The organism is Bdellovibrio bacteriovorus, from assembly GCF_025558485.1.
Classification (GTDB): Bacteria; Bdellovibrionota; Bdellovibrionia; order Bdellovibrionales; family Bdellovibrionaceae; genus Bdellovibrio; species Bdellovibrio bacteriovorus_G.
This window is the reverse complement of sequence record NZ_CP102930.1, coordinates 973918-1204603: the sequence shown is the minus strand read 5'-3', so window position 1 is coordinate 1204603 and position 230686 is coordinate 973918. Positions and strand designations below refer to the sequence as shown.

The window sequence follows — 230686 nt, the reverse complement described above, 5'->3', positions numbered from 1 at the left end:
ACAAAGTGGAATAACCAGAGGCATATTCGCTCTTGTTACTGGTGGTCAGTAACATACTGTTTTCTTTGTTGGCCCAAGCCATCAAAGACATCCCACGCAGGCGTGCCTGTATATTTTCGTTGACCAGACTGAAACCCCTCAGATCCAGCCCCTCGGTCAGACTGGCCACTGCGGATTCGTACATTCCGGTGATATCGACAGTTTTAAAATCCACGCCCAGATTTTTTGCCAGATCTTTTGCCAATGTCAGGCTTTCAGGTGCATTAAAAGGTCCCGGCAAGCCCACACCTGTGACATTCGCCGGCCCCAGAGCATCAACCGCCAAAGCGGCCACCACCGCCGAATCAATTCCGCCACTAAGACCCAAGTGAACTTTTTTAAGGCCCGTCTTGTCACAGAAGTCGCGGATCCCCAGAACCAATGCCTGACGAAGTTCCTCTACAGGCTGAAGCTTGGCGGTTTTGTTCCAAACTTCCAAAGTATCAAGGTCAATCACATTGATGTCTTCAGTGAACGGCTGGCAAGTCAGAAGTTTTTTACCTTTTTTATCCAGCACAAAGCTTGCGCCATCAAAGATGATTTCATCCTGCGCACCCACCAGATTCACATACATAATTGGTGCATTGAAGTACGCCGCAGTTTTTTGCGTGACGTATTCCCGCTGCTTCATCTTACCGACAAAGTAAGGTGAGGCACTGAGATTAACGACCATATCAACCTTTTGCTTTTTGACTTTTGCCAGTGGATTTTCACGATAAGGGGAATGCCCCTTGGCATCCGGCCAAGCCCAGATATCTTCACAAATTGTCAGGAAGAACTTCTTCCCTTTCCATTTGAAATAGTTTTTTGAAAAATCACCGGGCTCGATAAAGCGGGCTTCGTCAAAAACATCCCCGGTCGGCAGCAACTGCTTGTGGAAAAACTGCGGCTTTTTTCCTTTGGAAATCAAAGCAGCACTATTGAAATAAGGGCGACCTTTTTTCTGCGGATTCTTTGTGATCAAACCCATGATCACACCAATATCCTTGGGAAGATTTTTGATAAGATCTTTAAATTCCGCTTCCTGCTTGGCCACCAGCTTAGAACGCTCTAAAAGATCAAACGGATGATAGCCAAACAAAGTGCACTCGGGGAACACCACAAGATCACACTTGCGCTGAACCGCCTGGTTTACGAAATCGAGGATTTTTTCTTTGTTAAGCTGAAAGTCAGCTAGGACCGGATTAATTTGGGCGACTGCAATTCTCATTCAATCGTTATACGCCCAGAAAAGCCGTCTTGGTAGCCATGCCAGTGATTAATTTCAACTTCTGGATATTTCCAGCAGTAGTAACCCTCGCCATTGTCAAAGTCCGCCATCCAAAGGCCCTTGGGTTCACCACCCAGCTTTTCAATTTTAATCTGCCAGCGGTCAATAATGATATTGATGTCGTTTTCAATGATTGCCACCGAAGGGTGAGCCTTGTCCGAAAAAGCCTCAATACGATTCAAATGAAGCTTTACCTCTCGTGCGGATTCTTCCGTCATACGATAGATGATAGGGAGCAATCGGCGCGCCTCTTCCAAGCTGAATGTTTTACTGCGATTGATCTCAATCACATTTTCCAATGAATCCCCCATCAATGAACTGATGAAGGGTGTATCCTTTAAACACACAAGGGTTTCAAGAAATTAACGCCATGACAGATAACTTAAGAATTTCTATGAAGAATTTCTAAACGCGACGCAGACTATTTTTCAAAACTTTTCGACATTTGCAGTGCCTGCCCACCCACCAGCAGAACAAGGGCGATAATAATGGCGGCAATAAAGATGATCCTTATAAAATTTCCAATAGTGAACGGCTCTTCCTCGCGTTCAAAGTTCTGAACCGGAGGCGGTTTCACAGCCAGTTTTTTCACCGGAGGTTTGATACTTTCACTCGTAACCATGGTGGCGCGACCTTCCCCGTTGGCGGCTTTCTCCAGACGCTTTCGTTCCATCTCGGTCATTCCCGTGATTGCCACGGAACGCCTTTTCACACCGGCTCCGCCATAGTTCGCACCGTTACTGCCTTTAAAGAAGCTGCCACTGCCACCGCCATCCAAGGCGATCTCCACCACTTTGCCCTGGGCGCCACCGCCGGATTCAACGCCGCTGGAAGGACGACGATTGCGATTCATAAAACGACTGCCACCCCGTGAAGCCGATCCGGCATATGTGGACCCTGAGGAAGATCCTCCGCTACTGCCTGAACCACCATCACTGCTACTGGAGCTTTTAGAACCCTCACCATTTTTACCTGAAGAAGATCCACTGCCACCGGCGCTGTCCCGCGGAGGACGTCCGCCCGCCAATGTTCCCGGTTGGAAGCGGGCATTACATCCCTCATCCGCAACCGTGGTGTCTTCACTGCCGATCGCAGGCAGCTCTCCCATTTCCAATAAACATTGCACGTATTTCCCCATGTAGTTATCCAAAAAGGCCTGCATGGGTTTGATAATCTGAGACGTCAGACCAATAACAATAGCCACAGTGATCACGAGTATAAGGGTGTACTCGATCACGGCCTGACCCCGATTGTTGGGTAGTCCAGATGTAAATTGAGATTTCTTCACTCGTAAGAGCATTTAGGTCATAATACAGCATATGCCTAATGGACTGAATTTCAATCGACTTACATTTACTGCGTTCTTGGCTTTTGTCTCATTCTGGATCACTCCCACTTCACGGGCGATGGCCGTAGAACAGACCAAGGACGAGTTCTCACTCTTTGAAGAAGAGCTGAAAGAAAAGCCCTCAGCCACTCCCGCAAAACCACCGGCTGTTCCCAAAGTCACAGCTCCGACAGTGACGGCCCCTAAAGTGGATACCCCCGCCACACCAAGTGCCCCCACGGCTCCGTCAGTGCCTGTGGCAGCGCCCATTCCAGCCCCTGCCACAGAAACTGCTGAACAAAAAATTGAACGCCTGAAAACTGAAATTCGCAAAAGTCCGAAAAACTCCGGCCTGATCGTGGATCTGGCCGAAGAGCTTTACAATAAAGAGGAATACGAAAAGGTCACTCTGCTATTATGGAAGCACGTCGATAAAATCGACCGTCGCGGACTTCTGCTGCTGGCGCGATCCCATGAAAAACGCAAAGAACCCACCGAGATGATTCGTGCCCTGAACGTCGCCATTGGCAAAGACCAAAAAGACTATGAAGCCTACAGTCTGATGGGAAATGCTTATCTTTTGCAGAAGAAAAATCACGACGCCATGGAAAGCTATAAACGCGCCACCGAGCTGAATCCCAAGTACGAACCTGCCTATGATGGTCTGGTCAACTTATATGAAAACCGGGATGTGCCGAACCTGTATGAACTTCGCATTCTGTTCCAGGACATGGTTCAAAGCATTGGCCCCCGCCCGCAATACCTGCGCAAATTATGCGAGATCAACACCCGCGACGGCACTTATGAACCCGCAGTGCAATCCTGCAAAGAAGCCATTCAGAAAGATCCCAAAACGGCAGATGCTTATGTCTATCTGGGAATCGCCTATAAAGAGCTGGGACAGGATGCGACGGCCCTTAAAACCCTGAAGAAGGCTGCTGCTGACTTCCCCACTTCAGAGCTGGCCCAGTTCAATTATGGACGTTTGCTTGAAGACCAGAAAAGCTACATTGAAGCCATGAAGGTCTATAAAGCCGGAACCGAAGCCAACGCCAAGGCGGCCCGTTCCTGGCTGGGACTGGCAACGACATCCTTTGAACTTCGTAAATATGATATTTCATTGCTGGCCTATAAGAACGCCTGCAAATTCGATAAAAAAAATGCCGTAGCCTTTAGAAGAGCCACGACAGTTTTAAGAAATGCCAAGAACAGCAAATGGACCGACCAGTTTGAGGTCGCATCCGATAACTGCACTTTCTAGTTTTCAGTTACGATCTCACCAATGAGGTCGTATTCCATATTGTCGGTGATGTGCACTTTCACCATGTCACCGACCTGCGCCTGACCGTCATTGATCAGAACCACACCGTCGATATCCGGTGCCTGTCCCCAGAAGCGGCCCTGCAACAACAGATCTGTTTCTTCAGAGAAACCTTCCACGATCACTTCCAAAGTTTTACCCACAAAGTCGCTGTGTTTTTCACGGGAAATGTTCTGCTGAACTTCCATCAGGGCATCGTGACGGTATTGCTTTGTTTCCTCGTCAACCTGGTTGTCCATGCGTCCACCCGGAGTGTTTTCTTCCGGAGAATATTTGAAGCAACCCACGCGGTCGAACTGCTGTTCTGCCACAAAGTTCAATAACTCTTCAAACTGCTCTTGTGTTTCACCCGGGAAACCCACGATGAACTGAGTGCGAATCACCGCTTCAGGGATGTATTCGCGGATATTCATCAATGCCGTTTCAATTTCATCACGGGTCATCTTACGGTTCATGCTTTTTAGAACTGCATCGTTGATGTGCTGAAGTGGCATATCGAAGTACTTAACAATTTTTTTGCTGTTCTTGATGACCTGAACCATCTCCTGAGTAATTCCATCCGGATACAGGTACATCAAACGAATCCATTGCAGGCCTTCAACCTGATCCAAAGCTTTCAAAAGCTCCACTGGGCTTTCCTTGCGCGTTGGATCTTTACGACGGATGTCCCAGCCGTAGTCTGTGAAGTCATGGCTGATGATGATCAGCTCTTTCACGCCGCCAGCAACCAGAAGTCTGGCTTCCGCAACAATCGCGTCGATGGAACGGGACTGAAGATTTCCGCGGATCAAAGGGATCGCACAGAACGCACAACGCTTCATGCAGCCTTCAGAGATTTTCAAATAAGCACGGTGACCCGGCTGGGAATTCACGCGTGGAGTTTCTTCCTGCTGCAGATAAGTCGGCAGATTGAAGAAGGTCTTTTGCTTGTCACCACCATCAGAATTTTTCAGAATCTTGGCGATGTTCTGGAACTCACCGGAACCCACGAACAAGTCTGCTTCCGGCAAACCTTCAACCAGCTCTTCTTTATAACGCTGGGTCAGGCAGCCTGCGACAACAACCTTTTTGATTTTGCCTTCCTGTTTCAGATCGCTCATATCCAGAATGCGCTGAATGGATTCTTTTTTTGAATCCTCGATAAAACCGCAGGTGTTCACGATAACGGTGTCTGCGTTTTCCGCGTCACCCACAACTTCGTAACCGTCCTTCATCAAAGTACCGGCCATGATTTCACTGTCCACAAGATTCTTCGGGCAGCCCAAAGAGATGAAATGAACTTTATTGTTTTGAGAGGTTTCTTGTTTCATAGGTCCGTTACCTGTGCGTCTTTTGGCGGTTGATATTTGAATAATTTTTTATTTTCTTTTTTTAAAAATTCGATCTTGCTGAAATTCATCGTTGTCTGATTTCCGATGTCATCCAGATAGGAAACCGATCTCAGCGTGTTGTCTTTGGTTTTTACCACCAGCTTCATCGACTTCACCGTCAGATCGCCGCCCTGAACCGGCTCCACGTCCAGATGAATCAGATCGCCATCCTTCTTTTCGCTGACAATCTTGAAGGTCTTTGCCAGATCCTCACCCAGCAGTGAGGAAATCAGAATGTGGGAACGGGTCTTCTTGTCCACTTTTCCTTTGGCCACCTGAACCGGGCCGCCAAATTCCTTTGGCGGTGTCTGCACGCTCCAGATTGTAGAGCCATCAAAAACCAGAAGAGTTTGTTCTGGCGTGGTGTTTTCCCAGCGGAACTTTCCGTTTGCCAGATAGATCTTGCCTTCGTATTTAGTTTCTTTCCCCAGCAGTTCGGACTTCACGATCTTTTCCACACTCATTTCCACAAGTTTGGAAGCGCGATATTTTTTGCCGACTTTTTGCAGGGTTCCGTTACCCGCAGTCGCGGCAACAGATATCCAGGAGAAAAGGACAGTGAATAGCAGAGCTAAAGAGTTTCTAACCATTCGGGTTTTATAGCAGATCCGTGGACGCTCCGCAAGAGACCCCCCTCTCGGCCAGCACCCAAACTTCAAAGTGAGGAGGCCTTCCAAGAGCCAGCTCTGCCGCACGCGCTGTAGAGCCCGTAGTGACGATATCATCGACAAATATCCAGAGGACCTCTGACCAGTCCTCAGCCACGACTGTATTTTTTTCAACCAGTTCCATCTCTATTAAAGCCCTCTCCCCTCGGGATGATCCTCTTTGCGAAGTCCGGGACACCTTTCTTAGGCAGGGGAGAAACTCCGCCCCGCAGTGGCGAGCCAGGGCCTGAGCAAAGATATATGCATGATCCGGCCCGCCCTTTTTGGAGGGCGCCGGAACCAGCCGTAAACGGCGTCCGGCAGACAACTGCGACACATGCTTCTGCGTAAAACAACGGGCATAGAAATCCCAGGCAAAGGCTGATCGTGCCCCCTTCAGGTTCAAAATCAAAACGGATAACAAATCACTTTCCCCCGGCCTCCACCGAAACAAAGAGCGCCGGCGTTTCGTGGCATTCAGACCGCCGGAGGTTTGATAAGATTGCAGGGCCCGGTGGCAAGGTACACAAAGCAGGCCTTCTTTAGCCTGCAAAGATCCGCAATGCAGACAGGCGGCAAGCTGGAATCGCATTAGTTTCAACAAGCTTCTCATGCCCGTGCGTCACTGCAAAATCTTTGACAGCCTATTTTCTCAAGCCTAGAAACATAGCAAGTGAGGGGAATATGAAATCGCTTTTCATCTTGTTGTTGGCTTTGACTGCATCCACGACGGCTTTGGCAGGTCTTTCACCTGTTCGTCATTCCAATGAAACTTACGAAGCGGCCAGCAAACGCAGTCGCATGAATCATTCTTACGAGGCCTCTCAGAATTTTTTGGGGCGCGCAACTCCGGAAAAATCCAAAAAGCCGATGGCTGAATTAAATCTTAACGAAATTCCCGACGTCGGATCTTATGCCGATCTTGAGCGTGAGTTTAAGTATGTGCGCGACACCCGTTTCATCACAGATGTGACTCCTTTCGCGCGCCGCCTGACGTGGATGTATCCGGATGACGGCTGCTATGCCCGTGCGGAAATGGCTTCCATCGCCTTGAGTTCTCACAATTTCCCGGCTCCCAAAAAAATCTTTGTTTTCGGCAGCCTAAAAGCTCTGACAAAGAACTCCCCTTACGGCTCTGTTCAATGGTGGTACCATGTGGCCGTGACCTACCGTGTGGGTGATGAGGCCTATATTTTTGATCCCTCCATCGAACCGGCAAAGCCTCTGACTTTGAAAGAATGGAATAAAGCTGTGGGCGGCGAAAACTCTTATGTGAAATACGCCATCTGCTCTAACAAAACGTATGATCCGGGCTCCGACTGCGCAGCTCCCCGTGGCCTGCCAACCGAAGAAGCCATCAGCGAGCAGAAAAGTTTCCTAAGTCCGGAATGGTCCCGCCTGCTGGATTTGCACAGAAGTCCGGAAAAAGAGCTGGGTGACAATCCACCCTGGCTGAATTAGTTCCTAGATATTGTGATACGGAATTTTCTTGATAATCGTAAAGGCCCGGTAGATTTGCTCCAAGCTCATCGCCTGGGCCATCAGGTGATTCATCACCATCGGCGATAACGCCACCTTCAGATCCGCTCTTTTCCGAACGTCTTCATTCACCCCAAAAGCCCCGCCGATAATAAAAATAGCGCGCTTCTTGGAGCTTCCCAGAATGTTTTCGACTTTTTTTGAAAATTGAATCGAATCCAGAATCGATCCGCGCTCATCGAACAGAACCACATAGTCGTCAGGATTGATATTTTTAAGGATTAATTCAGATTCTTCATTGCGCTTGAAGTCCGCGTCTTCGCGCGCGGACTTCCTGGCTTTTAAGGACTGGATATCAAAGGGAATAAAGAAGGAGATCTTCTTTTTGTACAACTCGCTGACCTCGTCTGCCCAGGCTTCTTTGGCCGTGGCGAGGTTGTACAAGATGAACCTCATGGTTACTTTTCGCCCTTACCAACGTAAGGATCTTTCAAACCCATGTCTTTGCCTTCTCTCCACAGGTTTTCCAGACTGTATTCCTGACGAACGAAATCGTAGAATACGTGGATGATCAAAGAACCGTAATCGACCAGAACCCAACGGCCCTCGTCCACACCCTCAATGCTCTGTGGGTGAACGTTGTATTCCTCTTTCACCGCCGTCACGATATTTTCCGCCATCGCAGCTGCGTGACGAGTGGATGTACCGGACGCAATCAAAGTGTATTCACTTGGAGCTGACATTTGCGTCAGGTCAAAGCCACGAACGTTGATACCTTTTTTTGCAAAAAGAACATCTGCGCAGAACGCTGTGAATTTCTGGTAGTCACCGATACGGTCACCCAGATTTCTGTAAAGCTTGTGTTCTTTAATGTAGGATTCAACTGCCAGCGGAAGATATTTTTCCACTGGTTTTCCGGAACGAAGCCATTTGCGAACTTCACTGGAAGACACTTCCACATCGCGCAAAGTGATAAACTGGATGTTGCGACCTGTGTTCAACTCGATAAAGTTGAAATCAAATTCCGCCACCAACGGCTTCAGGAAACCTGGCATTTCCTCCAAAGATTCCGGAATGTCGTAACCCGGACGTGTCGTCACGATCAGATTCGCCTCAGTCAGGATCTTTTGATAGTCCTTCCACTGCGCAAGTTCTTCAAATTTATCCGCACCAACAACCAAATAAAGATCATTGGCATCGTATTGTTTGCGAAGATTCAAAATCGTGTCCACTGTGTAGCTCATGCCACCACGGGTGATTTCCTGATCATCAACAAAGTAAGTGTCACCGTATTGAGAGAACGCCAGACGCGTCAGCTCCACACGCTGCTCAGGAGTAGGCCCTTCAACCGGAGTTTTCAGAGGATTCTGAGCTGCAGGGACGATGTGAACTTTACCCAAACCGGCTTTTTTCGCCACCGTCTGAATGGCATTGATATGACCCATATGCGGAGGGTTGAAACTGCCTCCGAAAATACCTATTTTCATTACTGTTCCTCTTTATCTTCTTCCAAAATCTGACGAGCCAGTTCTTGCACGAACTCTTTGATGTTCTTGCCGGTAACAGCAGAAATCGCGTAGGGTTCAGAGCCTGAAGCTTCTTTAAACTTCTTTTTCAGCTTCATCAGTTCGGTTTCACTTAAAGTATCGATCTTATTCAGAACCACAAACTGAGGACGCGTGGAAAGAGGGAAGAAACCCTCTTTGTCCTTGCTGTTTTCATCGTACATTTTAAGTTCGTTATTAATATCTGCAAAATCCTCTAAAGGATCACGTCCTGACATCCCTGAAGCATCAATCAAATGGATGAACAAACGCGTGCGTTCAATGTGTTTTAAGAACTGGATGCCAAGACCCACACCTGCGTGTGCGCCCTTCACAAGGCCCGGAATATCCGCAACGACAAATGTGGAATAATCACCCGCTTTAACGACGCCCAGATTTGGTGTCAGTGTGGTGAATGGATAATCCGCGATCTTTGGTTTTGCCGCAGAAATACGGGAAATCAAAGTGGACTTGCCTGCATTCGGGAAACCCACGATGCCGACATCTGCAATCAGTTTCAGCTCAAGTTTAACTTCGACTTCTTCACCGTCTTCACCCGGTTGTGCATAATCAGGTGCCTGATTCACACTGGTTTTGAAGAACTCATTGCCCTTGCCGCCACGACCGCCTTTCAGCAGAACATGCTCATCGATATCTGTCATATCAATGATGATCTCACCTTCCATATTGCGGAAGATGGTGCCTTTGGGAACGATCAATACCAGATCTTCCCCATCATGACCGGCCTTCTGACGACCCATGCCCATGTGACCGTTCGGAGCTGCATATCTTTTGTTGGAGCGAATATCGACCAAAGAATTTATGTGACGAGATGTGCGAATAATAACATCGCCACCTTTACCACCATCACCACCGTCCGGGCCGCCACGAGGCAAACCGGATTCACGGCGGAAACTGACACAACCCGGGCCGCCACGACCCGAAGCTAAGGTAATTCTGACTTCATCGATGAATTTCATAAGTGACCGTTTATACAACAAAAAAGGAGCCATGGAATGGCTCCTCTTTGCATTTTGAAAAAATGTATCGGTACTATCTTACTACTGATTAAACAGCTTTAGGATATACGCTAATTTTGAAACGCTCTTTAGAGAAACGTTCAAACTTAACAAGACCTTCGATTACAGAATAAATCGTGTAGTCGCGACCCATTTTTACGTTGTTACCAAGATGGAATTTAGTTCCACGTTGACGAACGATGATAGTTCCTGGAAGAACTTTTTCGCCGCCGAATCTTTTTACGCCCAGTCGTTTACTCTGTGAATCACGACCGTTCTTTGTACTACCACCGGCCTTCTTACTTGCCATGACGAACCTCTCTTACGAAATAAAATTAATTAAGCTTTCTTAGAAGTTTTTTTAGCTGCTTTTTTCTTCGCGCCAGTTTTAGTCGCTTTTTTCACAGTCTTTTTAACTGCTTTTTTTGCAACTTTCTTTTTCGCTACTTTTTTAGCCGCTTTTTTTACAACTTCTGCAGTCCCTTTGTTCGCTGCGCGCTCTTTACGAGCTGCTACGCGAGCTTGTGCTTTTTCAGCACGTACTGCTTTCACGTCAACCACTTTAGCTGCTTCATCAGTCTTAGCTGTTTTTCCATCGAAGGAAATAGCTTTAACAAATAGTTCTGTGAACTCTTGTTTGTGAGTTGCGAACTTTCTGTAACCTTGACGACGCTTCTTTTTGAAGACGATCTCTTTTCTTGTCTTAGCTTGTTTAGTAACAACAACAGTTACTTTCGCACCTTTAACAAGAGGTTGACCAACAGCAGTGGACTCACCACCAACCATCAAAACTTCGTTGATTTCAAACTCTGCACCAAGTGCTTGTTCAAGTTTATCAACCTGAACTACGTCACCAGCTTGAACTTTATATTGTTTCCCGCCAGTACGAATAATCGCGTACATGTAATACCTCCAGCTACCCGAATTAAGCCAATGGTAAATGCCACTTCGCACTAGGCTTTGTCAACCTAATACATGCTATTTTTTTCAGCTTTTTACGAGAGAAAGAGAGGTTAGCTTTAACCCCCCTTAAATGCAAATATTTTTGGAAAAACTTAGTGAGGTCTAGGCGTCAAATAAAAGCCTATATTTTCAGCATGTTAGGCAAAATCATGGCTTTAAAAGTTCACGCTTCCAGGCGTCACCAAGCTGGAAGCCTTTATTATTAGTGACCGCCTCGATCAGCTTACGGTGATCCTGATAATTCTTTTGAGCTGACTTGCTGCCTGGATTTTTAGCAGCAATAACCCGCAATTCGTTCTTTTCGCGGTTCAAAGCCTCAAAAATATTCTGCGCCTTCACATCACTTCGAGCCGTGGCCTGTTCTGTTTTGATGAAGTATTCCGCAGCCTTATCATATCTTTCCGCCGATGCATTTAGCTTCGCCCCGACCCAATAATCCCGGGACGACTTTGCCGCCTTGGCGTCTGCAATAAACACCTCATAGGAATCAGACGCTTTGCGGTAACTAGCTGTAGCTTCTGGGATATTTCCGGACACACGCAGCTTATCGGCCTCTAAGCGGGCTTTGTTTGCAAAATCACGGGCCGCCTTGGTGTCTGACAGACTCCCCGCCAAACCTTGGCGAAGCAGAGCCTCCCTTTCAGTCGAATTAAACCCCGCCTGTTGCAGGATGCGGGTTTTTTCCGCGATGTCGGTCTTTGAATAGGTGCCATATCCACGCCCTGTTCCAGCAGCCACTTCATGGGCTTGAATCAAGGCCTTTTCCTGTTGATCAGTGAGCTTGCGCCCCAAAGATTTCTCTGCCGCCAGCAAGCGCTCACTATTAGAAAGCTTCGCGGCTTTTGCCAGATCAGCCGCCGATGCCACGGTTCGGGTGGCAACCGCTGCTTTTTCCGCATCTGCAGCAACACCGGCGATTTTCATGATATTGCGGGCCTTGGCAGCTTTCAGCGCAGCCCCAGCAGGCCCCCCGGCAAACGAGGCCACTTCAGCAATGGCTTCGCAGACCATGGCAGCAGCTTCTTTGGAGTTATAGCAGTCTAATTGAATGCCCATCTCTTTCAGACGGGCTTTCGCCATGCCGACCAGATCAATCTTTTGAGCTTTCGGCGCATTCCCCTGCACCCAGTCCATGTATTCTTTTTCGTCGGCCGTGAAGTTAGGATTTTTCAAAGACCGTTTACGCATAACCACGGTCAAAGCTTCATTCTTTTTGCCGACAGATTGCAGATGCAAGATTCCCTTCACCGTTGCACAACTGGCTTTCTTCATAACATCCGGCTTGGGCATGGGAACCTGAAGGATCTTAGGAACAGAACTATTATATTGTTTAAACAGATTTTCTTTCCCACGAGGATCGGCTTCACAAGCGGCATTGGCGGCCTTTTCAGCCTCCATATCCATGACTATTTTAGCGGCCCCTTCACCAATGGCGGTCCCGATGGAAACAAAGCTGTCTTTCACAAATGTCCAACCACCTGTCGCACAGCCGGACGTATAATCCCAGGACGCTTCAAAGGCGCGCGATATGGAGCTCTGATTTGTGCACTTCAGGGCTTTTTCCTCGGGCTTTTCCCCATTGGCGCGCATCTTTTTAAAAAGATCCTGACACTCTTTGGATTGCAAAGTCTGCATGCAAGTATTGCGCGAAATATCTGCCAGAGCCTTCACCTTATGAGGATTAGGATCGCAGACCTGCGCCAAAGCAGAGTATGAAAACAGAATAGAAACGAGAAAAATCAAAAGCTGATTCATACCGAATCTATCGGAACACCGGAACCCCGGCTAAACAGCCCAAGGTCCAGCAATCCCAAAATGTTTCCACAATTCAAACTTTAAACGAAGAAGATTTCGTATTGTTCCAGATGGTAGTTCGGCTCAATTTTGAAGGCGACGGAACGGCCCAGTTTTTTCTCGATGCCTTCCAGCGTTTCACCCTCGACTTCATAGATCCAATCCACCACTTCGCTGTGACAGTGAATGACCACGTTGGTCTTTTTATTGATCAGCATGTCGGCGTCGCGCTCCAGCTCACGGAAGATTTCGTTTGCCACGGTGGACTTGCGTTTGATGTAGCCTTTTCCATCACAGTAAGAACAAGGTTCACACAAAGTTTTGATCAAACTTGGACGGATGCGCTTACGGGTCATTTCCACCAGCCCCAACTGAGACATGGAAACGATGTTCGTGCGGGCACGGTCTTTTTGCAGTTCTTCTGCCAGGGCTTCCAGAACTTTTTCGCGATGGGATTCTTTTTCCATATCGATAAAGTCGATGATGATAATTCCACCGCAGTTACGAATGCGCAACTGGTGTGCTGTCTCGCGAACCGCTTCCAGATTGGTTTTCAGGATGGTGTCTTCCAGATCTTTTTTGCCGACAAATTTTCCGGTGTTCACATCAATGACCACCAAAGCTTCGGCTTCGTCGATGACGATATAACCACCGGACTTCAGCCAGATCTTTCTTTCCATCGAACGGGAAATTTCAATATCAATATCGTACAGATCAAACAGTGGCTTTTTTTCTTCATAAAGCACGATGTTCTGTTTGTACTTGGGCATGAACTGGGACACGAACTTCACAACTTTTTTGTGAATCTCAACGTCATCCACCCACACGCTGGTGACGTCCTCGCTCATCAGATCACGAAGAGCGCGCAGCTCAACATCCAGTTCTGTATGCAGGGCGCCGGGCTGTTTTTTCTTTTCGTAGTTTTTGAAAATTTCTTTACTTAAACGATCCAGATATTCAATGTCGGCTTTCAACATTTCTTCCGAAGCGCCATCACCGGCCGTGCGCACAATCACGCCGCCGGACGGATTGATCTTTTGCACCAGCTTGCGCAGGCGCTCGCGCTCATCTTCATCCTCAATACGACGGGAAATGCCCAAATGGCGCACCGTTGGCAGGAACACCACGAAACGACCTGGCAAAGACAAATGCGTTGTCAAACGTGCCCCTTTGGTGCCAAGCGGGTCCTTGGAAACCTGAACCAGAATGCTTTGGCCTTCTTTGACCAGATCCTGAATCGGGGTTTTACTGGCGTGACTCAAGGGCTTATCGTCATCACCTTCATCCAGTGGTTCTTCGCGATCCACCGCAGACAGGAAGTTGTCATCGACGTCTTCGCGAATATCACCCACATAAAGGAATGCCGCCTTTTCCAGACCAATGTCCACAAAGGCAGCCTGCATCCCTGGAAGCACACGAATCACCGTTCCACGATGAATGGACCCGACCAATGTGGGGGATGTTTTGCGTTCAATCTTCAAATCGGAAAGGATACCGGCATCGACATAGGCGACTCGGGTTTCTTGGGGACGAACATTGATCAGAATTTCAGCGGACACAGTGGCTCCTTTGCCCCAAGAACAGGGCCCGATCTTAGTTCAATAGTCCAGAAACAAGACCGATAGCAAATAATATTTAATATTGAAACATATCTGACCGAAAAGATCACTGAATTAGAGCCCTTAGGGAGAGCACGATGGCAACAATTGATGAACTGTTTAAACTCATGGTCGAACAAGGAGCTTCCGACTTGCACATCACAAGCGGAGCCGCCCCTTATTTGCGCCTGCATGGAAACATGGTTCCATTGAACTATCGCGAACTCACGAACCAAGACGTTCAGGGTTTGCTTTTTGAGATCCTTTCAGAAAAGCAAAAGAAGGCCTTCGTTGAAAAATGGGAGCTGGATTTCGCCTACACACTTCCCGGCACAGGTCGTTTCCGTTGCAATATCTTTATGCAGCGTAAAGGTCTTGGCGCTGTTATGCGTATCATTCCTGAAAAAATCAAAACCGCACAAGAACTGGGTGTTCCACCTTCTGTGATGGACATCATCGATTGCGATCGTGGTCTGATTCTGGTGACGGGTCCTACCGGCTCTGGTAAGTCCACCACTTTGGCAGCGATGATTCACCAGATTAACATGACCCGTGAAGCACACATCATCACGGTGGAAGATCCTATCGAGTTCGTTCACCCGAACTTGAAATCTTTGGTGAATCAGCGTGAGGTCGGAAGTCACACCAAAAGTTTCGCCAATGCCCTTAAAGCGGCCTTGCGTGAAGACCCGGATATCCTGCTGGTGGGTGAGTTGCGTGACTTGGAAACAATCTCTTTAGCCCTGACGGCAGCGGAAACAGGACACATTGTGTTCGGAACCCTGCATACTAACAGTGCTGCCAAAACCATTGACCGTATCATCGACGTTTTCCCTGCGGGACAACAACAGCAGATCCGCACGATGCTGGCCGAATCCCTGCGTGGAGTTGTCGCTCAGACGCTGTTCTCCCGCGCGGACGGACAAGGTCGCGTGGCTGCTTACGAGATCATGAGAAATACCAAGGCGATTTCCAATTTGATTCGTGAAGGTAAGGTCCACCAAATCCCATCTGCGATGCAGACTGGCTCCAGCCAGGGGATGGTGTTGTTCGAAAAATACATTGAAGATCTGGTCCGCAAAGGAAAGGTTTCCGCAGCCGATGCAAAAACCTTCCTGGGTCAGGCTGGTGGCGATACCAGTGTGCAGACAGCCGTTGGTGGCGGAGCTGCCGGCGGTCCGCGCACTAAAGTGGGCTAATCAGACTAAAATTCAAATCCAAAGTTTACTAAAGGAAGAGCCTTGGCGACCGTCGCCGAGGCTCTTCGGTTTTTTTGATCCCATCCCAAATTTTGCGAATACTCATAGCTTGGCGTTGCTGGGCGCGAAGAGTCATAGACCACATACCCTACCCCTGCCACAAAACCCACTAAGGCCCCCAGGCTGATATTGTCGGTGTGTTCTTCAGGACTGCCATAGAAAGACAATGTACTTAAGCCCAAGATCGCTCCGCCCAGGCTGGCAAACAGGACCGCTGCTGTATTTCGTTTAAAAGTTCTGTCGGCTTGCGCAAAGGACGCCGAGGAAGTGAAAATCAATAAAGCTGCCAGTAAAAACGAGGTCCACTTCTGTGGTGTCATGATTGCCTCCTGCAATGAACTGAGATACTTTTGCTATTTAAACATTTTTGAGGTGCCCCGTGCAACTAAGTCGTTATATTGACCACACTCTTTTAAAGCCCGAAGCTCAGCTGGCGCAGATCGAAAAACTTTGTGCCGAAGCCACTGAGCACTCTTTTTTCAGTGTCTGCGTGAACACTTCTTACGTAAAGGCCTGCGCTGATCTTCTAAAAGATTCTTCCGTGAAAGTCTGCTGTGTTGTCGGCTTCCCTTTGGGGGCGATGGACACCGAAAGCAAAGCGGCGGAAACAACCACAGCTATTCGCAATGGCGCGCAGGAAATCGACATGGTTATTCAAATCGGCGCCCTGAAAGACCGTCGCCTGGATTATGTTCGCGACGACATCAAGGCCGTGGTGCGGGCAGCACAAGGTCACACTGTCAAAGTCATCATCGAAACTTCTTTGCTGAATAATGACGACAAAGTTCTGGCGTGCAAAGCCGCGCTGGAGGCCGGGGCTCATTTTGTTAAAACCTCCACCGGATTTGGTGGCGGTGGTGCAACGGTGGATGATGTGAAACTGATGAAGTCCGTCGTGGGCAATCAGATGGAAGTGAAAGCTTCCGGCGGCATCAAGGATGCCCAACAGGCAAATGCAATGATCGAAGCTGGAGCCACCCGCCTTGGCACAAGCTCGGGAATCACAATTATTCAAGGCGGCTCTGCACAAGGTGGTTACTAATGTCCTTTCTTCCTGCTGAAATCATCAAAGCCAAACGCAACGGCCAAGAACTAAAGTACGACGAAATCAATGAATTTATCCTGGGCTATGCTCGTGGTCATATTCCTGATTACCAGATGTCGGCTCTTTTGATGGCGATTTTTTTCCGTGGCATGACGACGGAAGAAACTCTTTCTCTGACCAAAGCCATGCTTCATTCCGGCGAGGTTGTGGATTTTTCTTCCGTGAAAGAATTCAAAGTGGATAAACACTCCACCGGCGGGGTGGGTGACAAAACCAGTTTGATTCTAGGTCCTATCGTGGCGGCGGCCGGTATTCCGGTTCCCATGATTTCCGGTCGTGGTTTGGGTCATACCGGCGGAACTTTGGATAAGCTGGAAGCTATTCCCGGCTTCAACACACAGAAATCTTTGCCGGAATTTATCGAATTGGTTCACAAGCACAAGATCTGCTTCATCGGTCAGACGAAAGAGATCTGCCCTGCGGATAAAAAAATCTATGCTCTTCGTGATGTGACAGCCACAGTGGAAAGCCTGCCGCTGATCTGCGCTTCCATCATGTCAAAAAAAATGGCTGAAGGGATTGATGGCCTGGTACTGGATGTGAAATACGGTTCCGGTGCCTTCATGAAAACACCTGCTTTGGCGGAAGAGCTGGCTTTGAATCTGATGGCCATTGCCAAAGGTTACGGCAAAAAGGTCACCGCTTTACTGACAAATATGGATCAGCCACTGGGACGCTTCGCCGGAAATTCACTGGAAGTGGACGAGTGCGTTGCCATCATGAAGAATGAAAAATTCATCGGCCCTGCGGGCTATGATCTTTACGAAGACACTCGTGAGTTGAGCTTGCGACTTTCCGCGCACATGCTGTTACTGGCAGGCGTGGGCAAGAACGAGGAAGAGTCTTACAAAATTGCCACAGACATGTTGGTATCTGGTAAAGCCATGGCGAAGTTTGAAGAACTTTGCTCCATTCACGGTGGAAATTTGAATGCGTTGCCAAAACCAAAACATTCCATTGCAGTGACTTCTGAAAAAGCAGGCTGGGTCAGTGGCTTCCACACTGAAAGCATTGGTGTTGCGGGCATTCTTATCAAGGCCGGTCGTGCACAGACGACAGACATCATTGCACCAACTGCGGGTATCGAGTTCCACGTGAAAGTTGGTGATGAAGTGAAGGTCGGCGACACGGTCTTTACATTGCATGGCGACGACAAAGATTTGCTTCAATCCGCTCTGCCTATGCTTCGTTCAGCAATGACAATTTCCTTGCAAAAGGTGACAAAGCCTAGTTTGATACTCAAAACTTTGAGCTAATGCTCTAAGAGTTGAAAAGGGGATGCAGTTTGGTACTCAATAAGCTTCAAGAATCCATGGCCTTTATCCGGACAAAGACTTCGGCAAAACCGAAAGTTGGTGTCGTATTGGGTTCCGGTCTTGGCGCTTTTGTGAAGGAAGTGGAAGTTGAAACAACCATTCCGTACAAAGACATCCCTCACTTCTCCCCGCCCACAGTTGAAGGTCATTCTGGAAATTTGATTTTCGGTAAAGTCGGTGGTCAGCAGATTGCTATTCTTCAGGGGCGCAATCACTACTACGAAGGGCACAGCATGGAAAGTGTTGTGTTCCCGACCAGAACCCTGGCGGTGCTGGGTGTGGAAACTTTGATCCTGACAAACTCTGCCGGTGGTTTCGGTGAAAACATGCAGGCCGGTGATTTCATGATCATCGAAGATCACATCAACTTGATGGGCACAAACCCGTTGATGGGTCCTAACATCAAAGAGCTGGGACCTCGCTTCCCGGATATGACTGAAGCTTACGACAAACGCTTAATCCAAACGATGGAAGAAGTGTTGATGAAGCAAGGCACTCGCTTCCACAAAGGTGTTTACTGTGGCGTGAGTGGTCCTACCTATGAAACTCCTGCGGAAGTTCGTTATCTGAAACTTATTGGTGGCAAAGCTGTTGGCATGAGCACGGTTCCAGAAACCATCGCAGCCAATCACTTGGGTCTGCGTGTGGCGGCTCTTTCCTGCATCACGAATTTGGCTGCCGGAATTTCTGCTCAGAAGCTTTCCCACGACGAAGTGACAGAAACAGCCAAGCAAGTAGAGTTGCAATTCTCCTCGTTTTTGCGTGAGTTCATCGCTCACATCTAATGGATTGGACCTGATTAAAAGGTCCAGTCTAGTTTCGAATTTTTAGCCTCAAAATAAGACATATAATGACCGAAGAGCTAACCGGTCGGGCCTTTGATATGCGTCCCATTGATGGGACCTATACGGCCCGCACAGGGAGTGAACATGGATGTTCAGAAAATTCTCTCGGCGGTCGCTTGCGTCTTTGTATTAGCAGCTTGTAGCAAAAAATCCGCTGAATCCGTCTTTCCAGAAAATGGCGCCCTTGATTCAAGTGCCTGTCGGGGCCAAGCCATTGAAAATAAATTCATCGTCCAATGGGAGGACGGAAGTTTCACAACAGAAACCGCCGCCAACGCGGATGAATTCAAAGAGACTTTTATTAAGCCTCAACTCGATAACATCAGACACGTGGACTACGACCGCGTGATTCAACTGCAAACCTCCAACGAGGTGCGCACAACAGCCTTTACCGACAGTTGGGGACAGGAACGCATTGGCGCGCCTTCGGTGTGGAGTCAGGGCATCTATGGTCAGGGCGTGAAAGTCGCCGTGGTGGACGCTTACGTGGATGTCAGCCATCCGCAACTGCTACCTCGTATCGCCGTGAATGCCGGGGAAATTCCAAATAACGGCAAAGATGATGATGGTAATGGTCTTATTGATGACTACTATGGTGCTTCGTTTGTTTCCCAACCAGGCAGCAACCAAACACCAAGTTCGCATGGATCTCACGTTGCCGGAATTATCGCCGCAGACTCGCGTTACGGCAGTGTTGAGGGTGTGGCTCCGCAGGCACAGATTATTCCCGCGCAGTTTATTTCCAATGATGGTGGCGGCTCTTTGGGCGACGCTGTACTGGCTTTGCAATATTCCGCCAAGCGTGGTGCGAAGGTCATCAACGCCAGCTGGGGTGGGGCTCCATGTGTTGCCTCCCTTCGCAATGCCTTTAGCGAATTACAGCGTCAGGGTATTCTGGTTGTGGTTGCCGCAGGCAATGACGGGCGCGATGTCGATGTTTATCCCGAATTCCCGGCTTCCTTTAACATGTCCAATCAGATCACCGTGGCCGCGGCTTCGGTCAGTGATTTCATGACCTCTTGGTCCAATCGCGGGTTTAATCTGGTTCACGTGGCAGCACCGGGCGAAAGAATTTTAAGCACGGTCCCTGGAAATTCGATCGCATATATGGAAGGAACAAGTATGGCCGCTCCGTTTGTCAGCGGGACTGCCGCCCTGCTTTGGAGTGCCAAACCCGAAGCCACCGCAAGCCAAATTAAAGAGGCCATTTTGCGGTCGGTGGACGTCGAAGCCGGACACGAATTTAAAGTAAATACTCGAGGCCGCATCAACGTCGAAAAGGCCCTGACCACCCTTCGCCAGTTAGTTCCATAAATTCAATAAGATAGATCAAATCATGCGGAGCGTAAACAGTGCGCTCCGCGTCCTAGTTTTAAGATGATTCTTTAGACTCTCATGCTAGATTGATTCCCTGTTTTTTGAGGATGGTTCCTCATAAAGAAAAGGAATTGTATGAGCACAGAAGTTTCATCTGGCATTCAAGCTCGCTTGGCTGATCTTGAAAAAAGAAACGAAGCCGCAATGGCTGGTGGTGGCGCTGCTCGCGTTGCCAAACACAAACAAGGCGGACGTCTGACAGCGCGTGAGCGCGTAGATGTTTTGTTAGACCCGGGCAGCTTTGTTGAAATGGATCGTTTTGTTTCTCACCGTTGCACAAACTTCGGCATGGATAAAACTGTTGTTCCTGGTGATGGTGTCATCACGGGTTACGGTCGCATCAATGGTAAGCTGGTTTATTTGTCCTCTCAGGATTTCACTGTCATCGGTGGATCCATGTCCCGCACTCAGGCCAACAAGATCTGCAAAGTGATGGATCTGGCGATGAAAAACGGGGCGCCTTTTATTTCTATCAATGACTCTGGTGGCGCGCGTATTCAGGAGGGTATCGAATCCCTGGGTGGATATGCCGACATCTTCACTCGCAACACCATGGCATCCGGCCTGATCCCGCAGATCACAGCTATCATGGGCCCATGCGCGGGTGGTGCGGTCTATTCCCCGTCCATCACAGACTTCGTGTTCATGGTGAAAAACACCTCTTACATGTTCGTGACCGGTCCTGATGTTATCAAGACAGTGACTCACGAAGATGTGACCAAAGAAGATCTGGGTGGTGCAACAACCCATTCTGCAAAATCCGGCGTGGCACACTTCGCAGCTGAAGACGACAAGCATTGCTTGCTGCTAATTCGCGAAATGATGAACTTCCTGCCTTCCAACAATCTGGATGATGCTCCAATTCTTCCAACCAACGATCGTCCTGACCGTTTGACAGAAGCCTTGAACACATTAATCCCGGAAAATCCAAAGAAGCCTTACGACATGATCTCTGTCGTTACAGAGTGCGTGGATGAAGGTTACTTCCTGGAAGTGCACAAACACTTTGCTCAGAATCTGATCGTGGGCTTTGCTCGCTTCAATGGTCGTCCGGTGGGTATCGTGGCAAACCAGCCCAACATCCTTGCGGGCTGCCTGAACATCGAGGCTTCCCGCAAAGGTGCTCGTTTCATCCGTTTCTGTGACGCCTTCAACATCCCGGTTGTTTCCTTCGTGGACGTTCCGGGCTTCCTGCCAGGAAAAGATCAGGAATGGAATGGCATTATCACTCACGGCGCGAAACTACTTTACGCCTATGCTGAGGCAACGGTGCCTAAGATCACTGTTATCACTCGTAAAGCTTACGGCGGCGCTTACATCGTTATGGGCTCCAAGCTTCTGCGTTCTGACGTGAATCTGGCTTACCCTTCTGCAGAAATCGCAGTGATGGGTGCTGATGGTGCGGTTAGCATCATCTTCCGTGAGGAAATCAATAAAGCCAAAGATCCGGCCGCTGAACGTGCCCGCCTGACGGCAGAGTACGAGGCAAAATTCGGCAATCCATATGTGTCTGCCGAACTGGGCTACACAGATGAGGTTATCGAGCCTGCATTGACTCGTAAGCGCATCATCGACTCTTTGGAAATGTTGAAGCATAAACGTGATATTACTCCGGCTAAAAAGCACGGAAACATCCCTCTGTAGGAGCGAACATGGCATTGTTTAAAAAAATCCTGATCGCCAACCGTGGGGAAATCGCCATTCGTATCACTCGAGCTTGTCGTGAGCTGGGTATTGCGTCTGTGGCTGTGTTTTCCGATGCGGACCGCGACAGCTTGCACGTATTCCTGGCTGATGAGGCCTATCACATTGGTCCATCCCCATCCCGTGAAAGTTATCTGAACTACAACAAGATCATCGAAGTCTGTAAAAAAGCCGGTGTGGACGCCGTTCACCCGGGTTACGGCTTCCTGTCTGAAAACACTGTGTTTGCCAAAGCATTGAAAGATGCAGGCATCACCTTCATCGGCCCGACAGTGGCCAATATCGAGTCCATGGGGGATAAACTTTCCGCCAAGGCCCTGATGAAAAAAGCGGGTGTGCCGACAGTTCCAGGTTCTGATGGCGGAGTTGAATCCGTTGAAGAAGCGCAGAGGATCGCAGAAAAAATCGGTCTGCCAATCATCATCAAAGCCTCTGCAGGCGGCGGTGGTAAAGGAATGCGCGTGGTTCGCCAGATGGACGAACTGGAAAGTGCTTTCCGGGCGTGCCGTTCTGAGGGTCAGAACTATTTTGCTGATCCAACAGTATATATCGAAAAATTCATCAACGATCCAAAACACATCGAGATTCAGGTCTTCGGCGACACCCACAATAACCACGTTCACTTGTTTGAACGTGAGTGCTCTGTTCAGCGTCGTCACCAAAAAATCATCGAGGAATGTCCGTCCCCATCTGTACCTCACGAAGTACGCTTGCGCATGGGCGAAGCCGCTGTTCGCGCAGCCAAACAGATCAATTACGTGGGCGCAGGAACGATTGAGTTTATCTTCGATAACGCCACCAAGGAATTCTACTTCATGGAGATGAACACACGTCTTCAGGTGGAACACCCGATCACAGAAATCGTGACCGGCTTTGACCTGGTGAAAGAGCAGATCCATGTGGCTGCTGGCAAACCGTTGAGCTTCAAACAGGAAGACATCAAGCAAAAAGGTCATGCCATCGAAGCCCGTATTTGTGCGGAAGATCCTATCACCTACAAACCACACCCGGGTGTGATTCGCGCCTGCCGCCACCCGCAAGGGCCGTTCATGCGTGTGGATTCTTACGCATACCCTGGTTACGAAGTGCCTATCTTCTACGACCCAATGATTGCCAAAGTGATCACCTGGGGTGAAACACGCGAAGAGGCCATCGACAGAATGCAACGTGCGCTAAGTGAGTTCGTGCTGACCGGTATTAAAACCAATATCGTTCTTCACAAGACCATTTTGGATCATGCGAAATTCCGCGATGGTTCTTACACGACTCAGTTCATTGAAAAGAACTTTGAAGTTATTGAGCCAAATCTTTTCAAGGAAGTTGAAGACCCTGTATTCCTGATCGCCGCGGCTATTACAGCTTACAACGATCGCAAATCCAAAGACGTTCGCCAGCTGAACCTGACTTCCAACTGGAAGCGTGTCAGCCGCAAACTTCAATTGAGGACGTAACATGTACTTTGAGGCAGAACTTAAAGATAAAAAATTTAAAGTCGATGTGACCGAGCACCGCACCACCTGGAAGGTTTCCGTTCAGGAAGAGGGCAAAGACTGGATTCACTACGATATTTCCAAAAACGACTACAAACAGGCTGAGCAATACATCAGCTTCCTGTTTGGCGGTAAATCCTATCTGATCGACGTGATCGGACAGGATACAGAGTACACGGTATTTACCCGTAACTCATTCCGCACCATCAAGGTCTTCAATGATGAAATGCTTTTGCATGAATCCCTGAAAAAAGGTGGCGGTTTCGGTGGTGATAACGAACTGAAGTCCGGTATGCCAGGCAAGATCATCGAAATCTTCGCCAAAGAAGGCGAGATCGTAAAAGCCAACAAGCCGCTTTTGATTATGGAAGCGATGAAAATGGAAAACGAAATGCGCGCGACTCGTGATGTGAAAATCAAAGAGATCCGCATAAAACAGGGTGACTCTGTCGAATCTGGCGCCGTTCTAATTAAGTTTGAAGAACCTTAATAGGTCTTGAATCTCCAAAAAGAAAAAACCCGCATCCTTCACTGGTGCGGGTTTTTTTGTGTCCTTTTAAAATCGACTATCTTGTGCCTGGGGTGGAAGTTTCCTTGCCCTTTGGGGCTTTGTTAGCTGGCGCTCCACCCACTATTCCACCCGTCGGCATTCCGCCCATCATTGCGCCGTACATACCAATACCACCACCATACATGCCCATGCCCCAAGGGCCCATACCTTGGGCAGCATCGTCCATGCTCGCGCACAGAGAAACTGCGGCTCCGATATTAAAGGCGCTGATCGTTGCAGCCTGTTTGGTCTTAGCATCCGGAGCTTCCCCCGCTGCACCGAAGGCACCGTAGATACCCGATGCCGACAAAGTTTTACCTTCTTTTTTCAGTTCGCTATTTCTTTGCTCATGAAGACCTTGGGCCATTACAATCATATTTCCGCATTGAGCAGCATTCTGGCTTCCCATTTTGGAAATCATGGGCTTCAACTTGTCACAGAAGGCTTTATCATAAGTGACTTTGCCTTCAGCTTTGGCATTTTCGTCTTTCATTTCATAATAAAGATTCTGGTTCACTTCACAGGAGTCTCCGTTATATGTGAACGTCGATTCTGTTCCTTTAACCAGCGGATACGACCCTTTGAACTCTTTGCCAAATTCTGACTTTCTGAACTTGTCACGATTCATGATCTGCATTTTCAGATTCATGTCTTTGTTCACGGACACCACTCGTCCGGCAGAGTCACGCTTGATATAGATGGTTCTTCTTTCCGTTTCATAAACAGGCTTGCCGTCTTTGAAGGCGGTCATCACCTTGGCTTTATAAGTGATCGCCTCAACACCATCTTTTGTGCTGCGGGAAACGATTTTATTCTGATCCACCACCTGAGTTTTTCCATCGTTGTCGATAGAGAATGCCACTCCATCCGGGTCCATTCCATAACCCATATCCATCGTCGCATGGTTGATCTGATTGGCGCAGGCATATTGTTTTATCGCCTTATCCATGTCCGTCGCTGCCTGCGCAGATAAAGCCAGTCCCATCCCACAAAGAAGCACAAGATACTTCATAGTTCCTCCCAAATAAGTTCCGATTTTTTATGTATCGATGTTTGCAGAATATAGTGGAACATCCGCAAAAGATATGAGAGGACTTCAAATACTAGCCTAAAGATCTAAAGGTTGTGTTTGGGAACGAATAGAAACTATTCGCGTTCGTTGATGGCGTAAGCTTCTTCGCGCTTCTTTTCAAAGACTCCAACAATCAGAACTGCGGCTTCAAACAAAAGCCACATCGGCGTCAGCATCATCACCATGCTCAGCAGATCCGGAGGAGTGATCACAGCTGCAATCACTGCGATTGTCATAATGGCATAACGGCGATTCTTGCGCAGGAAGGCCTGACTGACAACTCCCATCATACCAAGAACGATGATCACCAATGGCAGCTCAAAGGCCACCCCGAACATCAGACACATCTGAGTAAAGAAGCCCATGTACTGATCAATGGAAATCATGGGCTTGTCGATGTCACCACCGAAAGTCATCAGGAACTGAAAGGCCATCGGCAAAGCGATCCAATAAGAAAACGCCGCACCCAGAACAAACAAGCCGGTTCCGGAGATGATAAAGCCCATCGTATATTTACGCTCTTTCGCATAAAGACCGGGAGCTATAAATTTCCAAATCTGATAAAGCCAGAACGGACAGGACAGCAAAATACCGCAGACAAAAGCCAGCTTTAAGTGCGCAATGAATTTATCCAGAGGACCGGTGTAGATCAAACCACCACCCGGCAGATAAGGGCGAATCGGCTCTCGGACAAAATCAAAGATCTTTTCACTGAAGCCATAGCAAATGCCCGTGGCGATCAACAGAATCCAGACACAATTGATCAGCATCTTTCTTAGATCAGCAAGATGCTCGTACAAGGACTGGGCTTTGGAGTCGAGTTCTTCGCGCTTCATTGGTCTTTTTGCTCTTCGGACTTGGCATCAGCCTGCGGAAATTCCAATTGCTCCGGATTTTCAGCTGTTGTGGCAGCATCAGAAGCAGGAGTCGCCGTGTCTTGTGGTGCAGAATTGTTGTTGTGATTAGGATTGCGGATGGTCTGATTAAGGTCGAATTTATCCATACGCACCTGTTGTTTCAGTTCATCACCCAAAACATTGGTGCTGCGCTTGAGTTCGTTCAGAAAACGACCCAATGTTCTTGCAAGCTCGGGAAGTTCCTTGGGCCCGATCACAATCAGGGCAAGAACCGCAAGAAAGATAATTTCAGACATACCTAGGCCAAACATGGCGCCAGAATAGTGGAATCAGCTCTGCTTGCCAAGCTTTACTTGATCCTGAGGAAGAGTCAAAACACCCATTTCCACCAGCTTCTCGCGAGCCAGCTCCGAGCCTGTGCGCATATAACGCTCATAGAGCCTCAGAATGCTCTCATCGCTTTTCACAAAGGAATGATGGCTGATGTAGGTCAGGACATCCACGAACTCCAAAAACCGCTCGGAGAACACTCCATACACCCGGGCCAGAGTGTCCTCGCGGGTGCAATGGGCCAATGATGCATAGGCAGCTCCGCCGATTTCCGCATAGTAATCCACATCCACAATCTTGCGCGACAGGGAGTCCCCGAAAAAGCCACTGATATACAGGGTTCGGTCTCCGAGTTTTCTCAGCATTTCCGCACGCACCACACTGTCAGCATTTTGTGCCGTCAGATACATTTCCGCCAAAGTCGTTGGATTTTTCTGACCACCCTCGGTCGCATAGCCGGGATCAAAAAGATTGCGCGCATCCAGATAGTGCTGCAACAAATTTACAAGATAGGTTTCAACCAAAGGATACGTCTGAACCTTGCGTTGGGATAGTCCCTTCTGAACAAGTTCCTGAAAGTAGCCCTCGGGGCTTACAAAAAGCTCAACTGTCGAGGTCGTCGAACGCTTTTCCCGCATACTTATAGTCTAACAAATTTCAGTTGGCTTCCGGTTAGTTGTTTTTATGAAAGCTGGTCAAAAGTCTCATACTGAGACGCAAAGAAAGGCGTCCGCTTTGCATTTACCTAACGGCAGAAGAATTTTCATGGAGAGTTCGCGTGTATTGGAGCTGGCTGAAAAAAGTATTGGCACTGGCAGGCATTTTTGCGCCCATTCAGGCGGTCGCCATTCTGTGCGGACCTGTGTTTTCCATGGAATATGGCGCTCATGGGCGCGTGGAAATCAAACCCTCCGCCCAGCACGGGCCGAAGGCCACTGAATATGCCAAAATCCTCGAGCACGTCGATGGACTTCTGGGGCCCCTGTCCCCCGCCACCAGCAGCGTTGTCAGCGTGGACAATATTTTTATCTTCTCTGTTTTTGATCCGACCACCTTCCGCATTTCTGTCGGCCTGCGCCCAGCGCGCATGGGCGCCAAACACCCCGCGCACAATTTCACAACCCTGATCCATGAATATGGCCATGCTGTTTTTGAAACCAATATGCTTCTGCGAAACAAAAGCTTCCAAAAACTTTTTGCTGATTTTTCAGCCCTGGAAAAAAGTTCCGAACTCATGGACCTTTCCTCTCACAAACTCACACCGTACTGGAATCTGAGGGGCGCATTTCACGAACTGTTTGCCGATGTCGTGACCTTGGCAGCCACTAAAGACCCCAAGGCCCTGCACAATGTTCTTCGTGATTCCCGCGAAAGCTATGACAAGATTTCAGAATTGCTGTTAAGAGATTTTTCCGACGGCCGCCACGGCGAAGCCCGCCGTCTTTGGAAAAATGCATACCAGCAGCGCGTGATCGAAGAGGGGGACATTTACTTCGCCCTTCTGCCTGCCCGTTGGGAAATCTGGAAGCTTGCGCGCAATCATATCAAAAGTGAAAACTATCAAAGAAATCTGATTCCCGCTGTTTATGAAGTACTGGAAAAGCACTATATGCAGATACTTGAATCCGGCAACCCGCAGGAACTTGGCCGCAGCGGATTTGATAATATTGAAGTGATAAATCAAAGACTGATCGAGGACCTGCAAAAGGCCCTCGATTAGAAAACTTATTTTTCAACGTCTCTTGGACCAACCAAACTTGTCACCGTTGGTTGAGAGAAGATTTTCTGCGCCAGCTTCTGCACATCTTCGGCAGTCACCGCAAAATACTTACCCGCGACATCCAGACTTTCACGATAATCCAGACCGTAAATATCATCGAACAGGATGGCGTTGCCAATAGTACCTTTGCGCTGAAGTTCAATGTCGTGGCGACCAATCAGATATCTCTGCGCACGCACCAGCTCATCCGCAGGAACCAGCGTCGTGGCCAGCTTGCTAAATTCCTCTTTCAGCATCTGGATGGCTTTTTCAGCTTTTTCCGGGGAACATCCAATATATCCACCGAAATATCCACACTCAATGCCTTCCATGTGCATAGGCGACACCGAATAAGCCAAAGAATTTTTATCGCGAAGTTCCAGGAACAGTCTTCCACCCTGACCACTTAAGACCGACTGAATGATTTCCATTGTATAACGTTCGGGACTTGAAAGTGTCAGCCCTTGGTAACCCACAATGATATGGCTCTGTTCTTTTTTGAGCTCGCGATAAAGATGTTTGGAATCCTTGATCACCGGTGCGGCAAAATGATTTTTTACACGCTCCCCTTTGGGAAGTTCTTTGGTGATCTGATTGAGCGTCTTCACCCATTTTTTTGTATCCACATCGCCGACAACCGCAAAAGTCAGGTTCTTGGCATTGGCAATTTTGTTATAATATCCACGCAAGGATTCTGCCGTCACGGCGTTGACGCTGGCCTCACTTCCCACCAGATCGCGGGCGTAGGGATGACCCTTAAAGATTTCCTGCATAAAGGCAAGAATACACAGCTGCGCCGGGTTGTCGTTGCGGGCTTTGATCTGATTTTTCAGAACCACTTTTTCGCGTTCCAGAATAATTTCCGGGAACTGCGGTGCCAACAATGAGTCCGCATAGATTTCCAGCATCTTGTCTTCAAACGGTGACAGATAGTCCATGGAAAGACCCGCCGAGTTTCTGCCGCCAAAGGCACCAATACCTGCCGCCAGTTCATCCACGCGCAGATTGATGTCGTCTTCAGAGAAGTTTTTAGAACCCGACAGCCAATTGCGGGCAAAGAGCTCCGTCAAACCATTCTGACCCTCTTCCTCTACACGCGCCCCGCCCAGGAAGGCGGCTTTCATCGCCACATAAGGCGTGTCACTTTGTTCGCGAATCAAAAGCGTCGCTCCGGAATCCAAAACAATGCGTTCTGTTTTCGGCGCCTTGCCACCAGCTCCCACATTGATATTGAATTTCTTAGCCACAAACTTCGCAGGCTTTTGCTTGCTGATTTTGGATTCTTTCAGGGCTTTTTTCAAATCTTTGGCAAAGGCTTTCAGAATGCGCTCGGCATTCTTTTTACCCATATTGGTCATCATCGACAGACCAAAGGTTTCCGCCTTCAGATATTTTCTGGCAATTTTCAGAATATCTTCCGGCTTCAGGGCATAGACCTGCTTCATGTATTTTTTGTAGTAGTCATGGTCACCATAATAGAACTCATTGCTTCCGGCCTTGCGGGCAATGTTATCCACGGTTTCCATCGAATAGACTTCGTGGCTGGCAAAGTTGGTCATGGCTTTTTGCATTTCAGCCACTGATGGTGGTTCGCTCACCATACGCACCAGCTCGGGAATCAAAGCGGCCAGTGCGCGGGTCAGATTCTCTTTCTCCAACCCCAAGGAAACGGCAAACAGGCCATCATCCTGCATGGAATACGCAAAAGAGCCCACAGAATTTGTCAGCGGTTCTTTAATACGCAAGGTCTGCATCAGACGACAGGAGTCCCCTTGCCCCAGAATCGCCGACATCACTTCCAGCGCAGCAATGTCCTTGTGTTTGACGTTCGGGATACGCCAGGTCAGGTAAGCGGTGGTCTGTTCAAATTTGGCCTGTTCCACTTTAATGCGGATATTTTTTTGTGCCGGTTCTTTTTTGCGTGCAACTTTGCGCAGCTTGAAGGGCTCAAAGCCCCCGAACATTTTCTGCACGCGATTTTTCATGTCTTTGGAATCAAAGTCACCGGATACCACCAGGAACATATTGGAAGGCACATAACGGGACTGATAGAATTCACGGATTGTTTTAGCAGAAACTTTCTTAACGACTTTGTCGTAACCGATCACCGGAATTCCGTAGGGGCTTTTCTGGAAGACATTGGTGAACAGCAACTGGCTGGCTCGGCGACCGGGGCTATCCTGTCCGCGTTTGATTTCTTCGATAACGACTTCGCGTTCGTTGTCGATTTCCTGCGGATCAAAGGTCGGATAACCCATCATTTCACTGATCACGTCCAGCGCCACATCCGAGAACTGCTGGGAAATGGTTACATAAAACACCGTCTGGTCAAAAGAGGTATAGGCATTCAGCTCTCCGCCGGAGCCTTCCACCGTGGCGGCGATCTCGCCCACCTTGTATTTGCGGGTGCCCTTAAAGACCAGATGCTCGATAAAGTGAGAAATCCCCTCTTCGCCTTTTTTTTCATCGGCAGAGCCTGTTTTCACCCACATTTGCACTGAGACCACTGGAGATTTATGACTTTCCAGGAAAAGGACCTTCAGACCGTTTTTTAGTTGAAATTTCTTAGACATACTCTACATAACTCCCATGGCATTTGGCGTCTATATCCACATTCCCTACTGCATTCAGCGTTGCACTTACTGTGACTTTGCCACCTATGAGCAAAGCAAGATTTTGCCGCCCGAGCAGTACGTGGAACTCCTGTTTAAGGAGATCCGTCAGAAGCACGGCTATTACACTCCACAAAGTCTGGATACCATCTACTTTGGTGGAGGCACTCCAAGCCTCATCCCTGCTCATCTCATTGTAGCGATTATCAAAGAGCTGGGTAGATATGGATTTACAACTAGACCTGACACCGAAATCACAATTGAAATCAATCCGGCAACCGTGAATGAGGATAAACTGAAAACCTACATTGATAACGGTGTGAATCGTTTCAGTGTCGGCGCTCAAACGTTCGACGATCGTTTGTTGAAGATGGTTCATCGTGAGCACTCCGCAAAACAAACCCTGGAAACGCTCGACCTTTTACGGGCCCACAATCTGAATTTCAGCTTCGATATTCTTTTTGCTCTGCCTTCACAAACCGTGGATGGACTGCGTCGGGATGTGCAAATTGCCGTCGAACAAGGGGCACGGCATATCAGCCCCTACTGTCTTACCGTGCCTGATGGTCATCCGTTGTCCAAAGGGCGCCCGGTTGACGAAGAACAAATCGAAATGTTCGACATCATCGCAGACGAACTGACAAAGACCGGATTTAAACAATACGAGATCTCCAACTTTGCCCTGCCCGGGTATGAATCCCAGCACAATCTGTTGTATTGGGTGGACGAACCCTATTGGGGTCTGGGCCTTAGCGCCCATTCGTATTCCAAAGAATCCACATGGGGCACGCGGTACTGGAATATCAACAACATCAACGACTATCAAAAGCAGATTCTGGCTTTCGATGGTCAGCAGTTCAGCTCCCCGGCCGTTCATTTGCCGGAAAGCCAGTTTGAAACCCTGGAAAGGCATCAGGCGCTTACAGACTTTTGTCATACCTCAATGCGTCTGATGCGCGGACTCAATATTGAACAGCTTCAGTCCAAATTCCCCGTTGATGTCTGCAATAAAGTCACAGGAATCCTGTCGAAACTCGAAGAAAAGGCGTGGATTCAGAATGACAATGGGCATTGGTCACTGACTCGTGACGGGCTTGTGTTGAGCAACCGAATTTTCCAGGAATTGACCTTCCTCAAAGGCGAAATATAAGAGGACTAGGAGTTTTTCCCGGGGCCTCCTGACATTGACAATATCTCGTGAATACACAATCTTAAGTATTGCGAAAGGACGTCTCATGTCAGAAGAAAATAGCTCTCAAAATCCGAATATTCCTCCTTCAGAAAATGCCGACAGTGCTTCTGAGATTCAAAAGCTTCAAGAACAGGCTGAAAAGTTCAAAAACGACTTCCTTTATCTGCGTGCCGAGTTTGAAAACTACAAACGCAATGCGATCAAAGAACGCTCTGAAATGACGAAATACGGTGGTGAGCGTCTGGTTCGCGACCTGCTGGAGGTCGTGGATAATTTTGAACGTGCTTTGAACATCAATGTTACAGCCGAAAATTTCGCCACCTTTAAACAGGGTGTGGATATGACCGCGCAGGAATTACGCAGTCTTTTGCAACGTCACAACGTGACAGAAGTTCCGGCGCATGGTGCGCCATTCGATCCGGCTGTTCACGAGGCTTTGAGTGCTGAAGTCACCGACCAGATGCCTCCGGGCCATGTGGTGCGTGTATTTAAAAAACCTTACAAACTCCATGACAAAGTGATCAGACCTGGCCAAGTCGTTGTTGCGAAGAAGCCAGAGTAAGAGAGTGTTGATTGTCTAAGAAAGACTTTTACTCCATTTTGAATGTTTCCAGGTCAGCCACTGCGGAAGAGATTAAAAAATCTTATCGCAAGCTGGCGATGCAGTATCATCCGGACAAAAATCCGGGGGACAAAAAGGCCGAAGAAAAGTTCAAAGAAATCACTGAGGCCTACGAGGTCCTTAGTGATACCAAGAAACGTGAAATGTATGACCAGTTCGGCCATGCCGGTGCCCAGGGCTTCGGTGGCGGCGGAGCTGGTGGTCCCTTCGGGGGGGCTGGCGGCTTTGGCGGTTTCGGTGGGGCGGGATCTTCCTCTCAGGGGGGCGACCCGTTTCAGGATATTTTCGGCGATGTCTTTGGTGATATTTTCGGATCAGCGCGTGGTCCCGGCGCACGTCCACGTCGGCCCAGCAAGGGCACGGACCTGCGCTATACTTTGAATATTTCTTTTGAAGAATCCGCCCTGGGCTGCGAAAAAGTGATCAGCTTTATGCGCCAGCGTGGCGGTCGTGAAGAACCTGCCAAGTTGTCCGTGAACGTCCCCGCCGGCGTGAAAGAAGGCCAGCGCCTGAAGCTTGCCGGTGAAGGTGACGCAACCGCAGGGGCTAACGCCGGTGATCTGTATGTGATTATCAACATTCAGGAACACCCGCTTTTCAAACGCAGTGAAAATGATGTCACTCTGGATCTTCCGATTATTTATACAGATGCCATTCTGGGCACCAACATTGAAGTTCCCACTTTGACCGGAAAAGCGATGATCCGCATTCCACCGGGCACTCACTCCGGCCAGACGTTCCGTCTCAAGGGTAAAGGCTTCCCGAAACTGGGTGGCTTTGGTTCCGGCGACATGCTGGTGCGTATTCTGGTTGATACTCCGAGCTCCCTTTCCAGCAGACAAAAAGAACTGATGGAAGAACTGGCAAAAAGCGGCGAATCCAGCCCGCTGGTTAAAGCCTTTCAGGACAAAGTGTCCCAACTTATGAGGAATAGAAAATGAAATCCGCTTTCCCCCTGCTTCTTACTGCCGGTCTTTTGGCTTCTTGTACAACGGTTGCAACAAAACGCGGCCCTTTAAAACCAGCCGCCACCACAGCTCCCTCCGCCAAGAAGCCCAAAGCCATCGGTGGTCTGACCTCGGGAAAGCCTCCGGAACAAATCGAATCTGAAGACCTGTCTGTTCCGGCTTCCTCTGGTGATATCCTCAGCCAGCTAAAAACCCTGGTTAATCAGACGGTCCAGGCTCCGAACAAACAGGATCAGGAATCCTTCCGCTTGCGTGCTATTGATGCGGTGGAAAATAAATTGAATGAAGACCAGTTGGAAGACGTCGCCGATGATTCCGATTTTGGGTTCCTGCGCGCGCACGCCATGTTCCGTCTGGGGGAAATGTCTTTGGATCGCAAGGACACATCTGACGCGCGTAAATACTTTAACTCTGTGACGGAGTTCGTGCCGGGTGGTGATCTGGCTTTGCGTGCTCAGGAAATTATTCATCAGCTGGATTCAGCCAAGAACGTTCAATCCCAGACCGTCGGTGTAGTGCTGCCATTAAGCGGTCGCAACGCTCCGGTTGGTCAGCGTGCTTTGCGCGGACTGGAAATGGGCCTGGGGCTGCACATTCCGGGCTCTGGCTTCAAGCTGGCCGTGATGGACAGTGAAGGAAACCCGGACTCCGCCCGTCGCGGGGTTGAGCGTTTGGTGAAAGAGGATAACGTTATCGCCATCGTGGGAAGTCTGCTTTCCAAAACAGCTCCGGCAGTGGCGGCAAAATCAGATGAGCTGGGTGTGCCCACAATTGCGCTGTCCCAGCGTTCCGGTTTGACTGAGATTGGTCCCACGGTGTTCAGAAATTCCCTGACCGGAGGCATGCAGGTGCGCGCTCTGGTGCGCACGGCGATGGAAGATCTGGGCATGAAAAAGTTTGCCATTCTTTACCCGAACGATCCATACGGTATCGAGTTCACAAATATTTTCTGGGATGAAGTGCTGGCTCGTGGTGGTGAAATCACTGCTGTGCAAACTTATTCAGTGAAAGAAACCGACTTCCGTCTGGTGATTCAGCGTCTGGTGGGCACTTACTTCGGCGAGGCCCGTCAGGACGAATTCAATCTGCGTCTTAAAGAACTGCAACAGTCCGGAAAGAAACATTCCGTGCGTCAGTCCAATCTGGAAAACGTATTGCCACCGATTGTGGACTTCGACGGCATCTTTATCCCCGACAGCGCTCGCGCGATGGGTCAGATCTCTGCAATGCTTTCCTATAATGACGTGCGTGGTGTGAAACTTTTGGGAACCAATCTTTGGAACACCAAGGACATTGCCAAACGCGCCGGTAACTTTGCGCAGAATCTGGTTTTTGTCGATAGTATGACACCGGCTTCTCATGATCGTTCCCGCTTTATGGGTGAATACCGCTCTCTTTATAATGAAGAGCCTTCCTTGATCGAAGTGCAGGCTTATGATGCGGGCTTAATCCTGCGTCAGCTGATCGCCGCAGGCGCCAGCTCCCGTGAGGAACTGGTAAAGAAGATGTCTGAGCTAAACCGCTTCCCTGGAAGCCTAGGAAGCCTCAGTATTAACGCGGAAAGAGAGATCGAGCGCCCGGTGACGGCGCTAACTATCGAAAAAGGCGAAGTTATTCCCCTTAGAATTCGTAAATAAGATCCATAATTTTATTTAATGACGATTTTTTAACCCCCTTCGGTGGGTGTTCTGTCTTAGGAACACCAGCGACAATGAGTGTCGCAAAATCTAAAGAAGGGGGCGTTATGACAAGTCGTATATCTGAAAACGTAATGATGGAGTGCAGAAGAAAACTCCTGACCACAAAACAAGATGTTTTGAATCGCTTTAGAACAGCCCAACGGGAGTTGGTGCACTTTGAAAAAGGTGGCGACGAAGGCGATCAGTCTGTAGCCCATATCGAAGAACATTCTTTTTTAGTATCCCAAGCCCGCATGAGAGAACAACTTGTCGAGATCGAAATGGCCCTGGCGCGCATCGAACAAGGCACATTCGGCATTTGTGAAGAAACAGAGGAACTTATCGAAACTGAAAGGTTGCTGGCAATTCCTTGGACTCGCCTAAGCATCGAAGGAGCAGAGATGCGAGAAGCGGTAAGTCGTAAGTTTGCGCGTTAAATAATCACGCAGTGCTTTTTTAGTGACAGAGAATCTTTCCCCCGTAATATGCGATCAATTTTCGGCCAAGGATCATCATATCGGGGGGTGAGATGAACGCAACCGAACTGACGGAAGTCGAACTACAAAATTTGAAAGAATCCTTGCTCTTCCAAAAGGGCACGATCCTCAATAAAACACATGAGTTTAAAGAGGAGCAATCCAGCATGGCTGCGGTTGCAGATGAAGCGGAAGCCGCTTCTCAGGATATCTCCAACAATATCTCCATTCACCTGCATGAACGTGATCGCACGGCTTTGTATGCGATTGAACGGGCGCTTGGCAAAATTGCCGACGGGACGTATGGCCAGTGCGAAGCCTGCTCTGAATTGATCAGTGCGCGCCGTCTGCAAGCAAGACCATTCACAGCCCTTTGTATTGATTGCATGGAAGAACAAGAGAGCCATTCTAGTATTTTCCAATAAGCACGAATTTATCTCATTGGATGAGGTCCACTGACATGGATGTCAGTCCAATTTTTTAAATTTCTCCTGAATTGCAGTTTAGAAAAAAACGTCTCACACCGAGAAGACTCATACCAGAAACATAAATTCCCGCATTACGCGGAGGAGCGGTATGAGTTTTGACGATAAAGTCCTAGAAATCCCACAGACCCTTCCCATGCTACCTGTGAGAGACATCGTAGTATTCCCCTACATGATCATTCCATTGTATGTAGGCCGTGACGCCTCCATCCGCTCAGTCGAAGAAGCCTTGGCGAAAAACCGCCTGATCTTCCTGGCATCACAAAAAGATATTACAGAAGAAAATCCTTCTCCGGATAACATCTACACTGTTGGTACAGTGGCGATGATCATGAGAATGAGAAAACTTTCTGATGGTCGCGTAAAAATCCTGATTCAGGGTGTGGCTAAAGGCCGCGTGAAAAACTTCACAAAGACAGCCCCTTCCTTTGAAGTGGCGGTTGAAAAGATCGAGGAAACTCCTGTTCAAAAGACAGTGGTGGAAAACGAAGCTTTGATCAGAACAGCCAAAGAGCACATCGAGCGCATCATCGCGTTGGGTCGCCCTCTTTCCCCGGACATCCTGTTGGTGCTGGATGATGTTTCTGATCCAGGTCGCATTGCAGATTTGATCGCTTCCAATCTGGGTGTGAAAGTTCAGGATGCACAGAAGGTTCTGGAAACTTCTGATGCCACTGAAAGACTTAAATTGGTAAATGAAATTCTGGCTGCAGAACTTGAAGTGATGCAGACTCAGCAGAAGAACCGCACTGGCAATGCCAAGGACGACATGTCCAAGTCTCAGCGTGAATACTTCCTGCGCGAGCAGATGAAAGCTATAAAGAATGAGCTGGGCGAAGGCGACTCCAAATCCGAGGAAATGGACGAATTGCGCGAAAAGCTGATCAATGCCGGAATGCCTGCAACTGTAGAGGCGGAAGCATTGAAACAACTGGGTCGTCTGGAGCGTATGCATCCGGATGCTTCCGAAGCCACAATGGTTCGCACCTACCTTGACTGGATGGCGGATCTTCCTTGGAGCAAAAAATCCGAAGACCATATTGATCTTAAACGTTCCAAAGAAATTCTGGATGAAGATCACTATGAACTGGAAAAAGCCAAAGACCGCGTTATGGAATTCCTGGCGGTTCGCAAGCTGAAACCAAACCTTAAAGGTCCAATCCTTTGCTTTGGTGGTCCTCCGGGCGTGGGCAAAACATCCCTGGGTAAATCCATCGCTCGTGCGATGGGCCGTGAATACTTCCGTATCGCCCTGGGTGGTGTGAAAGATGAAGCGGAAATCCGCGGTCACCGTCGCACTTATGTGGGTGCAATGCCGGGTAAAATCATCCAGGCTTTACGTCAGGCGAAAACAAACAATCCAGTGATCGTGCTGGATGAAATTGACAAACTGGGATCTGACTTCCGTGGTGACCCTTCAGCAGCAATGCTAGAGGTCCTGGACCCGGAACAAAACGCCACTTTCCGTGACAACTACTTGAACGTGGATTTCGATCTTTCAAATGTGTTGTTCATCGCAACGGCCAACGTGTTGGAAAATATTCCACCAGCATTGCGCGACCGTATGGAAATCCTGAACATCCCGGGATACACAGAGAATGACAAGCTTTTGATCACGAAAAAACATTTGATCAAAAGACAAATTGAAGCCAACGGTATCACTGAGGAAAACATCCAGTTTACCGACGAAGGCATCAAGTATCTGATCGCTGGTTACACTCGTGAAGCAGGTCTTCGTAACCTGGAGCGCGAAGTGGGTTCCGTCTGCCGTAAAGTGGCCAAGATGGTTGTGATGGGTGAAGCGAACTTTGTGGAGGTCAATGCCACAACCGTTCCAGAGCTTCTGGGCCCGCCAAGATTCCAGCGCGATGATAAGATCGCAGACTCTCAGATCGGCGTGGTTCAAGGTCTAGCCTGGACTCAAGCCGGTGGTGAAGTTCTGACCGTGGAAGCTTTGAAAATGAAAGGTAAAGGACACCTTTCCCTGACAGGTCAACTTGGCGATGTCATGAAAGAGTCCGCTCACGCAGCGATGTCTTATGCTCGCGCTCATCAGGAAGAACTGGGTATTCCAGAGGACTTCTTTGACAAGTACGACATTCACATCCACTTGCCAGCAGGTGCGATCCCGAAAGACGGTCCTTCTGCAGGTATCACTCTGACAACAGCGCTTGTCAGCTTGATGACAGGCACTCCGGTTCGTCACGATATCGCGATGACTGGTGAAGTGACCTTGCAAGGACGTGTACTGCCTGTCGGTGGTATCCGTGAGAAATGTCTTGCCGCTTTGAACCTGGGTATTACAAACATCATCATCCCGATGGCTTGCCAAAAGGATCTTGCTGACATCCCTAAGGTCTTCAAAGACAAGATCAACTTTATTCTGGCAGAAAACTTGGATGAAGTGTTCGCGGTTGCCTTCGATAAGAATGCAAAAGTGACAACAGAAAAGAAAACTGCTGCGAAAAAAGACCCTAAGAAATCCAAATCACTTGCGGCCTAAACCGCAAGTACGCATCGCCCCTCCCTAGAGTCATGCGTTTCATAAGAAAGCCGGTTTATGCCGGCTTTCTTTTTTTGTTTCAATACGAGACAACTCCCTCCCCCACCTTCGTCTAAGGTCCGTATCTCAGTGTTATCTTGTTTGTATCTGGGGAACGTTCTAAGATTGTTCCATGAGGTTTCACAATAAAGGTCAGAGCACTCTGCTGTTCGTCACTGTCTTATGTGCCATAGGTGTGATCTTTGTATTGAACTCCGCAGATATTCAGAAAAGAAACTACGAGTACAAGACAAAGGATCATGATCAGGTTCTTCTGAACGAAGTCACCACTTCGGCTTTTGCTGTTATGGAATCTGCCCTGGCCCGCCGTCTGTGGGAACCACCTCCGGACAACAACTGTCTGAAATCAGAATCCTTCAGCGTCGATGGCACGCTGGAAGGCGGCATGACCTGGAATGTGACGGCCAAGTACAACTTCACCACAAAAAACTACGAGCTGATTTCTGAAGGACACTATCGCGATCTAAAGGCCGTTTATATCAAACGCATCAAAGTTCTGGATGTGTCAGATTACCTTTTGTTCTCGGGTTCAGATGCGCCATTGACGTTGCGTCGTCTGTACAATGCAGACTTCCCTACGGCTTTGATTGCGCGCGATCGTCGGATTTACACCAAGGGTCCGATTCAGCTGGGTGGAAATATCAATCGCCCCAACAGCATGATGAACTGGGGCGGATCGCCCAGCATCTGGCCGGGCGAGTATGGCACGATCATTCAGGGGGATCGCATTCAGTTTGGCGGGGGTATGCAGTACATTCAGTATGTCATACCCAAACCAAATCCACACCCCAGCAATATTGAAAATCTGCTAGCGCCTTTCGACAATGCCGTGGATATGCCAGCCACTCACCGCAGTCAGTTTGGCGGTGGCTCTGCTGTCATCACCCGGGACTTCAACAAGGCAATGACACTTAAACAGCAGGTCATCAACACCGCAGCTGGGCCTTTAACAAAAGCTTCCATTCGCAGTGAGGTTTATCCTATCGCTCTTTTTGGCGGGTCACCCCCATTGAAATCCTGGGAGGCTTCCGATAACGGCACTTATTTTAATGATGTCGATCGCTATTCTATTTTCAATTATGGCTGGGGCGGCGCCAATGGTTTCGGCGTGCGTCTGGATGCCACCTGTGTTTCCAAGGTCGATTCGGACACCACGAAAAAAGTCTGCTCGAACTCAGAACATTTCCCTCGTGGATTTAAAGCCTGGAGAAAAGACGCCGGACTGGAAGGCACTCTGTTCACAGCAGATGCAGAGGAAATCCCTTCACCCAAGCTGAATTGGGACAACATGGAAGCCCTGGAAGAAGACGCCCGTCAGTGTGGTCGCGTGATCGACAGCCCGACGAATCCCTATACGGACTGCCCTATCTGGGATGTTAATTACCTAAAAAAATATGCCAGTGGCAATACCGCTTGCGAGCAAGTTTCAAACATTGATCTGAATACGCTAACCCTGAACAACTTCAATGTGGCGCAGTTAACCAACACCAGCCTTAAAGAGCGTCTGCTTCGTCGTGTGGTTTATACAAAAGTTCCGACTGAAATTCGCCAGAATACTCCGCAGGGTTTGATGTCCGGGATTCTGCCAAACAACCCGGCCAGAAAGAATTTTTCCCTGTGGATTATCAGCGAGGACACTCTGGCATTGCGCGGATACCAACAGGATAACACGTCACCTTTAAGTTCTGACCCGGGACGTTTGCGTGAAATTGTCTTTAACAGTGATGCCAGCGGCAGCGGACGCGAGCCCATTCCGATGGTCATGCTCTCTCCAGAGCGCGTGCATTTGTTAAGCCCTCACTATGTACCGGCGACACCCACCTATATGAGCACTTACTGGCCCGTGGTGGGCGGAAAAATTCAGCCGGTTTTGCATAACTACACTGATTATGCCCGACAGGAAAACGACGGCTTCCGCTATGGCTATCGCACCTACAAAATCGACAGCGTCAGTTTGATCACCAATGCCAACACAAACACGGCAACACCTTTTGTTCTGCGCGGCCTATGGAGCGGGCCTGACTCCACAGCCGATCAGTATCCATCAAATATGTGCATGGTCAGCATGGCGGGCCATACGCTTCAACCCGTGCCGAATCCATCAGACCCGGCAAATCCTTACAACCTTGTTTCCGGGGCGCAAATGCCACCTTATGTCTCAGCACCGAACTCACCGATTCCCCCGTTGAGTTCCAACTACTACAATGGCAACACCTCCAAACTGCCAAGAGGATACTATCCGGTCATCTTTGATTTACAGCGTTCTGCCGGCATGGGAGGTCGCGAGGAATCTGATGTGATTTATTCCGGCATTCGCATGTACACCAACTTCGATTCCTTTGTTCCTGCCGGAAAGAAGAACCTGAACAATCCGACCCGCATTATTGCCGACACTCGCGGCAATGGTGGCGCACCTATTACGCTGGAACATAAGAATCTTCAATGGAATACCGGATACTACTATCAGGATATCCCCGCTGGAAGCGCATGTATCCCTGCAAACTTTAAATCCCGTGAAGCCGGATATTATGTCGGCGGCGTTTCGGAATCACAGCCCAGCGTGAACAACGGCCGATACATCTTTGTGCATACAGACCCTCCGGTTGACTACCGAAATCTCGGTTCCATCATCGGGGTCGATCAACCCATCCTGGAGACACGAAACTAGATGAAACTTCATGCGAACAACCAGGGTATGACACTACTTGAAGTTCTGGCAGCGGTGGCAATTTCGCTGATCAGTATGACTGTGCTTATGCAGTTGACCCTGTCCAACAGGACCCACAAATCCGGTATCGACCGTGCTATCGTATTTAAGGAAGTTCTGACCAACAACGCCATCGAACTTAAAGGTGCTTCCGTTGACGACATCCCTCTGCCGATCACTTCGGTGGCCATGTTGGTCACCATCTGCTGCAAGGTGCTGGCTTGGGCCGACAAAAGGACTTTCCGGGCAAAGGCAGTGTGGATCTGATTCTGACGGTCAATGACGGCGGTGGGATTTCCATTGTTAAAAGAATTCTTTGCGAGTTTTACCCGAAGGTCCGATAATTTATTTAGCTATATGCGTATTAAAGATAAAAAGAAAGTGGCCCTGGTTTTAAGTGGAGGAGGCATCAAAGCCGCCGCCTTTCATATTGGGGTTTGCTTGGCCCTTCAAGAAAAGGGATTCAAATTTGCCGGCGGAACCAAAGAGATGGTGCGTCAGAATTTCGGGGATAACGACCCGATGACGATCCGTCTTTATGTCGGTTCCAGTGCCGGGGCTTTCGTGGCCTCTGTTCTGGCAGCTGGCTATCCAGTGGAATCTTTAATCAATGCCTTTCAAGTTGGTTCGGGATCTGAACCCACTTTTGATAAATCAGACCTTCGTTATCTAAAACCGATTTCCTATCGCAGTCTGTTTAATCTGAATTCCGGCAGTCTTTTAAAATTTATTCCCCGTTCTTTGATGGAAAAGGCCCTGGTCACCGGCGGCTTTGAATCCCTTTTAAAAAACGGCCTGAAACTCAACGGCCTGTTTTCCACAAAAGGTATTGAGAACTATTTGCGCAAAGAAGTCCTGGTCGATAATGACTTTGCCCGTTTGGGGGTTGAGCTTTTTGTCATCGGAACTCAACTAAATCACACCCGCAAAGCCATCTTTGGAAATTTCCCGGAATCTTTTAAAACCGAGACCACTAAATACATCAACTACGCCACCATCAGTGACGCGGTTGCCTGCTCGACGGCTTTGCCACCGGTGTTTGCTCCTTACGGAATTAAACGCCCGGATGGAAAAGAGATTCATTATTATGACGGCGAGATTCGCGATACCCTTTCCACGCATGTGGCAGCAGACTACGGCGCAGATCTGGTGATTTCCTCGTATTCCATTCAACCCTATCACTACACCAAGGAAATGGGTTCACTGCACGACTACGGGATTCCACTGATTGCCAATCAGGCCCTGTACCAAGTCGTACAGCAAAAGATCGCTCGCCATATTCAGTATAAAAACGACATTCGCGGAATCTACAATGCGGTGGATGGTTACTTCAAGCAACAGAACTTACCACCGGAACATAAGGACAAAATCCTTGAAATCATTCGCAATCGTGTAAACTATCGCCCGGAAGTGGACTACATCTATGTAGCCCCTCGCCCGCAGAACTATGAAATGTTCTTCGTCGATCATTTCAGTCTGAATCCGGAAATTCTGGCTCGTATTGTGCGCATTGGTTTTAAATCCGGCATCAATGCCCTTCGCCAATACGATTTCAAATAACTAACTGCCTTTTTCCACAGCTTGTTTCCACAACCTCAGCAGATGCTGACTTTGTCGTTCAAGTCTTTCTCCCGCATAAGCCTTTTGATCAATAAAATGACCAATATCCCGAAGCGCTTCACGTTGCTGCGGATTTTCTTCGGCCAATCTGGTCAGATAATGCAGCGGAGTTTCGCCGCTTTCCTGCGGCTGATTTCTTTTTTCCGCCCACTTTTGCACTGCCAGAAACAGAACTCGTTCTTCGCTTACTAAGCCTTTCGTCCTGAAAAGACTGCGGAAAAGAAGAACTCCAATAACCGTAACAAAGATCAATCCCAGAATCATCTGCAACTTCATATCCGCCAAGGACTGCCAGAAGCTTTTCTGCGAACTGCGATCGAAATCGACAAGGAAGTAGGTCCATCTGTAGTTCAGATCATCGATCAAAAACTCAGCCCGGTCCCATAAAGTGATGCCGGAGTCCTTTGAAGGGCGCCACTGCACATTTCTGGCAAAGACCTTTTGATCTTCCTCTGAAAGATTAAAGAAATCTTCAGCCCCGATCACCAGCCTTAAAGGCGCCACCCAACTGGTGGGATCTTTTCTTTGCCATACCCCCTGATGAAAAACTTCCACCCAAGCGTGGGCATCTCTTTGCGTGACTCGCCAGAAATCACCCATGGGATTATAGCGCCCCCCCTGATAGCCGACGACAACCCGGGATGGAATCCCCAGCGATCTCGCCAAGGTCGCATAGGCACCGGCAAAGTGTTCACAGAAGCCGCGTTTTCGATAGAACAAAAAGGCCTCTAAATCATTGGGACCGCCGTAAACACCAGGATTTAAACTGTAAGTAAAATCATTCTTGGCAAAAAGATCCTGCAAAGCCTGAAGACGTTCTTCAGTTCCGGCCGCATCTTTTTTTGTCTGTTCCACCCATTCCAAAACACGACCGCGCATTTCCGGAGTGCGCAAATAGTCTTCATCAGGAGCCAAGGTGTCTTTACTGCCCTCGCTCCATTTGGCTCTATACACCGTGGTGGTCATAAGCGGGCGGGCACTTCGATAAATGTCTCCATTTAAAGACATCGTGCGACCCTGTTCCAATTGCACTTCGCTGGTTCCATCCAACACAAACAGATAAGTATTTGAATGTGGTTCCAGGGCAATTTCATATAACGAACTTTTGGAAACCTCTGTCCCTTTTTCCGGTGCGCGCAGCCCTAAAGTTCCCGGCCGCCAACTAAGCCCGCGCGAATATGGCAGAACCGAACCCCGCCAATAAAGATTCTCTGCGTTTTTTATTCCTGTTTCAGAAAGCTTGGCCCTGAAAACCATCGTGGAAATCCCGGCAAGCTCAGCGACATTTCCGGGATTTAGTTCCTCACTAAAGCCAATTTGTCCGGTGTTACTTCCGCGCGACATCGCCCAGGGCAGAACCACGCGAGGAAAGGCAAAGAACATAATCACCGCGGCCGGCACAGAAAGCGCAAAAACCTTTAAAAGCACTCTGCCTTTATGAGGAAGCGCACCGGGAAGAAGCGAGTACCACAAACCCGCAAATGCCAGTGCCGACGGAATAATCCAGTAAATATCCAAACTGAAAAGAGCTTTGACCGACACCAATACAAAACCCAATAAAACCAGGAAACGATGATCGCGCTCATTGCGATAATCCATCACGCGCAAACCAGAAAGCCCCAGAAGAAATGTGTAAGAAGGCTCCTGCCCAATAAATGTTCGGAACTGCAACAGGATCTGCACCAAAAGAGCAATACTTAAAACACCTGTCACTTTCTTTGAAAGTGGCTTCCATTTTAGGTTTTCCACACCCCATTTCCAGATCAAAAGACCAACCGAAGAAAAGGCAATCCACGGAGATACTTCAATACCCACCATCACCATCGCTGTGACAAACGAAAACGCCAGTGCTTTTTGGCTAAAGAATTTTCTATCCGTCATGGCAGGTTCTCCGTCTGAAGAAGAGCCAGAGTTTTTAAACATTCCTGCCTGTGGGCAGCTCCGGAATTTTTTCCATGTTCTTTTGATCCCACTGTCAAAGAATAAGAATATCCCTGTTTAGCGGCCTGATCCACCCACAGGCACAATTGTGAAATCCGGCTTTCAGGATCTTCAAGGTAAGCTGTTTGCTCCCATGAAAAACTCAGGGCGGGCTTTTCCGGTTCTTCATAGTTTTTCACTAAAAGCTCCTGTCGTCGCGCACTGGCACGCCAGTCAATACGACTTAAAGGATCGGCGCTTTGAAAAGTCCTGTGATCTCTGAACAGTCCGCTTTGTTGCATGCCTTCACCTGATACAGAATCCACAGGAAATTCCACATCACCCCTTCTTTGCGGGAAGATAAGGATTTTTTGTTCGCTCACGGCATACTTCCAGGCGCGCAGAAGTCCAAATGGATAAACACTTTGCAAAGTAATTCTGGGCAAAGAAATATATCCGCGCGATAAAGGCGTGAACCTCAGGAACAAACTTTCCTGTGATTTCGGAGCCAGCGAAATTCGCTCGGTCAAATCCTTGCTTTTGGCAAAAACAGCCTCCACCTCCCATGCAGGAATGTCTGAATTGTTTTCCAGATCAACACGCACGCGGCCTTCTTCTTTGGCGAAAAGTTCTGGGCTTTCAATTCCCTCCACCCGCACAATATCCATATTCTTGTTGGTTAGAAGAATGCCCGTCACGGCAACCGAGATCAGAAAGAAGACAAAGATATAAATTAAATTGTTGGCGTAACCTACCGCCAGAAAGAATAACACCAATGCCATGGCGCCAAAGGCGACACCAAAACGCGATGGCATGATGTAAGTTCTTTTTTTCTTTTTAGACAGGAACTGCAGTGGCTTTCTGAAGCGCGACAGCCCACTCACGACCTCGTTTGATGCCATGGTTGCCTCCCAGTCTGTGTCCTAGTACGGGAACCAGAACTTGTTGCACATCATCCGGGCGCACATAGTCCCGGCCCTCAAGAAACGCCCATGCCTTTGCCGCGCGCACCAGTGCCATCCCTGCCCGAGTCGAAAGAGGTGCCCCCTCAAATCCAGCACGGCGTGATCTTTCCAGAATATCCGCAATATAATTGGCTACCGCAGGCGCCACTTTCACAGCTTGCACCTGTTGCAGGGCCTGCTCGATTTCACCTTCGCTAAAAAGTGCGTGGATCTTATTCAGCAATCCCCGCGGATCTTCCCCTTGCAACAGACGCACTTCGGTTTCTTTAGAGGCATGATGCAACTCAAGACTCATTAAAAACCGATCCAGCTGACTTTCTGGCAGCGGGAAAGTTCCTGTTTGCTGATGTGGATTCTGAGTGGCAATAACATAGAACGGCTTTGGCAAGGGCCAGTTGGTGCCATCCACAGAGACCTCACCTTCTTCCATCGCCTGAAGCAATGCACTTTGTGTGCGAGGACTGGCGCGATTGAGTTCATCGGCCATCACCAGTTGTGAAAACAACGGTCCGGGATGAAAGACAAATTTTTGCTCTTGCGGATGAAACACCTGACCGCCAATTGCATCAGCCGGAAGCAGATCAATCGTGAACTGAATACGACGGGTTTTTAATCCGGTCAGCTTTCCCAGAACTTGCACCAAAGTGGTTTTACCCACACCCGGAAGATCCTCGATCAGCAGATGCCCGCCTGCCAAAAGACAGGTCATCGCCAGACGGATCTCCACGTTTTTATCCAGGACAACTTTCGAGGCTTCAGAGATCAGTTCATGAAACTTTTTATTCATAGGTGGATAGAATAAAGGCAAAAAAAAGCCCCGGCATCACCGGGGCTCTTAATGAAGTTTCTTTCAGGTCAAAAGTCCTACAAAAGACTTTTCTCTACGGCAGAGAAGATGGGACCAGATACAAAGCCCATCAAAATAATGGCAACCGCCATAACCACCGCCGTCACTGTTGTCGCATTCAAAGAATGTCCGGCAATCTCGGCCTCGCCATCTTTCATATACATCACAACAATCGGGCGCAGATAGTAGTAAACACCGATCACAGAGTTCAACACACCCCACACTGCCAACCACAACAAACCTTCACCGATAGCTGCGTTGAACAGATAGAACTTACCGAAGAAGCCCAGTGTTGGTGGAATACCCGCCAAAGAAAGCAGGAACACAGTCAAACACAGCGCCAGCATCGGTCTTTGTTTTGCAAAACCAGCCAGATCATCCACGTTCACAATGTGGTTTTCAGATTTTTCGATCATGCTTGCAACAGCAAATGCACCCAAGGTCATCAGGCCGTAAGCCAGCAGATAGAAGATCACACCAGAAGCCCCAAATGCACCGTTATCGCTCACACCCGCCGTGATAATACCCACCAGAAGATAACCGGAGTGGGCAACAGAGGAATAAGCAATCATGCGTTTGAAGTTGTTCTGAAGAATCGCTGCCGTGTTGCCCACGATCATGGTGATCACAGCCAGCCATTGAAGGATATCAAATAAATGATCCGATCCCGTCAAAGACTTCGTCGCAATGATACGCAGGAACGCCGCGAAGGACACTGTTTTCACCGCTGTTGCCATGAAAGCAGAGTGCGGAGTCGGAGCCCCCTGGTAAACGTCCGGAGTCCAAGCGTGGAATGGAGCAATGGAAACCTTAAAGCAGAAGCCCAGGATCACAAAAGTCACACCAAACAGGAACAGACGGCTTGTTTGCACAAGCTCAGCCGCATTGTCCATGAAGCTCAGGATGTTTGTGCCACCCGTGGAACCGAAGATGAAGGCCACACCGTACAGGAACAATGCCGAAGCAAAAGAACCCAGAACGAAGTATTTCAAAGCCGCTTCCTTGGAAAGCTTTTCTTCATGGCTCATAGCGATCATCAGATACAACGCCAAAGACATCATTTCCAGACCGATGAAGACCATCAGAAGATCCACAGCCGAAACCAGGATCAGCATACCAATCGCGGAACTCATCGCCAGGAAGATCAATTCAGAGAACTGCTTTCCTTTGGTCGCCGGATTTTCATACATCATGACCATTGCAGCACCTGCCGCAGCCAGGGAAATGATTCCCATCCACTGAGTCACGCCATCAAAGATCAGACCGTTGTTGAAGGCTGTTTTATCCGCGCCACCAAAAACGACCAAAAGAACCACCGCAACCACAATCCCGATTAACGCCTGAGAAAGCGTGATCAAAGAATGTTGTTCGCGGTTGCCACGAAGAACCTTCGTGGTGATTGGCAACAAACTTGCCAAGAACAAAGCGATCATCGGAGAGATCAGAAGAATGTCGCTAAGACCGATATTGATATTCATTAGTTTTCTCCTTGCGCATGAGTCACATCAACGGCGCCGGGCTGAACAATCGTCAGATTATAATTGCTTCTGTTGTTCACAAGATAATCGATGCTGGCTTTGGAATAGTTCAGGAAATGATTCGGGAACAGACCCATCCAGAACACCATGATCACCATCGGAACCAAAACTGCGATTTCACGGGCATTCAGATCATGCAGGGGGTGGTGCTCATCTTTAACAAGCTCTCCTTGTTCACCGAAGAAGACGCGTTTGAACATCCACAACATGTAAACCGCACCCAAAACCACACCGGACACCGCGAAGTACGCGAACACCGGATTGGCCTGATAAGTTCCCAGAAGGATAAAGAATTCACCCACGAAACCATTGGTCATTGGCACCGCAATGGAAGACAGCGTGATGATAAAGAAGAAGATCGTGAAGATCGGCAACACACCCGCCAAACCACCGTATTTGGAGATTTCACGGGAATGCGTTCTTTCGTAGATCATACCAATCAGGATGAACAGCGCCCCTGTGGAAATACCGTGATTCAGCATCTGATAAAGACCGCCACCCATGCCGTAAGCATTGAAGGCAAACAGTCCCAAAAGAATGTAACCCATGTGGGATACGGAAGAATAAGCCACCAGTTTTTTCACATCCGGCTGAACCATCGCCACCAAAGCACCATAGATAATGCCCACAGTACCGATCAACATGAACAACCAAGCCCAGTATTCAGAAGCCTCTGGGAACAATGGAATCACCCAGCGCATGAAACCGTAAGTACCCATTTTCAGCATCACACCCGCCAGAATCACAGATCCTGGTGTCGGAGCCTCAACGTGGGCATCCGGCAACCAGGTATGAACCGGGAACGCCGGAACCTTGATCGCAAACGCCAAAGCAAACGCAAAGAACAACAAAGTTTGAAGGCTGAAGAACGTGCCACCCACAAACGGAATCTGAAGTTTGTAGAAATCCAGCAAGCTTGCGCTCATCTGGCCAGTGGCTTCCTGAGTCAGATACATCATATAGATGATCGCCACCAGCATCAGTACGGAACCCGCCATCGTGTAGATGAAGAATTTCACGGTTGCATAGATACGGCGTGCACCACCCCAGATACCGACCATGAAGTACATCGGAACCAGAGAAAGCTCCCAGAACACATAGAAGAAGATCGCATCCATTGCCAGGAAAGTACCCAGCATCGCTGTTTGCAGAATGAACATACAAACGTGGAAGCCTTTTATGCGTTCCGTGATGGATGTCCAGCTGGCCAGAATAATGATCGGAGTCAGGAACGTGGTCAGAAGAACCAGCCACAGCGAGATCCCGTCGATTCCCATGAAATACTGAATACCGAAACGCTCAATCCACATGAATTTTTCCACCAGTTGCAGACCCGTCGCAGAAGCGTCGAAGTGCTTGAAGATGGAAAGACTGACTAGGAACTCAATCAAAGACAAACCCAAAGCCAGGTGGCGAATGGTGTTCGCCTTAGGCCAAATCGCGATCAGAAGCGCGAACAAAAGAGGTAGAAAAACAATGCTACTTAGGATCATACATTACCTCATGATCACAAATGAAAGGGCCACAACCACGCCGATGCCGATATACATCGCGTACTGCTGCATGTTTCCAGTTTGAACAGAGCGAACGAAAGAACCCATGCCACGCACAAGATCCCCGGCCCAGAAGGTCATTTTATCAATGAAGTTCACATCGATATAATACCAGGTGTTCTTACTGAGGTTTATCAAAGGATTAATGATTCCGCCGAAGTACGCCTCATCCACGAAGTATTTGTTGTTCACAAGGTTGTAAACAGGCTTGATGCTTTCTGCGATTTTCTTCGGAGTTTCCGGAGACTTCACATAGAACTGATAAGCCACTATCGCAGACACCGTTGCAAGACCCACTGAACAGCCCATCAGAACCCATTCAGTCGTGTGATCAATCGCTGTCCAGCCCGGAATCGGAGAAATCATTGGGTGCAACCAGTGCTCCCAGAAGTTCGGCATGTGACCCAAGTGCTCACCGATAACATGCGGAACCCCAATCCAACCGGCAAATACAGAAAGAATTGCCAGAATGATCAAAGGAATCGTCATGATCGCAGAAGATTCATGCGGGTGAACATCGGGGGAAACACGGCTCTTACCCCAGAACGTCAAAGCCATCAAACGAGTCATGTAGAACGCCGTCAAAGTGGCACCCACAACACCCGCCGCCCAAAGGATCGGAGAACCCATTGGAGAATGGAATGCATAAGCCAGGATTTCATCCTTGGAGAAGAAACCAGAGAACAATGGAGTTCCGATGATTGCCAGCCAACCCATCACGAAAGTGATATGAGTGATCGGCATGTATTTTTTCAAGCCACCCATTTTGCGGATGTCCTGTTCTTCGTGCATTCCGTGAATCACAGAACCCGAACCCAGGAACATCAGGGCTTTAAAGAATGCGTGAGTCATCAAGTGGAACATTGCTGCCCCGAAAGCACCCACACCCACAGCCAGGAACATATAACCCAACTGAGACACTGTGGAATAAGCCAGAACTTTCTTGATGTCGTTCTGAGTAATACCGATAGTTGCCGCAAACACCGCTGTCGCCGCACCGATGATCGCAATAACCATCATCGTATTCGGAGCCATGATAAAGAGAGGATTCAGACGAACGATCATGTAAACACCAGCTGTCACCATCGTCGCCGCGTGGATCAACGCGGACACTGGTGTTGGGCCGGCCATCGCATCTGGAAGCCAAACGTACAATGGGATCTGAGCGGACTTACCCGTCGCCCCAATGAACAGGAACAGCGTTCCCAAAGTCAAAGCCCCCAACCAGGTGGATTCAGCCACTGTCGGAGCCAAGGCGTTGAGTTCAGAGAAATTCAAAGTTCCGAAAGTGATGAACAAAACAAACATCCCCAGCAGGAACGCCGCATCCCCGATACGATTGGTGATGAAGGCTTTCATACCGGCTGCCGCTTTTTCCTTGTCCGTGAACCAGAAACCGATCAGCAAGTAAGAGCAAAGACCCACACCTTCCCAACCCACGAACATCACCAGCAAGCTGTCGCCCAAAACAAGCAGCAACATGTTGAAGATGAACAGATTCAGGTAGGCAAAGTATTTCGCCACACCCTTATCGTGGTGCATGTAACCGATAGAGAATAAATGGATCAAAGTACCAACACCCGTGATCACCAGGATCATGATGGCGCTGATCTGATCGACCACAAAGCCTGCGTTGACTTTAAACTTATCAATCGCCATCCACTCAAAGAAGCTCACCGCAATACGGCGGCCTTCTGCTGGCATAGAGATCAGATCAACAACCAAAAGGATTGCGGAAATAAAGGAGATCGCCACCGCCACCGTTGCGATGGAACCGGCAACATTGCCGGAGTGTTTTTTATATCTAGCACCGTTGATCAGGAAACCAACAAAAGGAGCCAGAATCAGGATTGCCATTAATAGAGAATGATTCACAGCTTATCCCCTATCCTTTCAAGTGCTCAAAGAAGCGAATGTTCACTTCGTTGAATCGTTTAAAGATGGACACTGCCAGCGCCAGACCCACCGCTGCTTCCGCAGCCGCAATCGTCATAACGAAGAAGACCATGATATGACCATCCAGGATGCCCAGATATTTGCTGAATGCCACGAACGTCAGATTCACAGAGTTCAGCATCAATTCGATGGACATCAAAAGAACGATCACGTTACGGCGAACAAGCACCCCTGCCATGCCGATAACGAACAACAAAGCTGCCAGAACCAAATAGTGTGTCAGGCCGATATTAGTAATGAACTCAGTGTTCATGTGTTCCACCTTTACTGCGTGCCAATGCCACTGCACCAACTGCGATTACCAAAAGAAGTACACCCAAAGCCTCAAAACCGAAGATGTATTTAGAGAACAGGATATTCCCCAAAGCTTTGGTTGTTTCCATTCCTGTGCCGACCATCACCGGATTGTCCGTGGTCTTTTCACCCATCAAGCTGACAGACATGGCGATCGCACCCACAACCAGACCTGCCAACAAGCCCACAGAGGCAATTTTAACAGCCCCTGTGAATTTGCCTTTAGTGAAGGCCTGAACGTCTTTTTTCAAGTCAAAGAGCATGATCACCATCGTGAACAGAACCATGACCGCACCGGCGTAAACGATCAACTGAACACCCGCGATAAAGAAGGCATTCAGGGTCACGAACAAGGCGGAAATTCCCACCATGGTCATTGCCAGACAAAGAGCGGAGTAAATCGGATTGGACATCAAAATGACACTAAGGCCAGAGGCCAGAGTGACAAACGCTAAAAACCAGAAAAGAAATGCATCTGCTGTCATTTTAACTCCTTACAAAGATGCGATGTAGATCACAAAGGCTGTGATAATGGTGTTTGCCAAAGCCCAAGGAAGCATCGTCTTCCAGCCCAGATCCATCAACTGATCGTAACGGAAACGAGGCAGAGTCCAACGAACCCAGATGAAGACCCACATAAAGAATGCAAACTTCACGTTAAACGCCAGGAAGTGAATCAACGCCACCAAAGCACTTGCCTTGCCCGCCGTTGAAGTCACGCTTGCCGCCCATTCATTCAGTTCAGCAACAGAAACATAAGGGATTGTGTAACCACCGAAGAAGAACAACACCATCAGGCCGGAAGCGATCATCATGTGACCGTATTCCCCGATGAAGAACATGTTGAACTTGAAACCGCCGTACTCAGTGTGGAAACCACCTACCAGCTCGGATTCACCCTCTGCCAAGTCGAATGGTAAACGATTGGATTCAGCAAACGCCGCAGAGAAGAACAAGATGGCTGCCAGAGGTTGATAGAAAATACCCCAGTTCGGAAGCCAGCTTGCCGTCACATTGTTACCCAGGAACGTGAAGGACAACGGACCCTGTTGAGCCAGTGTCATTTCCGTCAGGTTGAATGTTCCGTAAAGCATGATCACGCCAACGATGGAAAGACCCAAAGCCAGTTCGTAAGAGATCGTTTGCGCGGAAGCACGAAGCGCACCCATCAAAGTGTACTTATTACCAGAACCCCAACCCGCCATCAGCAACGTGTAAGCTGCCAAAGAGCTCACACCCAGGATGAACACGATACCCACGCCGATTTCATAACCCTGAACCAGGAACGTGTAAGGACCCCAAGTGGAGCCGAACATTTCAAAAGTTCCAACCTGAATTGGCGAGGACATTGGAATTGCAGAGAAAGCCACCGCCCCCGGAATCAAAGCAAACACCGGCGCTGCATAGTACAGGAAGGGTTTTGCTGTATCGGGAACAAAGTTTTCCTTGGTCAGGAACTTCACGGCATCCGCCAGAAGCTGCATCAAACCCAAAGGGCCTACGCGGTTCGGACCCAGACGATCCTGAATGAAGGCAGATCCACGGCGCTCAAGCCAAACCAGAATCGGCACCATCTGAACCATCATCAGGAAGATGACGACCAGCTTAAGACCGTTCACGGTGATTTCAAAAATATCTTTACCCATTCCCATTGATTAGTCCCACTCCAAAGCTTTTGATTTAACTTCCCAGAAGAGCCCGAAGATGAAGATCGCGATGAATACCATCATCGAGATGAAGACGAATGCGCCACCACCAGTCGAGATGAATTCACGGAAGGAAATCGCCCAAGGGTACATGAAGATAATCTCGATATCGAAAAGAATGAAAAGGATCGCTGTCAGATAGTACTTAACAGAAATCTTTGTTTCTTTCTTTTCGATCCCAGGAATACCGCACTCGTAGGGCTCGTACTTCACGGGGTTATAAACCGGTTTCGTTCCGGTAATGTTGGCAGCAAGCCAAACTAAGAATGCTCCAAATAGAGCAATGAATATGACGATGAATATGACTCCACCGAGTGGCACTAGTCCCTCCAAAGTTGTCGTTATTATTTGGATTTCAATTAGTTATATATGTGTCGTCAGTGAAAACCAAGAAATATGAATGGAAACAAGGCGATAAGCGTGGCAAGATGAGCCCACCAAATGAAAGCGGAAATCACTCACACAAGGCTTGAATCCATCCTGGAAAGAGCCTTCGAAACAACTCGCGGTAAGATTCAAGTGACCGGGGCAGCGTCACCGCTTGCGCTTGCTTACTTTTTGTCACAAACATATTCTAAAAAAATCAACAGCTTGCCGCATCTTGTTGTGGTTGGTAGTCATCGCGAAGCCGTGACTTTGCAGCAGCTTTTGGAGTTTTTTGACCCGAGTCGTCAAAGCCATATTCTGCCTGCTTTCGATGTTTCCCCATATTCAGGCCTCTACCCGAACACTCAGGTGGTCGCGGACCGCATTCGTTTTCTGGCGAAAGCTCAATCGGCTAAAGCTGGAGAAATATTCATATCCTCTTCTGACGCACTGATGCAGAAGACTTTGCCGGTGAAGATTCTGAAAGATCTTTCCCGCACAGTTCGGGCCGGTGACGAGCTTCCTGAAAATCTATCGGACTATTTCGGCTCTTTGGGATATGTCGCAGCTCCGATGGTAGAAGATAAAGGTCAGTTCGCTGTGCGTGGGGGTATCGTGGATATTTATCCACCGACCGAATCTCAGCCCATTCGCATGGACCTGTTCGGTGATCAGGTGGAAAGCCTTCGTTATTTTGCGATCTCGGATCAACGAAGCGCTGATGAAATATCTTCTTTTGTTCTGACTCCGGCGCGCGAGGTTCTTTTCCGCGATGAAACCCACGAACGCCTGTTGCAGCGGGTGCGCGCCTCCATTGAAGGCCGCAAAGTCGATAAAGCCGAGGCTGAAGAAACCCTGCGCTCTTTGGTTTTGCAAAACGCTTTTCCGGGAATTGAGTTTTTACTTCCTTATTTTTATGGCGAGCTGGCAACACCCGTGGACCATTTCCCGGGCGCTTTAAATTTATGGTTCCTGGACCCGGTTGAAATTTCCCGCTGTGCCGATGAAAGCTGGGCAGAAATCAAGGCCGACTATACCACCAGCGAAGCCCACGTCATTCGCCCGGCACTGGATGATCTTTATACGACTTTTGAAAATCTGAATTATCCCCTGGAGTCACGACAGGTTTATTTTTCTTCACTGGAATATTTTGAAGAGGAAAATTCTGAAGATTCCCGTGTCGAATATCGCACGGCCCTGACTCAGGATTTTACAAATCTGGGACTTGCCAATGCCGTGGGGTCTGAGCCGTGGTTGCAGGCTGCCACCAACAAACTTCATCGTTGGCGCGACGAAGGCTATCGCATTTTTGTCAGCACCAAAAACCAATCCCATATCGACCGTCTGTCTTTGGTGTTTGAAAAGCTGGAACTCAAAGCGGTGCGCGCCAACAGCGATGAATACCGCTGGGATTCGTGGCTGCAAGAACAAGATCAGAATCCTTCGTTAATACACATCGTGCCCCGCTATCTGGCGGAAAGCCTGCGCCTTGAAGAAGAACGCCTGATCTTCCTGCGCGACGAGGACTTCTACGGAAAAAAACAACGCTCACGCGAAAGCTCGGGTGCCGAGGATTTCCAGAAGCAAGCCAAACGGTTGTCCTTTGGTGATTTAAAGCCGGGCGACCTGGTTGTTCACGTCAAACACGGTATCGGTCAGTACGAAGGCCTGAAAATCATGAACATCGGCGGCGTCGAATCTGAATACATTCAGGTCGGCTACAAAGATAAAGACAAGCTCTACCTGCCTGTCTATCGTGTGGGCCAGTTGCAAAAGTTTTCGGGCGCTGGTGCTACCAGTGTCCTGGATAAATTGGGCGGCACTGCCTGGGAAAAAACCAAAGCCAAAGTTAAAGCGCACGTTCGCGATATTGCTTCCGATCTTTTGCAGCTTTATGCCAAACGTGCAGAAATGCACCGGCCTCCGTTTACCTTGAACGAAAACGAAGTGGCCCTGTTCGACAATGGCTTTCCTTATGAAGAAACTGACGACCAGCTGCGTGCCATCAACGACATTCGCCGTGATTTAAAATCCACCAAACCCATGGATCGCCTGGTTTGCGGCGATGTGGGCTTTGGTAAAACGGAGGTCGCCATGCGTGCGGCCTTCTTTGCCATCCAGGCCCGCAAGCAGGTCGCGGTTCTGGCCCCGACGACTGTTTTGACCTTCCAGCACTTTGAAACCTTTAAAAAACGTTTTGAAGGCTGGCCGGTGGATATCCGTGTGCTGAATCGTTTTGTACCTCCAGCCGAAGCCAAGAAGACCTTGCAGGATCTTAAAGACGGCAAGGTCGATTTGATCGTGGGTACGCACAAGTTGCTGGGCTCTGCGGTTGGTTATAGGGACCTGGGTCTTTTGATCATAGACGAAGAACAAAAATTCGGCGTCACTCACAAAGAGAAAATCAAAAAGATCAAAACCAGCGTGGATACTCTGACCTTGTCCGCGACACCAATTCCAAGAACCTTAAATATGGCTCTTGTGGGTATTCGCGATTTAAGTTTGATCAACACCGCGCCCGTAGATCGTCTGCCGACGCGTACTTTTGTGACGAAGTTTGATCCTGAAACCATTCGCAAAGCCATCACTGCGGAAATCTCTCGCGGCGGGCAGGTTTACTTCATCCATAACCGCATTGAATCCATTTATGGATTAGTGGATGAAATTCGTCAGATTGTTCCTGAAGCCCGTATCCGTGTGGCTCACGGACAGATGGAAGAACACGAGCTTGAAAAAGCAATGCTGGCCTTCTTCCATCACGAAATTGACGTTTTAGTCTGCACTGCGATTGTCGAATCCGGCATGGACGTGCCTCGTGCAAATACGATGTTTATTGATACGGCCCACCTGTTTGGTCTGTCACAGCTTTACCAGCTACGCGGACGCGTGGGTCGCAGCAAGACGCGTGCGTATTGTTATTTGATGATGCCAAGGGATCGCAAGCTGGATAAAGAACAGCAAGAGCGCCTGAAGATCATTCAGGAAAACACTGCCCTGGGCAGTGGCATTAAAATCGCGCAATACGATCTGGAACTGCGTGGTTCCGGAAACATTCTGGGCGAGGAACAATCCGGTCATATTAACTCTGTCGGCTACGAGCTTTACATGGATCTTCTGAATGAAGCTTTAGCAGAAGCCAAGGGTGAATCTGTTGAAGACATGGACTTGGACCCGGAAATCAATCTGAAGATCCCGGCTCTGATTCCGGATTCTTATATCAAGGACATCCGTATTCGTCTGGGCTACTATAAAGCCTTGGCAGATATTTCCTCGAACGAGGACCTGGATCGCATCGAAGAAGAGCTGCGCGATCAGTTCGGACCAATTCCGGATCAGACCGTGAACCTGATGGGACTGATGCTGATTCGTCGTCAGTGTAAAGAGTTGGGAGTTCGTGATATCAGTGCGGGATTAAAATCCGTGTCCTTGATCTTCACAGAAAAAACCAAACTCAGTCCTGAAAAAGTCATTCCATTGGCCGTGCGTGAAAGCAAGAAATACTCTTTGACTCCGGACAACCGCTTGAACATCAAGCTGGCCACCATCACGTGGTCCGCAGTGCACGACGAACTTGATGCACTTCTAAGACTGATATAATTGCTTTAAAGATTTGGCGTCTCATTTCAGGACATCCTTTAGACCTGAATCCTGAGCGCCGATAAGTATCTCATGAATATTTATCAGATCTGGTACGTTCTTTTTGCGCTGATCCTATCCGGATGCAGTCTTGATGCCACACTCCTGAGCTCTTCAAGCAGCACACTCTCTGGCAATAACGAACAGAAACCCGAAGGCTCTCTATCGACCCGAATTTCCGCCGGAGCCTCTCATACTTGCTTGATTAAAAACGATCACACAGTTTGGTGTTGGGGTGATAATTCTTACGGACAATTGGGTGACGGCACAACCCTGTCCACGACGTCACCCGTTCAAGTTATTGATCCGGGCGTTTTATATAAAAGCATCTCGGTCAGTGATAATTTTAGTTGCGGTATTACCACCACCAACTCCGCACGCTGCTGGGGTCATAACAACACAGGACAGTTAGGGGACGGTACGACAAATGAATCTCATGTCCCCACACAGGTCTTGGGCCTTGAAGCCAATGTACTTTCTATTTCCGCCGCCGGGGAAAAATGGGGCAACTACGGATACGCTTGCGCCGTTCTTATGGATATGACCCTTCAATGCTGGGGCTCTCACCCGGCCAATATCGGCGATGGCACTCAATACAGCCTCACTCCTGTTTCCTTTTCCGGCTTAAGCAATGTGATTCAGGTGTCTTCCAGCCGAGGTCACACCTGTGCTCTTTTAAAATCCAAAAGCGCCGTCTGCTGGGGAGGAAATCAAACAGGACAACTGGGTGATGGCACTGGTATAAGCTCTAACTCTCCGGTGGCAGTCAGTGGCCTGACAAATATTAAAAGGATTGTTGCAGGCTCCTCGGCGTGGATGAATGACGGCATCAGTTGCGCACTCCTTGAAAGTGGTCAGGTCCAATGCTGGGGATCGAACCACTCCGGGACATTGGGAAATGGTGACAATGCGGTGACACATTCCCTGGTACCCATTGAAGTCGTCGGCCTTAGTGATATCAAAGACATCAATATCGGTTACGGCAACGACAGCAACGGTAACGGCACCGCCTGTGCCATCACCTCAAATGGTGACTTGTATTGCTGGGGATCTAATTCAACCGGCATGGTGGGGGATGGAACGACATCTCCGACATATACTCCTCTTAAAGTTGCCAATCTTTCGGGAGTTCAAATATCGATTGCTTTGGGTGAAGGCGGCGATAATGGCAGCGGCCACAGTTGTGCACTGAATGCACAAGAACATTATAGCTGCTGGGGTGCCAACTATGCAGGTCAGCTGGGCGACGGAACAACAAGCTCCCGTCTGTCGCCTTAGAATTCAAATCTTAAGCCTGCACCATAAGTAAAATCAGTCTCTGTGTTTGGATCATCCGGCGCTTCGGTTTTGGCATACTGGGTGGCATAGACATCCAGGAAAGTGTTTTCCAGTCCCCAGTTAAAGGTGCTTTCTTTGGCGGTATCGTAATCAATCCAATCAAGCTGAATCAAGAATCCCACCGTATAGTTATAGCCCAGTTGAGTCGTCGCAGAGAATGAATCTGTCGCACTTTTTTCTGAAACACCCATCTGCCAGACATTCAACCCAACATAAGGCGCCACATAGGGTTCGTTCATAATCATGTCTGCCGTAAAACGAAAAGCCGCGCCGTACTTGCTGATCTCCAGACTGCGTGAATTATCCGCATCCACCCGGCCCATTCCATAAAACAAACCTGCCGATAACGAACCCAGGAAGAAATTGAATTTATAATCAAAACCCGCCTGAACCAGATTCACCGTATCTTCGCCAAAGACATCCTTGTAAGACATGCCGTCCAAAGTGGAAATGAAATTTTTAAAGTTAACCGCCTCATAGTCCAATCCAAAATAAACCCCGTGAGTTTCACGACGCTCTTTGTAGGGCGCAAGATTGTCCTGTCGGATTTGAACTTCCACCAAAGGAAGGTCCTGCGGGGGAACTTCAACCAGATTTTCTGTCGGAACAGATTCTTCAGAAGGAGCTTCCACAATGGCAGGAACCTCCTCTTCTTCGACAGGAACCGCTTCGGCCGTGGCCTCTTCGTTTTCCACTGACTCTTCCGCGGGCGCATCTTCTGTTGCAAAATCCAAGGAATCATCCGCGGCTGGGACCTCTTCGACAATGGCCTCTTGAGGTTCGGTGACATCCAACTCTTCTTCAAAGTCCTGCGCCATGGCGGAAAAGCCAACAAAAGCTGTTAGCAGAATACATACTTTGGATTTAAGACTTTGGTGCAATTTCATGCTGTCTCTCAAATCTCGCCTACCTTCGTTCAGGCACAGTGATAGTCTGAATATATGAGTAAGTATATCAGGGAAATCTTTGGGAATTTGAGCATTAGTCTTCTGATTCTTGTTTTTCCCCACCTTGTGCTAGCTGGTCCAGATAAAATCTCCCGCATTATCGACCAAAGAATCGCGCAAATGACCCCGGAAGAAAAAGTCGGACAACTTTTCATCGTGGGCTTCCCCTATACTGAAATCACTCCCGAGCTTGAATCCTTTATGAAAAAATACAAGCCGGGATCTTTCCTTCTGTTTAAGCGCAACATCACCTCAGCCACTCAGATTCGTGATTTGAATTTGCAGCTTTATAAAGCCAGCTACCGGTATTCAAAGCTTCCGCCTTTTATTGCCATTGATCAGGAAGGCGGCGCAGTTTCAAGACTTCCCATCACTCCCGCGCCTCCCAATGCACTGGCCATCGGACAAACACAGTCGCCTCTTCTGGCCGAGGAAATGGGTCATCAAACAGGGCTCTTTCTGCGTGAGGTGGGTTTTAATATGAATCTGGCGCCGGTTCTGGATGTGGTTGATCCCTATTCGACCAGCTTTATTGGGGTGCGCTCTTTTGGTTCTGATCCAGAACTGGTGCGTGACATTGGGGTCGCTTATTCGAAAGGTCTTTTAAAGGCACGCGTAATCCCCACAGCCAAACATTTCCCCGGCACCGGCAGTTTAAATCAGGACCCTCACGTGACCGTGGTGGAAAATAAGACCTCTTTGGAAACTTTCAAAAAACGCGATCTGGTGCCTTTCATCGGCTATAGCAAGCTGGGGCAGAATATCGCGGTCATGATGTCGCATCTGATTTATCCGGAACTGGATTCGACCCGAGAGCCGGCCAGTTTTTCCCGTAGAATTGCCGCGGATCTTTTGCGTGACGACTTAAAGTATCAGGGCCTGGTTATGACTGACGACTTGCAGATGCAGGGATCAAAACAGGTTCTGCGTCCCGAGGCAGCCGCGCTGAAGGCTTTGAAATCCGGATCTGATATTGTCATGCTGACCTGGTCCTTTGCCGATCAGGGAAAAGCGTTTGATTACGTTTTAAAAGCCCTGCAAGACGAAGATCTTTCCGCCCGTGAGGTTGACAGCAAACTTCGCCGCATTCTTCGTGTGAAAGCGTTTGCGAACGTCTATCGCAAGGACCCGAAGGTGCCTTCACTTCTTAGCGGCAACCACCTGACCTCAGCCGACTATGCCAGTGTTGAGGACGAAGTCCTCTCCCAAAATTTAAAAACCAGTTTGATCCCACGTCATTTGCCTCCTGCAAAGATCCAGCAACGAAAGCCGGCTTCGACAGAAAAAGTCTGTGCGGCGTCCCCTTCCATGGATTTTCTAAATTCTTTCTCTGAAGGTGTTGCGATGCCGAATCTGCATTTACGGAATCACACCAGTTCCGCGGATATCATTTCATGGATTAAAAAGCACCACTGCATGGCTTTGTTTGTCGGGGTCACAGGCCCCCGCACCGCCCGGCAGATTCGTGGGCTGACCCCTGACAGTAAAAGTAAAATTATCGTGGTCAATCTGGGTGCACCTCGCCTGTTCCCGCGCAGCAGAGGCTATCGACAGGTAATTCAGCTCTATTTCAATCACAAGGATGCCGGAAAAAAGATCGCAAAGTTCCGCGAGGAAATCCTGCAAAGTTCGCAGGGAACCTTTGCCCTGAAAGATTAACTTTTAAAGTTCCGGCGGATTCGCCAAAAAGAAACGGAGGCTTGTGGCCTCCGTTTTTGATTCTTACTTTTTCGCTGGCAGCTGCTCTGCTGCTTCGATTTTTGCTCTGGCATGAGCCCAGTCGCGCTGGAACTCTGCCCAGTCTTCGTCTGTGATCAGTTCGTTCATGATCTTTTTCTCGGAAAGAGCCAGGAACTCTTTCGTTGCCTGAAGATCAATTTCTTCTGGAAGATCAGCAATGTTCGCAAGAATATTCACGCCCTCAGGAGAAACCTGGCAGTAACCCCAGCTGATAACAGCCATGTCCTGCTTTTCTTTTCCTTTGAGTTTCCATTTCATCACACCTGTTTCCAAAGTCGTGATCAAAGGAGCGTGACCAGGAAGAATATTCAATTCCCCCTTGAATGCTGGAACAGTCACCTCTTCGACCTCCTGGCCGACAAGGATGCGCTTTTCCGGAGTCACGATTGTTAGTTTCATATTCACCCCTTAGGAAGGGCAGGCACTAGGCCTGCAGCTTCTTAGCTTTCTCGATAGCGTCTTCAATAGTACCAACAAGGTAGAACGCCTGCTCTGGAAGAGCATCATGCTTACCATCAAGGATTTCACGGAAGCCCTTAACAGTGTCTTTGATATCAACGTATTTACCTTGCAAGCCAGTGAACTGCTCAGCAACGAAGAACGGCTGAGACAAGAAGCGCTGGATCTTACGGGAACGGGAAACAACCAGTTTATCGGATTCAGACAACTCGTCCATACCAAGGATGGCGATGATGTCCTGAAGTTCACGGTAACGCTGCAACAACGCCTGAACGTCACGAGCGCACTTGTAGTGTTCTTCACCAATAACAGTTGGATCCAAAAGACGTGAAGTAGAAGTCAATGGGTGAACCGCCGGGAAGATCGCCATAGCTGCGATATCACGATCCAAGTTTGTCGTAGCATCCAAGTGAGTGAACGTGGTTGCCGGAGCTGGATCCGTGTAGTCATCCGCTGGTACGTAAACCGCTTGAACGGAAGTGATGGAACCTTTTTTAGTGGAAGTAATACGCTCTTGCAAAGCACCCATCTCAGTTGCCAAAGTTGGTTGGTAACCAACGGCAGAAGGGATACGACCCAACAACGCGGAAACTTCAGCACCCGCTTGAGTAAAGCGGAAGATGTTATCCACGAAGAAAAGAACGTCCTGGTTTTCAACGTCACGGAAGTATTCCGCAACAGTCAAACCTGTCAAAGCCACACGTGCACGAGCTCCAGGAGGTTCATTCATCTGACCGAACACCAAAGAAGTCTTGGCCAAAACGCCAGACTGCTTCATTTCCTGCCACAAGTCATTACCTTCACGAGTACGCTCACCCACGCCGGCGAATACAGAGAAACCACCGTGCTCAGTCGCGATGTTACGGATAAGTTCCTGGATCAGAACTGTTTTACCAACGCCCGCACCACCGAACAAACCGATCTTACCACCCTTTGCGTATGGAGCCAGCAAGTCAACGACCTTGATACCAGTCATCAACATCGCAGCCGCAGTCGCCTGGTCTTCAAATTTAGGAGCTGTTCTGTGGATACCCCAGTGTTCTTTTGCGTTCACTGGGCCTTGTTCGTCGATAGGCTCACCAACCACGTTGATGATACGGCCCAAAGATTCACGGCCCACTGGAGCTGTGATCTGAGTGCCCAAAGATTTAACTTTTTCACCACGAACCAAACCTTCAGTTTGGTCCATCGCAATAGTTCTTACCACACCGTCACCCAAGTGCTGGGCAACTTCTAGTACAAGGTTGAACTCAGAGTCAGATACGAATTTATTAGTTACACGAAGAGCGGAGTTGATGGCAGGAAGTTCGCCGCCTTCAAATTCCACGTCCACTACGGGACCCATCACCTGTTTTACTTTACCGAATGCCATTATTCAGCTCCCTATTTAAGCGCTTCTGCGCCCGATACGATTTCAGTCAATTCTGTAGTAATTTTTTCTTGTCTCAATTTGTTGTATGTCAGAGTGAGCTTGTTGATCATCTCTTTCGCGTTGTTCGTCGCGTTTTCCATCGCACTCATACGAGCACCATGTTCACCCGCAACGGATTCGGACATACATCTGTAAACCTGAAGTTCGAAGTGCTTTTCAAGAAGCTCTTTGATGATCTTCTCTGGAGCCGGTTCGAAAATCATGTTGGTTTCACATACAACAACCTGGGAAATCGCAGATTTGAATTCGTTGTGAACGATACGAACTTCGTCGTAATTACCTTCAAGGTAGTCGTTCAAAATACGATTTGAAACCTTGGAAGCCAGCTCATAGGAAATGTCCTTATCAAGCTTGGTGATGTAATCAACAGGCTTGATGTCTCTTCTTGCGAAGTAGTCATGAGCGCGACGGCCAATGAACAGGAAGTCGATTTTCTCAACTTTATCCTTGTTCTCTTTGTAGTAGTTCTCAGTGAATTTGTTGATATTGCTGTTGAAAGCGCCGCAAAGGCCGCGATCAGAGCTGATAACAACAAGCAAAACGTTCTTTACTTGTTCTTTCTTCTCCATCAACGGATGCGACACTTTATTTGTCACAGCGATATCCGCAATCACCTTACGCAAAGTCAGAGCATAAGGACGCATATTAACGATGTTATTCTGCGCCTTTCTCAACTTCGCAGCAGACACGAGCTTCATCGCTTTCGTGATCTGCTGGGTGTTTTTAGTGGACTCAATTCGAGCCCGGATATCCTTCAAGCTTGCCATTTAAGCACCAAATTACTTGTTAGAAGGTTGGAAGATAGCTTTGAACTCTTCAAGAGCCGCCAACAACGCTTTTTTAGTGTCGTCGCCGATAGCTTTCTTCTCAGAGATAGTTTTCAGGATGTCGCCATGCTTGTTTTTCAAGAATTCGATCATCTCAGCTTCGTATCTCTTAGCATCAGACTCAGGGTAGTTATCAATGAAGGCGTTGGAAGCCGCGAAGATCATAACGATCTGCTCTTCAACTTTTACCGGTTGATACTGAGGCTGTTTCAACACTTCGACCAAACGACGGCCACGAGCCAACTGTTGTTGAGTCGCTTTATCCAGGTCAGAAGCAAACGCTGCGAAGGCTTCCATCGCACGGAACTGAGCAAGCTCAAGTTTCATGGAACCGGCAACCTGTTTCATCGCCTTGATCTGAGCGGCACCACCCACGCGGGATACGGACTTACCAACAGAGATCGCTGGACGGATACCTTTATAGAACAAGTCTGATTCAAGGAAGATTTGTCCATCAGTGATGGAGATAACGTTTGTCGGGATGTAAGCAGAGATGTCACCCGCTTGAGTCTCGATGATTGGCAAAGCAGTCAAAGAGCCGCCGCCTTTATCAGCAGACAATTTGGATGCACGCTCTAGCAAACGGCTGTGTAGATAGAATACGTCACCTGGGTAAGCTTCACGGCCCGGAGGACGACGAAGAAGCAAGGACAACTGACGGTAAGCCTGGGCTTGTTTCGTCAAATCATCGTAAACGATCAAAGCGTGTCTGCCAGTATCACGGAAGTATTCCGCCATAGCTGTACCAGTGTACGCAGCAAGGTATTGAAGCGGAGCCGGGTCAGACGCATTTGCCGCGATGATAGTGGTGTACTCAAGAGCACCTGCTGCACGAAGTTTTTCAACAACCAATGCAACTGTGGATTGTTTTTGACCGATAGCCACGTAGAAGCACTGAACACCAAGACCTTTTTGGTTGATGATCGTATCAACTGCGATGGTTGTTTTACCAGTTTGACGGTCACCGATGATCAACTCACGCTGACCACGTCCGATTGGCACAAGGGCGTCGATCGCCTTGATACCAGTTTGAAGAGGCTCTTCAACCGGGTGACGGTAAACGATACCAGGAGCTTTTGTTTCAACGATACGGCTGTGAGGAGTGTTGATAGGACCACGACCGTCGATCGCGTTACCCAAACCGTCAACAACACGGCCCAAAAGTGCTTCACCAACTGGAACGGAAACGATCTTTTTAGTTCTCTTAACAACGTCGCCTTCTTTGATAAGACGGTCTTCACCGAAAAGAACGGCACCAACGTGACCTTCTTCAAGGTTCAAAGCCATCCCGAAAACTTCACCTGGGAACTCGATAAGTTCACCAGTCATTACATTTTCAAGACCATAGATACGAGCAACCCCGTCCCCTACGGAAAGAACGCTACCTGTTTCACTTACTTCAATCTTTTTGTTGTATTGATTGATTTGCTCTTTGAGAACGCGACTGATTTCGTCGGCACGGATTTGTGTTTCCATTTTTAGTTGGCTCTCCTGTTTAATTCTTCATTCAATTTTTTAAGATGTGTGTCGATGCTGTCATCGAAAGTCCAGCCGCCTACAGAGGCAACAACGCCCCCAAGAAGTTTGGAATCTTGTTCGTACGTCAGAACGATTTTCTTATTTAAAACTTTGTTAATTTTTTGTTCGATCTCTTTTTGAGCCTCAGCAGTCAATGGCTGAGCAGAACGAACCACACCGCGGGTCACACCCTCTTCAATATCCAGAAGATCGCGGAAGGCGACTGCCATCTGGCTCAGGATGTCCATGCGGTTTTTTTCAGCCAAAAGAACCAGCGTGTTCACCACTTCTTCAGACACACCTTTGCCTGATAAAGCAGCCTTAACAGCGGCAATCTTTTGATCAGAACTGACCATCGGATTTTCGAAATAGTTTTTTACAGAAGCATCCGCCGCGAAAGACTGCACAAGCGTTTGCAACTCTGCAAATACCTGGGAGTGGATGCCTTTTTGTTTTGCTACAGCCAAAAGGGCCTTTGCGTATCTTTTGGAAATCTCGCTGACTCTCATCGGCTTACACTCCAACGTTGTTGATGAAATCTTTTTGCAATTTTTGTTGATCCGCAGAACCCAGATCTTTCGTCAAAACGATACGAGCCGCTTCAACGGAATCCTTAAGAAGCTGAGAACGAAGTTCTTTCTGAGCGCGCTGAACTTCCAGCTTAACAGTCAGTTCAGCATCATTCTGGATGCGCTTGGAAACATCAGCAGCCTCGTCCAGAATCTGTTTTTTCAGATCGTCTGCATGAGTCTGGGCCTTGCGAAGATTTTCTTCACGAGTCTGATCCAGATTTGCCAGCTTGGATTTAATATCCACGAATTCTTTTTCAGCCTGCTCACGCGCAAACGCGGATTTTTGAGCCGCCTCAAGATATGCCGTTTTTCTGCCTGCGAAGAAAGAAACAATACCGTCTTTTGTGAAGTAGATAAGGCCCGCTACAAGGATCACAACGTTGATCGCCTGGTACATAACAGCAGTAGGAATGCCTTCACCATGATGCCCGCCCGCTGCCAAAACAGCCACAGGAGCCAACAATACCATCAGATTCAAGATCAATTTCATAATGTGTCTCTCTTATTTACCAAGAAGCTTGCTAGTGATTGCCATTGCCACAGCATTAGTTTGCGACTTCAAGTCCGCTGCTGCTGTGGAAACTGCTGAAGTGATTTTGGTTCTGTTTGTTTGAACCAAGGATTCAGATTCAGTACGCGCTTTGGAAACCAAAGATTCGTAATCTTTGTTCGCCTGAGTTTTTGCAGCATCAATGATGGATTTCATCTGTGCATTCAGATCACGTACTTTTGCTTCGTATTCTGTCTGCAGTTCGATGGATTTGTTCTGGTATTCCAGGGCAAGGTCTTCCCCACCTTTGGTTCTTCTTTCTCTTTCTTCCAATGCGTGAGCATAAGGAGCGAAAACAACCTTGCTCAAGAAGATCAAGGCGATTGCAAAGAGCACAAACTGAATGACTGCCGTGGTATTGATACCTAGTTGTCCAAAAATGTCCATTTGGTTGAAATCCCTACTGATTTTTTGACCTTCGGGATTAGCATTGGGGTCAGAACAGGTCAAGGCGAATTTCTAATTGATAATATTGGCTGCCTAAGACTTAGGCATGTATGAAGCCCCTTCAAAAACAACCCCTTCATCAATGCGCAGACTTGGAGATGTTACGGTGCCTTTGAATATAGCGGGAGGGTGCATGATAACCCTGCGGCGAGCAAAGAGATTTCCCTCCACCCGGCCGGAAATAACGATGGTATCGGCCTCAATTTGGGCGGTCACAGAAGCCCCCTCATTGATCACGATGGTGTCCTTGGTAAAGATTTCCCCCTTAAAGTCCCCGCCAATTTGTACGGTTCCTTCGAAGCTGAGCTTTCCTTCGAAATGCGTCCCCTGGTCAAGGATCGCTGTCACATGACCAGAAAGAAGATCTTCTTGAAGTGCGGGGGAAAGTCCTACTGCCATCCTTCTTTAAGCCTATCTACCAAATTAGTAAGTTCATCATCGGAATAGAAATGAATACTGATTTTACCCTTTGAGTTGGCATAATCAATATTCACTTTTGTTCCCAGCATTTTCTGAAGCTCTTCGCTCAAACCAGAAATCAAACGCTGAGTTACATTAGAATCAAAACTTGGCGCCTCTTCAACTTCATCGTGACCTTTCACGACCGCCTGCACCATTTTTTCCAGCTTACGAACTGCGATTTTCTCGTTCAAAACTTTTTTCGCAAATTCGATCTGTTTCTTCGGATCTTGCAAAGAAAGAAGAACTTTGGCGTGACCCACAGAAAGTTCATTTCCAGAGATCATCTCCTTCACCTGCTCAGGCAAAGAAAGAAGGCGAACCGCATTGGCTACAGTCGCACGATCACGACCCACTTTTTCAGCCACCTGCTGTTGAGACAATTTGAATTCAGAAATCAGACGGGAATAACCTTCCGCCTCTTCAATCGGATTCAAATCTTCACGCTGGATGTTCTCAACAATCGCAAGTTCCAACGCCTGTTTGTCATCGTAATTCTTCAGGATAACCGGAACTTCATGCAGGCCCGCCAGCTGCGATGCTCTCCAGCGACGCTCACCTGCTACGATTTCCAATTTTCCTGAAGCGGTTCTGCGCGCCACAATCGGCTGCAAAATTCCGTTCTCTTTAATAGACTGAGCCAGCTCTTGCAGCGGTTCTTTATCAAACTGTTTACGAGGCTGATATTGGCCTGGTGACAGTTTATCGATAGCAACCTTCCAGATTTTGCTCTCAGGATCTACGGGAGGGGCAACGGGTGTTGCTACTGCCTGAGGCGCAACTGCTGGTGCAGGAGCTGGCGCGGAGTTAACATTATTAATAGGTGTCGCTGGAGCTTTTGCCGCCGGCGTTTCTGTCGGCGCTGGAGCACCCAGCAATGAACCTAGACCACGGCCTAGGCCCTTTTTCTTATTGTTTGAGGATTCAACAGCAATATCAGACATTTATAATTCCCCTCTTATGCCATCTGTTCTGCGTGTGGAGCTGTTTCTGGCGTTGCTTTCACCTCTGAACGGGCGATCACTTCACGAGCTAGCTCCAGGTATCTGGTTGCGCCGATGGATTTGCTGTCGTATTCGAAGATGGATTGACCATGGCTTGGTGCCTCACTGAGGCGTACATTTCTTGGAATGATGGCGTTGAATACTTTCTCGCCAAAGTGGTTCTTAATCTCGGTCACAACTTGGTGACTCAGATTATTTCGAATATCAAACATCGTCAGAACGATGCCCTCGATATGCAATTGAGGATTCAAATTCTTTTTGATTAGTCCCGCCGTATTCAAAAGCTGACTAAGTCCTTCAAGTGCATAGTACTCACACTGAAGAGGCACAAGGAAACTGTCCGCCGCATTCAGGGAGTTTAAAGTCAAAAGACCCAAAGATGGAGGGCAATCGATGATCACAAAGTCATATTGATCAGCCACGGTGGCAATCGCCTGTTTAAGACGGTATTCACGCTGCGGCATATCAACCAATTCAATCTCTGCGCCCACCAGATCAGGATTAGCCGTGGATACTTGAAGGTTTGGATTGGAAGTTTTTTGAGTAGCCTCTGTTAGCGTTTTCTCACCGATAAGCACATGGTAGCTATTCGCATCCTGGCTTTCGTATCTTTTGATACCCAAACCACTGGAGGCATTCCCTTGAGGATCCATATCGATCAAAAGAACTCTTTTTCCAAGAGAAGCTAGAGCGGAGGAGAGGTTTACAGACGTCGTTGTCTTACCAACACCACCCTTTTGATTAGCTATGCAGATTGTTTTTGCCATTTTTCCTCCTTGAGTAGAAAAAGTCGCTCGAATTGCATGAACATTCAAGAATAAAGACTAGTTTTTCGCGGCACACCTTATGTTTTTGTGTGATTTTTCCGATGTTCCACGTGGAACACGTGTTTTTATGCGAATTATTTGTCTGATCATCCTCAGTTTAAGCCTCGTTGCCTGCAACAAGCCCGATCCCAACCCCGAGTTGAAGGATCCAGTTTACAATGATCTTCACGCCAGCGCCGCCGAAGCAAATCAACTTCTAGAAGCCGAGAGAAAGAACCTGGAAGGCTTTGAAAAGGAATTATCTGACGTTGTTCCTCAGACTGGACAAATAAAGTACGCCCAAAAGCGCGTGCGCGAGTCGAAAGAAAGAATCACTCGCCTGGAGCAAGAAAAGCAGTATCTTGAGCTGAAGATCGAAGCTCGCAAGCGCGAAGCCAAGAAATCCTATTCCAAAGCATTCAAAAAGGGTGAAACTTGGCCCGACCCGCAGGAGTGGGACTCCTATCAGACCGAAAAACGCCTAAGAGGTGCAAAAAGAACCTGGGATGCGAAGGAAAGAATTAAAGAGGCCGGTTTAGGGCAAGAAAAAACCCCCGAACCAGCAGCCGGGGGTCATTAAGGGATGTTCCACGTGGAACATTCACGCGATCTTGTCTGTTTTTACCACAGAGAACTTTACCGCACCCACAGGAAGCTTATATTCCCCCACCAGTGACGGCGCCCAGATGGAACAAAGCTGAGTCGGGATCTCCCCCACCTCAATACCCCATTCCTCGCTCTTCAGATGATAGAACGCCCCGCCCTTGGGAACAACCTTGCGGGCAATTAAAATAGCCTTGGAAATAGTATTAAGCCCGCGAGCCATTACGTAGTGCATGGAATTATCCGGCATAGACTCGATTGTTTTATGCTCGACCGTGCAGTTGGTAACTTTCAACAGAGAAACAATATGCTTTAAGAACTCAACCTTCTTAAGGTCCGAATCTATCAAAACCACCTGAACCTGAGGGAACAACAGCGCAAAGATCAACCCCGGAAAGCCATTTCCACTACCAAGATCGAAGATCTTATCGATCTTAGAATTGGCTTTATAAATGACCTGAGAGGCAAGAATAGAGTCGGCAAAATGAAGAGCATCGGCCACAAAAAGCGTCTTCGGCGAAATTAGGTTCACCGTACGATTAAATTTAATCAGCTCTTCGTGGTAAGTCTTTAGTCTAGCTCGAAGCTCTGGACTTAGATCGGGAAACCATTCATCAATGCGCCAGTGGATTATCGGCGCTTCCTGTTCCTTGTTGTCCTTCAAGATCCAACTCCTTGATCTTTTTATGACCTTTTAGATGGATCATTATAGCCTGAATGGCCGAAGGATTGACACCACTTATCCGCTGAGCTTGACCTAAGGTCCGTGGCTTAACGCGTTGCAGCTTATCCTTCTCTTCATTAGAAAGACCGCGGATTTCACCGTACGCCAAGCCATCTGGAAGAAGCATTTCTTCCATTCTTTTTGACTGAACGATCAGGTCCATCTGTCTTTTTACATAGCCGGAATACTTAACCTCGATTTCGACCGGCTCCACCACATTCGGGTCCGGATCCAGTTCGAAGTTCAGCAGTTCAAGGTGTGAACTCGTAAGTTCGGGACGACGCAGTAACTCCTCGAAAGTCAGAGACTTTGTCATAGCTGGAGTCGGAATTGTTGCAAGAATTTGCTGGATGTCTTTAGTTGGATAAACCACCGTATTGCGAAGACGATCATGCAAAGTCTGACGGCGTTCACGCAAAGTGCTTAAAAGCTCAAAAGATTCGGCAGAGACAAGACCCAGCTTCATCCCGATATCGCTTAACCTGTCGATAGTATTGTCTTCTCGCAAAACCAAACGGTGTTCTGCTCGCGAAGTGAACATACGATAGGGCTCACGTGTTCCCTTCGTCACAAGGTCGTCAATCATCACGCCCATGTAAGCCTGATCACGACCCAGAATGAACTCTTCACGACCCAGAATACTGTGAGCCGCATTGATACCTGCAATCAAACCCTGCGCAGCAGCTTCTTCATAACCGGAAGTTCCGTTGATCTGCCCTGCCAGGAATAACTGACGAATGGTTCTGGTTTCCAGGCGATGCCAAATCTGAGTCGGCTCAATATAGTCGTACTCGACGGCATATCCGTAACGCGCGACTTTGACGTTCTCAAGACCTGGGATTGTTTTTAAAAATTGATCCTGAACTTCTTCGGGAAGACTTGTTGAAATCCCCTGAAGATAAATCAAATCCGTGGAAAGCCCTTCGGGCTCCAGGAATGTCTGGTGGCTGGTTCTTTCAGCAAAGCGAGTGATCTTATCTTCGATGGACGGACAATAACGAGGTCCCACGCCTTCGATAATCCCACAGTACATAGGGGATTTATCCAGGTTGCCGCGGATAATTTCGTGAGTCTTTTCCGTCGTGCGAGTCAGATAACAAAGCACCTGCGGAAGTTTTAATTTATCGGAAGACTTATAACTAAAAGGATAAACCTTTTCATCCCCGCCTTGAGGAGTCGTCTTTGACCAGTCGATGGAATCTTTCAGCAAGCGCGCCGGAGTTCCGGTTTTCAAACGCTTCACCTCAAACCCAAACTGCGCCAACTGATCTGATAAACCGATAGAAGGCTGATCCCCCACACGGCCACCCGCCTCCTGGCGAAGACCGATGTGCATTACACCATTCATAAATGTTCCCGTGGTGATGATCGTGGCTTTAGCGAAAATCTCGGAACCATCTTGAAGAACCACACCCACGCACAGATCTTTTTCAAGAATCAGACGTTTTACTTCCCCTTGCAGAACTTCCAGATTGGGTTGATTGAATAGAGCGTTTTTTTGAAACTCGGAATAAAGATGCTTGTCGTTCTGAACACGGGTGCCGCGAACTGCGGGACCTTTAGAAGCATTTAAGCGTTTGTACTGGATGCAGGTTTCATCAGCTGCAACACCCATCTGTCCGCCGAGCACATCGATCTCACGAACCATATGCCCCTTAGCAAGACCACCAATGGAAGGATTGCAGCTCATATAACCGATGCGATCCGTGTTCGTTGTGACCATCAGGGTGTTTAAACCCAAACGTGCCGACGACAAACAAGCTTCGATACCCGCATGGCCGGCACCGACAACAATCACATCATACTTTTTATTAGCCATATTTATTTCCCGATACAAAACTCTTTAAAGACACGGTCCATGATCTGATCATCAAACCGCTTCCCTAAAGTTTCGTGGATCGCAATGAGAGCTTCTTTAAGCTCAAGAGCCAAAAACTCTGCGCCCATGCCCTGATCCACAACCGATTGTGACCGTTGCGTATTCTCCAAGGCACGATAAAGATTTTCGTAATGACGGGCATTGGAAATCAACACTGTGTTTTCCACCTGCAAGTCGGCGAACTCCTTCACCAGGCTTTGAAGCACTTCGGAACGCACCTTTTTATCAAGAGCGCTGACAAAGAACACCCTTCTTGTGAAGAAAGCCTGAGTGTCGCCAATTTTTTGGAAAAATTTACTGTTTTTAAGAGCTTTTTCGACAGTTTCAAGGGGTTTAGAGCCCCCAATTTTATCGGTTTTATTGGCCAGAATATAAGTTTTTTGGGGCTCCAAGGACTCCAGAATCTGAAGCTCTTCGCCGCCAAGACCCTTTTCGATATCGAAAACAAAGAACACCACATCGGACTCGTTTTGAGCCTCGTAGCTTTTTTGAATACCGATTCGTTCAACCAAATCTGTTGCCTGGTCACGCAGCCCGGCTGTATCCACGAAAGTGAATTTTACGCCCTGGAAGCTTGTATCTCCGTGAATCACGTCACGGGTTGTCCCCGGGATGTCCGTCACGATGGCTCTTTCATCTTCCAAAAACAGGTTTAGCAAGCTGGATTTACCAACATTCGGAAGGCCGGTTAAAACAACACGGAAACCATCCTTTAACAGACGGCCTACTTTAAAGGTCGCAACAAGCTCTTTCAAAACAGCCTCAACCTTGCGTAAGCGCACCTGCACGACGTTGTCTTCAACAACCTCAATGCCTTCCGTGGAAAAATCAATGCTGGCTTCGGCGTGGGCCAAAATCCAGGTCATATCATCTTCCACTTCCTCAAGCTTATGAGACAAAGACCCCTTCAGCTGACGAAGTGCCAATTTTGCAGCCCGCTGACTTTGTGATTCAATTAAAGACAAAACGGATTCCGCCTGAACCAAATCCAGTTTTCCGTTCATAAAAGCTCGGAAAGTGAATTCCCCACGGTCCGCCGGACGAGCCCCTAATTGCACAAGTTGATTCAAGATACTCTGACAAATCAGCGGGCTTCCATGACAGGAAATCTCGATGACTTCCTCTCCGGTGAAAGAACGGCCTTGTTTGAAGTAGGTGGCCAAAACCTCGTCAATCTCATCACCCGTCTGAGTGTTCTTCAGATTACCAAAGTAAACTTTATGAGATTCAGGATGTTCAGGCAAAAAAGTGCAGATCTTGGAAACAATCGAAAGAGTTTGAGGGCCACTGACTCTGATAACAGAGATACCGCCCACCCCGTGAGGAGTGGAGATCGCACAAATTGTATCCTTATCACGATCTCCGCGGATCATAGGCCCCACCCGGGCTCACTAGTCGTGAGCCACTTCCTCAGTACCCGCATTGCCGGCGTTACCGCCTTTTGCAGGATAGATTTTGATTTTTTTATACAGACCATCACCCAAAGAACGGCTTTTTACGCGCGGATCTTTAGCAAGGTATTGGTGAACAACTTTTCTGTCTTTCGGCGGCAAAGCTCTGTAATAAACAGATTTTCCCTGCTCGATGCAGATAGCTTTCAGGTTTTCTGCACGCTCAATCAAAGCATTTGCAGATTCGTCACGGTAACCACCGCAGTCCACTGTGATATTTGTTTTATCTTCAGGGAAATTGTGCTGAATCACACGCTTAAGGAACAATTGGAATGCATCCAACATCTGTCCTTTTTTGTCTTTCAGAATCTCTTCATCAGCTCCAGAAAACTGAATAGCCAATGTCGTGGAACCGTCGTCGTCTTTCTCTGTGGAAACTTCGAAAGAAAGTTCAAACTGAGCCTTCTCGATGATTCCTTCAAGCGTTTTTTCAACGAGTGCTTCTACTTCGCTATTAGCACTTTTGCTTTTCCCCCCGAAAAGCTTACTAAAAAAACCCATTTTGCCTCCTATATATAAATAATAAAAACTAAAATCAAATCCGGCTAATTACGCCTTAGCCACGGCCGCTGTTTTCGGCTCTCTCATAATCAGATACTGCTGGATGATACCGAACAATGTGCTGATCACCATATAAAGAGTCAGACCACTTGGAAGTTGCAACATGAACAAAGAGAACACCACCGGCAGGAACGCCATGATTTTTGCCTGTGTAGGGTCCATCGTGCTTGGGGTCAGTTTTTGCTGAACAAACATAAAGACCGCCATGGAAACCGGTAGCACATAGAATTTGTCGTGAGAGCTCAAATCCGTGATCCAGAAAATAAACGGGGAATTATAAAGCTCAATGGAAGAACCGATCACGCGATACAAAGCGAAGAATACCGGAATCTGCAAAACCATCGGAAGACAACCACCCAAAGGGTTTGCGCCGTTTTGCTTCATAACGGCCATCATTTCCTGGTTCAAACGCATTGGATCTTCTTTGTACTTTTCACGAAGACCCTGAATGATGGGCTGAACTTTCTGCATCGCCTTCATGGACTTGAAGGACATGATATTAAACGGCAACACACACAAACGAACCAGCAAGGTCAAAAGAATGATCGCAAAACCCCAGTTTCCAACCATGCTATGGAACGCTTTCATCACATAAAGAAGAGGACGAGCAATGAAGCCGAAGAAACCAAAATCAATCAGGCTGGCCATTTCTGGATCAACCGCTTTTAACGCGTCGATGGATTTAGGACCCGCATAGAAAATCTCAGAGAAAGTCATTTCAGACTTGATCTGCGCAGGCTTGTAAACCAACTCCGCCAAAGCGGATTTATTATTTATCTGAGCATTCAGCTTAACCTCTGGAATCACGTCAGACTTATCCAGGATAGCAGCCGCAAAATACTGAGAGCTCACAGAAACCATTGAGGTGCCTGTGAAATCCTTGGCCACATTTTCTTTCGCATTACTGAAATTCACAGTTTCATGCTTACCCGCGCTATGAGTAACAAAGAAATCCTGATGCTCATAAGACGGGAATAGGAAGGATGTGGAGGCATGAGTGTGAATCGTCTCTGGAATCAACAAAGAGAAGCCTTTTTTCAGGTCTTCCGTCGCATTGGTCACAGAGATTGTATTTATGAAGGATGAAGTTTCTGTATTGAACTTCATTTCTCTTTTAACAACTGTTTCACCAACCTGAGCTGTTCCAATATAGTGGCCCGGAGCCTGTTCAGTCAGGTCAAAGTGCAGAGGCTTTGTTTCCCCTACCCAACGCATCTCAAACAAACCATCAGCCTGGGAAACACCCAGCTTGATGTTGTTCTTTTCTTTATCCTGATAGTTGTTGATGGTGTAGTTTTTCAAACCCATCCCGAAACTGGTCACAACGAAAGAAACTTTATCATTTTCAAAATGGAATTCTTTAGAGGTGGCTGGAGCGGAAACAATTTCAGATTTTGTATCAACAGTGTTTGCAGAGGCTGCAGCGGATTCAGTGGAAGTTGCAACGGATGTGGCGGCAACAGTTTGTTCGGTTTGAGTTTTGGGTTTGTTATAGTCCGGATATTTTTTAGCCAGATAAGTATTCCAGCCGTAATAAGCAATTGCCACAGCGGCAACAGCAAGAAGGGTTTTCGGATCGAAGAACGATGGATTATTCTTTTGTTGCATGGATTACTCCCTTTGCAGGCGGCACCGGATCGTACCCATAAGGTCCCCCCGGTCGGCACTTGCACACTCTTTTGGTGATTAACCACAGAGCACTGTGTGTATGATGAGTCTTTATTGCTTCAAGGGCATAGGCAGAACAACTGGGCTCGAAACGACATGAACCACCTAAATGAGTGGTCCCCAGAGTTCGGTAAGCTCCAATCAACAACCACAAGATATACTTAGAGGTGTTTTCGTAGAGTTTCCAAACCCCGGTCCAAAGCTTTAACAAATTCCTCATGACTGAGGCCTTTGTAAAAGTTTGCATCCATTGGTTTAAAAATGAGATTGATGTCAGCTTCAAGGGGATGTCCCGCCACAAGGAAGCTTCTGAAATACTCTCTCGTCCAGCGTTTCAACTTATTGCGCACAACTGCCGAGCCGGTTTTGCGACTTGCAGTTACGCCAAAACGCAACTGACCCACTTGGTTCTTCTGATAATTCAGAAGCAACCACTTTGTAGGCCAGTGTCTTTTCCCGTTTTGTTTTAGAGAGAGAAACTCAGAACTTCGTTTAATAACTTGTGGAGAGTTATTTTCCACCAGTAGAAACCGTCAAACGCTTTCTACCTTTAGCGCGACGACGATTAAGAACTTCTTGACCAGATTTAGTAGCCATACGAGCGCGGAAACCGTGTGTGGTTTTACGACGTTTATTGGATGGTTGGTATGTACGTTTCATTACTATCTCCCCAGGGTTTTTTTACGACGCTAACTGACGTCAATGACACCTATATATGTATTCCACAAAGTTGGTTACAACTAGATACGTGGGGCATTAATAAAGCACAATGCGGCAAGAAGGTCAACTGTTGAAAACTTCAGCTCCCCTTGTTAAGAGGACCCGGTACTTGAGGGGAATCACGTGGAATTAAACTCGTCTTTTTGGACACTTATCAAAACCAAGATGAAAAGCAGGAACGACAATAATAAGTTGTTGGATACCTGGCTGGATCCTATTGAGTACGTGAGCACCACGGGCCCTACTGAACGCCCACGTCTGGTCCTAGGAGTGCCTAACGCCCTTCATCAGTACTTCGTGATCGAGAACCTTCAGGATAAAATTTATACAGAGATTTCAGATACTTACGGTAAGCCCTTTGAGGTTGAGTTCAGTATTACGGGGAACAAAATAAATTCTCATATTGAGACGTCCTCCACCCCAGAAGAGCTTTTAAGTGGATCTGAGATCCTCCAGGCTCAACTGGCGCGTGCTCAGAATATCCAGCCTACTCAACAAAGGTCTAGTACGGATAGCCTGAATTCAGATCTCACATTCTCTACCTTCGTCGTGGGGAAAAATTCTGAGTTTGCTCATGCCGCCTGCTTTAATGTGGCAAGGAACCCAGGGGCTGACGATTACAACCCTCTCTATATATATGGACCGGTAGGAATGGGTAAGACCCACTTACTGCATGCTGCTGGAAATCATATTCGCGAGCAATATCAGCAACTTAGGATTACATATATCTCGGCTGAACGCTTTATGAATGAATGTATTTCAGCCATCCGCCGCCATGAGATGGATAAGTTCCGCCAAAAATACCGCGAAAATTCAGACATCCTGCTAGTGGATGACGTGCAGTTTATTGCGCGTGGTGAGGCCGTGCAGGAAGAATTCTTCCACACCGTGAACAGCTTTATCGACAGTCGCAAGCAGGTCATTCTAGCCAGCGACCGTATGCCGAAAGATATCCACGGCCTGGAAGACCGCAGTCGCACCCGTTTGGAACGTGGTTTGATCGCGGACATCACGATGCCAGATCTGGAAACACGTATTGCGATCCTTCGCTACAAGGCTGAAAAGTTCAATGTGCGCCTTCCTGAAGACGTCGTGAACTACATAGCCAGAATATCCAAAAGATCCATCCGTGAGCTGGAAGGCAATCTGAAGAAGGTGAAGATGTTCTCTGAGCTTCAGGGCCTGCCGATTGATTACGAGCTGGTGAAGCGCATTCTTTCACATCACGAAACTCAATCCACGATTTCTGTGGAAGAGATCATGAAGCTGGTCGCTGACCATTTTAAAGTGCGCGTTTTGGATCTAAAATCCTCCACCAGAGCCAAGCCGATTGTCGTTCCACGTCAAATCGCGATGTATCTGATTAAGAAGTTCCTGGATAAATCTTTGGTGGATATCGGTAAGTCATTCGGCGGCAAAGATCACACAACTGTGATGAATGCGCTAGAACGGGTCAAGAATCTACAAGCTGCGGACCAGGATATTGCCAAGGATATCGAAGATTTAGAACAGCGTATCCACAATATCACAGGGGTGTGAATGTGGACTGTGGAAAGAGTTGTGGAAGAGTTTGGGGCTTAAAATGTGGATCTGAGTTACCCCCAAAAAAGACTCAAAAACTGCAAAGTTGTACAGAGTCTTTATCCACAAATGTTTTTTAGTGTTTACATGGACTTAGAGGATTTGTTAGGTTTTCCACGCCCCTACTACTACTACTAGATATTTATATATATAGAATTAGATAATAAGAGGGTCTTTAAAGAGGGTCTTATGAAATTAGAAATTGATAAGAGAGATCTATTAAGCCTTATCGGTAAAACTCAGAACATTGTTGAGAAACGCAACACCATGCCAATCTTGATTAATGTTTTGCTGGAAGCAGACCAAAACACTTTGAAGGTTTTTGCCACAGATTTGGAAGTCAGCCTGACAGATCAAATTAAAGTTCAAGTTTATCAACCAGGTAAAGTGGCTGTCAGTGCGAAAAGTTTATTCGACATTGCCAAAGAACTTTCTGAAGGTCCGATCACTCTGATCAAAAAAGAAAACAACTGGTTGGAAATCAAGCAAGGGAAATACACATCCAAGATTGTGGGTATCTCTGCCGAAGAATATCCGATCTTCCCGACTTACAACTCTCAGGCCTTCATCAAGATTGATGCACAAGTGCTGAAAGAGATGATTGATAAAACAATCTACTCCGTTTCCACTGACGAAACCCGTTATCACCTGAACGGTGTCTTCTTCGAATTGAATCCTCAATCCGGATTTAAGATGGTTGCCACTGACGGTCACCGTATGAGCCTGGTGAATAAACCTTCCTCAGAAATCAAAGTGAATGCGACTCAAGGTGTGATCATTCCACGCAAAGGTCTTCATGAAATTAAGAAAATTCTTGAGAGCATTGAAGGCACTGTGGAAATAGCTGTGGAAGGATCCCAATTCGTATTGAAACATTCATCAACAATTCTGATGATTCGTTTGATCGAAGGAAAGTACCCGAATTATCAACAGTTTATTCCACAGAAGCTTCCGCAAAAAGTGATGATCAACCGCGATGCTTTCCTGACTTCACTAAAGCGCGTGTCTTTGTTGGCGAATCAAAAATCCAAAGCGGTTCTTTTGAATCTTTCCAACGGCCGTATGGAAATTTCCTCCAACAATCCAGAGCTGGGTGATGCGAAAGAGGAAATCGAAGTGGATTACGCAGGCAATGAAATCAAAATCGGTTTCAATGCCAAGTACATCACGGACATCCTGACCAGCATGAACCATGACAAGATTGATTTTGAATTGAACGATCACTTGTCTCCAGGTTTGATGAGACCGCACAACGATCAGACTTACACCTGTGTTGTGATGCCGATGAGAATCTAATGATTTTCGAACGACTGCGTCTGGTTAATTTCCGAAATTATCGGGACGTGGTCTTGTCCTTCTCTCCTCGGGTAAATGTCTTCCTCGGGGAAAATGGACAGGGAAAAACAAATCTCCTTGAAGCGATGTACATGATCTCTCAAGGGGATTCCTTCCGCTACTCTGACAATTCCACTCTGATCAATTCCCAGTACAGCGAATCGGTTATTCAGGCACTGATCAGTCAAAATGATCTTCACTACAAACTCAAGATGGGCCTGTCGAAAAGTCGCAAGGTTCTGACGTTGAATGAAAAGCGCGTGAACTCGGCGGACATTCGCAAAATTTTTGCCAGTGTGGTGTTCAGTCCTGAAAGTCTGGCTTCGATCAAAGAAGGGGCCGATCACCGCCGCGAACTGGTGGATGAGCTGCTGGTCACTTTCGACCGCCGAAATGTGAGTTTGATTGCCGATTACCGAAAAGCACTGAAAACGCGCAACAAGATCCTTAAGAACTTTTTAGAGGGCTTACAGGACCGAACGGTCACCGAAGGCCTTTTGGAGTCCCTGGAGCCCCAATTTGTGCGTTTAGCGACCGATTTGACCCATGCCCGCATCACAGCCCTGGCTGGTCTTTCTAAAGAGTTTAATAATGCCATGCAATACATTTCCGGGAATTCTACTGTGGATATCTCCGTGGAATACCTTGTTTCCGATCAAAACGCCGTGAACTTTTCCCGAGATGAAGTCGAAAATGCACTGATAAAACGTCTTCGTGAACTGCATGATGCGGAGCTCTCTAGTGGAACAAGTTTGGTAGGCCCACATAAGCACGACATTGTGTTCCTATATGGGCAAAAAGACTCACGATTTTTCTGTAGCCAGGGGCAGCAGAGAGCCATCATATTGTCTTTCAAAATGGCCCAAATTGTGTATCATAGGAAGGCTCACGGGACCTATCCTGTGCTGATGTTGGACGACGTACTTTCCGAGCTGGATAAAGCCAAAAGAGATGCACTGATTACGTTCTTACACGAGATCAATACGCAGATTTTTGTAACAACCACGGATTTCACTTTGCCCGATTCTTTCAGCCTCGATCAGCTTTCCGTTGTGCGCATCAAGGATGGCCACATTCTTGAGTAGCTCCTTTCGGTTTCTCAACCGGAAGCGAATGATGAACGCGACACCTTCGAGAGTGAATTTTCACAGAGTCGAGGGGTATGCAAAGCAATGAGGGGTTCCAGTGTCAGTAGAAGAACAAAAATCCTATTCGGCCGATTCAATTCAGGTTCTTGAAGGTCTCGAAGCAGTTCGTAAGCGTCCCGGTATGTATATCGGGGATACCGCTTTCAAAGGTTACCATCACCTTGTGTACGAAATTGTGGATAACTCGGTAGATGAGCACTTGGCTGGTTACTGTAAAAAAATCAGTGTTTCCATCAACGCCGATGAATCCATCACTGTCGAAGATGATGGTCGTGGTATTCCTGTGGCAACTCAGACACAAACTGGTAAATCCGCTCTTGAACTAGTGATGACTGTTCTTCACGCCGGCGGTAAATTCGACGGCGGTGGTTATAAAGTTTCCGGTGGTTTGCACGGGGTTGGTGCCTCTGTTGTGAATGCGCTTTCTGATCGTGTGTCCGTTGAAGTTCAGCGTGACGGTTATTTCTGGAGACAAAACTATGAGCGCGGAAAAATTCTAGCTCCTGTTGCTCAGGGTGAAGCAACAACTAAAACCGGCACGAAAGTGACTTTCAAACCGGATCGCACAATCTTCAAAGATGAAACTTTGATTTATGACTTCACCACTCTTGCCAACCGTTTCCGTGAACTTGCATTCTTGAATGCGGGTCTTCATATTTCTTTGACGGATGAACGTAACGGCAAAAAACAGGACTTCCAGTATTCCGAGGGTGTGGCTGAATTTGTAAAATACATGAATCAGTCCAAAAAATCCCTGCACAACGAAGTGGTTTACTTCAAAGGCGAAAAAGACAACGTCGATGTGGAAATCGCGATGCAGTGGAATGATTCCTATTCTGAATCCATCTTCACTTATTGCAACAACATCAACACACATGAAGGTGGTACTCACCTTGTCGGTTTCCGTGCTGCTTTGACTCGTACGACAAATGCGTATGCGACTGAAAAAAATCTTTTGAAAGATCTAAAAGCCAATCTTGAGGGTGAAGACATTCGTGAGGGTTTGGCGGCGGTTATTTCCGTTAAAGTTCGCGAACCGCAGTTTGAAGGTCAGACAAAAACCAAACTTGGTAATGCCGAAGTAAAAGGTATTGTCGAAACGATGGTGAATGAAAAGCTGGCGGACTGGATGGATAGAAATCCGTCTGTGGCAAAAAATATCATCGGCAAATGTGTGGAGTCCGCCCGCGCCCGCGAGGCTGCCAGAAAAGCCCGCGATCTGACTCGTCGTAAGACAGTTCTGGATGGCGGCTCTCTTCCTGGGAAAATGGCGGACTGTCAGGAACGTGATCCGGCTCTGTGTGAACTGTACCTGGTGGAAGGGGACTCCGCAGGTGGTTCTGCGAAGCAAGGCCGTGATCGTCGCACTCAAGCGATCTTGCCTTTGAAAGGTAAAATCCTGAACGTTGAAAAAGCACGTTTTGATAAAATCATTTCCTCTGAAGAAATCAAAGTCATCATCTCTGCATTGGGAACAGGTATCGGCAAAGATAATGTGAACGTGGATAAAATCCGCTATCACAAAATCATCATCATGACTGATGCCGACGTCGATGGTTCTCATATCATGACTCTTCTTTTGACGTTCTTCTATCGCCAGATGCCATTGGTGCTTGAGCGCGGCTATGTGTATATCGCCCAGCCGCCTTTATATCGTGCGAAAAAAGGCAAGGAAGAAACTTATCTGAAAAATGAAGCGGCTTTGACTGAATACCTTCTAAGTTCGGGCTTGGGTAACTTTAAAATCAAAGGCAAGGAATCCCTGCCGGAAAAAGATCTTCGCCAGTTGATTCTGAATATTCAGCGCTTCAATGATCTTCTGCGTGTTTCGTCCAAGAAATACGACAAGGATGTTTTGTACTTCCTGCTTAGCAAGGTTTCTGACTTTGAAAGCACGTTCAGTGATTCCAAAAAAATGGAACAGGTTCTTGCAGACCTCGGTGTTTGGATTAATTCTGACCAGACGTTGGGTATCACTGAATACAAAGGCGAAGTTAAAACAGAGGCTGAAACTGGCAAAATTTATGCTGACATCTACACTGTTCGTTATGCCGACCGCATGAGTACAAAGTTCAGCACCGACAGCCTGCGCTCTTCTGAAATTATCGAACTAAGAAAAATCTGGGCCGAGATTCAAACCATCAGCCCGCTGCCATTGACCATTCTTGAGGGTGAAGATGAAGTTCAGTTTGAAAGCTACAACGACTTCTATTCTCACGTGATGGAATCAACGAAGAAGGGTATCTACATCCAGCGCTATAAAGGATTGGGAGAGATGAATCCGGAACAGTTGTGGGAAACCACACTGAACAAGGACAACAGAACTCTATTGAAAGTGACCATCGACGACGCTGTTGCCGCAGATGAAACATTCTCAATCTTGATGGGCGAAATGGTGGAGCCTCGTCGTCAGTTTATCCACGACAATGCTCTTCTGGCTCGCAGTTTGGACGTTTAATTTTAGACAGGATTTAATTTTATGGAAAATAATCAACAGGAAAAGGGCGTCACGCTCGTCGATATCAGCAAGGAAATGCGCGGAGCTTACCTTCAGTATTCCATGTCCGTTATCGTGGGTCGTGCTCTTCCCGATGTGCGCGATGGTTTGAAACCGGTTCACCGCCGCGTATTGTTTGCACAAAGTGAAATGAATAACCGCCACAACAGACCTTACCTGAAGTCTGCCCGTGTGGTGGGTGATGTGATCGGTAAATATCACCCGCATGGTGATGCTTCTGTTTACGATACCATGGTTCGTATGGCCCAGGATTTCTCTCTGCGCTACCCGCTTGAAGATGGTCAGGGGAATTTCGGTTCCATCGACGGCGATAGCCCGGCAGCCATGCGTTATACAGAGATCCGTCTGACGGCTTTGGCAGAAGAACTTCTGAACGATCTTGAAAAAGAAACCGTTTCCTATGGTCCAAACTACGACGACTCTTTGTTGATTCCGACAGTTCTTCCATCCAAGTTTCCAAATTTGCTGGTAAATGGTTCAGCGGGTATCGCGGTGGGTATGGCGACGAATATTCCTCCGCATAATCTGGGCGAAGTGATTGACGGATGTATTCATCTTATTGGTCATCCCGACTGTCAGATTGAAGATCTCATGCAACACATCAAAGGGCCGGATTTCCCAACCAGCGGTGTGATCGCAGGCCGTGAAGGCATCTTGCAGGCTTATAAAAAAGGCCGTGGTATCGTGACCATCAAGGCTGTGGCTGAAATCGTTCAAGTGAAAGACCGTGAAGAGATCATCATCACTGAAATTCCTTATCAAGTGAATAAAGCCAAGCTGATTGAAAGCATGGCGGATTTGGTCCGTGATAAACAGATCGAAGGCATCTCTGACATCCGTGACGAATCTTCCAGAGAAGGTATGCGTATCGTGGTTGTTTTGAAACGCGGTGAAAACGCCAGCGTGATTCTGAACAGACTTTACAAATACACTCAGATGCAGACGAGCTTCGGTATCATCATGCTGGCTCTGGATGCGAAAAACCAGCCGGTGACTTTCGATTTGAAAGGCATGCTGGAAGCGTTTGTGGATCATCGTCGTGACGTCGTTACGAAACGCTGTATCTTTGAACTTAAAAAAGCGCAGGAACGTGCCCATATTCTGGAAGGTTTGAAAAAAGCTCTGGATCACATTGAAGAGGTGATCAAAACCATCCGTGCCTCCAAAGAGGCCAACACGGCTCGTGAAGCCCTGATGGAAAAATTCGATTTCTCTGAACGACAGGCTGTTGCGATTCTGGAAATGCGCTTGCAACGTCTGACAGGTTTGGAACGCGATAAAATTATTGCGGAACTGGCTGAGTTGATGAAACAAATCGACTGGTTGAAGTTCGTTCTTGCTGACGTTCGCGAGATTTACAAAATCATCGTGGGCGAATTGGAAGACCTGAAAAAACGTTATGCCGATCCTCGCCGCACTCAAATTACCGGTGACCTGAGTGATCTGGAAGATGAAGACCTGATTGCCGATGAACAAATGGTTGTGACTGTGACCAACACAGGCCTGATCAAGCGTATCCCGGTCGAAGAATACCGCGTGCAAAAACGTGGCGGTAAAGGCCTGAAAGGCATGGAGACCAAGGAAGAGGACTACGTTACGGACATCTTCTCTGCCAGCACGAAAACCATGCTTCTGGTCTTCACTGACAAAGGTAAGGTTTACTGGTGCAAGGTTCACCGTCTGCCATTAGGCACAAGAACATCCAAAGGGAAATCTTTGGCTAACGTGGTTCAGCTTTCCAATGGTGAAAGTGTTCGCGCGATCCTGCCGGTGAATGAATTCAGCGAAAGCAAATATGTTGTGATGTTGACTGAAAAAGGTGTGATTAAGAAAACATCTTTGGATGCGTTCTCCAACCCAAGAACAGCCGGTGTGATTGCACTGACGACAGACTTGGATGACACCATTATCGACGTGAAAATTTCTGACGGCCAAAGCGATATTTTCATCGCTACCAAAGAGGGCATGTCCATCCGCTTCAATGAAGCAGATGTGCGTGGTATGGGTCGTACGGCTCGCGGTGTGAAAGCAATCACACTGGCAAAAGATGACGTGGTTGTGGCAATGGAGGTTCTAGAAAAGAACACCAAAGACACTATCCTGATGGTGACTTCCAAAGGTTACGGTAAGCGCTCTGAAGTGGCGGAATACCGCATCCAGTCCAGAGGTGGTGTGGGCATTATCACTCAGAAAACCACAGACAAAGTCGGTGTTGTTATCGGTACGAAGAAAGTGGCCGACAACATGGAGCTTATTCTTTCCACAGACAAAGGACAGGTTATCCGTATGAAAGTGACGGACATCTCTGTTCTGGGTCGTAACACTCAAGGTGTCCGCCTGATCAATATTGATGAGAAGGAAGAGACCGTGACTGGTGTGGCTGTTGTGGCAGAGGACGATTCTGCGGCTGAAGAAACAGCTCCAGAGGGAGTCACTCACTAAAATGATCAGAGCCTTGCTGGTTGCCCTAGTTTTGGCTCTGTCAGCCTGCTCTTCTCAGGAAGAGGCGGACTTTAAACAAGCACAAAAATCCATATCCCAGGGTCATTTCAGAATTGCCCTGGGATATTTGGATCAAGTCATCAAAAGAAACGCTTCCAGCAAATATCCGTTGGAAGCCGCGCGCGAAGCGGCCCGACTTTCTTTTTTTGAAATCAAAGACTTTAAAAAAGCCATCGCCTACCATCACTACATTGTTCTGAATTCGACGGACGAAAAAGAGCGACTGGAATCCCAGCGGCAAATTGCCTCGATTTATTTCAACAATCTTCAGGATTATCAGGCTTCGATCATTGAATTCAGCAAGCTGCAACAGATGCCCCATACGGATCTGGAGGCGGCCCAGTATAAAATGAACATTGCCCGTGCTCAGTATTATCTGAACAACTTCTTTCAGGCAGAATCGGAAATTGATTCTCTGTTAAAATTAAAAAGTGACGATAATATCCGTTTCAGCGCGATGATGCTGAAAGGGAATATTCTGGTTGCGAAAAAGGACTTTAAAAACGCGGCCGTGATTTTTAAGGATCTGATTGATCATTATCCGGATAAGGCCGTGCAGGAAAACGTCGCCCTGACGCTGGCGGTTTGCTACGAGGAAAATTTTGATTTTAAAAGTGCCATTGCAGTTTTGGAAGAACACCGTGGGAAGTACAATCCTCCGGAATACATTGAACTGCGGATCAAACGTCTTCAGGAACGCATGCGTAATGCGCCCGGCGCGAAAGGCTTTAGGAAGTAATGAAAAAGTATATAATCTTTGCATCCATTGGCTTTGAGCTTGTCGGTTTGATTCTGGGATGTTTTTACCTTGGCCAGTATCTTGATCAGAAATATCAAACCAAGGGTCTTATCTTTGCCGGATTAAGCCTGGCCTGTTTGGTGGGCTGGTTATGGAGAGTTGTCTGGTTGCTGCAAAGAATGCAGAAACAAGATGAGAAAGAATCAGAATCCAAGAAACCACCCGGAACGCCATGAAATTTGTACTCACCATTCAAGCCCTAGTAGTCCTTCTTGGAGGCATCCTTTTAGGGCTTTTTGCTGCGCCACAACACAGCTATTCCTTCATTTCCGGCAGCTTGGTCATTTTCCTAAGCTTCTTTCTGGCGGGAATTGCATGGGTATTGATCTTCAGTAAGAAATTGGTTGCCCTAGCTATCGGGATCATTGTATTTAAGTACGCGATTTTAGGGATTATTATCTTTAAGCTTGTGAAGCTACCGTGGTTTGACACCCTTTGGTTCGCCTTCGGTGTAGCAAGTTTTATTCTTTCAGCACTCGCATACGCGATGAAAGAAGCCTTAAGAGAAGGAAAAGAAGAAAATGTCATTTAACTGGACACAACTAGCTCCTGGAGTAGGTCACGAGTACGCACACGTTGCGACTCTAGGTATTGCCACTGTTGCTGCATTTGGAATTGGTTTGATGGCGAGAGCTTCACTGGGTAAAGGTGAAACAGCTGTTATGCCTGCAAGCAAGTTCTCTCTTCGCGGGATCTTTGAACTTCTGACAGAGATGACCTCCGGCCTGGCTGAGATGGTTATCGGTGAACACGGCAAGCACTACATTCCGTTCTTTGCTTCAGTTTTCTTCTTCATCCTGTTCAATAACTTGATCGGTATGATTCCAGGTATGACTCCTGCGACAGAAAACATGAACACCACTTTCGGTTTTGGTGTGTTGATGTTCTTGTTCTATAACTTCCAAGGTGTGAAAGAAAACGGCCCGGTGGCTTATCTTAAACACTTCATGGGTCCGGTTATTTTCCTGGCGCCATTGATGTTCGTGATCGAAATCGTGTCTCACGTTGTTCGTCCGTTCTCTTTGGGTCTTCGTCTTGCGAACGTTATGATGGGTGACCACACGGTTCTTTCCGTGTTCCTGGATTTGGTACCAATCGGTGTGCCAATTCCATTCTACATCATGGGATTGTTCGTTTGTTTTGTTCAGGCTTTTGTATTTACTTTGCTTTCAATGGTCTATGTGGCATTCGCGATTGCACACGATCACTAAAAGGCAAAATTTTAAACCATAAGGAGTTCACATGAAAAAAATGATCATCGCAGCTATCACTTTGCTTGCTTCTTCTGCTTTCGCTCAAGAAACTGCAGTAGTAACTGAAACTGTTGTTGCTAACGCTGACCGCGGTCTTGTAGCTATCGCAGCAGCTATCGCTATCTCTTTGTCTGTTTTCGCGGGCGCTATGGCTCAAGGTAAAACAGCTTCCACAGCTTTGGAAGGTATCGCTCGTAACCCAGCGGCTTCTGGTAAGCTTTTGATCCCAATGATCTTGGGTCTAGCTCTTATCGAATCCCTAGTTATCTACGCATTGATCATCGCTTTGGGCTTGAAATAATTCAGGCTTGATCATCTGATCAAAAAGGCTGGTTAAACAGCTTTTAGAAACCCACAACTCTCATCGGTTGTGGGTTTTTTACTTTCTGAACGTGAATCAATCTAGTTCGATTCTTCCAGTGGCTTCTTAAGGCCTGTGCTTTCGTAAACCCTTACGGCATCCTTCTTTAATAGGTCTGCTTGGCTGCACACGACAGAAAGCTCTTTCAGCAGATCCTTATCCTGAGCATTTAGAGTCTTTGCCAGATCCACACAGTCTTCTAAAATAAGGCGCAAGGATTCTTGTGCTTTCTGGGAAGTGCTAAAGACGTATCTATCGCTTCTTTCAATATCTTTGTGACCAAATCCATGTGGCTTGTGAGTGACATGATATTTACGCAGAAGCTTTTCGATCGTGGTTTCCTCCAAACTGGCTGAGCGTTCAAAGAACAACTGCATCTTTGCATACAACACAAAACTTTGAATGGTTCTACGTTTGTGGTCGTCGTCACGATACTGACCCCAGTTGCGATAGATCTCTTTGGCCTCAAAGAAATCCTCCTGGGCGTCCTCGGTGTGCATCAGGTGCAGGGATTCCCGGGTGTTGTCGGTCATCATGCGAGCCCGGTCAAAAAGATAGTGGGCATATTCATGGATCACGGTCCAGTCGTCCGTGCTTTCAATTAAAAGAATGGTGGGATTCTTAACCCCATAGGCATAGTTGGACTCGGTCATATAAAGACCGATGGCGCCTTCAGAAAATACTTTCAGGAATTTTTTAGGAATTATATCTTCTGTGGCGTACGGCAGGTACGGAACTGTCACTGGCAGCTTTTCTGTATCTTCTACACGAAAGACGTCAATTCCCTGCGATTGAAGATAGGTGATCTTTTGTTGCAGATTCATGTTCAGCATTGGTGTGAGCAGGTGCAGTTGGATCTGCTTGTCGAAATCCACAGTGGTGCAGTCAAGACAGTCCGCCAAGGTCACGGAAGCAGTGAACAGCAAAGAAAGAACAGCAGCGCCCAGTCGGATCAATTTCATAGTCGCACCTCTGGGGGAAAAGAAGTGCAAACGCCGTGACACTTCAGAACCTCCAGATTTCAGAGGGCGTCTCTGTGGTGTCTAATACTTTGACAGAGGCCTTTTTCCGCCTTGAGCCGCTATTAAGGCCTTGGTATTTATGGTTTATGAAGCACTTTGAAAACCGCTGGATTTATGAATTCTTTGAGGAAAGATCCGATGCCATTATCAAGTCCATGTTCGGTGGATTGGCGTTGTATTATCAGGGACAACTGAAGTTCTTGCTGTCTGAAAATCCCGGCGATTATTCCTATCGGGGTAAAAAGTATGAATTCGAAATTTGGAATGGGGTCTTGATTGCGACCGACAGAATTCATCATGAGTCGTTATTAAAACAATTCCCCTTTCTGGTGAATCATCCTGTGCTTCCCAAGTGGCTCTATCTGCCCTTTACCTATGAAGGCTGGGAAGAACGTATGGAACTGATTCTGCGTCTGGCAAAAACTTCGGACCCTCGAGTGGGAATATGGCCTCAGGAAAAATCCCGAAAGAAGAAGAAAACCGCCAGGAAGGTTTCTAAAAAGAAAGTCGTGCGCAAGAAGATCGCGAAGAAATAAAAAAGCCGGGTTTGTTCTCCCGGCTTTTTCAGTTTTAAAGATACTTATTTACGACGGCTTCGACCCGGCCGCGGATCTTATCCAGCCCCTCCTGAGAGGAGGATTCATAACGAACCACCACCACAGGCTGGGTATTGGAAGAGCGGCACAGTGCCCAGCCATCCGCGAAGCTCAGACGAATGCCATCAGTGAAATCCACCTTGTAGTCCGCATCTGGAGTGTTCGGGAAGGCTTCGATCATCTTTTGTACGATCAAAACTTTTTTCTCTTCTGTCGTATCGATACGGATTTCCGGTGTGTTGAAAGACGGTGGCAAACCCTCCAGAAGTTGTGGAATGGTTTTGCCGGTTTTCGCCAGGATTTCCACCAAACGCAAAGCTGCGTAAGGAGCATCATCATAGCCGTAATTGCGATCTGCGAAGAACACGTGGCCTGACATTTCGCCGCCGAAGGGCGCTTTTTCCACTTTGATTTTTTCTTTCACCAAAGAGTGTCCGGTTTTCCACATGATTGGCTGACCACCGTGTTTGGCAACATCGTGGTACAGACGATCAGAGCACTTCACATCGCCGATGATCTTAGCCCCTTTTTGTTCGGCCAAAATCGCACGGGAAATAACCACCATCAATTCGTCACCGTAAACCATACGGCCCGTGTGATCCACAACACCGATACGATCGGCGTCGCCATCAAATCCGATACCTGCCACAGCGCCTTCTTTAAGAACCTGAGCTTTCAGATCGACCAGATTTTCTTCAACAGTTGGATCTGGATGGTGATTAGGGAAAGTTCCGTCGGGTTGTTCAAACAAAATAGTCGGATTCAAACCAACAGCGTTGAAAAGACCTTTCACCACTGATCCACCAGCTCCGTTTCCACAATCCAAAACAACTTTTGTGTCTTTGATAGTGCCAAACTCTTTGGCGTAGCGAGCATAGTACATTGGCTTGATGTCGAAGGATTCTTCAGAACCTTTCCCGTCAATGTATTCACCTTTTTGAATGATATGCAGAAGTTTTTGGATTTCTGCGCCAAAGATGGTGCCTTTACCCACGGAAATTTTAAAACCGTTGTATTCCGGCGGATTGTGGGAGCCGGTCACCTGAACAGCGCCGTCCACTTTCAGTTCAAAAGTGGCGAAGTAGCAAACAGGGGTTGTCACCAGACCCAAGTGAATCACTTTGGCGCCGGAATCCATCAAACCTTTTGCAAGGTTCTTGATGATGGCAGGAGAGCTTTCACGGGCATCGCAACCCAGAGCCACTGTTGGGTTGTCGATATTTTTATTTTGTTTCATGTAAACGACATAAGCGCGACCCAGAAGGTATGCGAAGTTATCGTCAAACTGTCCGTTATAGACACCACGAATGTCGTATTCTCTAAAAATCACAGGTTGAAACATATATCACCTCAATTATTTCAAGGACTTAGGAGTATAATTTTTGCGCTCTAGAGTCGAGCTAATTTTACCGCCCAGCGAACGGCATCAATCATCGAATTGGGATTGGCTTTATTCTGGCCGAAAATATCCTTGGCGGTGCCGTGGTCCACGCTGGTGCGGATGAAAGGAATACCCAGGGTCATGTGAACGCCGGAATCCTGCCCGTGGATCATTTTAAAGGGAATAAGACCCTGATCATGATACAGACACAAATAGACCGAATATCTGCCCCAATTGGCTGGGAAAAACGCGGCATCAGGGACCAAAGGACCTTCCACAGGAATCTTTTTTTCTTTGGCGAATTCCAAAAGCTCCGGGAAGAACAAAAGCTCTTCCTGTCCGATCAAACCCTGCTCTCCAGCGTGAGGGTTGAGACCCAAAATACCTATGGGTTTCTTCATTTGGGCCGCCGGAAGTTTTTTACGAAGCTCATTGGCGTTTAAAAGTGCTTCCGCCAACGTGCTAAAACCCAGGTGTTTTGAAATATCCCGCACAGGAATGTGTGCGGTTGTTAGCACAACGTTGAATTTGTTTCCTAAAAATCCCATGTGCACATGACGGCTTCTGGAAACTCTTTTCAGGATATCTGTGTGACCCAGGTCTTTGTAACCGGCCTCTTTGATCGAAGTCTTTGAAAGTGGTGCTGTGGCCATGGCTTGCAGATCTTTTTTCAAACAGGCCTTGGCTGTGCTTTCCACCCAATAAGCCGGCGCCTCTTCCGAGGCAATGTCCACCAGATATGGGCCGGTGATTTCCAAGGCATCACGAAGTGAGTCCACCACAATGCGGTCGAATTTTTTATCAATCAGCCTAAGATACTTGTCTGGAGCCCCTTCAGAGCGCCAAAGAATAAACTGGGTGTTGGATTGAGGTCCCAGATGATGCAGAGCCTTGGCGGTGACTTCCAGACCAATGCCATCTGCATCCCCCGTGGTAAGAGCGATTCGTTTTCTACTCATTGATTCGCACGAAAGATTCGTCGCGTTTATTTTGCAGCCAGTTTTTCAACTGACGGCGGAAGCTTATTTCCAGCAGCTGGGATTTGATTCTTTCCTTGGCAGCCTCAAACTTTGGATCGGTGGTCAGTTTTTTACCAGTCAGTTTTACGATATGAAAGCCCATGCGGGATTTTACAATCGGAGTCGTTTCATTCACCTTCAAACTGGAAATGGCATCTTCGATTTCAGGAAGGAACTCGCCGGATTTAAATGTTCCCAAAGCCCCGCCAGACGAGAAGTTTGGATCTTCGCTGTGCTGTTGTGCCAGATTCTCGAAGCTTTCACCGCTGCGCAGTTTTCCCAATACGGTTTCAGCGCGCTTGATGGCAGCTTCAGCTCCGCCTTTTTTGGGATTAAAGAAAATGTGGGACACACCAAATTCGTCTATGGACGGACGGTTGTTGGGGTTGGACTTTAGATATTCATTCAAGGCGTCTTCATCAGAAATGCGTAGTTTTGAAATGATTTCCGCATCCATCAGGGATCGTTTTTCAATGCTGTCTTTCAGAAAGCGGCGATAGTCTTCCAAAGTCACGCCTTGCTGGCGGATCACGTTGGCCAGCTCGGCCTCGCTGACGTGATTCTTTTTTGCCATTTCCTTGAGCTCAGAATCCACGCGGTCGTTGGTCACAGTCAGATTCAGGCGTTTGATTTCAGACTGAAGGACTTTTTCGTTAATCAGATAATCCAGTTGAGCTTTGCGGTTTCCCTTAAGGCTTGAAATCGGCTTATCAAACAACAGGGCTTCATCAACCATTCCCGGCTTCGGCAGGCGTTTTTCCAGATCCTTGAAATCGGATTCCAAAACTAGTTCGCTATTCACAATAGCCACAGTTTTTTCCACAACCTCGGCATGACTTGGTGTAGCCACTAGCAAAGCAAAAAGAAGATTAATCATTGGTTCCTCGCGTATCAACCTTGATGGAATTCATCAGTTCGTAGTCCTTTAAGACTTTACTACTTCTGAGCTGAGCATCAAGCCACGCCACGTATTCCGCCTGCTCGCGTTGTGCACGCAGGGAACGGATAATTTGTGGTTTGACCTCTTCCAGAGCCAAAGTGGAGGCTCCGGCTTTCTTTTCCACGCGGATCAAGTGGATTCCAAACGGGCTTTTGATGGTTTGCACACCCGATCCTGCCGAAAACAGGGGATCAAAGTAATCTACAGTGCCCTTTTCGATCCATCCGACCACGCCGCCCTGCTTGGCTTCCGGTGTGATGGAATATTTTCTGGCAAGTTCGGCAAAATCCCCGGATTTTAAATCAACCTTGATGGCATCTGCTTTTGCGTCCTCATCCACCACAATCTGGCGCAGATAAATGCGCTCTTTACGCTTGTAGCGGTCCTTGTTGTCCTCGTAGTAGCGTTTGATTTCCTCTTCAGTGGGGGCTTTGACCTTTTCGTTGATCTTTTTAAAGACCTCCCGCTCCACCAAAGAATAACGAAGCTCTTCACGCCATTCAGAGAAGGAAAGATTTTCCTGAGCCAGAGCCCGGCGGAAAGAAAGATCGTCCGGGTAGTTCGCACGCAAGCCGTCCACTTCTTTATCCAGAGTGGCCTCGGAAATCACGATGCTTTGTGCGCGTGCCCAGTCCAGGGTCAGGCTTTTCACCAAAAAATCGCGCAGAATTTCTTCCTTGATGCGATGGATGTTGTTGGGGTCTTTGGCCGCCAAAGCATCAAAGTTGCGCAGACGACGCGCCAGTTGATTGGCAAACTGCTTGGAGGTCAGAACGTGATCGTTCACCTTCTCCACCGGCTTTGTGGAGATCTTCTGGTAACTTGATGGACATCCCGCCAAGGCGAGGCTCATAAAAATAAAAAGCCCCGTCAGTGCGGGGCTCTTATTGATTTTCATCGAATCAAATCCTTATTTAATAAGACCTTTGTTTTCTTTGATCGGATAGGACTTCTTCAGCTTTTCAAAGTAATCGTTGAAGACGCCTTTTCTTTTCTCATCGTAAACAGCGGCTCTGATCTGGCGCTTGTTCGCGTTTTCAAAGCTTCTGCGACCGGTCAGTTTAATGATGTGGAAGCCGAATTTCGTTTCGATAAGCCCCGTAATCTCACCGACTTTCATGTTGGCAACAGCATCATAATAGTTTGGAACCAGAGTTATACGAGACTGCCAGCCGATGTCACCACCAACTTGCTTGGAAAGCGCATCGTCAGAGTACAACTTAACAAGCTCCTCGAACGGTCTTTTGCTTTTCTTCACTTCGTCAAAGATCTCTGTGGCACGTTTTTTTGCCTCTGCCACCTGTCCGGCCGTTGCACCGGCTTTGAACTCAATCAGAATGTGGCTGGTGCGAAGTTCCGGATTTTTTGCATACCAAGCTTTCATCTCAGCATCAGAAACCTGGATTTTCTGGATTCTTTGACCGATGTCTTTTTCAAGAAGGGCCTTGTACATTTCCTGATCGAAGCGCTCTTGCACGACAGGGTCTTTTTGCAGATTGCGTTTTTCAGCTTCCTGCACACCCATTTCAAAACGAACCAAGTCTTCCAGGAATTGTTCTTTTGTCGGAGGATTGATCGTTTGAGACTTCACCTCATTGTACTTTTTATTGAAATCTTCAAGTGTGATGGTTTTTTTACCCACCTGAGCCACGACTTCATTGGATTTCTGAGCGAAGGAGGTCGCGGAGATGAGCAACAAGATGCTGATTACAAGTTTCATACTTTAAAAGTCCCTCTAAAAAGTTGAAGACATTAGAATTTTCCCAAACCAAACAGCGTCATTGCTCTTTGAAAATAGGAAGTGAGTTCTACGCTAAAAGGCTAGCACTGGGCATCATTATCCGCAATGAATTTAAGAGCTTGCTGCCTAGCTTGGTGCAAAAGTCCCTCTAACTCTAGAGCAAGGTCTGGGTTTCTTGGGTCTATCTCTTTGCTCACTGGAGGCAGAGGTCCGACCCAATAAATGATCACTTTGGCGAAGGGTTTTGGCAGGAATGTTTTATTCCACGATTTGGGGAAGTGAATCGCGCGGTCGCAGGCCACCCCGGCTGCATAAATAGGCCCGTGAATCATGCGTGAAAGCTCAAAGACACCGGGTTTGACTTTGTGTAACGGACCTTTTGGACCATCCACAGCAAAGCTGCAATTTCCCCCGTCTTTTACCAAACGCAAAAGACCTTTCAACGCCTGCACTCCACCGCGCGTGGAAGAACCACGGCTGGTTTTCGCACCCAACCACTTTAACACCGTGGCCATCAGCTCACCATCTTTGGATTGAGAGGCAATCGTGGCAATACGGTATCTTTTCACGATGGACAAAAGAGCCAGCTCATCCCCGTGAAAATGCGCAAGCACCACCGGCGATGGAGTGGAAGAATCAACAGATTGTTTTAAGGAATCAGGTTCGATAAGCCGAACCCTCCATGTCCATGAGAGGGTTCGGTAGAAGACGAAAACAATAATCGGAAGAATATATTTTCTGAACACGATTAGTGGTGAAGAGCCTTCTTGAACTCTTCAGTCAGCTTAGGAACGATTTCCAAAGCGTCACCCACGATGCCGTAAGTTGCTTTTTGGAAGATCGGAGCATTTGGATCATTGTTGATCGCAACGATCACTTTGGATCCGCTCATACCCGCCAAGTGCTGGATCGCGCCTGAAATACCCACGGCGATGTACAAAGTTGGTGCTACAGTTTTACCTGTTTGACCGACTTGCATACCGTGACCAACCCAGCCTGCATCAACAACTGCACGGGACGCCCCTACGGTCGCACCCAAAACGTCTGCAAGATCATTCAATACTTTGAAGTTTGCCGCTTCTTTAAGTCCACGACCGCCGGAAACGATGATGTTTGCTTCAGTCAGATCCAGTTTTTCGCTGGCACCTTTCACGATTTCTTTCACCAAAGTTTTCAGATCCACTGTCACGGCTGCATTTTCAACAACGTTTGCAGTTTTGGAAGTGTCCGCTGCTGCCACCGGAAGTTGGTTGGCACGCATCAAAACAATTTTAGTGGAGCTGTTTTCAAAGTTCACAGTCGCAAAGCATTTGCCGGAGTACATTGGTTTTACCGCAGTGACGTTGTCACCGTTGATTGCCAACGTTGTGCAGTCAGAAGCCACGCCTACGCCCAGGCGAGCTGCCACGCGCGGGAAAAGATCTTTCCCTGTGGAGGAAGCTGAAGCCAGGATGATGGAGGGCTGAACTTTCGCGATGATGGCTGCGATGTTTGCAGTGAAGGACTCTGGATTGTAAGCATCCAAAGAAGCGTCTTTAACAACATGAACCTCAGAAGCCCCATTGTGCCCCAAAGCCGCTGTTACATCGCCGGCGTGAGAACCGAACGCTACTGCCACAACTGTGTTGCCGGAAGCTGCTGCGGCCTGAACCAGCTCCTGAGCGCTGCGCTTAAGTTTACCGTTTGTGTGTTCAGCAAAAACTAGAATTTTACCCATGTCGCAAGCTCCTTACAGAACCTTCGCTTCGTCGCGAAGAAGTTTAACCAGTTCGGATGCCTGTGCAGAAGCATCACCAGAGATCATTTTCACAGCCGGTTTTTCCGGTGGAAGAGCAAAGCCTGTGTATTTAACTTTGATGTCCGAAGCAGGAATATTCAAAGAAGCAAATTCAACCTCTTTGATTACTTTCTTCTTCGCTTTCATGATGCCCGGAAGACTTGCGTAACGAGGCATATTCAAACCTTTGTTCGCAGCCACAACTGCCGGAGTCATCATTTGCACCACTTCTTTGGCGCCGCCTTCAATGTCGCGTTCCACAAGAACGTTTTCGCCATTGAAATTGAATTTCGATACCACTGTGGTGTGAGGAACGTTCAGGAACTCAGCAAGCATCTGGCTGACAGAAGATGCATTGTCGTCGATAGCCAGTTTGCCGGAGAAGATAACTTTCGCGCCGCCTTCAGCCTTGATCACTTCAGCCAAAGCTTTTGCCGTGGCAAAGTTGTCCAGGCCTTCGCCATTAACCACGATGGCTTCATCAGCACCCATCGCCAAAGCTGTGCGCAAAGATTCAACAACACGAGCCTTTGGTCCAACACTAAGAACCCATACTTGGGACCCTGGGTTTGCATCGCGAAGCTTGTTGGCCTCTTCAACTGCATACTCGTCATATGGGTTCATAACCCATTTAATACCCGCCGTGTCGATTCCGGTTTGGTCGGGAGAGATCTTAATCTTTGTTTCGGTGTCAGGCACCTGCTTGATACACACAAAAATCTTCATATTTTACCCCGTTTTTAAGAGGGCTTTGTTCTATCGCAAGTCCAGGAAAGGCAAAACTAAATTGTATATTTAACGTGTCGCGAAACATGACGGGGGACATGGACAAAAAGCAACCCGCGGGAGTAAGGTAAGTGGAAACTTATTGAGAAAATACACACCAAAAAACAAGGGGTTCTACACCATGTCTGGATTTCTCGGTTCTACCGTCGGGAAAAAGTACCTAATGGGAATCACCGGTTTGATTTGGGCGGGATTTGTTCTCGCACACATGGCCGGTAATCTTTTAATCTTCGTAAGCCATGATGCCTACAATGCTTACGGACACGCGCTGACAAGCGGAAACATCATTTACGTCGCAGAAACCGTTTTGGTTCTGGCGTTGATTGTTCACGTTTTCTGCGCAATCAGCCTCACGAAAAACAATCGTGAAGCCAAGGAACAGCGCTATGCTGTGGCCGCCGGTGGCAAGAAGAAGGTTTCTTTAGCCTCCAGAACAATGGCCATTCAGGGCAGCCTGATTCTGGTCTTTGTTATTCTTCACCTGATCACTTTCAAGTACGGCACACACTATGAAACAACCGTGAATGGTGTGGTGATGCGTGATTTGGCAAGACTGATGGTTGAAGTCTTCCAGAGTCCTGGTTACATCGCATGGTATGTGGTGGCTTTGATTCTTCTGGGCTTCCATTTAAGTCACGGTGTTGGCTCCACATTCCAGTCTTTGGGTCTGATGGAGGGCACTTATCGCGATACATGGAAAAAACTAAGTTACACATACGCAGTTGTTGTGGCTTTGGGTTTCATTTCTCAACCCGTATTTATTTTCCTGAACGGCAACTAAGGGGACGAATCAATGGCTAACAAATTAGACAGCAAAATTCCAAGTGGCCCAATTGAATCTAAATGGACCAAAACCAAATTTGACTACAAGCTGGTCAACCCTGCGAACAAAAGAAAGCACTCTATCATCGTTGTGGGCACCGGCCTTGCTGGAGCTTCTGCAGCCGCTTCTTTGGGTGAGCTGGGTTACAAAGTAAAAGCCTTCTGCGTGCATGAATCCCCTCGCCGTGCTCACTCTGTGGCGGCTCAAGGTGGTATCAATGCAGCGAAAAACTACCAAAATGACGGTGACTCCACTTACCGTCTTTTCTATGACACGGTTAAGGGCGGTGACTTCCGCGCGCGTGAAGCCAATGTTTATCGTCTGGCGGAAGTGTCTGCGAACATCATCGATCAGATGGTGGCGCAAGGGGTTCCGTTTGCGCGTGAATACGGTGGAACTTTGGCGAACCGCTCTTTCGGTGGTGCTCAAGTGTCCCGTACTTTCTATGCCCGCGGTCAGACAGGTCAGCAGCTTTTGTTGGGTGCTTACTCTGAAATGATGAGGCAGGTTGATGTAGGAAACGTTGAGCTTCGCAGCCGTCGTGAAATGCTGGACGTGGTTGTGATCGACGGCAAAGCCCGCGGTATTATCGTGCGCAATTTGCTAACTGGCGAAATTGAATCCCACGAAGCCGATGCGGTGGTGATCGCTTCTGGCGGTTACTCCAACGTATTCTTCCTTTCCACGAATGCGATGAACTGTGCGGTTACGTTGGACTTTGACTATGCGATTGTTCGCTTCGATTGGGATATGGAACAACGTGCGCATCCCGGGCGATCCGGGTTATTTGAACGTCGAGCTTGAAAAAGCGGGACGCGTGGCTGACTTCCTGGAACTGGGTGAGCTGATGTGCCGTGATGCTTTGGAAAGACAGGAGTCCTGTGGTGGTCACTACCGTGAAGAATATCAGGTGGATGGCGAAGCAAAGCGTGATGACGAAAAGTTCTGTCACGTGGCGGCTTGGGAATACACTGGTAAAATCGACACGTCTGTTCGTCACAAGGAAGAACTGGCGTTTGAAAACGTACATCTAGCAACTCGTAGTTACAAATAAGAGGCGTAGCATGTCTGGAAAACATATTAATCTGACTTTGAAAGTTTGGAGACAAAAAGGCCCGCAGGACAAAGGGGCCTTCGCAGAGTATCAGGCAAAGAACGTTTCTGAAGACGCGTCTTTCCTGGAAATGCTGGATGCTGTGAATGAGGAATTGGTTGCCAAGGGTGATGAGCCTATCGCTTTTGACCACGACTGCCGTGAGGGTATCTGTGGAACTTGCGGTTTTGTGATCGATGGTGAAGCTCACGGTCCGATGAAGTCCACAACTGTGTGTCAGTTGCACATGAGAAACTTCAACGACGGGGCGACTCTGACGATTGAACCGTTCCGCGCAAAAGCTTTCCCGATGATCAAAGATTTGATGGTGGACAGATCCGCTTTGGATCGCATCATCTCTTCTGGTGGTTATATTTCTGCAAATACAGGTAATGCTGTAGATGCCAACGCGATTCTGGTTCCAAAACCGGATGCTGATGAAGCAATGTCTTCCGCAACGTGTATTGGTTGCGGTGCGTGTGTGGCGGCTTGTAAGAATGCTTCTGCGGCCTTGTTCACTTCCGCCAAGATTTCTCACATGGCTTTGTTACCTCAGGGTCAGGTGGAAAGAAAAGAACGCGCGATCCGCATGGTGGGCGCGATGGATGCGGAAGGTTTTGGTGCATGTACGACAACGGGTGCCTGCGAAGCAGCCTGCCCGAAAGAGATTCAACTAACAAACATCTCTCGTATGAACCGCGAATTCTTCGTAGCCAATGTAACCAAACGCCCCAAACACAAAGACGGCGGCGCCGGCTAAAGATCTTCAAAAAGGGAGTCTTCGGACTCCCTTTTTAAAAGGTGCCTGGTGATTTTTTACACCTACACCGCGTCAATTTCGCATGTTCGCCCGTCATCTCCGCGAGGAAATTTGTTTTCCTCAATATAAGTGTTTTCAATAACTTAAGTCATATAACGCTCTGTGGTTGTAAAAAATCACCAGGCACCTTTAACCTTTAAATTCTGCGGCATGGGTCTTTCTCATTGAGAGACATCTTGATCACTTCATCTTCGATAATCTTCTAAAGCTCGTTCAGCAAACTTCCGAAACTAGACCAAGGATTGGGCTTATGAAGAAGATTAATGAACTAATGGCAGAACTGGGTTTCAAAAACGATGCACCTGACAGCGTGAAAGAAGCCTTTATTAAACATCTCATTAAGGCCTCCACAGGCGTCAATGTTGTGACACCTTCAGAGCGCAAAGAGATCGCCGAGAACCCACAAAGAATCGTGCAATTCAAAGCGCCTCAACAGATGAGTTTTGATTTTATCGACGAAAATCCAACACCTAAGACCAGTAAAAAAGCTGTTTCTTAGTCCAGCTAACAAGTGCAAAGTCCTGCTTTTCCCGGACCTTCGTCCAGTGTTGAGCTGGACTTTCAGCCAAAAATTCGAAAATTCTTAACCACAATAAAAAATAGATAACCAGCCCCTACCCTCATTGGTACCATTTTGGAACTAGGGACGTCTGGGGAAAATTTTTCCCCTCTCTGTCGATAGAAAATCACCCATTGAAGGAGGGGATCACATGAAAAGGCTTATGGAAAGAGCCTCCAAAGCGCTGGCGTTCGGCTTGTTGCTTACTGGATTAAATGCGTTCGCGGCTGCACCTGAGGCAGTGCCTGGTGAATTCATCGTAAAATTCAAAGACGACGCTGTTGCGACATCTTCTTTGAATACTTTGAGCCAAGAGTTGGGTTCTTATATTAAGGACACTATTCCAGGCCAAAACATTGTTGTGATCAAACGTCCTGTATTTGAGATTCAGTCCAATGTTGTAAAGTCTTTGGCGCAAAATCCAAACATCGACATCATTGAGCCGAACTATATCTATAGAATCAATAAAACTCCAAACGATCCAATGCTGGGTCAACTTTGGGGTATGATCAACAACGGTCAGCCAGATTCTCAAAAACGTGAAGGTATTGCCGGTGTGGATATCGGGGCTGCTCAAGCTTGGGATATCACAACTGGCTCCAAAGACGTTATCGTTGCTGTGATTGATACAGGTATCAACTACAACCATCCGGATCTTAAAGGTAATCTTTGGACCAACGATGCAGAGTTGAACGGTCAAGCGGGCGTTGATGATGATGGCAATGGTATCATTGATGATATCTACGGTGCGAACTTCGTGACAGCTGCGAAACCAACTGGAAATCCGCTGGATGACCATGGTCACGGTTCTCACTGCTCAGGCACTATCGGCGCTTCTGGTGACGACGGTAAAGGTATCGTGGGTGTGGCTTGGAATGTTCGCATCATGGGTGTGAAGTTCCTTTCTGCAAGCGGTTCCGGTTCTTTGGATGGCGCTTTGAAAGCGATTGATTACGCAACTTCCAAGGGTGCGAGAATCCTTTCCAACTCCTGGGGTGGCGGCGGCAGTAGAGGTAATGAATCCTCTGAGCAGCAGTTACAATAATACTCATTACAAATTTAAGAAGCTTATGAACCAGTTCATAAGTCTCTTCTGCCTTCTTCGATCTCATTTTTCCTGTACAACTATGCCGGGGCGTTGGACATACAAGCAAAGAAAGCCAGTGCGGCTGCGATTAATTTTTTCATTAAAAGCCCCAGAAGTTATGGCCCAGGAAATTGCGGCAGTCTTTACTGACTCCATACAAACCACCCCGGCGTTTTTGCGTTTTAAAGTTTTCACCATTTCCGCTACAGGTGAAGCTGAGAGTTATATCCCCATCACAGACGCTGGATCTTATCCACGAACGGCGATAGGCGGATCTTGCCGGCAGGCCTGTCTTGGGGTCCTGTTCCGCATCGTGAGTGGAAATGGAATGGATTTTTCCGTGCGTGTAGCGCTCGAAAAATTCCGCAGCCTTGGCTTCGCAAATATCTTCATGGCAACTATAGCCCTGCCCCAGCATAGACACACATTTTTCAGGAATGGTGCCATACTTTTTATAAACCTCCGCAGTTTTTGCCAGATCAACCTCGAAGGTCTGCGGGATGTTCACCTTGTCTTTTTTGCCCGTCAGGAAACGATGTACCGCACGGAATAAATAAACCCCCAGCTTGATGGGATTTAAGCTTAGGCCGGAGCTCGCAGAACTGACAGCGACCCCGGAGGCTACACCGACAAAATTTAAAGAACATCCCCCGCAATAAGCACGGCTTTTTGGTTCTCGTGGATTCAAGCTGCCATCACTGTCCCCGACAACTTGTCCTCGGGATTTGATATCGCAGTAGTTGACCGAGATTCCCTTGAAGGCATAGAAGTCGAAATTTTTAGCACTGGTCGGTGCGATGGATACCGCACAGGGAGCGCCCAAAAGAGGTCCAAAGTCAGCAATCAAGGACGCTTCCATTTTTGATTTCTGAATATTGGGATCAAATTTAATGACGCCATTTTGAACCAGCTGATTAAAGGATGTGACTTTCGGTGCAGTGAAATCAACATCCACATATAAAGGCAGGAAGTTCCAGCCAAACAACGCTGTGGACGCCAGATCCGCCATCAGACGGCGGTTGTTTCGCTTGGTCACAAACCAAGGGTCATAGATCTTGCAGGCCGCAAGTTCCGAATAAGGATTAAACACATCCGGAGAATTGACTGTGGATGAAACCGGCAGAAACGCTTCTGCGTATTTCGCCACGGCATGAAGATCCACCATGGCGCGAATGGCTTTGCGTGCGCAATCAATTCCTGACATGCAGATGACGTTGCCTTCGATATTTCCCTGTGTCGCATTCCATACCAAAAGAGGCGGGCCGTAAGCCAAAGGCTTTATTTCTGTTGTGGTCGTCGCCGGATCAGAAATACTTAGCAGTTGTTTGGCCCAGTCCTGAAATCCTGCTTTATTCACGATGTAGTCTTTAATGTTCCAGGTATTGGTTGTTTCCAGCGCATCACAGAACGGCAGAACACCCCTGGAAAGTTCGTCAAAGTAGTTCACCACATCCTGTGGTGTTTTATCTGATCCTTCGAAGGCTTTGTTCATGACAGACAGCTGCGAAATTTGATCGATGTCGCTTTTCAGAAAATCAATGCGCTTATCGCCGGCCAGTCGCAGTTCAGTGCACAGATAGTAAAGTTCATCCCGGTGTCCCGAACTGATTTCCTTGCTGAACGCCAGAGGTTTTACAAATTCAGTAAGCTGAGCTGGCTTCATCGAGTCAGAAAGCATATTTAAAAACTGCACCGAGGTTTGCAGACGATTTTTCATCGAACCGCGGGCTTGCACATAGTTTTTTCGGAAGTTTGCCAGCCATTCACTGGCAGATTCAAAGGACTGTGTTCCCAGAAAGTCATCATTGACACTGCGGGGGCCCTTTTCAATAAGTCCTTTTTCGGGCCCCTCCGGGACGGGAACAATGTGCTCAGTGTCCTTAGAGTTCGGCGCCGCCAGCTCCCGCAGACTGTTCATGGACAATGTTTCCCCGTCACATTCAGGTTTGGTCACGCTGCCACAGCCATTGGGGACAAGCATCAGGGATTCTTCCAAAGCAACAGACCGGAACATTTCTGCAAAACGTGGACTGGACTTGGCGGGAAGATTTGAATTTCTCCATGCCCAGGACAGATAGATTTTTACGCTGTTCCAGAAATCAAAACCTTTCTGGTTCCATTCATCCGGATCACCGGTTTTAACATCCAGCTGCACGACAGAGTTGCGGGAATCCAGATTGGGGTCAGCGTCCATGCAATGGGTGATATACTTACTTCTTTCAACCCAGGCTTGTGCCATTTCCTGAAGACCAAGGCGATCAATGGTCGGTGTGTGCAGGTGCCCTTGCAGGGCGGAAAACCTTTTAACATAGCTGCACGAAATGTGGTTGGCTCCTTTATAGGTCAGCACATTGTCTGTGGTGAAGTTGTCAATCGTGCTCCACAGGATGTTTTCACCGGCCAGGCGACGATTGGAAACCTGCCATATTTTTCCAAGATAAGAATTTAAAGCCTCGCAATAGACTTTCCCCGTGCAGGACTTCAAAAGCGAGGCATAAACCTTCAGGGGCTCGCTTTTGATATTCATCGGCAGCAGTGGAAGCTGTCCCGTTAGTAGGCGGTTCATAATATCAGTGAGCATGGCAGACGAGGCCAGGCGGAACTCGCGCATGGATTCAAGGCTCATCTGATCGGCATCGGCACCGATATTTTTTGCCAGCGTATGGGCGGCTTTTCCGGCATTGTATCCATCCAGAAGTAAAAAGATGCTTGCGGTGGGTTTCTGAGAATCCACGGCACATTGGGCCCGGTTGGAAATTTTTAGCTTATTCAGCGGTAACGCCGGATCAGAAGCCTGGGCCTGCGAAAAAAGTCCTCCGACTAAAACTGTCATCACGGAATTGCGAATGAATCGCTTGAACACGGACATAAACCCTCCATCTTTATTGCAGGGATGGATAAGTAGTGCAGCAATCCGGTTTAATTGAGTTATTAATCCTTAATGGTGGGCTTGTAATCGGAAAGAAGAAACCCCGGGGAGTTCCAAAATAAAAACGAAACAATTTATAAAGGCTGAATTTTATTTCTCAGAGTTGTCGAAAAGGAATTTTTCCATTTTCAGATTGGTATAGTCAGGGAAATCAAGTTGTGTGCAATGGGAGCCATAGGGAACCAGCACGAATTCGGAGTGTTTGATTTTTTCTTTGAAGTGATATTGAAAGCGAATCGGTGTGACCATGTCCTTTTCGCCGGAAATAATCAGCACCGGAACCTCGATGGTTTCAAGAACATTTTCCCCGTCGTATTTCATCAGCTCTTCAAAAAGGCGCAGGAACACTTCCAGATTCATGCGAGCCACGCCTCGTGCGTAAACTTCGATGTCCTTGAAGTGGGTGACTTTCAGATTAAATCCGCCGGCCAGCGCCGCCAGATACATGGACATGGGATTATCCACAGCCAGTTTCCACAGAGTATTCCACAGGTCCGGCTGGTGTTCGTACTGGGCTTTTACAAAATAGAAAAACGGCTCGATCACATCCAGCCCAAACATGCCCTTGATCGGATTTTTTGCAAAGCCGTTGATAAAGGTCATCGACAGAAACAGATCCGGTTTTCTGGAATACAAATCCAAAAGCAACGGGGCTCCAAAACTGTGTCCGGCAAAATGCGCCTTTTTAATTCCCAGATGTTGCATCAGACCGATCATGTCTTTGGAAAGGGCTTCCACCGTCAGTTGACTGGCATCCGCCACCGGGCAGCTTTTTTGATGGCCGCGCAGATCAAAGCTGATGACTTTATATTTTTTTGAGAAGTATTCGACCTGATGGTGCCAGTGATTTAGCAGGCAGGCGATGCCATACACCAATACCAGCGGCTCCCCTTCTCCACGAACTTCGTAGTAGATGGGTGTGCCATCGAAGCTTTCAAAGCTGCCGGTGGTTTTTGGTGTGGTCTCCATGATGCCTTTCCGTTTAGACGTAATTGACTTTAATAAGGGTATTTCCCACTGAAATCAAATCCCCGTCTTTAAGCATTTCGGCATCTATGGTCTTGTGGTTAAGCGTGACCCGACCCTTTGCCTTGATTTTAATTTCAACCATGCCTGGACCGGGGTGCAGTTCAAAGGCGTCTTGAGGGGCCTCTTCATCCAAAAGCTCAATGTCCAAAGAGTCCGCTCCCGCAGAACGGGGGCCATACCCTAAAATAATTTCCTCATCCGTCTGAATCCCCTGAACGAATACCAGTCGCAGGGCCGGACTGAAGCTTTGCAAAGAAACTTTCGGTGGATTTTCCGGAGCGGCAATGTCCCCCAGGCGATCGCGTAAAATGCTGCGCCAAGTTATCAGACGGGAGAAGTCCAATGCGAGCTCTTCCTCCACCGTCACGACTTTGAACTGGGTTCGCCCAAGCTCAAAGATAACTCCCGGTAATAAGGCCACTTTCTTTACACGGCGGCCGTTGATGTGAATCCCGTTGGAGGAATCCAAATCTTGCAAAACGAATTGCCCCTTCCCGTCCAAAGCGAACTGGGCATGGGTGCTGGAGACTTTGCCGTCTTTAATAATGATGTCCGCCTTGGAACGACCCAGGGTCAAACCCTCTTCCACTTTAAAGCGGGAGCCTTCGTTAGGACCGTCCATTATCTCAATAAAAGTGACCATTTACACATTCTAGGGCTGGATTCTTAGGTATTCAATTGCCTAATCCTTGTGCTTGGGCCAAAGCCGTGCTAAACCCGTTAAACATTTAAAAAAGTCATCCTTGCTCCCGCTTATAGAAGTGGGGGCTATAAACCGAAAGGATAGTTCAATGGAAACTACAGCAACGAAAAAACCTTACGAGGTTGTCGTTATCATGCATCCAGATGCAACTCTGGAAGATCAAAAAGACCTATTCAAGAAGAACAAAGCGACAATTGAATCTTACAAAGGTTCTGTTAATTCTTTGGAAACTTGGGGCAAAAGAACTTTGGCAACTCCAATTGGCAAGTTGAAAAAAGCTATCTACTTCCACTCTACTTTCGAAGCTAACACACAAGCTATCGCAGAGTTGGAACGTACTATGCGTATCAACGATAAAGTTCTTCGCTTCATGCACACTCGCTTGGATGAGCGCACGACATTGGCAAAATTCATGGAAGGCTTCAAAAAAGGTCTTGCTGAATCTGCGGCTCGTGAAAAAGAACGTGAAGCAAAAGCTGCTGCTCGTAAAGCTGCTTTCGCAGCTGCAAAAGCAGAGCGTTCTGAGCGTTTCGATAAAGGCGAATAATTAAAGCAAAGGCGTAAGCCATGAAGAAGACAGCGACTCCCCAAAAGTTCATCACAATTTCATCACTCTCGATTTTGTTGTCGATGCTCACTGGGATTATGGGCGCCCCACTTCTTCGTGTCTTGCGCAAGACTTACGGTCCTATCGCCTTTTGGATTTTAGGGATCGTAGTCACGGGAGCTGCGTGGCTCCTGAACGCTCAACCTCTTGCTCTGTTCTTAGGCTCCGTTTGGATGACTTTAGGTGCCTACATGGAATTGGAACAACGGGGACTTGGGTGGTGGATTTCGGGACTCTTGAGTGTTGCTGTGGGATCTGTGGCCGCGGGCCTGGGGATCATGGGAGCTTTCAAAAGAAACGGGATCAACACGTATGCTGAAGTTCAGAAGCTGGTAGAGCAATTCTCCCAAAAGGTTCAGGAAATGAATCCGGCGGTGAAATTGGACCCGGGTGTTTTGATTCAGCAGGTGCCCTCAGCCGTGGTTATCATGTTAGTGCTGGCCCTGGGTTTGGGACTTATTTTTGAGAGAAGGGTTTTTTCGTGGCTCAATTTGCCCCGCGAGAAAATTGCCTCTCAGCTCAAGTTGTTGGAATATCGTTTGCCCGATTATTTTATTTGGGTTGCGATGACAGCCTTCCTTCTGACAATGGTGAGTTTTGGCGGTAAGGCCATTGCTATCCTCGCAGTTAATATACTGAACGTTTCAATCGTTCTTTATTTCTTTCAGGGGCTGGCAGTGTTGGAGGTATTTCTGAACTCGATGCGAGCAGGATTGTTCATGCGAGTTTTGACGTACATAATCTTGGTCGGTCAGTTATTGCCGATTCTGGCAGTGGTTGGCTTGGTCGATTACTGGATTGATTTCAGGGCGCGTCTTCGCAAGATGAAGACACCGACTGAAAACAATTAAAAAAATGGAGATCACATGAAAGTTATTCTTCAAAAAGATGTTAAAGATGTAGGTCGTGTTGGTGAGTTGGTGAACGTTTCTGAAGGTTTCGCAAGAAACTTCCTGTTCCCACGCAAATTGGCTGCTGAAGCCACTGAAAAACGCGTAAAAGAGTACGAACACTTGAAACGCGTTGCTGAAGCTAAGAAGAAAAAAGCTCAAGCTGAAAGACAAGAGCTTCTTAACAAAATCAACGGTACAACTGTTACATTCAAGTTGGCTGCTGGTGATTCTGATAAGCTTTTCGGTACAGTAACAACTACAGACATTTCCAAAGAGCTTCAAAAAATGGGTCACTCCGTAGATCGTCGTGACATCCATCTTGAAGAGCCAATCAAAGTTTTGGGTCAACACAAAGCTGTGGTTCGCTACACTGAAGGAATGGAAGCTAAGATCCAGATCGCTGTTGAGCGCGCGTAAGCCAATCCATAGCATTTGATACGAAAGTTTCTCTAAAAGGGACCCGCAGGGGTCCCTTTTACTTTTTTACCATAAGATTTTCTTATGGTTTTGATTTGAAAAATTGTATTGCACCGGTGCCATTTTGGGTGTTTAAAGGCGTCACCTTTTGTAGGGGAAGGTGGGGGGCATAATGAAACTTTTCAATGTTACAAGATCTTTGGTTCTAACGGGTGTGGCAGCGGCTTTGGCGGCTTGTTCCCCGGCGACTCAAAACTCCGTTCAGTCTGGCGCTCAAAACACAGGTATTATCGGTGGTCAGCCGGTGGATACTAAAGACAGCATTGCAAAGACGACTGTGGCAATCATCGCTTCTGTAAAAACAGCGGACGATCAGGAAGGCCAGTTCATCTGCACAGGCTCTCTTCTTAAGAGCAATATGGTTCTAACCGCAGGGCACTGCGTTCCTCAGGTTGGCGAAGAATACAAGGAAGTGTCCCTGTATGTGATCTTCAATACCGATATCAATAAAATGCAAAGAACAGATATTCGCCTGGTTGTGGATACTGAAGTTCACGAAGACTACGGCAAAATGGGTCAGGATGGCGAAGATGCTAACGACGTGGCGGTTTTGAAGTTCGCAGGTGGCCTGGCTTCCGGTTACCAAGTGGCTAAATTCCTTTCCGATGAATCCCTTCTTGTGCCGGGCACGAAAGTGACATTGGCAGGTTACGGTTTGATCGAAACTGACGGCGTGAACACAAAGTCTGACGATCGTCTTCGTAAAGTGGATGTAGAGATTGCAGACAGCTTCGGTAAAACTGAGATTCTTTTGGATCAAACTCAAGGTAAAGGTGCGTGCCACGGTGATTCTGGCGGCCCGGCATTCCTGGATGTAAAAGGTGTTCAGTACGTTTGGGGCATTACAAGCCGCGGTGCTGGTAAAGATGGTAAAGATGATTGTTCATTGGTTGCCGTTTACACAAAAGTAAAATCGCAAGCGACATTCATCAATAAAGCGATCAAAGCTTTGAACAAAAGAGCGCAACAACAACAGCGCTTGGTTCAGCAGTAATTTAAATCTGAAAAGATTGAGAAAGAAGAAAGGGTCCCAATGAGGACCCTTTTTTTATGCACTCTCGGCACTGTTTTCGACCTGCATTTCCAGAAAGACGGTTTGCAGGTAATCTGCCATCACTTCCCGCAATTCCTCAAGTGTCAGGCTTTCCGGATTTTTGCCATGCTTTTCCAGCAGGCTGTTAAATTCTCTTTCGACAGGGTCCTGGGGCAGTCCTGTTGCCGCAACCACTGCCTTCGCCAGCTTATTTCCCATGATCAGCCTCCATGCTTTTCAAAGGTCTCTGTAGTGAAGACGAATCCAGTCCATCAAGAGGTTAACGGGAACTCAACCCCAAAGGCGCAATCAAGTCCAAGGTCTAGTGGTTCCCGGTTGTGTCCCCTATTTGCGCCTGTGAGAGTGCTCCTGGGCCCAGTTGCGTGCGCCCGGCAGACACCAGTACAGGAATGGCAAAAGCACCCGACGTGGCAACAGGCGGCGAATATAATAAAATACGGTCGCATCAAGAGTGGCCGGTAACCACAACGGTGGATTTTCGGTTTTCATGGCTTTGAGAATCTGTTTTGCGACCTTTTCCGGAGTTGTGAGCGACATATTCATCATGCGCTCCACAAACGGAGTCATATTCTTGTAGAAGTCACAGTAAGGCCCGCTCCAGTTGCGTGTCGGATCGGATTGAGCCGTGTGATAAACGTTCTTGTGAGAAGGGCTGTGAATGAAGCCTGGTTGTACCAGACAGATTCTGACACCGAAGGGGCGCATTTCATACCACAGGGCTTCGCTGGCACCTTCCAGTGCGAATTTGGACGCCGAATACGAGGACATGGTCGGCATTGCCAGCATTCCACTGACCGATGAAATATTAATGATCTTTCCCCGCCCCGTTTCGCGCATGTGGGGCAGGCACTGACGAATCAAACCCATTGGACCGAAATAGTTTGTCGCCATCTGCAGTTCTTCATCCTGTTCGGTCATGTGTTCAACCACGGCACGATAAGAGATCCCTGCGTTGTTTATAAGAATATCCACCCCACCCCATGTGCGGGTGATGTCGTTGATCAGATGCTGGCGACTTTTTTCGTCGGTGACATCCAGGGCCCGAATCAGAAAGCGTTCATCTTCGCGAAATTCGTTGCGAACTTTTTCAAGACTCTTTTCCCGGGCCGTGGCGACCACGCGATATTCTTTGTGTTCATGCAAAAGTTTGGCGATGGCCAGTCCGATACCGGAACTGCATCCTGTGATAAGCACCACTGGTTGATAGTGTTGAGGTTTCTTGCGTTGGAAAAAATAAATAAGGGGCCTCATAGGGCCCCATTATCTTAGACGGTTGATCCGGGTGCAAAGTTTTTAGGTCTGCCGCCCGGCATTGGTGGGGGCGCCTGCGGAGGCATCAGTGGACTCACTGGGCCTTCCGGGTCTGCATCACGGAATCTATTGTACTGGGCATCGAAGCGCATTTTCACAGGGCCGGTGGCACCGTTACGCTGCTTACCCACGATCACTTCGGCGTGACCTTGTTTGTCTGGATTTTCTTTATCATAGTAGTCATCACGATAAAGCATCATGATAACGTCGGCGTCCTGCTCGATGGAACCGGATTCCCGCAGGTCAGAAAGCATTGGTTTTTTCTCGGTACGTCCCTCAACCCCACGATTCAGCTGGGCCAGAGCGATCACCGGAATCTGTAATTCCTTGGCGATGGCTTTCAGGGACTTTGAGATCTCTGCAACCTCTTGTTCACGGGATTGCATTTTCTGTTTCATGCTCATCAACTGCAAGTAGTCGATCATGATCAAATCAAGGCCGTGTTCAGCTTTCAAGCGACGGGCGCGGGAACGGATCTCAAACGGAGAAACCCCCGGCGTATCATCAATGAAAATGGAAGCTTCGGAAAGCGCACTGGCAGCGTTGATCAGCTTCGGCCATGCAGAATCCTGAATACGACCGTTACGAATTTCACTCATGCTGACTTTGGATTCCGCAGAAAGCATACGCATCATCATGGACTCTTTACCCATCTCCAAAGAGAAGTAAGCCACCGTCTTTTTCAGACGAAGTGCCACGTGTTGCGCGATATTCAGAGAGAACGCTGTTTTACCCATGGACGGACGAGCAGCGATGATCGTCATCTCCCCTGGGTGCAGGCCCGCAGTCATTTCATCCAGCTTTTTAAAGCCCGTGGCAAGCCCTGTGATTTCAGCCTTATTTTTATAGAGCTCTTCAATCTTTTGAATGGAAGCCTTAACGATTTCCATGGAGCCTACAAGACCTGTTTTGGTTTTGTTTTCGCCCACCTTGAAGATTTCAGATTCTGCCTGATCGACGAAAGATTCCACGTCCACGAAATCCTGGTCGTAGGCTTTTTCAATCAAGGAGGAATTAATTGCAATCAAGCGACGCAAAGTGGCCTTGTCTTTAACGATCTTGGCATGCGTGCCGATGTTGGCAGAGGAAATGGTTTTATCCAGAAGGCTGATTAAGTACTCAGGGCCACCCGCCATATCCATATGCCCCTGTGACTGAAGAACGTTCGTCACAGTGATGATATCAATAGGCTGGCCTTTGGCGTGCAGATCCTTGATGGCTTCGTAGATTTTCTGATGACCTGGCTTATAGAAGTCATCCGCCATCAGAACGTCACCGACTTGATCGAGAGCTTCCCGATCAAGCATCAGGCCACCCAGGATGGACTGTTCGGCATCAAGATTTTGTGGTGGTATTCGCGTACTCATTGAACCCCTCTAGAGTAACGAAAAAAGAAGATTTGAAAATACGATCTGCCTTTTGAAATCTTCTTAGGTGAACAAATTGCGGGCCTAGTGCTTGGTGGTGGTTCTAGGTGGCCCGCTGATGCAAGACTTGAACGAACTTTAGTTCATTTTCTTTACACGAATCTTGTAGTTGTCAATTTTCTTCTTAAGAGTGTTGCGATTGATGCCCAGCATTTGCGCGGTTTTCACCTGATTGCCATTATAGGCGCGCAAAGCAAGCTCAAGAAGTGGCTTTTCTACTTGTTCCAGAACTACATTGTACAAACCATTCAACTCAACTTGTGCTTCTTTTTGTTGAGCAAACAAAACTTCAAGTTTGCTTTTTACTAACTTCTCCAAGCTTACAGATTGAAGGTTGGCGACAAAAAGATTATCGGAACTGTTTAGGTTCGGCGTCATGGAACTCCCAAAATTTCAGATGAATCGTTAAGGACTATACTCCGCGTGTTTCGGGATTCCAAATATACTTATGCAGCTGCAATTGCAACCTTGCTGATGAATTTTTCTGCAAAATTTTTTCTGCCAACCAGCGTTCAGACACTTGGCCGTATGATGGGCTGTATAAAACCACAAATTTTTCAAATAAATTATGTTGACGGCAGAATTCCTCGGACCATTCGAAATCTTTTTCTGAACAGATCACAAACTTGTACTCCGTGCTGGGAGTGGAAAAGCCGATGTTGTCCATCACGAATGAATTTGCTGCGCCACTATCCGGAGTTTTTACATCCAAAATAATTTTCACACGCGCATCAACTTCTGCAACACTTTTTGATCCGCTGGTTTCCAAAGAAACTTTGTAACCGCGATCGCAAAGAGTTTTCATCAACGTGTGCACTTCTTTTTGCAACAAAGGCTCACCACCTGTGATGCAAACATTCGGAGCTTTATGGGAATCGATTTCCGCCAGAATGTTTTCCAGCGTTTGCATCTCGCCTTCATAGTAGGAATATTTGGTGTCGCAATACGTGCAGCGCAGATTGCAGGCGGTCAGGCGCACAAAGACCGTAGGGCAGCCTACGTAGGTTGTTTCACCTTGAATACTATAGAAAATCTCATTTATTTTAAGCATTTGACTGGCTCTTTGTCCTGCACCCCGGGGCTTAAGTCAAGGAAGGCCCCAGTGTGCATGACTAACTGCTGGGAATTTCGTAAATTTTTTAAATGAACCAATTCCTTAAAAAGTTTCGACAGGACGTCATTGCAATAGGCTTTTTGGGTTTAGGGCTGTTCTTTGCTCTTTCCCTGATTAGCTACAACCCCCTTGATCCCTCCCTTAATTCCATTGGGCAAGGGCTAAAAGCTGTAAATTATTGCGGAATTGTGGGCAGCTTCCTGGCCGACATGCTTTATCAGGGTATGGGGCTGGCGGCCTGGGTCGTTGTGGCCTGTTTTGCGAAAATTGCCTATGCGGCCTTTCGTGGCGAATCCCTGAACCTTAAAAACATTCGTTTTGTATGGGCTTTTCTGTTGATCGTGAATGTAGCGGCATTGTTTTCGCTATATCTGCCAACCACCAAAATTTTCCAGGGCCAGATCTATTTAGGCGGCTTACTGGGTTTGGGTGTTTCGCAGGCGTTGATGGGTGCCTTTAATTCAGTGGGCGTGCAGGTGATCCTGTGGTCGCTGATGGCTGTGCTGGTGGTTTTTTATTCTGAAAAAACACTGCAGGAACTGGCTGAAGTTCCGCAGGGGCTGCTGGTGTCAGTGAAGAAAAAGAAAGTCATGGATAAGGTCGCTGCCTTTTTCTCTGGAATGTTTATTCAGGAAAGCAAAAAAGGGAAAGCCAAAAAATCCGACACCAAGGAATCCAAAGCCAAAAGCATCTTCCCTCTTTCTGACAAAAAGTTTGTAGAAAAAGAAGAGGAAGACGAGGACGAAGATCTGGAAGAACTTCTTGCCGCAGCAGAAGCTGAGGATGAAGAAGCGGAAGAAGAAGAGTCCGATGAGGACACGGACGACGAAGAGGAGGAGGTTCCTGCGGTTCGTCTGGCGCAAAAACGCAAAGTCGTGATGAAGGCCAAGCCCCCTCGTCGTATTGAAAACTGGGACATGCCCAAGCTGGCGCTGTTGGAAGATCCTCCGGCCTCAAGAATTAAAATCGACAAGGCTGAAATTCAGCGCAAGGCCGATTCCCTGGTTGAGAAACTAAAGAACTTTTCTATCGAAGGCACCATTCAGGATGCGAAGCCCGGTCCATTGGTGACGATGTATGAGTTTAAACCCAACGCCGACGTGAAGATTTCCAAAATCTCCGAGCTGGAAGATGATCTGTCCCTGGCGTTGTCTTCAGAATCTGTGCGCGTGGTGGGTCATATTCCGGGCACGGATGTGGTGGGTATTGAAACGGCGAACTTAAAGCGTGAAACCGTTTACTACAAAGACCTGATCGCAGAGGATCAGTTCTGGGGTGACGATCTGGCGCTGCCAATGGCCGTGGGTCGTGCGGTGGATGGTGAGCCCAAGGTTGTGGACCTGCGCAAAATGCCGCACTTGCTGATTGCCGGTACGACAGGTTCTGGTAAGTCCGTATTTGTTGGTTCTATTATTACCGGTCTTCTGTTCCGCCATTCGCCGAAAACTTTGCGTTTGGTTCTGATCGATCCGAAAATGGTCGATTTGGCGCCGTTCTCGACAGTTCCGCATCTGGTGCTTCCACACGTGACCGAGCCGAAGAAGGCTGCAACAGCACTGAAGTGGGCTGTGCGCGAAATGGAAAAACGTTATAAGTCCCTGTCCAAGTTTGGTGTGGGTAAAATCGAAGCGTTCAACGAAAAAACCGGCAACCTTTCCAAAGCTGATGTTGAAGAGCACGAAAAAATCAATCTGGAGCTGGAAGAAGGCAAGGCGAAGCTTGATCAGTACTACTATCAACCACTTCCCTACATCGTGATTGTGGTGGATGAGCTGGCGGACTTGATGATCGTGGAAAAACAAAATATCGAAGAGCCGATTCAGCGTCTGACACAAAAAGCACGCGCCTGCGGTATTCACTTGATTCTGGCGACACAATCCCCGCGCAAAGACGTGGTCACGGGCCTGATCAAAACAAACATCCCGGGCCGTGTGGCCTTGAAAGTGGCTTCCAAAATGGATTCCCGTATCATCATTGATGACTCGGGCGCAGAACGTCTGCTGCCGAACGGGGATATGTTATTCCAGGCACCAGGTGTGGGTAAACCAACTCGCCACCATGGTCCTTACTTGTCTGATGGTGAAATTGGCAATGTCGTAAAACACTGGGCGTCTCAGGCAGAACCTGAATACGATCCATTGGCGATGAAAGCACTGGATGGATTTGCCGGTGGTGATGGCGGTGAAGCTGGCGGCGGTGACAGTGGTTTTGGTGAAGAAGAGTATGATGAGCGTTATGATGAAATTCTGTCTTGGGCTTCTGAGCAGAAAGAAATCTCTGCGTCTTTAATTCAACGCAAATTCAGACTCGGTTATCCGCGTGCTGCGCGCATGATTGAAATCTTTGAAAAAGAAGGTGTTGTGGGACCTGCCAACGGCAGCAAGCCGCGTCAAGTTCTGGTGAGTAGTTACAGAGAACAATAAATAGAGTCTTGACTGCACCACCCTTGGTCGTGGTCTCATTAGGGGACCATATAACCATTCAAGGAGGAATTTATGTTCAAGGCTCTTATTGCAGCCCTAGGTTTGGCGTTCTCTGTTAATGCAGTTGCAGCTCCGTCTGTAACGGACGTTCTGGTTCAGGCACAAATGCCTGGTATTCTGGAGCAAGCACAAACAACTGGTTTGGACTGGAAAGTTGGCGACAGAGCTGACTACAGTGTGGACATGGGCTTCATCAAAGGTTCCATGATCATGTCTGTGGCTTCTATCGGCGCTGATGGCATCTGGTTGAATCAGGATGTGGATCTTGGTTTTGCTGGTAAGCAAAAAATGGAAATGTTGATCGACCAAAACACGGGCGAAACTAAAAAATTGCTGGTGAACGGTAAAGAACAACAAATTCCTAAACAAGACGTAGAAGTGATCGAAGTGAAAGAAGACCGTATCACTGTTCCAGCTGGTACTTTCGATTGCATCCATGCTCGTTTGAAAAACAAAGAAGACAACTCTGAGATCAATGCCTGGATCAATCCACAGCAAATCCCAATGTCCGGTCTTTTGAAGCAAGTGGCTCCAAGCCAGTTCGGTAACGTAACTGTTTCCTTGAAGTCTTTCCAAAAGAAATAATTCAATGAAATTGAAGTTCTTAAGAGCCGCTGTGACAGCGGCTCTTACTTTTTCCAGTCCCGCCGTTTTTGCTCAGGCCAAAGCTCCCAAGTCTGAGACCTATAAAGATATTATCGAAAAAGCCTATAATTTGAGTTTGCAGCGTGACCGTCAGCAGGCGCTTAATATTCTTTCCAGCGCAATTCAAAGAGAAACCCGTCCTCAGGCAATTGCGGAGCTGAAAAAAACCGTGAACGAGGTTTCCAATATATTCTTTAGCGACAAAGCCCAACAACTTTTTGAAACGGGCGTGTCTTTAAGAAAAACTGAATTAAATCAAGCTCTGGACAAAGTTGCAGAAGCAGCACGCATTGAGCCAGACAACTTCCCTATTGTGAATGAGCTGGCCCGGCTGATGATTGCCAAGGGTGACTGCAAAGGTGGGCTTGAGACTGTCAGAAAACAGCTTATTGTGGTTCCTTTTGATGAGGAACTTAAGCTGACTCAGGCTCAAGCTCTGGCCTGTCAGTCCAAGTGGGTGGAATACCAAAAGGTCATTGACACCGTGGCGGTGAAAAAGAGCCAGCATCAGAAATTCTGGTATGCCCTGGAAGTGCAAAAGTATCTGGATTTGAACAACCCTGCCAAAACTCAGGAATCCTTGGGGCTCCTTAAGAAGGCCGACGATAAATATCCTGAGTCTTTCTATTGGATTTGGAAGGTCAGCCAAATGCAAAAGAGCCCGAATTCCGAGGAAGCTCAGAAATACGTGATGACCTGCAAAAACATTTCAGCGAACCAGTATAGACAGTATATGATAGACCCCATGCTTTGTCGCCGTGTCACCGAGGTGGAGGGCGACTTAAAGGGGATCAATGGAACACCTGAATAAAACGATCTTGTTGGCGGTTCTGGCTTTGGCAATATCCGGTTGCGGAGTAAAGGGCCGACCTCTTCCCCCACTAAACCCGGCCCCTTTGGGTCGTGGTGAACCGACATTTAAAGACGCCACAACCACCACCCCGACAAAAAAGAAAACCACTGCAAGTGGCACAGAGGTTGTTGAACCATGAGTGGTTTTCTGCCCATTACTATCACCAAGATGTCCGGCGCAGGAAATACCTTTGCATTGATTGATGCACGCGAAGGCTCTGTGTGGCAGGGCATCGAAAGTCATTTAAAAATGACCCGTCCTCAATTTGCCAAATTGGTGTGTGATCGTGTTTTGGGTGTGGGTACGGATGGATTTCTGCTGATTGAATCCGGATCGGAAGGATTTGATTATAACTGGGACTTTTACAACAACGACGGATCAACAGCAGAGATGTGTGGAAATGCAGCTCGCTGTGCGGCTCGTTTTTGCTATGAAAATCTGGGTGGGAACAGCACGGGGGCTTTGCGCTTTAAAACTGGCGCCGGTCTGGTGGTGGCCAATGTTCTTGGCAACACGCGTATTCGGGTGCGCATGCCGGAGGCACGCTTTATACAGGAACAAATCGAACTTAAAACAAAATCCAGCTCGACAGAAACCTTCGCGCTGGTGAACACAGGCGTTCCGCATCTGGTTCAAAAAATTCACGCAATTTCAGATACGGTGGAGCTGAAAGACATGGCCCGGGAGGCTCGATCTCACCATGACTTGCAACCGTCAGGTGCCAACGTGACTTTCTATGCGGTGGAATCCGATGAAAAGAAGATCAGAGCCGTGACTTTTGAGCGTGGCGTGGAAGATTACACTCTGGCTTGTGGAACCGGGGCCGTGGCAGCTGCTTTGGTTCATGCCAAAGAAACAAAGGCTGCGCGAATTGAAGTGCAGATGCCCGGTGGCGTGATGGTTGTTAGCTTTATCGAGGGTGATTTGCATCCCTTGATGGAAGGTGATGCGGTTTTTGTGGGTGATTTTAAATATAATTTAGAGGTGGTTGGATGAAAAATTTCAAAGGAACTTTCACGGCGCTGATTACGCCATTTAAAAATGGCAAAATTGATTATGCCTCTTTGGATAAGCTGGTGAAACACCAACTGCAAAATGGTGTGGATGGTTTCGTCGTGAATGGAACCACGGCCGAAAGCCCGACTCTGACGACGCAGGAAAAGGCTGAGCTGTTTAAACACCTGCGTTCTGTTTGCGGAGATAAAATTCCTCTGATTATGGGAACAGGCTCTAACAGCACGGCTCAAACCATTGAAGACTCCCGCAAGGCAGAGGAAATGGGCGCGGATGCGATTTTGGTGGTGGTGCCTTATTACAACAAACCTCCTCAGCGCGGTTTATATGAGCACTTCAAGGCGGTGGCGACCTCGGTGAAAATTCCCACGATTCTCTATAATGTTCCAGGCCGGACGATCACCAGTCTTTCCACGGAAACAACACGGGATCTGTCCAAAGTTGCCGGCGTCATTGGTATCAAGGATGCCACTGGAAAAATAGATATTGCCAGCGAGCTGATTGCAGCCTGTGGTAAAGAGTTTGTCATGCTGTCGGGAGACGACGGCACTTACGTGGAATTTTTGGGAGTCGGCGGCCACGGGGTGATCTCGGTGGCGACACATGTGATTCCGGCGCAAATGGTGCAGTGGAAAAAATGGGTCTCTGAAGGCCAGTGGGAAAAGGCCCGTGCGGATATCGCCAAATACAATGATCTGATTAATTTGCTGTTTGTGGAAGCCAATCCGATTCCGGTAAAAAAAGCGGCTCAGCTGCTGGGGTTGATTGAATCTGCGGAACTGCGTTTGCCAATGATGGAACTGACTGAGAAGCACACAGAAACCTTGCGTGCTGAAATGAAAAAAGTGGGCCTTCTGTGAAAAAAATAAAGATAGGTCTTTTTGGTTCTACCGGACGAATGGGAAAAGAAATCGCAGCGGTGATTGAAGCCAATCCGCGCTGTGAGCTGTCTTATACCCCTTTGCGTGGCGAAAAATGGGACAGTAAAAAAGCCGCCACGTTGGACGTGTGGATTGATTTTTCGTCTCCGGAGGCTTTGAAGGATGTTCTGAAAAAAGCCTCAGAGAATAAAACGCCGGTTGTGTGCGGCACGACGGGGTTTTCAAAGAAGGAAAAGGATCTTTTAAAGAAATACAGCGGAAAGATCCCGGTTCTGTGGTCTTCCAATATGAGTTTGGGTGTTGCCGTTCTAAATGAGGCTTTAAAGTCTTTGGCGGCGATTTCGCATTTTGATTTTCAGATCGAGGAAATTCATCACAACCGCAAAAAAGACCGCCCGTCCGGAACTGCGATCACTTTGCAGGAAAATCTGGAAAAGGCGGTTGGCAAGAAATTGCCGGAGGCTTTGGCCATCCGTGGCGGCGGGGTCTTTGGTGTTCACAAGATCTTTGCCATGAGTGATGAAGAGGTTCTGACTTTTGAGCACACTGCTTTAAATCGCACTGTTTTTGCCAAAGGCTCCGTTCAGGCGGCTGAGTGGTTGGTAAAGCAAAAGCCGGGTCTGTATCAGATTCGTGACGTTTTGTTCGGAAAGAAGAAATGAATTCAACGAGACACTTAGCGCTGATTTATCTGACGCTGGATTTGGTCGGCGGGGTGGAGAAATCCAAAAGACTGTTGGAAAAAATGGCGGAATGCGGAGAGATCGCAGCGATTTCATCCGTTTATAAACGTTATCTGACGGAAGATCGACAGGATCTTAGCGCACGCATGGAATTCGTTGTACGTTTTGAAACCTCCATGTCTGTGGATCAGTGCCTGCATATGGTTTTGTCCCAGTGTGAACAGGGTGCGCCGGGCTTGCTTCAGCGCAGTCATGCGGAACTGACGCTTTTGACCTTTGATGACATGATTGTGATGTCGCCTCGTTTAACTCTTCCCTACCCACAGATGCATCAGGACCCGCTGATTATTCGCTGTGCCGCAGAGGCCTGGGGTGCTTATGAACATCCGATCTATCAAAAAAGCCTGAGTGAGATTGCCAAATCCGCACAGCCCGCCAAGCAGGCGGAGTTTTATATTCAGGGTAAAAGCCTGGTTGATTTTTAAAATCAGCCAACGTACAAATTGTAAGTATCTAAAATCACTGATTAGAACCTTGGAGTTCCCATGAAGTTTTTCATCGACACAGCTGAAATTGAAGAAATCAAACAAGCCAATCTGCGTGGTTGGGTTGATGGTGTTACCACAAATCCTTCTTTGATCGCAAAAAGCGGTAAAGACTTCCACACGGTGATCAAAGAAATCTGTAAAGAGATCTCAGGTCCGGTTTCTGCTGAAGTAATCAGCCTTCAGCACGAGGAAATGGTTCGCGAAGGCAAAGAGCTGGCGAAGCTGGCTTCTAACGTGGTTGTGAAAATTCCCATGTGCGAAGATGGCATGATTGCGGTGAAAAAATTGAAATCTGAAGGCATTAAGACCAACGTCACGTTAGTGTTTTCTCCGATGCAGGCCTTGTTGGCGGCGAAAGCCGGCGCAACGATGGTATCCCCGTTTGTGGGTCGCCTTGACGATATTGGTGTTGAGGGTATGCAAATGGTTGATCAGGTTATTCAAATGTATCGCAACTATGACTTTGACACAGAAGTCCTGGTCGCAAGTGTGCGCAGCCCGATGCATATCCAAATAGCCGCGGAAATGGGCGCTGATATCGCCACAATTCCGTTTAAAGTGATGCAGCAAATGACTCATCATCCGCTGACAGACAAAGGTATTAAGGCCTTTATGGATGATTGGAATAAGGCACAGAAAAAGTAATGAATAAGCTTTCTTTGTTATTTGTCTTTCTCATGACTGTTCTTTTGTCCAGTTGTCGCACCGGGGGCGTGATTCTGCGTGAAACGCCCCTGAATCTTAGCGAGACCCGTCGTGTGGTTATGTCAGTTATTGGTGAGCCTCGCACGGTCAGCCAAAACGGGCGTGAAATGACGTCCCGGTTCTATGATAAAAAAGGCAGCAATATCGAGAAGATGGATATGGCCAAAGAAAGATTCTACACCCATGTCACCATTCTTGGGGACCGTCGTCCCTATGATGTTCAGGTGCAGGTTCTGGTCGAAGGTCGTAACGAAGACGGCGGTTTTGACCTTCTGGATCGCGACGACGAGAGAGCCGCACCCATCGCGGAAAAGCTGCGACAGACCCTTAACCAAAGTCGCGACAGTCGTAACGTGATTGACGACTTCCGTTCCTTCTAAATACGATAAAGGCTAGTCAGAAATGACTATTCTTCTAAAGAGGTGACTGTTGCAAGGAATGCGACTGAAGCGGTTATTGATACCGCTGACCGTATTTGCTGGATGCTTATACTGGTCAAGCCCCACAGGTGGCTTGAAGTTCATTCCTATTTACGATGCTCTGGTCATTAAAGCGCAAAAAAATTCCCCACCACATATCGCGTTTGAAGAAATGCTGGAATCCGAGAGGCAACTTTCAGAATGGGCCCGCCTCGAAAAAATCAAACCACTGAATCTGGCGTCTGAAAAAACGTCGGCTCCTCTTTTTGCAAAAAAAATTGAGCTGACAGAAATGGTTATTCAAAAAACGCCGGAAAGATTTGCGGCTTCGCAATCATCCCAGCAAGGCGAAATCATCGACAGTGATCCGTCTGCATGGATGAACGATCTTTCGGTGGCTCAGGCCAAACGGTTGCAGGTGGCACAGCAAAAGAATGAAGTGCTGTCTCAGGACTGGAGCCAGCCAACATGGTCCGACATGGCTCGTGAAGTTCTGGCAAAATCCGGAATCACAGCGGGCACGGCAGCAACAAATCCGAAAGTCTATGTGGCCGGCTTGGACGCCAAGGGGCGACCGACCACCTCGGTTCCCAAAGCGGATGTTTATGTGCCGACCAAAAAGGAGTCTGCGGAGTCTGACCAAAATCTGCCATCCTATGGTTTGGTGGATGAAAAGCCGGCAGGCGTTCGCTCGATTTCAGGTCCTTTGGAAATCACCGGGGGGCTTGCGGTTACCAATGAACATCATATTGAAATCCGTCGCAGCGATGAGGGTGTCTTAAAGGAACTCGGTCGCGTGAATCTGATTCAGGGACAATATAATATTGATGTCGAGGATGTGACCGGCTCGATTGTGGCTAAACTTGTGGATAAAGAAGGCAAGACTCTGGGCGAAGGCAGCTTCCGTTTGAATCGTGTGGCTTCTGCCGGACAGAACAATTTGCAAGGGCCCAAGATTCGTATTGAACCTCACCCGGATTTTGCCGGAATCGTGACCAGCGCTTACAATCCCCGTCCTGAAGATGTAGCTCCGGCAAAAACACTTGTGACCTTTGTTAAAGGTGCTAAAGAAATTGCCCCGCGAAAAGACGGTACAGTGGCCATGGATAATGTGACCCGCGGTTCAACCACAGTGGTCCGCGCGGCAGCCCCTGCTCACATGCAAACGGCTGCAATTGTGGTTTCCGGTTCCGAATTTAAAACGTCACTTTATCCGAATACGATGATTCAGGCTTTGCAGAATATTCTGTCTCAACAAAGACAGATGTCCTTTGATGGGGCGCCGACAATTATCTGGGGTAAAGTGACTTTGGACGGAAAAAATCTGGCAGGTATCGAAGTGCAGGTGGAATCCGATCAAAGTTTGATACCGGTGTACTTCAATCAGTTCATGCTGCCCGATCCGAGTTTGCGTTCCACCAGTGAAAATGGTCTGTTCGCCTTTGTTAATGCGATGCCAGGATTCCATTCACTTTTGGCAACCCGGGCTGAAGCAATTGTGGGTTATCAGAATGTGGTGGTTGAAGAGGGCTCTGTTGCTCAGGGTGATATTGCCTCGACTATCAAAAATGAGTCTGTTCCGCTGCGGGTTTATGATGCCTTTACTGGCGAAGCTGTGACAGGGCTTGTGACCATGCAAAGTCTTTCTGATGAACTGCAAGTTACGGGTGTGGCGACAGTGACACTGCCAAATCTGAAGCGCTACGGTCTGATGCGTGTGCAGCCGGAAGGCGCTGACTATGTGGCGGCAAGATATGTTTACAATGACAGTGATGAGTTCGTGCATGCACCGGTGGTTCATTGGTCCTGGTTGAGTGCAATTAAGAATTATCTTAAAATTGATGATCTGCCTTCAGCAGGTGTGATTGTTGGCTTTGTTCCGGATGAAAACTTTGAGGTTTATCTGGCTGCGTACGACAACATCAACCCGCGCCAGATTGTGTACTTCGATATGCAAGGTCGCATTCTGCAAAATGGAAAAGGCATCGCTGGTGGCGGCTTTATCATCTACAATGTGCCAGAGGATATTCACGAGGTGGTGGTTCTGGGTGAAAGAACTCAGAAGATCTATTCACGAGTTCTTCCTGTGGACCCTAATACACTTTCTGTGCTGACCTTCCGCGAATAATCAGCGCGCGAAACTCTGTACGATTTCCTTAAAGACATTTCCGCGATCTTCAAAAGACTTAAAGGCATCCAGGCTGGTGCCTCCAGGGCTTAGCAAAACAGTGTCTGCCGGCTTTACCTGTGCCAGAATATCTTCCATCGCCTCTTGCAGGCTTGCATAAGATTTTCCGGGCAAGGTCGATTTACTTTGCGCGATCTGGCGACATTCCCCGAAAAAGACAAATTCCGTGTTTTGAAGTCCTTCCAGGGGCTTTAAATCCTGCCAAGGCAGATTCTTATCGCGTCCACCCAAAAGCAGCCATAATTTTCCCGCGCGTTGAAGTGTGTCGTGCGCGGCGGTGGCGGCAATCAGGACGCTGTCCATTGCTGTGGCTTTGCTGTCATTGATAAAACGAACGCCTTTGTAAGTTCCGACGCTTTCCAATCGATGAGCAAGCCCTTTAAAGGACTTCATGCCATCAATGGCACTTTGGGGCCAGCCCGCCTGCAAAGCCAATGATCCGGCCAGGGCCAGATTGTCCTGATTGTGCTGCCCGATCAACTCGGCCTGCTCCAGATGTAAATTCACCAGTGAAGCATCTTTACGTGAAATCACCTGCACCTGAGGGGAGGAATTCTTGTTGGAATACCCCACCAGATCACCGCCTTCGCGGTTTAGCAGCAACGCGCTTCTGGTCAAAGAAAGAATTTTCCATTTGGTTTGATAGTAGTGTTCCAGACTGTCATAGCGCTCAAGATGATTTGAAGTGAAATACGTGATGGCAGAATAGTCCAGATGCAAACCTTCACAGTTTTCCAATTGATAGCTGGACAGTTCCAGAATCACCCAGTCTGCACGCGCGCGTTTGTTTTCCAGAACATCGGCGGCGTAATCCGCAAAAGGCGTTCCCAGATTGCCGCCTACAAATCCTGTCTTGGAAAATGCGGCCAGTCCCGCACCCAAAATTGAAACGGTGGTGCTTTTTCCGACAGAGCCGGTAACACCAATCAGTTTTTCATTCCCAAGTGTGGCACAGGCCAGGGAAATTTCGCTGGTGATGGTCACGCCGTTTCTTTGTGCTTCCTGAATCCAGGGTGATGCCAGTGGAACGCCCGGAGATACCACCAGAGTGCGGGGGCCGGCTTGTGTCATCAGAGCCTGAGGGTCTCGAAAGTGAGCCGATTCCAATTTTCCGTCGAAAGTAAGAACAGATTCTGGTGCATAACCAGCCAGCAGCAACAGGCGTCGAGCGGCTTCACCGCTTTTACCCATGCCGACAATTGCAATTGGAGTCTTCAGGTTCTTGATAAATTCTTTCATCTGCACGATCATAGATCGTGGGAGGCAGCTTTGCCCACTTTTTTTTCAAGACCCTTTCCTGATTTTAAAACTGCATCGCACACCGCGATCATCAGTGATTTGCATTTGTGCGAGGCAGAGCCGGTCAACCTGCGCTTTCCTCTGTGGAAGAAGTTCAAAACGCGACAATTCTTCTTTGATGATGTTTTTGAATCGTTCTTAAAACATTGTGAAGAAAGAGCTCAGGGCGCTCCGGTGGAGCTGGTGCTAAATGGGGATATTTTCGACTTTGACAGTGTGTTAAAGCTGCCTGATGAACCCGTGTTCCACATGAGCTGGCTTGAAAAGCATCGGGGACTTTTCCCGATCGAAGAGCGGTCTCGTTACAAAATTGAAGTTATTCTGCAAGATCATGCCGAGTGGGTGCGTGCTCTGCGGGAATTTATTCTGCGCGGAAACCGGGCGGTCTTTGTAATTGGCAATCACGATCTGGAACTTCATTTTACTGAGGTACAGACAGAAATCTATAAACATCTTGCCTTGCCGGATGACAAGCAGATGCAGGTGCGTTTTGTTGAGTGGTTCTATATCAGCAATCAGGACACGTTGATTGAACACGGAAATCAGTACGATCCTTATTGTATGTGCGAAGACCCGATCAATCCCTATGTGCGCGGTTACAACTTTGTTTCATTAAAGCTTCCATTTGGAAACCTGGCGTGTCGCTATCTGATGAATGGCATGGGATTCTTTAATCCCCATGTGGATAGTAATTATATCATGTCCATTCCGGAATATATTCGCTTCTTCCTGAAGTACATGCTGCGTGCGCAACCGGGACTTGTTCTGACGTGGTTCTGGGGATCTGTGGTGACTTTACTGCATTCCTTTTTTGACCGCTTGGCGGCACCTATCCGCAATCCGTTGAAGATCGAAGATCGGGTGGCTTTGATCGCAGAGAAAGCCAACGCAGAACCACGCATGGTGCGTGAATTGAAAGAACTTTTTGTGGCACCGGCCGCCAGCAATCCGTTCTTGCTGGCACGAGAGCTGTGGTTGGACCGCGCATTTATTATCTTTGTCGCCTTTTATCTGATCTTCCAGTTGATGGTGGTGGTGCGTTCGATCTATGAAATTTCGTTCTTTTGGGCGTTCATTCCGCTATTCATGTTACTGCCGTTTTTCCTGTTCTACAGTAAGTCGGTGACGTCCCTGGTTTCTGGATACAAAGAACCCGATGATCGTGTGCTGGCGATGACCAGTGCCATCACCAAGGTGAATCGCATAGTTTATGGGCACACTCATCATACCCGACATGAAATTATTGGATCAGTGGAACACTTAAACAGTGGCTGTTGGTCCCCGGCATTTTTGGATGTGGAATGCACAAAGCCACTGGATCAAAAAACCTTTGTGTGGATAGCCCCGAGCGAAAGCGGATCAAGACAGGCAGAGCTTTTCAAGTTTGTTGATGGGAAGTCAGAGCTCTTATTGAACCCGGGCCGCTCTATAAATTAGTGCGGCGCAAGAAGATTTCATATTGTCAATCCCAGGACCCTATGCAAACCTTTTATTGTTCGTTTAACATGGATGGAGAGGTATATCATGGCAGAAGTACTTGTAGTTACAAGCAAAGTTAAAAAACTTATCAAAGAAAAAGGTCAAATGAACACATCTGCTGAGACTATCGACGTACTCAGTAAAGCAATTGAGCAACTTTGCTTGAAAGGTGTTGAGAGCGCAAAAGCTGACGGTCGTAAGACTGTTATGGCTCGTGACATCGTTATTGACCACCTATAATTCGGTCAAAAGCCTTTACGAGGCACTTGTAAAACCCACGGCCTATAACCGTGGGTTTTTTTACGCTAGAGCATCTTTTGCAGGTCTTCCCATGAGATGATCTTTACACCCAGGGTTTGCGCCTTATCGACTTTTGAGCCCGGATCGTCACCCACCACCAGATAATTCAGCTTGGAAGAAACAGAGCCTAGAATTTTACCGCCGTTTTTTTCGATCAAATCTTTGGCGTCATCTCTTTTTACCGGCAATGTTCCGGTGATCAGGAAACTCATTCCGGACAAGGCCCCTTCCTGCGAACGCAGAGGTTCGGCGATCTTCACACCCAGCTGAAGCATCTGGTGAATATCATCGACCAGACGTTCATTGGAAGTCCAATCGCGAATGGATTTTGCCACTTTGGGTCCGATTTCAGGAACCAGCAGCAGTTCTTCTTCACTGGCCTGCAGGAATCTTTCAATGGTCAGGAAATGATCGGCCAGATGCTTGCCAGTCTGTTCACCCACGAAACGAATCCCCAAAGCAAAGATGAATCTTGCCAGCGTTGGATGCTTGCTGTTTTCAATGGAATTAATAATATTTTCGGCGGACTTATCGCCCTGACGATCCAAAGACAGAACACTTTCCCTGGTCAGACGATAGAAATCGGAAAAACTGGAAAGAAGTTTATTATCCACCAGAGTTTCAATCAGACGATCGCCGACTTTGTCGATATTCATCGCACGTCGAGCCACGAAATGCTTCAGTGATTCTTTAACCATGGCAATGCAAAGCGGATTCACACAGCGGGTGACGACTTCACCTTCCGCTTTCACTGCCTTTGAATCACAGACGGGGCAGTTTTCCGGAATGACATAAGGCTTGCTGTCTTTGGGGCGCTTTTCTTTGACGACTTCGACAACTTCAGGAATCACATCGCCAGCACGCTGAATAATGACTGTGTCACCAATATGAATGTCCTTGCGATTGATTTCGTCCTGATTGTGTAACGTGGCGTTGGTGACAGTGACACCGCCCACTTTTACAGGCTTCATAATAGCCACAGGGGTGAGTGCTCCGGTGCGGCCTACCTGAACGACGATGTTTTCAATAATGGTCTGGGCTTGTTCCGGTTTAAACTTCGCGGCGGTGGCCCAGCGAGGACTGCGGGCAACAAGTCCCAGATCATCCTGCAACCTTAGGGAATTGACCTTGATGACGACGCCGTCGATATCAAATGGCAGGCTGGGACGAATCTTTTCAATGTGGTGATAGTATTCCACCACTTCTTCAGGCCCCCTCGCCACACGCAAGAGATCCTCTTTGTATTTCAAAGCCGTGGGAATGCCGTGTTCTGCAAAATATTCCTGAATGTTCTTTTGCGTTTCAAAGGTCACCCCTTCAACCGCCCCCAGAGCATATCCAAAGAAACGTAAAGGCCGCGAGGCTGCGATTTTGGAATCCAGTTGGCGAACAGTTCCCGCCGCTGCATTACGGGGATTGGCGAAAGTTTGTTGACCGTTTTCCTGTTGAGTTTCATTAAGTTTGGCGAAGTCCTGTTTAAACATCAGAACTTCCCCACGCACTTCAAAAAGTTTCGGCGGCTTTTTATGGCTTAGTTTTAATGGAATACTTTTAATGGTTTTAATGTTCTGGGTGACATCTTCTCCGACAGAACCATCCCCGCGTGTAATGGCTTTAACGAACCGACCGTTTTCATAGATTAGTTCCATGGAAAGCCCGTCGAACTTCAGCTCACACAAATATTCAATATGTTCTTCGGTGTTAAGAAACTTCTTAATGCGTTCATCAAAGTCGAAGATGTCCTCGGGGGAATAGCTATTGGCCAAAGAAAGCATTGGCAGGCGATGAGGGGCTTTTTCAAAGCCCTCCAGAATGCTTCCGCCCACTCGCAGAGATGGCGAGTCGGTAAGGTCCAGACCTTTTCCGGTTTTCTCCAGCTCCAGCAGCTCTGCAAAGAGCTTGTCGTATTCAAAATCCGTAATGGTGGGCTTATCCAGAACATGATAGCTATGGTCGTGTTCGGAGATGATTTTTTTAAGCTCTTCGTGGCGTTTCTTGGACATGAATCATTTGTACCATGATTGAAGGTCCAGTCACTAAGAAATTGCACCCGACAAGAGTGACGGGAACGGCGGTTTAAGATAGCGTTGTATGTGCTTTCTCAAGGAGTTTTCCAAATGATCGATAAAAAAACCATTGAGCATATCGCAAAGCTTGCCCGCCTGCATGTGACGGAAGATGAGGCTCAGGAATACAGCACCCAGCTGGCCAAAGCTTTGGGACATTTCGAAAAGATTTCCAAAGTAAATACAGACGGTGTTGAGCCCATGATTACACCGACAGAAATAGAGGCCTACTGGCGTGAGGATGTTGTGAAGCAGGATTTCTCTGCCGAAGAAATGACCAGCAATGCTCCCGCCAAAGCCGGAAATCTTTTTCAGGTTCCACCAGTGGTTTAAGGAATTTTATGGATTTAACATTTGCCACAATTTGTGAAATTGCCGAGGCCGTAAAAACCAAAAAAATCAGCGCCAAAGAGGTCGTTGTCCATTTCCAAAAGCGCATTGAATCCTTGGATGGAAAGCTTAATGCCTTTACATCGCGCAATGAAAACGCAGTCAAGGATGCTGAAATGCTGGATGCCCGCATTGCCAGGGGCGAGGATGTTGGGGCTTTGGCCGGAGTGCCCTTTGGGATTAAAGAAATGTTCTGCACCAAAGGTCAAAAGACAACTGCGGGCTCTAAGATTCTTGAAAACTTTGTGCCGCCCTATGATGCAACGGCCGTGGCACGCTTAAAAAATGCCGGGGTTGTCGTTTTGGGAAAATTGAATCAGGACGAATTTGCGATGGGTTCTTCCAATGAAACGTCGTTTCATGGTGCTGTCCGAAACCCTTGGGATCTGGACAGAGTGCCGGGCGGGTCATCTGGTGGATCGGCGGCGGCCCAGTCTGCGCGCCTGGTGGTGGGCACATTGGGAACAGACACAGGCGGTTCGATTCGTCAGCCAGCCAGCTTTTGTGGAATTGTCGGTGTAAAACCCACCTATGGACGAGTCAGTCGCTATGGAATGGTTGCGTATGCGTCTTCGTTGGATCAGGCGGGGCCGATGGTAAGTTCAGTGAAAGATGCCGCCCTGACTTTAGAGGTGATTTCCGGTTTTGATCCTCAGGACGGAACGACCTCCCGTAAACAAGTTCCGCAGTGGAGCCAGAATTTAAATTCCAATATGAAAGGTCTGAAAGTTGGTTTGGTTAAGGAATACCTGACTGCGGAAGGACTTGATTCTGATGTGCAAAAGACTGTGGAAAACGCAGTGAATGAATTAAAAAAAATGGGTGCTGAAATTGTCGAGGTGTCCGTGCCTCTGACGGAATACGCTGTGCCGGTTTATTATCTGGTTGCTGCCAGTGAGGCCTCTTCCAATCTTTCCCGCTATGACGGTGTTAAGTACGGCTTCAGAGCCGAGTTTAAAAATTTGTCTGCGGTGGATCTGGCCGAATTTTACAGCCAAACACGGGGTCAGGGTTTCGGAGCGGAGGTCAAACGCCGGATTATGCTGGGAACATACTGTCTTTCCAGCGGGTACTATGATGCTTACTACACTAAAGCCGGTCAGGTGCGCCGCTTGATTATGGAAGAATATCTTGCGGCCTTCAGGCAGTGTGATGTGATCTTAAGTCCGGTGACGACGGCTCCCGCGTTTAAGATTGGCGAACGCATTTCAGATCCGTTAACGATGTACTTGAATGATATCTTTACCACTTCGACAAATTTAGCGGGGCTTCCCGGCATGAGTGTGCCGTTTGGAATGTCCAAAGACGGTTTGCCGATTGGTGTGCAATTGACGGCAGCACATTTTGAAGAACAAAAAATGCTGAACGTGGCTTCGGCGCTGGAAAGCGTGTCCACGGTGAAAGGGAAGCATCCCCATGTCGTATAGAGGTTATGAAGCCGTTATCGGCATAGAGATCCACGTCCAGCTTAGCACAAAAACAAAAATGTTCTGTGCGGATTCCACATCCTTCGATGCAGGCGATAATGAAAACACCTCTCCGGTCAGTGTGGGAATGCCGGGAACTTTGCCTGTGGTTAATTCCAAGGCGATTGAATATTCCATCAAGACCGGATTGGCATTGGGCTGTGACATTAGAAAAAAATCTATCTTTGCCCGTAAGAATTATTTCTATCCCGATCTGCCCAAGGGTTATCAGATATCCCAGTATGACCAGCCTATTTGCGAAAACGGTTCGGTGACATTTACGGTGGATGGAAAGGAAAAAACAGTTTCCATCACCAGAGCCCACATGGAAGAGGACGCGGGAAAGTCCACGCATTTTGGGGAATACACTCTGATTAACTACAACCGCTCGGGTATTCCATTACTGGAGGTGGTGTCCGGTCCCGACATCAGATCCCCGGCAGAGGCCGCAGAATACGCACGAACCATCCGCCAGATCGTGCGTTATCTGGATGTGTGTGACGGAAACCTGGAAGAGGGTTCCTTGCGTTGTGACTGCAACGTTTCAGTTCGTAAGCTGGGTGATCCTCAGTTTGGAACACGTGTGGAGATTAAGAACATCAATTCTTTCCGCTTTGTCGAAAAAGCCATTGAATATGAAATTGAGCGACAGATTGATGAGGTCGAGCGCGGCGGGAAAATCATTCAGGAAACCCGCCTGTGGGACCCGGATAAAAACCGCACGTTTTCCATGCGCAGTAAAGAAGATGCGCAGGATTACCGTTACTTTGCCGACCCGGATCTGCTGCCGATCATTGTGACTGACAGTATGATTGAAAAATTCCGTCAGGAACTGCCGGAGCTCCCAATTGCCCGGGCTAAAAGATTTGAAACCGAGCATGCTCTTCCGGCCTATGATGCCTCTGTTCTGACCATTGAAAAAGATGTGGCGGATTATTATGAGGAAACTGCGAAAGGTGCGGGAAATTTCAAGGCATCATCGAACTGGATTATGACCGAATTGATGCGCGAATTAAACAGTGCTGGAAAAAATATCAAGGACTCCCCGATTAAGCCCGAACAACTGGGGCGCATGATTGCGCTGATTGATAAGGGAAGCATTTCCGGAAAGATTGCCAAAACCGTTTTTCAGGGAATGTGGGATTCAGGAAAAGATCCTGAGGTGATCATCAAGGAAAAGGGTCTGGTGCAGATTTCAGACGCGGCTGCCATTGAAAAGATTGTCGATGACGTTCTTGCCGCCAATGCGCAGGTGGTCGATGATCACAGATCCGGCAGGAAAAAGAATCTCTTTGGTTTCTTTGTTGGTGCAGTGATGAAAGCCTCCAAAGGGCAGGCGAATCCGGATATGGTAAATAAGATTTTGCAGGAAAAGCTTAAGTAAAGTTAGGAAAAGAAATGAAGAAAGTTGCTGCTCTTGATCTGGGGACGAACACTTTTTTATGTCTGATTGCTGATGGTGATGAAAATGGAATTCGCAAGGTTCATCGCGATCTGGTTCAGGTGGTGCGTCTGGGGCAAGGGGTTGGGCAGACCGGTGAATTTCATCCCGATGCTTTGGACCGAGCCCGCAAATGTCTGACAGAGTTTAAAAAAGAAATTGTTGTGGAAAGAGTTGATCAGATTCTGGCAATGGCCACTTCTGCGGCCCGCGATGCGCGTAACGGACAGGAGCTTTTTCGTATTGGCGAGGAGCTGGGTATTCCCATAGAAATTATTCCCGGCGAAGACGAAGCCCGCATCACTTATCAGGGGGCCACAGCCGGAGCTAAAAATCCGAATCTAACCTCTTTGGTGGTGGATGTTGGTGGTGGTTCCACAGAATTGATCGTGGGCAAGGCTTCGGATATTTTGTTTGGCGAAAGCCTTGATATTGGAGGTGTGCGTTTGACAGAAAAGTTTATCAGCACACAGCCGGTAAAAGATGCTGATCGTAGCCGCCTGGAATCTTATATTCAGGAACAGCTGCAAAAAGTTTTGCCGGAGCTAAAGAAACACCACATTGATCAAATTGTTGCTGTTGCGGGAACCCCCACATCTTTGGTGGCAATTGAAGTGGGTGGCTTTGATGAAGCCAAAGTGGATGGGTTTTTCCTGAAGAAAGATCGTTTGCATCACTGGGTGGAAGAGTTTGCCCGTACCACAGTCGAAGAAAAAAAGACCAAGTATCAACTTGGGGGACGAGCTGATATTATTTTTGCGGGAGCTTCCATTCTTTTGGCTGTTGTGGAGGCATTGGGGTTAGAGGGCATGATGGTCTCAACCAAAGGAGTTCGTTATGGGGTGGCGCTTGAAATGCTTAGGTCTCGTTAGTTTTTTCACCAGAATTGGTTTATTCTTCGTCCTTATAATGCCGTCAGCTTTTGCGAAGGACTTTGCCAAAAAGAAGATCTCTTTGGGTGGCAAGACCTTTGTCGTAGAGGTGGCGGAAACCCCCGACCAGCATGAACGCGGCCTGATGTTCAGGACCAAGATGGGGGAGGATGAAGGCATGCTCTTTATCTTTAAAAATTCTGAAACACGTTTCTTCTGGATGAAAAATACGCTGATAGATTTATCCATCGGTTATTTTGACGCCCAGATGAAACTGATAGATGTCAAAGAGATGAAATCCGGCAAAGGTGTTCCGGATGCGGCCTTGCCATCTTATGCCAGTGCACAACCGGCAAAGTACGCACTTGAAATGAACCCGGGATGGTTCGATAAAAATAAAATAAAGTTGGGATCGAAACTAAAGATTCACTAGATCGAAAGTCCAGTGAAATTCTTAGTGTTTGCAAGCCTTCGATCTTGTGCATTAGATTGTTAATAACGCTTAACTGAAACAGTATGTTTCGTGGCATCAATCAAGGATGAATACATGATGAAAAAACTCGTTGTCTTACTAGCGTGCCTCGGTCTGGCATTCCAGGTAACAAGCTGTACGTCTAAGGATAGCCAAGCAGACTCTGAAGTAGCTGCTGATTTTGACTCTGCTGACCTTGAGAAGCTGGAAGGTGATGAGGCTCTTGAGATCGCTGGCGACGATTCCTTGGCAAGCGACCAACTTCCTGAAGACGCTTTGGGTGAAACAACCACCACAACTGAAACCACGACAACTACAACGGAAACAACCATTGCTGATGGTGAAGCGACAACAGAACACACCGATGTTGCCACCACAACTGAAACACTTCCGGCAGACCCTTTCGCAGAACAGCCTGATGTGGCGGCAACAACTCCGCCGGTAGAAACATCCACTTCTGTTGCTGAATCTGAATCTTCCAACTCTGTATTTGAAAGCTCTTCAGTCAGCGAGTCTTCGACAACAGTGGTTGATTCCGGCGTTTCTGAAGCTCCGAAGAAAGCCAACGTTCCACTGCAAAAAGTGGCAACAACGCCATGGAAAGCTGGCGGCACTTGGTACAATACAGTTTACTTTGCCCGTCCGGGTGACACTCTAAAAGGTATCAGCCAGATGATTTACGGCTCTGACAAAAGAGCTGAGTTGAAAAAAGGCAACCCGACCTTCAATTCCCGCGATGTGCGTGCTGGTGACAAAGTTTATTATAACTCTCCTCACCGCCCTGACGATTCTGCGCGCATGATCACGTATTACGAAGACAACGGCCTTGCTCCTGAAACATATGTGGCAAGATCCGGTGATAACATCAGAAAAGTTTCCAAAACTCTTCTGGGCTATGACAATGCATGGAAAGAAGTTTGGGCTTCCAACTCTGTGGACTCCAAAGGTGAGATCGCAGAAGGCACGGAACTTCGTTACTGGAGAGGCGGCGCAGTTGCGGCGGCTCCGGTTCCTCAGCAGCATCAGGAAGTAGCGGCTGCAATGCCAGAACAAGCTCCGCCGCAAATGCAGGAAGAGATCCCGGCTCCACCAATGCCTGAAGATCCAATGGCTCAGCAGGCACAGATGGACATCCCGCCGCCGCCGCCAATGGATCAGGCTGGCGACATGGCTCCACCACCTCCACCGCCGGATATGGCCCAGGAAATGGCGCCTCCACCACCGCCACCAGTTGAAGCGATCAATCCTCCGGCTCCGCAAGTGGCTGAAGAGGCTCCAACGGGCATGGATAACGACACAACAATGGCTTTGGCTGTTGTGGGTCTGGCAGCAGCAGGTTTGGCTGTGCTGATTGTGATGAGAAAGAAAAGAAAACAGAAAGAGCTTGAACAACAAGCTATGGACAACACTCACGTCGGAACATAAGCCGACGTTCAGTGAACGACAAAAAAAGAGCGAGTTTGCACTCGCTCTTTTTTTTAACCTGTGACTATGAAATCAGCCGACCTTTTTAAAGATCGTGTCCATTACGGAACGACGGTCATTTCGGGAGTTCTCCACGAAATAGATCAGGTCATCGACAATCTGCACATCCCGATTATTGACCGGCATGAACTTTACGCCGACCCCCACGGAATTGGTCCAGATGACATGCGCCGCGATCTTTCTTTCGCGACCAGCCACGATGATGACCAGGTTTAGTTTTTCATTGGCGCGAACTTCTCCGCCCTCAAACTCCAAAAAGGCTCCAGTGATGCTGATATTCTTAAGCGTGCCTTTAGTTTCCTCGCGCGCGTAATTACGCTTGAAAGAGACCTCTAGGTTGAGAGGGGTTCTTGGTGCCGGAACTTTATAAGTGTCCTCCACGTTAGACTCCTTGTGCTTAAATCTTGGATACTATCCTTTCGGTATTACAAACCAAAAATTAATAGCCAATTGGCCCCATTTTTAAAAAATCAGGTTAATTTTTGGAAAACTGGACGTCTCAGGCTCATATTTAAACACCTGAAATAGCTTCATTTTTATAAAACTAATAAAATGTGTAAGCTTAAGACATTATGAACATATTTCTGTTTTCCGGGTCTTTGTCTCAAGCCGGGACAGGTTTTCCGGTTGACAAGCGGGGGGCGGGTCTAGGACAGTGTGTTCATAACGTAAGCACGAATCCAATCGGATCAGCTCCCTAATTATTAAGTATCGCTCTTTTTTCTGATTAAAATCCTACAAGGAGAATTTGTTTGTCTGAACCTAAAGATCAACAAGGCGTTGAGGTGGTAAAAAAACGTACTCGTACAGCGAAGAGTACCACTGAAGAAACCTCAACCCCAACTCCTGCAGCGGCTTCCCAAGCACCTGCAGCCGAAGCAGCCCCTGCGGCACCAGCAGCTTCTGAAAACACCCCCGCACCTGCAGCTCCTCAAGCTGCCGCTCCAGAAGCGCGCCAAGACAGACCCCAACAGAACAACCAACGCCGTGACTTCCGCCCGCACAATCGTGACAACCGTGATCGTAATGATCGTGGAGATCGCAATGACCGTGGTGACAGAAATGATCGCGGTGGTCATCGCCACGACCGTAACAACAACCAACGTCGCGACTTCAGAAACGACCGCAATCGTGATGAAGGTCAGCCAATGGGTGACGATGGTCACTCCACCATGCCGGCTCAGGCGCAGGACGTGGATCTGGCAGACATCTCTTTGACCGATGAGGAAAAGAGCTGGTTGTCCTCCAAGGATTTGAAATCCAAAAACATCACGCAGCTGACAGAGCTTGCGACCAAGCTTAAAATTGAAAATGCCGCCGGTCTTCGTCGTCAGGACATGATCTTTGAAATCCTGAAGCGTGCTGCAAAACTGGGTCAGGACATTTATGGTTCTGGCGTTCTGGAAATCCTGCCGGATGGCTACGGCTTCCTGCGTTCTCCGGACTACAATTATCTGCCAGGTCCGGATGATATCTATGTTTCTCCGTCCCAGATCCGTCGTTTCGGTCTAAGAACCGGTGACACGGTGACAGGAACAGTTCGTCCGCCGAAAGATGGCGAGCGTTACTTTGCATTGTTGAAAGTGGACTCCCTGAACTTCGAGACCACTGAAAACGGTAAAGATAAAATCCTGTTCGACAACTTAACACCACTTTATCCAAACGAGCGTCTGAAGCTGGAACACAGCCCTGGCGAATACACAACACGCGTTGTGGATTTGATGGCTCCGCTTGGAAAAGGTCAGCGTGCTTTAATCGTGGCGCCGCCAAGAACTGGTAAAACAGTTTTGATGCAACAAATTGCCAATGCGATCACGCACAATCACCCGGAAGTAAAGCTGATCGTTCTTCTGATCGATGAACGTCCGGAAGAGGTGACCGACATGCAAAGAACTGTGAAGGGTGAAGTTGTATCCTCCACGTTCGATGAGCCACCAACTCGTCACGTTCAGGTTGCAGAGATGGTTATCGAAAAAGCAAAACGTCTGGTTGAACACAAACACGACGTTGTCATTTTGCTTGATTCCATCACTCGTTTGGCACGAGCTTACAACACGGTTGTTCCTCCTTCTGGAAAAATTTTGTCAGGTGGTGTGGATTCCAACGCTCTTCACAAACCAAAACGTTTCTTCGGTGCGGCTCGTAACATCGAAGAAGGCGGATCTTTGACTATCATCGCGACAGCCTTGATAGATACGGGTTCCCGTATGGATGAGGTTATCTTCGAGGAATTTAAAGGTACCGGTAATGCCGAGATCCACTTGGATCGCAAGCTGATGGAAAAACGTATCTTCCCTTGCATGGACATCAACAAGTCCGGCACTCGTAAGGAAGATTTGTTGGTTGATAAGGCTGACTTGAACCGCCTGTGGATCTTGAGAAAAGTATTGGCGCCGATGAACGTTATCGACGCGATGGAATTCCTGATCGACAAAGTGGAAGGCACAAAAACCAACACAGACTTCCTGAAAGCTATGTCGGGACCAGGCTAAAGAGCTTTGCTCTTTAGCGAATGGATGAGTTTAAAATTGAAAATGGAAAGGGAGTCGCAAGACTCCCTTTTTGTTTTTATGGATTTGGTTGCGGTTCAGGCTCAGGTTGAGGCGGTGGTTCTGGAGCTGGTTCGGACTTTTTTAAAGTATCTGTTTCACAGCCGCCGTAAAGACTGTCATCAATGACGCCTTCAAATGGATAGACGAAGTCAGACATCCCATCTGACCCTTCCTTGGTGGTATTCACCGCCAGTTTGTGATTGATGCCTTCGGTGGTGATTGTGATGATGCCACCTTTATCAAAGGTGACTTTACCCGGGACTTCCAAAGTTCCCTGATCCGGAGATTCCACTTTTACTTTATTGGTGTCCGAATTGTAGGACACGGACAGAAAAGGTTCCGTAAACGTGCAGTAAATGCTTTCAGCTGAAGCCACCTGAGACAAAGTCAGAACGGCCGCAAAAGGGACCAGAAACTTCATGAAATACCTCCTTGTTGGTCAATCAAGGGTAGGTGGCGCCCTGAAAGAGCTCAACGATCAGGCAGTTCCTGAGGAAAAATACAAACCGGGTTTTTGTGGTTCAAAGGTCCGGATTTCTCGGGGTCTGAAAACCGTATTAAAACCTGGGAAATATGGGAAATATGGTAATAAGTATATGGAATTTCTAAGGTTTATGGAAACTATAAGATCTTCGGTGGAGTCCCTAAGATGCCAATAAAATCAGCGATTTATGCTCGACACAGGGTAGCCAGTATGTTACATCCTTACAGCTTAAGACCCATAGGTTAAATTATTTAGAAGGAATCAGGTCATGAAACAAAACCTACACCCGAAAGTAAATACTGTTGTATTTAAAGATATCTCTTGCGACTTCAGTTTCTTGGGAACATCTACTCTTCATTCTTCCGAAACTGTTAAATGGGAAGATGGTAAAGAATATCCTCTTATCAAAGTTGAGATCTCTTCTGCATCTCACCCGTTCTTCACTGGTAAGCAACGTGTGATGGATACTGAAGGTCGTATCGATCGTTTCAAAAAACGTTACGGCAAGAAGTAAATTTCAGACCTCCGTTCGGGGGACGTTCTTGTATGAAATGCGGTTCAAAGTTCGAGCCGCATTTTCGTTTTCAGCCACAGTCATTTTCCATCTCAGCCTGAGCAGGAGCTCTTCATGTTCTCGAAGTTAGACGCAGTTGAATCTCGTTACGAAGAAGTCAATATGGCTCTTCAAAGACCGGATATTGCCTCTAATCAGACGCAGTATCGTGCGCTGATGAAGGAACTGGGCAATCTGGAAAAGATCGTTCTGGTCTATCGTGACTACCGCAAGAAAACTGAAAACCTGAAAGCCAGCAAAGAGCTTCTGACCGCAGAACAAGATGCAGAAATGCGTGAGCTGATCCGCGAAGAGGTGAAAGAGCTGGAGGCCGAACTTCCAGATCTTGAGCAGCAGTTGAAAATTGCTTTGATTCCCCGGGATCCGAACGATGACAAGAATACCATTCTTGAAATTCGTGCGGGTGCCGGAGGGGACGAGGCTGCGTTGTTTGCTGATGAACTTTTCCGTGGCTATGTTCACTATGCCTCCACTCAAGGGTGGAAGGTGGAAATGCTTTCTTTCTCTGAAGGCAATGCCGGCGGAGCCAAAGAGATCATCGCCAGCATCACCGGGGATTCTGTTTTCAGTAAAATGAAGTACGAATCCGGTGTTCACCGCGTTCAGCGTGTTCCAAAAACCGAGGCAGCCGGCCGTATTCACACTTCCACGGTGACTGTTGCCGTTATTCCGGAAGTGGAAGTTTCTGAAATCAAGATTCCAATGTCTGATATTCGTATGGAGACCATGCGTTCTCAAGGTTCTGGCGGTCAGTCGGTGAACAGAACAGAATCTGCGGTTCGTATCGTGCACTTGCCGACAGGAATCGACGTAAAATGTCAGGAAGGTAAATCACAGTCCTCCAACCGTGAGCGCGCTTTCCAGATCCTTTACGCTAAACTGCAGCAGATCGAGGACGAAAAGGCCCGTAAAGAGGCTTCCGACGTTCGTTTGGAGCAAATCGGGACCGGAGATCGTTCAGAGCGTATTCGCACTTATAATTTCCCACAGACGCGTATCACTGATCACCGTATTGGCTTGACGATTCACCAGCTGGATCAGGTTATGAGCGGCTCATTTGAGTTGCTGATTGACCCACTCATTGCTAACTTCCAAGCAGAGGCACTTAAAAAACAAGTCTCTGCTTAATGAATGAAACTAAAAGAAATACTCGATAAAACCACAGCGTTCTTCAAAGACAAAAAAATCGATACTCCACGTTTGGATGCGGAACTGCTTTTGGCCCACGGCCTGAAGCTGGAACGCATTCAGCTTTATCTGCGCTTTGATCAGCCGATGAAGGACGAAGAGTTGGCCGTTCTGCGCGAATTGGTGCGCCGTCGCGCTGCCGGAGAGCCCGTGGCCTATATTCTTGGCTATCGTGATTTTTTTGGCCATCGCTTTGAAGTAAACTCAAACGTCCTTATTCCCCGCCCTGAAACTGAGCATATTGTGGAAGATGTGTTGGCGTGGGCTCAGGATAAAACGCAGCCTTGGGGCTTCGTGGATCTGGGCTGTGGCAGTGGTTGTATTGGCTTGAGCCTTTTGAAGGAATATCCGCAGGCAAAGCTTATCGCTGTGGATCTTTCTGCCGGGGCGATTGAAACGGCACAAAGAAATGCACAAGTGTTGGATGTGGCGGACCGGGTTCAATTCCTGAACTGTGATGCGGGAAATGTCGATGCGGTTATGTCGGCTTACAAGGATTTTACCGGAAAGACACAGATCGATGTGCTGGTTTCCAATCCACCCTACATTGCACCGAATGATCCTCAAGTTGAAGAAAACGTTAAAAAATATGAACCTAATTCCGCGCTTTATGCGGAAGAAGAAGGTTTGGCCCTATTAAGGGCATGGTCGGCAGCATTTGCCCCCTACCTGAAGACGCCCGGTTTGATGCTGATGGAAATGGGAATGAGCCAAGGGGCTGCAATGAAGCAGGCTTATGAAAGCTTAAAAATATTTAACGAAATCAGTGTCATCAAAGATCTTTCTGGGCATGATAGAGTCATCCGCGGAGAAACACATGGATAAAATGGTCGTCACGGGCAATGGCCCGCTAAAAGGTACTGTCGCTACGAGTGGTGCGAAGAACGCTGCTCTGCCAATTTTGTTTTCGACTCTTCTGGCAGAGGGCACACACGTTTTCACCAACATGCCGAAGCTGAAGGATATTGAATCCACGTCTGAGCTTTTGAACAGCCTGGGATGTGAGACCAAGTGGGTGGGTGAAGAATTCCACGTGACGGTGAATAAGCCATCTTCTTTTGAAGCTTCTTACGATCTTGTTCGCAAAATGCGCGCAAGCTTCCTGTGTATGGGCCCGATGCTGGCAAAATATGGTGAAGCTGTCGTTTCCCAGCCGGGTGGCTGTGCAATTGGCAGTCGTCCGATTGATCTGCACTTGGATGGTTTTAAAGCTTTGGGTGCGACCATCACACAAAAAGAGGGCTACGTTCACGCGGGTTCTCCGAAATTGCAAGGTTCCACTTTCCTTTTTGAAACTGTGACAGTTGGCGGAACCGAGAATGTGATGATGGCAGCCACTTTGGCTAACGGTACTACCATTCTTGAAAATGCCGCGAAAGAACCCGAGATCGTGGACTTGGCCGAATATCTAAACAAAATGGGCGCGAAGATCACAGGTCACGGCACAAGCGTGATTCGCATCGAAGGTGTGCAGCAGTTAAAGCCTGCGAAGCATTCCATCATGCCGGATCGTATTGAAGCCGGAACTTTGCTGATCGCAGGCGCAATCACCAGAGGTCAGGTGACTGTTACAAAATGTGTTCCGGCGCATTTGGAAGCATTGATTCTAAAAATGCGCGAAGCGGGATTCAAAATTGAAACCACTAAAGATACCATGACTGTATTCCCATGTGAAAGATGGGAGGCGGTGGATGTGACCACGGCTCCTCACCCGTTATTCCCAACAGATCTTCAGGCACAGTTTATGGCGTTGATGACTGTGGCGCACGGAACAAGCGTTATCACAGAAACAGTATTTGAAAACCGCTTCATGCACGTGACAGAACTTTGTCGTTTGGGTGCAGATATCACTCCGAAGACACGCGTGGCGGTTATCCGTGGAAATCCGGGTCATTTGACTGGGGCACCAGTCATGGCGACGGACTTGCGTGCTAGTGCTTCGCTGGTTTTGGCGGGGCTTGTGGCTTCCGGCGAAACTGTTGTCAGTCGTATCTATCACTTGGATCGTGGGTATGAAAAACTGGAAGACAAGCTGTCTTCTTTGGGTGCGAGTATCAAAAGAATTGAATAATAAAAAAGCCCTGAATGATCAGGGCTTTTGTTTTTTTGGAACTTAAAGTCCCAGGGCATCCATTTTCTCTTTTTCGTAAGTGTCGTTTTCACCGGGATATCGAAGTTCGGATTCAAACTTCCCGCTTTCCTTGGCCAGGCCCCAGATTAAACTTTGTCCTGATGGCATGCTGTTGGGGAGCTTCTTGTACACGGGGTCCTTAAAAGCTTTCTGTGCATCGATCACCTTCCAGCCGTGATCTTTAAACATCTGAATAAGATCATCCAGGAAAAGTGCATTGAGAAGATTAAAGTGCACCAGCAGCGTATGTTTCACTTCATGTCCCAGAACCTTTTTGGAAAGCTCATTGTAGTACTGAGCCCGCTCCCACATGTGTTTCAGGTAGAAGTCTTTGAATTTGTTTAAGTCAAATTGGGGATCTTTTGCGATTTTATCGCGCAGTCGCTGATCCACATACCAGTCCGAGGCATCAATGGTGACATGCCCCCAGCGGTAGCTATTCTTTTGCATCCAGGAACGGACGGCGTCACGTTTTTCAACCGTGTCCCCTTCTGCCAGCATGGGAAAACGAAAGATCTTTTTGAAATTCTTCTGATCCTTAAGTTGTTCTTCACATTGTTGAATTTCAGCGATCTGTTCTTCGGTGGAAATTCTGCTGTCGAATCTGCGGTGGTTGACGGTGTGATTGCCAATAAGATGCCCTTGTGTGGACCACTCGGCCAGAAGTTTGCGGTCGCCTTCATCCTGTAGATATTTGCAGGTGACAAAAAGACCGGCTTTTATTTTGTGTTTCTTTAAAGCCTTCAGAATCCGGTCGTTACGTTTGTTTGCGGGCAACAGCGTTTCCTGGTGAACATTGAAATCATCCATGGTGATGCTGACTTCGGCTGCGGATGCCTGGGACAATGCGAAGAAAGTGAAGCTAAAAAGTAAGAATCTGTTCATGGATCTAACCATGGCATCTGAATTTAAAAAGTGGAACTGATAAAAAAGAAAAAGGCCTACAAGGAGGGGGATCCGTAGGCCTTTTTAAGAGAAAAAAGAACAGTCTCAGCCCGCGGAGGGGATGGGGCTGAGACTTAATGACATGAAACTACAAAGTAGCTTCGCTGATACCAAACACAAAGAAGACGACCGTTTTGTTCCCAAAACCGAAACCAGGGAGGGGGTCCACAGTTTCAAGTTCGAAGTTGGGAGCAAGTTGATGCTCAAGTTCAATACCGCTCATCATAACTTTATAACCAATGTAAGGAGTTAGATCGAACTGTGACTTCAATACGAAGAAAGTTTGCTGATCTGCCATTGCCAAAACAAGGGTGCCATCAGCCAAAGCCACAACTTCACCAGTGTGAGTTTTGAAGTTATAGTTTTGAAGGTCGGAAACACCGGCTTCTTCACCTAGCGCATTGTTTGGAAGTACACCCGCGCGAGCCACTGCTGAAATCGCGAGAACTACCAAAATATAAACTGCTATCAATGCGTTTCGGATCACTATTAACTCCCCAAATCACGATCTAACGATATCTTATAAAGCAAAGGCTGTGCCAATATGAGACAGTCGTGAGAATGCTTTATATTCGATTTGAGGTCCGATTAAAGGCAGCCCCAAACTCAAATCGGAACCAGAGGTAATTCCATTATGGGTTTAAGGTTCTATTCTGGAACCATCTTCCTTGACCAAAGCACAGACCTTGAGACGGTCTTCTCGGCGACATAGTTCTTTGCTAAAAACCACAATATAATCAAGTGTCTATGTCACGCATTCAGGTAACTTGGGTTGTTAAAACTAGAAAGGGTCAGGTCAAGGGACCTTACTCGACAGAAGCCATTCTTCGCATGATTGGCGAGGGTGTATTTTCCGGTCAGGAAATGATCTCTCGTTTGCCTGACGGTCAGTGGACGTTGATTTCCAAAGAGCCCGCTTTCTACGACAAACTTCTGGAAGCTTTGGAGGGCATCGTTGATGTCGATCCGAAAAAAGCCCAGAAGATGGAAGCTGAAACGGTCATCATTCAGGCTCCGAAGCCATCAAAACCGAAAACCGAAACCAATACAGAGAATGTTTTTGCTCCCCCTGCGAATCAAAAGCCGCTTTTGCAGCAAATTGATGTATTGGATACACCTGCTTATATTCCTCCGGCGGCAAAGATTGCTTCTGTACCTTCTGGTGGTGACAAGGATTCTGTCATTGAACTTTCCAATGTGAAGAACATGGAAAAAGGTGAATTGCAAAAATCCCTGAAGGTCCCCGCTTTGATTCTGGCAGTTGTGATTGTCCTGGGTGTGTGGTTGCTGTGGGATAATGGTCCGGCCGATGGGTCCAAGATTCATCTTCTGGCACCGGGGAAAGCTGGTGCCACCTTGTCAGATCAAGCGGTGAAAGAAAAGTTGAATGAGGCTCTGTTCGCCATGGAACAGGATACGTTTGAATCCTATGCTTCTGCGCAGAATAAGTTGGTTAGCATTATCGAAGGCGCGCCGATGAATATCGAAGTGCGCGCGTTGCTGTGTGTGGTGTACTACGAGCTGTGGCCGTATGCTGTGCAGGATGCTCAGGATATCAGAACGATTGCCTCAGTGACTCAGGCGACACGGGCGCTGAATGTGGTCAGTCCCTTTGGGCAAGTTTGTGAAGCAGTTAAGCTGCTGACGGCAGGTCGCTATAAGGAAGCCAAAGGGGCTATTGAAGCAACCTTGGAAAGCTCTGAGCCGTTTTCTCTTTTGCCTGTTTTGTACAGTTTTAAAGCGGAGCTTCTGGCGGGTGAAAAAGATTATCTGAATGCGGTTCCGTACTTTGAAAAAGCGACACAGCTTTGGGAAAAGTGGCTTGATCCGCAGGTGGCACTGGCCGAAGTTCTTTATCAGCAGGGGGACTTCACGTCTTCTGCAACCCTCCTTCGTAATGTGCTGGCGAAAAATCCGAAGCACAAAGAAGCCAAGGTGGCAGCGGGCCTTGTTGAATATAAGGGGTTTAAGAAATCAGACACAGCTTATTCTTTGTTAAATTCTGCACTGGAATCCAAAGGTCGTATTCCTTCCTTGATTGAAGCTGAAGGCTACGGTGCTTTGGCGGAAATCTTCGTTCTGCGCGGAGAGAAAAAGAAAGCTCTGGATATTGCTCAGAAGGCATTTGCTTTAAATCCTAATAACGGAGAGCTTCGCCAGTTGGTGATTCGACTGGGCGGAAGTGACAAGATCAAAGGCGAAAAAGGCCGAAACAACGAATTGCTGTATCTGGGGGATCAGTACGTGCGCCAAGGGGACTTCCTGGCGGCACAGGCAGAATTCAAGGCAGCGTTTGAGGCAGATCCCAAAAACGGGACCGCAGCGATGAAGGCCGCAAAAGCTCTGTGGCAGCTGAATCAAAGTTTTGAAGCCATTGAATGGCTGAATAAATCCATCAAGGCGGAACCGAAGCTGGTTTCGGCCTATGTTCTGCAAGCGGACTATATGTCCCAGCGCTTTGATTTTGTCGGGGCTTTGCAGATTCTGACCAATGCGATGCGAATTGCTCCGAACAACTATGAAGTTTTGCGTGGTTTGGCGCAGCTTGAATTCCGCAAAAACAACATGGTCGGGACCATCAACTATGCCCTGCGTGCGGCAAAGGCTTATGATGGGGATATTGAGACATTCATTCTGCTGTCCAAAGCCAATGGTTTGTTGGCTCGTTCAATTGTTCCCATCAATAAAAAAGAAATTGAGCGCAAAGAAAATGCCGCTAAAGATGCCATTCGTTATGCGACCAAGGCGGTGGAAATTGATGCCACCAATCCAGATGCACAAATCACCTATGCCAAGATGCTGGCGCAAACCAACGGTGTCGATTCGGGAATTACTTACCTGAATGAACTGATTAAGCGGTTCTCTTACACGATGGATTACCGTATTGCCTTGGCGGAAGTTTATAAGTCAGAAGACCGTTACAGTCAGGCCAAGGAAATTTACGAGCGCGCGGCGGAGGCCGATCCACGCAGTAAAAAAGCATGGCTGGGTTTGGGTGAAAGTGAAAAAGCTCTGGGGCTGAATGACCGGGCCTTGAAGGCTTTCCTAAGTGCTGCGGTCTTGGACCCCACGGATGGAGAAGCGTTATTCCAAGCCGGCAAATTGTATTTGGAAACCAGCCGCTTTGAGGAAGCCATTCAGCAGTTCAAACGCGTGCAAAGGTTGAATCCGAACTATCCACGAACGCATTACTATGTTGGTAAGGCGGCGTTCGCTTCGGGTGATTTTGCCACGGCATTGGAAGCATCCAAGGCTGAAAAGAAACTAAATCCCAATGTCGCGGATTCCTATGTGCTGGCGGCTGAAGTCTATACGGCCCGTCGTCAGTATGCGGAGTGTGCGGCCGAGTATTCCACGGCGATGAAGTTGCGGCCACAAGGGGCGGATATCTACGTGAAGTCGGCTCAGTGCTATCGTCAATCGGGCTCTTTGGATGTGGCAGAGGACATGTTAGCCCTGGCATCGGCTCGGGAAAGCGGTTATGCCGAAATTTACCGGGAACAGGGTGCCATCTATGAAATGAAGGGCGACACCCGCTCTGCGGCGCAAGCGTATAATAAATATTTAGGACTCTCGCCAAACGCATTGGATCGTGCTGAAATAGAAGCGAAAATGATGAGGCTTGGCAACTAAGGACGGACAACGGAGGAATCAAGGCCATGGGAATCGGCGATAAAATGCGCGGACTGGCAAGTAGCGCTCAAGAGGGCGTTAAATCATCCACAATTTCACTCTTTCATATTGGCCTGCGCTTGGTCACTGGATTGTTGCTGGGTTTGACCCTGGCTTTGATCGGTCAAGAGCTGATGGGTTATGGCACTTTTGCGTTGTTATTTGTGATGGTCGTGGTGGTTGCGGCATTGATGAAGATTCTGGCGAACTGGAGCATTGGTCAGATTTTAATTTTTGACCTGATCTGTGTTCTTGTCGTGATGCTGCTAAGAATGTATATACTGGTGGCCCCTTAAGGGCGTTGTTAAGTAGAAGGAATTTGCGATGATTGATATTAAACTTCTGGAAAAGAAAGCAGAGAACGGAACCTCTTACTACGATGAGTACAAGCAGGCGCTTGTAAATCGCGGAGCTTCGACAGAAGTGCTTGAGCAGATCATGGAGCTGAATAAAAAGCGCAAAGAAATGATCACTCAGGCGGAAAGCGCAAAGGCCAATCAAAACAAACTTAGCGGGGAAATTGGCAAGATCAAACGCGAAGGCGGTGATGCTTCCAAGATTCTGGCTGAAGTGGATGTGCTAAAAACTCAAGTAAAGGAACTGGAAGCGAAAGCAGCCGAAGCGGATCAACAGGTGACGAACCTGGCGTTGATCCTTCCAAACAAGCCGCACTCTTCTGTTCCGGTGGGTTCTTCTGAAAAAGACAATAAAGAGCTTAAAGTGGTGGGAACTCCAACCCAGTTTTCTTTCAAAGCCAAAGAACATTGGGAGCTGGGTGAAGCTCTGAATATCATTGATTTTGAAAGAGCTGGAAAAGTAACGGGCGCGCGTTTTGCCTTTATGAAAGGGGCGGCGGCGCAGTTGGAGCGTGCTTTGATTCAGTTTATGATGGACATGCACTCTACCCGTCACGGCTATACGGAAATGATTCCGCCCTTCATGGTGAACAGCAACAGCTTGGTGGGCACAGGAAACTTCCCTAAATTTAAAGAAGACGTCTTCCATCTGACAGGGACCGATTATTATCTGATCCCGACGGCAGAAGTTCCTGTGACGAATTACTACAACAACGAAATTTTGGATGAAAAAGATTTGCCACAGAGTTTCTGTGCATTTTCCCCGTGCTTCCGTTCCGAGGCTGGCAGTGCCGGACGTGATACGAAGGGTCTGATTCGTCAGCATCAGTTCGACAAAGTGGAGTTGATGACCTTCTGTCACCCGGACAAGTCTTACGAAGTTCACGAGGCATTGACGACTCACGCAGAACAAGTGCTTTTGGATTTGGAACTGCCTTTCCGTCGTATGCTTTTGTGTACGGGTGATATGGGCTTCGGATCTGCCAGAACTCATGATCTGGAAGTTTGGTTGCCGGGTCAGAATGCTTATCGTGAGATCAGCTCTTGCTCTAACTTTGAAGACTTCCAGGCTCGCCGTGCGAATATTCGTTTCCGTACAGCGGGTGGCAAACCTCAGTTCGTTCATACACTGAACGGATCTGGTTTGGCAGTGGGACGTACTTTGGTGGCGATCCTTGAAAACTACCAGCGTGAAGATGGTTCTGTGGCGATCCCTAAGGCGTTACAGTCTTATATGGGTGGCCGCACAGAGATCCGCGCGAAGTAATTCAGAAGCGCCGCGACATGGAAACAACTGCTTGAATACTCTCGTCAAAACCCATAAAACGGTCCACGGAGAGTTGGTAGAGCGGTTGAATACACCAGTCTTGAAAACTGGCAGCCCTTCGCGGGGCTCGAGGGTTCGAATCCCTCACTCTCCGCCATCATAAACCGCCGATAAGGCGGTTTTTGTGTTTCTGGGGTCTTCCTTTTATCCGTTCGGGGGTCTTTATGATGGAACTTGTCGATATCATCCTTCACCTTGATAAACATATCGCCGAATGGATCGTGTTCTTTGGCCCGTGGCTGTATGTGATTCTTTTCCTGATCATCTTTGCTGAAACTGGTTTGGTGGTAACGCCTTTCTTGCCGGGGGATTCCCTGTTGTTTGCCCTGGGCGCGTTCACCGTTGTTGAAGGTGGTCTGAATCTTTGGGTGATTTTAATCAGCCTGACGATTGCCGGGATTTTGGGTGATACCGTGAACTATCATATTGGAAAGTATCTGGGGCCGAAAGTTTTTGAATCCAATTCGCGCTTCTTCAAAAAAGAATATCTGGATCAAACACATGCTTTCTATGAGCGCTGGGGAGCTTTCACGATTGTAGCGGCACGTTTTGCTCCAATTGTTCGCACGTTTGCTCCGTTTGTTGCTGGTATTGGTGAAATGCGGTACCGCAAGTTCATCATTTACAATGTTGCGGGCGCAGTGGCTTGGGTTTGGCTCTTTGTTTTGGCGGGGCATTTCTTTGGAAATCTGCCAGTCGTGAAACAGAATTTCCATATCGTGATCTTCGGCGTGATCGGGGTGTCTTTGATCCCGATGGTATGGCCGTGGATTTCCAGTAAGTTGAAGAAGAAGAGTGTTTAAGCACTGAGCTTCGTGAGAAGCTCTTTTAAATGCGGATTGGTTTCATAGAAAATAGGGTCCGAACTTCTATAGTGCTCGCCCAGTGATTTCACCACAAAGCGGCCGCTGGCTTGGAAGAGTGGATTTTTGGAATCCAGATACTCTTTCAATTTTTCGGTCAGCTCTTTATCTAAATCTCTTTTACCACTGACTAGCAAAGCATCGGCTGATACGCGGTTGTTTTTGGAATAAACAAAGCGGCGCAGGAAGGCGATGTCTTTGGCAAGATCCCCTAACACGATAATCGCATTGGCTTGGACACGATGGTCGCTATGTTCCAGGCAGACACCAAGTTGTTCCAGCAGATTTTCTTTTACCAAATAAGGAGGCACAAAGTTAGAAGCCAGGGAAATGGCTGCCGACAAAACCTTGTCGTTGGCTTTGTTCTCCCGATTAAGATTTAGAATATCACTTAGGAATCGAGTAAAGCCATCTGCTTGGTTCTCAGTGCTCATCTTGACCTTGAAAGTCTTTAGAATGTTGAAAGCTGTAAAGAAAGCACTGTCATTCCCTGCCATAAGTTTTTTGGTCAGGAACTCATAGGCATAGACAAGATCCTCATCGCTGCGGAAGTATGTGAGCAATGTGACGTCACGATCCAAAGCCTCTTCCACTTTGGTGAATTCTTTTGCGCGATACAAAGTTGATGGTTTAGAGAATCCTTTTAACAATGTTTCCTTGGTATCCGCGATGGTGCAAAGTTCTTTCAAAGATTCTGAAGCCTCTGCATAGAATGTTGCGGAGCTGGAAGCCTTGTCATCCACCTGACTTAAAAGACGAGCGGATTCAATCAGCGGAAGACCACTCAGAGCAAACCCGGAATCCTGATTTACGAAACGAATTTTACCCAGAACAAAGCTGCCTTTGACCTTGAAGCAGTGATCGGCTTCTGCTGGCAGGGAATCTTCAATATCCTGTGCCGCCTTGAAAACACTGCGCAGACAAGCCAGGGCCATGGCTTGGGAATTTTGTGATCCTTCTTTGATGTGGAAGACGATTTCATCCCCCACATATTGATAAATCAATCCGTTGTAGCGTTCGATGAGTTCACGCGCCTGAATAAAATAAGCATTCATGATGTCGGTGACGTATTCGTCCTTCTTTTCCAAAAAGATCTGTGTGTATCCATTCAGATCCACGCGGATCATGGTGCTTTGGAAGGCGTAAGGAGCTTTTTGGCCGGACTTCATCTCGTGTAAAATCGCTGGCGTCAGGGAGTCTGAGTAGTATCTGTTTTCATGCTCCAGATACTGCTTGGTGTTTTCATAGCTTTGCGTGGCTTTAAGAAGGGTCAGACCCTCTTTGGAAAATGATTTCACCGAAGCCAGTTTTGAACGATCGCGGGTAGAAAGAATCTTTGTCAGGCTTAAGATGTCTTTAAGGAAGACATAGACAATAAGCCCGGCCAAAAGGGTCACGATCAGGATGTCCTGAATGATCAGGCCTTTCATATTAAGGGCTGTGTGCCACATGATGTCGTTCTTCTTTTGAAAGACTCCGACTGTAAATCTATAGTCCATCAGCTTGACGGTTCTAAATGCCAACTCGTCGTTCTGAAGAATCTGATTGAAAACCTGATAGTCAACGTTGATGCCATCCAGATTGTTAAAGTTATTGTGCCAAGCTATGACATCAGTACCTTTTTGAAGGATATAGAAATCCACCAGATGAATTTTTCGGGCGCTTTCCAGTCTGTCTTTGAAAAGGCTTTCATTGTCGGAAAGAACAGCGGGAATAAAGCTTTCCTGAACAAACTGCATTTGCTGCTGTCTGCGAAGAATTTCATCTTCAGTGGCCTTTTTGACATTCATATAGAATTGAGCCGAACTGGTAACGACATAGCCCAGCCAGAAGACTGCAATAATGGATATCACGACCGACTGTCGTCTATTTTTGGCGAACAAATCTGTCTCCTTGGTCAAGGAAGATAACTTCGCCTCTAGGGGCCCCTACGGTGTTTCCGTAAAGATCAAGAACTGTGATCTTCTGTGTTTCCAGCTGTTTTTTAAACTCTGGTTTTTGCAGTTTTTCTTTGGTTACCCGGTAACTGTTATTGGAAATAAACGTAACCACTTCGTCGCGAGATACATTCGCAGAGGCTTGCTGCCGTGGTGCTGAGTTGTCTGCCTTTTGATCTGTGGGGCGTTGCTTTGCTTCGATAGAAGGATTGACTGCCGCCGGTGCTCTGGATGGGGAGCCTCCAGAACTTCCTCCCATTGATGGGGTCGCAGCATTGAAACCTGGTCCTCCGCCACCAGAGAATCCGCTGCCGGAGGATGCGGTTCCGCGAGCCACCTCACCTTGTCCGGTTGGCGCATTGTTTTTTGCGCCCGAAGGACCGGCGGCTTGAGCGACTCTGGCACCACTGATTTCCCGTGATGATGAAGATGTTGCAGAGGCTGCTTGGACGTTATTGCCATCAAGAGTGATTTGTTCCACGACTCTTTCGCCGGAGCCGACCTTGTCACGAGATAGAGTGGCAAATGGGTTTGATTTAGCCTTACTGCTGCTGGCAGATTTAGAATCACTGGAACTGCTGGATGAAACTTCTGACTTTGATGAAGTGTCGGAATTTTTGTCGGCCAGTGTGTCGGAAGCAGTGGCCCGAGAATTCATGGCGCCAACCAAGTTGTTGGCCATTCTTAGAACACCACTGCTTTCAGAAGCGGATCTGGTTAAAGCCTGCTGAGATCCTGCTTCAGTTGCAGGAGCGGGATTGCTGATAGACTCTGACAGCCTAGGAGCTTCCGGAATACTGGTTTGCGCAACGGTCATTTCTTTTGGGATGTTAGCCGTGGCTTGGGAAGCAGCGACTTGGTTTCCTGTCGCAGCAGGTGCTCGTGCCGGTGCTTTCTCCGCTGCGGGAGACTTTGCGACCTCTGTGCCTTTTGTTTTCGGCTGTGCTGAGGCATCTGGTCTTTTGCTTTCGCCGGTTTTTACGTTGGCTGTGTTTTCGCTGCCCACATCCTCGATAGCTTGGGAGACCTTTTCGTTAGAAATTATCCCTTGAAATGACTTTGTATTTGTACTGTTGCTAGCCAATCGCATACTTTTTTTTATACAGATTGATTCCACGACTTTTACATCATCTTCGGATTCAAGGCCCGCACGATGAAGAAGTTCATGTTCTATTTCTGTGCTATTTATACGGCTCTTATTTTTTTCCAGAAGCGGTGTGTTTATATGAATTTGTCTTTTTTCGGTGGTACTGATGACTGCACTTTGTCCCTCGACTGGTTCGCATCTTATTAGTGGGGAGTTGTCTTCGATTTGATGTGTAAGTTGTGCTGCCTGAAGTTGATATCGTGCAATCAAGAGCTCTGGTGGAGTTTTAAGTGTGTTATTTTCTTTGGCAAGCTCAAGGAACTTAGGGTCAGTAAGGCAGCTATTTAGACCTGATCTTTTACTAAGGGAACTTTTTAATCCACTTTGTATGGAGCTAAGTTCTTTTTTTTCCAGATTTTCGTAACATTCGGACGACACTAATTTAGTGTCGATCAACTTCATTAGAGACGTTTCTTGAATATTCTCAGCAAATGATTTCATTTTCTCTTGGATTTTTTCGATTTCGCATTTTACTTCTTCCTCGGAAAGATTCATCAGAATAGGCGCTCTTTGGGTTGCTGACTCTAGAAGAAATTTTTGGCCTACTTTGTTGTAAGAAACCAGGCTAACAATTTTAGAGCCTACATGCTTGATTTTAAAGTGGCTTGGTTGCCCATGCTCAAAACTGACATGAACTTCGCTGGCACCTTTTCGCAGATACCAGTGATCAATTTGACCGTCCCAATCGCTATCAATGCGGATGTCTTCATAGTCCTTATATGAAATCACAAAACGACCGACTTCGCGGCCGCCGGGATTATAAAGGATCTTGCTTGCATCCAATGCCTTACGCTGTGGTGTTTGAGCCCACAGATTTGGAAGCAAATAGAGAATGGCGATGATTACTTTCACGTCCAATACATCGGTAAAAACCCAATAATGGTTTATAGTTAATGGATTTGCTGGGCTTCGGCCCAGTTTTCTTGAGGGGTCTTCCTAAGAGAAGCAGACTAGCTCAACATATTATTATGAGATTACTTATATTTATACTGACAGCGGTGTCGTTGGGCGTCAGCGCGTGGGCCACTGATGTGACCTTAAAATCCTATGATAGCACCAAGAAGGTTTATATTTCTGTTCCTATTATAGAAAGGGACGGAGTTAAGATTTCCAAAAACTGTCTCAAATCGGGAAAAATGCAGTGTGAGGCTTGGGCTGCCGTCGGCAAGAAGCTAACTTTGACACCGACGCCGGGTGTGGGATTTGTGGGTAATCCAGCAGCGCGCTACTGTCACGAGCATAAAGCCGCCAATCATATTCTACGAGATGAGAAGCAGAGGGAGTTTGATTATTGTGTCTTCGCCGATGGCTCGATGATTGATTCATGGACCCTGTTTAATAAGCACTTTAAAAAGTAGTGAGGATCTCTGTGCGATTGTTCTTTCTCTTTTTGATGATCTTTTCAAGTGAAGCGTATTCTTCTTATGGCATGAATACGCTATCTTCTGACTATAAACCGCAGGCAGATTCAGTTGTGCAAGTTGCTAATATGCCGCGAGTTAGAAGTCAGGATAGTTTTGGCATATGCTATGCTTTTGCTGCTTCGGTTCTCTATGATGAGGCAAACTGCGTTGCTAAGAATATTTCCGATTGTGCGTCGGTATCCGATAGTGACAAGGTATCACCTTTAGATATGGCTAGATTCAGCAAAGAACTTCCTTCGGGTGTGGATGGCAGAGATAGATTTAATTATGAAGGACTTAGCGAGGGAGGAGCTGCCGCTTTGGTTTTGCAAAATTCTATTAATTCAGATGCCAATGTAAAAGAGTCATGTGCGCCCTTTGATCAAATCGTTGCGAAGAATAGTAACCCGGCAGAGGCGCAGAAACTAGAACTTGCTATGTGGAAGCGTTTTCAAGATAGCTATAATGCTTATCAAAAGAAAACCAAAGATTGCGTAGAATGTGGGCTGGAATATGCGACGGCAAAGGCGCAGGAGCTTAAAGACAATTTTAAATTGAAAGCCTCAAATAAAGATATCTTAAAGGCATTTGCTGAAGATACATACTCTAAATTTTTGGATGGACTTTTAGTTCCCGGTGAGTGCTGGAGAATTACGAATGGATTGTCTCTTGAGGGAAGCTGGGATTTGAATATCTACCCGGAGCACGGCCAAAAAAATCAGAAATCCGATTACAATAAAATGTTAGCTAAAATAAAAGAAGTGTTGCAGCAAAAAAGACCGTTGTCGCTGGCATTTTGTGCACAAATGCCTTTGCAAGCTAAAAGCTTGAAATCCTGCACAAGCGAAGCCCAGAATTCCGTTACAGGTACAGGTCATGAGATCGTGGTCAAAGGATACCGTCGAGTCTGTAATAGCAAAAATCAATGCCGGGATTCTCTTCAAATTCAAAACTCATGGGGACAGTCTTGGCAGAATGCCAACGACGACGGGTGGGTAGATGCTAAAGAACTTCTGGATCGAACTTTTTACGAACCTCAAAGTCTAACGTGGCTTTCAAAAGCGAAATTGTGAGTGATAGCCGCTTCGAGATATGTTGTCCTTGGGGCAAATATCCGATCTCGTTATTCTATGATGGCGTTCTTCAAACCATTTAATTCGATAGTGCCAACTTTACCCGGTTGACCGTTTTCTCCGGTGCGTCCTGGTTTTCCGGTGGCTCCATCTTTTCCTTTGCTGGCAGGTTTGCACACTTTCTGCTGATCTAATGCTCCTGCCTTGCCGCCTTTACCGCCGATTTTGCCGGGGGCACCTTGTCCTCCAAGCCCACCCAGGCCAGGCTTAATAGATAATTTTAGCGCAAAGTTAGTGTGATCTTCGATTTGAACAAATAGGTTTCCAGTGTCGCCACCGTCAGAACCATTTTCGCCGTTGGTTCCGTTGGGACCGTCCTCACCATCTTCACCATTAGTTGGTTGGCTTACGCAGCGAAGATTAATCAGGCCACAGCGTGTCTGTCCAGAATAACGATCTTCTGTGCAGTCTTCGTCGCCTACGGGTTCGTTATGAAATGACTTCAAATAAAAATTCCTATCACCTACTTTGGCTGTGTACCCCACAGACAGACGATAGATCTTAAGAGGCGATAGGTTCTTAGTATCAAAGTGTAGTTTATCCATAATGAACTCCGGTAAAGTCATGTACAAATTCCGACAAGGAAATGGCTTTCAGTTTGGAAAGTAAAACGCGTGCGTCCTCGGTGATGTTATTTTTTATATAGAGCATAGGATGTGCCGGGCACCAGTTCAAATAGGTTTGACTTGGTGGAGAAAAATCGGCTCTTGTCCCAGTTCGGAGAAATCACTCTATACAGAGAAGATCTATTTTCTGAGGCCTCCTTAGATTCTTTTGAATGCAACTATGGTCTATCCTATGGGTTATATTGGGGGTTTTCCCCATAAGCTCAACTTGACTAAGTCCATGAGGCCCCATAAATTCGTCGGCCTATGAACAAAGAATTTATGTTAAGAGCCATCGAACTTTCCAGAAACAATATGAATGCCGGAGCCGGCGGTCCTTTCGGGGCGGTTATTGTTAAGGACGGAAAGATCATTGGCGAGGGCTGGAACAAAGTCACTTCTTCCAACGACCCAACGGCTCATGCAGAGGTGTCCGCTATTCGTGATGCCTGCGCAAAACTCAATAACTTCGAGTTGGCTGGAGCAGAAATCTATACAAGCTGTGAGCCTTGTCCGATGTGCCTTTCGGCGATTTATTGGGCGCGTATTTCCAAGATTTATTATGGAAATACCCGTAAAGACGCGGCAGAAATCAACTTTGACGACGACTTCCTGTATCAGGAAATTCCGAAGGATCTTAAAGATCGCAAAGTACCCATGATCCAATGCGCTCATACAGAAGCGTTGGAGGTCTTTAAAGAGTGGGACCACAAGACGGACAAGATCCCCTACTAAAGCCTAAGAAATAGTTCAGGACTCCTGCCCGGGAGTCTTCTTAGAGAGAATAAAGGAATGAAAGCACTTTCATTCCTTTTTCTGTTTTTGAGCGTTTTTTCTGTCATTTCCTGTCAGCACAAGGAAAAACAAATCCCCAGAGATATCGCCTCATTGCAAGCCAACGGTGGCATGGAAGGCATCTGGTTTTTACAAGGTACGTCCTCTACCCGCGGCCCTTACAATGGGGAGCTGGAGCTTCGTAAATCCCATGACGGGACCTATGACGTTGTTCGTATGGTTACCTATATCAACTACTTCTTTGATGGTTTGAAAGTGCAAGAGGTTTGGACTGGAAAAGCTATCGCCACAGGCGAAACTCTGACCATCTCTTACGATCTTCGTCAGGGTGATTTCATCACACGCTTAGGTGATCAAAAGCGTGATCCGTCAGATTTTAGCAATGTGATCAATGTGGTTTCTCGTTATGCCGTGACGCCAAATGGACTGGCTGCGACGTATGCCGATAAAAAGGTTTCTAACTACACTGAGTGGATTACAACCAAACGTGATCTTGAAGCAAAACCCTTGTGGGTGAATCAAAGACAGATGATAAGTGCCAAGGGTCCTAAGATCCCACTTGTAGTGCGTGGGGCGATCAATCTGTTTAAGAAAGATATCGGCTACGAAAAAGATCCTTTGGTAAAATCGTATAAGAACAGAAAAGAATACAAGGACGAGAATCCGTACATCGTGTTTGATCCTACGGATTTTGATTACTATCGCAGAAACAAAGACATCATCCGTGTCACCAACAAGATCGTCGATGATATCAGCATCACGGAATCGGTCGTAAAAAGAAATGCCTATGCACCCACTTTGGAAGAAAAAGCCCGCAGTTATGATCGTAATGCGCGCGATTTCCATATTAACGAAGCCGGGATAGTAACTCCGTCACAAATCGACGATCAAGGTCGCCTTGTGGCTTACAATCTTCATGGAGATGCCGCACTGTGGACCGGGATGTATCTTGGATCGCAGGCGATGCGCTATCAGGTTACGAAAGACAGCGAGGCTTTGGAGAATGTGAAAAAAACCCTGCGTGGTCTTATCACGCTGATGGAAATCACCGGAGACCCACAGCAGTTTGCAAGGACACTGGCTCTTTATGTGCCAAGTAAGGGACTTCCCGATTCACGTTGGCATCAAGGAAAAGGAAAGTTCCAGCACTTGATGTGGCAGGAGGGCGGCAACAACGATATGATCAAGGGGATCACTCATGGATTCCTTTGGGCGGGTTTGGTGCTTCCTCAGTCTGAAACAGAGCTTTGGCGTGATTTGAAAGCATACTCTCGCAAGCTGATCGACTTGCAAGTGGTTTGGGATAAGACCCAAAACAAAGCCGCGGCTTTGGGGCTGGCAGCCTGGCTGACGAACGATGCTGCCTTTAAAGAACAGTACGTTGGTTATTACGAGAAAGTAAAAACGAAGCTGACGGGCTACAGTTTTGATACGACATTCTATTGGCATGGTTCAGCAGACTGGAGTGGAATCAATCTTGGGCTGGTTGGTGATATCACGGATATCACAATTGCAGATCTTTTGGGGCAGACAAAGATCCGTGATCAGCTGCGTGAACGTCTGATGGATGCCTGGGTGACTTATGCTCCATCGCAACGGCATTTGCAAACCTTGGCGGCTTATGGCTTTGCCTACAAACACGGAACCCGTGGTGGAAACTTCCGTTCAGAAAGTAGTGATACAAAGTTTATGGAATCTTTGCGCCAGGCAAGCTGGGGGCTTCGTGAAATTCCGTATCCCCGTCCAAATCTGAACGTCGGCATTGATCACTCTTTGCGTCCGGACTGGTGCATGTCTCCGATTCCTCGTCTATTCTGGAAATCGTTAAAAAAGCCAGAGCCGCCGATCGACTACTTCTATCAGGGACTTTATAATTATCCGGTATTTGAGTTGCAGGCGTTCTCCAGCAACTTTGTTTGGAAGGACACGGCGTTTGGATACCAATTGTCTCACAGTAAGGGCGAGGAAGAGTCCGGCGTTGATTATCTTTACGCCTACTGGTTAGCAAAATACGTGGGTGCAAGTAATGTGGACTAGATGGATTGGTGTATTGGCTCTGGTGGCATTGGCTTCCGCTAATACTGCTTGGGCAAAAAAAGAAATTCTGGTTTTAGGCGGCGGCGGAGAGCCTGCCGGGGCCACGACTATTTTTGATGAAACTTTAAAAAACCTGGGAACATTCTCTAAAAATGCAGGATGGAAGCCCACTGTGATTTTCAATGGCGGTCATAAAACGACCGAGGTGCTGGCGAAGCAGGCTGGTGGTGGAAAAAATCTGCCGGCAACTACCGACAACTTAAACAGACAAATTGAACTATTTAAGCAGAAGATCCAAAAAGGCGAGTTAAAAAAAGGTGATCAGTTGATGATCAGCGTGGCAACACATGGGTTGGAGGCAGCAGCTCCGTTTGAAACCCATGCGGTGTCATCCAAGAACGGCACCTTTAATATGGATCGTTTAAAAGCTCTTAGAGATCTTGCAGAGAAAAAAGGCGTTAAGCTGGCGATTATGGATTTTAGTTGTCATTCCGGCGCGACACTGAAGTTAGGAACAGACAAGACTTGTGTGATTTCGGCAGCGTCTTCCAACGTGGGCTACAACATTACGGGGTCAACTATAGCCGGAAATCTAAAATCCGGTGGAAATCTGGAATTTGCTTTCCTGGGTGCGCGTTCTTCTGAAAAAGGAATGTCGCCGGGAACTCCGCAGATCTCCACAGAAGCGGGTCGAAAAACTTATGCGGCGACAGCGTTTCTTTCTGATTCAATGAGGGAAAGAAGCTCATTGGATTCTTGGGCGGAAAAAGGAAAGAAAGCAGAGGCCTGCAATCTGACGAATTCCTCTTACACGAAGCTTGCCAGAGAATTGAAGGACATCAAAGATTCTTATGGCCGCCTGTCGGGAATTCGCACTTTGGTGGGCTTGCCGAATGTAGATCAGTCCAAGACGCAATTGCAGAATGCAATCAAGGATTATGAACAAGCGCGCAACCAGGCTTTGGCGGCCCATAAGGCTCAAAGCAATCTGGATCAAAAGGTTTGTCTGGAGCTGATGCCCAATCAAAAATATTGCGGAACTATGACGCAGTTTGAATATGGGTACGAAGTTGTAAAGAAGCAAGCCGCCGCGAATCCCTCCCCGGCTGTTCGGGCAGAGCTTCAGGCTTATGAGAAATTTGTAAATCGTGAAGACTTCAAAAAATGGAAAACAGCCTCTGCATCTTATCAGAAGCAATCTGATGATTTGTACTGGAAGGCTGAAAAAGTGGGACGGGCGGAAAGAAAAATCTATGATGCTCTTTACACGCATTATTCAAAAGAATCCAAAGCACCAAATCCGTGCAGGGACTTTAAGTTATGAAAAATAGATTGTGGAAAACTCTGTTTATAACCTTGATGCTAGGCTTTTCTTGTAAAGCGCTGGCGCAAGAAAACTTTAAATGCGGTGAATACGATATTACCGGAGTTGTTAAAAAATCCGATGGCAAGTTTGTACTGAAGCTGTTTGAGGGTTCCATGAGCGAGATCACCTTGGCTTTGCCGGCGGATCTTGAAGCCGCCGCGCAGGTTTATGAAAACAAGGCGGTGCTTTTAAAGGCAAAGATGATGGCCCCAGTGAAGGATACACAAGGGTCGGTGGTGTCTTTATTGTCGGAAGATGAAGTAAAAAAGCTTCTTGGGCCGGATTCGCCGTATTCAGCTCGCTTCCTGCGAGAGGACATCAAGGAGCGCGTCCCAGATCCTCTGCATCCTGATTTGGATTCGGGAATGATGCTCACAAAAGAACTTTCTTGTGATGGCGGACGAACCCCCAGCTCAAAGAGACCGGCCAAGTCCAAAAAGTAGGCATTGCTAAACCGGGGAAGTTACTTTAAAAAAGGCAGCATTATGAAAAAGAAAATCGGACGAGATTCAAAAGAACTGGCTGACTTTGCCTTGGGCGAAAATCAAACCAAATATCCAGAGACTTATGCCCCTGAGGTTTTGGAAGCTTTCGACAATAAAAATCCCGGCAAGATCGCATGGACGACCTTTGTGTGCACGGAGTTCACTTCTTTGTGTCCAAAAACCCGTCAGCCGGATTTCGCCAAGATCTTTGTGAACTATATTGCTGACAAGAAGATGGTGGAATCCAAATCCTTGAAGCTTTATCTGTTCAGCTTCCGCAATCATGGGGACTTCCACGAGGACTGTGTGCAAACGATCTGTGATGATCTGGTGAGGTTGATGAAACCGAAATACATCGAAGTTATCGGTGAATTCACTCCGCGCGGAGGCATCGCGATTTACCCGTATGCGAACTATGCGGCAAAGGATAAGTTCTTCCAGGATCTTTATAAAAAACGCATGAGCGAATATGCTCCGGGCAAGTATTCCATGGAGCTTTCCAAGCTCTACTAAGGCTGATTTTGGACGCCCTAAATAGGGGCTGTCCACGAATTAGACAGTCGAGATCCAATACATCGAATCCTCATATCTGGCACGACTTGCACGGTGGGGAGTATGGTTCAGCGATATATTACCTACATTCTTATTCTATCGGGGCTTTTCATGGGCTCCAGTGCGTGGGCTTTGGATCTTACCGGAGCTTTTCATAAGGCTTTGAATAAGCATCAAACTTTAACCCCGAATGAACTGGCTGCTTTAGGCGATTACGATTTCTATCTTGTGCCCGGGATTCTTTCCGAGGCCTTTGTGGACGGGGATGAAAGATCCGCTGTTACGTTCTCTCGTTTGACGGGCGAATATTTTGAAACCCAGCAGAATCTGCTAAAAAATCAATACGGATTAAGAAGCCAGCGCCTGTCGAGTTCTTCAAAATCGGTCGCTGAAATTCGCGCCAACATTCGCAAGGCTTTGACCGAATCCAGAGCTGCCGAAAGAAAAGTGATCTTCATGACTCACTCATTGGGAGGCCTGGCTTTATTGGAAGAACTGGTCAGTTTTCCGGGACACCAAGCTACTGTTGCAGGCATTGTGTTCTTGCAAAGTCCTTTTAAAGGCTCTCCGATAGCGGATGTTTATTTTGAAGGTCCTTTGCACCTAAATAAATGGCTGCGCCCTATCATTCCGTATTTCAATACTTCCACTGAAACCATAAAATATCTGGGAACAAGCAGCCGCAAGCAGTTCATGGCTGAGAGCCATCTTATCATTCAGTCTCTAGTGCAGCACATTCCTATCATCACTGTAGGAGGCGTCGTTAATGGTCACAGCAGCTTATTCACTCCTGCTGTGAGTATTATGGCAACGGGTTGTTTTCAGAAAGTCTTCGGTCAATGTGTGATACGAACTTCATTCGCAGGTCCTTATGATTCCAGCGATGGCATGGTTCCTTTTGAAAGCTCTAAAATTGAAGGCACAGACTTTATCAAGCTTGAAGGTGTGGACCACGGTGAAACCGTCGTGAATATTCCTTTTGAACAATATGATAAGTCCCAAGTCACGACAGCTTTGATTCGAACTCTTCTTTCTAAAATGAATGGCAATTAGGAGGCTTGCGTGATGTCTCGGCTAGTACTATTTATTCTGACACTTGGCTGTGCTTTGCTGTGTGGATTGTATTCCAGATATCAAGGTCCATTTCTGGCGAAACAACCTGTCAGTTGGCCGGACCAGCCGTAGAAACACAAAAACCTGCTCAAGGCAGGTTTTTTGGGTAAATCAAGTGGCGGAGAGGGAGGGATTCGAACCCTCGGTACACTTTTGGTGTACGAGCATTTAGCAAACGCTTTTGCAGCATTTATTACTCAAATGCGTCAAGTAGTAAAACCTCATGCAACTATAACTAGTTGGAATATTCTTCCCTATATATATCAAATAGTTAAGTCATTGCAAAAATAGTTGGGTTACGGGTGGGTTACATTTCATTATTAAAAAATTACAAGCTCGCACCGTCTAAAAATAATTGCCCCTGCTTGTGACCGCTAAAAACTTCAGCCCTATACTGTTCCGCAATTTCATTAGGAATAGAGTCCAATTTTAATCGCTGGAGAATATCTACACTTACAGGTCGTTTAGAATCCCAAAAAATAATAGAACTTAAAAACAATTTCGCTTGGTCGGACTTTAACAAATCAAAAACTAAATTCGCTTTTTCCTCACTCTCACAAGATAAGAAATAGCAAGTATCATCAACCATTACAGGCCTTCCGTCTTGAGGGCCAAGTTTTACAAAATTTAAAGATTTATAAAGGCCAGAAATCGCAATTTTCCATGGAGTAAATGAATAAGACCCCACCCCAAAAATAGAAAAATCTGGTTTATTTCTGTAAATTGAACTTTTCCGGGAGTCTAACAAGTTTTTATGCTGATTAAGATACGCCCAAGTTTTAGGAGCTTTCTTTTCAATAGAGTGAGTTTCTTGACCGATATACTCTTGAGTCACAAGGACAAATCTATCTCCTCTTTCCGTCCGACCGTTCGCAAGGTCTGAACTCTTTAGAAAAGGAAATAAAAAATCCTGCTCTATCTCAACGGCCTCACCCTTTCCATTGAGCAAAACATTATCTTGCTTAATAAATTCAAAGACAGATGAGCAATCGTGCTTAATACCAGATCGCCACTTTTCTAAATTCACTCCATCTAAAAAACTCCACTGGTCATAACTAAATACATCGGAGACAAGACGGCCATTCCTGCTGCCATACTTTCCCAAATGTTTAAAATCTAAATCCAAAACTTCTACATCATAAGCCGTTTCATCATAAGAATTGAAAACAAAGAAACCACAATCAACAGAAACATTAAAAACTTGTTTCGCATTAAGCGGGAAAAACTTAGCAGAGCTAAAATTTAGTTTTTTATTAACAGCATAGCTTAAAGTTTTTCTCGCTACGGATGATTTACAAATCATCGCCACTGTTCCAGAGCGGGACTGAATACAATCCAGCATTCTACAAATCATCCATTCGGAAATATCAAAATTACTCTTTCCAGTAATGGCCTCAATGCCCCTCAAGGATTCGCTATTTTTCTTTTCCGGTAAATTACTACTCCCAAGAGAGCCTAATTTAGAATTAGTCACCCAAGGCGGATTTCCCAGAAAAAGAATATGATTAAATTCGGTGGATAATTGAGAGTTAAATTCGCCGCTAAAAAAATCTTCGCATAAAATAGTAACATTAGATTTATCGGCTAATTTTTCTTTGGCTATTTCTACATATTCTGAATTTATATCATAACCAAATACTTTGGCCGCAGGGCATAGCGTGGCAGCCGCCTGAACGAAGGCCCCAACTCCACAAGTAGGCTCTACAATTATTTCTGGTATTTTTTCTTTCTTTAATAAAAGGCGAGTTAAGTCTTTGGCCCATTCGTATGGAGTCTGAAAGTCTCCAAGTTCAACTTTTAAGCTCATTGCCTACCACCGCGGATTAAGTTGATTCCAGATATTTCCCCAGCCATTTCTACAACACGAGCATATTGGAGTCTCCATTGGAGAGCATTAGATATAGTCAAGTAACCTTGTTCTGGTGGTTCTTTTAAAATTTTTTCAGCTAGGGCTTTCGCCTCAATTTCATCAACGGGTAAATTTCTATCGAAGAAACAAGCCATTAAATCGTCGGCATTGCCTTTATTTACCAATATATCTCTAATAATTTTGGTCATCTGAAAATCGCCCGTCCGTTCTTTTTCCACTAAAACGGAATGGAGAATGTTCAACCGAGAGGTTTTAGTTTGTGGATCATCTTTTTTCTCATAAACAAAAAGTAAAAGATTATACCCTAATCCATAAATTTTCTGGCTTGCTGATTTAAAAGGGCAAGATGATTGAGGCTGTTTAATACTTGTTACTTTAATATCAACTTGAGCAGAGGGTATATCCAGTCCATTGGCAGAACTACCGCCCACCTCGTAAGTTTTCTCTAATTGTTCTTTAAATTTATGTTCAAGATAAGTCCCTACGGCTTTTCCGTCAGTGACACCATAGAGGGCGGAATTATTAAATATAGACTCCGACTCGGCAAATTTCTCTGCTTCAGCAATTAGAATAGATAGTTCTGTAAGTTTTTTCTTTATCATCAAAATAATCTTGTAGTTTTACATATTTACATATCATTCTGAATTATTGCGGTCAAAAAGAAAACCCTAGAAATATCATGGATACAATTTAATCAGCCACATAGAACCAACTCAACGAGTCAATTATTTAAAAGTTTCAATACAATCGAGATTTTCTACAGCCAAAGGTTTCCCATTCGGCTCATTCTTGTTCTTTGATTAGTGGATAAGCCTTTATCCACACACTGATAAATAAGAACAAACACGCCGCATAGGATTAAGAATTGTTCAGTTATCGGATCGACCGTGAAAGTAACGACTATTTAGAGTTACACTTTGGCGGCAACAAGTAAATTTCAACTATCAAAACACGACAAAATAAGAGTTTCTAGGCTGACTCTACAACTGAAGGGCCTCTGGAAAAAATCAGTCGAATCAATTTTTGAGACAGGTCGATGTCTTCATGAATTGAAGGGTCTGCTTCCTCGAAAGATTTTGTAAGCCATGTTCATGCGACAATAGGCATCTCCGAAAAGCACGCAATGCGACTTATCCAGACATATGTAAAATTTGGAGAATGCAAAAATGTAGAAATTTTAAATGCAAAGCCTACTGTGCTTTATGAGCTAGCTTATAGATGCGCTGATGCTCAGCTTGCCGAGTTGAAGTGCGGCAAACGACTGCAAGTCGGATTTAGTTTACGAGGCACTTCATCTTTAAAAGTAAAGGATGTGGTCAGAAGAAAATTAGAAAAAATTCCTCTCGAGAGAGAGTTGGCAACTTTTTTGGAGAAGACTCAAGATGAGATTTCTAGGTTTCACAGAGTTATTATCAGCAAAAATGCACTTGATGAAAGAGTGGCTTTGAAGGAAACGGCTAAGGAGACTATGAAATGTCTAAAAGAACTCAGTTTGATACTTTAACTATTTCAACAGCAGTTTATAAAAAAGCTTTGAGATATGCCCTTTCTCTTAATGAGGTTGGATTTCTATTTTTTGGCAAGGGCAGTAAAATTACCAAAGTTGTCAGAATCAAAAATATTAATCCAAATAAGAAGAATCGTTTTTCATGGGACAAAAAGTCTTATGCCCATGAAATATCAATGCATGGAAAAAGTTTTGATCTAGTTATCGAAGGTCATAGTCATAGTAAAATTAATCATCTAAGGACGCCACCTTATGATGACATGAAATACTTCAGAAAAGGGCCGCACCTAATTGTATTTCCATTTGAGAAGAATATTTTGTGCTGGGAATTTCCGTCCCTTCGTAAAATTGCTGTAAAAAGCTCTTCGACTAGCCTATCAAAAGACTAGTTACATTCATAAAATAGGCGTACGTCTGGTGACCTCCTATCTAAATGGAGGCATATTTATCTAAACTTAAATTTATGTGCTAACTGACAAGGATACAAATGAAGATCACTCAGCTCAAAATAATTAAGTCCAACCTATTCGGCGAATCGTTGGAAATAGATCTTTCAGATAAAATGACATGCATTATGGGCGGACGAGGTACTGGCAAGACCACAATATTGACACTAATAAAGTGGTGTTTAACTGACGATACGCTTTTTGCAAAGAATGAGCTTAATCTAATCAAGTCAAATTTAGGCTCTGGAGTGGTTGAAGTTACCGTAGAAAGTGAATCTCAAAAGTATATCTTTCTAAAAAGTTGGGGTGACGAGTTTATAGTCAAAGATGCCCAGAATAATATTGTAAGTGATATTAGCAATATTTTTTCCGGTAAGCTAATTGATTACTTCTCATCTGGTAGCATTGAGCAAATTGGCACAGACCCTTCACAGCGCATGAAGATCATCGATGGCGCAGTGGGCTCAAGGATTGATGAAATAAATAGAAATCTAACCGTACTTAGGGCTGAAATTGAGAAAAATCAGTCAGAAATCTTCTATTCTCGAGAAGAGTATAAAGGAATTAATCAGGAGATTTCTCAGTTATCAAACGTCGAAGCTCAGCTCAAAGAGGCTCAGGAAAACCTTGCTAAGAGCACAGCAAATGAAAAGGAGAAAGAAGAGTTTGATAGCGGATTAACAATGCAAAAGGTCAGGCACCTAGAGGCATCAGATCTCAAGTCGTTGGGTATGTATATTAGCGAGTTGATTTCCAAGACAGCTAGTTTTCATGCATTTTTGCAACAACACTCTTCTTCCTTAAAGACTTTAAAGCAGTCGCAGAATCCCCAAATAGACCAGCAGATAAAATTGATTGAGGGATTAGTAAAAAGTGTATCATCTGCAACCGAGCAAATCACGCAAGAGGCTAATAGTTTTAAGAACGGTCTACAGCTCATTACTCGAGAGTTTTCAGATAGGCATCAGGTGGAGGACCTACACTTTGCTGAGGTTCGCAAGAAGCTAGAATCAAATAGGGAACTTTTCCAAAAAGTAGCGGCTTTAACTGAAGCTATGACGAAGTTAACTCTATTAAAAGTAAAATTGAATGAACTTATTGAACGAGGAAAGGCACTAGTTGAAAAGAGAAGAGAATATTTAGACAAGCTGCAGCAGATGTACCTAGAGAAAACAAGAAATCGCATTTCGTTGGCGGAGTCATTAAATCAAAAAATAGGTAAAGATATCAAAATTGCAGTCATGCCAATGGGCGACAAAACTGCCTTTGAAAACTTCATTCGTGAAATGGTGTCTTTAGGTAAGATGAAGATAACAAACGAACATCTTATTTGGGAGCTTTCTTCCCCGAAAGAATTCCTTGTAGCCCTGGGCGAAAACAAAATAGCAGAATTTGCAAAGCAACTAAACTTATCTACTGAAAGAATTGAGGCAATATCGAAAGTTATCTCTTTGCATGATAAGAAATTTGAACTTGAGAGTATAGTTTGTGATGACCTTATCAATTTCTATCTTAAGATAGATTCATCCGACGACCAGTCTTCTTACAAACAGACTGAATATTTATCGCTTGGGCAGAGATGTACCACGGTTTTGCCTATCCTTTTTTCGATAGCAAATATTCCATTAATTATAGATCAGCCTGAAGACAATTTAGATAATAGATTTGTCGCTGAAACAATTCATCGAATTATTAAAGAGACAAAAGAGGACCGGCAGCTCATTTTTGTTACACATAATCCCAATATCCCAGTTGTTGCCGATTCCGAACATAACGTATTTATAAATTATAACGAGGGAAATTCAGCCATATTTAATTGTGGAACAGTGGAGGATGTGAAGGAATCCATTGTGAGTTTGCTTGAAGGAGGACGACAAGCTTTTACTCAAAGAAAGATTTGTTATGGAATCGAAGATTGAGCAAAAGATTAGAGAATCCAGAACAAACGTTGAAGATTTGTATGGAATATATCGAGAAATCCTAAATCTTGATTCTACTTATGCAAACAAAGAAAAGTTGCTTGTTCTTTTAAAGAGCAGATCATTTGCTGTTGGCGTTGATATGAGCAATCTCATTATCCCGAAACAACCACGAACAAAAGTTAAGATTATTCGGGATAGTGAGCCGAATATTGATGAGAACTCGAGCCCTATTGTTCCTGTAATCAACGCAATCGATTTGAGTTTTCAGGAGTCAGCTAGTAGCACTATTGACGCCGCGGAGTATGATTTTTTATCCAGGCAATTGGGGATCATTGAAGAGAATTTCTCTTTTCTTTTTCCAGTCGTATTGAAAAGCGGAATTCAGATAGACGCGTTTAGTTCCATCTTTATCTGCTGTAGTCAGATTTCGGTAGATTACATGAATACATATTTTGCTGATGATCGCCATGTTTTTAGGTCCTGCGATAATTTACCTACAGATATCGAGAGTGTTAATGCATATATTTTTATCTTGCTATGGCCCCATGATAAAAAGGGAAATCAAGAAGCTATAGAGAAGATAAAAAAGATAAAAAATCTTAAGCATCTTGATTTTAAGGCATTTGAAAGAAGGGACTCTTATTGGAGAGGCGAAACATATTTTGCCGACGAGATGAGTGCGTATCTCGAGATTAGTTACGACTTCCCTATTGTGAACATGCATTTATTGGTAGACCAAGAAAGGCTTATTCGTACAGCTGTAGGTAGTCCGACAGGTTTTCTTACTTACAAGGTCTTACATGGTGGATACACTGGTGCTTTGGTACTAGAGGTGTCTAGCGTTGGGAATGGGCATGCGAGAAAGAAATTTGTTTTAAAAATCGATAGAAAGGATAAGTCATGGGATACGATTCGTGAGGAGTTTAAGAATTTTCAAAACCATATTGAGAATATCCCTCTTGCTGACGGAACGGTTTTGCAAGCCCAGAGATTTGAGTACGGAGAGTGGGAGGCGATAAAATACCCGTACGCTTCTAAAAACTCCACAGGCGATTCGGTCTCTTTAGGTTCCTCCTTAAAGGGTGCTAAATCCAAAGGTGAAATGAAGAGTATTGTCTCGAAAATATTTGAACATAGTCTGATAACAAGTTGGGCGAAGACATTCTCGTCTAAGAACGAAGCGCTTTTTGACTCCTATAGAAAACTAGATTACAAAATCGAGAGTTTTGACCGGATTGTTGAGTTTCAAAAAAAGTATAATTATGACGATGTTTTCGACTTTGAAATATTAAAAGAATATTTTAGAAAACGATATGACGTCATTTACTGTATATCCCATGGCGACTTCCACATCGAAAATATCAGAGTAGATGCCATTGAGTCGAAACAAGATGTCTTCTTTATTGATTTTGGTAGGACCGGTCAATATCCGATGGGAATTGACCATGCCGCACTTGAGTGCTCAATACGGTACGGCTTCTTAGGAAAAGATTATCGGATAAAAGACCTGGTAAAGATGGACGACGAATATTTTGATAACTTTTCTGAATTGCTATCGTTAGATTCTGAAGGTGACCTATCAAGGGTAAACTATATCATCTCATTAATTCGAGAAGCTTATCTTAATGGTTTTCCTAATCATCATCGTCAGCTTGCTGAGCAGCAGTATTACCACAATATTTTCTCTGTATCGTCTTGGTTAATGAATAAAGACAACCTGAATAGGCAGTACATATGGGAAATTTTAAAAAGAGTTTACGAGAAGAATTTGAAATTAGCGCTTAAAAGCTGAAAGTACCAACTACAGCAACAACTACAAACCAACTACAACACCCGTTATTTTGCGGGTTTTTTCGGGATATAACAAAGTGAAAGAGAAAACCTCATCCGGCCTAACTCTTTGATTTTATTTATTTTTAAATTTGATTTTTTCTGACTGATCTAACTGACTAAAATGGCGGAGAGGGAGGGATTCGAACCCTCGGTACACTTTTGGTGTACGAGCATTTAGCAAACGCTTGGTTTCAGCCACTCACCCACCTCTCCGCGGTCGGCTTTTTCAGCTGAGGATCCAAGTTGCCATAGCCGGTTGCTTTAATCAAGGGCTTGCCCGGACCATTTTTGTAATTTTATCAAGAATGCTTGATTTTTCCCTGGCCGCAGTCTATCTATACTTCTCTTTCACAGTGCACTCGTAGCTCAGCTGGATAGAGTACTTGACTACGAATCAAGTGGTCAGAGGTTCGAATCCTCTCGAGTGCACCATTTTTTCTCCTTTTACTTCCCACGTTAAAGCTAGCTAGTCTCAACTCGCCGAGTTAAATTCGGGTGATGAAGATCTCATTTGTTCTTAAAATTTCCATGATGCTGATTGCTTTGGCAGGGGTTCTGTACGCCATCCGGGCTTTAAATACCGGGGGTGTGGCTGATAAGCTTTCGGACCCACAAAGTGCCTTGGGTATTTTGATCGGCAGTGACTATCGGCCTTATAATTGGTGCCCGGAAAAGACCACCAGGGTGGATGTTTTTGCTCAAGACGGCTCGATCTTGAAGACCTTGGAAGCTCCGGCCGACATCAGCGCGGTGTGCGAAATTATGATGGGGGCTTTTTCCAGCGAAGGTATTGAGGAAGGCTCTTATCATAAGGTTTTGGCTGCCCATGGGATTGCTGAATCTGAAATCGTGATTCTGGAGGGGGTGGCTGGGAAGCCGGTTTTCCGCGTTAAAGGGATGCCTTTTAGCTCACCCATGCTTTCCAAGGCTTTGGATAGGCTTGCAGTCCCTTAAGATTATTTCTGTTTGACAAGAACAGGCCAAAGCCGCTAATTTAGCCCTTCACCGAGTTCAGAAGTAGCTCAGTCGGTAGAGCAAGCGGCTGTTAACCGCTGGGTCGGGGGTTCGAGTCCCTCCTTCTGAGCCATTTATTTTCAAATAAATGTGATTAAGAAAACCAAGTCCGTAAGGCTTGGTTTTTTTATTTTTAAGCCCCCGAAAGTTCGATAGCATAAAACTCTGAAATAGGAGTTTGCCGTGAAGTTTTGGATTTTCAGTGCGTTGATTCTTCCCTTCCAAGTTCTTGCTTCTGCCCCCTCTTTTCAGGAATCCCTTGCGGGTATTAATTCACATCTGAAAAAAGCCGCCAAATTTGAAATTCCAGCGGCTAACGACAAAGACCTCTATTTGCGCATGGAAAAAGCCCTGTCTTCTGAAAACCCGGAACAATCGCTGCTGACTTTAGCCAATGAGGGTGATTTTACAACATGCTCCGCTTTTCATTCCACGACCGTGTCCGGGCTGTTGCCAATGACGGGTCTGTTGGAAATTGCGAAGAAGATGAACGCGGATGCTGTCGCGGCAAAATCCTGGGAACAAACCCTGAAGCTTGCAGATCTTTGGTGGAATTTTGGTAACTGTGAAATGCCGGTGATTACCGGTCAGATCGGCATGCTGCTTTTTAAGGACACGCTGACGGAAATGGCGAAGCTTTCCAAAGAAAACATGAGTGATGATGATCGTGCGAAGCTTTCCGAACTTAAGCGTAATATTCAGAACTGGAGCCCTTCTGCCCATTTGGAAAAAGACTTCCGTTTTGAGATGGTTTTGACCGGAGCGTTGCTGCTGCCAGAGCTGAAATCAGGAAAATTTGAATTTAATAAAGAAGAGCTTGAGGAAAGCACCGAGGAAAAAACGCTGTTCGGATTCTTTGGTCTGATTCAGCTGCTATACCCAGATGGCCACGGTACTTTTGATTGGAACGAAGGCGCCAAACCTGTGGCGGCGGTGATAGACCAAATCAAAGGGGCGAAAAATCCTGCTGTGACTGTGGGTAAGGCCGTTGCGGAGCAGGATGCAAAATATCTGAAGTCTTTTTACGAAGAGCTGAAGCTGCGTGATCAGGGTGTAAAAGCGGCCAAGGATCTGCTTAAAGACAGCAAGGCCAATGAACTGATAGCGACCCTGCAAAAAGATGAAGAGCTATTAAAGGCCAAGCGCGAACTTGCCCAAAATTATAAGGACAGGTCCGCCTTTGTGATGGCGGTTTTGGTTTTCCGTCTGACAACCCCGAACTTTTCCAAGTCCATTGATAAAAAGGCGCAGGCCCTGCAAAATGATCTGGTTAAGCTGATCAAGCCACTCTAGGCCGAGAGCCTTTTTTGGGGGCCTTTTGTAGCATTTTCCTGTAAAGCCCTATTTGTCTCAAAGTGACCCAATTGGGCTCCGTTTCGGGGTCCAAATCGTTTATATTGCAAATGAGCCATCTTTCCCCAAGGCACAAGCTTTGTATTATCGGATCTTCGGATTAGGTTTACTGGACGTCTGCTGGAGGACTCATGCGCCTTATTAAATATCTCCCACTTATCGCCTTTTGGGGCTTTACAGCTTTCACCATGAAGGCCGGCGCAGACGTTAAGAGCTATCGAGAATGGAAAACAGAACGCGTTCAGACCGCTCAGAACAAAGTCATGACTCTGAAAGCCCAGATCGACCTTAAAAAGTCCGGCCGCAGCCTGGCAAACGGCACCGATCCTAATATGCTTCACAGAGGCGGGTTGGAGGCGGTCTCCACTCAGGATATGTCCGTGGAAAAGCTGGAAAGAGAGCTTCGTGAGGAGGCTTATGACCTGGAAGTGGCCAAGGATCTGTCTGTGACGGATTATTTCGTGGGCTATCTCACCAAGGTTCAGGACAAAAAGACGGCTTTCAATGAAGTGGCTGGCAAACTATCCCCTGAAGAGGTGGCGGAGCTGATGACGGCCTATGCGAACTCAGTTTTCGGGGCTCATTCCGCAGATCTGCCGGTGAGTGCGAATAACTTGTCCAAAGATGGCATCAAATAAGTCTTTGTAAATCCTTATAAAACTATAATCTTCAGACCATTTCTTAAGCGCCGCAGCATCAAGTTTTTGCGGCACCCGACCTTGACTCTTTTCAGAGGCGATTCATATTAGCTTCCGTACAGTTTTTCATTAAAAACGGAGGCATAGTATGGCTAAGAACGAAATTGGCGTTCGTCCACTTCACGACAGAATTCTAGTTCGCAGAATGGCGGAAGAAGAAAAAACCGCTGGCGGTCTTTTCATCCCTGATACTGCAAAAGAAAAACCACAAAAAGGCGAGATCATCGCTACTGGTAAAGGTCGCGTAACTGAAGACGGCAAAGTTTTGCCTTTGGAAGTTAAAGTCGGCGATAAAGTTCTTTTCGGCAAATACGCTGGAACTGAATTGAAACTGGATGGCGCAGAATACCTGATGATGCGTGAAGAAGACATCCTGGGCGTATTCAACTAAATCATTATCTACTCCAGCTTCGCTGGAGTGAATCAGACTTAAACGGAGAAAATCATGAGCAAAGTAATTACATTCTCAGAAGACGCTCGTACACACATCCTTAAAGGTGTGAACACTTTGGCGAACGCAGTAAAAGTAACTTTGGGACCTAAAGGTCGCAATGTTGTTATCGATAAATCTTTCGGTTCTCCACTGATCACTAAAGACGGTGTAACTGTTGCGAAAGAAATCGAATTGGAAAATAAATTCGAAAACATGGGCGCTCAGATGGTTAAGGAAGTTGCTTCCAAAACCAACGACGAAGCTGGTGACGGTACAACGACTGCCACAGTTTTGGCTCAGGCGATCTATCGTGAAGGTGCGAAACTTGTTTCCGCTGGTCACAACCCAATGTCCATCAAACGTGGTATCGACAAAGCGGTTAATATCGTTATCGACGAATTGAAAGCCATGTCCAAGCCGGTAAAAGGTTCCAACGAAGTGGCTCAAGTTGGTTCTATCTCTGCAAACAATGACAAAGAAATTGGTCAAATGTTGGCAGATGCTATGGATAAAGTTGGCCGTGAAGGCGTTATCACTATCGAAGAATCCAAAACTGCAAAAACGGAAGTGACTGTAGTTGAAGGTATGCAATTCGACCGTGGTTACCTGTCTCCATACTTCGTGACTAACGCAGAAAGAATGGAAGCGGTTCTTGAAAACGCCTACGTTCTTGTTTACGACAAAAAAATCTCTTCCATGAAAGACATGATCGGTATTCTTGAAGGTGTTGCAAAACAAGGCCGTCAATTGTTGATCATCGCTGAAGATGTTGAAGGCGAAGCATTGGCAACTTTGGTTGTTAATAAATTGCGTGGCACTCTTCACATTGCTGCTGTTAAAGCTCCGGGCTTCGGTGACCGTCGTAAAGCTATGCTTGAAGACATCGCGATCCTGACTGGTGCGAAAGTGATCTCTGAAGACGTTGGTTTGAAACTTGAGGCGGCAACTGTTGCTGACCTGGGTGTTGCAAAACGCATCGTTGTCGATAAAGACAACACAACAATCATCGATGGTTCCGGCAAAAAAGCCGATATCACTGGTCGTGTTGCTCAGATCAAAGCTCAAATCGAAGAGACTTCTTCTGACTACGACAAAGAAAAACTGAAAGAGCGTTTGGCTAAATTGGCTGGCGGTGTTGCGGTTATCCACGTTGGTGCTCCGTCTGAAGTTGAGATGAAAGAGAAAAAACACCGCGTAGAAGACGCTTTGAACGCGACTCGCGCTGCCGTGGAAGAAGGTATTGTTGCTGGTGGTGGTACTGCTTTGCTTCGTGCTTCCACTAAGATCGACAAATCCAAATTCGCGGAAGAAGAGCAATTCGGTGCGACTATCATCAAACGTGCTTGCGAAGAGCCTATCCGTCAAATCGCAGCAAATGCCGGTTTGGATGGCGCGATCGTTTTGGATCGTATCCTTCAAAATAAATCCGTTACTTGGGGCTTCAACGCTTACTCTGACGAATACACTGATCTGATCAAAGACGGTGTTATCGATCCAGTTAAGGTTGTTCGTTGTGCTTTGACTAACGCAGCTTCCGTTTCCTCTTTGATGCTGACTACAGAGACTATGATCGCTGAAGCGCCTAAGAAAGAAACTGCGGCTCCTGCAATGCCAGATCATGGCGGCATGGGCGGTATGGGTGGCATGATGTAGTCTTCTGACTACTGAATACTGCTTAAACGCAAAAAGCCTGGGCTTTAAAACCCAGGCTTTTTTATTTTCTAATAACTTAACTCTTAGAATAGATACTGAACCCCACCGAACAGGGTCGTCATCTTGTGACTGGTGCTGGTCGCCGGGTCCGCACGCTGACCGGTTCCGGAGAAATCCGTGCTGTAATTTTCCAGCATCAGCTCCCCGCGAATTTTAAATCTTGTTTTCATGCGATAATCGACAAAGAAACTGAATGAGTTGATCTTGCTGTCAGAGGAAGACCCGCTGTCTTTGCTTTCACTGACGTTTGGATTCATATAGAAATCAAAACGCCCGCCAATGTCCACAGGAAGCTCTTCAGACAGGGGGAACTGACCGGCTAAACTGATCAGGAAACCGCTATAGTCCATCGATGTAAAGGTTGTTGGGGTGCTATTATCCACCGAGAACTTAGTGGTGTTGTAACCCGCACCGACTTGCAGCTTTGGACCAAAGAAGTCGCTGGTTAGCAGGAAATTGTATCCCGCAGAAACACCGTACTGCCCGACTGACATATTTAAAGAACCCGGGGAGGAGCCGGTTTGATTGTTGTCTATGGAAAATACGGATTGTCGCAACTGAATACCCAGATACCATTCCGGGTTCAGCCACAGTTCACCGCGAACTAAAATATTTGGTGTCAGGTTGTTGCTGCCGCTGACGGAGCCTGCTGTGACAAGGCTGGTATTCTGGGTGTAGTTACCAAGGCCGGCCATCAATTCGATTTTTCCGAACTGCGGAGGCATCGTAGGCAGCCATTCCTGCGGGTCTTCGCCGAAGGCCACATCTTTATCTGGACGTGTGCTGATGTCCTGCAGAATCTTTCCTGAAGGTGTGGTGATCGGTGTTGAGTATTTTACGAACTCGTCCGGCATGACCTTGGAACCAACGGAAATGACGCCTGGGTCTTTTTCCATCTCGATATAGCCAAAGCTTAGATAAGGTTCCACCTTGAAAAGCTTTACTCGGCCCAGAACTTCTTTTTCGGTGCTGACCATAAAGTTCAGTTTGGGATGGCGATTGACCTTGATGATCTGAACCACGGACACGCGGCTTTCGGGCTTTAAGCCATAGTTGCTGCCCAGATTCAAAGTCACCTGCTGACCACGACGGCTTAAGATCGTCGCGCGGAAAGGCATGCGGTATTTTAAGTTTTCAAACAGACGGCGAACTTCGTTGCGGATTTCAGCTGTTTCAAAACCTTTGTAATCGGTTAAAGACTCCTGTAGCAATGGCAGACCTTCACGACCCACAAAAAGTGTCAATGTGATGGAAATACCGCGAGGTCCGCGAATGATCTTGGAAGTAAGCGCAGCCTCACTCTGAGTGCTTTGCAGAATTTGTTGTACGTCGGATGGGTTTTCATCCAAAGTTTCTGATTTGATTCTTAGATCTTTTGGAAAATTGGCAAGCGACCACTGTTTGTCATCATTTAGAAGTCCACGCAGTTCTTCTTCTGCGGGCTTTGCGTAGATGCCACCCACATTGTCAGTTGTGGGAACAAGCACGATGGATTTGATGGCAAGATCTTGGTCCGCTGCGCTGACATATGTGTTCTGGGCATTGGTCTGGGCCTGTGCCGTCGGGCAGATTGAAATGAAACAGGACGCGACGAAGAGAGAACTCAGCAAGAATGATTTCATGTTTTTATTCTGCACTGCCTCTGAAAACAGGTCAATTTGACGTCAAGTAATACGGACCGAAAGCCGAAAGATTTCTTATGAAGTCTTCATTTTCTTTTTTGATTTTTGCAGCTCTTTTATCCCTGGCCTCTGAGTCTTCTGCCCAAGTGGGTCTGGAAGGTTTTTCTTCAGGACGTTATGAAGTGCGCAAGTCAAATCAACGAAGACCGGCCTCCGAAACCGCGCCTGTTGTAACAGACTCCGACGGTATGGCTGTTCGCACTCTGAAAGCCAGTGAGCTTGAGGCGGAAGAAAAAGCTCGCAAAGAAGCCGAAGCTAAGAAGGCTGCAGAAAAAGCGGCCGCCGAACAAAAGAAAATAGAAGAACAGAAAGCCGCCGAGGCTACGGCAGTGGCGCCAGTGACTCCGGCAAAGCCGACTGTGGAAAAGGCCGTGGATACTGACTCGTCAGAAGTCCAGGAGCCGGGGATTGGTGAGCAGGCAGAAAGCTTGTTTTCAAATAAAGCTGGCAAGATCTATGAATTCTATCGCGAGCAGATCCATCCTGATGATATCCGCAACAATCGTCTTGAATTGGATGTTATGCCAGTGGTGGCTTACAATGATTCGCAATCCAACTATGGCTTCCGTGAATATCAAAGCTTCTTCAATGCTCTGAACATTCGTGCGAATGTTTGGTTTACGCCGTTGATTGGTGTCAGTGGTCGTATTCTATTCTCTTTCGCCGCTGATGTGGATTCTGTGGCTGCGGATCAGTCCCGTGTTCCGGCCAAATATGAAATGGTGGATCTAGGGGTGAACTTCCGTAAGTTCTTTGGTGTTTCCCGCAAGGCAAACTCTTTGGAGTTTTCAGTGCTTTTGAGTGACAGCAAAATGACGGTTCCAACAGATAACACATCCCGGGCGCGTTTGAAAACGCAAGGGTTGGGTTTGGGGTTGAAGGGACGCATCCCGACGTCCGCAGACTATGCCTGGACGGTGGGGGGATCATTCTTCCCGCGTTTGCAGCATTCGGAATCAGAAACGGGTGTTGCTATCGAATCCGGCGCTTTTGAAGAAAGTGTGCGTGTCGGCCTGGATGTCGGCGGGGAATGGAAGTTTACGCGTGAAAGTCAGATGATTTGGAACCTGGGTGTCAGTGTTGAACGAAATATCTTTGACGGCGCAACAGGCATTCCAGACCCAAGTACAGGTCTGACTCCAAACAATGTCAGTGTGACAAACGCCTTCTATATGCTTTCTCTGGGCTATCGTTGGGGTCACTAGAATCCTCTCATCAAAAGCCGTTCAAGATCTTATACTGGCATCATGAAGATACGTTTTGCTGTTGTTGATGATGCCGCATTTCTGCGAGAGCTTATAAAAAATATAGTCGTTTCTGAAGGTGGCATTTGCGTGGGCGAAGCCTCCAATGGAGATGAGGCCGTGGCATTGGTTCAATCAACCCTGCCCGATCTGGTTTTTCTGGATATGGTCATGCCACTTCGGAACGGGATTGAGACAGCGAAAATTCTGAAGGAGCTTCATCCATCCATCAAGATTATCGGATGTTCGACAATTGATCAGGAAGAGCTTGTGCAGAAGGCCTTTGAGGCTGGCTTTGATTCTTATCTGGTGAAGCCGTTTAGCAAAGATCAAATTTTACAAGAGATTTCAAAAGTATTACCGCATCTGGGAGAATCCACTCATGGAAGAACTTAAGTTTGTAACTAAATGCCTGGCATTCACATCGTTGATGGTTGTGCTGATGCAGGTTAAAGTTGGTGGCGCATCAGTTGAGTCACACACTTTCCGCTGGTTGCAAGGCTCAACGGTTTCTCAATACATTCAAAGTGCAGCGGCAGGTGGAGCGATGGCTTTGCGTAATTTAGGCAGAGGTTTGGGTGATGGCGTTGCCAGCACGGTGGACGGCTTCCAGGAAGGCGCACACGAAAAGGCAATCCGCTAGTCCCTTTTTTAAAAAAGGGGAAGGGAGAGCGACCGTAAGGGGGGATAGTCACTCTCCCTAGGGGGCATATTCAAGTCAGCAATCTTAGCGAGTTCCGCGGACCGCTGTTTCTTTACCAGAGTTCGTGTTGGCTTTGGCAACCTTTGCAACGCGAACTGGATTGGTGTTTTTGAAAAGGTCGTTTGTGGCAGAAGCAACTCTGTGAGAGCACTTTGGATTTGCCATTGCAGCGGATGCAAAGACCATCAAAGAAACTGCGATTGTAGCTTTCACGATTTTCTTCATAAATACTCCTTTGAACCTATAGCTCTCGCTATAAATACTTAATTAACAGCTCAATGAAGGCTATTGCATCGCTTGTGCCAGAGATTTCGTCTCAGAGTGAGACAAATAGACGGGTTTCAGGGCAAAAAGAAAGGGCTTTGGATGACCAAAGCCCTTTTGTGTAAGGCGAGTGTTAAGAATCTAGACAGAAATTAGCGGGTCCCTTTAACTCCGGACTCCGTGCCGGAACCCGTGGATGGGCTGCCTTTGCCTTCAGAGAACGGGCTGACTCTGCTATTTGTGTTGTCCATTGGACGACTGCCGTAACCAGCGCCAGCGCCAAAACGGCGGGCAATACATTCGCGGCAGATACCGGTGGCAGAGACACTGCTTTCTGTGGCTTCGCTGGAGCGGGCCTCATTTGGGTCGTCCCCCGGATTCACAGTGCGTTTAGAGTCATCTTCCTGAGCAAATGATGTTGCACCCACAAAGGAGGAGCCCAGGGCCAGCATAATGGAAAGAACCAAAAGTCTTTTCATATAATCACCTTCTCCTTAGAGATACAGTTCCGCTGTTGCGGGGGCAATAATGTCCAAGAGGTTATTAAAGGTACTGGCAACTTGCATTGCCACAGACGGCCCCTCTTTACTGTCAACTTTGTTGATCTCACCGTTCTGTTTATAGCTTACCACAATAGTTCCCAAACCGGGACGGGTAACTACGGAAGGTTTTCCGTAACGTTCCTCGTACTCGATTTTAACGACCTTCTTGGCCTGATCTGTAATAGTTGCAATGCGGCCGCGGGCATCGTAGGTCATGTTGATCTTCTGCCCGTCAGTGTTCTGGGCATAGTTTAGATTCCCTTTGCCATCGTATTTGAACTGAGTGGCCTTAACCGCAGCTTTGGCACCTTTCTCATTAAAATACGTACTGGTTACAGAGCTGACTTTTTTAAACTTGGGATCATACTCAAATGCCATTTTAACATTCGGAGCAGCTTTTACCTTCACCAATCCGTCAGAATAGTATTCGTAAGAAATACGATCCGCATTACGACGAATGGAAACCGGTTTGCCGAAGACTTCATGATAAGTGATATCTGTGACGTTGCCGCTGACAGTGGTCATCACACGTTGCAGGAAGTACTGTCCGTCAGGACGCTGCTGGTGCCAGAATTCATACTTGTTATCTGCAACCACTTCTTTGCCACAGGTCTTTTTAACTGTGGACCAGTAGTGATTTTTTGGGTCATTTTGCGAAAATTCATAGCTGTAGGACTCGATACACTTGTCCCGGTCCGCAAAAGCCACAACCCAGTCATTCTTTTTGTCGTATTTGATAGCGACAAATGTTTTATCCGGCCATGAAGCTTTGGTTAGATTGTGAAGCTCATCGTAGTCGTAAGTGTATGTTTTCAACCAGGCATTCTTAACAGAAGCCAGATCATCCAGATTTGCGAACTTGTATTCTGCCATCAGTCCGTTGGGGCCTGTGATGGATTTTACCTTTTTGTTCTGGAAGTATTTGAAGTTCAGACGGCGGCCATTGTTGTCCTGAATGGTGGCAATGGTGTCCTTGTCGTAATCAAACTTCAGGAAGTTGTTATTCTTGTCGTAGATATGAGTCATCTTGCCCTGAGGGTTGAAGCGCTGGGCGCTGCCATCGGGAAGATTTCGTGTATAGTAGGTCTTATTGAAGATGAAGTGCTCAACCTCGCGGCCGTTAGCGTAGAACTTGGTTCCTTCTTTCACCGGCACAGTGATTTTGTAGTGGTTGGCGTATTCAGAACGAAGGCTGTCGTCCTCTAAAAGCTGGGCTTTCAGGCTTGTGATAGCGGCTTCTGTTAAGCCGACTTTCTTTTCCGCCTTCATTTTGCCGATGATCTGATTGATTGTGCCGTCCACTTCCTTGCGGGTGATTTCTCGAGGAGAGAAGGTCACTTCCAAACCACCACCGCATTCTTTGACTTTGATATTGCCTTCAGCGGTGATTTCCATCGCTGTTTCAAAATCAGAGCACCAACCGAAGCCGAACATACCATTGAAAAGAGAGCGGCTGTTGTAAGTGCGAACGATTTTCAGATCATACCCACTGCCTGGAACATCCATATCAATCCAGGTGTTTGAGTAGTTGGCATTTTTCATGTCAACAAGCGCGTACGCCTGTGCTGAAAAAAGAAAGGCGAACGCCAAGAATACTTTCTTCATTATCGATACCTCTTCCTTGAAGCTGACAAACTACACTTTAATGGTAACAAGCTTTTTAATAAGCACGCCACCGATAATTTGCAGACCAAGCATTGCCACAAGCAACACTAGACCTAAGGTTGTGCTAAACATGGGCTTGATGAAGGTGGGATCAATGATCGAGAAGACAACCATCAGGATAAATGGAATCAGCGTGACGATAATCCCCTGCATGAGGCCTTGTGCTGTCAGAGCCTGAATTTTTTTCTCGACCTTTTGTCTTTCACGCACAACCAGTACGATGGTCTGGAATGTTTCTGCCAGATTACCACCGGTCTCTTTCAGGATATTGATGGAAGTTACAAACATCTGCACATCCGGACGGGGAATGCGATTTCCCAGGTCATTCAGTGCGCTTTCAAAGCTGTCACCAACTTGCATCTGATACAGGACCTGAGCAAATTCCTGACTCATGGGATTTCCCATGATTTCTACCACACGTTTCATGGATTCCTGTGGATTGGAGCCGGCTTTGATCCCGTTGGCCATGATTGTCAGTCCATCCACCATCTGATCAACAAATTTGCCGCAGCGTTTTTCATAGATCAAACGAACCAGCAGTAGCGGAAGCTGCCAGCCAGCCACTGTGATCGAAGCACCGAAGACAAATCCCATAAGAACATTGGGCCAGAAGATCAGAAAAGCCAAGGCCCCCAGACCGAAGCTCATCATCAGGATCAGGATGGTGACTTTCTTTTCGTCAACATCCATGCCCATGATACGAAGCAGACGCATGACTTCATCACGTTGTCCAAGACTGCGCTTGTGCAACCACGCGATGGCCTTATCCGCCCAGGCGATCACAATGACGAAAACGCAAAGGCCAAACAGAGGAATCATGATCCATTCGTTAAACAGGAAGCTCATAATCTATCCTGACTTTTTCACCGGAGCGATACCGGGCATTTTTGGTGCCATGGCCGCCGGGATTGGTGGTTTGTTTTGCGCAGGGGCTCCTGCCGCCGCAGGGTTACCCGCATTTGGATCATTGGCAAAGATCTCGCGGGGAATCACAACGCCTTTGTCACTCAGCTTTTGAATGAAGCTTGGAATTGTACCCGTGGCTTGGAACACACCTTGAATTTTTCTGTTTTTGTCGTAGCCGGTTTCTTTGAAACGGAAGATTTCCGCCAAAGTTACAATATCACCCTGCATACCTGCGACTTCTGTGATGCTTAGAATTTTACGGCTACCGTCTGACAAACGGGAAATTTGCACAATCAGATTTACCGCGCCGGCGATCTGTTCACGGATGGCGCGGATAGGAAGATCCATACCGGACATCAGGCACAGTGTTTCCAAACGTGCGATACATTCACGCGCCGAGTTGGCGTGTGTCGTTGTCATGGAACCATCGTGACCGGTGTTCATGGCTTGCAACATATCCAGCGCAGCGCCGTCACGGCACTCACCGACGATGATACGGTCAGGACGCATACGCAGGGCATTTTTAATCAGGTCACGGATATGAACGGCGTTAGAGCCCTCCATGGAAGCCGGACGGGTTTCCAGACGCACAACGTGCTCCTGTTGCAGTTGCAGCTCGGCCGCATCTTCGACCGTGATGACGCGTTCATTGGACGGAATGTACGAGGACAGCATGTTCAGCAAAGAGGTTTTACCTGAACCGGTACCGCCGGAGATCACCACATTCAGACCGTTTTCCACACAAATACGCAGGAAATCGATCATGTTCTTGGTGATACTTCCATAGGAAATATACTTATCAGCGGTGATACCGCCTTTTTTAAATTTACGAATTGTCAGTGCCGGACCGTCAATGGCCAAAGGCTCAATCACGGCGTTCACACGCGAACCGTCTTTAAGACGGGCATCCACGTAAGGGGTGGAGTCATTGATCTGACGACCCAGTGGGGTCACGATACGCTCGATAATACGGCGCAAATGATCATTGGAGGTGAAGGTCACAGGGCTTAGCTGAACCTTGCCGCTTTTTTCCACGAAGATTTTCTTAAACCCGTTCACCATAATCTCGGTGACGTCACTGTCTGCCAGAAGGTCTTCCAAAGGACCCAGTCCCAGGGCCTCTTCCAGAACCTCTTTGATGATCTTAGAGCGCTCTTCACGGGACACGTCCGGAGCTTCGCGATCCACGATCAAAGTGATTTCCCGCTTGGTCTTTTCCCGAACTTCTTTTTCTTTATTTTCATCCTGCTTGGTATCGACCAAAAGTTTTTTCAGGTCCACTGTGCGGATCAGTTCATTATGGATGCGAATTTTAAGCAGTGTGCGGGAATCCATCCCTTGTACAGCCAAAGCGCCGCCGCCGTCGGCTGCCGCAGCAGCAGGAGGTGTGGGTTTTGGGCGGGCTGTTGTTTTAAGTCTTTGCAGCACGCCACCAGTTAATTTTCTGGCGACATCATAGTAAGCAGCCGTGATCGGAGCTTTTGGGGAGGAAATCACAAAGGGTGTGTACTTTTGCAGGGACATCATGGATGTCGCCTCATCCTGTGGAATGATTCCCAGGAAAGGAAGCTGTAACTGATTTGAAATGGTTTGTGGCGACAAGCCTGTTGGGGAGGCCTTGTTAATTACGAGCTGGAACATATCCTTGGGGAATGTTGCCGACAGAAGCTCGTTCACCAAACGCTGGGTTTGCGTGACAACCAGAACTTCAGGAGTGGTGACGATCATGATCGCGGTGGCTTCCTGAAGGACCGCCATTTGTGCAGGCCCCAGATCCGTGCCCACGTCAACCACGACGTACTTAAAGGCGCGACCAAAGAAATCCAGAAGTTTTCCCAGCAGATCCGGAGAAATATTCAGGCTTTCTTCCGGTCCGCGAACAGCGCCCAAATAAGCCAGGCCGGATTGGTGCATGGTCACAAGAGTGTTCATTGGCTGGGAGTTTAATGAACCTTGGAAGCTGGCAAGTTCTTTCAGAGTCTTTTGTGGTTTCAGACCCATGATCACGTTTTGATCGCCGACGCTCTTGGCATCAGCATCAATTAAAAGAACCTGGCTGCGGAGTTCATTCATGATGGTGCATGCGAAATTGGCTGCGAATACGGATTTACCGACGCCGCCTTTACCGCCCACCACTGCGATGAGATTGCAATTAGGATTGATAGCCAAAACAGACCTCCAGCTTTCCTATCGGCTGAAACGGGAGGTCCGTTTACGAGACCTTAATCGCGTAAACGGAACTTCTTCTTAATTTGCTCGGAACCAGCGCTCGCGGAAGTTTTCACGATCGGGGTGACAAAGACCACGAACTGGCTCTGTTGTTTTACGAAGTCTTTAGAGGCGTACAAGCTGATGATCGGGTTTTTCTGACCCGCTGGACGATTGTACCCTGTGGAAGTCGAGTTGCGGATCAAACCACCGACTGCGGCACTTTGACGATCACGGACCGTGATGGCCGAATTCATTTCGTTGGCACTTGTGATCGGAGCTCCACTTGGCGTGTTACCCAAAAGGCTGGACACCTTAAAAGCCATTTCCATGGCAACACTGCCGGATTTTTCACCCATCAGTCTTGGTGTGATGGATGTGACGATACCCACTTCCGCAAAGGCAGTTCCTTGAGTGCCATCTTTGCCAATCACCGGATAAGGCTGATTGGTGATTTGTTTGATTTCACCCTTTTTGCCATCTTCCACGATCAGGCTGGTGCTTTCCAGCACGCGGGCATGACCATGCTGTTTTGCCCAGTTCAGCTTAGGCAGCAGGTTGGAAACTGTTCCTGTGATGGAACTCAGAACCCCACCTGGTGTGTCGCCACCGGTTTGGAAAGTCATCGTTGAATTGTCACCCAGTTCCGGAGTGAACTGGAATTTGAAGGCCTTGGAATAATCCTTGTTCAGTTCCACATAGTGAACCACCAGCTGGATCATTTTTGCCGGAGCCGCCGCCGGAGCTGCTTTGATCTGGATCAGGTTGATCACACCATCATTGGCCGGCTTACGTTTTTTGATCACACCTTTTTCCTCTGCCGCTTCGATCACGATGTCAGGAAGATAGGTTTTTGCAATGATCTCGGCACGTTTGGACTCTTCGTCTGAATTTGCCCAGCCTTGCAGAATGATCTTTTCGTTAACAGCACGGACTTCAATTTCCGGATTGTTGATATCACGGGCAATGAATTCCGCAATCTTCTTCTGCGCCAATGGACTTAGTGTCACCAGCGAGGAAGCCTGGTCACCGAACTGCTGAACGACGTTATAGATACGTGCCAGATCCTTTGGCAAAAGAATCTGACCATCGACCACCACGCGGTTGTTGACGATCTTGATGTTGATGCCTTCGATGTCACCCAGAAGGGCGCGCATTTCGCGAACAACTTTATCAAGCTTGCTTTTCTTCACGTCGATGCGGAATTCAGCGACGATCTTGCCATTTCGTCTGTCGTGAATGGTCAGGGTTGCAAAGCCTTCACTCTTTGGAGTAAAGCGCATGATATTCAGATCTTTGGCGTAAGAGGCTGTCACAATTCGACGGAAGTCGCCTTTGAACTCGATGCCTTCAGGAAGAGGGGGAAGCTTCTCATCCTGCTCGATGCCAAGGGTCAGATTGATGAATTTACGGGAACGATAAATACCCTCTTCACCCGAAGTGGATGAAGTTGGTGCGGCTTCCAGTTCTTCCTGGGCCCAGGCGATGGTTCCACTGAGCAGGAACACACTTAACAGGCTTCCTGCGATCAGATTTTTACGTCTCATAAATCCCCCTTACTTCCCCTAAATCAGACCCATTACAAAGTTTGAAATCCGTTGGCGCGTGGTCTTTGTGCTGGCGGAGGTGCAACTCGTTGTTGTTGAACTGGTGGCATTGGTCGTGGTGGCATCGCAATGGCAGGCGGAGAGGCCTCCATGGATACAACCGGTTTCCCCAGCACGCTGTCCGAAGTGGAGCTTGGCATACGTGGCGGAATTGTTCGGTCGCTTGGATTTCTCAAAGCCATGAACAAGTTCCCTGGAGCAGTCGAAAGGATATAGAACAAATCCTGGGCTTCCTTGGGTGTCGCTTCAACCGTGATCGTGGTGTACTTGGTGTCACCCGTCAGTGCGATCTGAGTCAGATTTTTCCCGGTGGAATCCAATTCAAACATACGTGGGATATTATTCACAACACTCACGCCTGTTGCCAGAACGACAACGTCATTCATCATGGTGAAAACTTCACGGCGTTGATTGATCCCTTTGCCGGAATCCACTGCGGCATAAATATCAATACGATCACCGGGACGAATCAGTTTTGCCACCCCACGAACTTCATCGACCGGGATGGTCACAGCACGTTTGCTTGGTGCCACTTGCAGGGAGATCCCTGTGTCCGGGCCCGGAGTCAAAAGATTGTTTTTTACAATCATCTGACCTTTACGAATTGGTACAGCGGCCACGTTACCGATGATTTCATCAGGAACCGTGATGGCGTCAGGCTGAATGAAGTCCGCCGGAAGTTCTTTGGTTTCAACCATGGTGTCATAGACTGTTTGCATTTCTGCGATATCTTCCTTGGCCACAACAACACGCTTGGTGGAACCAAAACGCTTGTCGTATTCGGCTTTCTTCTCTTGGGAATAGCTGTAGAGAAGGAAGGTGGCAAAAACCCCTGCTGCGATCGAAAGCCATAAATTTCTAGTCTCGTTTGATCCCATAAAGTCCTACTTCTCTTATGTGCCCGTGCATCCGGCGTTAAGGCAGATTCCGTAAGTTGTCTTGATCCAAATAGGGTTCACTGCGACACCCTCGTTTCTTCCCCCGGGAAGATTACGAACTTTTTCGTGCTCACCCTTGGTGTTTCCGGTGACTTCGGCAGCTCTTTTTTGGAAGGTGAAGAAGTCAATCAGGCGGGCACTGGCAACCCAGTCTTGTCCCTTTGCATTTTCTGACAAAGTTCCATGAACGCGCATACCTATCTTGTTGTAGGTGTATTGCAGCGTGGCCGGGTCATTACTGATGGCGCTAAGATAATTCAAGTTCGCTCGGTTGCGGAAAGTTTCAAAGGCGTAGTTTCTCGAGGCAATAGAATTCAGAATGCCAGTGTGAATCGCCCCAAAGAAACCCAGGGAGAAATTCACCAGCAGAACAATAACAATGATAATAGGGATGAGCTCTAAAACAGCCATCCCTTCTTCATTTCTTAAAGAGGATTTACGCTTTTGCTTCTTTAGCATCCGTTATCCTCCATAGGTATGTAGTCGCCAGTATTGTTGCCCAATTCTTTATAGCGTGGGTCGAGATCCAAAAGGGCTGAGTAGCGCTTTTTGACCTGCCCCTCCCAGCACTCCTGACGAGTGGGTTCACGGATAAGAAAGCCTGTGATTTTGGCGGAAAACCCTGAGTCATCTTCACTGGTGGAACCCAGGAAAGCGACCTTCAGACTAAGCAGTTTAGGTTTAAAATCAAAGCGCACGCCGACTTGAGGTACACGGCCTTCAGCACCCTTGTATTCATCGGCAAAGTTATTCCCGGTGCCGCCACCGCGAATTTCAATCTGTGGAGAAAGTTGGAACCAACCGCCGTCAGGTTTGTTGAAAAGAGGCTTAAGGACGGGATTGTTAATCAGGGCCAGATATTTGTCTTTGCCCATTTGTTCCTGTTTGGTTTGATCGACGTGACCTGCAGCATGCGCACGCGAGGCGGAAAAGGCGATATACTGTGCCACTTCAGCCATGGACAGAGTGAAATTCAGTGCGAAAAAGACAATGCAAAGCCCCACCGAAATCACGATGGCAAAAATGAATTCAGCGGAAATCATCCCGCGTTCATTTTTTAAGATTTTTGCAAAGCGCTTGGTTTCGCTCATTTTCTCCTCTTTGAATCTTTACTCTGGCTCTACCGTCAGAGAACGATTCAATTGGTTGGGATGTTGGCTTTTGGCTTTGTCTGGCGTATCCCAAACGCCACCTTCGATCATGCCAGAAACCTTTTGCCATGGGCCGGAGATCATCTTTGCAAGATATTTGTTCTCGCGCAGTTGACCAGTGGCCCACACCAAGGCTCCCACCATGAAGGTCATCAGCAGGACGGATTCGATTAGAAATTGGCCCTTGTTATTGCCAAGAGTCTTTTTCATGATCATTCACCCACCCAACCGATATGATTGCCACCCTGAGGCTTGAACCCCGCTCCCGTCATGAGTTGTTGTTCCACGCGTGCACCCAACCGAGGCCCCGATTCTTTGAAGGCCTTGGCAGGAACAGTCATGAACCCCTTCAGGATAAAGAAGAAGGTGGCAAATATTAAAAGCACATACTCAATAGTCATTGGGTACCCCTTTTCTCAGCCGCAAAGCGGAGATTTCAGGAGAACTTAGTCACCAGAGAAGCCTGTGATATCACTGGAAAGAGTCTGTAGTTTGCTATCCATTGCAGACTTGATTTGATTCTTAAACAGCATCACCAATGCAACGACAACAACCAGCAAAAGAATGTACTCAGTCGCACCTTGACCGGATTCATTCTTAAATAGCTTCTTTGAAAAGTTCTTAAACTTCTTCATGGATATTCCTCCTTAGACACAATATCGGATAATTTTGGGATTCTCTTTAGAGGACAGATCACAGAAGCTCATTTTGTCTTTGCCTCAGAATGAGATTTTCCTCTCTGAACGAGTTTGAACCCCTGGCTGTCGAAAACTTTGACGGAATTTTTGACTTCCATTTTTCATATTCCGGCCCAAGGTCAGGTGTCCTTCGCTGGAGAATGGACTATTCTCGTATTCATGAACCGTTGGGTCCGGGCGGTATTGACCGTCGAGATTGTCTATTTATTGGTCGCAGCACTGACACCTTTTTTGCCAGGCTGGAAGATGTTTTCGCGCTTTGAATATCCGGAAAAAATGCAAATCCTGCGCGATGATGGTTCTGAGGTGAATCTACAAAAGGTTCTGCCACCACATATCTACTCCATGAGTCAGGGGCAGGCATTGAAGCTGGCTGCCTTCGTGTGTCGCAAATATCAGAACTCAACCACTTGGACGTTGAAGTACGATGACAAGGAGTTCGTTCTTGAAAATCAGAACTGTCAGCAGAATTAGAGATTCTTTTTGGTGGTTTTATCTGTTGCTGACGATGGCTTTGCTGGCACGGGCGGTGGAGGATTTGTTCAATCGCCGGTGGGATATTCACGTCGGAGCCATCTTTGATTACCGCCACGCTGGCGGCATTCCTTTATATTCAACCAATATTTTAAGCCTAGAGCTGGCACTTGTGATTGCCGGAGCTGTTTTACTGCTGACCAGACAAAAACGAGTGGGTGCTTTGCTGGCTTTTGCGGGGCTGGCCATGGGGCTGACTCAGATGTTTATGAACCAAAAGATACTTCTGCTGGTTATGTGTGCCGTTGTGGCCATTCAGCCTCCTGAAAAGTCACAGTCTTCCTGGAGATTTTTAAGGTGGCAGCTGCTGCTGGTGTATCTGTTTTCCGCAGTAGCAAAAGCGTTCGAGGATTTTGGCAGCGGGAAGGTTCTGCAACAACTGGGACAAAGCCTTTCGGGACCAATGGGGGTGCTGGTTTCCTGGGTGCAGACGCTTCCGGGAGGAGTGCTTCTGTCATCAAGCCTGATCGTGGGGTTGCAGGTTTTGCTGCCGACGTTATTGCTCTACCGACCAAAGGCCGGAGTTCTTGTGGTAGCCGGTTTTCATCTGGTTCTGGCACTTTTGCTTCCGGATATTTGGGCGTTCTCTTTCGGGATGTTGGCGTTGGCAGTGCTTTTCCTGCCTCAAGACTTAAGTCAGAAATCTGAACCTTTGATGGGGTCCTATATTGACGAAGGTCCTAAGACTGAATAGATTGGGCCTTAGGAGATTTCTCAACATGCCGAAGCACCTTGTTTTTCTCTACGCATTTTGTGTAGTTATTCTTTTCGTTGTGAACGTCGTCGTTTCTTAAGGAGCGATGTTTTCTGAACGGTATAAAAGAACGTAACTATTTTCCTGCCGCTGTTCTGTAAAGCCAGCATTTTTAAGTTTGTTGATCAGTGAAATGGATCGAGAACTTGAAAGAACCGCAAAAACCCCTGTTTTTACATTGGAAATGACCGACAGATCCTCTTTTGTCAGAAAGTCGTGATACTTCGTCCAGGCTTCGGCAGTAAATGGGGTTACCCGACCATCAATGAATAAAGGATTGTCCGTGGCCATCAGTAAGAATCCGCCCACGGAAAAATCATTATAGACTGGGCACCGGGCCGGGCAGACTTCGTTGATTTTTTCAGCAATGCCAAAAATGCTTTCCGGATCGAAAGAGGCAGCAATTCTAGCCGGAAGTTTCAGTTGCAAATGATTCTTCAAATAAGGCGTTCCCAGAATTGCGAGTGTCAGGATCACTGCAAATGGCACCAGCCCGCCTCCCGCAGCACGGCTGGATTTTGCAGATCTGGAAGGGGTCAACGGAAGCCAGCTTTTTAAAAAAAGCGGTAAAGCAATAAAGGCAAAAACACTCAGGCGCAAACCCGCAAACGGCAAGAGCAACAACGGAGTAAAGGCTGACTGCCAAAATGAACGGTCCTTGAAAGTCAGTCGCCAGCAGAAAAAAGCCAGCACGGACCAGAACAGTATCGTCTGCGTGGGGTAAACCCAGGAAAAAACAGAGGCCCATTCTTCAATCTGCTGAAAAGAAGAGGTTCCCTGAGTCTGAAGAACATAGGGAATGATTTTCCAGCCATAGGGATTGAACAGGCAGGCCACGGCAACAGCGGCCATTCCCCCAAGATCTGTTCTTTGCAGATGGATACGACGCTGGAAAAGGTACCAGCCAGTCAGTAGCGGCAGAATCACAAAGCTACCGTGAGTGTTCACCCAGACAATCTGCAGGATGACCAGTTTCAGCCAGCTTTTACGGGTTAGGGCTTTTTTATCGCGGATGTGTGCATCCAGAATGTTATAGGCAAGAAAGAAGGGAATCAGCGCCAGCAGATTGGGGCGGAAAGAAAAATAGATCCCAGCCCCCAGCCATAGAATATAAATGGGCACCCGATCCTGCATGGGCCACGGCCATGAACGGGTAAAAAGGGTTTTCCTGTAGATGAGGCCCAAGAGCAGCAGCAAGGATAGATGATGAAAATGAGCAACAGCCCAGATGCCACCGAGTTTATAAAGTCCGAAGTAGATTAAAGCTGGCAGCCACGAACTGGTGATGTTGTTGTCGGTGGGAAGCAGGCTGATATTGTCTTGATAAAGAAAGTGCCAGTCATGCCATAGATGTTTTCCGTAACCAATCCACAATCCGGCTTCGCTCGCAATCCAGGGGGTTACGAGCATGAAGGCCAGAGGGATCAGATAGAAAATCCATCTATGGAATCTGTCTTGCACACCGGGTCCGGGGCAATTAGTTTTTCAAAGCGTAAATATCAGGATAATTTCTGCCCAGCTCTTCAGAGTCCATGCCGTATCCAACGACATAGCGATCTTCGATGGTTCTTCCGATGTAGTCTGCTTTGATTGGCAATTCGCGACGAGCAGGTTTATCCAGCAAGGTCACGATTTTCAAAGATGCCGGAGCAGAGGCAAACAAACGGCTTCTTAAGAAGCTCAAGGTGCGACCTGTATCAATAATTTCTTCAACCACGATCACATGTTTGCCAGCGATGTTCACGGAAATGTCTTTGACGATTTTGATCGCGCCGCCACGCTCAACTGCCTGAACATGGACGAAGTCCACTTGCTGAGGAAGATCCACTTTGCGCATCAGATCCGCAGTGAAGTGGATAGAGCCGCGCAGTGGGCAGATGAACACGATGTCTTTTCCTTCATAATCCGCTTCGATTTGAGCGGCCAGGTTGGAAACAAGTTCGGAAATTTCTTCGCTTGTCAGGAAAGGAACCATTTGATCTTTAAGTTGTGCCATGTTGTGCCTCTACAAATCGATGGAAGTGATGCCAGCAGCCTGCGCCATTTTCAAATAGCGCAAAGCCTCGGGATGTTGCGGGTCCCGAATGAGAATATTCTCCCACTGTTCGGTCGCTTCAGCAATATTGTTTGAATTGTAGTAGATAGCCCCAAGCTTTAGGCGAGCTGGAATAAGGTGTGGATATTCACGGATAAGGGCTTTGAGGTCCTTCACCGCACGATCCGCCTGACCCAGTTGCACATGCACTTCTGCAATGCGCATGGTGATTTCCGCTTTTCTGCTGGAAAGCTTCTGCGCTTTCAGAAGTTGTTCAAGGGCTTCGTTGTAACGTTTGTATTGATAGTAAAGATCCGCCAATTCTTCGTGTTTGGAGGCGATTTTTTCATCAACGAACGGATCCTGTTTGCCGGATTTCTTTTCCAACTGGGATTGAGCGTCCAGGAAAACCTGTTTGCCTTCGTCGTATTTGCCCAGATCATTCAAAATGATGGACAGCCCCACGCTGGCATCAGTGTAGGTCGGATCAATTTCCAGAGCACGACGGAAGGTTTTGATCGCTTTGCTGAACTGGCCTTTGTCGTAAAAGATAGTGGCCAGCATCTGATAAACTTCCGGATTGCGGGTGTTTTGCAGAAGCATCTGGTTCAGAATGGGCTCAGCCATCTTGTAGTTGCCGTTGATAAAGTATCCACGGGCTTCAGACAGCATGTCGTCGTGAAGAGCGTTCATTACTCAAGCTCCTTTTCAGCGGCTTTTAGCTCACGAGTTCCGGGGAAGTCACGAGCCAGAATCTCTTCGTACTTTTTGGCTTTGGCCGTATCACCGATTTTATGGGCAGCAATGCTGGCGCGGGAAAGAGCTTTGGCATCAAAACCCAGTCCGCGGAAGTTATTGTATAGACCCTCATAGCGACCCAGAGCACTGTCGAAGATTTTACGTTTGAAGTAGAAGTCAGCGATGTATTCTTCTTTTTCAGCCAGCATCTTGATGGCGGCTGTGCGCTTTTCCTTGGCTTCAGTCACGTACTCAGAGTTTGGATATTTCTTAATTAAATCCGACAGATTTAGGATCGTGTCATTAGCCAAAGATAAATCACGATCAATTGTGGAAGGAAGCTGATTGAAGTAGCTCATGCCGATGCGGAACTGAACATAATCAGAATTTGGAACTGTCGGGTGAAGCTCCTTGAACATTTGGTAAGAAACTTGCGCTTCCGCGTAGGATTCCTGTTTGTAGTAAACATCGGCAATCGCCAGCTCGGATTTCGTCGCGAAGTTGCTGTAAGGAAATTTGTTTTTTACTTCGGTGTAACGACGAATGGCTTCTTCAAAACGCTCAGACTTGTCGTACTCTTCCGCAATCGCGAAAGCCCCCTCCGGCGTGTTGGAGTTCTTTTCAGTGGAGGCACAGGAAACCAGAGTTCCCACGGCCGCGAGAATGGCTATGACTCGGAGCGTTTTCAACATAGAGGTAAATCATATTTTGACCAAGGTCCAGCTGTCAACGCGTCAAAAGCAATGAGGATTTTTTAATCCAGCCAGTGAGAGAGCCAGGGTAAGTGACCTGCACCCAATCATCCTGGGTGGCGTGCGCAACGACTTCCATTCCGCCAAATAAATCCAGAATGGCGACCTGATTTTCGCCTGGGGCGGTCTGCAATGCGACTTTCTCTTCGACGATCGTGCCGCGCAAGATAGAAGAGTCATAGATCTTCAAGGCCAGAAGCCCTGTAAATATCACAAAGCCCACGGTCAAAAGAGCCGCAATTGTCGGAAATCCGGGAAGAGCTTTTTCCTCTAGCAAGGCGCGGCGACGGCGTCCGGCATAGGTCATTAGCAGCCAGCCCGCAGCAAAGAAAAGCAGAGTGGAAAGAACAAGATAGGCCGTCAGTGGGACCGGTTGAAGCAGATTCAGGCGCAGTGTTTCGTAGGTTTCAATTTGGCGAGGAACTTCACGAACTTGCATCTGTGACAGAACAAACTTAAGTCCAGCAACAGCAGTGGAAAGTTCTGGTTCTGTCTGCAAAGCTTTGCGCAAAAGGCCGACGGCCAGAGGTTTGTGATCGAGTTGGAATTCGGTCAAAGCCAGATTTGTTAGAATTGTCGCGTTGTGTGGGTCTTTCTCCAGAGCTTTAGCGAAACTTTCCTGTGCCTTTGTGTAGTCTTTGGCCACGTAAAACTGAGTTCCCTGCTTAAAAAAGTCTGCAGAGCTTTCAGGTTGCGCCGCGCCCAGAGAGGGCAAAATCAGAAAAAGAAAGAACACAAAGAGCGTTTTTAAGTTCGACATAGCTCTCAAAGTTTACAGATAAAAGTCTCTTCATGTCTAGGGCGTGGCTTGTCTTAGTCCTGACCCGGGAGTAAACTAGACGGGCATTTCAAAAAAACAATGGGTCCGGCTCATCTTGGACCCGCGAAAGGTATTATGAGTTCTCTTGTAGGTCATCAGATACAGCAATCCGATAAAGTCAAATCCCTGATTCAGGATCTTGTTGGTGAAGTTGGAAAACTGAACGCACAGATCACTGGCATTCGCGCTCCGATGGATGAGTTTAAGGATTCTGGAAAACAAAAAGTGGATCTGGCTGGTCAATTCCGTGGACGTCCTTTGCATTATCCATACATGGGTACAGGCGCAGGTCGTGGCCCTTATGTTGAGCTTGAAGATGGCAGCATCAAATTGGATTTGATCAACGGCATTGGTATTCACTTGATGGGACATTCTCACCCACGTGTGATCGCTGCCGCTGTTCGTGGTTCTTTGGCTGATATTCTGACTCAAGGGAACTTGCAGCCTAATAACGAATATCGTCTGTTCACAGAAAAAATCGTGAAACTGGCCAGCAAGAAAAGCCGCATGAAATATGCGTGGATCGCAACCTGCGGAACGATGGCCAATGAAAATGCGCTGAAACTTTCCCGTCAGAAAAATTCTCCGGCGCGTTTTGTGATGGGCTTTAAAGATGCCTTTGCCGGTCGTTCCACAATGATGGCGGAAGTGACTGACAATCCGGCTTACAAGCAAGGTCTGCCGGAATACCACGAAGTTCTGCGCGTTCCGTTCTTTGACAAGCGTGATCCAAAATCCGGTGAAAAAGCCCTGAACGTGATGAAAGAGCACGTGGCAAAGCATGAAGGTAATATTTCTGTCTTCGGTTTTGAGCCAATGCTGGGCGAGGGCGGTTATCAGGCGGCCCCTCGTGAATTCTTCATTCCGCTTTTGGATTTCTGTAAATCCAAAAATATCGCGATCTGGGCGGATGAAGTTCAAACGTTCACGCGCACGGGTGAATACTTTGCCTTTGAAACTTTGGATATCGGTCAGTACATCGACATCTGCACGATTGCAAAAACGGCGCAGGTGGGTGCGACTCTTTATACTGAAGACTACAATCCGAAACCGGGTTTGATTGCCGGTACGTTCTCTGGCTCTACACCGTCTTTAAGTGCGGGTATGGAAATGCTGGATATGCTGGGCGAGGGTTTCCTGGGTCCTCAGGGTCGCATCAATCAAATTCACAGACGTTTCATTGATGGCATCAACCGTCTGAATGAAACAACCTGCAAAGGTATTGCTCAGGATGCAGGCGGTATGGGTTTGATGATTGCGTTCACTCCGCATGATGGGAAAAAAGAAAGCGTGAATGCGTTCCTGAACAAGCTTTTCCAGAACGGTGTGATTGCATTCCCTTGCGGTAAAGACCCGGTGCGTGCGCGCTTCCTGGTGCCGGCGATCATTGAGGACGCTGATATCGACATCGCTTTGAAAGCGATTGAAAAAACTTTGCTTGAAGGAGTCTAGTTGGACTTCATCGAGGCCTGCCGTCAGCTGATTGCAATTGATAGTACACCCACACATGGCAATCGTGAATTGTCGAAGTGGGTGGCGGCTTTTTGTCGTCAGCGTGGATTGCACGTGGAAGAACAGGAAGAGGTTGTTGGGGAGCTGGAGCAGGCCAATGTGATTGCGCGTCCTTCGGCAGAAAGACCCAGCGGCGAATTCCTGTTGCAGACACACCTGGATACTGTGGACCCGGGGCCGTTTTCTTTATGGACAGACACCGGGGCGAATCCATTTGATGCTCATATCATTGACGGAAAAATCTACGGATTGGGTGTGGCGGATGTGAAGCTGGATTTCCTGTGCAAGCTGGAGGCCTTGGCTTCGTTTGGCAAAAACCGTGCATGGCGTTTGCCGCCGGTTTTAGTGGGAACCTTTGGTGAAGAATCCGGAATGCAGGGGGCATTGAAGCTGATTCGCAAAAACAAAATTTCTGCGAAGATGGCCCTGATTGGAGAGCCCAGCGATCTGCGCGTGATCAATGCCGCCAAGGGTTTTGCCAGTGTGGAAATTCATGTGCCGTTCTCGGATGAGGAAATGCGTTACCGTGAAGAGCACAACCTGCGCGAAAGCACTTCGACGCAGTCAAAAATTTTCCGTGGCAAGGCAGCACATTCCTCAATGCCTCATCTGGGGGAAAGTGCGATTGCCAAGATGTTTGAATATCTCATGATGTTGCCGGATTCAGTGAATGTCATGGAGATGGATGGTGGGATTAACTTCAATACGGTTCCCAGTCATGCCTTTCTGGAAATTGATATGGTGACGCCGATTGCAGAGCCAATTTCGCGCAAAATTGCCAATATCTACCGCGCGGTGAAAGCGTTGGAACAGGATTTCCTGGATTATCGGGATGAGGATTTCTATCCAAGCACTCCGACTTTGAATATCGGCCTGATTCGCACGAACGAAACGGATATCCAGATTTCAGGTTCATGCCGTATTCCTCCGGTGATTACACACGAGATTTATGAAGGCTGGATGAATCGTCTGCGTGAGGTCTGCGAGGCCAACGGGGCGACCTTCCGGGTGAATGATTACAAGAAACCTTTCCGCACCGAAGTGAATTCGATTTTGACAAAGGGCTGTCTGGATGAACTGCGTAATATGGGGTTGGATGACAAACCCATTACTCAGGCATCAACCAACGAAGCCAGCATCTTCACCCGTGTGGGTGTCGAATGTATCTGCTTCGGTCCGGGCAGAAGGGAAGGCAATGTGCACACTCCGCAAGAGCATGTGGCGATTGAGGATCTGCACAAGGCCATTGAATTTTATAAACGAGTCATCGAAAGGTTTTGTCTATGAGTTTTATAGTGCGACCGGTACGACACGATGATTTGAGTCAACTGGTGGATCTGGCAAAGCAGTTCAATCTTTTGAACCTGCCGGGTGATAAAAAAGTGATTGGCGAAAAGATTGATCGCAGTGAACAGTCTTTTGCTGGCAAGTTGACCAAAACACAGTCGGAGTATCTGTTTGTTCTTGAGGACGTGGAAGAAAAGCAGGTTGTGGGAAGCTCTCTGGTTTTAGCCAAGCATGGTAACGACGAGGTTCCGCACAGCTACTTTAAGATTTTCAAACGTGATCACTTCTCTCAGGATTTGGGAGTGGGCTTTATTCATCAAGTTTTGCGCTTTCAGCTGGATTTTGACGGTCCAACAGAAATCGGAGGACTTCTTGTTGATAAGACCTATCGTCGTCGTCCGGAAAAGCTGGGTAAACAAATCAGCCTGTCCCGTTTTTTGTATATGGGGCTTTATCCGGAGCGTTTTGAGGACAGAGTTCTTTGTGAACTGACGCCTCCGCTGACTGACGAAGGGCGCAGTGAGTTCTGGGAGTCCTTGGGTCGCCGCTTTACAGGCCTTCCTTATCAGGAGGCGGATCTGTTAAGTCAGTCGCATAAAGAGTTTATCGAAAGTCTTTTCCCGCAGGATGATATCTATCTGTGTCTTTTGGATGCGAAAGCCCGTTTGGTTCTGGGGCGTGTGGGTGAGGCCACAAAACCGGCCCAGCACCTTTTGGAAAGTATTGGCTTTAGCTATCTTGATGAGGTCGATCCATTTGATGGAGGACCTCACTACGGCGCTAATGTGTCGCAGATTCTGCCGATCACGCAGGGCCGCCGTCTGAAGGTTGCAGAATTTAAAGACGCCTCTTACAAGGAACAGGTTCTGGTTGCCACAACCAGTGAAGAGTTCCGTGCTTCGTTGGCATCAGTGGATATTCGCGATCATGAAGTGGCTCTGGCTCCGAAAGTGCGCCAATTGCTGGGCGTGGAGCTGGGTGAAGAAGTTTATATGTCTCCGTTTAATTACAATAGAGGAAAATAGAAAATGAGCACCACCATCTTTCCAATCAATTACAAAGGTGACTTTATCAACGGCCGTTTTGTTCCGGTCGTAAAAGGCGACGGCGAATTCAAAGACATCAGCCCGGCGGATCTGAATGATACCGTCATGACGGTGCCATTTAAGCACGATCATGTTGATGAGGCTTGTGTCGCCGCGAAGAAAGCTTATATGCCGTGGTCCATGCTGACCGTGGATGAGCGTCGTAGTTATATGCTTCGCCTGAAAGAGATGTACGACACGCACGCAGAGCAGATGGCTCAGATCATTTCCCGCGATACGGGTAAGCCGACCTGGGAAGCCCTGACGGAAGCTAAAGCTTTGGGTGCAAAGATTGATATTACTTTGAATCAGTCTTTGAATCTGGTGGCTGAAGAGCGCATTCCCAATGCACTTCCGCAGGTGGAGGGTGTGATTCGCTATCGTTCCCGTGGTGTGATGGCCGTGGTGGGACCTTTTAATTTCCCGGCGCATTTGCCAAATGGTCATATTATCCCGGCGCTGATCGCGGGGAACACGATTGTGTTTAAGCCATCTGAACAAACCCCGGCTGTGGGACAGTTCATGGCTGAAATGTTTGAAAAAGCACAGTTCCCTCCAGGTGTTTTCAACTTGGTTCAAGGGGATGGTGCTGCCGGTGGGCGCTTGGTGGCCAGTGAACATGTGGACGGGGTTCTGTTCACGGGTTCTTACGAAGTGGGTCTGAAAATCAAGCAAGAGACTTTGACTCACTACTGGAAAATTTTGGCGTTGGAAATGGGTGGTAAGAATGCCACGGTTGTCTGGGATGATGCGGATATGGACAAGGCGATCTACGAAAGTCTTGTGGGTTCGTACATGACGGCCGGCCAGCGTTGTTCTTGCACCAGTCGTATCATTCTGCACCCGAAGATTGCTGATGAATTTACAGAAAGATTCTATCAGGCGGCTAAAAAGCTGACCATCGGTCACTGGACAGAAAACACGTTCATGGGCCCGCTGATCAATGCAGCAGCTGTGGAAAAATACATCCGCTTCCAGGAAATCGCCAACCGCGAGAATTGCGAAAGCTTGATGCGCGGGAAGGCTTTGGATCTGAAACACAAGGGTTACTATGTGACACCAAGCATTCATCTGGTGAATAAATTTGATCCGAACAGCGTTTATCAAAAAAGTGAAATCTTTGGCCCGAATGTGGCGATCTATCAAAGTGATAACTTTGATGAGGCGATGAACATTGTGAATTCATCCGGCTATGGCCTGGTGATGGCGTTATTCTCTAAGAACAAAGAGCTTTATGAACAGGCTTTGCACAAAGCGCGCGTGGGTCTTTTAAACTGGAACCGCACGACCAATGGTTCAAGTTCTCGTCTGCCGTTTGGGGGCATGGGTAAATCCGGCAATGATCGTCCGTCAGCACATTTTGCGATTCAATATTGCACAGTGCCTGTGGCGAGCCTTGAGGATGCAACTCCATTTGATCCGACAAAAATATTGCCGGGCATGAACTTGGATATGAAGTAATGAAAAAAACGATTCTGGTTTTAGTTTTGGCAGTGGTGATTCTGCTTGCTTCCCTTGGCGGAGGTGTGGCCTTTTTGGCGTATGAGTTTTCTCATACACGTCCCAGCGAAACGGCTATGGACGTGGTTTATGAGGTGACTCCGGGGAAAGGTTTCACCACGATTGCCAAAGAGCTTGAAGAAAAAGGCCTGGTAAAAAACGCGACCTTCTTCAATCTTTATGCACGCTTCAAAGGGGAGCGTTCTAAAATCAAAGTCGGTGAATACTTACTTCGCACCAATATGATTCCTAGGCCAAACGAATCGGCCTTTTTCCAAAGTGCCGACCTTTATGAAAAACAGGGGTTTGGAACAGCCGCGGATTTTATGCGTCTGACTCGTGATCCCCAGTTGATTCAATCCTTGCTGGGGGAAAAGGTGGACAGCTTGGAAGGTTATCTGTTCCCGGAAACCTACATGCTGACCAAGTACACAGACACGAAGTCTTTGATTTCAAACATGGTGAAAAGATTCCTGTATGTGTATAACGAAGTGCTGCCTCAAGCAGACGTGAAGTTTTTGACCCGTCATCAGGTTGTTACTTTGGCCAGTATCATCGAAAAAGAAACGGGGGCGCCTGAAGAACGTCCGTTGATTTCATCGGTCTTTCACAACCGCATGGCCAAAAGAATGCGGTTGCAGACAGATCCAACTGTTATTTACGGAAAAGCGGAAAAGCTGGGAAGAATCGTTATCAATATCACCCGTGAAGATCTGCTGACGCCAACTCGTTATAACACTTACGTGATTCCGGGCTTGCCGCCGGGGCCGATTGCCAATCCGGGCCGTGAAGCACTGCTGGCCGCCGTGAAGCCCCAGGAAAGTCAGTATCTGTTCTTTGTCAGTCAGAATGATGGAACGCATGTCTTTTCTGAAGACTACAAAGGCCATCAAAGAGCGGTGCAGAGATTCCAATTGGATCGCAAGGCGCGCGAAGGCAAGTCTTGGCGTGATTTGCAAAAGCGTCCGCCGACTCCGGGTAAAAACTAAGGCTCAAAATTCGCTGGAGCAGAAACCCGGTCGAAAGAGCGGGTTTCCGGGTTGAAGCGGAAGATGTTCAAGCGAGGCACCATCTGTTCATCATAAGTTGGTGCCACAATTTCTAAAGTTCCGTCCTTATCGACATCTGTTAAAGCCAGATTTGTGGCATTCCCCTGAACCAGAACAAAGCCATCGCGGGTTTCATAAAGTGGAAGACGGCTTAAAAGAGTCAGTCCCCCCTGATCTTCGGACTGATAAACTTCCAGGGAAAGTGCACTGCCGCTTTGAATTTTTAGAATAACAACTTTAGGTCCGTCTTTACCCAGAGTGCCATCGACCTTGGCGACAATCTTGCGGTTGGTGCTGATAAAGGCATCTTTCACTTTACTGCGTAAAGAGGGAATGACGGCCACCACGGTCAGGGCCATTGCAATCAGGGCAAGGGCTCCCATAAGCAGGATTTCTTTTTTCTTAAATGTGGAATCAGAGGCCGTCGAAGTCATAAAAAAAGTCTGCCATAAAAGTCGTTGAATGAAAAACCCTAACCGCATTAGGATATTCCCTAGCCCAAGGGCCAAGGAGTGAATGTGGCAAAGCTTGTAGTTTCCAAGTTCGGTGGCACTTCGATGGGAGATGCCGACTGTATGCTTCGCAGTGCAGAGGTCAGTTTCCGCCAAGGATCCAGTGTGGTGGTCGTTTCTGCAACCTCCGGAACCACCAATGATCTGATTGCCCTGGGGAAGACCGCTGAAACACAAGCCTGGATTGAGGCGGAAAAAATCCTTACGAAAATTCAGGAACGACATCTCAAAGTTGCTGGGGATCTTCATGCGCCGGAAGAGTCTTTAAATTTATTGAAGACTTTGTTTGAAGAAATGAGTTCTTTGGCCAAAGGTATTCACCTGTTAAAAGACTGCTCGGTCAAAGCTCTGGATACTCTGGTCAGTCTTGGTGAACGAATGTCATCTTTGCTATTCACAGAAGCCATGTCCCAGGTTCTAAAAAAACATAAATCGGAAAAAACAGCACAGCTTCTGGATGTGCGCACGGTTTTGCGCACGGATGATTCCTTCGGGAAAGCCAAGCCTTTGACCACTGACGTGGCGGCATTGGCGCAGAAAAATCTTTCCTTCCTGCGCGACGGGAAAAAGGTTGTTTGCACTCAGGGCTATATCGGCATGACCGAAGAAGGCAACACGACCACTCTGGGGCGCGGAGGCAGTGATTACTCTGCTGCGATTTTGGCTGAGGGCGTATCTGCTGACGTTCTGGAAATCTGGACAGATGTGGCGGGGATTGCGACCACGGACCCGCGCCTGTGCCCTAAAGCTCAACCCATCAGCGAGATTTCTTTCAAAGAAGCTTCAGAGCTTGCAACCTTCGGTGCGAAAATTCTGCACCCGGCGACCTTGCTGCCGGCCATTCGCAAAAACATTCCGGTCTTTGTCGGTTCCAGCTTCGATGCGCAAGCGCGTGGCACGTGGGTGCGCAAAGATGTCGAGGATCATCCGTTGATTCGCGCCATGGCCTTAAGAAAAAAACAGGTGCTGGTCACGCTTTCCACGCCGGAAATGCTGTACGCCCATGGATTCCTGTTTCAGATCTTTAAAATCTTCAATGACCATAAGGTCAGTATTGATGCGATCACCACATCTGAAATTTCCGTCAGTGTGACTTTGGATGATTCGACGTTGTTAAATAAGAAATTGATCGTGGATTTATCCCAGATTGCTGATGTGCAGGTGGAGGAAAATCTGGCGCTGATTTCTTTGATTGGAAATAACATCAACCACACTGCGGGTCTTGGCGAAAAAATCTTTAAGGCGATTTCCGACATCAACGTGCGCATGATCTGTCTGGGGGCCAGTAAACACAACTTCTGCTTCCTGGTTTCAGATGAACAGGGGCCTGAAGCGATTCGTCGCCTGCATTCGTGCTTCATCGAAGCGGGCAGCGAAGAACTGGCCTAAAAGGTACCTGCTACCTTTTTCCGAGGCGGTGCGAAAAGAAAGGATTTGCGAATGGAAAAGAATGAATTTTATCAACTGTTGGGATCAAGAACGTCCATTCGTAAGTACAAGCCCGATGCTGTTGCGAAAGAAGTGATCGAAAGAATCCTGGCAGCGGGAATGCAGGCTCCTTCGGGAAAGAACCGTCAGAACTGGCGTTTCTTTGTTGTGACCGGGAAGAAGCGTGAAGAGTATTTGCAGTATTCGCAAAAATCCTGGCTGGGTATCAAAGATATTCTGCAACAGCGTTTGAAGCCGTCACTTTATCAGTTCACGGAAAGATTCTTCTATACTTTGGGGGATGCGCCGGTGATTATTTTTGCGTATTCCCACAATGATTCAGAAGAGCGCTATCACACCAGTATAGGCTCTGTGTATATGGCTGTGGAAAACATGAATTTGGCGTGTTTGGTGGAAGGCCTGGGTTCCTGCACGATGGGGGCTCCGCTGGAAATTAAAGAGGACGTCGATAAGTTCCTGGGTGTGGATCAACTGCCGGAATACCAAAAAGGGGAGCTGGAGCTTCTTTGTGCTATGGTTTGCGGTTACCCTGATCATCACCCCCCCAAAGCCCCCCGCCAAACTGCCGGAAGAGTCACCTGGCTGTGAGTTTAAGCCATTTCCAGTGATATCAGATACTTATGCTTTTAGATATGGAGCCCTCTCACATTCCCTAAGAGGGGGCTTTGTAAAAGGGTAAGGAAAACAGATAAGTTAGCGATTTCTTTTATTTATTCTCTATCTATTGCCGGACGGATTTGATATACCGCTCGGACCTATGAATCCAGTTGAAGCCTTAAAGACAAATCCATTTGTTCTGGCCCCTATGGCCGGGATCACGGATCACGCTTTCCGCACCTTTGTCAAAAAACTTGATGCCAGTGTTGTCGTCACTGAGCTGGTCAGTGCAAGTGGGATTGAATACAAATCCGAACGCACGATGAAGTTGATGAGCTTTGACGAATCCCAGCGTCCTATTGGAATTCAGCTTTTCGGTGAAGAACCGGAGATTGTGGCGCGCGCAGCACAAGTGGCGGAAGCTGATGGCTGTGACTTTGTAGATTTGAACTTTGGTTGTCCTGTTCCCAAGGTTGTTAAAAAAGGCGGCGGTTCTGCGATTTTGAAAGATCCGGCGGCCGTGCAAAAGATGGTTTCCACGGTGAAAGCAGCCATCAAAATTCCTCTGACTATCAAGATTCGCACGGGCTGGGATGCTAATTCCCGTAATGCGATCGAAGTTTGCAATATCGCTTACAACGAAGGTGTCTCCTGGGTGGCTATCCACGGACGAACTCGTGCACAGGGCTATACTGGACTTGCGGACTGGGATTTCATTGCAGACGTTAAGGCCAATACAAAAATTCCCATTCTTGGAAACGGAGACATTCTCACTCCTCGCCAGGCAAATCTAAGACTGCAACAGTCCGGCTGTGACGGTGTGATGATTGGCCGGGGCTGTCTTAAAAATCCATTCATCTTTATGGATGCCCTGTCCTTGTGGCGGGGCGAGGCGGTTAAAGACGTAAAGAGAGATTATGTGAGTCTTTTCCAGGGTCTTCAAAAAGAGATCGTGGCGCATTGTGATGAGCACATTACCGGGATCCAGCTTAGAAAGTTTGCAGCTTGGTTCTCAACAGGTTATTCTGGAGCGGCTCAGTTTCGAAAGAATCTTTTCCAATCCAAAAGCAATGACGAGATCATGGCACTAGCGAATGAGTTTTTCGCTGGGATCGGTAATGTAGAGCAAGAAGACACCAGTCAGGAAGAATTCCTGATGGGCGGTCATGGCTAGCTTGACGTAAAGTTGACGAAGCCGAATTCAATTTTAGTTTAAAATTTAAGTGTTTTGTTTTTAAGAGTTTCAATAACGAAGGGTAATTATGATTCAAGATCCAAAGAAAATTAGAAATATCGCTATCATCGCGCACGTCGACCACGGAAAGACAACCCTGGTTGATCACCTGATCAAACAAGCAGGAACTTTCCGTGACAACGAACACGTTGAAGAACGCCTGATGGACTCCATGGATCTTGAAAGAGAGCGTGGGATCACGATCGCAGCGAAGAATGCCTCCTTCATGTACAAAGATATCAAAGTAAATATCGTCGATACACCGGGACACAGTGACTTCGGTGGTGAAGTTGAGCGTATCTTGAACATGGTTGATGGTTGTATCCTTCTTTGTGATGCTTCCGAAGGCCCGCTGCCACAAACCCGGTTCGTATTGAAAAAAGCTTTGGAAGGCGGCAAGAAGGTTATCGTCTGTATCAACAAGATCGACCGTTCTGATGCTCGTATTCAGGAGGTTCACAACGAATTGTTCGACCTGTTCATCGACCTTGATGCAACCGAAGAACAATGTGATTTCCACACTGTTTACGCTATTGCGCGTGAAGGTATGGCGACTTTGGACCCAGCGGTTAACACGGGCTCCCTGGAAGTTCTTTACGATGCTATCGTAAACTTGGTTCCGCCTCCGACAATTGAAGAAAACGCTCCACTTCAAGTTATGGTTTCCAATATCTCTTACAACGATTACGTAGGCCGTTTGGCGATCGGTCGTATGAGAGCCGGAACTATCAAAGTCGGTGATGAAGTTCTTTGCGTTCAGGCGAATACTCAGAAGAAAGTGAAAGTCTCTGCTTTGTTCCAGTACAAAGTAAACTCCCAGGTTCCGGCTCAGGAAGTGGGCGCAGGTGACATGGTTGTTATCGCGGGTATGGAGGATTTCACTATCGGTGACACCATCACTTCTGCGACGGACCCTCGTCCTCTTCCGCGCATCCGCGTTGAAGAGCCGACAGTGGGCATGGTTTTCTCTGTCAATAACGGTCCCTTCGCCGGTCTTGATGGTAAGAACGTGACATCCCGTAAGATCATTGATCGCCTGGAAAGAGAACTTCTGTACAACGTGGCAATCCGCGTGGAAAAAACAGACTCCACTGACGCGTTCAAAGTTGTCGGTCGTGGTGAGCTTCAATTGGGCGTTTTGATCGAACAAATGCGCCGTGAAAATTTCGAGCTTCTGGTTTCCAAGCCGACTGTTGTCTTCAAAGAGGAAAATGGCAAAAGACTGGAGCCAATGGAGATCGCGGTTATTGATATCGAAGATGCTTACGTTGGTGCGGTTACCGAGAAATTGGGTAAACGTAAAGGTGTCATGACCAATATGGTTCAAAAAGGTTCCGGTCGTACTCGTTTGGAATTCCGTATTCCTTCCCGTGGCTTGATCGGTTACCGTTCTGAGTTCCTGACAGACACTCGTGGTACTGGTTTGTTGAACACTCAATTTGACGGTTGGGACGACTACCGTGGTGAGATCGAACACCGTATGAATGGTGCCATGATTTCTGACCGCAAAGGCACAGCAACATCTTACGCGATCTGGAACTTGCAAGAACGCGGTATTATGATGGTTGAGCACGGTGATGAAGTGTACGAAGGCATGATTGTTGGTGAACACGCCAAGGAAAATGATCTAGAAGTAAACATCACTCGCGAAAAGAAATTGTCAAACGTACGTGCTTCGGGTTCTGATGAAGCTATCCGTCTGGTTCCGGTGAAAAAATTCACTTTGGAAAGAGCGATGGAATGGATTAAGGAATCTGAATTGATCGAGGTTACGCCGAAGCACATCCGTCTTCGTTTGCGTGAACTTGATCCGCACAAACGCGCAAGAGCAGCGAAGGAATAATGAGTACGAACGTCGCCATTGAAATTAAAGATCTGACGAAAAAATACGACGACAAGGTCGCCGTGGACGGAATCAATCTGGAGATTTACAAAGGCGAGTGTTTCGGACTTCTTGGTCCAAACGGGGCTGGCAAATCAACTACGATGAAGATGATGTATTGCTCAGCCCTGGTCACCAGCGGGGAACTTTATGTTCTCGGGCTGAATGTTAAGAAGAATTACCGCGAAATCAAATCTCGCATAGGGGTCGTCCCGCAAGAGGACGGCCTTGATCCTGACTTCACAGTTCTTGAAAATCTCCGGGTTTATGCCAGCTTCCACAATATACCATCTGCCGAGGCGGATTTGCGCGCGCAGGCTTTGCTGCGCCTGATGAAGCTGGAAGAATATCAGGACCGTTCCGTGGAAACGCTGAGCGGGGGCATGAAGCGCCGTTTGGCCATTGCCAGGGGCCTGATCAATTCACCAGAGGTGGTTTTTCTGGATGAGCCGACGACAGGGCTGGACCCTCAGGCGCGTATCTGGATCTGGGACTTCTTCAAGCATTTGAAATCCGAAAAAAGCACTTTGGTTTTAACCACGCACTACATGGAAGAAGCCGAACAGATGTGTGATCGCGTGGCGATCATTGATGATGGGCGTATTCTGACGGTGGGTAAGCCACGTGAATTGATTCGTGAGCTGATTGGCAAAGAAGTGGTTGAGTTCGACACCAACCCGGTGGACCTGAATTACTATCTGGGTCGTTTACGGGCAGAGGGTTTTTCTTATCAGGTGATCAAAGACACAGTTTCTGTTTTGGTAAAGGAAAATCAGGAAGGCCGTCGTGTGGTGGACCTGATTGCCAGTGACAAAATTTATATTCGTAAGCCGACCCTGAACGACGTGTTCCTGAAGCTGGCCGGTCATCAATTGAGGGATGAGTAATGAAATTCAAAGATTACTTCTCTATTCCAAGAATGAATGACGGTGCTTTGAAGGTTTGGTCCCGCAATTTCCTTTATTTTAAAAAAACCTGGCTGGTGTCCTTGTTCTGGATTGTTCTGGAGCCGGTGATCTATCTGGGGGCAATCGGTTTTGGGCTGGGGGCATTCGTCAATAACATGGGCGGAATGTCTTATATTGAGTTCTTCTTCCCGGCATTGCTTTCTTCGACAGCGATGATGGTGGCTTTCTTTGAGGGTACTTACGGAAACTACACCAAGCTGACTCATCAGAAGACTTACGCAACGATCATGCTGACCCGTGTGGGCCCGGAGGAGATTGTAGGTGGCGAGCTGTTGTGGGCTGCCAGCAAGGGCTTCTTTGGTGTGATTGGCGTGACGGTGGTGGCCATGTTCTTTGGACTGGTGGAATCTTATCGTATTCTGCTGGTTTTGCCGGTGCTGTTCCTGCTAAGCGCGCTGTTTTCCTGCATCGGGATGATTTTCACATCTTTTGCGCGAAACTATGACTCATTCATTTATTCGACGTCCGGTTTGATTGTGCCGATGAGTCTTCTAAGCGGAACATATTTCCCGTTGGATCAGTTGCCGATGGGGCTTCGTTATGTCGCTTATCTGTTCCCACTGACTCATGCCGTGGCGGCGGTCAGAGGAATTTTACACCAGGGCCCGATCTTGTGGATTGGCGTGCACATTTTGGTGCTGCTGATTGCAACGTGGATCTGTATGAACATTTCGTTCTTTAGAATTCGCAAAAAACTTTTGAAATAGTTTTAATCAACAACGGTGATCTTGATACCATGCTTTTTTAAAAGCTCGGCAAAAACACCGTCGCCGTCTTGTTGGGCGCCCGAAAAGGTTCCATCATAAATTTTTCCGCATCCGCACATTGGGGATTTGGATTTAAGCAGAGCTTCGGTGGCTCCGGCCAGCTTTGCAATTCTTAAGGCCTCTTCGGCGCCACGCTGATATTCTGCTGTGACATCCACGCCTTTGTTGGTCAGAACCTTGTTGCCAATGCGCTCTGCCGGAGGCCGGGGTGTGGGCAGGCCGCCAAGCTGTTCAGGGCACACAGGAATCGCCTCGCCATTCTGCACCATCTCTTCAATGGCTGAACGTGTCTGGGCTTTGCAGTCATAGCGGCAGTGAACTCCTGACAGGCAGGCAGAGACTATTTTCATTCGCTCTCCTCTTCCAGATCCATTTGTTCCTGGGATTCCATGTTTTCCAGTTCCTGCAAAGTTGGAACCTGTTCGCCGTCAGCAAAGATTTCTTCTGGTGGCGGTTCCGGCTGGAAGAAGTAAGCCACCTGAGCGGCCGCCACATTGTATTCCTCTTCCGAGATGCGGTGATAGCGATACAGGTCTTCGACAATGCGGCTTAATCTTTTGCGCGCAAAAGGTGTCAGCTCCTTGCGATAATAAGACATTGAATATTTCACCGGATTGGGCAGAACCATGGCTAAAAATGCGGACTCAACCACGGAAAGTTCAGCCGGGGATTTTTTAAAATAATACTTCGCCGCGGCCTTTACGCCATAAATGTCTTTCCCAAACTCGACAACATTCAGATAGCGTTCCAGAATTTCCTTTTTTGTCAGGGTGTGCTCAATACGATCTGTGATGATGGCTTCAAGCCCTTTGCGGATAAAAGTGCGATCCTTAGTCAGAAACATATTCTTGGCAAGTTGCTGGGTGATGGTGGAACCACCACGCTTAAAGACGCCGGTTTCCCAGCCTTCTTTGGCGTTCTTTTCAATCGCATCCCAGTCAAAACCCTTGTGATTATAGAAATTGGAATCTTCGGTCAGGATGATGGTTTTTGCCAGAATAGGAGCGACCTGTTTCAAGGGCACATAGTTTTTTGAACCCGGGCACAGTTCCACTTGATACATGCGTGTGACCAGGCAGCCCTTGATTTCACTTTGACTGGGAAGCCAGGTCCAAAGCGCACCGACAGCCAAAGCCATCAGACAGAAAACTCCTAGAAAGAAAAAGAAAACCTGTTTCATGCGCCCTTTATTTACGAACCAATCCGTGATCTTTCATCCACTGTACTGAATTATGTATGGCTTCGCGAGCCGGTCGGGGTTTGAAATCCAGTTCGCGCTGAGCTTTGCCGGAATCAAACCAGTGGTACATGGTGGCAGTATGGGCATTCTCGCGGCTTAAAGGCCCCTTCATGCCCATCTTTTCCATGAAATCACCGACAGCGCCCACGGTGTGCAGAAGCTGACCGGGAAGTTGGTGTTGAGGGGGTTTTACTCCAGCCTCCTGAGCGATCATAGCGAAAAGGTCTTTGATGAGAATATTTTCACCCGCAAGGATGTAGCGTTCTCCGCTGCGCCCTTTTTTCCAGGCACTTAAGATTCCCGCCACGACATCCTCGACAGCCACAACATTGACCCCGCCGGAGGTGTAAAATTTCAGACGCCCCTGAGCCACCTTGAGCTGCATTTTGCGACTGCCTTTTTTGGCATCGCCACGTCCATAAATGGTAGAAGGATTCAGAATGACGGCATCAATTTCATTTTTTTTGCAGGCTTCACGCACCAGGATTTCGGCCTGATGTTTGGTTTGGAAATAGCCCAGATCCAGTTCTGCGATATTGTATGGAGACTCTTCGTTCAGGATCTGATCCGGCGTATAGCCAGCACCGATGGCCACCACCGAAGAAAGATAAACCATACGGCGCACATGATGTTCGCGACAGACAGCAATGACGTTGGCAGTGCCTTCGACATTGACCTTTTCCATTTGGGCGCGCTGGGACTTTTTGTAGGCAATGACACCAGCTAAGTGAAAGACGGAATCCATGCCCTTAACCGCCTCCAGTAAAGAGTGAATATCCGTGACATCACCATGCAGGTATTTGCAGTTCACGCCGTCCAATTCGGAAAGATCACTTTTAGGACGAACCAAGGCATAAACCTCATGGCCCTCCTGAACAAGAGCGCGAGTGACCCAGCTTCCAAGAAATCCATTGGCTCCGGTGACTAATACTTTTTTCATGTGGTGACGGTTCCTTCAGAGTTGATACGTGCAAGGATGAGTTTACAGATACGGGCAAACAAAAGACCGAAAATCATTCCCAAAAGCCCACCGCAGATCACATCTGTCGGAAAGTGAACACCGTTATAAACCCGGCTGTAGGCAATCACCGTTGCCAGGGTGTACAGGGGCACTGTGGCTGGAGGAAAGATAGCGGAAGTAAAGCTGGCAAAGCTGTACATGTTCGTCGCATGATTGGAAACAAAACTGTAGCCGCCAAAAGGAGCCCGAACCTGAACATCCAAATTCAGTGTATTTGCGGGCCGGGGGCGCTGAACTGTTTTTTTGAAGGCCCAGTTGCCGACACCATCTGATGCCGATACGGAAAGAAGTGCGAAGAAGAAGATAACCAGACCTTTTTTCCATCCACGACGCCACATGAAGATCGCCAAAATCACCGGTACCAGAACAAACTTAAAAAAAGGCGTCTTATGCAGGTCTGTGATGAACGGGAAAAACTGATCCGCCCAAGCGGCCGTCCAGTGTGAATTCACCAATACAAAAAGGCTCTTATCGAGAGAAAGAATGTAATCGAGCATCAGAGTGAATGTACCCTAATTTTTCGCTCGCAGAAAGTCTAGGTCTTCGTGGGGTCCAAGTGTCAGATCTGATCCCCTGTGGCACACTTCTGTCTATGGACAAAGCAACATGGTTAGGGCTTTTGGTCGGTTTTGGTGGAATCTTGCTCGGAAACCTTCTGGAAGGTGGGCACGTCAGTTCGCTGATGCAGCTGACAGCATTTATTATCGTTCTGGCGGGGACAATTGGTGCTGTGATGGTCTCCAGCTCGGAAAAGGATCTGAAGACGGGATTGCAGCTTGCAAAAAAAGCCTTTCGTGAAGAGGACGATCAGATCAAGGCCCGTCTGAACGAAATTGTGGATTGTGCCCGCTTTGTAAAAAAAGAATCTTTGCTGGCTCTGGAAACCCGCCTTAACTCCATTCAAGATCCTCTTTTAAAAGGTGTTCTTCGCAATGTTGTGGATGGCGTGGATGCACAGACTATTCGCGACATTTTTGAAACACAGATCGACACGGAAGAGGAAGAACTTCTGGGCGGCGCCAAAATCTGGACTGATGCTGGCGGTTTTGCGCCAACGATCGGGATTATTGGTGCGGTGCTGGGATTGATCCACGTGATGGGAAATCTGACCGACACCAGCAAGCTGGGGGCCGGGATCGCGGTGGCGTTTGTGGCAACGGTGTACGGGGTTAGTTCTGCCAATCTTCTATTCCTGCCATTGGGAAGCAAGTTAAAGCGTCGTGTGCAATCCATCACTCGCGAAAAAATGATGGTGCTGGAAGGGGCTCTACTGGTCGGAAGCGGCATGAATCCTGTCGTTCTGGAACAAAAGCTATACGCCTATCTTGAAAGCGATAAGAAATAGGATTGCATCTTATGGCAAGAAAACACAAAAAACATCAGGAGCATGAAAATCACGAGAGATGGCTGGTCTCTTATGCGGATTTCATCACGCTGCTGTTTGCTTTCTTTGTGGTGATGTATGCGACCTCGACCTCTAATGAGGAAAAACAGAAGGAATTTGAAGAATCCATCAAGCTGAACTTGCATCTGGTGGGCCGGGGCGGATCTGACAGTGATTCCGCAGACAGCATCGGGGCCTTGATGGCTGAGCTGGAAATGCCTGTGGGGAATTTTCCCAAAAAAGGCGGCCCTCGCGAGGCTGAAGACTATGTGGAAAGATCTCTGGAGAAATCCATGGATAAGGAGCAAAAGAAAAAAGCCATTCAGGACATCTATCACGATGCCGTGGGCGTGCGAATTGCTTTGGCCGCTTCCACGTTCTTTCCGGAAGGGTCTGCAAAGCTGAAAATGTCGGCGTTGGAATCCCTGGATAAAGTAGCCGAAGTTCTGAAGACCCATAAAAAACGCATCATTGTGGAAGGTCACACGGACGATCTTCCGATTGCTGATATAAGCTTTCCATCAAATTGGGAGCTTGCCGGAGGCAGAGCATCTGCGGTGGTGCGCTATCTGGTGAAGTATCACAAGATGGACCCCAAGCGTTTTGTTTCTTTATCTTATGGTGATCAGAAACCGGTGGTTCCCAATGACACCGATGAACATCGCGCGATGAATCGTCGTATTGAGATCTTCATTGTAACTGACAATTCCAAAGTGGATATCTAAAAATAAAAAAGCCAAGGGCACGACCTTGGCTTTTTCGGAGAAAGTAATTTCTTTTCTTAGTTTATACGCACTCTTTCAGTTTGCGCACCACTTCAAGAGCTTTGGCTTTATCCACACCTTTGACTTCCATGATGGCTTGTACGAAAGCCTCTTCGGAAGTTCCTTTTTGTGCAGACTCCACGATCTCATCGTGGCGCTTCAGGATCTGAGTGTAGGAATCTCTTTCCGCTTTTGAAAAACGAGTCAGAATGGAATCAGTCAAAGTTTCCAAGCGGGTCAAGGCAGCTGTTGTTTCAGTCAGTTCAGCCGTTGAAAGTTCTTTGGCGGATTTGCGGGCTCCTGTCAGGTGGGAGTTGGACATGAATGTGGCAGAAGCCGTTGCTGCTGCGTCGATGGATTGACCTTCCGCAGAGTCTTTTTTACTGATTTCAGCCGCCATCTTTTTTGCTGCAACGATTGTTGCCAAATTGTCCAGACGCTGCGCTGATTTTGCGGGGTCGGCCTTAAGAGCCAGCGCCAGGCTGTTATTTTTACCGGAGGAAAGATTCAGCTCATTGATGATGCTGTCCTGGGCAGATTTAAGTTTTTGCGCATCCAAGCCCTTGGCTGTTCTGGATTTTCCAAAAGCCGCCTCTTTGACCTGTTTTGCGTATTCGACCAGCACTTCACGCGGGGCTCTTGCCGCCGGTGCTGCGTGGGCGAAAGAAACAGACATGCTTGTAACCAAGACTGCCATTCCGATGATAAATGCCTTTTTCATGCTCTCTCTCCTGTGTTTACACACTATACAGGCAGCTCCGTTTTTGGGTTCTCTCGGCCCTGGGATGCAACCTGTTTAATTTAATTGTTTCAACAATCTATATTTCAAGGTCCGTACCAATTAATGTGCGGACGGCAGTGACATTCCTCTCAACTGAGACAGTTTGGACTGCACCTCATTATTGAACTTTTGCTGTTCCATATTGAGACGTTTGATATTGCGGATCTTGTCCCAGCTCACAGCATTGGCCATGGACCCGTACATCATCACTTCTGAAGCCAGGGATTGCAGATGCTCCAGAGCTTGAACCGCAACATCACGTTGTTGCTTGTTCAGTTTTACGACGGCCCCTTCTTCCGCATCACCGACGCCCAGTAAGGTCGCCACGGATGCCAGAGTGGTTTGAATATTTGTCACCTGTTCTTCCAGTTGATAATTTTCAAGCGGGGATTGAACGACCTCGCGGCCATCTATCTTTTTGATCTCGATTTTCTTCAGCAGATTATTCATCACGATGAATTGAGCTTCCACAGCACGCAGTGCCGGGTGAGTCGGAACCGTCGTGATCAGAGACTCGAAATCCAGGTTGAATTTTGCGGAAGGCTGCAATAGCTCCTGCAAAAGTGCCAAGTAGGTGCGCTCTTCCTGGAAGACCGCATTCATGATGCCGTTTGAGATCGGACCACGGTTGAAACTGCTGCGTTTCAGATTGAAGATCTTGCGGACCATTTTAATCACGATCTCATCATAACTTTTTGCAAACTCATTAAAGGCGGCCTGCATCTGAGATTCCGTGGTTTTATTCCACCATTGAGGGAAGTTGGTTTCCGCAGCCGTGCCCACAGCATTCGGACGTGCTTCGTGCACCAGATAATCCACGAAACCTTTGTAGTTTTTGCCGCTGGCGGCACGCACAGGCCAGTTGTAAATTCTTTCCACCGGAGCATCAGCTTTGATGCCAAAGCATGGATCAAATTCATCATTCTGATTCGCCAAAGACGGCGGCAGGAATACGGACGGGAAGCCTGTATGGGCTCCGGCAATTCTTGGTGTTTTCACAACTTTACCGCCGGCTTCCACGTCAGGACCGCAGATCATTTGCATCACAAAGAAATCGGTGATCTTCGGTGTTGTGAACAGACCCACCTTACGGTAGTAACTGACCCCCTGAACCGTTTCTGCTGTGCTAGGAGCTTTTTCAAATGCCAGACCAAATCCGCGTCCCACTGACATGGATGGGTCCGGTGCACCCATAGAACTGCGGATTTCGTTCATCACATGATAGTAGTTCTGGGAGTGGGACACGTTTTGCGCCGCGATTCTCATTTCTCTATTCAGATCCAGCAGGCCCTGGCCGATTTTGTCGCGGTCACCAGTGCCGAGCTTTTCAATGATAGCCGCCAGAGTTTTCTTTTCTGCCGGATACAGATATTTGACCTTGTCAGACTTCATCAAAGATTCGGCTTTGATCGCAGCTTCCGCCACGGTGTCCAGCTGCATGCCTTCAATGAACTGCGGATGCGTCAGGTAAATATCCTCACGACCCTCGGACATATCCAGTGGGGTCACGCCGTTCAGCGGGGAGGTCCGCTGCAGGATCTGCACCTGAGACTGATTAAAGCGGGAGTTACGCACTTCATTGACGAAGGAGCTGTAGAAAGAATAACTGGCGTTGAACATGCCGGTCAGGCCCTTCAAAGCCTCTGACCAGTTGTGGTGAGCTTCGTAAACTTCAGACATATTGATCATACGCCAGTCCATCATTTTTTGATGGAAGTGCTTCAGGCCTTTTGTCATGTCTTCGCTGGAGCTGTTCCATTTGGCGGATTTCAAAGTGTTGACCTGAGTGACCATGTCTTTATTCATGTCATGGAAGTCGGCGCCGTCGAACATGTTCTTCCAGGCGAAGGTCACATGGCGATTGAACCACATGTCCAGAGCAACGAACGCGGAAATCTGCAAACCTTTTACTAAAAGCAGGCGAAGACCTTTAACCTGCATGGAGCCCGGTGCCAGCCATAAAGCAATATCGACACCAGTGACACGAAGAACTACTTTGGTAATCAACGCCTGACCCAAAGCAGCCACGCCGGAAGAAATAAGCATGGAAGCAATGCCCGGAGCGTATTCCCAGATTTTCTTTTGCACCACAAGATATTCATAGGCCTTGCCACATGGATCTTCATCAATATTGGCCTTTTCAGCTTCGCTGATTTTTCCACCCATCATGGATTTTGCGCAGGCTTTAACATTCGGATCGGCAATCACGGAAGACAGATAAGTTTGCAGGAATGCACCCACAGTCATACCCAGGTACGGGATCATATGGTGGAACTTGGGATTTTTGATGTACATGGAAAGGATATTGGATGTCAGGCCCTGGGAATACATAAAGACAAAAAAGCCAAACACACCCATTGGGGATAACTGATGCTGAATGTGCTGTTGCATGGCCACGGGATTCTGAGAATAGTTGGTAATCAGCTGACCGGCGACAACGGCGCCCATTGCCATAAAGAACATGGCTGATTCAGTGGGAAGATTTCTGACTGTATGGGACAGAGAAGATTTGGATGCGTTTTTGATGCGGATCATTTCGTCCATCATCATCTTATTCATGGATTTCGGAGAGAATTTGCGCAGTTGTGTTTCCTCGCCGAAGGGAATTTCCATGGCAAGTTTCTTGGTGGTCTTATCATAAACCTGGGCTTTTTTTGCCTCTTTATCCACATGAAGTGTGTAGCCCATGGGTTCAAGGAAATCGCGATATTGTGACAGTTGGGCTTTTTCTTTTTCTGACCAGTCCACGGCATGGGCCACAGGTGCCAATACCATATTGATCGTAGCAATTGCGGTCAGGATTTTAGAAAACCACTTCATAGCGTCTCCTTGAGGCGAAAATACCTCAAGCTCCTAAGAAGCAAGCTTTGGACCCTTCTATATCAATTAAATGGCATGCCGATTGTATCAAAGCGCGACGAGGTCGTAACTGGGCACTGCTCTGTCTAAAAGATGACAGAGGCCTTAACCAGCGGGACTCGGTCATAAAGTTCCGTCTCAAAACGATACTCGATGCTTTGGCCGCCCCAAGAGACTCCCGCAGAACCTACTCCCAGCACATGGCCGGTACGGGTATTTTGTAAAGCTCTGGCGGAAATCACGGAACGAAGTCCGTTGTTCCACTTGCTCATAAGCAAAGTTTCCAGCCCCACATGCGGACGGGGGATATTGGCAAGATCAAAGTTGTCGTTCACGAAAAGCAAACTCGCGCGCGAAAAATTCTTAAAAGGTAGATCCCTTGAAAACCCCACGCCCCAGTGCAGGTAAGGGTTGAACTTGGGCTCGGTTCCCAGATCAAATCGCCAGGTTAAAGGGGTCTCGAACTCCGTGACTGGGGGAGAATTAAATATTTTCAGTAAAGTCATCTGATGCAGATCCAAACGTTCGGCTTCGGTTTCATAGCGAAGTTCCATCCCCAGAACTTCCAGATGAGAAAACGGGGAAAGTCCGCTGTCATCCGAAAGAAGATCATGAAAGGCACGGCGATATTTGAAAGAGACAAAACTTCTTTCGTCCTGGCTGCCCACAGAAAAATAATAGGCTTGTGAATCAGGACTAAGCAGCGGGGATCTGGGGGTTTCCAGGGCCACGGGCTCTGTGATATTTCCCAGTTGTGCTCGTTGCACGGACAGTCGATATTTCAAATCCTTGTATTCTTTCTGATCCCGGTACTCTTTGATAGCAAGATAACTTAAGGACGCTTCAAGAGAAGAGGCCTGAGAGCGAGCCGAAAGATTTTGCAGTTCCGAACTGTGACCTGTTTCCACGATCTGTCGGACAGTTTGTTTTTCTTCCGAATTTAGATTCTTATAATGTGCCTGCCAGTAAGCTTGCAACGAGGGACGGGAACGCTCTCCTTCCAGCAGCCATTGATCCCGCAGCACTTTCAAGGTGTCTAGCGGAATGGTGGCGTCGCGGAAAGAGGAAGTCAGATCCCGTTCGGGCACAGCCACTTCTAAAAGTTCTAAAATTTGCTGAGAGCAATTGTCAGTCAAAAAATAATAAGCGGAATAGCTGCCTTCCAACTCCAGAAGGTGATTGATCAAAAAATCAACTTGTGAAGCTGAAAGTTTAAGTTTGTATTCCCAAAGGCTGCGGCCTTCCAGATTCGTGTATTCGCGAATTTTCTGATAGTACGGCAGCATCGAATAAGCTCCGGGATAAAAACCAAAAAGTCCTTTAAGCGCAAACAGAGCGCCACTGTCTTCGCCCGTCAGTGCGGCGTAGTTGATGCCATAATCCAAAAGCTCGCGTTCTTTGGTGTTTTTTGGATTATGAGCGCGCAGGAAGGTGTGCCCGAAACTGGAACCTGCACTGTTAAGATCGCTGGAGGCAAAGACGATGTAAAGCTCTTCGGCCCCAAGCACTTTTTTCCAACTGTCTTGTTCCGGGCAGGAAGCTAGATCAGCGTCAGATATTTTCAGTCGGCTTTGCAGCCACTGTGTTCGTGCCAGATAACGACACTGAGGATGTTTGGAATTTTCGCTGGAACTAAAAAGGGAACGAATGGTTTGCAGAAGTTCTGCGCGGGGATTGAAGGCCCCTTCAGGGGACAGAAAGAAGTTTCCCTCGATGGCCGAATGATAACGACCCCAGGACTTGCGATAGTGTCCCAGGCGCAGCCACTGGGGGTCGTCCCACAGATTCTGCGTGAGGGCTTGTTGAACGTAAGATTCCGTGCGTTCAGAAGAAAAGCCCCACGTGGAAAGTGGGGCTAAGAACAAAAGAACAATTAAGAACCGTGGCACAATTGCGCAAGTTCCTGCTGACCAGCAAGTTCGCTGTTCAAGTTTTGAACCATGTCAGCAGCAGAAGTGTTTGCTGCCGGAAGGATGCGAGAATAGGAATTTTGCGCAAAGGAACTGAAAGCTTTTTGAGAAGCTTCGTTCTGACAACCCTTCATCTGTGCCAATGTCGCCAGCTTTTCACCATGGCCTTGCGCCATTTCGCGGGAAAGTTCTTCCTGATTTACTTCAACGAAGTATTGAACTTCCTTGTCAGCCATAACCAAACCACGGGAAGAACAGCCGGAAGTTCCGGAAGTAATACCCAGAGGTTGAGTGAACAGGAATGAGTTCGTGGTCATAGCCAGAAGCTGCAAACCTTTGGAATTTTTCTGAATGATCATGCTGCCAAGACCACAACCAGCATCACCTGCTGCGAAAGCTTGGGCACCAGCGAGCATAAGAAGAGAAACGATAATTTTTTTCATGAAGCCTCCCGTTGTTTTTATTAAATCGTTGCCTATTTAGAAAAGAACATCAAAGCTTTTACTGGATCGCAGGCAATCATGGACCTACGTCGTTAAAGGAATTGTATGGCAGTTATCGAAGTTACCAAGTCGAATATTCAGGACATTGTTGAAAATAATAATATGATCGTTCTTGATTTCTGGGCGACCTGGTGTGCGCCTTGCCGTCGTTTTGCTCCGATTTTCGAGTCCGTTGCGGCCAAGCATCCGGATGTGATTTTTGGCAAGATCGACACAGAGGCGGAAGTGGAATTGGCTGACAAATTTCAGATAAAGTCCATTCCCACACTGATGATTATCAAGGAAAGCGACATCATTTTCAGCCAGCCTGGAGCTTTACCTGAAGAGATCTTCGAACAGATCGTCGTGAAAGCCAAAGAAATCGATATGGAAGAAGTCCGTAAAGAAAATTCCTAAAAGGTACGGACTTACTTTTGGTAGTGCATCTGCATCAATAATGCGATAGACGAGGGCCATGAAATACATGGCTCTTTCTTTAATGCTGCTTTTCTCTTTGAATGCTCAGGCCGTTTCCTGGAAGGTCTTCGGCGCTTGTGAAAATAAGCCCGTTCACGAGGGTGTTTACGAAGCCGATCTGCAAAAGTCCGTGGGCGCGATCAGCCTTGAAATCTTTGATATAAATAAGATCCCTTATGTCGGCTCGGAAGAGGGCTTGAACTCGATCCTGAACAGTCCCATCGGATTGGACAGCATCGAAGTGGTGTCAGACACAGAAATGCGCGTGTACGGCTGGTGCTATCTGGTCAACGGTAAGCAGCCCCTGGAAATGCCCCACCAAATTCAGTTCAAAAACCAAAGTGACAAACTGATTTGGTTCTATGCGTATTCCACCAATAAGAACAACCAGTGGGAGGACTACTGTTCCCCAGCGTACTGGATTCAGGCCGAACAATTCTGCGGCAAGGAGCCGTAGTTCAGATTCGTTTTCCTCAAGTGTGATGAAATAAAAAAAGCCCGGCATGAACCGGGCTTTCTATTTTGCTCCACAACGCGGAGCTTCTGCAAAAGTAAGCAGGTACCTTTTCGGTGGGCCCTCCTGTGGAGGGTGCCTCAGCAGGTACCTTTTGGTATTACTTTTGGATTGTCAGTGTTTTGATAACAATTGGTTCAGCGGGACGATCCATGGCTCCTGTTTTGGAGTTTTCGATGGATTTAACTACGTCCATACCTTCAACAACTTCACCGAACACTGTGTGACGGCCATCCAACCAAGGAGTTGGAACAGTTGTTACGAAGAACTGGGAACCATTTGTGTTAGGACCCGCGTTCGCCATGGAAAGGATGCCTGGTTTGTCGTGTTTCGGAGCGCCAGCAGGGAACTCATCTTCAAAACGGTAGCCTGGGCCGCCGGTGCCAGTTCCAAGTGGGCAACCACCTTGAATCATGAAATCTTTGATCACGCGGTGGAAAGTAAGACCGTTATAGAAAGGTTTTTTTACTTTTTCGCCAGTTTTAGGATCAGTCCACTCTTTAGTGCCTTCAGCCAAACCTACGAAGTTTTCCACTGTCTTAGGAGCTTTGTCGTTAAATAGCTTAACTTTGAAAGTTCCTTTGTTTGTCTCAAATACTGCGATCATGTCTTTTCCCTTCTTCGTAGTCTTTGCCTTGGAATCGGTCTTGGCATCTGCACGGAAGCTAAAAGCTGCGAGCAAGAATGCAAAAAGGTAGATCCAAAATACCTTTTTAACATCGATATTCTTCGACATTATTGTCTCCTGACTTTTGTCCAACCCCTTCACTATTAGTGAGGCTGCCGGCGAGGGTCAAGTTCCTTCAAAATGGTGATATTCTGGGAAAGAAGCTCTTGAGCCTCTTTGAAAAGTTCAGACGGAGTCGCATGGAGCGCCAAGGCAAGAGCTTGAAAGGACTCATGATTTAGCCTCAGTTCCGCGAGAGATTCTGACGCAACCAGTTGTAGCATCTGCTCGATTTGTCGCAATCTGTCATAATTTCGACTTAGCGGGCCTCCTTTGGCTCCCATCGCAAGAAGGAAGTGCTCCGTTGAAGAAGAGGCCGGAGTTTTTCTATTCTGCAAAAGAGCCGTTTGTGCTGCCAGTTCCAGATCAACCAGTCCGCCTTCGCTGTACTTTAAGTTGAGCTCGTTGCTGGCGGAGATCAGTTGCAGACGAATGCGGTCAAGTTCGAGAAGTTCATCTGCGGAAAGCCCGCGCTGAACAAAATCATTCTGCATCAGTGAATTGTTATCCACCCAGCGGGCTTTTAGGTAAGCCTGCCGTTCCCAGGCTGCGGCTTCCAAATTCAGATAGCTGTTCAGATCTTCTTCACGGATGATCAAAGGGCCGGCTTTCCCGGAGGGGCGCAGACGCATATCAATGGAATAGATATTTCCACCGCGATGATTTTCAGTCAGGCGGGTGATAAAGCGTTTGGCCAGCTTAAAATCATTTTCACCGGGTTCGTGATTCAGAACGAAAATAAAATCCAGATCACTGCGGAAACCCAGTTCACGTCCGCCCCATTTTCCCAAGGCAAGAATGCGCAAATCCGAAGGGAAGTCTTTCTTTAAGGCAGCTAACAACGCATTGACGATGGAATCCGCCGTGGAGGTCAGATTCTGCGTCAGTTGGGCAAGATTCTTTTCGCGCAGGTATTCACTGCCATTGATCACTTCTGACAGCAGTTTTTTTTCAGCCAGCTCTTCCAGTAGCGCGCCCAGGTCGTCAGAGTGATCGTTCTGTGAGCGATAGACAAAGCTGTCCAGCAGCTCCGGCCGGTTGCACAGAATGCGAGACAGATAAGGGGAATGGCCGAACAACCATCCCAGTTCCTGCATCAGGGTCTTTTCGCGCAGAAGCAGACTAAAAAAACTGGCTTTGGCGCGAGTGCTGCGGATGAAATCCTTCAGCAGCAACAGGCCCCGGCGCAGGTCGCCCTTTTGTTCTTTCAGGGTTTCAAAGAAAGCCGCCAGAAAAGCCTTCCGGGAAATTTCATCACGGCCTTTATTGCGTGAAAGAACCTCCTGATCCAGAATTTCATTCCACAGCTCTTGAAGATCCTCATCAGGAAGGCCGGAGTTTTTAAGTTCATCTTCCAGCGAACTTTCTTTTGGAGCCTCACCCAGCAGGCTTTTCACAATGGAATCACAGCGAAGCATATCAAAATGCAACGTTGTCAGGGCGGCAGTTACGAAGTCAGGATGGACTTCGTCCAGCCGTAAAAGATGGGTTTGTTCGTCGTTCAGGGCCTGTACATAGTTTTCCAGACGACGCAGGTTCCAGTAATGGGCTCTTAAAAACTGCGCTTCTTCTTTGGGAAGCAGTTCCTTCATTTCTAATAAAAGCAAAGCCTCGGTGGTGCCGCGCACTTGCAGGCTGTTATCCCGGCCGCCGTGGATCACTTGCAGGGCATGAGTAAAAAGTTCCACATCACGAATTCCGCCGACACCCAGCTTTAGATCAGTCACTTCGTTCTGCGACCGGCCCCAATAATGACCCTGAATTTTCGATCGCAGAGTTTTTAAATCCTCCAGCAGAGTGAAATCCAGATGCTTGCGGAAAGAGAACTTGTGTGCGAATTCCAGAACATCTTTCTGCAAGGATTCATTTCCGGCCAGGGGGCGCAGACGGACAAACGCCAGTCGTTCCCAGGTTTCGCCATAATTTCCGTAGTAGTCTTTAAATTGATCCAGTGTTGGAACCAGAGGCCCCTGTTTACCGCCGGGACGCAGATCGAAATCCACGCGAAAAACAAAACCCAGTGCGGTTCTTTCAGAAAGGATTTTTTGAAAACGCCTTAAGCCGGGCAGGGCATTGACGGATTCATCCTGACTGACAATCAGCAGGTCCACATCGGAACTTAGATTCAACTCGGAAGAGCCCAGTTTTCCAAGGGCAAAAAGAGCGACATTGTGATCGGGAAAACAATGCGAAAAAGTATGACGCAGAAGAAGATCGTGGTATGCCAACCAGGCAAGTTAGAAACCGCGAAGTCGAAGGATACGATAAAAGCCGGAGAGCTTGAGCCCGGCAGATGTGGGAAGATAATAATCAAAGTAAAAGCAAAGACCAGAATGCGAACCAGCTTGTACGTCGGCTTGGCCCATTCAGCATGGAAACCTTCGATCTTCAGATAACCACTTTCGATACGCTGAAAGAACATGCGGATGATCTTCAGAACATAGCGCATTACGAAGATAATAATGACGATATAGAAGGCCTTGGGAATGTAGTCCAGAATGGTTTTAAAGACTTCCTTCAGTGGCGTTAAGATGTACTGAAGCATATTCTCGGACAGATACTGGGTTTCCGGGAAAAAGCCTAACACCAGGGAAAAATAGAAATAAAGCACCAGCAAAGTAGCCACGACCCGGATGGCTTTCAGCAGACCGCAGATGCCGGACACCATGGCTTGTGCTGTGACGATTTCAAAATTATGAAACTTCAAAGGACGAATACGGCCATCACGAAGGGCCATGACTTTCAATTGAAGCCACGGGAAAAACCATCCCATCAGGGAAAGGGCCACAATCATAACAACTGTGGCGATACCAGCGTGGATAAGGGCGGTGCTAAGTTCTGATTCAAATAAAGTAGGCATACTTTATTTAAATCATAGAATTAAGTGTGTTGTAAACTGTGGAAGCGGAAGTATTCGCCTTCCTGAGTAAGTAGGCTTTGGTGACTTCCAATTTCAACGATATTTCCGTCTTTCAGAACAACGATCTTATCGGCTTTTTGGATGGTCGATAATCTGTGAGCGATGACAATGGCCGTACGGCCTTCCATCAGATGGTCAATGCCCTTTTGAACCTCGATCTCACTGGCAGTATCCAAGGCGCTGGTTGCTTCATCCAGAATCAGAATAGGCGCATCTTTGAACATCGCACGCGCAATGCTGATACGCTGCTTTTCTCCACCGGAAAGAAGGTTTCCGCGGTCTCCGACACGGGTTTGGTATCCGTTCGGTGTTTTCATGATGAACTCATCGGCATTGGCAAGCTTTGCCATTCTTGGAATGTCTGCTGGGGAGCGGTCAAAGTTCCCAGCCTGGATATTCTTTTCGATCGTATCGCTGAACAGGAAAACGTCCTGAGTCACCAGGGCAACATTGCGGCGCAGGTCCTTCAGATTGATATCCAGAATATTCGTGTTGTCGATCAGGATATCACCGCTGGAAGCATCGAAGAATCTTTCCAGCAAGTTGACGATGGTTGATTTGCCACTTCCACTGGCTCCGACCAAAGCGATGACTTCACCGCGTTTGATCTCAAGGTTGATACCTTTAAGGATCATCTCTTTGCCATAGCCAAACTTAACGTCTTTATAAACAAGCTTTTCCCATTGAGCAGGGAACGGTTTATTCGCCTGACTTTCTGGAACTTCCTGGTCGGAGTCAATAATGCTGAATACGCGTTCAGAGGCGATGACCACCTGCTGAATACGCAAGTAAGATTCCTGGAACTTCTTGATAGGCTGATTAATCATCAGCAAAGACGTGATAAAGCCGACGAATGTTCCCGGGGTTGCCCGGCCTTGGGACACTTCATAAGTGGAATACAAAAGAACTGACATGAAGATTGCTGACGCCAAAAGCTCTGTGACAGGTCCCATTGCTTCCGTGCGTGCATGCACCAGTTTACGGGCTGCTAGATAATCCTTGGATTCATCAGTCAGGCGATCGGCCATGACTTTTTCAAGATTGAAGGACTGAATGATGCGAACGCCATCCAGACTTTCCTTGATGGTGGAGGTCATTTTTTCCAGAACTTCCTGCCCCATAGGCACATACTTGCGCAAGCTGCGGGAGATATTTTTTAGGAAAGCACCGATAACCGGAACCAAAAGCAAAATAGCCAGAGTCAGCTTCCAGTCGATACGAAGCAGGTTGTAAATAAGAGCCACAAAAAGCAACGGGTGCAGAAAAATATCCGCTACCATACGCAGGCCATCCTGAATCACATTGATGTCATTCAGAATACGGCTGATCAAGCCGCCAGATCCGGTCGTGAAATTATTGTGGAAGGAAAGATTCAGGCGCATAAACTTTTGTTGCAGCTTTTGGCGAATCCCCTGCACCACGCACTCGGCAACATAGTTCATTAAATAGATATGGAAATAGCGCCCGATGGCTGCTGCCAGGGAAAGGCCCAGCGCATAGGGAACCAGATGCATCACTTGGTTGAATTCGGCCCCCGCCAGATTGTCGAAAAGAGGCTTGATCATATAGGCCAGCTGGCTGTACGCCGCCGCATGAATAATCCCGGCAACTGCAACAATGATGATAAGTCTTTTGTGAGGTTTCAGTTCGCCAAGAATTTTCTTAATTTGTGCTAGTAGCATCTATGTTTTTCCAGTTTTATGAGCTCTTGTGGCTTTCAACGTATCGTTTGAGGTATTGGCCTGTCAGACTCTTTTTCACTTTCATGATGTCGTCCGGAGTGCCCGTTGCCACGATGTTTCCGCCTTTTTTACCCGCTTCGGGGCCGAGGTCAATAATATAATCAGATCCGCGAATGACGTCCAAATTATGCTCTACCACCACGACACTGCCGCCGGTTTCAATCAGCTTGCTTAAGACTTTCATAAGCAATTCGACCTCGCGGAAGTGCAGACCCGTTGTGGGCTCATCCAGAATGTATAAAGTCGATTTCTGTTGGACCTGAGACAGCTCTTTGGCGATCTTCAAGCGCTGGGATTCCCCGCCGCTTAAAGAGCTGGCTGGTTGGCCCAGTTGCAGATAATCCAGACCCACTTCTTTCAGAACACTTAAAGGTTTGCGGATATTCGGATGAGCCACAAAGAAATTCATGGCTTCGTTCACGGTCATGGAAAGAATTTCGTGGATATTCTTGTTTTTATACTGAATCTCCAGAATCTCCGGACGGTACTTTTTGCCATCGCAGACATCACATGGAATAACGACGTTATCCATGAACATCATGTCGATTTCTTCATAACCAGTGCCCTTACATGCCGGGCAGCGACCGCCATCGACATTCAAACTGAAAGTCCCTGCGGTATAACCGCGGCTTTGAGATTCAGGAGTGGTCGCCATGATAGAGCGAATGGCATCAAAGGCCTTCAAATAAGTGATCGGCGAGCTTCGCGCGGATTTACCAATCGGGGACTGGTCAATCAACAAAACGTTTTTGATGTTTTCCACGCCATCCAGCCCGGCGTATTCTTGCGATGGAAGGTATTCAATATCCAAAGCCCGCGCCAAAGCCGGATACAGAGTTTTGGAAATCAAAGTGGATTTTCCTGAACCGCTGACGCCCGTGACAGTCACCAGTCGGTTCAATGGAATCACGATATCCAGATTTTTTAAATTATGCCCCTTGGCACCCTTAAGTTCGATCTTAACTTTATAGTTATCCACATCCACAGGGCGAACAGCTCTTAGTGGCAGACCACTTTTAGAAGGCTTCAGATATGGAACTGTATTGGATTTTTCAAAGTTATAGAACTTGTCTGTCGGGCCGGAATAAACAACCTCACCACCCAGATAGCCGGAACCAGGTCCCATCTCGATGATATTTTCACTGGCTTTAATCACGTCGTGATCGTGTTCAACGATCACAAGAGTATTGCCCAGCTCTTTAAGGTCTTTCAGAATGGAAATCAGGCGATCGTTATCGCGTGGATGAAGTCCAACGGTCGGTTCATCCAGTACATACAGCGCTTGTGACAGGCCCATGCCTAGTTGGTTTGCCAGAATCAAACGCTGATATTCCCCGCCAGAAAGGGTGCGGGTTTCACGTCCCAAGGAAAGATAATGAACTCCGACACGCATCAGGAATTCCAAACGGGAACGAACCTGCTTAAGAACTTCCCCGGCCACCTCTTGTTGATAAGGCGTCACTTCCAGTTTTTGGAAGAACGTATTGAGGTCTTCAATGGTCATATTGGAAAGTTCATTGATATTCGCATTGGAAATCAGAACGTGATTGGCTTCAGGTCTTAGTCTGGCCCCCTTGCAGGTGGGGCACTGGAACGGACTGCGGAAGCGGGAAATAAAGACGCGAACATGCATCTTGTATTTAATCTGATCCAGATATTCAAACAGACCGCGTACACCGAAGAAGTCCTTGTTTCCATTCCAGATCACATCACGGTGAGCCTTGGGAAGATCCTTCCATGGCGTGTGCGGGTCAATTTTGGCCTTCTTACAGTAAGCCAAAAGTTGCTTTTTTTCGTGAGCTGCGCTGGGCATCCAGAATGGACTTAGGGCGCCTTGGGCCAAACTTAAAGACGGATTCGGGATCACCTTTTCTTCGTCAATATCCAGAATGTTGCCGAAGCCCTTGCAGGTTTGGCAGGCCCCGATCGGAGAATTAAAACTAAAAAGTTTCGAGCTTAGTGGTGGCGGAGTGTATCCACACACTGGGCATGAAGCCTCTTCACTGACTTGCAGGCGCTGGCCATCTGTAGAAAGAATGGTGGCTCTGCGAGTGATCAGATTTGTATTGTATTTGATACTGGCGTCATAGGCCTGAGTCAAAGAATCCGCAATACGACCGCGTTCATCTTCGTTAAAGCTCATACGGTCAATCACCAGATAGAAGGTCTCTTTTGGGAGGCCTTTTTTGATGGCAGCAGCATCGCCGATTTCCACGACAGTGCCCATCTCTTCTGTGGTTGTTCCATTGGCTGAGCTAGGAATCGGAGCGGCTTCGACTTCAATTTTTTTTGAGACTTTTTTTGCAGCCTTCTTTTTTCCGGCCGCCTTGGTCGCAGGTGCTTTTTTTGAGGTCTCTGCAACTTTGGGAATATAGATGCGCAGATAACCATCCTGTAAAAGCAAAGAGTGAAGTTTCTTGCCTTCAGCCACGCGACCTTCGCCATTGATTTCCACCAACAGGTAGCCGCGCTTTCCGGTAAAGCTTTTAATCACTTTATCGGTGGCTTCGGTGACGCTTTCTTTTTCAGTGGGGCAGTGGTGAGTCGGGCAATAGGATTTGCCGATTTTTTCGTAAAGCAGGCGAAGATAGTCGATGATCTCTGTCGTTGTGCCCACTGTGGAGCGGGAGCTTTTAACAGTGTTTTTCTGTTCGATCGAGATAGCCGGGGGGATGTTGTTGATCCCCTCGATATCCGGCTTGGGGGCTTTATTCAAAAACTGTCGGGCATAATTCGACATGCTTTCGATAAAGCGGCGCTGTCCTTCGGCGAAAAGCGTTTCGAAGGCCAGGGAAGATTTCCCGGAACCACTAGGGCCACAGATGACTGTCATTGAACCGACAGGAATCTTGACCTCAATGTTCTTAAGATTGTTTTGTTTCACCCCCCAGAGGTGAATATCCTTCATTCAGAGAAATCCTGTTTGTAAAAGTCAGTGGCTTCTTCAGCCTTGTTGGAAGCTGCTGTTGGCTCAGTGCCTTCCACGAATGCCTGACGAATAATTTTTTTGGTAGAGGCGGATGCCAACTTGCCAGTTTCGCTATCGATATTAGCAAACACAATACCGTCGGGCACGGGGAAAGTCATCTGAGGAAGTCCTTCGTGAGCCGCTTTCATGTAGTCAACCCAGATCGGCAAAGCAGAGCGTCCACCGACCTCGCCCTTGCCAAGACTCTTTTCTTTGTCAAAGCCCACCCAGACACCTGTAGAGATCTGAGGACTGTATCCGATAAACCACGCGTCAAAGTAGTTGTTCGTGGAACCTGTTTTACCAGCCACTTCACGGCCGACGGCGCGAGCACGACCACCGGTGCCACCGGGATCTTCCACAACACCTTTTAACAGAGTTGTCATCACATACGCTGTGGACGGACGGATCAGTTGGTTTTGATCCTGGAAGAAGATGCTGTCATCCAGCTTGGCCTTCTTTGGATCTTTCTTTTGGGTATCTTCTTCCTTGTTGCCTGCATTTAAAGACTCAAGGTAGCTTTTGCGACGTTCTTCAAAGCCATCATCAATGGATTTGATTTCTTTTTCAAAGCGGGCATCCAAAGAAATTGTTTTCAGCAAAGTTTTTCCGTTGGCATCATCCACTCTGTGAATCAGCAGAGGAGAAAGTCTTTTCCCCAAACGACCAAATTCAGAGAACACTTTTGTCATTTCATACAAAGTCACGCTGCTGGAACCCAGAGCCAGTGTGAAATCCGGATTCAGTGGGCTGTAGATACCCAGGCGTCTGGCATATTCAGTGGCCCAAGGAACACCAACGTCCTCAATAATTTTAACAGTTGGGATATTCAGGGATTTCACCAAGGCATTGCGGAACAGAATATCGCCACCGAAGCTCTTGGAATGATTGGATGGCTTCCAGACTTTCAGATCCCCCTGACCTTCTGAATCATCGGCAGCGGCGCCGCCTTCTTCATAGACAATTGGGGCATCCATCACCGGAGTGGCCGGGTTGTAGCCTTTTTCCAAAGCCGAAGCATACACAATGGCCTTGAAGGCAGAGCCCGTTTGGCGAGGGGCTTGGATGGCGCGGTTGAACTCACTTTTTGCAAAGCTGGAACCGCCAACCATCGCCAGAACGTCCTGATTCTGTTGATCGAAAGAAATCAAAGCACCTTCCACCAATGGTTCCTGATCCAACTCAAGTCCCACGAACTTGCCAAGATCCGGTCCATTAGGTGCCGGGGCCCCTTTCTTTTTAGGAGGGCCTTGCAGTCGTGTTGAAGTGAACTGGTCAGCCACAACTTTTACCAGAATCACGTCACCTTTTTTCAAGGCTTCAGAAGGTTTTTTAATGGCAGCCAGATCCCAGCGCTGTTCAGAATCAGGTTTACGAGCCCAGGTCATGGTGTCGATGTCAATCAGGCCAAAGGCTTCTGGCAGGCGCACATAGACCAAACCTTGTGCGTCGTCGATCTTTTCCACCACGCCGCTGACAGAGTCCTTAATTTTGATATAAGGAGGCAGCAGCGGATGTTCTTTTGCATCCTGAGCTGTTTTCACCGGGACGATGTCAGCAAATTTACCATCCGGCATGATGATGCGTTCCGGAGTAAAATCAGAGATCAGTTTTTTCTGAACATCTTTCAGGAAGTCCTCAATATCGCTGTTGTCAGAGATATTTTTTTGCGGACCACGATAGCCCTGGCGTTTATCCAGGGACTTCAAACCTTCTTTAACAGATTCTTGGGCTGCTTGTTGTTTGGTCAGATCAAGGCTTGTGTAAATACGCAGTCCTTTGTCCAAAACAAGGTCCTCACCCAGTTGAGTTACCAGCAACTGGCGGACCGTTTCAAGATAGAAGGGTGCGAACTCTTCGTAGTTTTCACGCACATAAACTTTCACAGGTTCCTTGATCGCTGCCTCGGCTTCGTCTTTGCTGACGAAACCAACATCGGCCATACGTCGCAGAACGTAGATCTGTCTTTCTTTAGCGCGCAAAGGATTGCTGACGGGGCTGTAGCGGGAAGGGGCCTGTGGCAAACCTGCCAAAATCGCCATTTCGGAAAGTGTAAGCTTGGAAACCGGCTTGCGATAGTAAGTCTGTGCCGCCTGCTCAACCCCGTAAGCACCCTGACCGAAATAGATTTGGTTTAGGTAAAGGAACAGAATGTCTTCTTTGCTCAGGTTGCGTTCCATCTCAATCGCCAGAAGAATATCGCGCAACTTACGAGTCAGTGTTTTTTCAGAGGACAGCAACAATGTTTTTGCCACCTGCTGAGTGATCGTGGACCCCCCTTGCACCGAGCGGCCCGCACGGAGATTGGCTAAGGCAGCACGAAAGATCGCTTGAGGATTGATCCCTTTGTGCGAGAAGAATTGATCATCTTCCGCAGCCAGAAAGGCGTTGACCAGATTTTTTGGGATCTTGTCGTAAGGAACAAGGGTTCTTCTTTCGCGGAAGAATTCACCGATTTTTTTATTGTTGCGATCATAGACCTGGCTTACCAGCAAAGGCTGATAGTCTTTCACTGTGATCAATTGAGGCAAACCGGATTTT

At 47.5% G+C, this 230686-nt stretch carries 218 protein-coding genes, 4 tRNA genes and 1 pseudogene (2 of these 223 running past the window's edge); 114 read left to right on the top strand and 109 right to left on the bottom strand.

What is annotated here, in order from left to right; all coding sequences use genetic code 11:
- The 3 genes from EZJ49_RS06045 to EZJ49_RS06035 form a co-directional block, all read right to left on the bottom strand.
- On the bottom strand, window positions 1-1249 hold the 5' portion of the coding sequence (locus EZJ49_RS06045; protein WP_262555224.1) for an NAD+ synthase. It extends 374 nt beyond the left edge of the window; the window shows 1249 of its 1623 coding nt (coding positions 1-1249); the start codon lies at window positions 1247-1249; its stop codon lies off the left edge, out of view.
- A complete protein-coding gene (locus EZJ49_RS06040; RefSeq protein ID WP_262555926.1) occupies window positions 1246-1599 on the bottom strand; it encodes a DUF2203 domain-containing protein in 354 nt (117 codons plus the stop codon). Before EZJ49_RS06040 ends, EZJ49_RS06045 begins: the two co-directional genes overlap by 4 nt.
- A 131-nt stretch (window positions 1600-1730) precedes the next feature.
- The gene (locus EZJ49_RS06035; RefSeq protein ID WP_262555223.1) at window positions 1731-2546 is read right to left on the bottom strand and encodes a hypothetical protein; all 816 of its coding nucleotides are present in this window, start codon (window positions 2544-2546) and stop codon (window positions 1731-1733) included.
- 169 nt (window positions 2547-2715) lie between these two features.
- On the opposite strand from EZJ49_RS06035, the gene EZJ49_RS06030 reads away from it, so the two are divergent.
- Window positions 2716-3897 carry a tetratricopeptide repeat protein gene (locus EZJ49_RS06030; protein WP_262555222.1) on the top strand — a complete coding sequence of 394 codons (1182 nt, stop codon included), beginning with the start codon at window positions 2716-2718 and terminating at the stop codon, window positions 3895-3897.
- Here EZJ49_RS06030 and rimO read toward each other — a convergent pair.
- Together rimO and EZJ49_RS06020 are read right to left on the bottom strand one after the other, a co-directional pair.
- Window positions 3894-5267, bottom strand: a complete 1374-nt coding sequence (gene rimO, locus EZJ49_RS06025; protein WP_262555221.1) for a 30S ribosomal protein S12 methylthiotransferase RimO — start codon at window positions 5265-5267, stop codon at window positions 3894-3896. The two genes, EZJ49_RS06030 and rimO, sit on opposite strands and share 4 nt — an antisense overlap.
- A complete protein-coding gene (locus tag EZJ49_RS06020) occupies window positions 5264-5917 on the bottom strand; it encodes a LolA family protein (protein WP_262555220.1) in 654 nt (217 codons plus the stop codon). Before EZJ49_RS06020 ends, rimO begins: the two co-directional genes overlap by 4 nt.
- A 741-nt stretch (window positions 5918-6658) precedes the next feature.
- Here EZJ49_RS06020 and EZJ49_RS06015 point away from each other — a divergent pair.
- Window positions 6659-7435 (top strand): protein-glutamine glutaminase family protein, encoded by a 777-nt coding sequence (locus EZJ49_RS06015; protein WP_262555219.1) that lies wholly within the window; start codon window positions 6659-6661, stop codon window positions 7433-7435.
- 3 nt (window positions 7436-7438) lie between these two features.
- Here the strand turns inward: EZJ49_RS06015 and EZJ49_RS06010 are convergent, their stop codons facing one another.
- The 7 genes from EZJ49_RS06010 to EZJ49_RS05980 all read right to left on the bottom strand — a co-directional run bounded on the left by EZJ49_RS06010 (window position 7439) and on the right by EZJ49_RS05980 (window position 14332).
- The gene (locus tag EZJ49_RS06010; protein ID WP_262555218.1) at window positions 7439-7909 is read right to left on the bottom strand and encodes a 23S rRNA (pseudouridine(1915)-N(3))-methyltransferase RlmH; all 471 of its coding nucleotides are present in this window, start codon (window positions 7907-7909) and stop codon (window positions 7439-7441) included.
- A gap of 2 nt (window positions 7910-7911) precedes the next feature.
- Window positions 7912-8940 (bottom strand): nicotinate (nicotinamide) nucleotide adenylyltransferase, encoded by a 1029-nt coding sequence (gene nadD / locus EZJ49_RS06005; protein ID WP_262555217.1) that lies wholly within the window; start codon window positions 8938-8940, stop codon window positions 7912-7914.
- Window positions 8940-9977, bottom strand: coding sequence for a GTPase ObgE (obgE, locus tag EZJ49_RS06000; RefSeq protein ID WP_262555216.1), 1038 nt, complete (start codon window positions 9975-9977; stop codon window positions 8940-8942). The genes nadD and obgE overlap by 1 nt, the downstream gene beginning before the upstream one ends.
- 88 nt (window positions 9978-10065) lie before the next feature.
- Window positions 10066-10326, bottom strand: a complete 261-nt coding sequence (rpmA, locus tag EZJ49_RS05995) for a 50S ribosomal protein L27 (RefSeq protein WP_063205653.1) — start codon at window positions 10324-10326, stop codon at window positions 10066-10068.
- 29 nt (window positions 10327-10355) lie between these two features.
- Window positions 10356-10919, bottom strand: a complete 564-nt coding sequence (gene rplU / locus EZJ49_RS05990; RefSeq protein WP_262555214.1) for a 50S ribosomal protein L21 — start codon at window positions 10917-10919, stop codon at window positions 10356-10358.
- Between the two features lie 207 nt (window positions 10920-11126).
- Window positions 11127-12734 (bottom strand): hypothetical protein, encoded by a 1608-nt coding sequence (locus EZJ49_RS05985; protein WP_262555212.1) that lies wholly within the window; start codon window positions 12732-12734, stop codon window positions 11127-11129.
- Window positions 12735-12814: 80 nt separating this feature from the next.
- On the bottom strand, window positions 12815-14332 hold the full coding sequence (locus EZJ49_RS05980; protein WP_262555210.1) for a ribonuclease E/G: 1518 nt from the start codon (window positions 14330-14332) through the stop codon (window positions 12815-12817).
- A 137-nt stretch (window positions 14333-14469) separates the two neighbouring features.
- On the opposite strand from EZJ49_RS05980, the gene EZJ49_RS05975 reads away from it, so the two are divergent.
- On the top strand, window positions 14470-15570 hold the full coding sequence (locus EZJ49_RS05975) for a type IV pilus twitching motility protein PilT (RefSeq protein ID WP_262555209.1): 1101 nt from the start codon (window positions 14470-14472) through the stop codon (window positions 15568-15570).
- Between the two features lie 5 nt (window positions 15571-15575).
- On the opposite strand, the gene EZJ49_RS05970 is transcribed toward EZJ49_RS05975, so the two are convergent.
- On the bottom strand, window positions 15576-15950 hold the full coding sequence (locus EZJ49_RS05970) for a hypothetical protein (RefSeq protein ID WP_262555208.1): 375 nt from the start codon (window positions 15948-15950) through the stop codon (window positions 15576-15578).
- Window positions 15951-16009: 59 nt separating this feature from the next.
- On the opposite strand from EZJ49_RS05970, the gene deoC reads away from it, so the two are divergent.
- From deoC to EZJ49_RS05935, 7 genes are all read left to right on the top strand, one after another.
- Entirely contained in the window at window positions 16010-16672 is a 663-nt protein-coding gene (deoC, locus tag EZJ49_RS05965; RefSeq protein ID WP_262555207.1) for a deoxyribose-phosphate aldolase, read from the top strand.
- Entirely contained in the window at window positions 16672-17991 is a 1320-nt protein-coding gene (locus tag EZJ49_RS05960; RefSeq protein ID WP_262555206.1) for a thymidine phosphorylase, read from the top strand. Before deoC ends, EZJ49_RS05960 begins: the two co-directional genes overlap by 1 nt.
- A 29-nt stretch (window positions 17992-18020) precedes the next feature.
- Window positions 18021-18836 carry a purine-nucleoside phosphorylase gene (locus tag EZJ49_RS05955; RefSeq protein ID WP_262555205.1) on the top strand — a complete coding sequence of 272 codons (816 nt, stop codon included), beginning with the start codon at window positions 18021-18023 and terminating at the stop codon, window positions 18834-18836.
- A gap of 144 nt (window positions 18837-18980) precedes the next feature.
- Complete coding sequence (locus tag EZJ49_RS05950) at window positions 18981-20210, top strand: S8 family peptidase (RefSeq protein ID WP_262555204.1); 1230 nt, start codon at window positions 18981-18983, stop codon at window positions 20208-20210.
- 138 nt (window positions 20211-20348) lie between these two features.
- The gene (locus tag EZJ49_RS05945; protein ID WP_262555203.1) at window positions 20349-21917 is read left to right on the top strand and encodes an acyl-CoA carboxylase subunit beta; all 1569 of its coding nucleotides are present in this window, start codon (window positions 20349-20351) and stop codon (window positions 21915-21917) included.
- A gap of 14 nt (window positions 21918-21931) precedes the next feature.
- A complete protein-coding gene (gene accC, locus EZJ49_RS05940; RefSeq protein WP_410468760.1) occupies window positions 21932-23428 on the top strand; it encodes an acetyl-CoA carboxylase biotin carboxylase subunit in 1497 nt (498 codons plus the stop codon).
- A gap of 1 nt (window position 23429) precedes the next feature.
- Window positions 23430-23957, top strand: a complete 528-nt coding sequence (locus tag EZJ49_RS05935) for an acetyl-CoA carboxylase biotin carboxyl carrier protein subunit (protein WP_262555201.1) — start codon at window positions 23430-23432, stop codon at window positions 23955-23957.
- A gap of 76 nt (window positions 23958-24033) precedes the next feature.
- Here EZJ49_RS05935 and EZJ49_RS05930 read toward each other — a convergent pair whose 3' ends face one another.
- The 4 genes from EZJ49_RS05930 to EZJ49_RS05915 form a co-directional block, all read right to left on the bottom strand.
- Window positions 24034-25029 carry a hypothetical protein gene (locus EZJ49_RS05930; protein WP_262555200.1) on the bottom strand — a complete coding sequence of 332 codons (996 nt, stop codon included), beginning with the start codon at window positions 25027-25029 and terminating at the stop codon, window positions 24034-24036.
- A gap of 134 nt (window positions 25030-25163) precedes the next feature.
- A complete protein-coding gene (gene tatC, locus EZJ49_RS05925) occupies window positions 25164-25925 on the bottom strand; it encodes a twin-arginine translocase subunit TatC (protein WP_262555199.1) in 762 nt (253 codons plus the stop codon).
- Window positions 25922-26242 (bottom strand): twin-arginine translocase TatA/TatE family subunit, encoded by a 321-nt coding sequence (locus tag EZJ49_RS05920; RefSeq protein ID WP_262555198.1) that lies wholly within the window; start codon window positions 26240-26242, stop codon window positions 25922-25924. The genes tatC and EZJ49_RS05920 overlap by 4 nt, the downstream gene beginning before the upstream one ends.
- 33 nt (window positions 26243-26275) lie before the next feature.
- Entirely contained in the window at window positions 26276-26914 is a 639-nt protein-coding gene (locus EZJ49_RS05915; protein ID WP_262555197.1) for a hypothetical protein, read from the bottom strand.
- Between the two features lie 140 nt (window positions 26915-27054).
- On the opposite strand from EZJ49_RS05915, the gene EZJ49_RS05910 reads away from it, so the two are divergent.
- Window positions 27055-27996, top strand: a complete 942-nt coding sequence (locus EZJ49_RS05910; RefSeq protein ID WP_262555196.1) for a hypothetical protein — start codon at window positions 27055-27057, stop codon at window positions 27994-27996.
- Between the two features lie 5 nt (window positions 27997-28001).
- On the opposite strand, the gene EZJ49_RS05905 is transcribed toward EZJ49_RS05910, so the two are convergent.
- Complete coding sequence (locus EZJ49_RS05905) at window positions 28002-30608, bottom strand: M16 family metallopeptidase (RefSeq protein ID WP_262555195.1); 2607 nt, start codon at window positions 30606-30608, stop codon at window positions 28002-28004.
- A 16-nt stretch (window positions 30609-30624) separates the two neighbouring features.
- On the opposite strand from EZJ49_RS05905, the gene hemW reads away from it, so the two are divergent.
- From hemW to EZJ49_RS05855, 10 genes are all read left to right on the top strand, one after another.
- On the top strand, window positions 30625-31797 hold the full coding sequence (gene hemW, locus EZJ49_RS05900; protein ID WP_262555194.1) for a radical SAM family heme chaperone HemW: 1173 nt from the start codon (window positions 30625-30627) through the stop codon (window positions 31795-31797).
- An 85-nt stretch (window positions 31798-31882) separates the two neighbouring features.
- A complete protein-coding gene (gene grpE / locus EZJ49_RS05895) occupies window positions 31883-32401 on the top strand; it encodes a nucleotide exchange factor GrpE (protein ID WP_262555193.1) in 519 nt (172 codons plus the stop codon).
- An 11-nt stretch (window positions 32402-32412) separates the two neighbouring features.
- Window positions 32413-33402 (top strand): DnaJ C-terminal domain-containing protein, encoded by a 990-nt coding sequence (locus EZJ49_RS05890; RefSeq protein WP_262555192.1) that lies wholly within the window; start codon window positions 32413-32415, stop codon window positions 33400-33402.
- Window positions 33399-35066: a penicillin-binding protein activator gene (locus EZJ49_RS05885; RefSeq protein WP_262555191.1), complete on the top strand. Its 1668-nt coding sequence runs from the start codon at window positions 33399-33401 to the stop codon at window positions 35064-35066. Before EZJ49_RS05890 ends, EZJ49_RS05885 begins: the two co-directional genes overlap by 4 nt.
- Window positions 35067-35173: 107 nt before the next feature.
- A complete protein-coding gene (locus EZJ49_RS05880) occupies window positions 35174-35545 on the top strand; it encodes a TraR/DksA family transcriptional regulator (protein ID WP_262555190.1) in 372 nt (123 codons plus the stop codon).
- Between the two features lie 92 nt (window positions 35546-35637).
- Window positions 35638-36009 (top strand): TraR/DksA family transcriptional regulator, encoded by a 372-nt coding sequence (locus EZJ49_RS05875; protein ID WP_262555189.1) that lies wholly within the window; start codon window positions 35638-35640, stop codon window positions 36007-36009.
- 151 nt (window positions 36010-36160) lie between these two features.
- Window positions 36161-38572 carry an endopeptidase La gene (gene lon, locus EZJ49_RS05870; protein ID WP_262555188.1) on the top strand — a complete coding sequence of 804 codons (2412 nt, stop codon included), beginning with the start codon at window positions 36161-36163 and terminating at the stop codon, window positions 38570-38572.
- Between the two features lie 172 nt (window positions 38573-38744).
- On the top strand, window positions 38745-41300 hold the full coding sequence (locus EZJ49_RS05865; RefSeq protein ID WP_262555187.1) for a hypothetical protein: 2556 nt from the start codon (window positions 38745-38747) through the stop codon (window positions 41298-41300).
- The gene (locus tag EZJ49_RS05860; RefSeq protein WP_262555186.1) at window positions 41301-41606 is read left to right on the top strand and encodes a type II secretion system protein; all 306 of its coding nucleotides are present in this window, start codon (window positions 41301-41303) and stop codon (window positions 41604-41606) included.
- A gap of 90 nt (window positions 41607-41696) precedes the next feature.
- Entirely contained in the window at window positions 41697-42899 is a 1203-nt protein-coding gene (locus tag EZJ49_RS05855) for a patatin-like phospholipase family protein (protein ID WP_262555185.1), read from the top strand.
- Here EZJ49_RS05855 and EZJ49_RS05850 read toward each other — a convergent pair whose 3' ends face one another.
- From EZJ49_RS05850 to EZJ49_RS05805, 10 genes are all read right to left on the bottom strand, one after another.
- On the bottom strand, window positions 42900-44840 hold the full coding sequence (locus EZJ49_RS05850; RefSeq protein WP_262555184.1) for a DUF3488 and DUF4129 domain-containing transglutaminase family protein: 1941 nt from the start codon (window positions 44838-44840) through the stop codon (window positions 42900-42902).
- A complete protein-coding gene (locus EZJ49_RS05845; RefSeq protein WP_262555183.1) occupies window positions 44837-45781 on the bottom strand; it encodes a DUF58 domain-containing protein in 945 nt (314 codons plus the stop codon). Before EZJ49_RS05845 ends, EZJ49_RS05850 begins: the two co-directional genes overlap by 4 nt.
- Entirely contained in the window at window positions 45717-46631 is a 915-nt protein-coding gene (locus EZJ49_RS05840; RefSeq protein WP_262555182.1) for an AAA family ATPase, read from the bottom strand. Before EZJ49_RS05840 ends, EZJ49_RS05845 begins: the two co-directional genes overlap by 65 nt.
- 77 nt (window positions 46632-46708) lie before the next feature.
- A complete protein-coding gene (locus EZJ49_RS05835) occupies window positions 46709-48169 on the bottom strand; it encodes an NADH-quinone oxidoreductase subunit N (RefSeq protein WP_262555181.1) in 1461 nt (486 codons plus the stop codon).
- Window positions 48169-49722, bottom strand: coding sequence for a NuoM family protein (locus EZJ49_RS05830; protein ID WP_262555180.1), 1554 nt, complete (start codon window positions 49720-49722; stop codon window positions 48169-48171). Before EZJ49_RS05830 ends, EZJ49_RS05835 begins: the two co-directional genes overlap by 1 nt.
- 3 nt (window positions 49723-49725) lie before the next feature.
- Window positions 49726-51639 carry an NADH-quinone oxidoreductase subunit L gene (gene nuoL / locus EZJ49_RS05825; protein ID WP_410468759.1) on the bottom strand — a complete coding sequence of 638 codons (1914 nt, stop codon included), beginning with the start codon at window positions 51637-51639 and terminating at the stop codon, window positions 49726-49728.
- 28 nt (window positions 51640-51667) lie between these two features.
- On the bottom strand, window positions 51668-51991 hold the full coding sequence (gene nuoK, locus EZJ49_RS05820; RefSeq protein ID WP_262555178.1) for an NADH-quinone oxidoreductase subunit NuoK: 324 nt from the start codon (window positions 51989-51991) through the stop codon (window positions 51668-51670).
- The gene (locus EZJ49_RS05815; RefSeq protein WP_262555177.1) at window positions 51981-52517 is read right to left on the bottom strand and encodes an NADH-quinone oxidoreductase subunit J; all 537 of its coding nucleotides are present in this window, start codon (window positions 52515-52517) and stop codon (window positions 51981-51983) included. The genes nuoK and EZJ49_RS05815 overlap by 11 nt, the downstream gene beginning before the upstream one ends.
- A 9-nt stretch (window positions 52518-52526) precedes the next feature.
- Window positions 52527-53684, bottom strand: a complete 1158-nt coding sequence (locus EZJ49_RS05810; protein ID WP_262555175.1) for a complex I subunit 1/NuoH family protein — start codon at window positions 53682-53684, stop codon at window positions 52527-52529.
- Window positions 53685-53687: 3 nt separating this feature from the next.
- The gene (locus EZJ49_RS05805; protein WP_262555174.1) at window positions 53688-54059 is read right to left on the bottom strand and encodes an NADH-quinone oxidoreductase subunit A; all 372 of its coding nucleotides are present in this window, start codon (window positions 54057-54059) and stop codon (window positions 53688-53690) included.
- 120 nt (window positions 54060-54179) lie between these two features.
- Here EZJ49_RS05805 and mfd point away from each other — a divergent pair, with 120 nt between their 5' ends.
- Both mfd and EZJ49_RS05795 read left to right on the top strand, forming a co-directional pair.
- Window positions 54180-57701 (top strand): transcription-repair coupling factor, encoded by a 3522-nt coding sequence (gene mfd, locus EZJ49_RS05800; protein WP_262555171.1) that lies wholly within the window; start codon window positions 54180-54182, stop codon window positions 57699-57701.
- Window positions 57702-57773: 72 nt separating this feature from the next.
- Window positions 57774-59018 (top strand): RCC1 domain-containing protein, encoded by a 1245-nt coding sequence (locus tag EZJ49_RS05795; RefSeq protein WP_262555169.1) that lies wholly within the window; start codon window positions 57774-57776, stop codon window positions 59016-59018.
- On the opposite strand, the gene EZJ49_RS05790 is transcribed toward EZJ49_RS05795, so the two are convergent.
- Window positions 59015-59965: a hypothetical protein gene (locus EZJ49_RS05790; RefSeq protein ID WP_262555166.1), complete on the bottom strand. Its 951-nt coding sequence runs from the start codon at window positions 59963-59965 to the stop codon at window positions 59015-59017. The genes EZJ49_RS05795 and EZJ49_RS05790 overlap by 4 nt on opposite strands.
- A 180-nt stretch (window positions 59966-60145) precedes the next feature.
- Here EZJ49_RS05790 and EZJ49_RS05785 point away from each other — a divergent pair, with 180 nt between their 5' ends.
- A complete protein-coding gene (locus EZJ49_RS05785; RefSeq protein ID WP_262555164.1) occupies window positions 60146-61684 on the top strand; it encodes a glycoside hydrolase family 3 protein in 1539 nt (512 codons plus the stop codon).
- Window positions 61685-61747: 63 nt separating this feature from the next.
- On the opposite strand, the gene atpC is transcribed toward EZJ49_RS05785, so the two are convergent.
- The 10 genes from atpC to EZJ49_RS05735 form a co-directional block, all read right to left on the bottom strand.
- Window positions 61748-62164, bottom strand: a complete 417-nt coding sequence (gene atpC, locus EZJ49_RS05780; protein ID WP_262555162.1) for an ATP synthase F1 subunit epsilon — start codon at window positions 62162-62164, stop codon at window positions 61748-61750.
- A gap of 25 nt (window positions 62165-62189) precedes the next feature.
- Window positions 62190-63596 (bottom strand): F0F1 ATP synthase subunit beta, encoded by a 1407-nt coding sequence (gene atpD / locus EZJ49_RS05775; RefSeq protein WP_262555160.1) that lies wholly within the window; start codon window positions 63594-63596, stop codon window positions 62190-62192.
- 11 nt (window positions 63597-63607) lie between these two features.
- Window positions 63608-64423 carry an ATP synthase F1 subunit gamma gene (gene atpG, locus EZJ49_RS05770; protein WP_262555158.1) on the bottom strand — a complete coding sequence of 272 codons (816 nt, stop codon included), beginning with the start codon at window positions 64421-64423 and terminating at the stop codon, window positions 63608-63610.
- 12 nt (window positions 64424-64435) lie between these two features.
- A complete protein-coding gene (gene atpA, locus EZJ49_RS05765; protein ID WP_262555156.1) occupies window positions 64436-65959 on the bottom strand; it encodes a F0F1 ATP synthase subunit alpha in 1524 nt (507 codons plus the stop codon).
- A gap of 2 nt (window positions 65960-65961) precedes the next feature.
- Complete coding sequence (gene atpH / locus EZJ49_RS05760) at window positions 65962-66510, bottom strand: ATP synthase F1 subunit delta (RefSeq protein ID WP_262555154.1); 549 nt, start codon at window positions 66508-66510, stop codon at window positions 65962-65964.
- Window positions 66511-66514: 4 nt separating this feature from the next.
- Window positions 66515-67063, bottom strand: coding sequence for an ATP synthase F0 subunit B (locus EZJ49_RS05755; RefSeq protein ID WP_262555152.1), 549 nt, complete (start codon window positions 67061-67063; stop codon window positions 66515-66517).
- A 12-nt stretch (window positions 67064-67075) separates the two neighbouring features.
- Window positions 67076-67510 (bottom strand): ATP synthase F0 subunit B, encoded by a 435-nt coding sequence (locus EZJ49_RS05750; RefSeq protein ID WP_262555151.1) that lies wholly within the window; start codon window positions 67508-67510, stop codon window positions 67076-67078.
- Between the two features lie 93 nt (window positions 67511-67603).
- Window positions 67604-67969: a polymer-forming cytoskeletal protein gene (locus tag EZJ49_RS05745; protein ID WP_262555149.1), complete on the bottom strand. Its 366-nt coding sequence runs from the start codon at window positions 67967-67969 to the stop codon at window positions 67604-67606.
- A complete protein-coding gene (locus tag EZJ49_RS05740) occupies window positions 67960-68973 on the bottom strand; it encodes a ParB/RepB/Spo0J family partition protein (protein ID WP_262555148.1) in 1014 nt (337 codons plus the stop codon). The genes EZJ49_RS05745 and EZJ49_RS05740 overlap by 10 nt, the downstream gene beginning before the upstream one ends.
- A gap of 14 nt (window positions 68974-68987) precedes the next feature.
- Entirely contained in the window at window positions 68988-69800 is an 813-nt protein-coding gene (locus tag EZJ49_RS05735; RefSeq protein WP_262555146.1) for a ParA family protein, read from the bottom strand.
- A 127-nt stretch (window positions 69801-69927) separates the two neighbouring features.
- Between EZJ49_RS05735 and EZJ49_RS05730 the strand changes: the two genes are divergently transcribed.
- On the top strand, window positions 69928-70419 hold the full coding sequence (locus tag EZJ49_RS05730; protein WP_262555144.1) for a hypothetical protein: 492 nt from the start codon (window positions 69928-69930) through the stop codon (window positions 70417-70419).
- 21 nt (window positions 70420-70440) lie between these two features.
- Here the strand turns inward: EZJ49_RS05730 and rsmG are convergent, their stop codons facing one another.
- Genes rsmG through rpmH form a run of 8 tightly spaced genes read right to left on the bottom strand, consistent with a single transcriptional unit; the run spans window position 70441 to window position 77385 of the window.
- On the bottom strand, window positions 70441-71106 hold the full coding sequence (gene rsmG / locus EZJ49_RS05725; protein WP_262555141.1) for a 16S rRNA (guanine(527)-N(7))-methyltransferase RsmG: 666 nt from the start codon (window positions 71104-71106) through the stop codon (window positions 70441-70443).
- On the bottom strand, window positions 71057-72985 hold the full coding sequence (gene mnmG, locus EZJ49_RS05720) for a tRNA uridine-5-carboxymethylaminomethyl(34) synthesis enzyme MnmG (RefSeq protein WP_262555140.1): 1929 nt from the start codon (window positions 72983-72985) through the stop codon (window positions 71057-71059). Before mnmG ends, rsmG begins: the two co-directional genes overlap by 50 nt.
- A 2-nt stretch (window positions 72986-72987) precedes the next feature.
- Entirely contained in the window at window positions 72988-74418 is a 1431-nt protein-coding gene (mnmE, locus tag EZJ49_RS05715; RefSeq protein ID WP_262555138.1) for a tRNA uridine-5-carboxymethylaminomethyl(34) synthesis GTPase MnmE, read from the bottom strand.
- An 18-nt stretch (window positions 74419-74436) separates the two neighbouring features.
- Window positions 74437-74997 carry a protein jag gene (locus EZJ49_RS05710; RefSeq protein WP_262555137.1) on the bottom strand — a complete coding sequence of 187 codons (561 nt, stop codon included), beginning with the start codon at window positions 74995-74997 and terminating at the stop codon, window positions 74437-74439.
- Window positions 74998-75045: 48 nt separating this feature from the next.
- On the bottom strand, window positions 75046-76665 hold the full coding sequence (yidC, locus tag EZJ49_RS05705; protein ID WP_262555136.1) for a membrane protein insertase YidC: 1620 nt from the start codon (window positions 76663-76665) through the stop codon (window positions 75046-75048).
- Window positions 76649-76945: a membrane protein insertion efficiency factor YidD gene (gene yidD, locus EZJ49_RS16425; RefSeq protein WP_262555135.1), complete on the bottom strand. Its 297-nt coding sequence runs from the start codon at window positions 76943-76945 to the stop codon at window positions 76649-76651. Before yidD ends, yidC begins: the two co-directional genes overlap by 17 nt.
- Entirely contained in the window at window positions 76887-77246 is a 360-nt protein-coding gene (gene rnpA, locus EZJ49_RS05695; RefSeq protein WP_262555134.1) for a ribonuclease P protein component, read from the bottom strand. Before rnpA ends, yidD begins: the two co-directional genes overlap by 59 nt.
- Complete coding sequence (rpmH, locus tag EZJ49_RS05690) at window positions 77236-77385, bottom strand: 50S ribosomal protein L34 (protein WP_262555132.1); 150 nt, start codon at window positions 77383-77385, stop codon at window positions 77236-77238. The genes rnpA and rpmH overlap by 11 nt, the downstream gene beginning before the upstream one ends.
- Window positions 77386-77568: 183 nt before the next feature.
- Between rpmH and dnaA the strand changes: the two genes are divergently transcribed.
- From dnaA to EZJ49_RS05640, 10 genes are all read left to right on the top strand, one after another.
- Window positions 77569-78984, top strand: coding sequence for a chromosomal replication initiator protein DnaA (gene dnaA / locus EZJ49_RS05685; protein WP_262555130.1), 1416 nt, complete (start codon window positions 77569-77571; stop codon window positions 78982-78984).
- A gap of 231 nt (window positions 78985-79215) precedes the next feature.
- Complete coding sequence (gene dnaN, locus EZJ49_RS05680; RefSeq protein ID WP_262555128.1) at window positions 79216-80322, top strand: DNA polymerase III subunit beta; 1107 nt, start codon at window positions 79216-79218, stop codon at window positions 80320-80322.
- Entirely contained in the window at window positions 80322-81446 is a 1125-nt protein-coding gene (gene recF, locus EZJ49_RS05675; RefSeq protein ID WP_262555126.1) for a DNA replication/repair protein RecF, read from the top strand. The genes dnaN and recF overlap by 1 nt, the downstream gene beginning before the upstream one ends.
- Window positions 81447-81546: 100 nt before the next feature.
- Window positions 81547-83967: a DNA topoisomerase (ATP-hydrolyzing) subunit B gene (gene gyrB / locus EZJ49_RS05670; RefSeq protein WP_262555124.1), complete on the top strand. Its 2421-nt coding sequence runs from the start codon at window positions 81547-81549 to the stop codon at window positions 83965-83967.
- A 21-nt stretch (window positions 83968-83988) separates the two neighbouring features.
- A complete protein-coding gene (gene gyrA / locus EZJ49_RS05665; RefSeq protein ID WP_262555123.1) occupies window positions 83989-86469 on the top strand; it encodes a DNA gyrase subunit A in 2481 nt (826 codons plus the stop codon).
- Window position 86470: 1 nt separating this feature from the next.
- The gene (locus tag EZJ49_RS05660; RefSeq protein WP_262555121.1) at window positions 86471-87268 is read left to right on the top strand and encodes a tetratricopeptide repeat protein; all 798 of its coding nucleotides are present in this window, start codon (window positions 86471-86473) and stop codon (window positions 87266-87268) included.
- Window positions 87268-87504, top strand: coding sequence for an AtpZ/AtpI family protein (locus tag EZJ49_RS05655; RefSeq protein ID WP_262555119.1), 237 nt, complete (start codon window positions 87268-87270; stop codon window positions 87502-87504). Before EZJ49_RS05660 ends, EZJ49_RS05655 begins: the two co-directional genes overlap by 1 nt.
- Window positions 87501-87860, top strand: coding sequence for a hypothetical protein (locus tag EZJ49_RS05650; protein ID WP_262555117.1), 360 nt, complete (start codon window positions 87501-87503; stop codon window positions 87858-87860). Before EZJ49_RS05655 ends, EZJ49_RS05650 begins: the two co-directional genes overlap by 4 nt.
- Entirely contained in the window at window positions 87850-88539 is a 690-nt protein-coding gene (atpB, locus tag EZJ49_RS05645) for a F0F1 ATP synthase subunit A (RefSeq protein ID WP_262555115.1), read from the top strand. The genes EZJ49_RS05650 and atpB overlap by 11 nt, the downstream gene beginning before the upstream one ends.
- A gap of 31 nt (window positions 88540-88570) precedes the next feature.
- Window positions 88571-88882, top strand: coding sequence for an ATP synthase F0 subunit C (locus EZJ49_RS05640; protein ID WP_262555113.1), 312 nt, complete (start codon window positions 88571-88573; stop codon window positions 88880-88882).
- A gap of 101 nt (window positions 88883-88983) precedes the next feature.
- Here the strand turns inward: EZJ49_RS05640 and EZJ49_RS05635 are convergent, their stop codons facing one another.
- Entirely contained in the window at window positions 88984-89904 is a 921-nt protein-coding gene (locus EZJ49_RS05635) for a hypothetical protein (protein ID WP_262555111.1), read from the bottom strand.
- A 35-nt stretch (window positions 89905-89939) separates the two neighbouring features.
- Here EZJ49_RS05635 and EZJ49_RS05630 point away from each other — a divergent pair, with 35 nt between their 5' ends.
- Window positions 89940-90500 carry a hypothetical protein gene (locus tag EZJ49_RS05630; RefSeq protein WP_262555109.1) on the top strand — a complete coding sequence of 187 codons (561 nt, stop codon included), beginning with the start codon at window positions 89940-89942 and terminating at the stop codon, window positions 90498-90500.
- A gap of 34 nt (window positions 90501-90534) precedes the next feature.
- On the opposite strand, the gene EZJ49_RS05625 is transcribed toward EZJ49_RS05630, so the two are convergent.
- From EZJ49_RS05625 to EZJ49_RS05590, 8 genes are all read right to left on the bottom strand, one after another.
- On the bottom strand, window positions 90535-91902 hold the full coding sequence (locus tag EZJ49_RS05625) for a phosphomannomutase/phosphoglucomutase (RefSeq protein WP_262555107.1): 1368 nt from the start codon (window positions 91900-91902) through the stop codon (window positions 90535-90537).
- Between the two features lie 47 nt (window positions 91903-91949).
- A complete protein-coding gene (locus tag EZJ49_RS05620) occupies window positions 91950-92900 on the bottom strand; it encodes a 4-hydroxythreonine-4-phosphate dehydrogenase PdxA (RefSeq protein WP_262555105.1) in 951 nt (316 codons plus the stop codon).
- Complete coding sequence (locus tag EZJ49_RS05615) at window positions 92893-93837, bottom strand: peptidylprolyl isomerase (protein ID WP_262555103.1); 945 nt, start codon at window positions 93835-93837, stop codon at window positions 92893-92895. Before EZJ49_RS05615 ends, EZJ49_RS05620 begins: the two co-directional genes overlap by 8 nt.
- The gene (locus EZJ49_RS05610; RefSeq protein ID WP_262555102.1) at window positions 93830-94798 is read right to left on the bottom strand and encodes a peptidyl-prolyl cis-trans isomerase; all 969 of its coding nucleotides are present in this window, start codon (window positions 94796-94798) and stop codon (window positions 93830-93832) included. The genes EZJ49_RS05615 and EZJ49_RS05610 overlap by 8 nt, the downstream gene beginning before the upstream one ends.
- A gap of 12 nt (window positions 94799-94810) precedes the next feature.
- Window positions 94811-95620 (bottom strand): peptidylprolyl isomerase, encoded by an 810-nt coding sequence (locus EZJ49_RS05605; protein ID WP_262555100.1) that lies wholly within the window; start codon window positions 95618-95620, stop codon window positions 94811-94813.
- 101 nt (window positions 95621-95721) lie between these two features.
- The gene (locus EZJ49_RS05600) at window positions 95722-96210 is read right to left on the bottom strand and encodes a lysophospholipid acyltransferase family protein (RefSeq protein WP_262555925.1); all 489 of its coding nucleotides are present in this window, start codon (window positions 96208-96210) and stop codon (window positions 95722-95724) included.
- Between the two features lie 179 nt (window positions 96211-96389).
- The gene (locus EZJ49_RS05595; protein ID WP_262555098.1) at window positions 96390-97358 is read right to left on the bottom strand and encodes an electron transfer flavoprotein subunit alpha/FixB family protein; all 969 of its coding nucleotides are present in this window, start codon (window positions 97356-97358) and stop codon (window positions 96390-96392) included.
- Window positions 97359-97370: 12 nt separating this feature from the next.
- A complete protein-coding gene (locus EZJ49_RS05590; protein ID WP_262555096.1) occupies window positions 97371-98144 on the bottom strand; it encodes an electron transfer flavoprotein subunit beta/FixA family protein in 774 nt (257 codons plus the stop codon).
- 181 nt (window positions 98145-98325) lie between these two features.
- On the opposite strand from EZJ49_RS05590, the gene EZJ49_RS05585 reads away from it, so the two are divergent.
- From EZJ49_RS05585 to EZJ49_RS05560, 6 genes and pseudogenes are all read left to right on the top strand, one after another.
- A complete protein-coding gene (locus tag EZJ49_RS05585; protein ID WP_262555094.1) occupies window positions 98326-98985 on the top strand; it encodes a succinate dehydrogenase cytochrome b subunit in 660 nt (219 codons plus the stop codon).
- Window positions 98986-98997: 12 nt separating this feature from the next.
- Window positions 98998-99738, top strand: a pseudogene (locus tag EZJ49_RS05580) (FAD-binding protein); the annotation flags it as partial.
- 49 nt (window positions 99739-99787) lie between these two features.
- Window positions 99788-100081, top strand: coding sequence for a hypothetical protein (locus tag EZJ49_RS05575; RefSeq protein WP_262555090.1), 294 nt, complete (start codon window positions 99788-99790; stop codon window positions 100079-100081).
- Window positions 100082-100091: 10 nt separating this feature from the next.
- Window positions 100092-100880 (top strand): succinate dehydrogenase/fumarate reductase iron-sulfur subunit, encoded by a 789-nt coding sequence (locus EZJ49_RS05570; RefSeq protein ID WP_262555087.1) that lies wholly within the window; start codon window positions 100092-100094, stop codon window positions 100878-100880.
- A 310-nt stretch (window positions 100881-101190) separates the two neighbouring features.
- Window positions 101191-101439 carry a hypothetical protein gene (locus EZJ49_RS05565; protein WP_262555085.1) on the top strand — a complete coding sequence of 83 codons (249 nt, stop codon included), beginning with the start codon at window positions 101191-101193 and terminating at the stop codon, window positions 101437-101439.
- 211 nt (window positions 101440-101650) lie between these two features.
- Window positions 101651-102544: a S8 family serine peptidase gene (locus EZJ49_RS05560; RefSeq protein ID WP_262555083.1), complete on the top strand. Its 894-nt coding sequence runs from the start codon at window positions 101651-101653 to the stop codon at window positions 102542-102544.
- Window positions 102545-102686: 142 nt separating this feature from the next.
- On the opposite strand, the gene EZJ49_RS05555 is transcribed toward EZJ49_RS05560, so the two are convergent.
- The 3 genes from EZJ49_RS05555 to EZJ49_RS05545 all read right to left on the bottom strand — a co-directional run bounded on the left by EZJ49_RS05555 (window position 102687) and on the right by EZJ49_RS05545 (window position 107187).
- Window positions 102687-105455, bottom strand: coding sequence for a hypothetical protein (locus EZJ49_RS05555; RefSeq protein ID WP_262555081.1), 2769 nt, complete (start codon window positions 105453-105455; stop codon window positions 102687-102689).
- Window positions 105456-105605: 150 nt separating this feature from the next.
- The gene (locus tag EZJ49_RS05550) at window positions 105606-106484 is read right to left on the bottom strand and encodes an alpha/beta fold hydrolase (RefSeq protein WP_262555079.1); all 879 of its coding nucleotides are present in this window, start codon (window positions 106482-106484) and stop codon (window positions 105606-105608) included.
- Window positions 106485-106497: 13 nt separating this feature from the next.
- The gene (locus EZJ49_RS05545; protein ID WP_262555077.1) at window positions 106498-107187 is read right to left on the bottom strand and encodes an FHA domain-containing protein; all 690 of its coding nucleotides are present in this window, start codon (window positions 107185-107187) and stop codon (window positions 106498-106500) included.
- Window positions 107188-107335: 148 nt separating this feature from the next.
- On the opposite strand from EZJ49_RS05545, the gene rpsF reads away from it, so the two are divergent.
- The 4 genes from rpsF (at window position 107336) to EZJ49_RS05525 (ending at window position 110218) form a co-directional block, all read left to right on the top strand.
- Window positions 107336-107794, top strand: a complete 459-nt coding sequence (rpsF, locus tag EZJ49_RS05540; RefSeq protein WP_262555075.1) for a 30S ribosomal protein S6 — start codon at window positions 107336-107338, stop codon at window positions 107792-107794.
- A gap of 20 nt (window positions 107795-107814) precedes the next feature.
- Window positions 107815-108705 carry a YybS family protein gene (locus EZJ49_RS05535; RefSeq protein ID WP_262555074.1) on the top strand — a complete coding sequence of 297 codons (891 nt, stop codon included), beginning with the start codon at window positions 107815-107817 and terminating at the stop codon, window positions 108703-108705.
- Window positions 108706-108720: 15 nt separating this feature from the next.
- On the top strand, window positions 108721-109164 hold the full coding sequence (gene rplI, locus EZJ49_RS05530) for a 50S ribosomal protein L9 (protein WP_262555072.1): 444 nt from the start codon (window positions 108721-108723) through the stop codon (window positions 109162-109164).
- A gap of 172 nt (window positions 109165-109336) precedes the next feature.
- Window positions 109337-110218 (top strand): S1 family peptidase, encoded by an 882-nt coding sequence (locus tag EZJ49_RS05525; RefSeq protein ID WP_262555070.1) that lies wholly within the window; start codon window positions 109337-109339, stop codon window positions 110216-110218.
- A gap of 54 nt (window positions 110219-110272) precedes the next feature.
- Here EZJ49_RS05525 and EZJ49_RS05520 read toward each other — a convergent pair whose 3' ends face one another.
- The 5 genes from EZJ49_RS05520 to EZJ49_RS05500 all read right to left on the bottom strand — a co-directional run bounded on the left by EZJ49_RS05520 (window position 110273) and on the right by EZJ49_RS05500 (window position 114067).
- The gene (locus EZJ49_RS05520) at window positions 110273-110476 is read right to left on the bottom strand and encodes a hypothetical protein (protein ID WP_262555068.1); all 204 of its coding nucleotides are present in this window, start codon (window positions 110474-110476) and stop codon (window positions 110273-110275) included.
- Window positions 110477-110602: 126 nt separating this feature from the next.
- Window positions 110603-111529 carry an SDR family oxidoreductase gene (locus EZJ49_RS05515; RefSeq protein WP_262555066.1) on the bottom strand — a complete coding sequence of 309 codons (927 nt, stop codon included), beginning with the start codon at window positions 111527-111529 and terminating at the stop codon, window positions 110603-110605.
- Between the two features lie 14 nt (window positions 111530-111543).
- Window positions 111544-112956 (bottom strand): replicative DNA helicase, encoded by a 1413-nt coding sequence (gene dnaB / locus EZJ49_RS05510; RefSeq protein ID WP_262555064.1) that lies wholly within the window; start codon window positions 112954-112956, stop codon window positions 111544-111546.
- 138 nt (window positions 112957-113094) lie between these two features.
- Entirely contained in the window at window positions 113095-113394 is a 300-nt protein-coding gene (locus EZJ49_RS05505) for a helix-turn-helix domain-containing protein (protein ID WP_011162662.1), read from the bottom strand.
- Window positions 113395-113428: 34 nt separating this feature from the next.
- On the bottom strand, window positions 113429-114067 hold the full coding sequence (locus tag EZJ49_RS05500) for a radical SAM protein (protein WP_262555062.1): 639 nt from the start codon (window positions 114065-114067) through the stop codon (window positions 113429-113431).
- A 92-nt stretch (window positions 114068-114159) separates the two neighbouring features.
- On the opposite strand from EZJ49_RS05500, the gene EZJ49_RS05495 reads away from it, so the two are divergent.
- From EZJ49_RS05495 to EZJ49_RS05445, 11 genes are all read left to right on the top strand, one after another.
- Window positions 114160-116553: a DNA translocase FtsK gene (locus tag EZJ49_RS05495; RefSeq protein ID WP_262555060.1), complete on the top strand. Its 2394-nt coding sequence runs from the start codon at window positions 114160-114162 to the stop codon at window positions 116551-116553.
- Between the two features lie 72 nt (window positions 116554-116625).
- Window positions 116626-117198, top strand: a complete 573-nt coding sequence (locus EZJ49_RS05490; protein ID WP_262555058.1) for a hypothetical protein — start codon at window positions 116626-116628, stop codon at window positions 117196-117198.
- 4 nt (window positions 117199-117202) lie between these two features.
- Entirely contained in the window at window positions 117203-118069 is an 867-nt protein-coding gene (locus tag EZJ49_RS05485; RefSeq protein WP_262555056.1) for a tetratricopeptide repeat protein, read from the top strand.
- Complete coding sequence (locus tag EZJ49_RS05480; RefSeq protein WP_262555054.1) at window positions 118053-118250, top strand: hypothetical protein; 198 nt, start codon at window positions 118053-118055, stop codon at window positions 118248-118250. Before EZJ49_RS05485 ends, EZJ49_RS05480 begins: the two co-directional genes overlap by 17 nt.
- Window positions 118247-119107, top strand: coding sequence for a diaminopimelate epimerase (dapF, locus tag EZJ49_RS05475; protein WP_262555052.1), 861 nt, complete (start codon window positions 118247-118249; stop codon window positions 119105-119107). The genes EZJ49_RS05480 and dapF overlap by 4 nt, the downstream gene beginning before the upstream one ends.
- Complete coding sequence (gene dapA / locus EZJ49_RS05470; protein WP_262555050.1) at window positions 119104-119985, top strand: 4-hydroxy-tetrahydrodipicolinate synthase; 882 nt, start codon at window positions 119104-119106, stop codon at window positions 119983-119985. Before dapF ends, dapA begins: the two co-directional genes overlap by 4 nt.
- The gene (locus EZJ49_RS05465) at window positions 119982-120668 is read left to right on the top strand and encodes a 4-hydroxy-tetrahydrodipicolinate reductase (RefSeq protein WP_262555048.1); all 687 of its coding nucleotides are present in this window, start codon (window positions 119982-119984) and stop codon (window positions 120666-120668) included. The genes dapA and EZJ49_RS05465 overlap by 4 nt, the downstream gene beginning before the upstream one ends.
- A complete protein-coding gene (locus EZJ49_RS05460; RefSeq protein ID WP_262555047.1) occupies window positions 120665-121174 on the top strand; it encodes a 2-amino-4-hydroxy-6-hydroxymethyldihydropteridine diphosphokinase in 510 nt (169 codons plus the stop codon). The genes EZJ49_RS05465 and EZJ49_RS05460 overlap by 4 nt, the downstream gene beginning before the upstream one ends.
- A gap of 60 nt (window positions 121175-121234) precedes the next feature.
- On the top strand, window positions 121235-121882 hold the full coding sequence (gene fsa, locus EZJ49_RS05455) for a fructose-6-phosphate aldolase (RefSeq protein WP_262555045.1): 648 nt from the start codon (window positions 121235-121237) through the stop codon (window positions 121880-121882).
- The gene (locus tag EZJ49_RS05450; protein WP_262555043.1) at window positions 121882-122322 is read left to right on the top strand and encodes a hypothetical protein; all 441 of its coding nucleotides are present in this window, start codon (window positions 121882-121884) and stop codon (window positions 122320-122322) included. Before fsa ends, EZJ49_RS05450 begins: the two co-directional genes overlap by 1 nt.
- A 133-nt stretch (window positions 122323-122455) precedes the next feature.
- Complete coding sequence (locus EZJ49_RS05445; RefSeq protein ID WP_262555041.1) at window positions 122456-124489, top strand: hypothetical protein; 2034 nt, start codon at window positions 122456-122458, stop codon at window positions 124487-124489.
- On the opposite strand, the gene murD is transcribed toward EZJ49_RS05445, so the two are convergent.
- Window positions 124490-125788 carry a UDP-N-acetylmuramoyl-L-alanine--D-glutamate ligase gene (murD, locus tag EZJ49_RS05440; protein WP_262555040.1) on the bottom strand — a complete coding sequence of 433 codons (1299 nt, stop codon included), beginning with the start codon at window positions 125786-125788 and terminating at the stop codon, window positions 124490-124492.
- A gap of 30 nt (window positions 125789-125818) precedes the next feature.
- On the opposite strand from murD, the gene EZJ49_RS05435 reads away from it, so the two are divergent.
- The gene (locus tag EZJ49_RS05435; RefSeq protein ID WP_262555038.1) at window positions 125819-127285 is read left to right on the top strand and encodes a metallophosphoesterase; all 1467 of its coding nucleotides are present in this window, start codon (window positions 125819-125821) and stop codon (window positions 127283-127285) included.
- A gap of 87 nt (window positions 127286-127372) precedes the next feature.
- A complete protein-coding gene (locus EZJ49_RS05430) occupies window positions 127373-127567 on the top strand; it encodes a histone-like protein (protein ID WP_011162677.1) in 195 nt (64 codons plus the stop codon).
- Between the two features lie 65 nt (window positions 127568-127632).
- Here EZJ49_RS05430 and ligA read toward each other — a convergent pair whose 3' ends face one another.
- Entirely contained in the window at window positions 127633-129630 is a 1998-nt protein-coding gene (gene ligA, locus EZJ49_RS05425; RefSeq protein WP_262555035.1) for an NAD-dependent DNA ligase LigA, read from the bottom strand.
- A 114-nt stretch (window positions 129631-129744) separates the two neighbouring features.
- Between ligA and gatC the strand changes: the two genes are divergently transcribed.
- The 6 genes from gatC (at window position 129745) to EZJ49_RS05395 (ending at window position 135759) form a co-directional block, all read left to right on the top strand.
- Window positions 129745-130026 (top strand): Asp-tRNA(Asn)/Glu-tRNA(Gln) amidotransferase subunit GatC, encoded by a 282-nt coding sequence (gene gatC / locus EZJ49_RS05420; RefSeq protein ID WP_262555033.1) that lies wholly within the window; start codon window positions 129745-129747, stop codon window positions 130024-130026.
- 8 nt (window positions 130027-130034) lie between these two features.
- On the top strand, window positions 130035-131510 hold the full coding sequence (gatA, locus tag EZJ49_RS05415; protein WP_262555030.1) for an Asp-tRNA(Asn)/Glu-tRNA(Gln) amidotransferase subunit GatA: 1476 nt from the start codon (window positions 130035-130037) through the stop codon (window positions 131508-131510).
- Window positions 131500-132933 (top strand): Asp-tRNA(Asn)/Glu-tRNA(Gln) amidotransferase subunit GatB, encoded by a 1434-nt coding sequence (gene gatB / locus EZJ49_RS05410; RefSeq protein ID WP_262555028.1) that lies wholly within the window; start codon window positions 131500-131502, stop codon window positions 132931-132933. Before gatA ends, gatB begins: the two co-directional genes overlap by 11 nt.
- A gap of 14 nt (window positions 132934-132947) precedes the next feature.
- The gene (locus EZJ49_RS05405; protein WP_262555026.1) at window positions 132948-133862 is read left to right on the top strand and encodes a Ppx/GppA phosphatase family protein; all 915 of its coding nucleotides are present in this window, start codon (window positions 132948-132950) and stop codon (window positions 133860-133862) included.
- A 37-nt stretch (window positions 133863-133899) separates the two neighbouring features.
- Window positions 133900-134295: a DUF192 domain-containing protein gene (locus EZJ49_RS05400; protein WP_262555025.1), complete on the top strand. Its 396-nt coding sequence runs from the start codon at window positions 133900-133902 to the stop codon at window positions 134293-134295.
- 114 nt (window positions 134296-134409) lie between these two features.
- Window positions 134410-135759 carry an LPXTG cell wall anchor domain-containing protein gene (locus EZJ49_RS05395; RefSeq protein WP_262555022.1) on the top strand — a complete coding sequence of 450 codons (1350 nt, stop codon included), beginning with the start codon at window positions 134410-134412 and terminating at the stop codon, window positions 135757-135759.
- A gap of 72 nt (window positions 135760-135831) precedes the next feature.
- On the opposite strand, the gene EZJ49_RS05390 is transcribed toward EZJ49_RS05395, so the two are convergent.
- Entirely contained in the window at window positions 135832-136200 is a 369-nt protein-coding gene (locus EZJ49_RS05390; protein ID WP_262555020.1) for a PilZ domain-containing protein, read from the bottom strand.
- 371 nt (window positions 136201-136571) lie between these two features.
- On the opposite strand from EZJ49_RS05390, the gene rho reads away from it, so the two are divergent.
- The gene (gene rho / locus EZJ49_RS05385; RefSeq protein WP_410468747.1) at window positions 136572-138311 is read left to right on the top strand and encodes a transcription termination factor Rho; all 1740 of its coding nucleotides are present in this window, start codon (window positions 136572-136574) and stop codon (window positions 138309-138311) included.
- A gap of 76 nt (window positions 138312-138387) precedes the next feature.
- On the opposite strand, the gene EZJ49_RS05380 is transcribed toward rho, so the two are convergent.
- Window positions 138388-138792, bottom strand: coding sequence for a hypothetical protein (locus EZJ49_RS05380; RefSeq protein ID WP_262555018.1), 405 nt, complete (start codon window positions 138790-138792; stop codon window positions 138388-138390).
- 331 nt (window positions 138793-139123) lie between these two features.
- On the opposite strand from EZJ49_RS05380, the gene EZJ49_RS05375 reads away from it, so the two are divergent.
- The 4 genes from EZJ49_RS05375 to murA all read left to right on the top strand — a co-directional run bounded on the left by EZJ49_RS05375 (window position 139124) and on the right by murA (window position 142688).
- Window positions 139124-139369, top strand: a complete 246-nt coding sequence (locus tag EZJ49_RS05375; protein WP_011162689.1) for a type B 50S ribosomal protein L31 — start codon at window positions 139124-139126, stop codon at window positions 139367-139369.
- Window positions 139370-139483: 114 nt separating this feature from the next.
- Window positions 139484-140557, top strand: a complete 1074-nt coding sequence (prfA, locus tag EZJ49_RS05370; RefSeq protein WP_262555014.1) for a peptide chain release factor 1 — start codon at window positions 139484-139486, stop codon at window positions 140555-140557.
- 3 nt (window positions 140558-140560) lie between these two features.
- A complete protein-coding gene (gene prmC / locus EZJ49_RS05365; protein WP_262555012.1) occupies window positions 140561-141442 on the top strand; it encodes a peptide chain release factor N(5)-glutamine methyltransferase in 882 nt (293 codons plus the stop codon).
- Window positions 141435-142688 (top strand): UDP-N-acetylglucosamine 1-carboxyvinyltransferase, encoded by a 1254-nt coding sequence (gene murA / locus EZJ49_RS05360; RefSeq protein WP_262555010.1) that lies wholly within the window; start codon window positions 141435-141437, stop codon window positions 142686-142688. Before prmC ends, murA begins: the two co-directional genes overlap by 8 nt.
- 42 nt (window positions 142689-142730) lie before the next feature.
- On the opposite strand, the gene EZJ49_RS05355 is transcribed toward murA, so the two are convergent.
- The gene (locus EZJ49_RS05355; protein WP_262555008.1) at window positions 142731-143633 is read right to left on the bottom strand and encodes a polysaccharide deacetylase family protein; all 903 of its coding nucleotides are present in this window, start codon (window positions 143631-143633) and stop codon (window positions 142731-142733) included.
- A gap of 148 nt (window positions 143634-143781) precedes the next feature.
- Window positions 143782-144180 carry a hypothetical protein gene (locus tag EZJ49_RS05350; protein WP_262555006.1) on the bottom strand — a complete coding sequence of 133 codons (399 nt, stop codon included), beginning with the start codon at window positions 144178-144180 and terminating at the stop codon, window positions 143782-143784.
- Between the two features lie 260 nt (window positions 144181-144440).
- Here EZJ49_RS05350 and EZJ49_RS05345 point away from each other — a divergent pair, with 260 nt between their 5' ends.
- The 5 genes from EZJ49_RS05345 to EZJ49_RS05325 all read left to right on the top strand — a co-directional run bounded on the left by EZJ49_RS05345 (window position 144441) and on the right by EZJ49_RS05325 (window position 149851).
- Window positions 144441-147326 (top strand): tetratricopeptide repeat protein, encoded by a 2886-nt coding sequence (locus EZJ49_RS05345; protein ID WP_262555005.1) that lies wholly within the window; start codon window positions 144441-144443, stop codon window positions 147324-147326.
- A 26-nt stretch (window positions 147327-147352) separates the two neighbouring features.
- Window positions 147353-147661 carry a hypothetical protein gene (locus tag EZJ49_RS05340; RefSeq protein ID WP_262555004.1) on the top strand — a complete coding sequence of 103 codons (309 nt, stop codon included), beginning with the start codon at window positions 147353-147355 and terminating at the stop codon, window positions 147659-147661.
- A 28-nt stretch (window positions 147662-147689) separates the two neighbouring features.
- The gene (serS, locus tag EZJ49_RS05335; protein ID WP_262555003.1) at window positions 147690-148988 is read left to right on the top strand and encodes a serine--tRNA ligase; all 1299 of its coding nucleotides are present in this window, start codon (window positions 147690-147692) and stop codon (window positions 148986-148988) included.
- Window positions 148989-149055: 67 nt separating this feature from the next.
- Window positions 149056-149145 (top strand) — tRNA-Ser (locus tag EZJ49_RS05330).
- Window positions 149146-149215: 70 nt separating this feature from the next.
- Window positions 149216-149851, top strand: coding sequence for a DedA family protein (locus EZJ49_RS05325; RefSeq protein ID WP_410468758.1), 636 nt, complete (start codon window positions 149216-149218; stop codon window positions 149849-149851).
- On the opposite strand, the gene EZJ49_RS05320 is transcribed toward EZJ49_RS05325, so the two are convergent.
- Together EZJ49_RS05320 and EZJ49_RS05315 are read right to left on the bottom strand one after the other, a co-directional pair.
- Window positions 149848-151794, bottom strand: a complete 1947-nt coding sequence (locus EZJ49_RS05320; protein ID WP_262554999.1) for an adenylate cyclase — start codon at window positions 151792-151794, stop codon at window positions 149848-149850. The two genes, EZJ49_RS05325 and EZJ49_RS05320, sit on opposite strands and share 4 nt — an antisense overlap.
- The gene (locus EZJ49_RS05315) at window positions 151778-153847 is read right to left on the bottom strand and encodes a hypothetical protein (RefSeq protein ID WP_262554998.1); all 2070 of its coding nucleotides are present in this window, start codon (window positions 153845-153847) and stop codon (window positions 151778-151780) included. The genes EZJ49_RS05320 and EZJ49_RS05315 overlap by 17 nt, the downstream gene beginning before the upstream one ends.
- A 116-nt stretch (window positions 153848-153963) precedes the next feature.
- Between EZJ49_RS05315 and EZJ49_RS05310 the strand changes: the two genes are divergently transcribed.
- Complete coding sequence (locus EZJ49_RS05310; RefSeq protein ID WP_262554997.1) at window positions 153964-154353, top strand: DUF333 domain-containing protein; 390 nt, start codon at window positions 153964-153966, stop codon at window positions 154351-154353.
- A gap of 11 nt (window positions 154354-154364) precedes the next feature.
- A complete protein-coding gene (locus EZJ49_RS05305; protein WP_262554995.1) occupies window positions 154365-155471 on the top strand; it encodes a hypothetical protein in 1107 nt (368 codons plus the stop codon).
- A gap of 50 nt (window positions 155472-155521) precedes the next feature.
- Here EZJ49_RS05305 and EZJ49_RS05300 read toward each other — a convergent pair whose 3' ends face one another.
- Complete coding sequence (locus tag EZJ49_RS05300) at window positions 155522-156076, bottom strand: hypothetical protein (protein ID WP_262554993.1); 555 nt, start codon at window positions 156074-156076, stop codon at window positions 155522-155524.
- Window positions 156077-156403: 327 nt separating this feature from the next.
- On the opposite strand from EZJ49_RS05300, the gene EZJ49_RS05295 reads away from it, so the two are divergent.
- The 6 genes from EZJ49_RS05295 to EZJ49_RS05270 all read left to right on the top strand — a co-directional run bounded on the left by EZJ49_RS05295 (window position 156404) and on the right by EZJ49_RS05270 (window position 162424).
- Window positions 156404-156871: a nucleoside deaminase gene (locus EZJ49_RS05295; RefSeq protein WP_262554992.1), complete on the top strand. Its 468-nt coding sequence runs from the start codon at window positions 156404-156406 to the stop codon at window positions 156869-156871.
- Between the two features lie 57 nt (window positions 156872-156928).
- Entirely contained in the window at window positions 156929-158968 is a 2040-nt protein-coding gene (locus EZJ49_RS05290) for a hypothetical protein (RefSeq protein ID WP_262554990.1), read from the top strand.
- A complete protein-coding gene (locus EZJ49_RS05285) occupies window positions 158958-160292 on the top strand; it encodes a hypothetical protein (protein ID WP_262554987.1) in 1335 nt (444 codons plus the stop codon). The genes EZJ49_RS05290 and EZJ49_RS05285 overlap by 11 nt, the downstream gene beginning before the upstream one ends.
- The gene (locus EZJ49_RS05280) at window positions 160289-160777 is read left to right on the top strand and encodes a hypothetical protein (protein WP_262554986.1); all 489 of its coding nucleotides are present in this window, start codon (window positions 160289-160291) and stop codon (window positions 160775-160777) included. Before EZJ49_RS05285 ends, EZJ49_RS05280 begins: the two co-directional genes overlap by 4 nt.
- A 54-nt stretch (window positions 160778-160831) precedes the next feature.
- Entirely contained in the window at window positions 160832-161332 is a 501-nt protein-coding gene (queF, locus tag EZJ49_RS05275) for a preQ(1) synthase (protein ID WP_410468757.1), read from the top strand.
- 102 nt (window positions 161333-161434) lie between these two features.
- On the top strand, window positions 161435-162424 hold the full coding sequence (locus EZJ49_RS05270) for a hypothetical protein (RefSeq protein ID WP_262554982.1): 990 nt from the start codon (window positions 161435-161437) through the stop codon (window positions 162422-162424).
- Between the two features lie 388 nt (window positions 162425-162812).
- On the opposite strand, the gene EZJ49_RS05265 is transcribed toward EZJ49_RS05270, so the two are convergent.
- Window positions 162813-164291 carry a class I SAM-dependent methyltransferase gene (locus EZJ49_RS05265; RefSeq protein WP_262554981.1) on the bottom strand — a complete coding sequence of 493 codons (1479 nt, stop codon included), beginning with the start codon at window positions 164289-164291 and terminating at the stop codon, window positions 162813-162815.
- The gene (locus EZJ49_RS05260) at window positions 164288-164956 is read right to left on the bottom strand and encodes a hypothetical protein (RefSeq protein WP_262554980.1); all 669 of its coding nucleotides are present in this window, start codon (window positions 164954-164956) and stop codon (window positions 164288-164290) included. Before EZJ49_RS05260 ends, EZJ49_RS05265 begins: the two co-directional genes overlap by 4 nt.
- A 521-nt stretch (window positions 164957-165477) precedes the next feature.
- Here EZJ49_RS05260 and EZJ49_RS05255 point away from each other — a divergent pair.
- From EZJ49_RS05255 to EZJ49_RS05240, 4 genes are all read left to right on the top strand, one after another.
- Window positions 165478-165858, top strand: a complete 381-nt coding sequence (locus EZJ49_RS05255; protein ID WP_262554978.1) for a hypothetical protein — start codon at window positions 165478-165480, stop codon at window positions 165856-165858.
- Complete coding sequence (locus EZJ49_RS05250) at window positions 165828-166250, top strand: hypothetical protein (protein WP_262554977.1); 423 nt, start codon at window positions 165828-165830, stop codon at window positions 166248-166250. The genes EZJ49_RS05255 and EZJ49_RS05250 overlap by 31 nt, the downstream gene beginning before the upstream one ends.
- 98 nt (window positions 166251-166348) lie before the next feature.
- Entirely contained in the window at window positions 166349-168226 is a 1878-nt protein-coding gene (locus tag EZJ49_RS05245) for an AAA family ATPase (RefSeq protein WP_262554976.1), read from the top strand.
- The gene (locus EZJ49_RS05240) at window positions 168210-170021 is read left to right on the top strand and encodes an ecdysteroid 22-kinase family protein (protein ID WP_262554973.1); all 1812 of its coding nucleotides are present in this window, start codon (window positions 168210-168212) and stop codon (window positions 170019-170021) included. The genes EZJ49_RS05245 and EZJ49_RS05240 overlap by 17 nt, the downstream gene beginning before the upstream one ends.
- A 163-nt stretch (window positions 170022-170184) precedes the next feature.
- Here EZJ49_RS05240 and EZJ49_RS05235 read toward each other — a convergent pair.
- Window positions 170185-170275: transfer RNA gene (locus EZJ49_RS05235), tRNA-Ser, on the bottom strand.
- Window positions 170276-170417: 142 nt separating this feature from the next.
- On the opposite strand from EZJ49_RS05235, the gene EZJ49_RS05230 reads away from it, so the two are divergent.
- From EZJ49_RS05230 to groL, 7 genes are all read left to right on the top strand, one after another.
- Window positions 170418-170494, top strand: a tRNA-Arg gene (locus EZJ49_RS05230).
- A gap of 66 nt (window positions 170495-170560) precedes the next feature.
- The gene (locus tag EZJ49_RS05225; RefSeq protein ID WP_262554972.1) at window positions 170561-171016 is read left to right on the top strand and encodes a hypothetical protein; all 456 of its coding nucleotides are present in this window, start codon (window positions 170561-170563) and stop codon (window positions 171014-171016) included.
- Window positions 171017-171073: 57 nt separating this feature from the next.
- Window positions 171074-171149: transfer RNA gene (locus tag EZJ49_RS05220), tRNA-Asn, on the top strand.
- A gap of 110 nt (window positions 171150-171259) precedes the next feature.
- Window positions 171260-172369: a hypothetical protein gene (locus EZJ49_RS05215; RefSeq protein ID WP_262554970.1), complete on the top strand. Its 1110-nt coding sequence runs from the start codon at window positions 171260-171262 to the stop codon at window positions 172367-172369.
- Window positions 172370-172560: 191 nt separating this feature from the next.
- A complete protein-coding gene (locus tag EZJ49_RS05210) occupies window positions 172561-173067 on the top strand; it encodes a hypothetical protein (protein WP_262554968.1) in 507 nt (168 codons plus the stop codon).
- A gap of 163 nt (window positions 173068-173230) precedes the next feature.
- Window positions 173231-173518 carry a co-chaperone GroES gene (gene groES, locus EZJ49_RS05205; RefSeq protein WP_316963679.1) on the top strand — a complete coding sequence of 96 codons (288 nt, stop codon included), beginning with the start codon at window positions 173231-173233 and terminating at the stop codon, window positions 173516-173518.
- A 54-nt stretch (window positions 173519-173572) separates the two neighbouring features.
- Window positions 173573-175213, top strand: coding sequence for a chaperonin GroEL (gene groL, locus EZJ49_RS05200; protein WP_316963676.1), 1641 nt, complete (start codon window positions 173573-173575; stop codon window positions 175211-175213).
- Between the two features lie 83 nt (window positions 175214-175296).
- Here groL and EZJ49_RS05195 read toward each other — a convergent pair whose 3' ends face one another.
- Window positions 175297-176895, bottom strand: coding sequence for a hypothetical protein (locus EZJ49_RS05195; RefSeq protein WP_262554964.1), 1599 nt, complete (start codon window positions 176893-176895; stop codon window positions 175297-175299).
- A gap of 77 nt (window positions 176896-176972) precedes the next feature.
- On the opposite strand from EZJ49_RS05195, the gene EZJ49_RS05190 reads away from it, so the two are divergent.
- Genes EZJ49_RS05190 through EZJ49_RS05180 form a run of 3 tightly spaced genes read left to right on the top strand, consistent with a single transcriptional unit; the run spans window position 176973 to window position 178842 of the window.
- Window positions 176973-178160 (top strand): hypothetical protein, encoded by a 1188-nt coding sequence (locus tag EZJ49_RS05190; RefSeq protein WP_262554962.1) that lies wholly within the window; start codon window positions 176973-176975, stop codon window positions 178158-178160.
- Window positions 178161-178202: 42 nt separating this feature from the next.
- On the top strand, window positions 178203-178595 hold the full coding sequence (locus tag EZJ49_RS05185) for a response regulator (RefSeq protein ID WP_262554960.1): 393 nt from the start codon (window positions 178203-178205) through the stop codon (window positions 178593-178595).
- Window positions 178582-178842 (top strand): hypothetical protein, encoded by a 261-nt coding sequence (locus EZJ49_RS05180; RefSeq protein ID WP_262554959.1) that lies wholly within the window; start codon window positions 178582-178584, stop codon window positions 178840-178842. Before EZJ49_RS05185 ends, EZJ49_RS05180 begins: the two co-directional genes overlap by 14 nt.
- A gap of 84 nt (window positions 178843-178926) precedes the next feature.
- Here the strand turns inward: EZJ49_RS05180 and EZJ49_RS05175 are convergent, their stop codons facing one another.
- From EZJ49_RS05175 to EZJ49_RS05120, 12 genes are all read right to left on the bottom strand, one after another.
- On the bottom strand, window positions 178927-179127 hold the full coding sequence (locus tag EZJ49_RS05175) for a hypothetical protein (RefSeq protein WP_262554958.1): 201 nt from the start codon (window positions 179125-179127) through the stop codon (window positions 178927-178929).
- Between the two features lie 191 nt (window positions 179128-179318).
- Window positions 179319-179645: a hit locus gene (locus EZJ49_RS05170; RefSeq protein WP_262554956.1), complete on the bottom strand. Its 327-nt coding sequence runs from the start codon at window positions 179643-179645 to the stop codon at window positions 179319-179321.
- Between the two features lie 15 nt (window positions 179646-179660).
- Window positions 179661-181313, bottom strand: a complete 1653-nt coding sequence (locus EZJ49_RS05165) for a YD repeat-containing protein (RefSeq protein ID WP_262554954.1) — start codon at window positions 181311-181313, stop codon at window positions 179661-179663.
- 30 nt (window positions 181314-181343) lie between these two features.
- Entirely contained in the window at window positions 181344-182219 is an 876-nt protein-coding gene (locus EZJ49_RS05160) for a type II secretion system F family protein (RefSeq protein WP_262554952.1), read from the bottom strand.
- Window positions 182220-182222: 3 nt separating this feature from the next.
- Window positions 182223-184448: an ATPase, T2SS/T4P/T4SS family gene (locus tag EZJ49_RS05155; RefSeq protein WP_262554951.1), complete on the bottom strand. Its 2226-nt coding sequence runs from the start codon at window positions 184446-184448 to the stop codon at window positions 182223-182225.
- Between the two features lie 53 nt (window positions 184449-184501).
- A complete protein-coding gene (locus tag EZJ49_RS05150) occupies window positions 184502-186034 on the bottom strand; it encodes a type II and III secretion system protein (protein ID WP_262554948.1) in 1533 nt (510 codons plus the stop codon).
- A gap of 32 nt (window positions 186035-186066) precedes the next feature.
- Window positions 186067-186972, bottom strand: a complete 906-nt coding sequence (gene cpaB, locus EZJ49_RS05145; protein ID WP_262554945.1) for a Flp pilus assembly protein CpaB — start codon at window positions 186970-186972, stop codon at window positions 186067-186069.
- Between the two features lie 15 nt (window positions 186973-186987).
- Complete coding sequence (locus EZJ49_RS05140; RefSeq protein WP_262554943.1) at window positions 186988-187491, bottom strand: hypothetical protein; 504 nt, start codon at window positions 187489-187491, stop codon at window positions 186988-186990.
- The gene (locus EZJ49_RS05135; protein WP_262554940.1) at window positions 187485-188123 is read right to left on the bottom strand and encodes a hypothetical protein; all 639 of its coding nucleotides are present in this window, start codon (window positions 188121-188123) and stop codon (window positions 187485-187487) included. The genes EZJ49_RS05140 and EZJ49_RS05135 overlap by 7 nt, the downstream gene beginning before the upstream one ends.
- Before the next feature lie 18 nt (window positions 188124-188141).
- Window positions 188142-188393 carry a hypothetical protein gene (locus EZJ49_RS05130; protein WP_262554938.1) on the bottom strand — a complete coding sequence of 84 codons (252 nt, stop codon included), beginning with the start codon at window positions 188391-188393 and terminating at the stop codon, window positions 188142-188144.
- 2 nt (window positions 188394-188395) lie between these two features.
- Entirely contained in the window at window positions 188396-188584 is a 189-nt protein-coding gene (locus EZJ49_RS05125; RefSeq protein ID WP_262554936.1) for a hypothetical protein, read from the bottom strand.
- Window positions 188585-188629: 45 nt separating this feature from the next.
- Window positions 188630-188818: a Flp1 family type IVb pilin gene (locus EZJ49_RS05120; RefSeq protein WP_262554934.1), complete on the bottom strand. Its 189-nt coding sequence runs from the start codon at window positions 188816-188818 to the stop codon at window positions 188630-188632.
- A 150-nt stretch (window positions 188819-188968) separates the two neighbouring features.
- Between EZJ49_RS05120 and EZJ49_RS05115 the strand changes: the two genes are divergently transcribed.
- Both EZJ49_RS05115 and EZJ49_RS05110 read left to right on the top strand, forming a co-directional pair.
- The gene (locus EZJ49_RS05115; protein WP_262554931.1) at window positions 188969-189355 is read left to right on the top strand and encodes a hypothetical protein; all 387 of its coding nucleotides are present in this window, start codon (window positions 188969-188971) and stop codon (window positions 189353-189355) included.
- Entirely contained in the window at window positions 189327-190109 is a 783-nt protein-coding gene (locus tag EZJ49_RS05110; protein WP_262554928.1) for a hypothetical protein, read from the top strand. Before EZJ49_RS05115 ends, EZJ49_RS05110 begins: the two co-directional genes overlap by 29 nt.
- Window positions 190110-190205: 96 nt before the next feature.
- Here the strand turns inward: EZJ49_RS05110 and EZJ49_RS05105 are convergent, their stop codons facing one another.
- From EZJ49_RS05105 to EZJ49_RS05085, 5 genes are read right to left on the bottom strand one after another with little or no spacing between them, the layout of a single operon-like run.
- Window positions 190206-191630, bottom strand: coding sequence for a hypothetical protein (locus EZJ49_RS05105; RefSeq protein ID WP_262554926.1), 1425 nt, complete (start codon window positions 191628-191630; stop codon window positions 190206-190208).
- Window positions 191631-191646: 16 nt separating this feature from the next.
- A complete protein-coding gene (gene hpt / locus EZJ49_RS05100; RefSeq protein ID WP_262554923.1) occupies window positions 191647-192165 on the bottom strand; it encodes a hypoxanthine phosphoribosyltransferase in 519 nt (172 codons plus the stop codon).
- Window positions 192166-192174: 9 nt separating this feature from the next.
- Window positions 192175-192897, bottom strand: a complete 723-nt coding sequence (locus EZJ49_RS05095; protein WP_262554921.1) for a tetratricopeptide repeat protein — start codon at window positions 192895-192897, stop codon at window positions 192175-192177.
- Entirely contained in the window at window positions 192897-193634 is a 738-nt protein-coding gene (locus EZJ49_RS05090; RefSeq protein WP_262554920.1) for an outer membrane protein assembly factor BamD, read from the bottom strand. Before EZJ49_RS05090 ends, EZJ49_RS05095 begins: the two co-directional genes overlap by 1 nt.
- Before the next feature lie 34 nt (window positions 193635-193668).
- A complete protein-coding gene (locus tag EZJ49_RS05085; RefSeq protein WP_262554918.1) occupies window positions 193669-194454 on the bottom strand; it encodes a tetratricopeptide repeat protein in 786 nt (261 codons plus the stop codon).
- Window positions 194455-194589: 135 nt separating this feature from the next.
- Here EZJ49_RS05085 and EZJ49_RS05080 point away from each other — a divergent pair, with 135 nt between their 5' ends.
- The 5 genes from EZJ49_RS05080 to mltG are packed head-to-tail and all read left to right on the top strand — an operon-like array spanning window position 194590 to window position 200887.
- Window positions 194590-195966, top strand: coding sequence for an aminotransferase class III-fold pyridoxal phosphate-dependent enzyme (locus EZJ49_RS05080; RefSeq protein WP_262554916.1), 1377 nt, complete (start codon window positions 194590-194592; stop codon window positions 195964-195966).
- Window positions 195967-197313, top strand: coding sequence for a M20/M25/M40 family metallo-hydrolase (locus tag EZJ49_RS05075; protein ID WP_262554914.1), 1347 nt, complete (start codon window positions 195967-195969; stop codon window positions 197311-197313).
- 8 nt (window positions 197314-197321) lie between these two features.
- On the top strand, window positions 197322-198338 hold the full coding sequence (locus tag EZJ49_RS05070; RefSeq protein ID WP_262554912.1) for an arginine N-succinyltransferase: 1017 nt from the start codon (window positions 197322-197324) through the stop codon (window positions 198336-198338).
- Between the two features lie 3 nt (window positions 198339-198341).
- Window positions 198342-199859, top strand: a complete 1518-nt coding sequence (locus EZJ49_RS05065; RefSeq protein ID WP_262554910.1) for a succinylglutamate-semialdehyde dehydrogenase — start codon at window positions 198342-198344, stop codon at window positions 199857-199859.
- Window positions 199859-200887, top strand: coding sequence for an endolytic transglycosylase MltG (gene mltG, locus EZJ49_RS05060; protein WP_262554908.1), 1029 nt, complete (start codon window positions 199859-199861; stop codon window positions 200885-200887). The genes EZJ49_RS05065 and mltG overlap by 1 nt, the downstream gene beginning before the upstream one ends.
- On the opposite strand, the gene EZJ49_RS05055 is transcribed toward mltG, so the two are convergent.
- Window positions 200884-201381 carry a hypothetical protein gene (locus EZJ49_RS05055; RefSeq protein ID WP_262554906.1) on the bottom strand — a complete coding sequence of 166 codons (498 nt, stop codon included), beginning with the start codon at window positions 201379-201381 and terminating at the stop codon, window positions 200884-200886. The genes mltG and EZJ49_RS05055 overlap by 4 nt on opposite strands.
- 84 nt (window positions 201382-201465) lie before the next feature.
- Between EZJ49_RS05055 and lysC the strand changes: the two genes are divergently transcribed.
- The 6 genes from lysC (at window position 201466) to EZJ49_RS05025 (ending at window position 208296) form a co-directional block, all read left to right on the top strand.
- A complete protein-coding gene (lysC, locus tag EZJ49_RS05050; protein ID WP_262554903.1) occupies window positions 201466-202848 on the top strand; it encodes a lysine-sensitive aspartokinase 3 in 1383 nt (460 codons plus the stop codon).
- Between the two features lie 51 nt (window positions 202849-202899).
- On the top strand, window positions 202900-203496 hold the full coding sequence (locus EZJ49_RS05045) for a nitroreductase family protein (protein WP_262554901.1): 597 nt from the start codon (window positions 202900-202902) through the stop codon (window positions 203494-203496).
- Between the two features lie 169 nt (window positions 203497-203665).
- Window positions 203666-204679: a tRNA dihydrouridine synthase DusB gene (gene dusB, locus EZJ49_RS05040; protein WP_262554899.1), complete on the top strand. Its 1014-nt coding sequence runs from the start codon at window positions 203666-203668 to the stop codon at window positions 204677-204679.
- Window positions 204680-204767: 88 nt separating this feature from the next.
- Window positions 204768-206582, top strand: coding sequence for a translational GTPase TypA (gene typA / locus EZJ49_RS05035; RefSeq protein WP_262554897.1), 1815 nt, complete (start codon window positions 204768-204770; stop codon window positions 206580-206582).
- Window positions 206582-207508 (top strand): ATP-binding cassette domain-containing protein, encoded by a 927-nt coding sequence (locus EZJ49_RS05030; RefSeq protein ID WP_262554895.1) that lies wholly within the window; start codon window positions 206582-206584, stop codon window positions 207506-207508. Before typA ends, EZJ49_RS05030 begins: the two co-directional genes overlap by 1 nt.
- Complete coding sequence (locus tag EZJ49_RS05025) at window positions 207508-208296, top strand: ABC transporter permease (protein ID WP_262554893.1); 789 nt, start codon at window positions 207508-207510, stop codon at window positions 208294-208296. Before EZJ49_RS05030 ends, EZJ49_RS05025 begins: the two co-directional genes overlap by 1 nt.
- 2 nt (window positions 208297-208298) lie before the next feature.
- Here EZJ49_RS05025 and EZJ49_RS05020 read toward each other — a convergent pair whose 3' ends face one another.
- Genes EZJ49_RS05020 through EZJ49_RS05005 form a run of 4 tightly spaced genes read right to left on the bottom strand, consistent with a single transcriptional unit; the run spans window position 208299 to window position 211069 of the window.
- Window positions 208299-208706, bottom strand: coding sequence for a DUF523 domain-containing protein (locus EZJ49_RS05020; RefSeq protein ID WP_262554891.1), 408 nt, complete (start codon window positions 208704-208706; stop codon window positions 208299-208301).
- Window positions 208703-209536 carry a monofunctional biosynthetic peptidoglycan transglycosylase gene (gene mtgA / locus EZJ49_RS05015; protein ID WP_262554890.1) on the bottom strand — a complete coding sequence of 278 codons (834 nt, stop codon included), beginning with the start codon at window positions 209534-209536 and terminating at the stop codon, window positions 208703-208705. Before mtgA ends, EZJ49_RS05020 begins: the two co-directional genes overlap by 4 nt.
- A gap of 7 nt (window positions 209537-209543) precedes the next feature.
- Complete coding sequence (locus tag EZJ49_RS05010) at window positions 209544-210536, bottom strand: SDR family oxidoreductase (RefSeq protein WP_262554888.1); 993 nt, start codon at window positions 210534-210536, stop codon at window positions 209544-209546.
- Window positions 210533-211069, bottom strand: coding sequence for a phosphatase PAP2 family protein (locus EZJ49_RS05005; protein ID WP_262554886.1), 537 nt, complete (start codon window positions 211067-211069; stop codon window positions 210533-210535). The genes EZJ49_RS05010 and EZJ49_RS05005 overlap by 4 nt, the downstream gene beginning before the upstream one ends.
- A 104-nt stretch (window positions 211070-211173) precedes the next feature.
- On the opposite strand from EZJ49_RS05005, the gene EZJ49_RS05000 reads away from it, so the two are divergent.
- Both EZJ49_RS05000 and EZJ49_RS04995 read left to right on the top strand, forming a co-directional pair.
- Window positions 211174-211962, top strand: a complete 789-nt coding sequence (locus EZJ49_RS05000) for a flagellar motor protein (RefSeq protein ID WP_262554885.1) — start codon at window positions 211174-211176, stop codon at window positions 211960-211962.
- 11 nt (window positions 211963-211973) lie between these two features.
- Window positions 211974-212726 carry a flagellar motor protein MotB gene (locus tag EZJ49_RS04995; RefSeq protein WP_262554883.1) on the top strand — a complete coding sequence of 251 codons (753 nt, stop codon included), beginning with the start codon at window positions 211974-211976 and terminating at the stop codon, window positions 212724-212726.
- A gap of 61 nt (window positions 212727-212787) precedes the next feature.
- On the opposite strand, the gene EZJ49_RS04990 is transcribed toward EZJ49_RS04995, so the two are convergent.
- From EZJ49_RS04990 to EZJ49_RS04975, 4 genes are all read right to left on the bottom strand, one after another.
- A complete protein-coding gene (locus EZJ49_RS04990; RefSeq protein ID WP_262554881.1) occupies window positions 212788-213486 on the bottom strand; it encodes a hypothetical protein in 699 nt (232 codons plus the stop codon).
- Between the two features lie 120 nt (window positions 213487-213606).
- The gene (locus EZJ49_RS04985) at window positions 213607-216366 is read right to left on the bottom strand and encodes a hypothetical protein (RefSeq protein ID WP_262554879.1); all 2760 of its coding nucleotides are present in this window, start codon (window positions 216364-216366) and stop codon (window positions 213607-213609) included.
- 125 nt (window positions 216367-216491) lie between these two features.
- The gene (locus EZJ49_RS04980) at window positions 216492-218294 is read right to left on the bottom strand and encodes a DUF4105 domain-containing protein (protein ID WP_262554876.1); all 1803 of its coding nucleotides are present in this window, start codon (window positions 218292-218294) and stop codon (window positions 216492-216494) included.
- Window positions 218279-218758 (bottom strand): DUF3015 domain-containing protein, encoded by a 480-nt coding sequence (locus EZJ49_RS04975; RefSeq protein WP_262554874.1) that lies wholly within the window; start codon window positions 218756-218758, stop codon window positions 218279-218281. The genes EZJ49_RS04980 and EZJ49_RS04975 overlap by 16 nt, the downstream gene beginning before the upstream one ends.
- Window positions 218759-218863: 105 nt before the next feature.
- On the opposite strand from EZJ49_RS04975, the gene EZJ49_RS04970 reads away from it, so the two are divergent.
- Entirely contained in the window at window positions 218864-219214 is a 351-nt protein-coding gene (locus tag EZJ49_RS04970) for a thioredoxin family protein (protein ID WP_262554873.1), read from the top strand.
- Between the two features lie 58 nt (window positions 219215-219272).
- Window positions 219273-219731, top strand: a complete 459-nt coding sequence (locus EZJ49_RS04965) for a DUF4430 domain-containing protein (protein ID WP_262554871.1) — start codon at window positions 219273-219275, stop codon at window positions 219729-219731.
- A 157-nt stretch (window positions 219732-219888) separates the two neighbouring features.
- Here the strand turns inward: EZJ49_RS04965 and EZJ49_RS04960 are convergent, their stop codons facing one another.
- The 6 genes in view from EZJ49_RS04960 to EZJ49_RS04935 are tightly spaced (at most 35 nt apart) and all read right to left on the bottom strand, a layout consistent with a single transcriptional unit that may run on beyond the window.
- Window positions 219889-220524, bottom strand: coding sequence for a peptidylprolyl isomerase (locus EZJ49_RS04960; protein WP_262554869.1), 636 nt, complete (start codon window positions 220522-220524; stop codon window positions 219889-219891).
- 35 nt (window positions 220525-220559) lie between these two features.
- Window positions 220560-222644: a glutamine-synthetase adenylyltransferase gene (locus EZJ49_RS04955; protein ID WP_262554867.1), complete on the bottom strand. Its 2085-nt coding sequence runs from the start codon at window positions 222642-222644 to the stop codon at window positions 220560-220562.
- Window positions 222641-223375 carry a hypothetical protein gene (locus EZJ49_RS04950; RefSeq protein WP_262554865.1) on the bottom strand — a complete coding sequence of 245 codons (735 nt, stop codon included), beginning with the start codon at window positions 223373-223375 and terminating at the stop codon, window positions 222641-222643. Before EZJ49_RS04950 ends, EZJ49_RS04955 begins: the two co-directional genes overlap by 4 nt.
- 20 nt (window positions 223376-223395) lie before the next feature.
- Window positions 223396-225117, bottom strand: coding sequence for an ABC transporter ATP-binding protein (locus EZJ49_RS04945; RefSeq protein ID WP_262554863.1), 1722 nt, complete (start codon window positions 225115-225117; stop codon window positions 223396-223398).
- Between the two features lie 16 nt (window positions 225118-225133).
- Window positions 225134-228085, bottom strand: coding sequence for an excinuclease ABC subunit UvrA (gene uvrA / locus EZJ49_RS04940; RefSeq protein ID WP_262554862.1), 2952 nt, complete (start codon window positions 228083-228085; stop codon window positions 225134-225136).
- Window positions 228082-230686: the 3' portion of a penicillin-binding protein 1A gene (locus EZJ49_RS04935; RefSeq protein WP_262554860.1), read on the bottom strand. Its footprint extends 80 nt past the window's final position; only the last 2605 of its 2685 coding nucleotides appear in the window; its start codon lies beyond the right edge, outside the window; the stop codon is at window positions 228082-228084. The genes uvrA and EZJ49_RS04935 overlap by 4 nt, the downstream gene beginning before the upstream one ends.

What these genes read in the sequence shown, in the direction of transcription:
- dapA (WP_262555050.1), top strand. Translation starts at nt 119,104, where the DNA reads ATGAAAAATTTCAAAGGAACTTTCACGGCGCTGATTACGCCATTTAAA.
- typA (WP_262554897.1), top strand. Translation starts at nt 204,768, where the DNA reads ATGATTCAAGATCCAAAGAAAATTAGAAATATCGCTATCATCGCGCAC.
- EZJ49_RS05605 (WP_262555100.1), bottom strand. Translation starts at nt 95,620, where the DNA reads ATGAAACTTGTAATCAGCATCTTGTTGCTCATCTCCGCGACCTCCTTC.
- EZJ49_RS05880 (WP_262555190.1), top strand. Translation starts at nt 35,174, where the DNA reads ATGACAAGTCGTATATCTGAAAACGTAATGATGGAGTGCAGAAGAAAA.
- EZJ49_RS05460 (WP_262555047.1), top strand. Translation starts at nt 120,665, where the DNA reads ATGAATTCAACGAGACACTTAGCGCTGATTTATCTGACGCTGGATTTG.
- EZJ49_RS05065 (WP_262554910.1), top strand. Translation starts at nt 198,342, where the DNA reads ATGAGCACCACCATCTTTCCAATCAATTACAAAGGTGACTTTATCAAC.
- EZJ49_RS06010 (WP_262555218.1), bottom strand. Translation starts at nt 7,909, where the DNA reads ATGAGGTTCATCTTGTACAACCTCGCCACGGCCAAAGAAGCCTGGGCA.
- atpA (WP_262555156.1), bottom strand. Translation starts at nt 65,959, where the DNA reads ATGGAAACACAAATCCGTGCCGACGAAATCAGTCGCGTTCTCAAAGAG.
- EZJ49_RS06015 (WP_262555219.1), top strand. Translation starts at nt 6,659, where the DNA reads ATGAAATCGCTTTTCATCTTGTTGTTGGCTTTGACTGCATCCACGACG.
- EZJ49_RS05380 (WP_262555018.1), bottom strand. Translation starts at nt 138,792, where the DNA reads ATGAAGTTTCTGGTCCCTTTTGCGGCCGTTCTGACTTTGTCTCAGGTG.
- EZJ49_RS04945 (WP_262554863.1), bottom strand. Translation starts at nt 225,117, where the DNA reads ATGCTACTAGCACAAATTAAGAAAATTCTTGGCGAACTGAAACCTCAC.
- EZJ49_RS05535 (WP_262555074.1), top strand. Translation starts at nt 107,815, where the DNA reads ATGAAGAAGACAGCGACTCCCCAAAAGTTCATCACAATTTCATCACTC.
- EZJ49_RS05945 (WP_262555203.1), top strand. Translation starts at nt 20,349, where the DNA reads ATGAGCACAGAAGTTTCATCTGGCATTCAAGCTCGCTTGGCTGATCTT.
- EZJ49_RS05840 (WP_262555182.1), bottom strand. Translation starts at nt 46,631, where the DNA reads ATGAATAAAAAGTTTCATGAACTGATCTCTGAAGCCTCGAAAGTTGTC.
- EZJ49_RS05785 (WP_262555164.1), top strand. Translation starts at nt 60,146, where the DNA reads ATGACCCCGGAAGAAAAAGTCGGACAACTTTTCATCGTGGGCTTCCCC.
- EZJ49_RS05240 (WP_262554973.1), top strand. Translation starts at nt 168,210, where the DNA reads ATGGAATCGAAGATTGAGCAAAAGATTAGAGAATCCAGAACAAACGTT.
- EZJ49_RS05260 (WP_262554980.1), bottom strand. Translation starts at nt 164,956, where the DNA reads ATGATAAAGAAAAAACTTACAGAACTATCTATTCTAATTGCTGAAGCA.
- uvrA (WP_262554862.1), bottom strand. Translation starts at nt 228,085, where the DNA reads ATGAAGGATATTCACCTCTGGGGGGTGAAACAAAACAATCTTAAGAAC.
- EZJ49_RS05405 (WP_262555026.1), top strand. Translation starts at nt 132,948, where the DNA reads ATGAAGAAAGTTGCTGCTCTTGATCTGGGGACGAACACTTTTTTATGT.
- EZJ49_RS05640 (WP_262555113.1), top strand. Translation starts at nt 88,571, where the DNA reads ATGAAAAAAATGATCATCGCAGCTATCACTTTGCTTGCTTCTTCTGCT.
- EZJ49_RS04965 (WP_262554871.1), top strand. Translation starts at nt 219,273, where the DNA reads ATGAAATACATGGCTCTTTCTTTAATGCTGCTTTTCTCTTTGAATGCT.
- mnmE (WP_262555138.1), bottom strand. Translation starts at nt 74,418, where the DNA reads ATGATCCGCGGAGATCGTGATAAGGATACAATTTGTGCGATCTCCACT.
- EZJ49_RS05345 (WP_262555005.1), top strand. Translation starts at nt 144,441, where the DNA reads ATGTCACGCATTCAGGTAACTTGGGTTGTTAAAACTAGAAAGGGTCAG.
- EZJ49_RS05055 (WP_262554906.1), bottom strand. Translation starts at nt 201,381, where the DNA reads ATGACTTCGACGGCCTCTGATTCCACATTTAAGAAAAAAGAAATCCTG.
- EZJ49_RS05875 (WP_262555189.1), top strand. Translation starts at nt 35,638, where the DNA reads ATGAACGCAACCGAACTGACGGAAGTCGAACTACAAAATTTGAAAGAA.
- EZJ49_RS05140 (WP_262554943.1), bottom strand. Translation starts at nt 187,491, where the DNA reads ATGCTAAAGAAGCAAAAGCGTAAATCCTCTTTAAGAAATGAAGAAGGG.
- dnaN (WP_262555128.1), top strand. Translation starts at nt 79,216, where the DNA reads ATGAAATTAGAAATTGATAAGAGAGATCTATTAAGCCTTATCGGTAAA.
- murA (WP_262555010.1), top strand. Translation starts at nt 141,435, where the DNA reads ATGGATAAAATGGTCGTCACGGGCAATGGCCCGCTAAAAGGTACTGTC.
- EZJ49_RS05505 (WP_011162662.1), bottom strand. Translation starts at nt 113,394, where the DNA reads ATGACGCCGAACCTAAACAGTTCCGATAATCTTTTTGTCGCCAACCTT.
- EZJ49_RS05815 (WP_262555177.1), bottom strand. Translation starts at nt 52,517, where the DNA reads ATGACAGCAGATGCATTTCTTTTCTGGTTTTTAGCGTTTGTCACTCTG.
- EZJ49_RS05795 (WP_262555169.1), top strand. Translation starts at nt 57,774, where the DNA reads ATGAATATTTATCAGATCTGGTACGTTCTTTTTGCGCTGATCCTATCC.
- mtgA (WP_262554890.1), bottom strand. Translation starts at nt 209,536, where the DNA reads ATGAAACAGGTTTTCTTTTTCTTTCTAGGAGTTTTCTGTCTGATGGCT.
- EZJ49_RS05290 (WP_262554990.1), top strand. Translation starts at nt 156,929, where the DNA reads ATGAAAGCACTTTCATTCCTTTTTCTGTTTTTGAGCGTTTTTTCTGTC.
- nuoL (WP_410468759.1), bottom strand. Translation starts at nt 51,639, where the DNA reads ATGGCAATCCTGATTCTGGCTCCTTTTGTTGGTTTCCTGATCAACGGT.
- grpE (WP_262555193.1), top strand. Translation starts at nt 31,883, where the DNA reads ATGTCAGAAGAAAATAGCTCTCAAAATCCGAATATTCCTCCTTCAGAA.
- recF (WP_262555126.1), top strand. Translation starts at nt 80,322, where the DNA reads ATGATTTTCGAACGACTGCGTCTGGTTAATTTCCGAAATTATCGGGAC.
- mfd (WP_262555171.1), top strand. Translation starts at nt 54,180, where the DNA reads ATGAAAGCGGAAATCACTCACACAAGGCTTGAATCCATCCTGGAAAGA.
- EZJ49_RS05860 (WP_262555186.1), top strand. Translation starts at nt 41,301, where the DNA reads ATGAAACTTCATGCGAACAACCAGGGTATGACACTACTTGAAGTTCTG.
- EZJ49_RS05550 (WP_262555079.1), bottom strand. Translation starts at nt 106,484, where the DNA reads ATGGAGACCACACCAAAAACCACCGGCAGCTTTGAAAGCTTCGATGGC.
- EZJ49_RS05850 (WP_262555184.1), bottom strand. Translation starts at nt 44,840, where the DNA reads ATGACGGATAGAAAATTCTTTAGCCAAAAAGCACTGGCGTTTTCGTTT.
- ligA (WP_262555035.1), bottom strand. Translation starts at nt 129,630, where the DNA reads ATGTCCAAGAAACGCCACGAAGAGCTTAAAAAAATCATCTCCGAACAC.
- EZJ49_RS05170 (WP_262554956.1), bottom strand. Translation starts at nt 179,645, where the DNA reads ATGAAAAGACTTTTGGTTCTTTCCATTATGCTGGCCCTGGGCTCCTCC.
- EZJ49_RS05915 (WP_262555197.1), bottom strand. Translation starts at nt 26,914, where the DNA reads ATGCGGGAAAAGCGTTCGACGACCTCGACAGTTGAGCTTTTTGTAAGC.
- EZJ49_RS05160 (WP_262554952.1), bottom strand. Translation starts at nt 182,219, where the DNA reads ATGAGCTTCCTGTTTAACGAATGGATCATGATTCCTCTGTTTGGCCTT.
- EZJ49_RS05660 (WP_262555121.1), top strand. Translation starts at nt 86,471, where the DNA reads ATGATCAGAGCCTTGCTGGTTGCCCTAGTTTTGGCTCTGTCAGCCTGC.
- EZJ49_RS05830 (WP_262555180.1), bottom strand. Translation starts at nt 49,722, where the DNA reads ATGATCCTAAGTAGCATTGTTTTTCTACCTCTTTTGTTCGCGCTTCTG.
- EZJ49_RS05450 (WP_262555043.1), top strand. Translation starts at nt 121,882, where the DNA reads ATGAATAAGCTTTCTTTGTTATTTGTCTTTCTCATGACTGTTCTTTTG.
- EZJ49_RS05790 (WP_262555166.1), bottom strand. Translation starts at nt 59,965, where the DNA reads ATGAAATTGCACCAAAGTCTTAAATCCAAAGTATGTATTCTGCTAACA.
- EZJ49_RS05095 (WP_262554921.1), bottom strand. Translation starts at nt 192,897, where the DNA reads ATGAACGCTCTTCACGACGACATGCTGTCTGAAGCCCGTGGATACTTT.
- rplI (WP_262555072.1), top strand. Translation starts at nt 108,721, where the DNA reads ATGAAAGTTATTCTTCAAAAAGATGTTAAAGATGTAGGTCGTGTTGGT.
- EZJ49_RS05300 (WP_262554993.1), bottom strand. Translation starts at nt 156,076, where the DNA reads ATGGATAAACTACACTTTGATACTAAGAACCTATCGCCTCTTAAGATC.
- EZJ49_RS05395 (WP_262555022.1), top strand. Translation starts at nt 134,410, where the DNA reads ATGATGAAAAAACTCGTTGTCTTACTAGCGTGCCTCGGTCTGGCATTC.
- yidD (WP_262555135.1), bottom strand. Translation starts at nt 76,945, where the DNA reads ATGAGGAATTTGTTAAAGCTTTGGACCGGGGTTTGGAAACTCTACGAA.
- EZJ49_RS05525 (WP_262555070.1), top strand. Translation starts at nt 109,337, where the DNA reads ATGAAACTTTTCAATGTTACAAGATCTTTGGTTCTAACGGGTGTGGCA.
- EZJ49_RS05590 (WP_262555096.1), bottom strand. Translation starts at nt 98,144, where the DNA reads ATGAAGATTTTTGTGTGTATCAAGCAGGTGCCTGACACCGAAACAAAG.
- EZJ49_RS05585 (WP_262555094.1), top strand. Translation starts at nt 98,326, where the DNA reads ATGTCTGGATTTCTCGGTTCTACCGTCGGGAAAAAGTACCTAATGGGA.
- EZJ49_RS05615 (WP_262555103.1), bottom strand. Translation starts at nt 93,837, where the DNA reads ATGATTAATCTTCTTTTTGCTTTGCTAGTGGCTACACCAAGTCATGCC.
- atpB (WP_262555115.1), top strand. Translation starts at nt 87,850, where the DNA reads ATGTCATTTAACTGGACACAACTAGCTCCTGGAGTAGGTCACGAGTAC.
- EZJ49_RS05970 (WP_262555208.1), bottom strand. Translation starts at nt 15,950, where the DNA reads ATGACACCACAGAAGTGGACCTCGTTTTTACTGGCAGCTTTATTGATT.
- EZJ49_RS05210 (WP_262554968.1), top strand. Translation starts at nt 172,561, where the DNA reads ATGCGCCTTATTAAATATCTCCCACTTATCGCCTTTTGGGGCTTTACA.
- EZJ49_RS05655 (WP_262555119.1), top strand. Translation starts at nt 87,268, where the DNA reads ATGAAAAAGTATATAATCTTTGCATCCATTGGCTTTGAGCTTGTCGGT.
- EZJ49_RS05090 (WP_262554920.1), bottom strand. Translation starts at nt 193,634, where the DNA reads ATGTTGAAAACGCTCCGAGTCATAGCCATTCTCGCGGCCGTGGGAACT.
- EZJ49_RS05865 (WP_262555187.1), top strand. Translation starts at nt 38,745, where the DNA reads ATGAGGTTTCACAATAAAGGTCAGAGCACTCTGCTGTTCGTCACTGTC.
- gatC (WP_262555033.1), top strand. Translation starts at nt 129,745, where the DNA reads ATGATCGATAAAAAAACCATTGAGCATATCGCAAAGCTTGCCCGCCTG.
- mltG (WP_262554908.1), top strand. Translation starts at nt 199,859, where the DNA reads ATGAAAAAAACGATTCTGGTTTTAGTTTTGGCAGTGGTGATTCTGCTT.
- cpaB (WP_262554945.1), bottom strand. Translation starts at nt 186,972, where the DNA reads ATGGGATCAAACGAGACTAGAAATTTATGGCTTTCGATCGCAGCAGGG.
- EZJ49_RS05375 (WP_011162689.1), top strand. Translation starts at nt 139,124, where the DNA reads ATGAAACAAAACCTACACCCGAAAGTAAATACTGTTGTATTTAAAGAT.
- EZJ49_RS05185 (WP_262554960.1), top strand. Translation starts at nt 178,203, where the DNA reads ATGAAGATACGTTTTGCTGTTGTTGATGATGCCGCATTTCTGCGAGAG.
- EZJ49_RS05355 (WP_262555008.1), bottom strand. Translation starts at nt 143,633, where the DNA reads ATGAACAGATTCTTACTTTTTAGCTTCACTTTCTTCGCATTGTCCCAG.
- EZJ49_RS05285 (WP_262554987.1), top strand. Translation starts at nt 158,958, where the DNA reads ATGTGGACTAGATGGATTGGTGTATTGGCTCTGGTGGCATTGGCTTCC.
- atpH (WP_262555154.1), bottom strand. Translation starts at nt 66,510, where the DNA reads ATGAGAGTCAGCGAGATTTCCAAAAGATACGCAAAGGCCCTTTTGGCT.
- EZJ49_RS05625 (WP_262555107.1), bottom strand. Translation starts at nt 91,902, where the DNA reads ATGTTTCAACCTGTGATTTTTAGAGAATACGACATTCGTGGTGTCTAT.
- EZJ49_RS05225 (WP_262554972.1), top strand. Translation starts at nt 170,561, where the DNA reads ATGAAGATCTCATTTGTTCTTAAAATTTCCATGATGCTGATTGCTTTG.
- atpD (WP_262555160.1), bottom strand. Translation starts at nt 63,596, where the DNA reads ATGGCATTCGGTAAAGTAAAACAGGTGATGGGTCCCGTAGTGGACGTG.
- EZJ49_RS05750 (WP_262555151.1), bottom strand. Translation starts at nt 67,510, where the DNA reads ATGGACATTTTTGGACAACTAGGTATCAATACCACGGCAGTCATTCAG.
- dnaB (WP_262555064.1), bottom strand. Translation starts at nt 112,956, where the DNA reads ATGAGTACGCGAATACCACCACAAAATCTTGATGCCGAACAGTCCATC.
- EZJ49_RS05565 (WP_262555085.1), top strand. Translation starts at nt 101,191, where the DNA reads ATGAAGAAGATTAATGAACTAATGGCAGAACTGGGTTTCAAAAACGAT.
- EZJ49_RS05595 (WP_262555098.1), bottom strand. Translation starts at nt 97,358, where the DNA reads ATGGGTAAAATTCTAGTTTTTGCTGAACACACAAACGGTAAACTTAAG.
- hpt (WP_262554923.1), bottom strand. Translation starts at nt 192,165, where the DNA reads ATGGCACAACTTAAAGATCAAATGGTTCCTTTCCTGACAAGCGAAGAA.
- EZJ49_RS05935 (WP_262555201.1), top strand. Translation starts at nt 23,430, where the DNA reads ATGTACTTTGAGGCAGAACTTAAAGATAAAAAATTTAAAGTCGATGTG.
- EZJ49_RS05855 (WP_262555185.1), top strand. Translation starts at nt 41,697, where the DNA reads ATGCGTATTAAAGATAAAAAGAAAGTGGCCCTGGTTTTAAGTGGAGGA.
- EZJ49_RS05255 (WP_262554978.1), top strand. Translation starts at nt 165,478, where the DNA reads ATGCGACTTATCCAGACATATGTAAAATTTGGAGAATGCAAAAATGTA.
- EZJ49_RS05045 (WP_262554901.1), top strand. Translation starts at nt 202,900, where the DNA reads ATGGAAAAGAATGAATTTTATCAACTGTTGGGATCAAGAACGTCCATT.
- EZJ49_RS05545 (WP_262555077.1), bottom strand. Translation starts at nt 107,187, where the DNA reads ATGGTCACTTTTATTGAGATAATGGACGGTCCTAACGAAGGCTCCCGC.
- EZJ49_RS05295 (WP_262554992.1), top strand. Translation starts at nt 156,404, where the DNA reads ATGAACAAAGAATTTATGTTAAGAGCCATCGAACTTTCCAGAAACAAT.
- EZJ49_RS05560 (WP_262555083.1), top strand. Translation starts at nt 101,651, where the DNA reads ATGAAAAGGCTTATGGAAAGAGCCTCCAAAGCGCTGGCGTTCGGCTTG.
- EZJ49_RS05920 (WP_262555198.1), bottom strand. Translation starts at nt 26,242, where the DNA reads ATGTCTGAAATTATCTTTCTTGCGGTTCTTGCCCTGATTGTGATCGGG.
- EZJ49_RS05500 (WP_262555062.1), bottom strand. Translation starts at nt 114,067, where the DNA reads ATGCTTAAAATAAATGAGATTTTCTATAGTATTCAAGGTGAAACAACC.
- EZJ49_RS05555 (WP_262555081.1), bottom strand. Translation starts at nt 105,455, where the DNA reads ATGTCCGTGTTCAAGCGATTCATTCGCAATTCCGTGATGACAGTTTTA.
- hemW (WP_262555194.1), top strand. Translation starts at nt 30,625, where the DNA reads ATGGCATTTGGCGTCTATATCCACATTCCCTACTGCATTCAGCGTTGC.
- atpG (WP_262555158.1), bottom strand. Translation starts at nt 64,423, where the DNA reads ATGGCAAGCTTGAAGGATATCCGGGCTCGAATTGAGTCCACTAAAAAC.
- EZJ49_RS05480 (WP_262555054.1), top strand. Translation starts at nt 118,053, where the DNA reads ATGGAACACCTGAATAAAACGATCTTGTTGGCGGTTCTGGCTTTGGCA.
- EZJ49_RS05080 (WP_262554916.1), top strand. Translation starts at nt 194,590, where the DNA reads ATGAGTTCTCTTGTAGGTCATCAGATACAGCAATCCGATAAAGTCAAA.
- EZJ49_RS05885 (WP_262555191.1), top strand. Translation starts at nt 33,399, where the DNA reads ATGAAATCCGCTTTCCCCCTGCTTCTTACTGCCGGTCTTTTGGCTTCT.
- EZJ49_RS05195 (WP_262554964.1), bottom strand. Translation starts at nt 176,895, where the DNA reads ATGAAATCATTCTTGCTGAGTTCTCTCTTCGTCGCGTCCTGTTTCATT.
- EZJ49_RS05310 (WP_262554997.1), top strand. Translation starts at nt 153,964, where the DNA reads ATGAGATTACTTATATTTATACTGACAGCGGTGTCGTTGGGCGTCAGC.
- EZJ49_RS05150 (WP_262554948.1), bottom strand. Translation starts at nt 186,034, where the DNA reads ATGAGACGTAAAAATCTGATCGCAGGAAGCCTGTTAAGTGTGTTCCTG.
- EZJ49_RS05930 (WP_262555200.1), bottom strand. Translation starts at nt 25,029, where the DNA reads ATGAAGTATCTTGTGCTTCTTTGTGGGATGGGACTGGCTTTATCTGCG.
- EZJ49_RS05520 (WP_262555068.1), bottom strand. Translation starts at nt 110,476, where the DNA reads ATGGGAAATAAGCTGGCGAAGGCAGTGGTTGCGGCAACAGGACTGCCC.
- EZJ49_RS04995 (WP_262554883.1), top strand. Translation starts at nt 211,974, where the DNA reads ATGGCAAGAAAACACAAAAAACATCAGGAGCATGAAAATCACGAGAGA.
- EZJ49_RS05400 (WP_262555025.1), top strand. Translation starts at nt 133,900, where the DNA reads ATGCCGTCAGCTTTTGCGAAGGACTTTGCCAAAAAGAAGATCTCTTTG.
- EZJ49_RS05635 (WP_262555111.1), bottom strand. Translation starts at nt 89,904, where the DNA reads ATGAAATTGATCCGACTGGGCGCTGCTGTTCTTTCTTTGCTGTTCACT.
- EZJ49_RS05120 (WP_262554934.1), bottom strand. Translation starts at nt 188,818, where the DNA reads ATGAAGAAGTTTAAGAACTTTTCAAAGAAGCTATTTAAGAATGAATCC.
- EZJ49_RS04985 (WP_262554879.1), bottom strand. Translation starts at nt 216,366, where the DNA reads ATGAAGTGGTTTTCTAAAATCCTGACCGCAATTGCTACGATCAATATG.
- gyrA (WP_262555123.1), top strand. Translation starts at nt 83,989, where the DNA reads ATGGAAAATAATCAACAGGAAAAGGGCGTCACGCTCGTCGATATCAGC.
- EZJ49_RS04975 (WP_262554874.1), bottom strand. Translation starts at nt 218,758, where the DNA reads ATGAAAAAAATTATCGTTTCTCTTCTTATGCTCGCTGGTGCCCAAGCT.
- EZJ49_RS05175 (WP_262554958.1), bottom strand. Translation starts at nt 179,127, where the DNA reads ATGAAGAAAATCGTGAAAGCTACAATCGCAGTTTCTTTGATGGTCTTT.
- EZJ49_RS04950 (WP_262554865.1), bottom strand. Translation starts at nt 223,375, where the DNA reads ATGCCTACTTTATTTGAATCAGAACTTAGCACCGCCCTTATCCACGCT.
- EZJ49_RS05020 (WP_262554891.1), bottom strand. Translation starts at nt 208,706, where the DNA reads ATGAAAATAGTCTCTGCCTGCCTGTCAGGAGTTCACTGCCGCTATGAC.
- serS (WP_262555003.1), top strand. Translation starts at nt 147,690, where the DNA reads ATGATTGATATTAAACTTCTGGAAAAGAAAGCAGAGAACGGAACCTCT.
- dapF (WP_262555052.1), top strand. Translation starts at nt 118,247, where the DNA reads ATGAGTGGTTTTCTGCCCATTACTATCACCAAGATGTCCGGCGCAGGA.
- EZJ49_RS05280 (WP_262554986.1), top strand. Translation starts at nt 160,289, where the DNA reads ATGAAAAATAGATTGTGGAAAACTCTGTTTATAACCTTGATGCTAGGC.
- EZJ49_RS05755 (WP_262555152.1), bottom strand. Translation starts at nt 67,063, where the DNA reads ATGAAATTGATCTTGAATCTGATGGTATTGTTGGCTCCTGTGGCTGTT.
- mnmG (WP_262555140.1), bottom strand. Translation starts at nt 72,985, where the DNA reads ATGGCTAATAAAAAGTATGATGTGATTGTTGTCGGTGCCGGCCATGCG.
- EZJ49_RS05620 (WP_262555105.1), bottom strand. Translation starts at nt 92,900, where the DNA reads ATGAGTAGAAAACGAATCGCTCTTACCACGGGGGATGCAGATGGCATT.
- yidC (WP_262555136.1), bottom strand. Translation starts at nt 76,665, where the DNA reads ATGCAACAAAAGAATAATCCATCGTTCTTCGATCCGAAAACCCTTCTT.
- EZJ49_RS05735 (WP_262555146.1), bottom strand. Translation starts at nt 69,800, where the DNA reads ATGGCAAAAACAATCTGCATAGCTAATCAAAAGGGTGGTGTTGGTAAG.
- EZJ49_RS06020 (WP_262555220.1), bottom strand. Translation starts at nt 5,917, where the DNA reads ATGGTTAGAAACTCTTTAGCTCTGCTATTCACTGTCCTTTTCTCCTGG.
- EZJ49_RS05325 (WP_410468758.1), top strand. Translation starts at nt 149,216, where the DNA reads ATGGAACTTGTCGATATCATCCTTCACCTTGATAAACATATCGCCGAA.
- EZJ49_RS05025 (WP_262554893.1), top strand. Translation starts at nt 207,508, where the DNA reads ATGAAATTCAAAGATTACTTCTCTATTCCAAGAATGAATGACGGTGCT.
- EZJ49_RS05515 (WP_262555066.1), bottom strand. Translation starts at nt 111,529, where the DNA reads ATGAGGCCCCTTATTTATTTTTTCCAACGCAAGAAACCTCAACACTAT.
- EZJ49_RS05950 (WP_262555204.1), top strand. Translation starts at nt 18,981, where the DNA reads ATGGATGTTCAGAAAATTCTCTCGGCGGTCGCTTGCGTCTTTGTATTA.
- EZJ49_RS05495 (WP_262555060.1), top strand. Translation starts at nt 114,160, where the DNA reads ATGAACCAATTCCTTAAAAAGTTTCGACAGGACGTCATTGCAATAGGC.
- rpsF (WP_262555075.1), top strand. Translation starts at nt 107,336, where the DNA reads ATGGAAACTACAGCAACGAAAAAACCTTACGAGGTTGTCGTTATCATG.
- EZJ49_RS05085 (WP_262554918.1), bottom strand. Translation starts at nt 194,454, where the DNA reads ATGTCGAACTTAAAAACGCTCTTTGTGTTCTTTCTTTTTCTGATTTTG.
- nadD (WP_262555217.1), bottom strand. Translation starts at nt 8,940, where the DNA reads ATGAAAATAGGTATTTTCGGAGGCAGTTTCAACCCTCCGCATATGGGT.
- EZJ49_RS05265 (WP_262554981.1), bottom strand. Translation starts at nt 164,291, where the DNA reads ATGAGCTTAAAAGTTGAACTTGGAGACTTTCAGACTCCATACGAATGG.
- EZJ49_RS05485 (WP_262555056.1), top strand. Translation starts at nt 117,203, where the DNA reads ATGAAATTGAAGTTCTTAAGAGCCGCTGTGACAGCGGCTCTTACTTTT.
- EZJ49_RS05985 (WP_262555212.1), bottom strand. Translation starts at nt 12,734, where the DNA reads ATGAATCAGCTTTTGATTTTTCTCGTTTCTATTCTGTTTTCATACTCT.
- EZJ49_RS05430 (WP_011162677.1), top strand. Translation starts at nt 127,373, where the DNA reads ATGGCAGAAGTACTTGTAGTTACAAGCAAAGTTAAAAAACTTATCAAA.
- EZJ49_RS05030 (WP_262554895.1), top strand. Translation starts at nt 206,582, where the DNA reads ATGAGTACGAACGTCGCCATTGAAATTAAAGATCTGACGAAAAAATAC.
- EZJ49_RS05650 (WP_262555117.1), top strand. Translation starts at nt 87,501, where the DNA reads ATGAAATTTGTACTCACCATTCAAGCCCTAGTAGTCCTTCTTGGAGGC.
- EZJ49_RS05845 (WP_262555183.1), bottom strand. Translation starts at nt 45,781, where the DNA reads ATGGCATCAAACGAGGTCGTGAGTGGGCTGTCGCGCTTCAGAAAGCCA.
- dusB (WP_262554899.1), top strand. Translation starts at nt 203,666, where the DNA reads ATGAATCCAGTTGAAGCCTTAAAGACAAATCCATTTGTTCTGGCCCCT.
- rplU (WP_262555214.1), bottom strand. Translation starts at nt 10,919, where the DNA reads ATGTACGCGATTATTCGTACTGGCGGGAAACAATATAAAGTTCAAGCT.
- EZJ49_RS05610 (WP_262555102.1), bottom strand. Translation starts at nt 94,798, where the DNA reads ATGAAAATCAATAAGAGCCCCGCACTGACGGGGCTTTTTATTTTTATG.
- EZJ49_RS05745 (WP_262555149.1), bottom strand. Translation starts at nt 67,969, where the DNA reads ATGGCAGTAGGACTTTCCCCCGCACTTCAAGAAGATCTTCTTTCTGGT.
- prmC (WP_262555012.1), top strand. Translation starts at nt 140,561, where the DNA reads ATGAAACTAAAAGAAATACTCGATAAAACCACAGCGTTCTTCAAAGAC.
- rimO (WP_262555221.1), bottom strand. Translation starts at nt 5,267, where the DNA reads ATGAAACAAGAAACCTCTCAAAACAATAAAGTTCATTTCATCTCTTTG.
- EZJ49_RS05730 (WP_262555144.1), top strand. Translation starts at nt 69,928, where the DNA reads ATGCGAATTATTTGTCTGATCATCCTCAGTTTAAGCCTCGTTGCCTGC.
- EZJ49_RS04960 (WP_262554869.1), bottom strand. Translation starts at nt 220,524, where the DNA reads ATGTCGAAGAATATCGATGTTAAAAAGGTATTTTGGATCTACCTTTTT.
- EZJ49_RS05960 (WP_262555206.1), top strand. Translation starts at nt 16,672, where the DNA reads ATGTCCTTTCTTCCTGCTGAAATCATCAAAGCCAAACGCAACGGCCAA.
- fsa (WP_262555045.1), top strand. Translation starts at nt 121,235, where the DNA reads ATGAAGTTTTTCATCGACACAGCTGAAATTGAAGAAATCAAACAAGCC.
- EZJ49_RS05835 (WP_262555181.1), bottom strand. Translation starts at nt 48,169, where the DNA reads ATGAATATCAATATCGGTCTTAGCGACATTCTTCTGATCTCTCCGATG.
- EZJ49_RS05340 (WP_262555004.1), top strand. Translation starts at nt 147,353, where the DNA reads ATGGGAATCGGCGATAAAATGCGCGGACTGGCAAGTAGCGCTCAAGAG.
- EZJ49_RS05190 (WP_262554962.1), top strand. Translation starts at nt 176,973, where the DNA reads ATGAAGTCTTCATTTTCTTTTTTGATTTTTGCAGCTCTTTTATCCCTG.
- rpmH (WP_262555132.1), bottom strand. Translation starts at nt 77,385, where the DNA reads ATGAAACGTACATACCAACCATCCAATAAACGTCGTAAAACCACACAC.
- EZJ49_RS06030 (WP_262555222.1), top strand. Translation starts at nt 2,716, where the DNA reads ATGGCCGTAGAACAGACCAAGGACGAGTTCTCACTCTTTGAAGAAGAG.
- EZJ49_RS05740 (WP_262555148.1), bottom strand. Translation starts at nt 68,973, where the DNA reads ATGTCTGATATTGCTGTTGAATCCTCAAACAATAAGAAAAAGGGCCTA.
- EZJ49_RS05165 (WP_262554954.1), bottom strand. Translation starts at nt 181,313, where the DNA reads ATGAAGAAAGTATTCTTGGCGTTCGCCTTTCTTTTTTCAGCACAGGCG.
- groL (WP_316963676.1), top strand. Translation starts at nt 173,573, where the DNA reads ATGAGCAAAGTAATTACATTCTCAGAAGACGCTCGTACACACATCCTT.
- atpC (WP_262555162.1), bottom strand. Translation starts at nt 62,164, where the DNA reads ATGAAACTAACAATCGTGACTCCGGAAAAGCGCATCCTTGTCGGCCAG.
- gatB (WP_262555028.1), top strand. Translation starts at nt 131,500, where the DNA reads ATGTCGTATAGAGGTTATGAAGCCGTTATCGGCATAGAGATCCACGTC.
- nuoK (WP_262555178.1), bottom strand. Translation starts at nt 51,991, where the DNA reads ATGAACACTGAGTTCATTACTAATATCGGCCTGACACACTATTTGGTT.
- EZJ49_RS05905 (WP_262555195.1), bottom strand. Translation starts at nt 30,608, where the DNA reads ATGTCTAAGAAATTTCAACTAAAAAACGGTCTGAAGGTCCTTTTCCTG.
- EZJ49_RS05130 (WP_262554938.1), bottom strand. Translation starts at nt 188,393, where the DNA reads ATGAAAAAGACTCTTGGCAATAACAAGGGCCAATTTCTAATCGAATCC.
- murD (WP_262555040.1), bottom strand. Translation starts at nt 125,788, where the DNA reads ATGAAAGAATTTATCAAGAACCTGAAGACTCCAATTGCAATTGTCGGC.
- lon (WP_262555188.1), top strand. Translation starts at nt 36,161, where the DNA reads ATGAGTTTTGACGATAAAGTCCTAGAAATCCCACAGACCCTTCCCATG.
- obgE (WP_262555216.1), bottom strand. Translation starts at nt 9,977, where the DNA reads ATGAAATTCATCGATGAAGTCAGAATTACCTTAGCTTCGGGTCGTGGC.
- EZJ49_RS05250 (WP_262554977.1), top strand. Translation starts at nt 165,828, where the DNA reads ATGTCTAAAAGAACTCAGTTTGATACTTTAACTATTTCAACAGCAGTT.
- tatC (WP_262555199.1), bottom strand. Translation starts at nt 25,925, where the DNA reads ATGAAGCGCGAAGAACTCGACTCCAAAGCCCAGTCCTTGTACGAGCAT.
- rpmA (WP_063205653.1), bottom strand. Translation starts at nt 10,326, where the DNA reads ATGGCAAGTAAGAAGGCCGGTGGTAGTACAAAGAACGGTCGTGATTCA.
- gatA (WP_262555030.1), top strand. Translation starts at nt 130,035, where the DNA reads ATGGATTTAACATTTGCCACAATTTGTGAAATTGCCGAGGCCGTAAAA.
- EZJ49_RS05975 (WP_262555209.1), top strand. Translation starts at nt 14,470, where the DNA reads ATGGCAACAATTGATGAACTGTTTAAACTCATGGTCGAACAAGGAGCT.
- EZJ49_RS05490 (WP_262555058.1), top strand. Translation starts at nt 116,626, where the DNA reads ATGTTCAAGGCTCTTATTGCAGCCCTAGGTTTGGCGTTCTCTGTTAAT.
- EZJ49_RS05010 (WP_262554888.1), bottom strand. Translation starts at nt 210,536, where the DNA reads ATGAAAAAAGTATTAGTCACCGGAGCCAATGGATTTCTTGGAAGCTGG.
- EZJ49_RS05245 (WP_262554976.1), top strand. Translation starts at nt 166,349, where the DNA reads ATGAAGATCACTCAGCTCAAAATAATTAAGTCCAACCTATTCGGCGAA.
- prfA (WP_262555014.1), top strand. Translation starts at nt 139,484, where the DNA reads ATGTTCTCGAAGTTAGACGCAGTTGAATCTCGTTACGAAGAAGTCAAT.
- EZJ49_RS04970 (WP_262554873.1), top strand. Translation starts at nt 218,864, where the DNA reads ATGGCAGTTATCGAAGTTACCAAGTCGAATATTCAGGACATTGTTGAA.
- EZJ49_RS05570 (WP_262555087.1), top strand. Translation starts at nt 100,092, where the DNA reads ATGTCTGGAAAACATATTAATCTGACTTTGAAAGTTTGGAGACAAAAA.
- EZJ49_RS05125 (WP_262554936.1), bottom strand. Translation starts at nt 188,584, where the DNA reads ATGACTATTGAGTATGTGCTTTTAATATTTGCCACCTTCTTCTTTATC.
- EZJ49_RS05135 (WP_262554940.1), bottom strand. Translation starts at nt 188,123, where the DNA reads ATGAGCGAAACCAAGCGCTTTGCAAAAATCTTAAAAAATGAACGCGGG.
- EZJ49_RS04990 (WP_262554881.1), bottom strand. Translation starts at nt 213,486, where the DNA reads ATGAAAAAGGCATTTATCATCGGAATGGCAGTCTTGGTTACAAGCATG.
- EZJ49_RS05710 (WP_262555137.1), bottom strand. Translation starts at nt 74,997, where the DNA reads ATGGGTTTTTTTAGTAAGCTTTTCGGGGGGAAAAGCAAAAGTGCTAAT.
- EZJ49_RS05270 (WP_262554982.1), top strand. Translation starts at nt 161,435, where the DNA reads ATGGTTCAGCGATATATTACCTACATTCTTATTCTATCGGGGCTTTTC.
- EZJ49_RS05810 (WP_262555175.1), bottom strand. Translation starts at nt 53,684, where the DNA reads ATGGGAATGGGTAAAGATATTTTTGAAATCACCGTGAACGGTCTTAAG.
- EZJ49_RS05180 (WP_262554959.1), top strand. Translation starts at nt 178,582, where the DNA reads ATGGAAGAACTTAAGTTTGTAACTAAATGCCTGGCATTCACATCGTTG.